Origin of the sequence: Streptomyces sp. NPDC046925 (assembly GCF_040644915.1) — a bacterium.
Classification (GTDB): Bacteria; Actinomycetota; Actinomycetes; order Streptomycetales; family Streptomycetaceae; genus Streptomyces.
The window spans coordinates 168,702-342,407 of record NZ_JBEYWZ010000010.1; the positions used below are offsets into that span (position 1 = coordinate 168,702).

General features: G+C 71.0%; 164 protein-coding genes, 1 tRNA gene, 4 pseudogenes and 1 riboswitch (1 of these 170 cut by a window edge). Of the genes and pseudogenes, 72 read left to right on the forward strand and 97 right to left on the reverse strand.

The window, feature by feature from the left end:
* The 4 genes from ABZ906_RS32790 to ABZ906_RS32805 form a co-directional block, all read right to left on the reverse strand.
* On the reverse strand, window positions 1-241 hold the beginning of the coding sequence (locus ABZ906_RS32790) for a class I SAM-dependent methyltransferase (RefSeq protein ID WP_361389176.1). The gene continues 509 nt to the left of window position 1, outside the view; only the first 241 of its 750 coding nucleotides appear in the window; its start codon is at window positions 239-241; the stop codon falls past the left edge of the window.
* Window positions 242-269: 28 nt separating this feature from the next.
* Window positions 270-1,157: a carbohydrate ABC transporter permease gene (locus ABZ906_RS32795; protein WP_361183856.1), complete on the reverse strand. Its 888-nt coding sequence runs from the start codon at window positions 1,155-1,157 to the stop codon at window positions 270-272.
* Entirely contained in the window at window positions 1,154-2,125 is a 972-nt protein-coding gene (locus tag ABZ906_RS32800; RefSeq protein ID WP_361183859.1) for a sugar ABC transporter permease, read from the reverse strand. The genes ABZ906_RS32795 and ABZ906_RS32800 overlap by 4 nt, the downstream gene beginning before the upstream one ends.
* 141 nt (window positions 2,126-2,266) lie before the next feature.
* Window positions 2,267-3,586 carry an extracellular solute-binding protein gene (locus ABZ906_RS32805; protein WP_361389179.1) on the reverse strand — a complete coding sequence of 440 codons (1,320 nt, stop codon included), beginning with the start codon at window positions 3,584-3,586 and terminating at the stop codon, window positions 2,267-2,269.
* Between the two features lie 270 nt (window positions 3,587-3,856).
* On the opposite strand from ABZ906_RS32805, the gene ABZ906_RS32810 reads away from it, so the two are divergent.
* Window positions 3,857-6,289, forward strand: a complete 2,433-nt coding sequence (locus tag ABZ906_RS32810; RefSeq protein WP_361389182.1) for a glycoside hydrolase family 2 protein — start codon at window positions 3,857-3,859, stop codon at window positions 6,287-6,289.
* Window positions 6,286-7,323 (forward strand): LacI family DNA-binding transcriptional regulator, encoded by a 1,038-nt coding sequence (locus ABZ906_RS32815; protein ID WP_361389185.1) that lies wholly within the window; start codon window positions 6,286-6,288, stop codon window positions 7,321-7,323. The genes ABZ906_RS32810 and ABZ906_RS32815 overlap by 4 nt, the downstream gene beginning before the upstream one ends.
* A 51-nt stretch (window positions 7,324-7,374) precedes the next feature.
* Here ABZ906_RS32815 and ABZ906_RS32820 read toward each other — a convergent pair whose 3' ends face one another.
* The 4 genes and pseudogenes from ABZ906_RS32820 to ABZ906_RS32835 all read right to left on the reverse strand — a co-directional run bounded on the left by ABZ906_RS32820 (window position 7,375) and on the right by ABZ906_RS32835 (window position 10,182).
* Complete coding sequence (locus ABZ906_RS32820) at window positions 7,375-8,394, reverse strand: LacI family DNA-binding transcriptional regulator (protein WP_361389188.1); 1,020 nt, start codon at window positions 8,392-8,394, stop codon at window positions 7,375-7,377.
* 129 nt (window positions 8,395-8,523) lie between these two features.
* Window positions 8,524-8,766: pseudogene (locus tag ABZ906_RS32825) on the reverse strand (ROK family protein); the annotation flags it as partial.
* Window positions 8,767-8,908: 142 nt separating this feature from the next.
* The gene (locus tag ABZ906_RS32830) at window positions 8,909-9,691 is read right to left on the reverse strand and encodes an NAD(P)-binding domain-containing protein (RefSeq protein WP_361389191.1); all 783 of its coding nucleotides are present in this window, start codon (window positions 9,689-9,691) and stop codon (window positions 8,909-8,911) included.
* A complete protein-coding gene (locus tag ABZ906_RS32835) occupies window positions 9,688-10,182 on the reverse strand; it encodes a hypothetical protein (RefSeq protein ID WP_361183873.1) in 495 nt (164 codons plus the stop codon). The genes ABZ906_RS32830 and ABZ906_RS32835 overlap by 4 nt, the downstream gene beginning before the upstream one ends.
* Before the next feature lie 90 nt (window positions 10,183-10,272).
* Here ABZ906_RS32835 and ABZ906_RS32840 point away from each other — a divergent pair, with 90 nt between their 5' ends.
* Entirely contained in the window at window positions 10,273-10,911 is a 639-nt protein-coding gene (locus ABZ906_RS32840) for a TetR/AcrR family transcriptional regulator C-terminal domain-containing protein (RefSeq protein ID WP_361389194.1), read from the forward strand.
* Between the two features lie 125 nt (window positions 10,912-11,036).
* Window positions 11,037-12,080, forward strand: a complete 1,044-nt coding sequence (locus ABZ906_RS32845) for an alcohol dehydrogenase catalytic domain-containing protein (protein ID WP_361389197.1) — start codon at window positions 11,037-11,039, stop codon at window positions 12,078-12,080.
* A 56-nt stretch (window positions 12,081-12,136) separates the two neighbouring features.
* On the opposite strand, the gene ABZ906_RS32850 is transcribed toward ABZ906_RS32845, so the two are convergent.
* Window positions 12,137-13,468, reverse strand: coding sequence for a fibronectin type III domain-containing protein (locus ABZ906_RS32850; protein ID WP_361389200.1), 1,332 nt, complete (start codon window positions 13,466-13,468; stop codon window positions 12,137-12,139).
* 172 nt (window positions 13,469-13,640) lie between these two features.
* Window positions 13,641-14,003: a hypothetical protein gene (locus ABZ906_RS32855; RefSeq protein ID WP_361389203.1), complete on the reverse strand. Its 363-nt coding sequence runs from the start codon at window positions 14,001-14,003 to the stop codon at window positions 13,641-13,643.
* 102 nt (window positions 14,004-14,105) lie between these two features.
* Here ABZ906_RS32855 and sigJ point away from each other — a divergent pair, with 102 nt between their 5' ends.
* The gene (gene sigJ / locus ABZ906_RS32860; protein ID WP_361389206.1) at window positions 14,106-15,014 is read left to right on the forward strand and encodes an RNA polymerase sigma factor SigJ; all 909 of its coding nucleotides are present in this window, start codon (window positions 14,106-14,108) and stop codon (window positions 15,012-15,014) included.
* A 36-nt stretch (window positions 15,015-15,050) separates the two neighbouring features.
* On the opposite strand, the gene ABZ906_RS32865 is transcribed toward sigJ, so the two are convergent.
* The 3 genes from ABZ906_RS32865 to ABZ906_RS32875 all read right to left on the reverse strand — a co-directional run bounded on the left by ABZ906_RS32865 (window position 15,051) and on the right by ABZ906_RS32875 (window position 17,225).
* Window positions 15,051-15,560, reverse strand: coding sequence for a DUF3592 domain-containing protein (locus ABZ906_RS32865; protein WP_361183887.1), 510 nt, complete (start codon window positions 15,558-15,560; stop codon window positions 15,051-15,053).
* Window positions 15,561-15,698: 138 nt separating this feature from the next.
* Window positions 15,699-16,220 (reverse strand): GNAT family N-acetyltransferase, encoded by a 522-nt coding sequence (locus ABZ906_RS32870; RefSeq protein WP_361389209.1) that lies wholly within the window; start codon window positions 16,218-16,220, stop codon window positions 15,699-15,701.
* Window positions 16,221-16,298: 78 nt separating this feature from the next.
* Window positions 16,299-17,225, reverse strand: coding sequence for a Ku protein (locus ABZ906_RS32875; RefSeq protein ID WP_361389212.1), 927 nt, complete (start codon window positions 17,223-17,225; stop codon window positions 16,299-16,301).
* A gap of 338 nt (window positions 17,226-17,563) precedes the next feature.
* Between ABZ906_RS32875 and ABZ906_RS32880 the strand changes: the two genes are divergently transcribed.
* Window positions 17,564-18,880, forward strand: coding sequence for a phosphatase PAP2 family protein (locus ABZ906_RS32880; protein ID WP_361389215.1), 1,317 nt, complete (start codon window positions 17,564-17,566; stop codon window positions 18,878-18,880).
* 3 nt (window positions 18,881-18,883) lie between these two features.
* On the opposite strand, the gene ABZ906_RS32885 is transcribed toward ABZ906_RS32880, so the two are convergent.
* Window positions 18,884-20,032, reverse strand: a complete 1,149-nt coding sequence (locus ABZ906_RS32885) for an aminotransferase (protein ID WP_361389218.1) — start codon at window positions 20,030-20,032, stop codon at window positions 18,884-18,886.
* A gap of 107 nt (window positions 20,033-20,139) precedes the next feature.
* Here ABZ906_RS32885 and ABZ906_RS32890 point away from each other — a divergent pair, with 107 nt between their 5' ends.
* Window positions 20,140-20,715, forward strand: a complete 576-nt coding sequence (locus tag ABZ906_RS32890) for an XRE family transcriptional regulator (RefSeq protein WP_361389221.1) — start codon at window positions 20,140-20,142, stop codon at window positions 20,713-20,715.
* Between the two features lie 162 nt (window positions 20,716-20,877).
* The gene (locus ABZ906_RS32895; RefSeq protein WP_361389224.1) at window positions 20,878-21,579 is read left to right on the forward strand and encodes a restriction endonuclease; all 702 of its coding nucleotides are present in this window, start codon (window positions 20,878-20,880) and stop codon (window positions 21,577-21,579) included.
* Window positions 21,580-21,639: 60 nt separating this feature from the next.
* Here the strand turns inward: ABZ906_RS32895 and ABZ906_RS32900 are convergent, their stop codons facing one another.
* The 4 genes from ABZ906_RS32900 to ABZ906_RS32915 all read right to left on the reverse strand — a co-directional run bounded on the left by ABZ906_RS32900 (window position 21,640) and on the right by ABZ906_RS32915 (window position 25,236).
* Window positions 21,640-22,893, reverse strand: coding sequence for a cation:proton antiporter (locus ABZ906_RS32900; protein ID WP_361183904.1), 1,254 nt, complete (start codon window positions 22,891-22,893; stop codon window positions 21,640-21,642).
* A gap of 77 nt (window positions 22,894-22,970) precedes the next feature.
* Window positions 22,971-23,570 (reverse strand): NAD(P)H-dependent oxidoreductase, encoded by a 600-nt coding sequence (locus ABZ906_RS32905; protein ID WP_361389227.1) that lies wholly within the window; start codon window positions 23,568-23,570, stop codon window positions 22,971-22,973.
* Window positions 23,571-23,701: 131 nt separating this feature from the next.
* Window positions 23,702-24,913: an aromatic acid exporter family protein gene (locus ABZ906_RS32910; RefSeq protein ID WP_361183909.1), complete on the reverse strand. Its 1,212-nt coding sequence runs from the start codon at window positions 24,911-24,913 to the stop codon at window positions 23,702-23,704.
* Window positions 24,914-25,080: 167 nt separating this feature from the next.
* Entirely contained in the window at window positions 25,081-25,236 is a 156-nt protein-coding gene (locus ABZ906_RS32915) for a DUF6131 family protein (RefSeq protein ID WP_361183912.1), read from the reverse strand.
* Window positions 25,237-25,485: 249 nt separating this feature from the next.
* Here ABZ906_RS32915 and ABZ906_RS32920 point away from each other — a divergent pair, with 249 nt between their 5' ends.
* Window positions 25,486-26,139, forward strand: a complete 654-nt coding sequence (locus tag ABZ906_RS32920) for a YceI family protein (protein ID WP_361183915.1) — start codon at window positions 25,486-25,488, stop codon at window positions 26,137-26,139.
* Between the two features lie 101 nt (window positions 26,140-26,240).
* On the opposite strand, the gene cobN is transcribed toward ABZ906_RS32920, so the two are convergent.
* On the reverse strand, window positions 26,241-29,837 hold the full coding sequence (gene cobN / locus ABZ906_RS32925; protein WP_361389519.1) for a cobaltochelatase subunit CobN: 3,597 nt from the start codon (window positions 29,835-29,837) through the stop codon (window positions 26,241-26,243).
* A 68-nt stretch (window positions 29,838-29,905) separates the two neighbouring features.
* Window positions 29,906-30,058: riboswitch (cobalamin riboswitch) on the reverse strand.
* Window positions 30,059-30,106: 48 nt separating this feature from the next.
* Between cobN and ABZ906_RS32930 the strand changes: the two genes are divergently transcribed.
* From ABZ906_RS32930 to ABZ906_RS32940, 3 genes are all read left to right on the forward strand, one after another.
* Window positions 30,107-31,414, forward strand: a complete 1,308-nt coding sequence (locus tag ABZ906_RS32930) for a precorrin-3B synthase (RefSeq protein WP_361389230.1) — start codon at window positions 30,107-30,109, stop codon at window positions 31,412-31,414.
* Window positions 31,415-31,477: 63 nt separating this feature from the next.
* Window positions 31,478-32,104 (forward strand): precorrin-8X methylmutase, encoded by a 627-nt coding sequence (locus ABZ906_RS32935; protein ID WP_361389233.1) that lies wholly within the window; start codon window positions 31,478-31,480, stop codon window positions 32,102-32,104.
* Window positions 32,101-33,648: a precorrin-2 C(20)-methyltransferase gene (locus ABZ906_RS32940; protein WP_361389236.1), complete on the forward strand. Its 1,548-nt coding sequence runs from the start codon at window positions 32,101-32,103 to the stop codon at window positions 33,646-33,648. Before ABZ906_RS32935 ends, ABZ906_RS32940 begins: the two co-directional genes overlap by 4 nt.
* 19 nt (window positions 33,649-33,667) lie before the next feature.
* Here ABZ906_RS32940 and ABZ906_RS32945 read toward each other — a convergent pair whose 3' ends face one another.
* Window positions 33,668-34,423, reverse strand: a complete 756-nt coding sequence (locus ABZ906_RS32945) for a cobalt-precorrin-6A reductase (RefSeq protein ID WP_361183924.1) — start codon at window positions 34,421-34,423, stop codon at window positions 33,668-33,670.
* Between the two features lie 11 nt (window positions 34,424-34,434).
* Here ABZ906_RS32945 and ABZ906_RS32950 point away from each other — a divergent pair, with 11 nt between their 5' ends.
* Window positions 34,435-35,550: a cobalt-precorrin-5B (C(1))-methyltransferase gene (locus ABZ906_RS32950; RefSeq protein WP_361389239.1), complete on the forward strand. Its 1,116-nt coding sequence runs from the start codon at window positions 34,435-34,437 to the stop codon at window positions 35,548-35,550.
* An 82-nt stretch (window positions 35,551-35,632) separates the two neighbouring features.
* A complete protein-coding gene (locus ABZ906_RS32955; RefSeq protein ID WP_361389242.1) occupies window positions 35,633-36,160 on the forward strand; it encodes a hypothetical protein in 528 nt (175 codons plus the stop codon).
* A 35-nt stretch (window positions 36,161-36,195) separates the two neighbouring features.
* Here ABZ906_RS32955 and cobM read toward each other — a convergent pair whose 3' ends face one another.
* Both cobM and cbiE read right to left on the reverse strand, forming a co-directional pair.
* Window positions 36,196-36,945: a precorrin-4 C(11)-methyltransferase gene (gene cobM / locus ABZ906_RS32960; RefSeq protein ID WP_361389245.1), complete on the reverse strand. Its 750-nt coding sequence runs from the start codon at window positions 36,943-36,945 to the stop codon at window positions 36,196-36,198.
* Window positions 36,942-38,258: a precorrin-6y C5,15-methyltransferase (decarboxylating) subunit CbiE gene (gene cbiE / locus ABZ906_RS32965; RefSeq protein ID WP_361389248.1), complete on the reverse strand. Its 1,317-nt coding sequence runs from the start codon at window positions 38,256-38,258 to the stop codon at window positions 36,942-36,944. Before cbiE ends, cobM begins: the two co-directional genes overlap by 4 nt.
* Before the next feature lie 225 nt (window positions 38,259-38,483).
* On the opposite strand from cbiE, the gene ABZ906_RS32970 reads away from it, so the two are divergent.
* On the forward strand, window positions 38,484-39,140 hold the full coding sequence (locus ABZ906_RS32970) for a maleylpyruvate isomerase N-terminal domain-containing protein (protein WP_361389251.1): 657 nt from the start codon (window positions 38,484-38,486) through the stop codon (window positions 39,138-39,140).
* On the opposite strand, the gene ABZ906_RS32975 is transcribed toward ABZ906_RS32970, so the two are convergent.
* Window positions 39,133-40,908: an alpha-L-fucosidase gene (locus ABZ906_RS32975; protein ID WP_361389254.1), complete on the reverse strand. Its 1,776-nt coding sequence runs from the start codon at window positions 40,906-40,908 to the stop codon at window positions 39,133-39,135. The genes ABZ906_RS32970 and ABZ906_RS32975 overlap by 8 nt on opposite strands.
* Window positions 40,909-41,215: 307 nt before the next feature.
* On the opposite strand from ABZ906_RS32975, the gene ABZ906_RS32980 reads away from it, so the two are divergent.
* A complete protein-coding gene (locus ABZ906_RS32980) occupies window positions 41,216-41,926 on the forward strand; it encodes a hypothetical protein (RefSeq protein ID WP_361389257.1) in 711 nt (236 codons plus the stop codon).
* 38 nt (window positions 41,927-41,964) lie between these two features.
* Here ABZ906_RS32980 and ABZ906_RS32985 read toward each other — a convergent pair whose 3' ends face one another.
* The 12 genes from ABZ906_RS32985 to ABZ906_RS33040 all read right to left on the reverse strand — a co-directional run bounded on the left by ABZ906_RS32985 (window position 41,965) and on the right by ABZ906_RS33040 (window position 52,417).
* Window positions 41,965-43,701, reverse strand: a complete 1,737-nt coding sequence (locus ABZ906_RS32985) for an ABC-F family ATP-binding cassette domain-containing protein (protein ID WP_361389260.1) — start codon at window positions 43,699-43,701, stop codon at window positions 41,965-41,967.
* A 63-nt stretch (window positions 43,702-43,764) separates the two neighbouring features.
* Window positions 43,765-44,250: a hypothetical protein gene (locus tag ABZ906_RS32990; protein ID WP_361183944.1), complete on the reverse strand. Its 486-nt coding sequence runs from the start codon at window positions 44,248-44,250 to the stop codon at window positions 43,765-43,767.
* A gap of 57 nt (window positions 44,251-44,307) precedes the next feature.
* A tRNA-OTHER gene (locus ABZ906_RS32995) sits at window positions 44,308-44,427 on the reverse strand.
* 136 nt (window positions 44,428-44,563) lie between these two features.
* Window positions 44,564-45,913 carry a PQQ-binding-like beta-propeller repeat protein gene (locus ABZ906_RS33000; protein WP_361389263.1) on the reverse strand — a complete coding sequence of 450 codons (1,350 nt, stop codon included), beginning with the start codon at window positions 45,911-45,913 and terminating at the stop codon, window positions 44,564-44,566.
* Window positions 45,910-46,458 carry a SigE family RNA polymerase sigma factor gene (locus ABZ906_RS33005; RefSeq protein ID WP_361389266.1) on the reverse strand — a complete coding sequence of 183 codons (549 nt, stop codon included), beginning with the start codon at window positions 46,456-46,458 and terminating at the stop codon, window positions 45,910-45,912. Before ABZ906_RS33005 ends, ABZ906_RS33000 begins: the two co-directional genes overlap by 4 nt.
* Before the next feature lie 116 nt (window positions 46,459-46,574).
* Window positions 46,575-47,024, reverse strand: coding sequence for a response regulator (locus ABZ906_RS33010; protein ID WP_361389269.1), 450 nt, complete (start codon window positions 47,022-47,024; stop codon window positions 46,575-46,577).
* Window positions 47,021-48,562 carry a CHASE3 domain-containing protein gene (locus ABZ906_RS33015; protein WP_361389521.1) on the reverse strand — a complete coding sequence of 514 codons (1,542 nt, stop codon included), beginning with the start codon at window positions 48,560-48,562 and terminating at the stop codon, window positions 47,021-47,023. Before ABZ906_RS33015 ends, ABZ906_RS33010 begins: the two co-directional genes overlap by 4 nt.
* A 70-nt stretch (window positions 48,563-48,632) precedes the next feature.
* Entirely contained in the window at window positions 48,633-49,952 is a 1,320-nt protein-coding gene (locus tag ABZ906_RS33020; RefSeq protein WP_361389272.1) for a fused response regulator/phosphatase, read from the reverse strand.
* 255 nt (window positions 49,953-50,207) lie between these two features.
* Window positions 50,208-50,777, reverse strand: coding sequence for a DinB family protein (locus ABZ906_RS33025; protein ID WP_361183957.1), 570 nt, complete (start codon window positions 50,775-50,777; stop codon window positions 50,208-50,210).
* 77 nt (window positions 50,778-50,854) lie between these two features.
* Window positions 50,855-51,247: a VOC family protein gene (locus tag ABZ906_RS33030; protein WP_361183959.1), complete on the reverse strand. Its 393-nt coding sequence runs from the start codon at window positions 51,245-51,247 to the stop codon at window positions 50,855-50,857.
* A complete protein-coding gene (locus ABZ906_RS33035) occupies window positions 51,244-51,537 on the reverse strand; it encodes a metalloregulator ArsR/SmtB family transcription factor (protein ID WP_361183961.1) in 294 nt (97 codons plus the stop codon). The genes ABZ906_RS33030 and ABZ906_RS33035 overlap by 4 nt, the downstream gene beginning before the upstream one ends.
* Window positions 51,538-51,607: 70 nt before the next feature.
* Window positions 51,608-52,417, reverse strand: coding sequence for an IclR family transcriptional regulator (locus tag ABZ906_RS33040; RefSeq protein ID WP_361389275.1), 810 nt, complete (start codon window positions 52,415-52,417; stop codon window positions 51,608-51,610).
* Window positions 52,418-52,536: 119 nt separating this feature from the next.
* Between ABZ906_RS33040 and ABZ906_RS33045 the strand changes: the two genes are divergently transcribed.
* The 4 genes from ABZ906_RS33045 to ABZ906_RS33060 all read left to right on the forward strand — a co-directional run bounded on the left by ABZ906_RS33045 (window position 52,537) and on the right by ABZ906_RS33060 (window position 56,802).
* Window positions 52,537-53,496 carry a 5-dehydro-4-deoxyglucarate dehydratase gene (locus ABZ906_RS33045; RefSeq protein ID WP_361389278.1) on the forward strand — a complete coding sequence of 320 codons (960 nt, stop codon included), beginning with the start codon at window positions 52,537-52,539 and terminating at the stop codon, window positions 53,494-53,496.
* A 94-nt stretch (window positions 53,497-53,590) separates the two neighbouring features.
* Window positions 53,591-54,928 (forward strand): gluconate:H+ symporter, encoded by a 1,338-nt coding sequence (locus ABZ906_RS33050; protein ID WP_361389280.1) that lies wholly within the window; start codon window positions 53,591-53,593, stop codon window positions 54,926-54,928.
* 58 nt (window positions 54,929-54,986) lie between these two features.
* On the forward strand, window positions 54,987-56,318 hold the full coding sequence (locus ABZ906_RS33055) for an enolase C-terminal domain-like protein (RefSeq protein ID WP_361389282.1): 1,332 nt from the start codon (window positions 54,987-54,989) through the stop codon (window positions 56,316-56,318).
* 16 nt (window positions 56,319-56,334) lie between these two features.
* The gene (locus ABZ906_RS33060; protein WP_361389284.1) at window positions 56,335-56,802 is read left to right on the forward strand and encodes an SAM-dependent methyltransferase; all 468 of its coding nucleotides are present in this window, start codon (window positions 56,335-56,337) and stop codon (window positions 56,800-56,802) included.
* On the opposite strand, the gene ABZ906_RS33065 is transcribed toward ABZ906_RS33060, so the two are convergent.
* Window positions 56,792-57,595, reverse strand: coding sequence for a TetR/AcrR family transcriptional regulator (locus tag ABZ906_RS33065; protein ID WP_361389286.1), 804 nt, complete (start codon window positions 57,593-57,595; stop codon window positions 56,792-56,794). The genes ABZ906_RS33060 and ABZ906_RS33065 overlap by 11 nt on opposite strands.
* Before the next feature lie 23 nt (window positions 57,596-57,618).
* Between ABZ906_RS33065 and ABZ906_RS33070 the strand changes: the two are divergent.
* Window positions 57,619-58,779: pseudogene (locus ABZ906_RS33070) on the forward strand (MFS transporter); the annotation flags it as partial.
* A 297-nt stretch (window positions 58,780-59,076) separates the two neighbouring features.
* Here the strand turns inward: ABZ906_RS33070 and ABZ906_RS33075 are convergent.
* On the reverse strand, window positions 59,077-59,682 hold the full coding sequence (locus tag ABZ906_RS33075) for a TetR/AcrR family transcriptional regulator (protein WP_361389289.1): 606 nt from the start codon (window positions 59,680-59,682) through the stop codon (window positions 59,077-59,079).
* A gap of 73 nt (window positions 59,683-59,755) precedes the next feature.
* Between ABZ906_RS33075 and ABZ906_RS33080 the strand changes: the two genes are divergently transcribed.
* The 4 genes from ABZ906_RS33080 to ABZ906_RS33095 all read left to right on the forward strand — a co-directional run bounded on the left by ABZ906_RS33080 (window position 59,756) and on the right by ABZ906_RS33095 (window position 63,975).
* Complete coding sequence (locus ABZ906_RS33080; protein WP_361389291.1) at window positions 59,756-60,583, forward strand: class I SAM-dependent methyltransferase; 828 nt, start codon at window positions 59,756-59,758, stop codon at window positions 60,581-60,583.
* Between the two features lie 248 nt (window positions 60,584-60,831).
* Complete coding sequence (locus ABZ906_RS33085) at window positions 60,832-61,419, forward strand: HPP family protein (RefSeq protein ID WP_361389294.1); 588 nt, start codon at window positions 60,832-60,834, stop codon at window positions 61,417-61,419.
* A 139-nt stretch (window positions 61,420-61,558) separates the two neighbouring features.
* Window positions 61,559-62,392: an aldo/keto reductase gene (locus ABZ906_RS33090; protein WP_361389297.1), complete on the forward strand. Its 834-nt coding sequence runs from the start codon at window positions 61,559-61,561 to the stop codon at window positions 62,390-62,392.
* 191 nt (window positions 62,393-62,583) lie between these two features.
* On the forward strand, window positions 62,584-63,975 hold the full coding sequence (locus tag ABZ906_RS33095) for an NADP-dependent succinic semialdehyde dehydrogenase (protein WP_361183983.1): 1,392 nt from the start codon (window positions 62,584-62,586) through the stop codon (window positions 63,973-63,975).
* Between the two features lie 94 nt (window positions 63,976-64,069).
* Here the strand turns inward: ABZ906_RS33095 and ABZ906_RS33100 are convergent, their stop codons facing one another.
* The 3 genes from ABZ906_RS33100 to ABZ906_RS33110 all read right to left on the reverse strand — a co-directional run bounded on the left by ABZ906_RS33100 (window position 64,070) and on the right by ABZ906_RS33110 (window position 66,587).
* Window positions 64,070-64,492 (reverse strand): hypothetical protein, encoded by a 423-nt coding sequence (locus ABZ906_RS33100; protein WP_361183986.1) that lies wholly within the window; start codon window positions 64,490-64,492, stop codon window positions 64,070-64,072.
* A 121-nt stretch (window positions 64,493-64,613) separates the two neighbouring features.
* Window positions 64,614-65,579, reverse strand: a complete 966-nt coding sequence (locus ABZ906_RS33105; protein ID WP_361183988.1) for an LLM class F420-dependent oxidoreductase — start codon at window positions 65,577-65,579, stop codon at window positions 64,614-64,616.
* 81 nt (window positions 65,580-65,660) lie between these two features.
* Window positions 65,661-66,587 (reverse strand): glycoside hydrolase family 16 protein, encoded by a 927-nt coding sequence (locus tag ABZ906_RS33110; RefSeq protein ID WP_361389299.1) that lies wholly within the window; start codon window positions 66,585-66,587, stop codon window positions 65,661-65,663.
* 232 nt (window positions 66,588-66,819) lie between these two features.
* Between ABZ906_RS33110 and ABZ906_RS33115 the strand changes: the two genes are divergently transcribed.
* Entirely contained in the window at window positions 66,820-67,635 is an 816-nt protein-coding gene (locus ABZ906_RS33115; protein WP_361389302.1) for an SAM-dependent methyltransferase, read from the forward strand.
* Window positions 67,636-67,646: 11 nt separating this feature from the next.
* Here the strand turns inward: ABZ906_RS33115 and ABZ906_RS33120 are convergent, their stop codons facing one another.
* Window positions 67,647-68,213 carry a hypothetical protein gene (locus ABZ906_RS33120; RefSeq protein ID WP_361389306.1) on the reverse strand — a complete coding sequence of 189 codons (567 nt, stop codon included), beginning with the start codon at window positions 68,211-68,213 and terminating at the stop codon, window positions 67,647-67,649.
* A 122-nt stretch (window positions 68,214-68,335) separates the two neighbouring features.
* On the opposite strand from ABZ906_RS33120, the gene ABZ906_RS33125 reads away from it, so the two are divergent.
* Window positions 68,336-68,965 (forward strand): TetR/AcrR family transcriptional regulator, encoded by a 630-nt coding sequence (locus ABZ906_RS33125; RefSeq protein WP_361389309.1) that lies wholly within the window; start codon window positions 68,336-68,338, stop codon window positions 68,963-68,965.
* A gap of 19 nt (window positions 68,966-68,984) precedes the next feature.
* Here the strand turns inward: ABZ906_RS33125 and ABZ906_RS33130 are convergent, their stop codons facing one another.
* Together ABZ906_RS33130 and ABZ906_RS33135 are read right to left on the reverse strand one after the other, a co-directional pair.
* Window positions 68,985-69,434, reverse strand: coding sequence for a hypothetical protein (locus ABZ906_RS33130; protein WP_361389311.1), 450 nt, complete (start codon window positions 69,432-69,434; stop codon window positions 68,985-68,987).
* Between the two features lie 61 nt (window positions 69,435-69,495).
* The gene (locus ABZ906_RS33135; protein ID WP_361389314.1) at window positions 69,496-70,695 is read right to left on the reverse strand and encodes a histidine kinase; all 1,200 of its coding nucleotides are present in this window, start codon (window positions 70,693-70,695) and stop codon (window positions 69,496-69,498) included.
* Between the two features lie 44 nt (window positions 70,696-70,739).
* Here ABZ906_RS33135 and ABZ906_RS33140 point away from each other — a divergent pair.
* From ABZ906_RS33140 to ABZ906_RS33160, 5 genes and pseudogenes are all read left to right on the forward strand, one after another.
* Window positions 70,740-71,210, forward strand: a pseudogene (locus ABZ906_RS33140) (response regulator transcription factor); the annotation flags it as partial.
* A 15-nt stretch (window positions 71,211-71,225) separates the two neighbouring features.
* Window positions 71,226-72,188: an aminoglycoside phosphotransferase family protein gene (locus tag ABZ906_RS33145; RefSeq protein ID WP_361389317.1), complete on the forward strand. Its 963-nt coding sequence runs from the start codon at window positions 71,226-71,228 to the stop codon at window positions 72,186-72,188.
* Window positions 72,189-72,426: 238 nt separating this feature from the next.
* Window positions 72,427-72,960: a 2Fe-2S iron-sulfur cluster-binding protein gene (locus ABZ906_RS33150; RefSeq protein ID WP_361389320.1), complete on the forward strand. Its 534-nt coding sequence runs from the start codon at window positions 72,427-72,429 to the stop codon at window positions 72,958-72,960.
* Window positions 72,957-73,943 (forward strand): xanthine dehydrogenase family protein subunit M, encoded by a 987-nt coding sequence (locus tag ABZ906_RS33155; RefSeq protein WP_361389323.1) that lies wholly within the window; start codon window positions 72,957-72,959, stop codon window positions 73,941-73,943. Before ABZ906_RS33150 ends, ABZ906_RS33155 begins: the two co-directional genes overlap by 4 nt.
* A 60-nt stretch (window positions 73,944-74,003) precedes the next feature.
* Window positions 74,004-76,100, forward strand: coding sequence for a xanthine dehydrogenase family protein molybdopterin-binding subunit (locus ABZ906_RS33160; RefSeq protein ID WP_361389326.1), 2,097 nt, complete (start codon window positions 74,004-74,006; stop codon window positions 76,098-76,100).
* A gap of 15 nt (window positions 76,101-76,115) precedes the next feature.
* Here the strand turns inward: ABZ906_RS33160 and ABZ906_RS33165 are convergent, their stop codons facing one another.
* Together ABZ906_RS33165 and ABZ906_RS33170 are read right to left on the reverse strand one after the other, a co-directional pair.
* Window positions 76,116-77,144: a PHP domain-containing protein gene (locus tag ABZ906_RS33165; protein ID WP_361389329.1), complete on the reverse strand. Its 1,029-nt coding sequence runs from the start codon at window positions 77,142-77,144 to the stop codon at window positions 76,116-76,118.
* 102 nt (window positions 77,145-77,246) lie between these two features.
* Window positions 77,247-77,426, reverse strand: a complete 180-nt coding sequence (locus ABZ906_RS33170) for a hypothetical protein (protein ID WP_361184020.1) — start codon at window positions 77,424-77,426, stop codon at window positions 77,247-77,249.
* Between the two features lie 252 nt (window positions 77,427-77,678).
* On the opposite strand from ABZ906_RS33170, the gene ABZ906_RS33175 reads away from it, so the two are divergent.
* Together ABZ906_RS33175 and ABZ906_RS33180 are read left to right on the forward strand one after the other, a co-directional pair.
* Window positions 77,679-78,938, forward strand: a complete 1,260-nt coding sequence (locus ABZ906_RS33175) for a PP2C family protein-serine/threonine phosphatase (RefSeq protein ID WP_361389332.1) — start codon at window positions 77,679-77,681, stop codon at window positions 78,936-78,938.
* 115 nt (window positions 78,939-79,053) lie between these two features.
* Window positions 79,054-79,557, forward strand: coding sequence for a DUF5709 domain-containing protein (locus ABZ906_RS33180; protein ID WP_361184026.1), 504 nt, complete (start codon window positions 79,054-79,056; stop codon window positions 79,555-79,557).
* Window positions 79,558-79,566: 9 nt separating this feature from the next.
* Here the strand turns inward: ABZ906_RS33180 and ABZ906_RS33185 are convergent, their stop codons facing one another.
* Window positions 79,567-80,139 carry a GNAT family N-acetyltransferase gene (locus tag ABZ906_RS33185; protein ID WP_361389335.1) on the reverse strand — a complete coding sequence of 191 codons (573 nt, stop codon included), beginning with the start codon at window positions 80,137-80,139 and terminating at the stop codon, window positions 79,567-79,569.
* On the reverse strand, window positions 80,129-80,971 hold the full coding sequence (locus tag ABZ906_RS33190) for a LysR family transcriptional regulator (RefSeq protein ID WP_361389523.1): 843 nt from the start codon (window positions 80,969-80,971) through the stop codon (window positions 80,129-80,131). Before ABZ906_RS33190 ends, ABZ906_RS33185 begins: the two co-directional genes overlap by 11 nt.
* Before the next feature lie 149 nt (window positions 80,972-81,120).
* Here ABZ906_RS33190 and ABZ906_RS33195 point away from each other — a divergent pair, with 149 nt between their 5' ends.
* Window positions 81,121-82,017 carry an NAD(P)H-binding protein gene (locus ABZ906_RS33195; protein ID WP_361389338.1) on the forward strand — a complete coding sequence of 299 codons (897 nt, stop codon included), beginning with the start codon at window positions 81,121-81,123 and terminating at the stop codon, window positions 82,015-82,017.
* A gap of 57 nt (window positions 82,018-82,074) precedes the next feature.
* Entirely contained in the window at window positions 82,075-82,518 is a 444-nt protein-coding gene (locus ABZ906_RS33200; protein WP_361389341.1) for a hypothetical protein, read from the forward strand.
* Here ABZ906_RS33200 and ABZ906_RS33205 read toward each other — a convergent pair whose 3' ends face one another.
* Complete coding sequence (locus ABZ906_RS33205; protein ID WP_361389344.1) at window positions 82,519-83,049, reverse strand: HAD domain-containing protein; 531 nt, start codon at window positions 83,047-83,049, stop codon at window positions 82,519-82,521.
* A gap of 392 nt (window positions 83,050-83,441) precedes the next feature.
* Here ABZ906_RS33205 and ABZ906_RS33210 point away from each other — a divergent pair, with 392 nt between their 5' ends.
* On the forward strand, window positions 83,442-84,092 hold the full coding sequence (locus tag ABZ906_RS33210; RefSeq protein WP_361389347.1) for a carbonic anhydrase: 651 nt from the start codon (window positions 83,442-83,444) through the stop codon (window positions 84,090-84,092).
* A 54-nt stretch (window positions 84,093-84,146) separates the two neighbouring features.
* Window positions 84,147-85,694 carry a SulP family inorganic anion transporter gene (locus tag ABZ906_RS33215; RefSeq protein WP_361184041.1) on the forward strand — a complete coding sequence of 516 codons (1,548 nt, stop codon included), beginning with the start codon at window positions 84,147-84,149 and terminating at the stop codon, window positions 85,692-85,694.
* A 234-nt stretch (window positions 85,695-85,928) separates the two neighbouring features.
* On the opposite strand, the gene ABZ906_RS33220 is transcribed toward ABZ906_RS33215, so the two are convergent.
* The 4 genes from ABZ906_RS33220 to ABZ906_RS33235 all read right to left on the reverse strand — a co-directional run bounded on the left by ABZ906_RS33220 (window position 85,929) and on the right by ABZ906_RS33235 (window position 90,617).
* Window positions 85,929-87,995 (reverse strand): iron ABC transporter permease, encoded by a 2,067-nt coding sequence (locus ABZ906_RS33220; RefSeq protein WP_361184043.1) that lies wholly within the window; start codon window positions 87,993-87,995, stop codon window positions 85,929-85,931.
* Window positions 87,996-88,001: 6 nt separating this feature from the next.
* Complete coding sequence (locus tag ABZ906_RS33225; protein ID WP_361184046.1) at window positions 88,002-88,982, reverse strand: iron-siderophore ABC transporter substrate-binding protein; 981 nt, start codon at window positions 88,980-88,982, stop codon at window positions 88,002-88,004.
* Window positions 88,979-89,851, reverse strand: a complete 873-nt coding sequence (locus ABZ906_RS33230) for an ABC transporter ATP-binding protein (RefSeq protein WP_361184049.1) — start codon at window positions 89,849-89,851, stop codon at window positions 88,979-88,981. Before ABZ906_RS33230 ends, ABZ906_RS33225 begins: the two co-directional genes overlap by 4 nt.
* 160 nt (window positions 89,852-90,011) lie before the next feature.
* Window positions 90,012-90,617: a hypothetical protein gene (locus ABZ906_RS33235; protein WP_361389350.1), complete on the reverse strand. Its 606-nt coding sequence runs from the start codon at window positions 90,615-90,617 to the stop codon at window positions 90,012-90,014.
* A gap of 305 nt (window positions 90,618-90,922) precedes the next feature.
* Between ABZ906_RS33235 and ABZ906_RS33240 the strand changes: the two genes are divergently transcribed.
* The 3 genes from ABZ906_RS33240 (at window position 90,923) to ABZ906_RS33250 (ending at window position 93,924) form a co-directional block, all read left to right on the forward strand.
* Window positions 90,923-91,843 carry a YihY/virulence factor BrkB family protein gene (locus tag ABZ906_RS33240; protein WP_361184053.1) on the forward strand — a complete coding sequence of 307 codons (921 nt, stop codon included), beginning with the start codon at window positions 90,923-90,925 and terminating at the stop codon, window positions 91,841-91,843.
* Between the two features lie 224 nt (window positions 91,844-92,067).
* Window positions 92,068-92,955 carry a PRC and DUF2382 domain-containing protein gene (locus ABZ906_RS33245; RefSeq protein WP_361184056.1) on the forward strand — a complete coding sequence of 296 codons (888 nt, stop codon included), beginning with the start codon at window positions 92,068-92,070 and terminating at the stop codon, window positions 92,953-92,955.
* 219 nt (window positions 92,956-93,174) lie between these two features.
* Window positions 93,175-93,924 carry a dienelactone hydrolase family protein gene (locus tag ABZ906_RS33250; protein ID WP_361389352.1) on the forward strand — a complete coding sequence of 250 codons (750 nt, stop codon included), beginning with the start codon at window positions 93,175-93,177 and terminating at the stop codon, window positions 93,922-93,924.
* A 31-nt stretch (window positions 93,925-93,955) separates the two neighbouring features.
* Here ABZ906_RS33250 and ABZ906_RS33255 read toward each other — a convergent pair whose 3' ends face one another.
* The gene (locus ABZ906_RS33255) at window positions 93,956-94,354 is read right to left on the reverse strand and encodes a VOC family protein (protein WP_361389355.1); all 399 of its coding nucleotides are present in this window, start codon (window positions 94,352-94,354) and stop codon (window positions 93,956-93,958) included.
* A 91-nt stretch (window positions 94,355-94,445) separates the two neighbouring features.
* Between ABZ906_RS33255 and ABZ906_RS33260 the strand changes: the two genes are divergently transcribed.
* Entirely contained in the window at window positions 94,446-95,450 is a 1,005-nt protein-coding gene (locus tag ABZ906_RS33260) for a YafY family protein (protein WP_361389358.1), read from the forward strand.
* A 22-nt stretch (window positions 95,451-95,472) separates the two neighbouring features.
* Here the strand turns inward: ABZ906_RS33260 and ABZ906_RS33265 are convergent, their stop codons facing one another.
* On the reverse strand, window positions 95,473-96,312 hold the full coding sequence (locus ABZ906_RS33265; protein ID WP_361389361.1) for an NAD(P)H-binding protein: 840 nt from the start codon (window positions 96,310-96,312) through the stop codon (window positions 95,473-95,475).
* 92 nt (window positions 96,313-96,404) lie between these two features.
* On the opposite strand from ABZ906_RS33265, the gene ABZ906_RS33270 reads away from it, so the two are divergent.
* Both ABZ906_RS33270 and ABZ906_RS33275 read left to right on the forward strand, forming a co-directional pair.
* Entirely contained in the window at window positions 96,405-96,776 is a 372-nt protein-coding gene (locus ABZ906_RS33270) for a helix-turn-helix domain-containing protein (RefSeq protein WP_361184071.1), read from the forward strand.
* 56 nt (window positions 96,777-96,832) lie between these two features.
* On the forward strand, window positions 96,833-97,324 hold the full coding sequence (locus ABZ906_RS33275) for an amino acid transporter (RefSeq protein ID WP_361389525.1): 492 nt from the start codon (window positions 96,833-96,835) through the stop codon (window positions 97,322-97,324).
* A gap of 9 nt (window positions 97,325-97,333) precedes the next feature.
* On the opposite strand, the gene ABZ906_RS33280 is transcribed toward ABZ906_RS33275, so the two are convergent.
* The 7 genes from ABZ906_RS33280 to ABZ906_RS33310 form a co-directional block, all read right to left on the reverse strand.
* Entirely contained in the window at window positions 97,334-97,714 is a 381-nt protein-coding gene (locus ABZ906_RS33280) for a hypothetical protein (protein WP_361389364.1), read from the reverse strand.
* Between the two features lie 16 nt (window positions 97,715-97,730).
* Window positions 97,731-98,168, reverse strand: coding sequence for a hypothetical protein (locus ABZ906_RS33285; RefSeq protein ID WP_361184077.1), 438 nt, complete (start codon window positions 98,166-98,168; stop codon window positions 97,731-97,733).
* A 178-nt stretch (window positions 98,169-98,346) separates the two neighbouring features.
* Window positions 98,347-99,561 carry a sialidase family protein gene (locus ABZ906_RS33290; protein WP_361389366.1) on the reverse strand — a complete coding sequence of 405 codons (1,215 nt, stop codon included), beginning with the start codon at window positions 99,559-99,561 and terminating at the stop codon, window positions 98,347-98,349.
* Window positions 99,562-99,609: 48 nt separating this feature from the next.
* A complete protein-coding gene (locus tag ABZ906_RS33295) occupies window positions 99,610-101,130 on the reverse strand; it encodes an alpha-N-arabinofuranosidase (protein ID WP_361389369.1) in 1,521 nt (506 codons plus the stop codon).
* A 61-nt stretch (window positions 101,131-101,191) separates the two neighbouring features.
* Entirely contained in the window at window positions 101,192-102,079 is an 888-nt protein-coding gene (locus tag ABZ906_RS33300; RefSeq protein WP_361389372.1) for a carbohydrate ABC transporter permease, read from the reverse strand.
* 2 nt (window positions 102,080-102,081) lie between these two features.
* Entirely contained in the window at window positions 102,082-102,990 is a 909-nt protein-coding gene (locus ABZ906_RS33305; RefSeq protein WP_361184087.1) for a sugar ABC transporter permease, read from the reverse strand.
* A 134-nt stretch (window positions 102,991-103,124) separates the two neighbouring features.
* Complete coding sequence (locus tag ABZ906_RS33310; protein WP_361184090.1) at window positions 103,125-104,492, reverse strand: extracellular solute-binding protein; 1,368 nt, start codon at window positions 104,490-104,492, stop codon at window positions 103,125-103,127.
* Between the two features lie 295 nt (window positions 104,493-104,787).
* On the opposite strand from ABZ906_RS33310, the gene ABZ906_RS33315 reads away from it, so the two are divergent.
* The 3 genes from ABZ906_RS33315 to ABZ906_RS33325 all read left to right on the forward strand — a co-directional run bounded on the left by ABZ906_RS33315 (window position 104,788) and on the right by ABZ906_RS33325 (window position 107,013).
* On the forward strand, window positions 104,788-105,804 hold the full coding sequence (locus ABZ906_RS33315; RefSeq protein ID WP_361389375.1) for a LacI family DNA-binding transcriptional regulator: 1,017 nt from the start codon (window positions 104,788-104,790) through the stop codon (window positions 105,802-105,804).
* A 32-nt stretch (window positions 105,805-105,836) separates the two neighbouring features.
* A complete protein-coding gene (locus ABZ906_RS33320; RefSeq protein WP_361389378.1) occupies window positions 105,837-106,142 on the forward strand; it encodes a hypothetical protein in 306 nt (101 codons plus the stop codon).
* A gap of 91 nt (window positions 106,143-106,233) precedes the next feature.
* A complete protein-coding gene (locus tag ABZ906_RS33325) occupies window positions 106,234-107,013 on the forward strand; it encodes an NAD(P)H-dependent oxidoreductase (RefSeq protein WP_361389381.1) in 780 nt (259 codons plus the stop codon).
* Between the two features lie 9 nt (window positions 107,014-107,022).
* On the opposite strand, the gene ABZ906_RS33330 is transcribed toward ABZ906_RS33325, so the two are convergent.
* The 4 genes from ABZ906_RS33330 to ABZ906_RS33345 all read right to left on the reverse strand — a co-directional run bounded on the left by ABZ906_RS33330 (window position 107,023) and on the right by ABZ906_RS33345 (window position 111,218).
* Window positions 107,023-108,918, reverse strand: coding sequence for a PE-PGRS family protein (locus tag ABZ906_RS33330; RefSeq protein ID WP_361389384.1), 1,896 nt, complete (start codon window positions 108,916-108,918; stop codon window positions 107,023-107,025).
* 76 nt (window positions 108,919-108,994) lie between these two features.
* Window positions 108,995-109,477 carry a hypothetical protein gene (locus ABZ906_RS33335; RefSeq protein ID WP_361389387.1) on the reverse strand — a complete coding sequence of 161 codons (483 nt, stop codon included), beginning with the start codon at window positions 109,475-109,477 and terminating at the stop codon, window positions 108,995-108,997.
* Between the two features lie 22 nt (window positions 109,478-109,499).
* Window positions 109,500-110,219, reverse strand: coding sequence for an ABC transporter permease (locus ABZ906_RS33340; RefSeq protein ID WP_361184106.1), 720 nt, complete (start codon window positions 110,217-110,219; stop codon window positions 109,500-109,502).
* Window positions 110,220-110,333: 114 nt separating this feature from the next.
* Entirely contained in the window at window positions 110,334-111,218 is an 885-nt protein-coding gene (locus ABZ906_RS33345) for an ABC transporter ATP-binding protein (protein WP_361389390.1), read from the reverse strand.
* 276 nt (window positions 111,219-111,494) lie between these two features.
* Here ABZ906_RS33345 and ABZ906_RS33350 point away from each other — a divergent pair, with 276 nt between their 5' ends.
* Together ABZ906_RS33350 and ABZ906_RS33355 are read left to right on the forward strand one after the other, a co-directional pair.
* Window positions 111,495-112,649, forward strand: a complete 1,155-nt coding sequence (locus tag ABZ906_RS33350; protein WP_361389393.1) for a histidine kinase — start codon at window positions 111,495-111,497, stop codon at window positions 112,647-112,649.
* Window positions 112,646-113,248, forward strand: coding sequence for a response regulator transcription factor (locus ABZ906_RS33355; protein WP_361389396.1), 603 nt, complete (start codon window positions 112,646-112,648; stop codon window positions 113,246-113,248). Before ABZ906_RS33350 ends, ABZ906_RS33355 begins: the two co-directional genes overlap by 4 nt.
* Window positions 113,249-113,272: 24 nt before the next feature.
* On the opposite strand, the gene ABZ906_RS33360 is transcribed toward ABZ906_RS33355, so the two are convergent.
* Together ABZ906_RS33360 and ABZ906_RS33365 are read right to left on the reverse strand one after the other, a co-directional pair.
* Entirely contained in the window at window positions 113,273-113,944 is a 672-nt protein-coding gene (locus ABZ906_RS33360) for an ankyrin repeat domain-containing protein (protein WP_361389399.1), read from the reverse strand.
* Between the two features lie 31 nt (window positions 113,945-113,975).
* Window positions 113,976-114,584, reverse strand: coding sequence for a TetR/AcrR family transcriptional regulator (locus ABZ906_RS33365; protein ID WP_361389402.1), 609 nt, complete (start codon window positions 114,582-114,584; stop codon window positions 113,976-113,978).
* Window positions 114,585-114,679: 95 nt separating this feature from the next.
* Between ABZ906_RS33365 and ABZ906_RS33370 the strand changes: the two genes are divergently transcribed.
* Window positions 114,680-115,237 (forward strand): GNAT family protein, encoded by a 558-nt coding sequence (locus ABZ906_RS33370; protein ID WP_361389405.1) that lies wholly within the window; start codon window positions 114,680-114,682, stop codon window positions 115,235-115,237.
* 45 nt (window positions 115,238-115,282) lie between these two features.
* Here the strand turns inward: ABZ906_RS33370 and ABZ906_RS33375 are convergent, their stop codons facing one another.
* The gene (locus ABZ906_RS33375; RefSeq protein WP_361389408.1) at window positions 115,283-115,903 is read right to left on the reverse strand and encodes a LysE family transporter; all 621 of its coding nucleotides are present in this window, start codon (window positions 115,901-115,903) and stop codon (window positions 115,283-115,285) included.
* Between the two features lie 111 nt (window positions 115,904-116,014).
* On the opposite strand from ABZ906_RS33375, the gene ABZ906_RS33380 reads away from it, so the two are divergent.
* Window positions 116,015-116,467: an Lrp/AsnC family transcriptional regulator gene (locus ABZ906_RS33380; protein WP_361184127.1), complete on the forward strand. Its 453-nt coding sequence runs from the start codon at window positions 116,015-116,017 to the stop codon at window positions 116,465-116,467.
* A 223-nt stretch (window positions 116,468-116,690) separates the two neighbouring features.
* Here ABZ906_RS33380 and dgoD read toward each other — a convergent pair whose 3' ends face one another.
* Both dgoD and ABZ906_RS33390 read right to left on the reverse strand, forming a co-directional pair.
* Complete coding sequence (gene dgoD, locus ABZ906_RS33385) at window positions 116,691-117,836, reverse strand: galactonate dehydratase (RefSeq protein WP_361389411.1); 1,146 nt, start codon at window positions 117,834-117,836, stop codon at window positions 116,691-116,693.
* 65 nt (window positions 117,837-117,901) lie between these two features.
* Window positions 117,902-118,678, reverse strand: coding sequence for an SDR family NAD(P)-dependent oxidoreductase (locus tag ABZ906_RS33390; RefSeq protein WP_361389414.1), 777 nt, complete (start codon window positions 118,676-118,678; stop codon window positions 117,902-117,904).
* Between the two features lie 138 nt (window positions 118,679-118,816).
* Between ABZ906_RS33390 and ABZ906_RS33395 the strand changes: the two genes are divergently transcribed.
* Window positions 118,817-119,251, forward strand: coding sequence for an SMI1/KNR4 family protein (locus ABZ906_RS33395; RefSeq protein WP_361389417.1), 435 nt, complete (start codon window positions 118,817-118,819; stop codon window positions 119,249-119,251).
* Window positions 119,252-119,302: 51 nt separating this feature from the next.
* Here ABZ906_RS33395 and ABZ906_RS33400 read toward each other — a convergent pair whose 3' ends face one another.
* The 5 genes from ABZ906_RS33400 to ABZ906_RS33420 form a co-directional block, all read right to left on the reverse strand.
* Entirely contained in the window at window positions 119,303-119,833 is a 531-nt protein-coding gene (locus ABZ906_RS33400; RefSeq protein ID WP_361389420.1) for a GNAT family N-acetyltransferase, read from the reverse strand.
* Window positions 119,834-119,890: 57 nt separating this feature from the next.
* Complete coding sequence (locus ABZ906_RS33405) at window positions 119,891-120,958, reverse strand: hypothetical protein (protein ID WP_361389423.1); 1,068 nt, start codon at window positions 120,956-120,958, stop codon at window positions 119,891-119,893.
* A gap of 82 nt (window positions 120,959-121,040) precedes the next feature.
* Entirely contained in the window at window positions 121,041-122,777 is a 1,737-nt protein-coding gene (locus ABZ906_RS33410; RefSeq protein ID WP_361389426.1) for an RICIN domain-containing protein, read from the reverse strand.
* A 394-nt stretch (window positions 122,778-123,171) separates the two neighbouring features.
* Entirely contained in the window at window positions 123,172-124,272 is a 1,101-nt protein-coding gene (locus tag ABZ906_RS33415; RefSeq protein WP_361389429.1) for a barstar family protein, read from the reverse strand.
* 64 nt (window positions 124,273-124,336) lie between these two features.
* Entirely contained in the window at window positions 124,337-124,936 is a 600-nt protein-coding gene (locus ABZ906_RS33420) for a sigma-70 family RNA polymerase sigma factor (RefSeq protein ID WP_361389432.1), read from the reverse strand.
* Window positions 124,937-125,014: 78 nt separating this feature from the next.
* Between ABZ906_RS33420 and ABZ906_RS33425 the strand changes: the two genes are divergently transcribed.
* The 5 genes from ABZ906_RS33425 to ABZ906_RS33445 all read left to right on the forward strand — a co-directional run bounded on the left by ABZ906_RS33425 (window position 125,015) and on the right by ABZ906_RS33445 (window position 132,349).
* A complete protein-coding gene (locus ABZ906_RS33425) occupies window positions 125,015-125,848 on the forward strand; it encodes an alpha/beta hydrolase (RefSeq protein ID WP_361389435.1) in 834 nt (277 codons plus the stop codon).
* 126 nt (window positions 125,849-125,974) lie between these two features.
* A complete protein-coding gene (locus ABZ906_RS33430) occupies window positions 125,975-127,558 on the forward strand; it encodes an FMN-binding glutamate synthase family protein (RefSeq protein WP_361184155.1) in 1,584 nt (527 codons plus the stop codon).
* An 85-nt stretch (window positions 127,559-127,643) separates the two neighbouring features.
* Window positions 127,644-129,374, forward strand: coding sequence for a thiamine pyrophosphate-dependent enzyme (locus tag ABZ906_RS33435; protein ID WP_361389438.1), 1,731 nt, complete (start codon window positions 127,644-127,646; stop codon window positions 129,372-129,374).
* Between the two features lie 277 nt (window positions 129,375-129,651).
* The gene (locus tag ABZ906_RS33440) at window positions 129,652-131,172 is read left to right on the forward strand and encodes a catalase (protein WP_361389441.1); all 1,521 of its coding nucleotides are present in this window, start codon (window positions 129,652-129,654) and stop codon (window positions 131,170-131,172) included.
* Between the two features lie 202 nt (window positions 131,173-131,374).
* Complete coding sequence (locus tag ABZ906_RS33445) at window positions 131,375-132,349, forward strand: MBL fold metallo-hydrolase (protein ID WP_361389444.1); 975 nt, start codon at window positions 131,375-131,377, stop codon at window positions 132,347-132,349.
* A gap of 25 nt (window positions 132,350-132,374) precedes the next feature.
* Here ABZ906_RS33445 and ABZ906_RS33450 read toward each other — a convergent pair whose 3' ends face one another.
* Together ABZ906_RS33450 and ABZ906_RS33455 are read right to left on the reverse strand one after the other, a co-directional pair.
* Window positions 132,375-132,881, reverse strand: coding sequence for a carboxymuconolactone decarboxylase family protein (locus ABZ906_RS33450; RefSeq protein ID WP_361389447.1), 507 nt, complete (start codon window positions 132,879-132,881; stop codon window positions 132,375-132,377).
* 126 nt (window positions 132,882-133,007) lie between these two features.
* The gene (locus ABZ906_RS33455) at window positions 133,008-135,053 is read right to left on the reverse strand and encodes a SpoIIE family protein phosphatase (RefSeq protein ID WP_361389450.1); all 2,046 of its coding nucleotides are present in this window, start codon (window positions 135,051-135,053) and stop codon (window positions 133,008-133,010) included.
* Window positions 135,054-135,265: 212 nt separating this feature from the next.
* Between ABZ906_RS33455 and ABZ906_RS33460 the strand changes: the two genes are divergently transcribed.
* The 5 genes from ABZ906_RS33460 (at window position 135,266) to ABZ906_RS33480 (ending at window position 138,144) form a co-directional block, all read left to right on the forward strand.
* Window positions 135,266-135,994 carry a hypothetical protein gene (locus tag ABZ906_RS33460; protein WP_361389453.1) on the forward strand — a complete coding sequence of 243 codons (729 nt, stop codon included), beginning with the start codon at window positions 135,266-135,268 and terminating at the stop codon, window positions 135,992-135,994.
* 128 nt (window positions 135,995-136,122) lie between these two features.
* Window positions 136,123-136,557, forward strand: coding sequence for an SRPBCC family protein (locus tag ABZ906_RS33465; protein ID WP_361184175.1), 435 nt, complete (start codon window positions 136,123-136,125; stop codon window positions 136,555-136,557).
* 164 nt (window positions 136,558-136,721) lie between these two features.
* A complete protein-coding gene (locus ABZ906_RS33470; protein WP_361389456.1) occupies window positions 136,722-136,877 on the forward strand; it encodes a hypothetical protein in 156 nt (51 codons plus the stop codon).
* A gap of 270 nt (window positions 136,878-137,147) precedes the next feature.
* Window positions 137,148-137,414, forward strand: a complete 267-nt coding sequence (locus tag ABZ906_RS33475; RefSeq protein ID WP_361185046.1) for a GlsB/YeaQ/YmgE family stress response membrane protein — start codon at window positions 137,148-137,150, stop codon at window positions 137,412-137,414.
* 100 nt (window positions 137,415-137,514) lie between these two features.
* Entirely contained in the window at window positions 137,515-138,144 is a 630-nt protein-coding gene (locus ABZ906_RS33480; protein ID WP_361389459.1) for an alpha-ketoglutarate-dependent dioxygenase AlkB, read from the forward strand.
* Window positions 138,145-138,178: 34 nt separating this feature from the next.
* Here ABZ906_RS33480 and ABZ906_RS33485 read toward each other — a convergent pair whose 3' ends face one another.
* From ABZ906_RS33485 to ABZ906_RS33510, 6 genes are all read right to left on the reverse strand, one after another.
* Window positions 138,179-139,486, reverse strand: coding sequence for a cytochrome P450 (locus tag ABZ906_RS33485; RefSeq protein WP_361389461.1), 1,308 nt, complete (start codon window positions 139,484-139,486; stop codon window positions 138,179-138,181).
* 160 nt (window positions 139,487-139,646) lie between these two features.
* Window positions 139,647-140,531, reverse strand: coding sequence for a geranyl diphosphate 2-C-methyltransferase (locus ABZ906_RS33490; RefSeq protein WP_361389463.1), 885 nt, complete (start codon window positions 140,529-140,531; stop codon window positions 139,647-139,649).
* A gap of 14 nt (window positions 140,532-140,545) precedes the next feature.
* Window positions 140,546-141,820: a family 2 encapsulin nanocompartment cargo protein terpene cyclase gene (locus ABZ906_RS33495; RefSeq protein ID WP_361389465.1), complete on the reverse strand. Its 1,275-nt coding sequence runs from the start codon at window positions 141,818-141,820 to the stop codon at window positions 140,546-140,548.
* Between the two features lie 144 nt (window positions 141,821-141,964).
* The gene (locus ABZ906_RS33500) at window positions 141,965-143,377 is read right to left on the reverse strand and encodes a family 2B encapsulin nanocompartment shell protein (RefSeq protein ID WP_361184190.1); all 1,413 of its coding nucleotides are present in this window, start codon (window positions 143,375-143,377) and stop codon (window positions 141,965-141,967) included.
* Between the two features lie 454 nt (window positions 143,378-143,831).
* Window positions 143,832-144,440, reverse strand: a complete 609-nt coding sequence (locus tag ABZ906_RS33505) for an HAD-IA family hydrolase (protein WP_361389467.1) — start codon at window positions 144,438-144,440, stop codon at window positions 143,832-143,834.
* A 4-nt stretch (window positions 144,441-144,444) separates the two neighbouring features.
* Window positions 144,445-145,209 (reverse strand): DeoR/GlpR family DNA-binding transcription regulator, encoded by a 765-nt coding sequence (locus ABZ906_RS33510; RefSeq protein WP_361389469.1) that lies wholly within the window; start codon window positions 145,207-145,209, stop codon window positions 144,445-144,447.
* 73 nt (window positions 145,210-145,282) lie between these two features.
* Here ABZ906_RS33510 and ABZ906_RS33515 point away from each other — a divergent pair, with 73 nt between their 5' ends.
* Window positions 145,283-146,476: an MFS transporter gene (locus ABZ906_RS33515; RefSeq protein WP_361389471.1), complete on the forward strand. Its 1,194-nt coding sequence runs from the start codon at window positions 145,283-145,285 to the stop codon at window positions 146,474-146,476.
* Window positions 146,473-147,273 (forward strand): alpha/beta fold hydrolase, encoded by an 801-nt coding sequence (locus tag ABZ906_RS33520; RefSeq protein WP_361389473.1) that lies wholly within the window; start codon window positions 146,473-146,475, stop codon window positions 147,271-147,273. The genes ABZ906_RS33515 and ABZ906_RS33520 overlap by 4 nt, the downstream gene beginning before the upstream one ends.
* Window positions 147,274-147,371: 98 nt before the next feature.
* Here the strand turns inward: ABZ906_RS33520 and ABZ906_RS33525 are convergent, their stop codons facing one another.
* The gene (locus ABZ906_RS33525; protein WP_361184204.1) at window positions 147,372-148,382 is read right to left on the reverse strand and encodes a LacI family DNA-binding transcriptional regulator; all 1,011 of its coding nucleotides are present in this window, start codon (window positions 148,380-148,382) and stop codon (window positions 147,372-147,374) included.
* A gap of 390 nt (window positions 148,383-148,772) precedes the next feature.
* Between ABZ906_RS33525 and ABZ906_RS33530 the strand changes: the two genes are divergently transcribed.
* Window positions 148,773-149,123 (forward strand): hypothetical protein, encoded by a 351-nt coding sequence (locus ABZ906_RS33530; protein WP_361389475.1) that lies wholly within the window; start codon window positions 148,773-148,775, stop codon window positions 149,121-149,123.
* Between the two features lie 136 nt (window positions 149,124-149,259).
* Here ABZ906_RS33530 and ABZ906_RS33535 read toward each other — a convergent pair whose 3' ends face one another.
* From ABZ906_RS33535 to ABZ906_RS33550, 4 genes are all read right to left on the reverse strand, one after another.
* Window positions 149,260-149,907, reverse strand: coding sequence for a class I SAM-dependent methyltransferase (locus ABZ906_RS33535; protein ID WP_361389477.1), 648 nt, complete (start codon window positions 149,905-149,907; stop codon window positions 149,260-149,262).
* A gap of 29 nt (window positions 149,908-149,936) precedes the next feature.
* Window positions 149,937-150,722 (reverse strand): SAM-dependent methyltransferase, encoded by a 786-nt coding sequence (locus ABZ906_RS33540; RefSeq protein WP_361389479.1) that lies wholly within the window; start codon window positions 150,720-150,722, stop codon window positions 149,937-149,939.
* 168 nt (window positions 150,723-150,890) lie between these two features.
* Window positions 150,891-151,850, reverse strand: coding sequence for a serine hydrolase (locus ABZ906_RS33545; RefSeq protein ID WP_361389481.1), 960 nt, complete (start codon window positions 151,848-151,850; stop codon window positions 150,891-150,893).
* The gene (locus ABZ906_RS33550; RefSeq protein ID WP_361389483.1) at window positions 151,847-152,749 is read right to left on the reverse strand and encodes a LysR family transcriptional regulator; all 903 of its coding nucleotides are present in this window, start codon (window positions 152,747-152,749) and stop codon (window positions 151,847-151,849) included. The genes ABZ906_RS33545 and ABZ906_RS33550 overlap by 4 nt, the downstream gene beginning before the upstream one ends.
* A 169-nt stretch (window positions 152,750-152,918) precedes the next feature.
* On the opposite strand from ABZ906_RS33550, the gene bla reads away from it, so the two are divergent.
* Window positions 152,919-153,863, forward strand: a complete 945-nt coding sequence (gene bla, locus ABZ906_RS33555; RefSeq protein WP_361389485.1) for a class A beta-lactamase — start codon at window positions 152,919-152,921, stop codon at window positions 153,861-153,863.
* 165 nt (window positions 153,864-154,028) lie between these two features.
* On the forward strand, window positions 154,029-155,660 hold the full coding sequence (locus tag ABZ906_RS33560; RefSeq protein WP_361389487.1) for a penicillin-binding transpeptidase domain-containing protein: 1,632 nt from the start codon (window positions 154,029-154,031) through the stop codon (window positions 155,658-155,660).
* Window positions 155,661-155,864: 204 nt separating this feature from the next.
* Here ABZ906_RS33560 and ABZ906_RS33565 read toward each other — a convergent pair whose 3' ends face one another.
* Both ABZ906_RS33565 and ABZ906_RS33570 read right to left on the reverse strand, forming a co-directional pair.
* Window positions 155,865-156,575, reverse strand: coding sequence for a ribonuclease H (locus ABZ906_RS33565; RefSeq protein WP_361389489.1), 711 nt, complete (start codon window positions 156,573-156,575; stop codon window positions 155,865-155,867).
* A gap of 132 nt (window positions 156,576-156,707) precedes the next feature.
* Complete coding sequence (locus ABZ906_RS33570; protein ID WP_361185050.1) at window positions 156,708-157,295, reverse strand: TetR family transcriptional regulator; 588 nt, start codon at window positions 157,293-157,295, stop codon at window positions 156,708-156,710.
* Window positions 157,296-157,412: 117 nt separating this feature from the next.
* On the opposite strand from ABZ906_RS33570, the gene ABZ906_RS33575 reads away from it, so the two are divergent.
* Window positions 157,413-158,351, forward strand: a complete 939-nt coding sequence (locus tag ABZ906_RS33575; RefSeq protein WP_361389491.1) for an oxidoreductase — start codon at window positions 157,413-157,415, stop codon at window positions 158,349-158,351.
* A 10-nt stretch (window positions 158,352-158,361) separates the two neighbouring features.
* On the opposite strand, the gene ABZ906_RS33580 is transcribed toward ABZ906_RS33575, so the two are convergent.
* The 3 genes from ABZ906_RS33580 to ABZ906_RS33590 form a co-directional block, all read right to left on the reverse strand.
* Window positions 158,362-159,321 carry a GNAT family N-acetyltransferase gene (locus ABZ906_RS33580; protein ID WP_361389493.1) on the reverse strand — a complete coding sequence of 320 codons (960 nt, stop codon included), beginning with the start codon at window positions 159,319-159,321 and terminating at the stop codon, window positions 158,362-158,364.
* 80 nt (window positions 159,322-159,401) lie between these two features.
* Window positions 159,402-160,277: an alpha/beta hydrolase gene (locus ABZ906_RS33585; RefSeq protein ID WP_361389495.1), complete on the reverse strand. Its 876-nt coding sequence runs from the start codon at window positions 160,275-160,277 to the stop codon at window positions 159,402-159,404.
* A 106-nt stretch (window positions 160,278-160,383) separates the two neighbouring features.
* Entirely contained in the window at window positions 160,384-160,893 is a 510-nt protein-coding gene (locus tag ABZ906_RS33590; protein ID WP_361389497.1) for an N-acetyltransferase, read from the reverse strand.
* 410 nt (window positions 160,894-161,303) lie between these two features.
* On the opposite strand from ABZ906_RS33590, the pseudogene ABZ906_RS33595 reads away from it, so the two are divergent.
* From ABZ906_RS33595 to ABZ906_RS33610, 4 genes and pseudogenes are all read left to right on the forward strand, one after another.
* A pseudogene (locus tag ABZ906_RS33595) lies at window positions 161,304-161,954 on the forward strand (enoyl-CoA hydratase-related protein); the annotation flags it as partial.
* Between the two features lie 164 nt (window positions 161,955-162,118).
* The gene (fxsT, locus tag ABZ906_RS33600) at window positions 162,119-164,530 is read left to right on the forward strand and encodes an FxSxx-COOH system tetratricopeptide repeat protein (RefSeq protein WP_361389499.1); all 2,412 of its coding nucleotides are present in this window, start codon (window positions 162,119-162,121) and stop codon (window positions 164,528-164,530) included.
* 190 nt (window positions 164,531-164,720) lie between these two features.
* Entirely contained in the window at window positions 164,721-165,161 is a 441-nt protein-coding gene (locus ABZ906_RS33605) for an STAS domain-containing protein (protein WP_361184241.1), read from the forward strand.
* A gap of 133 nt (window positions 165,162-165,294) precedes the next feature.
* Window positions 165,295-168,399 carry a discoidin domain-containing protein gene (locus ABZ906_RS33610; RefSeq protein ID WP_361389501.1) on the forward strand — a complete coding sequence of 1,035 codons (3,105 nt, stop codon included), beginning with the start codon at window positions 165,295-165,297 and terminating at the stop codon, window positions 168,397-168,399.
* A 73-nt stretch (window positions 168,400-168,472) separates the two neighbouring features.
* Here the strand turns inward: ABZ906_RS33610 and ABZ906_RS33615 are convergent, their stop codons facing one another.
* From ABZ906_RS33615 to ABZ906_RS33630, 4 genes are read right to left on the reverse strand one after another with little or no spacing between them, the layout of a single operon-like run.
* Window positions 168,473-169,525, reverse strand: a complete 1,053-nt coding sequence (locus ABZ906_RS33615) for a hypothetical protein (RefSeq protein ID WP_361389503.1) — start codon at window positions 169,523-169,525, stop codon at window positions 168,473-168,475.
* A 43-nt stretch (window positions 169,526-169,568) separates the two neighbouring features.
* A complete protein-coding gene (locus tag ABZ906_RS33620; RefSeq protein WP_361184250.1) occupies window positions 169,569-170,849 on the reverse strand; it encodes a TRAP transporter large permease subunit in 1,281 nt (426 codons plus the stop codon).
* A gap of 4 nt (window positions 170,850-170,853) precedes the next feature.
* Complete coding sequence (locus tag ABZ906_RS33625; RefSeq protein ID WP_361389505.1) at window positions 170,854-171,429, reverse strand: hypothetical protein; 576 nt, start codon at window positions 171,427-171,429, stop codon at window positions 170,854-170,856.
* The gene (locus ABZ906_RS33630; protein WP_361389507.1) at window positions 171,426-173,555 is read right to left on the reverse strand and encodes a hydantoinase/oxoprolinase family protein; all 2,130 of its coding nucleotides are present in this window, start codon (window positions 173,553-173,555) and stop codon (window positions 171,426-171,428) included. Before ABZ906_RS33630 ends, ABZ906_RS33625 begins: the two co-directional genes overlap by 4 nt.
* Window positions 173,556-173,706 lie beyond the last annotated feature (151 nt).

Here is a 173,706-nt window from a genome sequence, read left to right on the forward strand (position 1 = left end):
CCCGGGCCATGGGCTCCGACTTCTCGATCCCCGCCACCCGTACGCCCCGCGCGCTCAGCGGAAGGGCGACGCGCCCCGTCCCCACCGCGAACTCCACAGCCGCCCCCGAACCCGCCCGACGCGCGAGGAAGTCAACTGCGGGGTCGAGGACTTCGGGCACATACATGTGCGCGGAAGACGCGTCATAGCTCCGCGCCACCTGCTCGTTCCACACATCTTCGTTCCACACGTCGGTATCCATGGGGCCGCAGGCTCCCACAGCGAACCGGCTACTTCGTAGCCCCCCGGGCAAAGCCGTTGTAGATGTAACGCTGGAGGAAGAGGAAGAGGAGCAGCGTCGGCAGGATCACCAGGATGGCGCCCGCGGAGATGTTCTCCCAGTGCGCGCCGAAGGGGCCCTTGAAGCGGAACAGGGCGGTGGAGATCGTTCCCTTGTCCTCGGAGGGCATGTAGAGGAACGGGATGTAGAAGTCGTTGTACGTCGTGATGCCCTTGACGATGACGACGGTCGCGATGGCCGGCTTCAGGAGCGGCAGGATGATCTTTCGGTAGATCGTGAAGGTGTTCGCGCCGTCGAGGCGGGCGGCTTCGTCGAGCGACGTGGGGATGCCCCTGATGAACTGAAGGAAGATGTAGATCGACACGATGTCGGTGCCCATGTAGAGCAGGATGGGCGCCCAGTGGGTGTCGAACAGGCCGAAGCTGTTGACCACTTGGAAGGTCGCCACCTGTGTCGTCACGCCGGGGACCAGCGTGGCGATCAGGAACAGGGCCATGACCGTCTTCTTGAGCCGGAAGTCGAAACGGTCGATCGCGTACGCCGTCATGGACCCGATGAGCACGGTGCCGGTGATCGAGAACAGCAGGATGAACGCCGTGTTCCCGAACGCCATGAGCATCTTGCCGTCGTTGAAGGCGGTCGCGTAGTTGGAGAAGTTCAGCCAGTCCTCCGGCAGGCTCATCGCGCCGCCGTCGGTCACCTCGCGGGACGTCTTGAGCGAGGTGAGGAAGACGACGAGCAGGGGGACGAGCACCACGAGCGAGGCGACGATCAGCGAGAGATAGGTCAGTGCCGTGCCGACCCGGGGCCGCCTGCCGGGGGCAGTGAGCCGCCTGCCGGGAGCGGCGGGCCGGGCGGGCGTGGTGAGCGTGGTCATACGAGGTCCACCCTGTCGTCGGGGACGAGCCGGCGCTGGATCCAGGTGACCAGCAGGATGATCAGGAGCAGCACGACGGCGCAGGCCGAGGCCAGGCCCGTCTTGTTGAACTGGAAGGCGAGCTTGACCGTCTGGATGACGAAGGTCGAGGTGTCGGTCGCGCCGCCGGTCATGATGTACGGGATCTCGAAGACGGCCAGCGAGCCGGAGATCGCCAGGATGACGCTGAGGCTCACGACGGGCTTGATGCTCGGCGCGATGATGTGCCGGAACTGCTGCCAGCGGCCGGCGCCGTCGAGTTGGGCCGCCTCGTACAGTTCGCCGGGGATCGACTGGATCGCCCCCAGGAACAGCACGAAGTTGAGGCCGGTGAAGCGCCATACGGACACTCCGGCGAGCGAGGTGTTGGCCGACTCGGGGTCACCGAGCCAGGCGTGGTCGCCGCCGACGCCGAACCAGGACAGGATCGAGTCGAGGGTGCCGCCGTCCTGGAAGAAGTAGAGGAAGACGAAACCGATGGCGACGCCGTTGATCAGGTAGGGGAAGAACAGGATTCCCTTGAAGAGGTTGCGGAAGCGCAGGTCGAAGCTGAGCACCGTTGCGAAGTACAGCGCGATCACGATCTGCACGGCGGAGGCGGCCAGGTAGTAGAAGCTGACGAAGAAGACACGGAACAGCTCGGGCCGCGTGAACAGTTGGGTGTAGTTCTCGATGCCGGTGAAGTTCCGGTCGGGGCTGACCCCGTCCCAGTCCGTGAAGCTGTAATAGATCATGTTGCCCACGGGCACGTAGGTGAACGTGACGAGCAGCGCGAGCGGAGCGAGCAGGAACAGCCACGGGGTGATCCGCCGCAGCGGATGGTCACGCCAGGAGCGGGTGGGCCCGGGGCGGTTCTTGGTCCGGCGGCCGACTGCCGCCGGCGGGCGTTCGTGCGATGCCGGCGGCGCGCCGGAGGTCGTGTGCGTCATGGCGGGCGGGCCTTTCGTGTTCCGCGACAGGTTGGCAGGCGTGTTCCGCGACGAGTCGGCGGGTGCGGTGCGACGGCTCGTCAGGCGTGGGGCCCGGCCCCGCGGGCGGTGCGGGGCCCCGTGCGTCCCGTGCGTGCCGGATCAGGAACCGGAGGCCGCGGCCGCGTCGGCCCAGCGCTTGTTCAGGTCGTCGAAGTACCCCTGCAGGTCGCCGTCCTGTGCGCCGCGGGCGACGTCGATGAGCTTCTGCCGGTAGTCCTGCTTGCTCAGGCCGATCTCGGCGGCGTCGTCGATGGCATTGACGTCCTCCGTCTTGGCCTCGGAACGCTCGACGAGCTTGACATCGTTGTCCTCGTAGGGCTTGAGGACCGCGGGCAGCGGGTCGGCCTTCAGGGCGGAGATGCCGCCCTCCTTGGCGGCGAACCCTGACTTCTCGGTGAACCAGTCGAGCCAGGCGCGCGCGGCGTCCTTGTGCTTGGAGTGCGCGTTGACCGCCAGTTGGTAGTCCGAGACCATCGTGGCGCAGAACTGGCCGTTCTTCTGGACGGGGAACGGCATGAAGCCGATGTCGTCCGGCTTCTCGCCCGCCTTCTTGGCGGCGTCGCGCATCTGGTTGATGGCCCAGGAGCCGAGCAGCATGCTGCCGATGTCGCCCTTGGCCAGCTGCGTCTTGGAGCTCTCCCAGTTGGTGGTGGTGGGGTCCTTCTCGGCGAGCTTGCCGTGGACGATGTCGTACAGCAGGGTGTCGATGACGTTGAGGTCGCCGCCCTCGGCCCACGGCTTGTCGGACGTGGCCAGGTCGTCCCAGGCCTTGGCCTCGCAGCCCGCCGAGCCGACGGTGTTGGTCCAGGGTCCTGCCAGCGGCCAGCCGTCCTTGAAGTTGGTGTAGTAGGGCGTGGCGCCCGTCTCGGCCTTGACCGTCTTCAGGTCGTCGAGGAACTGTGCCGGTGTGGTGGGCCAGTCGGTGATGCCGGCCTTCTTCCACAGCGCCTTGTTGTAGACGAAGCCGTTGGCGGTGCCGAAGTTGGCTATGCCGTAGGTCTTGCCGCCGACATCGGTCTTGCCGGTGAAGCGGTACTTCTTCTTCATCGTCGCGGTGCTGCCCAGCGGGGCGAAGAACTTCGGGTAGTCGCCCTTGGCGAGGACACCGGGGATGAGGAGGACGTCGCCGTAGTTCTCGGTGTTCATCCGGATCTTGACCTCCCCCTCGTAGTCGGTGATGCCCTCGAAACCGACCTTCACCTTGGGATAGATCTTGTTGAACGCGGTGGCGTACTTCTTCATCGTGCCGTCCTGCACGAGGTCGGTGCGGTTGGTGAGCACCTTGATGCTGCCCGTCACCTTGCCCGCGTCCGAGGGAGCGGTGGCCGTCTCGGTCGACGGGGTCCCTCCCCCGCTGCACCCCGCGACGGTCAGCAGCGCGGTGGCGAGCAGCGCGGCGATCAGCGGCTTCCTCCTCATGTGCCCAACTCCTTTCAAGGGTTACGGCTCGGGCCCCAGCGGCTGACGGCACTATGTCAGCGATACGTGAACCGGTAAAGCTAAGATTTCCGGCGCGATACCCAATCGTTACCGGCCGGTTCGCGGACAGTGCGGCCGAAGCGGCATCTACCTGGACTGTCACGCATCCCCTCGGACGCCTCTGGGGACTGGACCGGTTAATCAACTCGGGGTTAGGTTGACGGGCATCGCATACGAGCACGGCCTGTGTCTGTCCGATTGGAGCCGCAAATGAAGGACGTCATCCAGCTGACGGAAGGCTGGAGTCTCAGCCACGAGGGGGCGCAGCTCGATGCCCGTGTCCCCGGCTGCGTCCACGCCGATCTGCTCGCCGCAGGCCTCATCCCCGACCCCTTCCTGGGGTCGAACGAGAACGACATCGCCTGGGTGGGACGGCGGTCCTGGACGTACACGCACACCCTCGGCAGCCGCGAAGACCTCGCGGACCCCCGGGCGCACGAACGCACCGATCTGGTCTTCGACGGCCTGGACACCGCCGCCCGCATCAGCCTGGGCGGCCGGGAGTTGGGCAGCACGCGCAACATGCACCGCGCCTACCGGTTCGACGTGACGGGCCGCAGCGGCGAGCTGCGGGTCGAGTTCGCGTCCGCCTACGACGAGGCGGCGGCGGTCCGCGCGTCGACCGGCGAGCGCCCCAACGTCTATCCCGGCCCCTTCCAGTACATCCGCAAGATGGCGTGCAGTTTCGGCTGGGACTGGGGTCCGACCGTGGTGACGGCCGGCATGTGGCGCCCGGTGCGACTCGAGCACTGGTCCACCGCGCGCATCGCCCGGGTCAGGCCGCTGGTGACGGTGAGCGACCGGGCGGGGCGCGTGGAACTCCGTGTCGACCTGGAGCGCACCGCGCAGGGCGCCGACCTGCCGCTCGTCGCCCGCGCCACCGTGGCGGGAGCCGAGGCACAGGCCGACGTCCGGGGTGATGCGGTCACCCTCGTGCTCGATGTGCCGGACGTACAGCTGTGGTGGCCGCGCGGATACGGTGAACAGCCGCTCTATGAAGTCGAGTTGACCCTGCACACGGCGGAGGGCGCCGACGTCGGCTCCGCGCTCGACGCCTGGCGGCGCCGGGTGGGCTTCCGCGCGCTGGAGCTGGACCAGAACCCCGATGAGCACGGCACCGGCTTCACCTTCGTCGTCAACGGCGAGCGGATCTTCGTACGCGGCGTGAACTGGATCCCCGACGACGTCCTGCCCTCCAGGATCACCCCCGAGCGCTACCGGACCCGCCTCACCCAGGCCGCCGACGCCAACATCGACCTCGTCCGCGTCTGGGGCGGCGGCATCTACGAGGACGACGCCTTCTACGACGCCTGCGACGAACTGGGCCTGATGGTCTGGCAGGACTTCCTCTTCGCCTGCTCCGCCTACCCCGAGGAACAGCCGCTGCGCGGCGAGGTCGAGGCCGAGGCCCGCGAGAACGTCGTACGGCTCATGCCCCACCCCAGCCTGGTGGTGTGGAACGGCAACAACGAGAACCTGTGGGGCTTCCGCGACTGGGAATGGGAGGACAAACTCGCGGGCGACTCCTGGGGCGAAGGGTATTACCTCGGACTTCTGCCGCGCGTGGTCGCCGAGTTGGACCCCACCCGCCCCTACACCGCGGGCAGCCCGTGGTCGGGATCCTGGGACCACCACCCCAACGACCCCGACCACGGCACCTACCACTCCTGGGAGGTGTGGAACCGGCAGGACTACACCGACTACCGCGACAACGTGCCGCGGTTCGTCTCCGAGTTCGGCTGGCAGGCACCCCCGGCGATGGCGACCCTGCGCCGCGCCCTGCCGGGCGAGGCTCTCGCCCCCGACTCCCCCGGCATGCTCCACCACCAGAAGGCCGAGGACGGCAACGGCAAGCTCAACCGCGGTGTCGAGCGCCACTTCGCCCTGCCGCAGGGCGACTTCGACCGCTGGCACTACCTCACCCAGGTCGTCCAGGCCCGCGCCGTCGCCACCGGCATCGAGCACTGGCGGGCGAACTGGCCGCGCTGCGCCGGAACCATCGTGTGGCAGCTCAACGACTGCTGGCCGGTCAGCTCCTGGTCCGCCGTGGACGGCGACGGCCGGCTCAAGCCGCTCCACCACGAACTGCGCCGCGTGTACGCCGACCGCCTCCTGACCCTCCAGCCGGGCGGCGACGGCGCCGACCTCGTACTCGCCAACCAGGGCGCCGAGGCGTGGCAGACCACCGTCACGCTGCGGTTGATGCGCACCGACGGCACGCTCGCCGCACGCCTCTCGCTCGAACTGACCGCACCGCCGCGCGAGGTGCTGCGCCTCGCCGTCCCGCCGGAGGTGCTGCCCGCGGCGGCCTCCGCCAAGGAGTACCTGGTCGCCGACTCCGACGAACTGCGCGCCCTGCATCTGCCCGTACGGGACAGGGAGTTCGGCTATCCCGAGCCGCGCTACGACGTGGCCGTCGAGACCGTGGGCAGCGACCGCGACACCGTCGACGTCGTGATCAGCGCGCAGACCCTCGTACGCGATCTGCTGCTACAGCCCGACCGCATCGCCCCGCACGCCTCCGCCGACCGCGGTCTGATCACGCTCCTGCCGGGCGAGCGGACCCGCATCCGCGTGCACGGCGCGCAGGGCGCCGGGGCCAACACCGTACGGGCCGCCCTGTTCTGCGTGGAACCCGCGTGAGTGCTCCCGCCCAGCGCGTCACCATCAAGGACGTCGCGGCGGCCGCCGGGGTGTCCAAAGGGGCGGTCTCGATCGCCTTCAACCACAAGCCCGGGCTCTCGGAACCGACACGCGAACGCATCTTCGCCGTCGCCCGGGACCTGGGCTGGGCGCCCAACTCCTCGGCGCGCAGCCTGTCCACGCAGCGAACCGACACCATCGGCCTCGCCCTGTGCCGGCCGGCCCGCCTCCTCGGCCTCGAACCGTTCTACATGGAGTTCGTCTCCGGCATCGAGAGCGTGCTCGCCGAGCACTCCTGCTCGCTGCTGCTGCGCCTGGTCAACAGCCTGGACGAGGAGATCGAACTCCAGGAGACCTGGTGGCGCAAGAGGCAGATCGGCGGGTCCATCCTGGTCGACTTCCACCGGAACGACCCGCGCATCGAACCGCTGAGACGCCTCGGCATCCCGGCGGTGGCCGTGGGACATCCCGACCTGACCGGCGGGATTCCCTCGGTATGGACCGACGACGCGAGCGCGGTGGCCGACGCCGTGCGCTACCTCGCCGCCCTGGGCCACCGGCGCATCGCACGCGTGGGCGGACCCTCCGGTCTGGGGCACAGCGCCATCCGGGAGCAGGCGTTCGTGACCACCCTGCGCGATCTGGAGCTGGATCCGGGTCCGCAGGTGGCGACCGGGTTCGCCGGCGAGGAGGGGGCCCGCGCGACCCGCTCGCTGCTCCTGCTCCCCGACCGCCCCACCGCCATCGTCTACGACAACGACCTCATGGCCGTGGCGGGTCTGGGCGTCGCCGCCGAGATGGGCGTGGCCGTACCGGACGAGTTGTCGCTCCTCGCCTGGGACGACTCCCAGCTGTGCCGGCTCACGCATCCGACGCTGTCGGCGATGAGCCATGACGTGCACGGCTTCGGGGCGGAGGTCACCCGTGAGCTGTTCGACGTCATCGCGGGGCGCACGGTGACGCCGCGCCGGGTCGCGACGCCGTCCCTGACACCGCGGGCATCGACGGCGGCACCGCGCGCGCCGGGGAGCTGAGGCGTCGGGACCTGACAGGGGGCGTCGCACGCTTCGACGTGCGACGCCTCCCTATGCGCGCCGCGGCGCGCTGGTGCTCGCCCGGGGGACCAGACGGGCGGCCGCGACCTGGCTGTCCTGGACGGGTTCCTCGTCGACGGCGGCCAGCAGCATCCGTGCCGCGCTGGCCCCGTAATCGGCGATGTCCCGTGTCAGCGCGGTGAGTTGAGGGCGTACGACCTGGGTGAAGGGCGAGTCGTCCCAGGCGACGAGGGACAGATCGCGCGGCACGTCGAGGTTCAGCTCCTGCGCCACCGACAGACCCGCGACCGCCATGATGTCGTTGTCGTAGACGATCGCCGACGGGCGTTCCGCGGCGATCAGGAGCCCCCGGGTGGCGCGCGCCCCCTCGTCGCCCGAGTAGTCGGTGTGCACCACCACGGGCTCGGGCAGACCGGCGGCGCGGCAGCCCGCCTCGAACGCGGCGTCGCGCACGCTCGTGTGGGCGAGCTTGGGCAGGCCCGCGACGCGCGCGATGTGACGGTGCCCGAGAGCGGCCAGGTAGGCGACGGTCTCGTGGATGCTCGCGCCGTCGTCCGACCACACGGCGGGCACGGCGCCGGCCGCCTCGGGCGGACCCAGCGCCACCACCGGCAGGTCCATGGACGCGAAGGCCGGGATGCGCACGTCGTCGTCGTGCAGGTCGACGAGGAGGGCGCCGTCCACCCGGCCCTCGCCCCACCAACGCCGATACAGCTCGACCTCGTCGTCGTGGCTGGTGACGGTCTGCAGCATGAGCGCGATGGACCGCGGCGCGAGTTCGGACTCGATGCCGCTGATCAGCTCCATGAAGAACGGCTCGACGCTCAGGGTGCGGGCGGGGCGGCAGACGGCCAGGCCCACCGCGCGGGCCTTCGCGCCGTTGAGGGCGCGCGCCGCGTTGCTCGGCCGCCAGCCGACGTCCCGCGCGATGGCCTTGATCTTCGCCCGGGTCTGCTCGGAGACGCCGGGTTGGTCGTTGAGGGCGTAGGACACCGCGACCTTCGAGACTCCCGCGCTGCGGGCGATGTCCGCGATAGTCGGCCGTTTCATGCGCCCTCCTGCTGTACCGGTTCCGCACTTCAGCGGCCGACCTTACCGGCCGACCGCCGAAGTGCGCGCATCCGTACGCTGGAGCGGGGTTCAGGGCTTGCTGGCGTCGACTCAGCAGAACCGGTTAAGTCACGCTGGCCCAGGAGGTCGCCAGGCGGACCGCCCCCGCGCCAGGGCAGGGTCGAGGCGCCCGCGAGGGCCAGGTACGCCGGTGAGCAGGCGGGCAGCAGCGGCGGCGCCGACGAGCCCGGCGTCCTGCGCGAGCTCCGCGGGCCGGACTGCGATGCCGCGCACGAAATCAAGGGTGGCGTAGGCGCGCAGGTGCCGCCGCAGCGGCGTGAACAGCAGGTCGCCCGCCTGCGCCACTCCCCCCGCCGATCACCACCCCCGCGATCCTGGTCCCGCCGATGTCGAGTGCTGCGTACATGAGCCCACCCCTTCCGATACGGGCCCGCAGGCCCGTCGGCATGACAACGTTGCCCGGAAGGATGCTTAACCAGTTCAGTTCATGGCTTCAGTCGCGGGTCGTACGCCGCCGGAGATCGGCGAGGAGCCCGTCGAGGGCCTGGTGGAGTGCTCGGGAGTTGGCCGGGTCGAACCATGTGGTGCGGATGCGTTCGTTGTTTCCTTTCGGGGTCTCGTGGTCGGCGGCGAGTTGGTGCAGGGAGCGGGTTTCGTCGCCCAGGGCGCGGCCGACGCCCTGGAAGAGTCCGCGGATGTAGCGGTCGGCGTCGCCCGCGGGAATGCCCTGGTCGGCGGCCCAGGTCGTGAGTTCGGCGAGGTAGGCGTAGTGCGTGGTCAGCGTGCCCGTCAGGGCGGAGAACACGTCGAACGCGTCCTCGTCGGCGACCGGTTGCGCCCCGCCGAGGTGCTCGAAGAGCGCGTCCGTCACGGGATGGGACGGATAGGTCACCGTGACGGAGCGGCGTTCGCGAATCGCGGGCAGCGGGATGGCCCGTACCAGCGCGGCGTCGGTGGCGAGGAGGCGGCGCAGGTCGTCGTTGGCGACGCCGGACATCACGTTGACCACGACCTTGGCGGCGTCGACCCGCAGGCCGGCCAGGGCCGCGTGCCGGTCCGCCGCGCGGACGGCGACGACGACCACCTCGGAGCGGTCCACCACCTCCTGGTTGTCGGCGCAGACCTGCACGTGCTCGTGGCGGGCGGACAGTTCCGCGGCCGCGCGGGCTCCCCGGGGCGAGAGGAACACCTCGGGCCGCTCACCGTCCCCGTCGTACAGGCCCGTCACGACGGCCCGGCCGATCTCGCCCACTCCGATGACGCCGATGCGCTTCACCGGCTCCTCCACGAGACCTGCGGGCGCCTCCACAGGAGCGTGAGGGCCAGGAGGGCGGCCAGGCAAGGAGCCGTCACGGCCAAGCCCAGTTCCGGCGGCAGGCCGGTGTCGCCGGAGGTGTCCTTGGTGAGGAGCGCGGTCAGGCTGACGCCGGTGCCGAGCACGAACATCACGGTGGCTGCGGGGCGGGCCCACCGCTTGCCCGCCTTGACGGCCCGGGTCGTCCAGAGCCAGGCGATGACGCCGAGCGCTCCGAGGACGGACAGCAGGACCAGGTAGGTGGTGACGGCCGAGTCGACGCGCGCCTGGCTGTACGCGGGGTAGCCCGCCCGGATGTGGTCGGCGAGCCGATGGCTGGTGACACGGTCGACGTACGGGAGGACCGTCGCGACGACCGTGAGCCCCAGGCCCGTGTACATCGCGCCGATCGCCCATCGCTCATGACGGGTCTTCGTCATCGGGGTGCTTTTCCTTCCTCTGTTCTCACTCATGTCTCCTCCTTGCTTCCAAACCTACGCCGTAGATTTGTGTTCCGCACGGTAATTTCTACGTTGTAGATTTGGCAAGGAGATGGAGGAGACATGGCCGCACGCACCCGGGGCACCTCAGCGGGGCTCGACCGTCGGCGCATCGCCGCCGCCGCCGTCGCCCTGGTCGACCGCGACGGCCTGGAGCGCTTCGGGGTACGGCGCCTCGCGCAGGAGCTCGGCGTCGACCCGATGTCGATCTACCACCACATCAAGGGCAAGACGGCTCTCCTGGACGCGCTGTCCGAGGCGGTGCTCGCCGAAGTGGCGCTCGCCGCGGACGACGCCGCGTCCGGCGACTGGGAGGAAGTCGCCCGCCGGACGGCGCACGCCTACCGCGAGATGGCCTACCGGCACCCGCGGGTGTTCCCGCTCCTCGTGACCCGCGCCCAGACCTCACCGGTCGCCATCTCGGCCCTTGAGGAACTGGTCACCGCGATGCGTGCCGCTTCCCTGCCCGACCAGGTGGTCGCGGACGCGCCCATGGTGCTGTTCGGCTTCCTCAACGGCCACTTGCTGGCGCGCACCATCGACGAGCCCAGCGCCACACCCGAGTTCGACGCCGCCGCATACCCCGCCATGGCCGCCCTCTCCCCCCTCATGACCGGCTTCGGATCTCTGCCGGAGTTCGACCGGATGCTCGACACCGTGCTCGCCGGAATCAAGGACCGGGCAGCGCGCTCCGACGCGTGACCGGCCGCCGCCGAGCGGCAACGCCCCACACCGGGCCCCGGATGGCGGCGCGGCCCGGGCCCCGCCCCGCCGACACATCCCCTGTCAGCACCTGGAGCGGGACCCACCTGATCGGAGCACTTCTGATGCGCGCAGCCCTCATGTACGGAGCCGGTGACGTCCGGATCGAGGACGTCCCGGACTCCGTGCTCAAGCAGCCCACGGACGCGCTGGTCCGGATCACCGCCTCCTGCGTCTGCGGCAGCGATCTGTGGCCCTACGCCTCCATGGCGCCCGCCGACGGCCCTGTCCACATGGGGCACGAGCTCATCGGCATCGTCGAGGAAACCGGCTCCGAGGTGTCCACCCTCAAGGCGGGCGACCTGGTCGTCGCGCCCTTCGCCATCTCCGACAACACCTGTGCGTTCTGCCGCGAGGGCCTGCAGACCTCCTGCAGCCACGCCGAGGCCGCCTTCTGGGACGGACTGCCCGAGGAGGGCGGCCAGGCCGAGGCCATCCGTGTACCGCTCGCCGACGGCACCCTCGTCAAGCTCCCCGTCGCCGCGGACTCGGCCCTCGTGCCGTCCCTGCTGACCCTCGCGGACGTGCTCGGCACCGGCCACCACGCCGCCGTGGCGGGCGGCGTGAACGAACGCACCGCCGTCACCGTGATCGGTGACGGCGCGGTCGGCCTGCTGGCCGTCCTCTCGGCGAAGCGTCTGGGCGCCGAGCAGATCATCCTCATGGGCCGCCACACGGCGCGCACCGACCTCGGCCGGGACTTCGGCGCCACCGACGTCGTCTCCGCCCGCGGCGAGGAAGGTATCGCCGCCGTCCGCGACCTGACCGGCGGGCACGGCACGCACGTGGTCCTCGAAGCCGTCGGCAACATGCCCGCCTACCAGCAGGCACTCGGCGCGGTCCGTCCCGGCGGCGTCATCAGCCGCGTGGGCGTTCCGCAGTACGAGGAAGCCCCGGTCGGCTTCGGCAGCCTGTTCCGCCACAACATCCGCCTCGCCGGCGGCCCGGCACCGGTCCGCGCCTACATCGAGCAGCTGCTGCCCGACATCCTGAGCGGTGCCATCGAGCCGGGGAGGGTCTTCGACAAGACGACCGACCTCGACGGCGTCCCGGCCGGCTACCGGGACATGGCCGACCGCAACAGCCTGAAGGTCCTGGTCAAGCCCTGACCTCCCGGCCCGCCCGGGGAAGGAGCCGTGGCCCGCTGCCGCGGCTCCCCCGCGCGTCAGCCGGTCGGCGTGGCCGACACCTCGGGCGAGAGGGCGGACTCGAGGCCGTCCTCGTTGATCGCGGTGACGGCGTAGTAGTACGTCGTGCCGCCCGTCAGACCGCGGTCCACGTAGTCCTCGCTGCTCGTGTCGTGGCTGAACTCGGCGTTCTCCTTGGTGATTCCGGGCTTCGTGGAGCGGTAGACACGGTAGCCGGTCACGGGCGCGTCGCCGCTGCCGTAAGGAGGGGCGTACCAGCTGAGGCTGACGCTGCCCGCGCCCGGTGTGACCTTGTAGAACTGGGTGGCGTACGGCGGCCGCGGCTCTTCGTAGGCCGGCTTGACCGATGCGGAGGCCGCCGAGGAGACGTCGTGCGCGGACGTGGCGACGACGGCGTAGTAGTAGTCCCGCTCGTCCTCGCCCACCGTCCCGATGTACTGGGTACGGGTCGTGGTGGCCACGCGGTTGGCCGGGTCGGTGATGTCCACCGGGGAGGTCTTGGAGCGGTAGACGGTGTAGGAGGAAATCGGTACGTACGAGCTCTGCGACCACTCCAGGGTGAGCCGCTTGCCCACCAGCTGGTGGTTTCCCATGCGAGGGGCCGCGGGCACGGAGGTATCGGTGACGGTCTTGGTGGCGGTCACCCAGTTCGATCCCCGGGACTCGTTCCCGACGGCATCCACACCACGGACCTCGTAGGTGTACATGAGGCCCGGGTCGCCCTTGGTGTCACGGAGGGTCAGTGATGTCGTCGAACCGACCTTGGTTGCCGGTGAGTTGGGGGACGTGTAGCGGTACAGCACGTACTTCACCGAGTCGGAGTTGCCGCTGCGCCACGTCAGCGTCACGCCTCGCTCGTCCTCGCGGGCGACGGTGAGGTCCTGCGGCGACAGGGGCGCGACCGTGTCCCGGGTGCCGCGGACGGGGTCCGTGTAGGGCGAGACGTGACCGGCGTCGTCCAGGGCACGGACCTTGTAGGCGTACTCGACGTCGGGGTCGGCGTCACGGTCGACGTAGGTGCTCTCGGGCACCGTGGCGAGCCGCTTGTAGGGCCCGACCTCGTCCGGCTCGGTGCCCTCGGCCTCCTCCCGGTACACCTCGTAGGCGGTCGCCGCGGAGAGCGAACCCCAGGACAGGGAGACAGACTCGCGCCCGGATGCGGCGTGGAGGCTCTCGGGGGCGTCGTACAGGGGATTGTCGGGCTGGTCCGGGTCGTCGCCGACGCGTTGGGCGGAGCCGGCGGCCGCGGTGGGCGCGGCCGCATGGGCGGTGCCGGATATGCCGAGGGCGAGGACGACAGCGGCCGCGGAGGCGACCGCCGCAGGTCTGAGACGGGGCAGTTGAGACACGGCTGGCGTTCCCTTTCCGGTGGAACCACGTACGGGCGTACGGCAGTTCGGGATGCAGTCGTGGGGGGATCTTGCGGTGCTGTGGGGGCAAGGAACTGTAGCTGTATATGCCCGGGAAATGGGAGGCGGCGCGCCTTCCGCCGGGCCGCGCGGATGCGGAGCGACTCCTTCCTCAGCGCCGCGCCAGCGCCAGCAGACTCAGTCCGAACATCAGGACGCCCAGCGGGAGATGGACCGACGGCACGTGCGCGATGCCGACTACGACCTGCACCGAGGCGAGGACGAGGAAGCCGGTCGCGTACCAGATGGGCCGGGGCGAGCCGCCGCCCGGCTTCCACGCCAGCACTGCCGCAAGCACGTACAGCATCGACGCGCCGTACATCACGCGGGCTCCGACGCTGTGCAGCGCCTCTCCGTAGGACGCGGTCAACAGCAGCCCGGCGGAGACCGCTTGAAGGAAGATGGTCAGGGTCTGCAGGGTGATCGCGATCTGCAGAAACGAAAGGCTGCGCTGTGTCGTCGCCTGGGTGGCCATGCCACGGTCCCCTTTTCCGCCTCGGAGGCAGTAGATCGATAAGGTCTCACCAGGCCGACGACGCGGGCCTGCGGAAGGTAAGGCGAGGGGGCGGCCACAAGCATGGGGACAACGGGGACGACGGGGACGAGCACGGACGGGATAGCGGGCGAGCGGCGCCAATTGATGAACGTCGCCTACCGGTTGCTCGGTTCACTGGCCGAGTCGGAGGACGCCGTACAGGAGGCCTACGCGCGGTGGTACGCGCTGCCGCGCGGCCGGCAGGACGAGATCGTCTCCCCCGGCGCCTGGCTGACGACGGTGACCGGCCGCATCTGCCTGGACGTCCTCGGCTCGGCGCGGGCCCGGCGTGAACGCTATGTCGGCGCCTGGCTGCCCGATCCGCTGCCCGAGCGCGCCGAGCGCGACCACGGCCATGACACCGACCCCGCCGACCAGATGGTCCTGGACGAATCCGTGACCATGGCTTTCCTCGTGGTCCTGGAGTCGATGACGCCCGCCGAGCGCGTGGCATTCGTCCTGCACGACGTCTTCCGCTACCCCTTCGCCGAGATCGCCGAGATCGTCGGCCGTACCCCCGCCGCCTGCAAGCAACTCGCGGCCTCCGCCCGGCGGCGGGTGCGTGCCGCGCGGGCTCCGGTGAGCGTGACCGGGCAGTCCGACGCGGTACGGCAGGTCAAGGAGGCCTGGGAGTCCAAGGACATCGCGGCCCTCGTCGACCTCCTGGACCCGGCCGCCGTGATGACCGCCGATGGCGGCGGCATGGCCGGTGCCGCCCTGCGCCCGATCGAAGGCGGCGCGCGCATCGCCCAGTACATGGTCGCGATCGCCGACAAGGCTCCGGGGCTCGAACTCCTCGAGCGGTCGGTCAACGGCATGCCGGGCCTGGTGGCCGTGCGTGACGGCACCGTGATGACCGTGGCGGCGTTCGACATCGCCGACGGCCGCGTCACGCGGATCTGGGCGGTCCGCAACCCGGAGAAGCTGCGGCCGTGGGGGCGGGACAGCTAGGGGCGGCTGGACCGGCTGGACCGGCTGGACCGGAAGCTACGCCGGGCGCCCCGCCGGGCCTTTGGTGAGCTGGACGGCCCTCGGGCGACGCCTGCGCAGCACGATCCCGATGGTCACTCCAATGCCGCCGATCAGCAGGCCGATCCCACTGAAGATCAGCGGCAGCAGCCACAGGGAGGTGAAGCTGTTGATCCGCGCGTCCTCGGGGGAATCAGCGCGGTACAGCACCTCGACCCGCTCCATCAAGTCGTACGCCGGCGGGTTGGAGCCCATCGAGTCCTCGAACGTCCTCGACTTGCCGTCCGCCGCGGTGAACTGGACGACCGGGTACGCCGTGGGCCCGTCGTTCGCCCGCCGCTTGCCGGAGCTCCCGTCGTTGCGCCACTCCATCGACACCACCGTCCCGCGGGCACGCTCGCCGGAGGCCAGGTACGAGACCGACACCCCCGTCAGGATCAGCCCGATCACCAGGAACAGCGACCCGAACGCGATCGCCCCGAACGTGACCCACTGGCCGGCTCCCCACCCGCGTACCCGAAACCGCACAACGTCCCTCTCACTTGTCCAAAGGAGAGGGACGCTATCCCGGGCGCCCGGCCGCCGTGCTCGCGCCCCCGGCGATCCGGAGTCAGACCGTCCGCAGGAGTCGGCGCAGGAGGGCGATCACGCGCCGACACAAGCGGATCAGAGGCTCTTCTTCATCAGAACGCACATCGTCTCGTGGCGACGGAGCACCCCGTCGGGCCCTTCCTCGTCCCAGCCGTCGGGTTCGCGGCCGTACGCGACATAGCCGAGCCGCTCGTACAGGCCACGCGCCCGCGGATTGCTCTCCTCCACGGCGATGCCGGCCCTGCGCAGGCCGCGCCCGCGGATCCTCTCTTCCGCGGCCCGGATCAACAGCGTTCCCAGGCCGCGGGACTGGAGCGCCGGGAGCACGGCGAGCTGCCACAGGGTTCCGGCCCCCTCGGAGACCGTGTAGTCGATGCCGCCGATCGCCACCGGCAGATCCGCGGGGGTGCATACGGCCAGGTAGTCCACCTCACCGGCCGCCGCGCGCGCCAACTCCCCTTCCACGTGGCGCAGGTGGGTGGCCGATCCTGCCCAGGTGCATGCGGGCAGGTCGCGGGGGACCAGGTCACGCACCCTGACGGGAACGGCGATCGTGGCGTCGGCGGGGTCCTCTGCGGTAGTCACAGCGGTGAGCATGCCGAGCGGCGCCCCGGCGCCGCAATGCGTTTCTTCCGCCGCACCGCGTCGACGCCCCCACACTCCAGGGCCGACCGGCTAGGCGCCGCGCTTCTTCGCCGTCGTCTTCTTCGCCGTGGACTTCTTGGCGGCCGTCTTCTTGCCGGTCGTCTTCTTCGCCGTCCGCTTCTTCGGCATCTCGTGGACGGTCGCGTCCTTGCCGCTGCCGCCGCTCTCACCGCGCGAGGCCTGCGCCTTGGACACAGACTCCTGGAGCGCGGCCATCAGGTCCAGGACCTGGCCGGCCGGCGCCTCCTCCTCTGCCGGCTCCGGCGGCTTCTTGCCGCCTGCCTTCGCCTCGATGACCTGCTCCAGGGCCTGGGTGTAGCGGTCGGTGGACCACTCCTGGCCGGTGATGCCGTCGGTCGTCATGGAGTCGATGAGGAGCACCGCCCTGTCGATCTCCTCGTCGCTCACGTCGACGGCCTTGGGCGCCAGCTCCTGCGGGTCCCGCACTTCGTCGTCCCACTTCATGGCGTGCAGCAGGATCACACCGTCCTGCACGCGGAGCAGACCAAGGCGCTCCCTGCCGTGCCAGGCGAATTTGGCGACGGCTGCCTTGCTGTTGCGCTCCAGGGCTTTGCGCAGGAGCGTGTAGGGCTTGGCGGCGACCTGTCCGTCGGCCTGCAAGTAGTAGCCCTCCCCGATGCGGATCGGGTCCACGCTCTCGTAGGGCACGAATGCCGCGATCTCGATGGCCTTCGCGGTCGGGAGCGGCATCTCGTCGAGCTCGGCGTCGGTGACCGCGACGATCGTGTCCTTGCTGATCTCGTAGCCCTTGCCGATCTCCGCGTTCGTGAGCTGCTTGCCGTCGATCTCGCACACCTTGCGCGTGCGGACCCGGCTCATGTCCTCCAGGTGGTACTGGCGGAACGAGATCGAGTGGTTCTCGGTGGCGGGCAGAACCTTGATCGGGATCGTGACCAGGCCGAAAGAGATCGCGCCGGACCAGACGGGGCGGGGCATGCGGCACCTCCGTGACGACCCCGAGAGCGAACTAAGGACAGTCTCCCGGCAGTGGGCCCTGTCTGCCACCGGCCCATCACCCGTCCCCGACCGGGAACGGCAGGCGCCTCAAGACCGTCTTCGTCCGCGAGGCATTGACATTCAGGGATCCGCCAAACCCACTCACACCGCTCAGCTAACATGATCGAACTCACAACGAGTGCCGTGATAGCCGCCTTTCAGCAGAAAACCATGCCATCTAGCACGAAGAGTGAGCTAAATAATCGACACCTAACAAATCGGCCAAACCATTGATATCTGTAGCATCTCAGGTGTTTTCGCGAAAAAACTTTAGAACAATGTTGATCGCCTGGCGTCAGCCACGGGCGCTGCTGTGGACCGCGGCGAGTGTGGTGGCGCTCGGATTCCTCGTCGCACTGGAGATCGCCGCGCGGCACTACGGCGTGGCGGGGCCGATCGCCAACCAGGCGCGAGAAGTGATCTTCGCGCCGAAGTCGGGACCGCTCCTCTACGCCGGCATGGCGTTGATGATGGTGGTGCTCACCTGGCGGCAGCGGTTCATCGCGATGGGTGTCGCGGTAGGCATCGACATTGTCTTCTTCCTGGTGCGCTGGGCCGTCGACGCCAAGATGATGTTCGGCAACGGCGCGTTGTGGGTCATCCTGGCCTGTGCGGTCATCGCCGTCACGCGCCGCACCGGCCAGGAGCGGATCCTGCTGCTCAAGGGCGTCGGGCTGAGCCTGCTCCTGGTCGCGGGCCGCAAGACCGGTGACACCTGGCTGCTCATCACGTCGAAGACCCGCCCCACGGTCCTGGACCAGTACGTGGCAACGGCCGACCACGCACTGGGCAACCCGTCGTGGCTGGTGGGTCGCATGGTGTCGGCGACCGGCTCGGTCGGCGCCCACGTTCTCGACTACGTCTACATCCAGCTCGCGGTGGCCGCGGTCATCGTCGCGCTCTACCAGCTGCGCAACGTGGCGACCGAGCGGCGCTTCCCCGCCCACCACCTGGTGCGCACCTTCCTGGTCATCGGCCTGCTCGGGCCGGCCATTTACATGATCTTCCCGGTGGTCGGACCGATATTCACCTACGGCGACGGCGCCTTCGGAACCGGCGGCCAGCAATGGGCCCTGGCCGACCTGTGGCCGCACACGACACCGCCGCTCGCCACCCCGCACTCGATACCCTTCGACGAGATCACTCCGCGCAACTGCATGCCGAGTCTGCATACGGCGTGGGCCACCACGATCTTCATTCATTCCCGTAAGGGCCCGAGGCTGCTGCGCTACGCGGGCGTTTTCTGGCTGGTGGCCACGCTCGGCGCGACGCTGGGATTCGGCTACCACTACGGCGTGGACATCATCGCCGGTGTCGTCTTCGCGTTCACGATCGACGCGGCGCTGCGCTCGCTCGCCCGCGGCTGGAACCGGGCGGGAATCCAGCTGGTCGCCTATGGCACCACGGTCTTCGCGCTGCTCCTGGTGTCCTATCGCTATATCCCGATGCACATGGCCAAGCACCCCGCGCTGTTCGGGCCGCTTCTCGTGCTGGCGATGGCCTCGGTGGTCTACGGCTATATGCGGACCACCAAGCTGTGGGAGCCGAAGGCCACGCCCACACCGCAGCCGGAACCGCAGCCCGAAATGGTCTGAGGTTCACGCCCGGCCGGCCGGTTGCTCGAATTGATCGAATTGATCGAGGAACTGGCCGGTCAGGCGCAGGCCGGTGCGCAGGGTCGGGGTGTCGTCGGCGAAGCCGATGCGCACGGTGTGCTCGATGCCGAAGGCGGCTCCGGGGGTGAACATGACGCCGGTCTCCTGGAGGAGGCGGGTGCAGAACTCGTAGGAGCCGATCGGGGCGCGGTAGCGCAGGAGCGCGGTGGTGCCCGAGGCCGGCCGGACGTAGGTGACGTCACGGCGGCCCGCCACCCACGCGTCGAGGATCGCGAGATTGGTCCGCGTGATGCGGTGGGAGCGGGCCAGGATCGCGTCCTTGTTTTCCAGGGCGACGCAGGCCAGCAGGTCGTCGAGGCGTCCGACGCTGATGGTGGTGTAATCGCGGTGGGTGGCGATGTCCCTCAGGAGCCCGGCCGGGCCGACGATCCAGCCCAGGCGCAGTCCGGCCAGGGAGTAGGGCTTGGACATGCTGCCGGTGGAGATGCCGCGTTCGTACAGGTCGGCGATGGACGCGGTGAACCCGTCGCCGTCCTGGTCGACGCCGCGATAGACCTCGTCGCACAGCACCCATGCGCCGGCCCGGTCGGCGATCTTCGCTATGCGGGCCAGGCCCGCCTCGTCGATGAGGGCGCCGGTGGGGTTGTTGGGGTTGTTGACGGCGATCAGTTTGGTGTCCGGGGTGACCAAGCGGTCGAGTTCGTCCAGGTCGGGCAGCCACCCGTGTTCCTCGCGCAGCGGCAGGTGCTCGACGCGGGCGCCGTAGCTGTCGGGGATGGAGTAGTGCTGCTGATAGGTGGGCACCACGGCCACGACGTGGTCGCCCGGCTCCACCAGGGTGGCGTGCACCAGGGCGTTCGCGCCGATCGCCCCGTGGGTGATCAGGACGTTGTCCGGGTGCTGGTCCGCGTAGAGGCCGGCGACCAGGCGGCGCAGACGAGGGCTGCCGGGGATGGGGCCGTAGGTGAGCGGGGTGGCCTCGAGCTCGGCGAGCACCTGTTCGCGCCGCCCTGACAGATCGAGGAGCTCGCCGGTGGTCAGTGAGCGGACGCAGGTCTCGGCGAGGTTGTAGCGGCAGGTCTCCTCGTACTCGTTCATCCACTGCTCGACCGCGAACTCTCGGATCTTCACTGGGGCTGCCCCTTCGTCGTCTCGTTCCGGTGCGCGTCGGCACCGAGTGGGCAATATATTGCTCACCCCTCCAGACGGCAAAAAATTTGAGCACTATAGTTCTCATCATGAGCAGCGAGGTCGCCGCGGACAGCAGGACCGCCCAGGAGTTCGTCACCCGCGTCGGCGGGCGCATCCGCGCCCTGCGCAAGCTGCGCGGATGGGGCGTGCAGCAGCTCGCCGACGCCTCCGGAGTCAGCCGGAGGATGCTCACCGACATCGAGCTCGGCCGGGCCAACCCGAGCCTTGCCACCGTCGACCGCGTCGCCCGCGCCCTCGACACCGACTTCGCCGCCCTGGCCCTGCCCCGGGACGACGCGGCGCGGTCGGAGGTCGAGGGAACCCTCGTATGGCAGGCCCCGGACGGCAGTCACGCCCTCCTGCTCGGCGCCACCCTGGATCCGCGGGCCGAGCTGTGGCGCTGGACCCTGGCGCCCGCGGGACGCTACGCCGCCGAGCCCGACCGCCCCGGCGCACAGGAGATCCACCACGTCCTCGCCGGGCGCCTCACCCTGGCCCTGGAGGCGGAACGCCGGGTGCTGAGTGCTGGGCAGAGTGCCGTCATCCCCAGCGACCAGAGTTACGCCTACCTCAACGAGGCGGCCGAACCGGTCGTCTTCATGCGGGTCGTCACCGGCACCTGAATTCATGCGGGTCGTCACCGGCACCTGAGTTCACGCGGGTCGTCACCGGCACCCGGGCCTGCCCGCGCCCGGCTCCCGTCGGCGCCTTCCGGAGATCTTGAGTGCGTTGATCTTGGGCACACGGAGACAAGTGATCTTCGTCGACCTCCGTGAGGAAGCCCCATGACCGTGCCCTCGCCCCCGGTTCGCCCCAAAGGCCGTGAACGGCGCTTCAATCTGCGTACGACCGCCCTGTTCTTCGCGCTGCTCGCCCTCATTCTGTGCGGCCTGGTGCTCCTGGTCCGCACCGCGGCGAGCATCCTGGAGCGCCGCCCGCTGTGGTCCGCCTACCTCGTCGTGATGGGCGTCGCCGTCGCGGTGCTGTGCCGGTCCCGATGGCGCCGCTTCTCCGCCGCGAGATACGCGCGCCGCGCCGCACGAGCCCTTGAGGAAGCGGCCGAGCGGGCCTCCGACAGCCTTGGCACCGGGACGCAGGACCACTCACAGGACGCCGACGACTTCGAGCACGCGATAGCCGGGCTCTGCGCCCGTGACGCCCCGGAGGTGGAAGTGGTGGGCGGCGCGGGCGACTTGGGCGCCGACGTCGTGGCGGTCACCTCCGACGGGCTGCGCATCGTCATCCAGTGCAAGCTCTTCGACGCCGGCAACAAGGTCGGCTCGCAGGACCTGCAACGCTTCGGAGGGACGTGTTACTCCGTCCACGAGGCCGACGTCGCGGCGATCGTGACGACGAGCGACTTCACCGCTCCCGCCCTGGAGTACGCGAACCGGTGCGGCATCGTGTGCGTGAACGGCGAGGAGTTGGCCGCGTGGTCCGACGGCACCGGGCCGAGCCCCTGGCAGGGTGCGGGCGTCGACGCCTGACCGGGAGCACACGGCGGACCGTCCCACGCCGGGGGCCCACCGGTCTACGGCACTGATCCGTCAGCGGGACGCGGATCTGTCCAGGCGCCTGAGCACGGGCGAGGCCGCCGCCCCGTGCACCATCACCGAGAGGAGGACCGTGAACGTCACCACCGCCCACAGCTCCTCCTCGAACGCACGAAGGTCCGCCTGTCCCAGCGCATACGCCAGGTAGAAGACGGACCCGATTCCCCGGATGCCGAAGAAGGAAGTCACCGCGCGCTCCTTGCGCGTCGTACTCCCCCGCAGCTGGCCCATCCAGCCCGTGAGCGGACGGATCACGAGCAGCAGCAGGACGGCTGTCACCGCGCTGCCCCAGGTGAGGGCGGACAGACCGCCGCAGGCGATGAAACCCCCGATCAGGAAGAGCACACCGGCCGTCAGCAGCCGCTCCACCTGCTCCATGAAGGTGTGCATCACCACCTGGTAGCCGTGGGCGCGTTCGGCGGACCTGATCGCGCAGGCCGTCGTGAACACGGCGAGGAATCCGTAGCCGTGCAGCACTTCCGTGATGCCGTACGAGAGGAAGGTCGCCGCGAGCGCGACGAACCCTTCCCTGTGCTCGGACAGCCGCAGCGCCTTCCAGTTCGCCCGGAAGAACATCCAGCCGAGCAGCCGCCCGATCAGCAGGCCGACGGCCACGCCGACCGTGACGCGCAGCGCCACGTCGCTCCACAGCCAGTGGCCCACCCACTCGCCGGACCAGCCCGTCCCGGCAGCGGCGTACATCGCGAGGGCTGCCAGGACCAGCGGAAAGGCGAGGCCGTCGTTCATGCCCGCCTCACCGGTCAGGGCGAAGCGCACCTCGTCCTCGTCGTGCTCGCCCTCGGTCGGCTCGCCGACCCGCACCTCGGCGGCGAGCACGGGGTCGGTCGGTGCGAGCACGGCGCCCATGAGCAGGGCGACGGCCGGCGGCCAGCCGACGAGACCCCGGGCGACGAGCGCGGTGAGCACGACGGTCAGCGGCATCGTGATGCCCAGCAGGCGCCATGCGGTGGACCAGGACCTGCGGCCGAACGGCCGGTTGATGGCCAGGCCAGCCCCCATCAGGGCCACGATCACGATCACCTCGGTGAGGTGTTCCAGCCACGCCCTGTGCTGGTAGGGGTCCAGGTCGGGCAGCCCGGCCGGCAGCAGATAGACGAGGAAGCCCACGGCCAGGAAGACCATCGGCATCGACATGGGCTGCCGCGCCACCAGTCTGGGCAGGATCGCGGCGAGCAGAGCGCCTATCCCCACGCAGGCATACCCGACGTCTCCGGCTGTCACTTCCATCTGCCGCCCCTGTCCTTGTGGTCATCCCCTGTTCGGCCGCCTGTTTCCCGTGCGGGAAGCAGGCCGGTGAGGGGACGTCAGGGCGCCGGGTAGGGCGTTCGGCCGAGCAGCTCGGCGAGGTGGTGGGCGTTGACAGCGAGGGCGTGCGTGGCGGAGGAGACCGAGTCGGGTGTCTCGTCGAGGTCCTGATAGTCGGTGCCGTGCTTGGCCTCGCCGACCCAGTAGGTGACCGCGTTGGCGGCCAGCGTGAAGCCGATGTCGTTGAGGCCCTGGAAGACGTCCGCGCTCACCTTGTGCGCGCCGTCCTCATTGCCCACCACGGCCACCGCCGCGACCTTGCCGTACATCAGGGGCCGGCCGTCGTCGCCGGTCTCGGACATGTCCGCGTTCAGTCGCTCCAGGACGCGCTGGCAGACGCTGGACGGATGCCCCAGCCAGATCGGTGTGGCGATCAGCAGGATGTCGGCCGCCAGTACCTTCTCGCGCAGGGCCGGCCAGGCGTCACCGTTGCCCAGGTCGGCGGCGACACCGGAATGGACGTCGTGATCGGCCACCCGGACCGTCTCGATCCCGACGCCCAGCTTGTCGAACTCGGCCATGACCTGATCGGACAGGGCCTGGCTGCTGGAGGCGGTGGGCGAGGAATTGAGAGTGCAGACCAAGGACAGCGCGCGCATGAGGAGCTCCGTTCGTAAGCGGCCGGGGAGAGCCGGGAGGGGGTCGGGTCGGGTTGCCGTGTGAGGGGTTCCCACTCGTACGAGGAATAACGACCGACGGCAGGCTGTGCGGTTGTCAAGGCAATAGCTGATCACTTGTCTCGGTCGATGTAGCGCTGGAGCACGTCGCAGGCATGCTGGAATTCCTCCATGAGGCGGGTGGATTCGACGACGAGAACTCCGTAGGGGCGAGCCGGATCGGCAAGCGGAAGGCCGGCCCTGTTCGCTCCGTCGGCCACGTTCCGGCGGCAGTCCTGGGCCTCGTCGGCCAGTTGGCACATCTGCCGGGCCTGCTCGGCGAGGGAGTCCTCGTCCAGGTCGCCGAGCACGCGGGCGATCTTCGCGAGGGACTCGAGGAAGTCGGCGTACACCAGGAGGAAAGCCTGGTCGTTGTACCGGCCGCCCTCCTCTTCGTGCCATTCGTGCAGGCTGCGCGTCAGGGACGCCACCTGGTACAGCGAGCGCTCCAGGGCGGCGAGGACCGCGCCGTACCCCTCGAAGGAGCGGCGGCCGCGATGCCTGCGCAGCAGTCGGCGGGGGTTGAAGTAGAGGCTTTCCTCCGCGGTGCGAAAGCCCTCCTTGGCCTGGGTGATCAGGCCTCCGGTTGCCTCGGCCCGCCGGCGCCACTGCCGCAGGCGCTCCTCGTCCAGCTCGCCGTCCCGCAGCACCGGGAACATGTCGCTCACCAGGTCGCCCAGGGCGGTGGACAGGGAGCGGATGCCGTACTCGGCGCTGCGGTAGCGCATGGGCGGGGCCACCGTGATGTTGACGACGACGCCGATGACGCAGCCGATCAGGACCAGCAGGATGATCTGTCCGAGCTGGGTGACCTTGTCGGCCGCCGAAGTCGCGGCGGCATAGGTGGAGAAGGCGAAGAACGCGGCGGTGGCGACCTGCGGCCCCTGGGCGCCGAGTGCGGGCCAGCGGCCGATGGCCAGGCCGGCGAGGGCGACCAGTACGAACGTCAGCAGGTCGGGGCCGCCCAGGAACCCCAGGACCGCGACCATGGCCACCCCGGCCGCGACCGCCCCCAGGTAGCGCAGCGACTGCAGCAGGGACTGGTACACCGTCACCTGCATGATCAGCACCGCGGAGAACGGGGCGAACGCCGGGGACGGCGCGTCGAGCAGGTAGTAGGAGACGATCCAGGCCAGCGTCGCGGCCAGCGTGCTCTTGAGGACAAGGAGCAGGGTGTGACGTTCGTAGCCCGGGGTCCCGCGGGCCCGCAGCCACCATTGCCGGACACGGTCCAGCCACTCAGGGGTCGCGGCTCGCGTCCGCTGCCCTCCGCCCTCGCCGGCCATGCACCGACTCCGTTCCGTTCAGCAGGTCTAGGGCTCAGCCTGGTACCCGGCGAGGCGGTCCGCATGCGGAGGCGGTAGCGCGAGGGGCACTCAGGTCATGCCGAACAGAACGTTGCGGGCGCAATTCACGGAACGGTGGATACAGCGGGAACGGCACACCGCAGCCCTTACCAATAATGCTTTCGCCCGCCCACCGCGTGACCGACGGAACCCAGAATCCACAGGGCCGCGCCGATGATGACGAGGGCGACGCCGATGGACCACAGGATGGAGATACCGGCCACGAGGCCGATGATGAGCAGGATGATTCCGAGTGCGATCATTTTGCCCTCCGACCCTCAGAATTAATTCAAGTATGCGCCTGTTCGGCGAGGGCGCCAGCGGCACACAGACCCGCGCGTCATGACTAGCCGTGACGACCGGCCACCCAGTCGTACCTCCACATCCGTGCTGATCCTGTGCATCTTTGCAGTCAGTGGCATGGAACTTGGACGAGACCTCCCATCTTGCTGAGCAGTGTCTGCGGACAGCGTGATAACACGGAGTGATCAATTTCAAGGAGACGACGAATCATGGGTATCTTCAGCCGTCGCCAGACCGCGACCCTCGAGCCGACGCCGTCCGTCGGCCCCGGTTCGCCTATCCCCGCGCCCTCTGATGCCGCGCTCGACCCGGCGCTGCGTGCGCTGACCGGGCAGTGGACCATCGACCGCCCGCACAGCCGCATCGGCTTCTCCGTGCGGCACGCGATGGTCACGACGGTGCGAGGTGCCTTCGCGGACTACGACAGCACGCTGTACTTCGACGGAGCCCGGCCCTCCGAATCGCGGGCCGAGATCGTCATCCGGATCGCCAGTGTCGACACCGGCGTGGAACAGCGCGACACCCACCTCATAGGCGCCGACTTCTTCGACGCGCGCCGCCACCCGGAGATGACGTTCCGCAGCACCTCCACGGTCCATGAGGGCGGCGAGACCTTCCGCATGGCCGGGGAACTGACCATCCGCGGCGTCACCCGGCCCGTCGAATTGCAGCTGGACTACCTCGGCTCGGTCGTCGACCCCTTCGGCTTCGAGCGGGCCGGCTTCGACGGCACCACCACCATCGACCGCACCGACTGGGGCCTGGTCTACAACCAGCGCCTGGAGACGGGCGGCGCCATGGTCAGCGAGAAGGTACGGCTGCAGTTCGACATCTCCGCGATCCGGGCCACGCCCCCGGAGTAAGCCCACCGGCGACGGCCCCCACACGTGAACAAGGGAGGGGCCCCGCCCGGAAGCGATTCCAGGTCGGGGCCCCTCCCTTTCACGTGGCGGGAAGCCGGTGCTCAGTCCTCGCCCTCAAGCTCGCCCTCCGTCTCCAGGTACGCCTGGCGCAGGGCCTCGAGGACCGCGGGGTCGGGCTTGGCCCACATGCCGCGGGACTCGGCCTCCAGGAGCCGCTCGGCGATGCCGTGCAGCGCCCAGGGGTTGGCCTCCTTGAGGAATTCACGGTTGGTCGGGTCCAGGACGTACGTCTCGGTGAGCTTGTCGTACATCCAGTCGGCGACCACGCCCGTCGTCGCGTCGTAGCCGAAGAGGTAGTCGACCGTGGCGGCGAGCTCGAAGGCGCCCTTGTAGCCGTGGCGGCGCATCGCCTCGATCCACTTCGGGTTGACCACGCGCGCGCGGAAGACGCGGGACGTCTCCTCGACCAGGGTGCGCGTGCGGACCGTCTCGGGACGGGTGGAGTCACCGATGTACGCCTCTGGGGCGCTGCCCTTGAGCGCGCGGACGGTGGCCACCATGCCGCCGTGGTACTGGAAGTAGTCGTCCGAGTCGGCGATGTCGTGCTCGCGGGTGTCGGTGTTCTTCGCCGCGACCTCGATGCGCTTGTACGCGCTCTCCATCTCCTCGCGCGCCGGACGCCCGTCCAGCTCACGGCCGTAGGCATAGCCGCCCCACACCGTGTAGACCTCGGCGAGATCGGCGTCGGTGCGCCAGTCGCGGGAGTCGATGAGCTGGAGCAGGCCCGCGCCGTACGTGCCCGGACGGGAGCCGAAGATGCGGGTGGTGGCGCGGCGTTCGTCGCCGTGGGCCGCCAGGTCGGCCTGCGCGTGGGCGCGCACGTAGTTCGCCTCGTCGGGCTCCTCCAGCGAGGCGGCGAGGCGCACCGCGTCGTCCAGGAGACCGATGGTGTGCGGGAAGGCGTCGCGGAAGAAGCCGCTGATGCGCAGGGTGACGTCGATGCGCGGGCGGCCCAGCTCCTCCGCGGGGATCGCCTCCAGGCCCGTGACGCGCCGCGAGGCGTCGTCCCAGACCGGGCGGATGCCGAGCAGCGCAAGGGCCTCGGCGATGTCGTCACCGGCGGTGCGCATGGCACTCGTACCCCACAGGGACAGGCCCACCGAGGTCGGCCAGGCGCCGTTGTCGGTGCGGTAGCGCTCCAGGAGCGAGTCGGCCAGGGCCTGGCCGGTCTCCCAGGCGAGTTTCGACGGCACCGCCTTGGGGTCGACGGAGTAGAAGTTGCGGCCGGTCGGCAGGACGTTGACCAGGCCGCGCAGCGGGGAGCCCGAGGGTCCCGCGGGGACGAAGCCACCCTCCAGGGCGTGGACGGCGTGGTCCAGTTCGTCGGTCGTGGAAGCCAGGCGCGGTACGACCTCGCGCACGGCGAAGTCGAGGATGTCGGCGACCGCCTGCGGGTGGCCCGCCGCGACCGTGGCGACGGCCTCCGGCGCCCAGTGGGCGTCCTCCATCGCCTGGACCAGGGCGCGCGCCTGCTCCTCGACCCGGTCGGCGTCGGTGCGGGTGGCCGCCGACTCGTCGAGGCCAAGCGCCTCGCGCAGGCCGGGAAGTGACGCGGTGCCGCCCCAGATCTGGCGGGCGCGCAGGATGGCGAGGACCAGGTTGACGCGGTCGGCGCCGGCCGGGGCGCCGCCCAGGACGTGCAGGCCGTCGCGGATCTGGACGTCCTTGATCTCACAGAGCCAGCCGTCGAGATGCATGATGAACTCGTCGAAGCCCTCGTCCTCGGGGCGGTCTTCGAGCCCCAGGTCGTGGTCGAGCTTGGCGGCCTGGATCAGGGTCCAGATCTGGGCGCGGATCGCGGGCAGCTTCGCCGGGTCCATCGCGGCGATCTGGGCGTGCTCGTCCAGGAGTTGTTCCAGGCGGGCGATGTCGCCGTAGCTGTCGGCGCGGGCCATCGGCGGTACGAGATGGTCCACGAGGGTGGCGTGCACGCGCCGCTTGGCCTGCGTGCCCTCTCCCGGGTCGTTGACCAGGAACGGGTAGATCAGGGGCAGGTCGCCCAGGGCCGCGTCGGGGCCGCAGGCTGCGGACAGGCCCGCGTTCTTGCCGGGCAGCCATTCGAGGTTGCCGTGCTTGCCGAGGTGGATCATCGCGTCGGCGCCGAAGCCGTTGTCGTCGGCGGAGGCGGCGATCCAGCGGTAGGCGGCCAAGTAGTGGTGCGAGGGCGGCAGATCGGGGTCGTGGTAGATCGCGATGGGGTTCTCGCCGAAGCCGCGCGGCGGCTGGATGAGGATGAGCAGGTTGCCGCGGCGCAGGGCGGCAAGGACGATGTCGCCCTCCGGGTTGCGGGAGCGGTCGACGAACATCTCGCCGGGCGCGGGGCCCCAGTGCTCCTCCACGGACTCGCGCAGCTCGGCGGGGAGCGTCGCGAACCAGCGGCGGTAGTCGGCCGCCGGGATACGGACGGGGTTGCGGGCCAGCTGCTCCTCGGTGAGCCACTCCTGGTCGTGGCCGCCCGCCTCGATCAGCGCGTAGATCAGCTCGTCCCCGTCACCGGAGACGAGGCCGGGCACCTCCTCCGTGCCGAAGTCGTAGCCCTCTTCCTGGAGGCGGCGCAGCAGGGCGACGGCGCTGGCGGGGGTGGCCAGGCCCACCGCGTTGCCGATCCGCGAGTGCTTGGTCGGGTACGCGGACAGGACGAGCGCGATGCGCTTGTCGGCGGCCGGGATGTGGCGAAGGCGCGCGTGCCGTACGGCGACACCCGCCACCCGAGCCGCGCGCTCCTCGTCCGCGACATACGCGGGCAGACCGTCCTCGTCGATCTCCTTGAACGAGAACGGCACCGTGATCAGGCGGCCGTCGAACTCGGGGACGGCGATCTGGGTGGCCGCGTCCAGCGGCGATACGCCCTCGTCGTTGTCCTCCCAGGCGGTCCGCGAGCTGGTGAGGCAGAGCGCCTGGAGGATGGGGACGTCGAGACCGCTGAGGGCTCCGGCGTCCCAGGACTCGTCGTCGCCGCCCGCGGAGGCTTCCGCGGGCCGCGTGCCGCCCGCCGCGAGGACCGTGGTCACGATCGCGTCGGCGGAGCGCAGTTCCTCGATGAGTTCGGCCTCGGGGGTACGCAGCGAGGCGACGTACAGCGGCATCGGGCGGGCACCGGCGTCCTCTATCGCGCCGCACAGGGCGTCGATGAAGGCGGTGTTGCCGCTCATGTGGTGGGCGCGGTAGTAGAGCACCGCGACGGTCGGTCCCTCGACCTGGCGGGCGGTGCGCTCCAGCGGGCCCCAGGCGGGCGCGGCGGCGGGCGGTTCGAAGCCGTGGCCGGTGAGCAGCACGGTGTCGGAGAGGAACCGGGCCAGCTGCTCCAGGTTGTCCGGGCCGCCGTGGGCCAGATAGGCGTGGGCCTCCGCCGCAAGGCCGATGGGGACGGTCGAGGCGGCCATCAGCTGGGCGTCGGGGGCCTGTTCGCCGGTGAGGACGACCACGGGGCGCCCGGTGGCGATGACTTGGTCGAGGCCGTCCTGCCAGGCGCGTACGCCGCCCAGGAGACGTACGACGACCAGATCGGCGCCGTCCAGGAGCTGCGGAAGGTCCTCGAGCGCGAGCCGGGAGGGGTTCGCGTAGCGGTAGGCGACCGGGCCGCTTGCGGCGCGGGCGCTGAGCAGGTCGGTGTCGGACGTCGACAGGAGCAGGATCATGCGGCGTCGTGCCTTCCTCGGGGTGTCCACGCCCCGGGTGGTGTCGATGGCGTCTCCCCTGCTCGAGCGGACGAGAGCTCGGGGAAGGGAGTTCCTGACTCACCCGGCACCAGGGCCGGGCTCACAGTGGCGGGACCGCGCCGGAATCTCACCGGGCTTCCTCCCCTTGTCGCCGTCTGTGGCGACGACGGGCCGGCCGGCCCGTCGCTAGAAATACTAAGGGCCGATCAACTACCGGGGGGCAGGCGGACCTGCTGCGATAGGTCGGTATGCTCGCCGCCATGCCCCCATCGGTCCCCTCGCCTGCGGTTCCGGGAGACGAGTCTGCCCGCAGCCGCGGTGACGCCTGCCCCGGGACGCTTCGGCTGCACCGGGCGGACGACGGGGCTTTGGCGCGCGTCCGTATTCCGAGCGGGGTCCTGAACGCGGGGCAGGCCGATGTGCTGCGGGAGCTGGCGGAGCGCCTCGGAGACGACGAGTTGCATCTCACATCGCGCGGCAACGTCCAGCTGCGCGGCCTCGGTGCGGACTGCGGCGGCGAACTGGCTCATGTCCTCGCCGGTGCGGGGCTGTTGCCCTCCGAACGCCACGAGCGTGCCCGCAATGTGGTGGCTTCGCCGCTCTCGGGTCTCGACGGCCGGGGAGAGCGGGACATCCGCGCGTGGCTGTCCGCCCTGGACGAACTGCTGTGCGCCAGCGACCAGGCCGCCGATTTGTCCGGCCGGTTCCTGTTCGCGCTCGACGACGGCCGCGGTGACGTGGGCGCTCTCGGCGGGGACGTGACCCTGACGGCGCGGGGCGACGACGAAGCACTGCTGCGGATCGGCCCGGCGCGGGATGCCGTACTCGTACGTTCCGCGCAGGCGCCGCGGGCCGCCCTCATCGCCGCCGAGGCCTTCCTGGACCAGGCGGCCGGCACGGGCGCCTGGCGGGTGACGGATCTGCCCGGCGGCACCGGCCCTCTCCTCGACGCGGTCGTACGCCGGTTGCGGCAGGCCGAGTTCGGCCACGCCCTCGCCGCCGCCCCGCTCCCCCGGGACGTCGGCGGTCCCGACCTCGGCGTCGTGCCGGGGCCGCACGGGACGGACGCGCTCTCCCTGGGCCTGCCGCTGGGACGCGTCGGCGCGACCCAGTGGCGGACACTGACCGACACCGCACGCGACCACGGCAACGGCGAGTTGCGCCTGACGCCCTGGCGCGGGATCGTCCTGCCGGGAGTCGAGCGCTCGAAGGCCGCGGAACTCCTGGAGAACCTGCGGACCGCCGGGCTCGTCACCGCGTCCGCATCGCCCTGGACCGGCGTGGGAGCCTGCATCGGCAGGCCCGGCTGCGCCAAGTCCCTGGACGACGTACGCGCCACCGCGACGGCCGCCCTCGGCCCGGTGGGGGCGCTGCCCGTGTACTGGTCGGGATGCGCACGCCGGTGCGGCCATCCCCACGGAGAGTGGATCGACGTCGTCGCCACCCCCGAGGGGTACGAGATCTCTCACGTACACGGCGAGAAACGGGACACCCCGGCGACCGTCCCCGGCAGCCCGGGGGCTCTCGCCGCCGCCGTGGCCGCGGCCCGCCGCTGACACGACATGAACGACCTCGCGACACCTGACTGTTCCATGCCCTATCAAGAGAGCGAACGCACTGTGCATCAGTACGAGAAGGACGGACCGGCGATCTACCGCCAGTCCTTCGCCACGATCCGCGCGGAGGCGGATCTGGCGGGCCTGCCCGCCGACGTCAGCCAGGTCGCGGTCCGCATGATCCACGCCTGCGGCATGGTCGACCTCGTACGCGACCTCGCTTTCACCCCGGACGTGGTGGCCAGGGCCCGCGAGGCCCTGCGCGCGGGCGCCCCCATCCTGTGCGACGTGGCCATGGTCGCCAGCGGCGTCACCCGCAAGCGGCTGCCCGCGGACAACGACGTCGTGTGCACCCTGTCCGACCCGGCGGTGCCCGACCTGGCGGCCAAGCTCGGCACCACCCGCAGCGCCGCCGCCCTGGAGCTGTGGCGCGATCGGATGGAGGGCTCGGTCATAGCCGTCGGCAACGCGCCCACCGCCCTGTTCCGGCTGCTCGAAATGATCGAGGAGGGCGCCCCGCGCCCCGCCGCCGTGATCGGTGTGCCCGTCGGCTTCGTCGGCGCCATGGAGTCCAAGGACGCCCTGGCCGCGCACCCCTCCGGCCTTGAACACATGATCGTGCGCGGCCGCCGGGGCGGCAGCGCCATCGCGGCCGCCGCACTCAACGCGATCGCCAGCGAGGAAGAATGAGCGTGAGCGAGCACGTGAGCGAGCACAACACAGGCCGTCTGTACGGTGTGGGCCTCGGCCCCGGCGATCCGTCCCTGATGACCCTGCGGGCGGTGGAAGTCATCACCGGGGCCGACGTCATCGCCTATCACAGCGCCCGGCACGGACGGTCCATCGCCCGGTCCATCGCCGCCAAGCACCTGCGCGCCGACCACATCGAGGAAGCGCTGGTCTACCCCGTCACGACGGAGACCACCGACCACCCCGGCGGCTACCGGGGCGCGATGGAGGACTTCTACACCGAGGCCGCGGCGCGCCTCGCGGTGCACCTGGACGCCGGACGCACGGTCGCCGTCCTCGCGGAGGGCGACCCGCTCTTCTACGGCTCGTACATGCACATGCACAAGCGGCTCGCCGATCGCTATCCCACCGAGGTGATCCCCGGTGTGACCTCCGTCAGCGCGGCGGCCGCCCGGCTCGGCACCCCGCTCGCCGAGGGCGAGGAAGTCCTCACCATCCTGCCCGGCACCCTGCCGGAGGACGAGCTGACCGCCCGCCTTGCCGCCACCGACGCGGCGGTGGTGATGAAGCTGGGCCGTACGTTCCCCGCGGTGCGCCGCGCCTTCGAGACCTCCGGACGCCTGCCCGAGGCCCACTACGTCGAGCGCGCCACGATGGCCGGCGAGCGCATCGACGATCTTGCCGCGGTCGACGCCGGCTCCGTGCCGTACTTCGCGGTCGCGGTCCTGCCCAGCCGGATCGACGCACCCCGGCCCGGGCGCGCCCCGGACTCCGGCGAGGTGGCCGTGGTCGGTACCGGTCCCGCCGGGCCGCTGTGGCTCACGCCCGAGACCCGCGGAGTCCTCGCCGCCGCCGACGACGTGGTCGGCTACACCACCTACCTGGAGCGCGTTCCGGTCCGTCCGGGGCAGGTGCGCCACGGCTCCGACAACAAGGTCGAGTCCGAGCGCGCCGAGTTCGCCCTGGATCTGGCCCGGCGCGGGCGACGCGTGGCCGTGGTCTCCGGCGGCGATCCGGGTGTCTTCGCCATGGCGACGGCCGTCCTCGAAGTGGCCTCCCAGAAGCAGTACGCGGACCTGCCCGTGCGGGTGCTTCCGGGGGTGACGGCGGCCAACGCGGCCGCCGCCCGCGCGGGCGCTCCGCTGGGCCACGACTACGCCACGATCTCGCTCTCCGACCGGCTCAAGCCCTGGGAGGTCATCGCGGAGCGGCTGCGGGCGGCGGCCTCGGCCGATCTGGTGCTCGCGCTGTACAACCCCGGCTCCCGCAGCCGGACCTGGCAGGTCGGCAAGGCGCGTGATCTGCTGCTCGAACACCGCTCGCCGGACACGCCCGTGGTGCTGGGCCGCGATGTCGGCGGCCCGGCCGAGAGCGTGCGCACCGTGCGGCTCGCCGATCTCGATCCGGCCGAGGTGGACATGCGCACGATCCTGCTCGTCGGCTCCTCGCAGACCCGCTGGGAGCAGCGGGGCGACGGCCAGCAGATCGTGTGGACGCCGCGCCGCTACCCGGAGGACGCGGCGGGCGGCTCCCCGCAGGAGTAGGGCTCGGTTGCTGCTAGGCCTAGGCCTGGCCGCCGCCGAGTGCGCGCAGCCAGGTCAGGGCCTCCTGCGGGGTGGCGGCCACGCTCACGCCCTCCGGCACCGGCGGCCTGCGCACCACGACCACCGGGATGCCTGCCTCGCGGGCCGCGGCCAGCTTGGGGGCGGTGGCGGCGCCGCCGCTGTCCTTCGTGACGACGACATCGATGCGATGGCGGCGGATCAGCTCGCGCTCCCCCTCCAGGGTGAACGGGCCGCGGTCGAGCAGTACCTCCATCCGCGCGGGGTGCGGCGCGTCCGGGGCGTCCACCGAACGCATCAGGAACCACAGCCGGTCCAGGCCGGCGAAGGCGGCAAGTCCCATGCGCCCCGTGGTGAGGAAGACACGCTGCCCCAGCGCGGGCAGCGCGTCGGCCGCCTCGGCCAGCGAGCCGACCGGATGCCAGGTGTCGCCCTCGCCCGGCACCCAGCCGGGCCGGCGCAGCGCCAGCAGGGGAACATGGGCGGCAGCGGCGGCAGCGGCCGCGTTGAAACTGATCGTCTCGGCGAAAGGATGGGTGGCATCGATGAGCGCGCTCACCTGGTGTGTCCGCAGCCACGCGGCAAGCCCGTCGGCTCCGCCGAAGCCGCCCACGCGCACCTCGCCCGGCGGCAGCTTCGGGCTTGCCACCCGTCCGGCGAGCGAGCTGGTCACTCTCGCTCCGGCGGGCAGCTCCGCCACCAGGCTCTCGGCCAGGCGGCGGGCCTCGGTCGTCCCGCCCAGTACCAAAACGTGCATCGGGTCCATCCATGAGTGAGGCGAAAGGCGGGCGCAGCGCCCAACTCAAGCACACCGGTCTGCGACCCGGCTGGACGACCGGTGCCTGCGCGACCGCCGCGGCCACGGCCGCCTACACGGCCCTGCTCAGCGGCGACTTCCCCGACCCGGTGACCATCACCCTGCCCAAGGGCCAGACACCGGCCTTCGCCCTGGCCGTCGAGGAGCTGGCCGAGGGGCGGGCGACCGCGGGCGTGGTCAAGGACGCGGGCGACGACCCCGACGTGACGCACGGCGCGCTGGTACGGGTCACCGCCCGGCGGCTGCCGCCGGGCTCGGGTGTGGTCTTCAAGGCGGGGCCAGGCGTGGGCACGGTCACCCTGCCCGGGCTGCCCCTCGACGTCGGCGAACCCGCGGTCAATCCCGTGCCCCGCCAGATGATCCGCGACCACGTCGCCCGGGTCGCCGCGGAGCACGGAGGCTCGGGTGACGTCGAGATCACCGTCTCCGTGGACCACGGCGAGGAGATCGCCCGCTCCACCTGGAACCCCCGCCTCGGCATCCTGGGCGGCCTGTCGATCCTGGGCACGACCGGCATCGTGGTGCCCTACTCCTGCTCGGCGTGGATCGACTCGATCCGCCGCGGCGTGGACGTGGCACGTGCCGCGGGGCACACGCACGTGGCGGGCTGTACGGGATCGACCTCCGAGAAGACGGTGGTGGCCGAGTACGGCCTGCCGGAGATCGCCCTCCTGGACATGGGGGACTTCGCGGGCGCGGTGCTCAAGTACGTGCGCCGCCACCCCGTGGACCGCCTCACGGTGTGCGGCGGGTTCGCCAAACTCTCCAAGCTCGCCGCAGGACACCTCGACCTGCACTCGGCCCGCTCCCAGGTCGACAAGCCCTTCCTGGCCGCGCTCGCCCGCCGGGGCGGCGCGGACGAAGCCCTGGCGGCCGAGGTGGAAGTCGCCAACACGGGCCTGGCAGCACTCCAGTTGTGCCAGGCACGGGGCGTACCGCTCGGCGACCTGGTGGCCGTGGCGGCCCGCGACGAGGCGCTGTCGGTCCTGCGGGGCGCGCCGGTGGCCGTGGACGTCATCTGCATCGACCGGGCGGGCACGGTGGTGGGACGCAGCAGCGTGCGCTGAGGATCGCGCCGGAGCGTGCGTCGGGAATGCGTCCCGGAATTAATTCAGCCCCGGCCACCCGCCGCTCTGCCACCATGCCCGCATGGGGAACACACAGGCGTGGCCGGTTCTGCGGACGACGGACTTGTCCGAGGCGTTGGACCTTGCCGAGAAATTGCTGTCGGTCACGGCCTCGTACGAGCCCGACGGTTGTTACGTGGACGCGTGGGCCCGGGACGAGGACGTGCTGCGGCAGTTGACCGACAGGAATCCCGCGGCCAGGGTCGCGTGGTACGGCGAGGGGCAAACCGGGTTTCCGGCGAATGTGCAGCTGGGTGTCTCCAGTGTCGCCGAGGCGCGTGCGGCCCTGGTGAGTTGGGCCGACGTCACGAGGTGCTACCTCCTGTGGTGCCACATGTTGTGGCCGGAGGTACCGGAGCTGGGGATCGGCGAGGAGTACAAATACGCCGAGTTGGAGGTGGCGTGCAACAGCCACGACATCCACTGCGAGGAGTGGGCGGCGGAGCACACGGTGTTCGTTCACGCGCGGCAGGGCGACGACGAGCGTGCCGCGCGGCTGGCGGCGCAGGTCGGGGCCCGCGTCGTCGGGCCCTCCGAGTTCGGGTGGTAGCACCCTCGCCGTCGCCGCATCGGCCGTACCCGATCTCAGCAGGCGTGCCGGTCGCGCTCCGGTGAGTACAGGTGGCTGTCGCGGAACTGCTCCGCGCCCAGGGTGCGGCCGACCATGATGACGGCGGTGCGGATCACGCCCGCCGCCTTCACCTGCGCCGCGATCTCGTCGAGGGTGCCGCGCAGGATGAGCTCGTCCGGACGGGAGGCCAGGGCGACGACGGCGGTGGGGCAGTCGGCTCCGTAGTGCGGCAGAAGTTCCTCGACCACGCGGTCCACGTACTTGGCGGCCAGGTGCAGCACGATCAGGGCTCCGCTGCGGCCCAGCGTGGCCAGGTCCTCGCCCTCGGGCATCGCGGTGGCGCGATGGGCGATCCGGGTCAGGATGACGGTCTGGCCCACGGTCGGGACGGTCAGCTCCCGCTTGAGCGCCGCCGCGGCAGCCGCGAACGCGGGCACCCCCGGCACCACCTCGTAGGGCACGCCCGCCTCGTCCAGGCGCCGCATCTGCTCGTTGACGGCGCTGAAGACGGACGGGTCGCCCGAGTGCAGGCGGGCCACGTCGTGACCCTGCTGGTGGGCGGTGACGAGTTCGGCGGTGATCTCGTCGATGTCCAGCTGCGCGGTGTCGACCAGACGGGCGTCCTCGGGGCACTCGGCGAGCAGTTCGAGGGGCACCAGACTGCCCGCGTACAGGCACACTCCGCAGGCGGCGAGGGTGCGCGCGCCGCGCACCGTGATCAGGTCGGCCGCACCGGGCCCCGCGCCGATGAAGTACACGGTCATTGGTTGTCTCCTGAGGGTTCTGCGGGGGCTTCTGCTGAGGGTTCCGCGGTGGGAGGCGTCGAGGGTTTGCGTACGGACCACTGGGTGACCGGCATCGCCTGGCGCCAGCCGGTGAAGCCGCCGACGGGCACCGCGTGCGCGACGGCGAGGCGGACCAGATCCCCGCCGTGCCTGCGGTATCGCTCGGTGAGCAGCGCCTCGGACTCCAGCGTGACCGTGTTGGCGACGAGGCGGCCACCGGCGGGCAGCGCCTCCCAGCAGGCGTCGAGCAGGCCGGGCACGGTGAGCCCGCCGCCGATGAACACGGCATCCGGCGTGGGCAGTTCGCCGAGGCTCTCGGGGGCCCGGCCGGAGATCACGCGCAGGGCGGGCACCCCGAGGTGTGCGGCGTTGCGCTCGATGCGCTGGGCCCGCACCGGGTCGCGCTCCACGGTGATCGCCCGGCAGGAGGGGTGGGTGCGCATCCACTCGATGGCCACGGACCCGGAGCCGCCGCCGATGTCCCACAGGAGCTCGCCGGGGGCCGGTGCGAGCACCCCGAGGGTGGCGGCGCGCACGTGGCGCTTGGTGAGCTGCCCGTCGTGCTCGTACGCCGTGTCGGGCAGCCCGGGGACGGCGCCGAGACGCAGGGCTTCGGGGTCGCGTCGGCATTCGATCGCGATGACGTTCAGCGGGTCGCCGGGCGGGTGCGCCCAGGTGTCCGCGGTTCCTTCGACACATGCCTCGTTCTCGCCGCCGAGCTGTTCGAGAACGCGGACCGGGCTGGGCCCGAAGCCCTGCTCCCGCAACAGCTCGGCGACCACGGCGGGCGTGGTCGCGTCCGCGCTGAGCACCAGAACCCGGCGACCGTCGTGCAGGGCCGCGGCGAGGCGGGCCGCGGGCCGCCCGACCAGGGTGACGACCTCGGTGTCCTCCAGCGGCCAGCCGACACGGGCGCAGGCATACGAAACGGACGACGGGTGGGGCAGGATGCGCAGCCCGTCGGGGCCAAGGATCTCGGTGAGCGCCCGGCCGATGCCGTAGAACATCGGGTCCCCGCTGGCCAGAACGGCGATCCTGCTCCCCGCGTGCGCGGCGAGCAGACCCGGCACGGCAGGCCGCAACGGCGAGGGCCACGGCACGCGCCGTCCCGCGCACTCCTCCGGCAGCAGATCCAGCTGACGCTGCCCGCCGATGAGCACCTGTGCCTCGGCAAGAGCCGTGCGCGCCGCGCCGGGCAGTCCGCCCCACCCGTCGGCTCCGATCCCCACCACGCTCACCGCAGGAGAGAACGCTGCAGGCGGGAGGGGGTGTACGGCGGATGCGGGGGTCACGGACGGTACCTCGGTGTTCGGGGGCTGACGCACCCGAACTCTACTGTCCGACCACTTCCGGACACCGGCCAGGTGGCCCCTCCGGCCGATCGGCGGAGCAGGTCGTGCCGGACGGCTGCAGTCCAGGGGGCCGCACGCCGTACCCCCCCTGTCGTGCGCCAAGAGCGCCTGCCGACCGCTCCCATACGCTTGTCCGGCTTTGCGGCGCCGCACTACCTTTGCGGCGTGGATCTCTTCTCAAGCTCCTGGGCAGCCCTGCGCGCGGCCGTCGCCGAACTGCCGGACGAGGACTTCGCGCGGCCATCCGGCTGTGCCGGCTGGCTCGTGCGGGACCTGGCCTGCCATCTGATCGTCGACGCGCAGGACGTCCTGATCACCCTCGTGACCCCCGCCGACACGGAACCGACCCTCGACGCGCTCACCTACTGGGACGTCACCGCGACGCCGCCGACCGGCGAGGACCCCCTGGACGCGCTGACCGTCCGCCTCGCGGCCGCCTACGGCGAGCCCTGGCTTCTCAAGTTCCACCTCGACGACGTGGGCGCGGCCGCCGGTCGCGCCGCCGAACTCGCCGATCCCGAGAGCCGGGTGAGCACCCGCGACGAGGTCCTCACCGCCGGCGACTACCTGATGACGTACGTCATGGAATGGACCCTGCACCACCTGGATCTGATCGCCCACCTCCCCCACGTCGCCGGGCCTCCCGCGCCGCCGCTCGCCCGCTGCCGCGAGATGCTGGAGGACATCGCCGGATTCGGGTTCCCCAAGTCGTTCTCCGACACGGACGCCCTGCTGATCGGCACCGGTCGACGGGCGCCGACCGATGCGGAGCAGGCCGAACTGGGCGAGCTGGCCGCGAAGCTCCCGCTCGTCCTCAACTGATCCCCGGCCGCTCCCTGCCCACGGGCTTTCCGGCGGGGGCGACCCGCAACGAGTCCAGGCGCAGGCCCAGTTCCTCCCCCGCGTGCCCGGGCGCCGCCAAAGTGATGGTCACGGGGGTCACCTTCCCTCCTCGTACGGAGAAGGGGCCGACGGCACCCCGGGTCAGGTCCGCGCCCTTCACGAGCCGGGAGTGCTTGCCGACCTGCACCCGGTAGAGCGCTTCCGGCCGCGCCTCCCCGCGGACCGCGACCGACAGCCTCCCGGCCCGCTCGGTGCTGAGGTGGGCGGTGTGGCGCACGGTGGTCCGCTTCGTGCTGGAGTAGCTGCCGTCGTCGGCGTAGCTGTAGCCGTGCTCGATGTCGGCGCCCTCCAGGACGGCCTCGTGGTCCGGGCCGAGGGCGACCGTGTGCTGCGGGATGATCCGCAGCTTGCCGGCGAGTTCGGCCTTCACGACCGGCAGGACCTTGTCGCGTGGCCGCTCGGGCAGCGTCACGACGAGGTCGTCGCCGTCCCGGCGCCAGTCGAGCCGGTCCTTCGAGCCGTCCTCGCGGACGTCGCGCACGGAGGTGGCCAGGCCCGGCAGCCGGAGTTCGCCGGATTTGGGCCACTGGGTCACGTGCAGGAACAGGTCGCGGTCGTTGACGGTGACCTCGCCCCAGGGCTGTCCGCCGAAGCGGGTGGCCGAGGCGCCGAGTACGGCGCCGGGGTGGCGGTCCAGCCAGTCGCCCATGCCGCGCAGGACGTCGGCCTCGAACTCCACGACCGAACCGTCGCCGCGCGGGCCGATGTTGAGCAGGTAGTTGCCGCCGCGGGCGCGCACGCCCGTCAGGCCGCCGACCAGGTCCTTGATCTTGCCGGGCAGGTCTTCGCGCTTCTGCCAGCTGCGGTATCCCCAGGTCTCGTGGTAGATCGACGCGGGGGTCTGCCAGGCGCCGTCGAGCGCCACCGCCGGGATCTCGTTGTCGCCGAGGGTGCGGAAGTCGCCCTTGTTGTTCCACACCCGGCTGTTGATCGCCGCCCGCGGCTGGAGTTCGCGGACGATCCCGGCGAATTTCCGGCTCTGCGCGGCCGTGGGCGACGACATGTCGAACCACACCTCGGCGATGTCGCCGTAGTTCGTCATCAGTTCGCGCAGCTGGCCCTCGATGACCGGCTCCATGGACGCGGGGATCGGATTGTTGTTGTTGCCGTCGAAGTCATGGCCCTGGTGCCAGTCGACCAGCGAGAAGTAGAAGCCGAACTTCAGTCCCTGGCCGCGGCATTCGTCCGCGAGCGCCTTCAGCGGGTCCTTCTTGTACGGGGTCGCGTCGACGACGTCATAGCCGGTGGTGTCGGTGTCGAACATGGAGAAGCCGTCGTGGTGCTTGCTGGTGATGACCACGTACCGCATCCCCGCCCGCTTGGCGAGGGAGCAGATCTCCTTGGGGTCGAAGCGGTCGGGCCTGAACCGCTGGGCGACGTCGAGGTACTCCTCCTCGGAGATGTCCGCCCACATCTGGATCTGTTCGCTGTAGCCCTTGGTGACCGGTTTCCCCTTCCACACCCCGCCCAGTTCGGAGAACAGGCCCCAGTGGATGAACATCCCGAACTGGAGCCGCTGCCAGGCCGCGAGGTCCTTGTCGTCGCTGGTCTCGATCTCGCCGGGAATGCCCTGCGTGCGGGGACCGTCGTCCCGGTCCGCCTGCGTGGCGACCGCTGCGGGAGGGCTTGCCACTGCTGCTCCGAGGGCGAGCAGGAGGGCCAGCATGACGCCGAGCACCTTGCGCATCACGAATCTCCTCTACACCTGTCCCCGGCCGTCGAGTCATCCGATGTTAGGAGCCCATTCGGATGCGCTACGGGCCACAAGGGAAGCTTGGGGGCGCGTACATCGGATGTTAAGGGCGCGAAGGCGTGACGTCACCACCCCCGGCAGACCGGATTGCGGCAGATACCGTTTTCTATGCCGGGGCACTCAACTCACGCCTATCCATTGAGTGTTCACCTACCCCCATGCTAGAAACCGTTTACTCTCCACCCGGCGCACGGATGGTCTACGTCACGCGACCCCATCCCCCCACTCGCAAGGAGCCCCCATGCGCAAGCGAACCGGTACGCTCACGGCCGCCGCTTCTTCACTGGTCCTGCTCACCGCCGCCCCCGCCGACGCCTCCGTCATCTGGAACGGGGACGCCTCCGGAGGCACCGGAGTCTTCTCCTCCACTCTCTGCGACAGCCCCGGCGGCGTCACCGCGCAGGACAACGGCGACGGCCGCGGGCAGGTCTTCAAGTTCAACAAGCCGCTCGGCCTGGAGCGTTGCGAGGCCCACGGCATCAGCGTCGGCGGCTCGCGCTACACCTTCAAGAACAACTCGACGTACTGGATCGGCTGGGACACCTCCACCAACACCCCGGACGCGGGCACGATCTTCCAGTGGAAGTCGTACGGCACCAACGACCAGCACCAGCAGAACTACCCGGTGCTGATGAAGGTCGAGGGCGGCGAGCTCAAGCTGTTCCACATCGAGGTCGGCGAGAAGTGGACCCTGAAGTGGTCGACGCCCGTCACGACCAGTACGTACAAGCGCATCGTGCTCGGCATCCACACCTCCTCCGACGCCTCCACCGGATGGGTGTCGGCCTTCTACAACGGCACCAAGGTCGCCGAGTTCTCCGGCCGCACCTGGGACGACCTGGGCAACGACACCCGGTTCGGCTCCTACGGCTCCGAGGTCAAGGACAAGCGGGTCATCAACTGGATCGACGGGCTCAAGGTCGGCACGACGTACGGAGACGTGGACAACTAGACCCGGACAGCTAGACCCGGACAGCTGGACGTGGACGGTTAGACCGGCCGGGCCAGCCGTCCGTCGGCCAGCTCCAGCAGGCTGTCGCGATGGTGTTCGCGCAGGGCCCGGTCGTGGGTGACCATCACGACCGGGCCGGTGAACCGCTCGACCGCGGCCTGCAGTTGCTCGACCAGGGCCAGGCTGAGGTGATTGCTCGGCTCGTCGAGCAGCAGCAGGTTCGGGCGCCGCGAGAACAGCAGCGCCAGTTCGAGCCGCCGCAGCTGCCCCACCGAGAGACGGTTCACCGGAATGTCGAAGTCGGCGCTCCCGAACAGGCCGAAGCGGGCCAGCTCCCGCGCCGCGTCGTCGACGTAGGCGGCGCGGTGTGCGGCGAAGGTCTCCAGGACGCCGCGCCGCTCCCCGGAGAAATGGCTCTCCTGCGGCAAGTAGCCGATGCGCAACCCTGGTTCACCCGTCACCGCTCCCGCATCAGGTGTCCGCAGGCCGGCCAGGGCGGACAGGAGCGTGGACTTGCCCGCACCGTTCGGCCCGGTGATCACATGCAGCGTGCCGGGGGCGAGTTCAAGGTCCACGCCCCGCAGCACGTCGCCCACGACCAGGCCATCGGCCCGGAGCAGCACACCGTCGCCGGACAGCCCGGCGCCCTCGTTCTCCGGATCGCTCGCCGGGTCGCTCGCCGGTTCGCTCTCCGGCGCCGTGAAGGTCAGGGGCTCGGGCGGGCGCCGCACCTCCTCGTCGAGCAGCCGCCCCAGCTGCTGCCTGGCCGCGCGGGTCGCGCGCGCGGCGGCGGCCTGGGCGGAGCCTCCGGCGAGGTTGTACGAGAGTTTGTCGCTGTCCCGCATGCCGCTGAAGGTGCGGCCGGATCTGGCCGCCTTGTCCAGGCGCCGCCGGGTCTCCGCCAGCTCCTGGCGCCAGTCGCGGTACTCCTGCCACCAGCGTGCCTGTGCCGCGGCGCGCTCGTCGAGGTAGTCGCGGTAGCCGCCGCCGTAGCGCACGGTGGTGCCGCGGGAGCCGTCCAGGTCGACGATGGCGGTGACGGCGGTGTCGAGCAGCACCCGGTCGTGCGAGGCGATCAGGCACGGCCCCTGGTACCGGGCCAGCCATGGCACGAGCCAGTCCACCGCACGGTCGTCCAGGTGGTTCGTCGGCTCGTCGAGGAGCAGTCCGGCGGGTTCGGCGAGGACCAGTTCGGCGAGCGCCAGGCGGGAGCGCTCGCCGCCCGAGAGGGTCGCGGTGGGCCGCAGCCGGTCAAGGCCGCCGAGGCCGAAGACGTCGAGCACCTCGCCGACGCGGGCGTCGAGTTCCCAGCCGCCGCGCCGGGCGAACTCGTCCTGGAGCCGCCCGTACTCGCCGAGCACGTCGCTCAGATCTTCCTTGCCGGACGACATCAACTCCTCGGCGGCGCGCATGCGTTCGGCCATCTCGCCGAACTCTTCGGTCGCCCGCTCCAGTACGGTCTCGATGGTCGCCCCGGCCGGAAAACCGGGCTCCTGCGGCAGAAAGCCCACCTGGCCCGCGACCGCCCGTACGACCTGACCGCGCTGCAGCGGCAGTTCACCGGCGAGTGCGCGCAACAACGTCGACTTGCCCCGTCCGTTCTCGCCGATCAGACCGACCCGCTCGCCCCGTGACACCTTCAGCGAGACATCACGCAGCACGAGGCGGTCCCCGAGCACGCAGTGCACGTTCTCGGCGAGGAGGTGCGCGGAGCGGTGGTCGCCGGAGAGGACGTCCTGTGCGTCGCCGGGACCGCCCGCATTCATGTCGGACATAGGGAAGAGCTCCTGTCGTACGCCGATGGCCGTCGGCCGAAAGCCTCTGGAGAGCCGTTGCGGTCAGTCGGCCAGTGGTGTTCCGCAGCGGGCGCAGTAGCGGGCGTCCCGTTCGGCGGCGAGGCTGCCGCACGCGGGGCAGACGCGGTCGAGCAGGCAGACCGGCTCCCCGGCGTCGGACCCGCCGGACGATTCGGCGCCGGGAGCCGGGCGACGGCGGTGGGCACTGGTGTAGACGAGCCCCTCCTCTCCCGCGTCCACGCAGCGGCTCATGCCCGCGGGAAGCCAGGCGAGGGCGCCGGGTGCGAGCTGCCAGGTCGCGTCCGGGGTGCGCAGCTCACCGGTGCCGGTCAGCACGGTGAGCAGCACACCGAACGCCTCCTCCGTGTGCTCTCCGATGCTCGCGCCCGGAGCGAGGCGGACGACATCGGCGTCCAGTTCCCTCGTCCGGTCGCCGAGCGACCACAGGACGCTGATCTGGCCTCGCCCGGCGGCTGCGGTCTGTTCCGGTCCGACGAAGACCGGAGCGGCGGGGGCAGGGGCGTTCATGCGAACTCCAGTCGGTGCGGACGGGCGGCGGCGCACGGCTCTCGTGCCGGTCGGCTGCGGCGCCGGCGGGATTCGAACCCGCGGACAGGGAAGGGCAAGGCCCGCCCGGCTCCCGTCAGTCGGCGTACGAGGGGCTTCCCGTACGCCGATCGCAATGGGCCGCTCTGCCACGGCACCGCAACCTGCGGGACCGCGCGATCCCGCTCCGGCGAGGATAAGGACAGCACCCGGCGGGTGCGAGTTCATTATCGCCGCGGACCATCGCCGCGGGCCGCAGGACGGGGCGGCCCACGGCGGACGGTGCCGGGCCGGGTCAGCCGCCGGTGCGCGGCAGAAGGGAGACCATTTTGCTTCCCTTCAGGGCGACCAGCACGTCCTGGTAGAGCAGGAGTTGGGGTGTGTCCGCCCGGCCGGGGCCCGGCTCGTCGATGTCGACGCGGGTGTGCCAGACCTTCTCGCCCGTGCGCAGATCGAGGGCGGAAAGATCTCCGGTCGGGTTGAGGAAGTACACGACCCCCTGCCTCTGGGACACCACGGGAGCGGCGATGAACATGAACGCGTCCTCGTGCGGCATCTTGATGCCCGCGGGGGCGGTCCACAGGGTCTTTCCCGTGGTCACGGAGTAGGCCGAGGCCTTGCCTTCCCTCGTCACGGAGATCAGACGGTCGCCGATGACATCCGTGGTCGCCCCCTCCCCCGGCATCCGGTAGGAGTGCCAGGTCTGCGCTCCCGAGCCGTTGACGGTGGTCAGCCGCAGCTTCCTGTCCGACGGCTTCCTCTCCCCCGCCAGGACCATCCGGTCCCCCGTGCTCCCCATCAGCAGATGCCTGCCGGGCAGGGTCGTGACCTTCTCTGCGGCTCCGGAGGCGGGGCTGAGCCGGAAGACGTCGGTGTCGTGCGGCTTGTCCGTGTCCCGCGTGCACAGGAGATGGGGCACACCGCTCAGCACCGCGCGTTCGCACGCGATGCCCTTCTTCCAGGTGTAGTGCCATTTCTCCTCGCCGGTGCGCGGGTCGAGGGCCGACATGGTGCGCAGCGATGGGGTGTTCGCGAAGACCGCGCCGTTGATGAGCATGGCGGCCTGGTCGGTGCGGTCGTCCTGCGGCATCTTCTTCTTCCACAGCACGTCGCCGGATTCGGCGTCCACCGCCATCAGATCCGTACCGCCCATGTAGTCGCCGTTCGGCTGCTTCTTCACGGTGTGGTTGCGGTAGCCGTAGACCACGCCGTCCCGTACGGCGAAGGGGTGGTCGATCCCGTCACCCTCGCCGTTGACCTTGACCGCCCACAGCCGTTCACCGGTGTTGGCGTCGAACTTCGCGGCGTCGTACTTGTACCCGGCGCAGTACAGCGCCGAGCCGTCCACCAGGCAGCCCCGCTCACTGGCGCCCGGCGCGTCCTTCTGCCACGCCTTCCAGCCCTCGGGCGACGCCGCGGGGCGCACGGGCCGGTCCTGCCCGGACCCGTCGCCGCCCCCGAATCCGAGGACCGCCCCCACGGTGATCGCCGCTACCGCCACGGCAGCCCCCGCTGCCTGCGACACACGGCGCCTGCCGCGCCGCCGCATCACCTGCTCGGCCAGATCGCCCGGCGCCCGCACCCGGTCCAGGGCGACCGCGTGCAGTGTCTCGCGGACCTTCTCCTCCACGTGCTCGGTCGTCATCCCTGCATCTCCTTCGGCGAGTAGCTGAGCGGCTGCGCCTGTCCCTGTGGCCTCTCGGGCCCGAGTTCGGGGACGAGGTCCCGGAGCTTGGCGAGCGAGCGGTGCGCGGTGCTGCGCACCGTGCCGACCGGGCATCTCAGCAGCGCCGCGACCTCCGCCTCGGGCAGGTCCTCGAAATAGCGCAGCACGACCACGGCCCGCTGCCGCTTCGTGAGGCGGCCGAGCGCCGCCCACAGCGCGATCCGCAGCTCGGAGTCCGCGTCGGCTCCCTCATGGGCGGACTCGGGCAGCACGGGCACCGTCGTCTCGGCGCGGTGCCGGCGCAGCCGCCAGCGGTTGACCTGCTGGCGGTACATGATCTGGCGGACGTACGCCTCGGGCTGCTCGATGCGCGCCCAGCGTCCGTAGGCCTTCATCAGCGCGATCTGCAGCAGATCCTCCGCCGCATGCCGGTCTCCACCGGTCAGCAGCACCGCGAGCCGCAGCAGCGCGGTGGAGCGCATCGCCACGAACTCGCGGAACTCGTCGTGATTTGAGGCCTCCATCGACCCTCCCCTTCTTGGCAACCATCACGACGCGATGGGCCGCCCGCCGCTATCCGCCGGCGGGCGAAATTGTGTGTTCACACCAAGAGGGGTCGCGGAATGCGGAGTTAGCGGGCTCAGCCCTGGCGGCGCGGCAGGCGTACCACCTGGACGAAGAAGTCGTCGATCTGGCGTACCGCGGCGATGAACTGGTCGAGGTCGACGGGCTTGGTGACGTAGGCGTTGGCATGCAGTTTGTAGCTGCGCAGGATGTCCTCCTCCGCTGCCGACGTGGTCAGCACCACCACCGGGATGTCCTGGAGGTCCGGGTCCGACTTGATCTTCTCCAGTACCTGGCGCCCGTCGTACTTGGGGAGGTTGAGGTCGAGCAGGATGAGGTCGGGCCGCGGCACTCCGGCGTGCGCACCGCGCCGGTAGAGGAAGTCGAGGGCTTCCTCGCCGTCGCGGACCACGTGCAGGTTGTTGCGGATCTTGTTGTCCTCGAACGCCTCGCGCGTCATCAGCTCGTCGCCCGGGTCGTCCTCCACGAGGAGCACGTCGACGGGCGCGGGAGAAGGGGTGGTCATGTCAGGGCCTCTTCCTCGGTACGGGATTCGGTGTCCTCCGCGGGGTCGGCGTGGGAGGGCAGGGTGAAGCAGATGCGGGTTCCGTCGGTGTGGCCGCTGTCGATCCAGATGTGGCCGCTGTGATGCTCGACGATCTTCTTGCAGAGGGCGAGGCCGATGCCGGTGCCGCCGTAGGCGTCGCGGCCGTGCAGCCGCTGGAAGATGACGAAGACCTTCTCGGCGAACTCCTCGGGGATGCCGATGCCGTTGTCGGTGACGCAGAGGTTCCAGGTACCGGAATCCGCGTCCTCCTCGCAGGTGATCCGGATCCGCGGGGTGCGTTCGGGGTGGTGGAACTTGACGGCGTTGCCGACGAGGTTCTGCCAGAGCATGGTCAGGAGCGTCGGGTCGCCGACGATCTCGGGCAGGTGCTCGGGGCGTTCGATGACCGCGTCGGTGTCCCGGACGGACGTGTCCAGGTTGGCGAGGGCCTTGGTGAGGGCCTGGTCGAGATCGACGGGGACCTGTGCGTCGTTGAGCCGTCCGACGCGGGAGAAGGTGAGCAGGTCGTTGATGAGGATCTGCATGCGCTTGGCGCCGTCCACCGCGAAGTCGATGTACTGCTTGCCGCGGTCGTCGAGCGTGTCCCCGTACCGCTTCTCCAGGAGCTGGCAGAAGGAGGCGACCTTGCGCAGGGGCTCCTGCAGATCGTGCGATGCCACGTAGGCGAACTGCTCCAGCTCCGCGTTGGAGCGCCGCAGCTCCACGGCCTGGGCGTCCAGTTCGACGGCCTGCTGGGTCAGGACGTCCCGCTGGCGGCGTGAGGCCCCCAGCTCCTCGACGATCTTCTGACGCATGTCTTCCACGTCTTTCGCCACCGCTTGGAGGTCCGCGGGACCGCCGATCGTGATGACGTGGTCGAAGTCGCCGCGCGCCACCTGCCGCGAGGAGACGCGCAGCGCGTCCAGCGGGCGGACCACCAGACTGCGCACCAGGAACGCCAGGGCGATACCGGCCAGCAGAAACACGCCCACCATGGTGCCGAGGACCACCGTGCGCACCGTACGGGAGCTGTCCAGCTCGTCCTTGCCGCCTTCGACGGCCCGGGTCAGGTCGGCGTTCTGCGCGGCCCACACCGTGCGGATCTGGTCGAAGACCTCCTTGCCCCGCTCGGCGCTCTTCTCGGCGACGGCGCGCGGCTCTCCGGGCTTGACCTCGGACACCAGGGGTTCGGCGTACGCGCGCCGCCAGTCGGCCGCCTCGCGCTGGACGGCCTTGAGGTCCGCCATCAGCTCGGGCCGGTCCCCGATGAGGTCGCGCAGCCGAGCGGCGGCGCGGGCCTCGTCCTTCTTGCCCTTGGTGTAGGGGTCGAGGAACTGGCGGTCGGCGGTGATGGCGTAGCCCCGGACGCCGGTCTCCTGGTTCACCAGGGCGGCCTGGAGGCGGTATGTCTGCGTCTGGGCGGGCTGGAGGCGGTCGGTCAGCTGGTCGGTCACCTCCGCGGTCTGGCCGAGGAGGCGGGCACCGACCACGGCACCCGCGACCACCAGGAGCACCATCAGGGCAAGGACCAGCTGGATCCAGCCCTGCACCGTCAGCCGGCGGCCGATCGTCGCACTGCTCGGCGTCTCAACCACGGCGTTGTTCTCCGATACTGCTCTGGTGGCGGCTCTCGACCGCGGTGCTCGCCGGTTCGCCCGCTGCCACTGCTCCGTCACCGTCGCTGTCTGCGTCGTCTGCGTCGTCTGCGTTTGCGCGCCAGTGCAGGTGCACCACGGCCACGTCGTCGGCCAGGCCGCCCTGCGCCTCGGCGAGGTTCTCCGCCCGCTGGATCAGCGTGTCGACGAAGGCCGCCGGGGTCAGTGCGCCCATCTCGCGCGCGAGGCCCAGCAATCCCTCCTCGCCCAGACGCTCGCGGCCCCTGCCGGTGTGCCCTTCAAAGAGGCCGTCGGTGAAGAGCACCAGCGCCGAGCCCGCCGGCAGGGGCACCTCCTCGACGGGCCAGAGCCGCACGCCGGGCGCGACGCCGAGGGCCGGGCCGCCCGCGACCTCCACCCATTCGACGCCGCCGCTCGCGGTGCGCAGCAGCATCCCGGGGTGGCCGGCGCGCGTCAGCCGCGCATGCCGCGCCCCCGCCGGGATGGAGAGGCTCGTCAGGGTGGCGAAGACGTACGGCTTCACCCGCTCCGCCAGCATGATCTCTTCGAGCCTGCCCACCTGCTCGGGGCCGGTGACACCGCTGAGCACCAGGGTGCGCCAGGCGATGCGCAGTGCCACGCCGAGGGCCGCCTCGTCCGGGCCGTGCCCGGAGACGTCGCCTATGAGCGCGTGTACGGCGCCGTCCGCGCTCTGCACGATGTCGTAGAAGTCGCCGCCGAGGAGGGCCTGCGCGCGGCCGGGCCGGTAGCGGGCCACGACGTCCAAGCCCGCGCCGCCGAGCAGCGGCCGGGGCAGCAGCCCCCGCTCCAGACGGGCGTTCTCCTGTGCCTGCATCTGGCTGGCCTGCAGGGCGACGGCCGCCTGCTCGGCCTGCTTGCGCTGGATCGCGTAGCGCACCGCCCGGCCGAACAGCTCCGGTTCGACGCGGCCCTTGACGAGGTAGTCCTGGGCGCCCGCGGCCACGGCGGCGGAGCCGGTCTCTTCCTCGGCCAGGCCCGTCAGGACGACGACGGCGACCTGGTCGGCGAGGGACCGGATCATGGACACGGCTTCCAGGCCGTGGGCGTCGGGCAGATGCAGGTCGAGCAGCACGCAGTCCGGCACCGCGGAAGCCAGTGCCTCGCGCGCCTCGGCCATGGAACGCACCCACTGCAGCCGCATCTTCAGGGCGCTGTCGGCGACGAGTTCCTCCACCAGGAGCGCGTCGCCGGGATCGTCCTCGACGAGCAGCACGGAGGGCTGCGCCAGTTGCCGGGCCGCCGCGGTGTCGCCGTCGGCGTCCACACGCATGCCGGAAGTCCATGGCTGTGACGCCACCGCTCTGCTCCCGCCTTCCCCACCCGGTAAGTCCGCCCTGCCGTTCGGCCGTTGCCGAAGGACGGCCCCTACGGCGAGTCAGCCCGCGGCAGCCGTACGGCGGTCCCCGGATCTTCGCACAACGCGCACATCGCTGGTAGCGAACCTATCGCGGGGTGAGAGCCTCGGTGGCGTTCGCCGTAATTCTACGTACGCCTTCGGCGGCGGAGGCGAGGACCCCCTTTCTCGCTACTGGCCGACTCTGCCGTCGATGCACTCGCGCAACAGGTCGGCCTGTCCGCAGTGCCGGGCGTACTCCTCGATCCGGTGCACCAGCAGTTCCCGTACGGCGAAGCCGTCCTTCCCCAGGCGCTCCCCCAGGTCCGGGTGCTCGGCGAGGGCGGCGTCCGTCGCGGCCTGCTCGCGCGCCAGGTCGGCGTACGCGGCGTCGACCACGGCCTGCTCGCCGACGGCTCCGTCGAAGTCGGCGTCGCGCTTGCCGTACAGCTTGGGCAGCGGATCACCGTCGCCGAGCCAGTTGCGCCAGTCCCGCTCCACCTCGGCGAGGTGCCGGACCAGGCCGAGCAGCGACATCGTCGACGGCGGGACCGAGCGGCGGGCCAGCTGCCCGGCGTCCAGGCCCTCGCACTTCATGCGCAGGGTCAGGCGGTAGCCGGCCAGGAAGTCCTGGAGCGTCGCCAGTTCGCCGTCCGGACTGACGCCGTCGCTGTTGCGGGGGTCGTCGTCCGGATCGACCCACATGTCGGGATAGGTGGTGGCCTGGCTCCATCGATCAGGTTGGTCGCTCATGGGCGCCATGGTCGCGGCTGCGCACCCGCCGCGCCACCGACTTTCCGGCGCCGCGCCGCGCCCGGGTGCCTTGCCGGTGCGCCCGCTTACTTGGTGTGCTCGATCTGGATGAGGTTGCCGCAGGTGTCGTCGAGGACCGCGGTGGTGACCGGACCCATCTCCAGGGGCTCCTGGGTGAAGAACACCCCGAGCTCACGCAGCCGCTTGAACTCGGCCTCCACGTCGCTCACGGCGAAGGCGGTGGCCGGGATGCCGTCCGCGACGAGCGCCGTCTTGTACGGCTGCACGGCGGGGTGGCCGGAGGGCTCCAGGAGCAGTTCGGGGCCGTCGGGGTCTTCCGGGGAGACCACGGTCAGCCACCGGTCCCCGCCGTCGCCCATCGAGATGTCGTGCTTCTTCACGAAGCCGAGGACGTCGGTGTAGAACCGGGCGGCTTTCTCCTGGTCATCGACGAAGACGCTGGTCAGGTGGATCTTCATGGGGTGTTCTCCGGTGCGTCGGGCCTGAGCCATCGGGTCGCGATGAGCTCAAGGGGTTCGGTGTTCAGGTCGTGGAACTTGTAGCGGCCCTCGCGCCGCGAATGGACCAGGCCGGCGGATTCCAGTACGGCCAGGTGCTGGCTGATCGCCTGGCGGGACAGCCCCAGGCCGTGCTTGTTCATCAGCCGGGCGCATATCTCGAACAGCGTCTGGCCGTCCCGCTCCACCAGCTCGTCGAGGATGTGCCGACGGGTGGGGTCGGCCAGCGCCTTGAACACATCGTCCGCCATGCCCCCACCATAGGCAAGTCGCGGCTTACCTATCAAGTGATGCCTTCGCCGCCGGCCGGCGCCTTGGCCGTCAGCGCCAGTCGGGGGCGCCCGCGACGGGCGACAGGAGGCTTTCGATCTTTGTCTGGATCTCCCGCATCACGGACACGACGCGGCTCTGGTGTGCGTCGGTGAGCCGGGCCACGGGCACCGAGCAGCTGATGGCGTCGACGGCCGGTACGGCGTAGCGCAGGGCGAAGCCGAAGCCCGCGATGCCGGTCACCGTCTCCTCGCGGTCGATGGCGTATCCGCGCTCGCGCACCCGCCCGAGGTCGGCGAGCAGGGCAGCGCGGTCGGTGTGGGTGCTCTCCGTGAGGGCCGTCAACGGCCCTTCGGGCAGCGGGAGTTCGGCGTCCGGGCGCTCGGCGAGGAGCGCCTTGCCCAGGGCCCCGGCGTGCGCGGGGACGCGGCGGCCGACCCGGCTGATGGTGCGCAGGTATTCATGGGACTCGCGGGTCGCGAGGTACACGACGTGCGGGCCGTCGAGCCGGGCCAGGTGGGCCGTCTCGCCCAGGGCGCCCGAGGCCTCGTCGAGGTACGGGCGGATGGCGCGCACCCGCTCGTCGCCGTCGAGATAGCTCGTGCCGGTGAGCAGCGTGCGGATGCCGATGCCGTAGAGGGATCCGGTGGTGTCCGTGCGCACCCAGCCGCAGTCGACCAGCGTCTGGAGGAGCTGGTACATGCTGCTGCGCGGCACGCCGAGCTCTTCGGCGAGTTCGTCCAGACGGGCGGGCCGGTCGGCGCGCTCGGCGAGCAGTTCGAGCAGCGCCACGGTGCGCAGCGCCGACTTCACCCCGCGGACACCCGGGCCGGCCCCGCGGTCCGTTCTGCTCTCCGCCATGCGCCCATCGTAGATCCGCGCCGCCTGGCCATTGACCCCGTTCGTTCATGACTCTAGCCTCCATTCTCATACGTGGACGCCATCTGCATATAGAGATGAGATTCGTGAACACGCTCAGCATGAACAGCCTCAGTACGCAGTCCCTGGACGTCGTCCGGCGGCTCCGGGAGGGCATGGCGCGCGGCGTGCTGTCCTTCCCGCTCACGAGCATGAGCGGCGACGGCAGCCTGGACCCGGAGTCCTACCGCGCCTATCTGACCGCCCAGTTGGACACCCGGCCCGGCGCGGTCTTCCCCGCGTGCGGAACCGGCGAGTTCTTCTCGCTCGACGAAGAGGAGTACCGCGCGGTCATCAGGACCACGGTCGAGGTCGCCGACGGCCGTCTGCCGGTGGTGGCGGGCACCGGATACGGCTGGGCCCAGTCGCTGCGGTTCGCCCGGATCGCGGAGGAGGAGGGCGCCGACGCCCTGCTCGTAATGCCCCACTACCTGGTGGAGGCGTCACAGGACGGCCTGGTGGAACAGCTGCGCCGCATCGCCGCGGGCACCGCGCTCCCCCTGATCGCCTACCAGCGCGGCCAGGTCACCTTCGACGCCGCGGCCCTGCGCAGGATCGCCGGGATTCCCACCGTCATCGGCCTCAAGGACGGGCACAGCGACCTCGACCGGCTCCAGCGCCTCACCCTCGCCGCCCCCGACGGCTTCCTCTTCTTCAACGGCGCCGCCACCGCGGAGATCCAGGCCCGCGCCTACGCCACCGTGGGCGTCCCGGCCTACTCCTCCGCCGTGCACGCCTTCGCCCCCGAGATCGCCGACGCCTTCTTCGCCGCGCTCGGGGAGCAGGACGACGCGGCTGTGGACCGGCTCCTGCGCGAGTTCTACGTCCCGCTGGTCGAGTTGCGCGACCGGGCTCCGGGGTACGCCGTCTCGCTGGTCAAGGCCGCCGCCCGGCTGCGCGGTCTCCCGGTCGGCCCGGTGCGCGCGCCGCTGACCGATCCCGGCCCGGACGACGTCGCCGACCTGGCGAGGGTCCTTGACGCGGGTCTCGAGCTGGTCTCCGCCGCGCGCCACAGGGCCTGACCCGTCACACCTTCCCGCCTACAGCCCCCCGCAGCCCCACCCCCCGCACCGCCGTCTGCACGCGACTTGATCCACAGTTCAAAGGGGAACTGAAATGCCGCTCGTCGTAGTCGGGGTCAGCGTCTTGATCCTGCTGTTCCTCATGACCCGGTTGAAACTGAACGGCTTCGCCGCCCTCCTGTTCGTCGCGGTCGGCGTCGCGCTCGTGCAGGGGATCCCGGTGGCCACCATCCCGGACGTCCTCTCGGAGGGCATCGGCGGCCAGATCGGCGACACGATGCTGGTCATCGGGCTCGGCGCCATGGTCGGCCGTGTCATGGGGGACTCCGGCGCCGCACAGCGCATCGCCAACAAGATGCTCGACGCGTTCGGACCGCGCTGGGTCCAAGTGGCCATGGTGGTCACGTCGATGCTCATCGGCGTCACCATGTTCTACGAGGTCGCCTTCATCATCATCGTGCCCATCGCCTTCACGCTGGTCCGCGTCACCGGCGCGAAGCTGCTGTGGATCGGCCTGCCGATGTCCATCACGCTCTCCACGATGCACAGCTTCCTGCCGCCGCACCCCGGCCCCACCGCCGTGGCCGCGACGTTCGACGCCTCCGTCGGACTGACCCTGCTCTACGGCCTGTTCATCGCGATACCCGCCGGCGCGCTGATCGCCCTCGTGTGGCCGCGGCTTCCGTTCATCAGGGCGATGAACCCCTCCATACCCAAGGGCCTGGTCAGCGAGCGGGAGTTCACCGACGAGGAGATGCCGGGCCTGGGCTGGGCGCTGGCCGTGGCGCTCTTCCCCGTCGTACTGATCGCCGGTGCCTCGGTGACCGAGATGGCCGTCTCCGGCGAGAGCCCCTTCCTCCACTTCATCACCTTCATCGGCTCGGCCCCGATCGCACTGCTCCTGACCCTCCTCCTGGCCATCTGGGCGTTCGGCCCGCGCATCGGCCGGAGCCTCGCCGAGGTCAGCGCTTCCTGTACGTCGGCGGCGCAGGCCATGGCCATGATCCTGCTGGTGATCGGTGCGGGCGGCGCCTTCAAGAACGTCCTGGTCGAGGGAGGCATCTCCGACCACATCAAGGACACCACCCACGGCTGGGCCATCTCGCCGCTCATCCTGGCCTGGCTCATCGCGGTGATCCTGCGCATCGCCCTCGGCTCCGCCACCGTCGCGGTCGTCACCGCATCCGGCGTGGTGCTGCCGCTCCTGGCGGGCAGCGGCGTCCACCCCGAGATGCTCGTCCTCGCCGTCTCCTGCGGATCGATCGCGTTCTCGCACGTCAACGACCCCGGATTCTGGCTGTTCAAGGAGTACTTCAACCTCTCCGTCATCGAGGCCATCAAGGTGCGCACCACCTATACGACGGTGCTCGCGATCATCGGCCTCGGCGGCGTCCTCGCGGTGGAGTGGGCCCTGGACATCCTCAGCCTGTGACCCGCCCGACCGCCGCCGCACCCTCCCCCGTCTCCCGCACCCCGAGGAATTCCCGATCATGAGCAGTCAGCCGACCGTCACCGCCTTCACCGTCTACCCGGTCGCAGGCCGGGACTGCATGGAGCTGAATCTCTCCGGCGCCCACGGCCCCTACTTCACCCGCAACATCGTGGTCCTGAAGGACTCCGAAGGACGCACCGGCCTGGGCGAAGTACCGGGCGGCGAGAAGATCACCCGGACCCTGCGCGACGCCGAGCCGCTGGTCGTGGGGGCCCGCATCGGCGACTACAAGCGCGTCCTGCGCGAGATGGGCGAGCGTTTCGCCGACCGTGACGCCGGCGGACGCGGCGCCCAGACCTTCGACCTACGCACCGCGGTGCACGCCGTCACCGCCGTCGAGTCCGCGCTGCTCGACCTCCTCGGCCAGCACCTGGAGGTGCCCGTCGCGGCGCTGCTCGGCGACGGACAGCAGCGCGACTCCGTGCGCGTCCTCGGCTACCTCTTCTACGTCGGCGACCCCGACCGCACCGATCTCGACTACGTCCGCGAGCCGGAATCCCCCGTCGACTGGCATCGCGTCCGGCACGAGGAGGCCCTGACCCCCGAAGCGATCGTCCGGCAGGCCGAAGCCGCCTACGACCGCTACGGATTCCGGGACTTCAAGCTCAAGGGCGGCGTCCTTCAGGGCGCGCAGGAGGTCGCCGCCGTACGGGCGCTGAAGGACCGCTTCCCGCAGGCCCGCATCACCCTCGACCCCAACGGCGCCTGGTCCCTGCGCGAGGCGATCGAGTTGTGCGCGCCCCTGACCGACGTCCTCGCCTATGCCGAGGACCCCTGCGGCGCCGAGGACGGCTACTCGGGCCGTGAGGTCCTCGCCGAGTTCCGCCGGGCCACGGGACTGCCGACCGCCACCAACATGGTCGCCACCGACTGGCGGCAGATGACCCATGCCCTGGCCCTGCAGTCGGTCTCCATCCCTCTCGCCGACCCGCACTTCTGGACCATGCAGGGCTCCGTACGCGTGGCGCAGCTGTGCAACGCGATGGGTCTGACCTGGGGCTGCCACTCCAACAACCACTTCGACATCTCCCTGGCCATGGTCACCCACTGCGGGGCCGCGGCCCCCGGCGACTACAACGCCCTGGACACCCACTGGATCTGGCAGGAGGGCCTGGAGCGCCTCACCACCGCCCCGCCGCGCATCGTCGACGGGGAGATCGCCGTGCCCGACGCACCCGGCCTGGGCATCGAGCTCGACATGGACCGTCTCCTGGCGGCACACGAGCTCTACCGGCAGAAGGCGCTCGGCGCGCGCGACGACGCCACCGGCATGCGCTACCTCATCCCCGACTGGCAATTCGACAACAAGCGCCCCTGCCTGGTCCGTTGAGGGATAGAACCGTGCCATGCAGAGCTTCGAGATCACACCGATAGGCACCGTCCGCAACCACCGGACGGACGTACAGGACACGGACAACTGGGGTGCCGTCCGCAGCACCATCACCGTCGACGAGCGCTTCGGCGAGGCGTGCCTGCAAGGCCTGGAGGGCTTCTCGCACGTGGAGGTCCTCTTCGTCTTCGACCAGTTCCCGGACGACGGCGACTACCGCGAACCCCGCCCCTACCGCGGCCGCGCCGACCTCCCGCCGGTCGGCATCTTCGCCGGCCGCGGCCCCCGCAGACCCAACCGCATCGGGGTCACGTCCTGCGCCATCGCATCAGTCGACGGCCGCGAACTGACGGTGGTGGGCCTCGACGCGGTCTCCGGCACCCCGGTCATCGACCTGAAGCCGACGATGGAGGAGTTCCGCGCGGTGGACGTCAAGCAGCCGCAATGGGTCAGCGATCTGATGTCGGACTACTTCAAGCCGTAGCCGGCCCGGAAGCTCTGCCGGGGCCCTCGACGAGGGCTTCGACCCCGTCCAGGAACCGTTCGAGTCCGAACTCGAAGAGCGTGCCCAGTTCGAGGTCGAAGTCCTCGTCCCCGAAGAGCGTGGACAGGACGGGATAGGCCCCCGCGGTCTGGATGGCGTCCATCCGCGGCTCGTTGGACGCCATCCACTCCTCGGGGGTCATGCCGGTGTCCTCCCGCGCCCGGGACTCCAGCTCGATGGCCAGCGCGACACCCTGGGCGTAGCCGAGGACCGCCAGGTGCACATGGATCATCTGGTACGGCGTGAGCCCAAGCCCGCTGAGGACGGCGAGGACCCGCTCCGTGTACCGCATCGCGTGCGGTGAGGCCATCGGCCGGGTCAGACCGGCCATGGCCCGCCCCAGCCAGGGGTGACGCTCGTAAAGACGCCACAACCAGCTTACCTCATGGGCCAGTTGGTCGCGCCAGCCGCGCGGCCGGGGCCCCGGCGGTTCCTCGCTGAACACCGCTTCCGACATCAGCCGTACGAGTTCGCCCTTGCTCGGGACATGCCGGTACAGGGCCATGGTGGACGTACCGAACTCGCCCGCGAGGCGGCGCATGGACAGGGCCGCGAGACCCTCCTCGTCGGCGAACGCGATCGCGGTGCGGATGATGCGCTCGCGGGTCAGGCCCTGGCCGGGTGCCACCCGCCGCTCCCGTCCGGCGTCCGCGACCACCGTGCCGACCCCGGGCACGGCGCGCACAAGGCCCTCCTGGTTCAGCGCGGCCAGCGCCTTCGTCGCGGCGGCCATCGCGACGCCCCACCTGCGTCCTGATGCTGCCCCTGCTGCTGGTCTCGATGGACGTCTCGATCCTCTACTTCGCCATCCCCTACGTCAGCCAGGATCTTGAGCCGAGCGCCACCCAGCAGCTGTGGATCCTCGACATGTACGGCTTCGTCCTGGCCGGCCTGCTCATCACCATGGGCGCCCTCGGGGACCGCATCGGCCGGCGCACGCTGGTGCTCGCGGGCGCCGCGGTCTTCGGTGCGGCCTCGGTCGCCGCCGCGTACGCGCACTCGGCCGAACTGCTCATCGCCGTACGGGCGTTGCTGGGTCTCGGTGGCGCCGCCCTGATGCCCTCGACGCTCGCCCTGATCCGCAACCTGTTCCTCGACGAGAAGCAGCGCGGCAAGGCCGTGACCGTGTGGACGACCGTCATGACCGCGGGCATCTCCCTCGGTCCGGTCGTCAGCGGTCTGCTCCTGGAACACTTCTGGTGGGGTTCGGTCTTCCTGATCAATCTGCCCGCGATGGTCCTCCTGCTCGTCCTGGTCCCGTTCCTGGTGCCGAACTTCAAGGCCCCGCGGCAGGGCCGCTTCGACCTGGCGAGCGCGGCGCTCTCGCTCACCGCCCTGCTCCCGCTCATCTACGGCATCAAGGAACTGGCCCAGCACGGCTACGAACCGCTGCCCGCACTCGGCGTCACGTCCGGCCTTGTGCTCGGTTACGCCTTCGTGCGCCGCCAGAAGCGTGCGGCGCACCCGATGATCGACCTCGGCCTGCTGGGTCAACGCACCTTCGGCGGGCCCCTGTTCGCCAACATGCTGGCCATGTTCGCCACCGTGGGCATGGCCGTCTTCCTCACCCAGTATCTGCAGTCCGTCCTCGGCAAGAGCCCGTTCGAGGCCGCCCTGTGGAGCCTGGTGCCGGGCGCGAGCCTGATCGTCATGGCGCCGGCCTCGGCGGCGCTCGCCCAGCGCGTCGACCGGGCGTATGTCATGGGCGGCGGGTTCCTCCTTTCCTCCGTCGGCTTCCTGTGGCTGACGCAGGTGCACACCGACTCGGCCCTGTGGACCACGCTGACCGCCGGCGCGGTCTATGCGGGCGGTCTGATCGCCGCCATGACGCTCGCCAACGAACTCGCCATCGGCGCCGCGCCGCCGGAGCGCGCGGGCTCGGCCGCGGCCGTCCTCGAGTCGGGCCAGGAGCTGGGCGGCGCCCTGGGCATGGCGATCCTCGGCTCCGTCGGCGCGGCCGTCTACAGCCGCGACATGGCCGACGCCCTTCCGGCCGGGGTTCCGCACGCCGACGCGGTGCGCGAAACCCTGGGCGGCGCGACGACAGTGGCCGCGCAGCTTCCCTCCCGTACGGCGGATACCGTACTGACGGCCGCGCGGGACGCCTTCACCCACGGGATGGGCTTCGCCGCACTGGGCGCGGCGATCGTCATGGCCGCCGCGGGCCTCTTCTGCGTCCTCTGGCTGCAGGGAGCGGGCAGGACCGTTCAGGAGTCACCGGGCGGGCCGTCGCTGCACGGCGTCGGCGATGACCGCGGTGACGAGGTTGCTGACGGTTTCCGTGGTCGGCGGGCCGGAATCGCGGTCCGCGAACAGAAGGTGTCCGCCGCCGACCAGAGAGAGGGTGAGTGAGTCGATGTCGGCGTCGGCGGCGATACGGCCCCGTTCGCGCTCGTCGGCCAGATAGGCGGAGATCGCGGTCGTGCCCCCGGCGAGGATCTCGATGCCGCCGCCGGGCCTGGCCTGCCGCAGCCGGGCGCGGAGCTCGTCCCGGAAGGTGATGAGCGGGATGATCGCCACCGCGACCGGCCCGAACAGGGCGATCAGCGCGCCGGTGAGGTTGTCGGCCACGGTGCCGCTGCCCGCGGCTTCGCGCAGCGCACCGGCGTGCGTATCGAGCTGCGCGGCCCGGTCGAGCACGAGCTCGGCGAGGAACGCGTCGAAGTCGGAGAAGTGCCGGTGCAGGACGCCCTTGGCGCAGCCGGCCTCGTCGGTGACGGCCCGGCTGGTCAGCCCGATCGGGCCCTCCCGCAGCAGCACGCGTTCGGCGGCGTCGAACAGCTGCTGCCGCGCGTCGCGAAGGTGCACCCCGGTCGGCATTCCACTGGTCCTCTCGTACGTCGGCCCGTCGGCACCCGTTGTCGAGTGGGCATGCGCCCACTAAGGTGGGCGCATGCCCACCTTACCGCTAGAGCAACCGGAACAGCCCTCCGCGCGGTCGCACGAGGCCCGGCGGATGGCGGAGTCCTTCGGCATGGACGCGCAACGCTACGACCAGGCCCGACCCGGCTACCCCGGCGCGTTGGTCACGCGGATCGCCGCCGGAAGCCCCGGACCCGACGTGCTCGACGTCGGCTGCGGCACCGGCATCGCCGCACGCCAGTTCCGGGCTGCGGGCTGCGCCGTGCTCGGCGTCGAGCCCGATGCGCGGATGGCCGACTTTGCGCGGGGCCGCGGGCTGCCGGTCGAAGTGGCGGCCTTCGAGGCCTGGCAGCCGAGAGGGCGGACGTTCGACGCGGTCATCGCCGCCCAGTCATGGCACTGGGTGGAACCGTCCGCAGGCGCCGCGAAGGCGGCACAGGTCCTGCGACCCGGGGGGCGCCTTGCGATCTTCGGGCACGCGTACGAGCCGCCGCCCGAGGTGGCCGAACCGTTCGCCGCCGCTTTCCGGCGGGCGGCGCCCGACTCCCCGCTCAGCGGGCAGCCGGCCCGGCGTCCGCTCTCCCTCTACGAGGCTGCGTACGCGAAGTTCGCCGACCAGATCCGGGAGACCGGGCAGTTCGAGGAACCCGAGCAGTGGTGCTTCGACTGGGAGCAGTCCTACACGAGCGCCCAGTGGCTGGACCTGCTGCCCACCACCGGCGGTCTCACCCGACTCCGCCCCGATCAACTGGCCGAGGTCCTTGATGCCGTCGGGAGCGCCATCGACGCGCTGGGAGGCCGCTTCACGATGCAGTACACGACCCTGGCCACGACTGCGGTACGCACCGGCACCCCCTGAGCCGACCGACCCCGACTTCAACAATCTGTTTACTATATCGGGCCTGGTCAGTGCGGCGATCGTCGGGACTGCCCGCAAAACGTCCGATACGGCTTCGTAGGATCTGGGGTGAGTACGCGGACGCCCCGACCCAGGGCCGCCGATGCTGCCGCGCCCCCTGCCAACCGCAGGGGCGGACGCGGCGACTCCTGCCCTTTGTCATCCCGCCGTCCGGGCTCCCGGCCGGCTGAAGTCCGGAACGTCCTTCCTTGAGCACCGACGAAATCATCGAGGCGTCGCCCGCGCCTGCCCACCCGCGTCCCCTCACACCCGATCCGCCCGCCCGCACGCGTCCACGCATCCTGCCCCGCCTCGCGGGCCGGGCCCCCGCCCCGCCGCCCGCGGGCACCGCCCTGCACAACATCAGTGCCGTCACCGCCGTACTGCTGGCCCTGGTCGCCGTCGGCTCCGTCGTCCACGAGCCGGTCCTCATACCCCCGCTGGCGGCGTCCGCCGCGATCGTGCACAGCGTCCCCCGGCTGCCGCTCGCCCAGCCGCGCAGCGTGATCGCGGGGCATCTGCTCTGCGCCGGCGTCGGCTACGCGGTCCTCGCCGCCCTGGGCAGCGCCCCCTGGGCCGCGGCGCTGGCCGCGGGCATCGGCCTGGCCGTGATGACCGCGGCGCGCACCCCGCACTCGCCCGCCTGCGCCACCGCCGTGGTCATCGTCCTGCGCCAGCCCCGGCCCCTCACCTTCGTGCCCCTGCTCGCCGGGGCCGTCCTCGTGGTCGTCCTCGCGGGGTGGGCCGCCTCACGCGCACGTCCCAGCGCACCGCGCTATCCCGCGTACTGGTGGTGATCAGTTGTGATGTCCTTGGCGTGACGGCCGGGGCATGGAACCGGATGAACCCGGGCACCTGCGCTGTCGTGCGGAACGCAGGACACAGGACCTGCGGATACGGAAGTAGCGCATACGGAAGTACGAGAAGGGATACGCGATGGCAGCGGCTCGGACAGTGACGTTCCCCTCCGGAGTGAGCGTGCCCGCCCTGGGCCAGGGCACCTGGCGCATGGGCGACGATCCCTCGCGCCGTGCCGAGGAGATCGCCGCTCTCCGCAAGGGCGTCGACCTGGGCATGACGCTGATCGACACAGCCGAGATGTACGGCAGCGGCGCCTCGGAAGAGCTGGTCGGCGAGGCGATCCGCGGGCACCGTGACGACGTGTTCCTGGTGAGCAAGGTGCTGCCGTCCAACGCCGACGCCCGCGGCACCGTCGAGGCCTGCCACGCGAGCCTGCGCCGCCTGGGCACCGACCGCATCGACCTGTACCTGCTGCACTGGCGGGGCGGTGTGCCGCTCGCCGAGACCGTCGAGGCCCTGGAGGGTCTGGTGAGCAGCGGCAGCATCGGCGCCTGGGGCGTCAGCAATCTCGACGTCGACGACCTGGCCGAACTCCCCCGGGGCGCCCTCCCGCAGACGGACCAGGTGCTCTACAACCTCACCCGCCGCGGCCCCGAGTACGACCTGTTCCCCTGGTGCCGCGAACGTTCGGTGCCGCTGATGGCTTATTCCCCGCTGGAGCAGGGGCGGCTCCTCGGCCATCAGGCCCTTGAGGCGGTGGCGGCGGCGCACGGCAGCAGTCCGCTCCAGGTGGCGCTCGCCTGGGTGCTGCGCCACGACGACGTCATCGCCATTCCCAAGGCATCCACCGCGGCGCACGTGGAGGAGAACCACGCCGCCCTCGGCATCCGCCTCAACGACGAGGACCTCAAAGCGCTGGACGCCGCGTTCCCCGCGCCGGTGCGCAAGGAGCCGCTCGAGATCCTCTGAGGCCGGGGATCCGCTGAGGCCGGAGATCCTTTGGAGCCGGGAATCCGCTGAAGAGCACCGGCCGCGGAAGTGTGCGCTCCGCATGTCCGGGCACTCGGCACGTCACTGCGCATGCTTCCCCCCGCATGTCGCCCTAGGGTGAATCCGGGGGCCCCAACCAAACCGCGCCAGGCGTTCCGAGGAGGAACGGCATGCCCATCGCTACGGTCGATCCCGCCACCGGCGAAACGCTCAAGACCTTCGAGCCGCTGGACGACGCGGAGGTGGAGCGCCGCCTGGCGCTCGCCCACACCGCGTTCGGCCGGCACCGCACCAGCACCTTCAGCGAGCGGGCCAGGCTCCTGAACCGGGCCGCCGACCTCCTGGAGGAGGACAACGCGGCCATCGCCAAGACCATGACCGCGGAGATGGGCAAGCCCGTCAAGGCGGCCAGGGCCGAAGCCGCCAAGTGCGTCAAGGCCATGCGCTGGTACGCCGAGCGGGCCGAGGACCTGCTCGCGGACGAGCACCCCGCGCAGGCCGACGTGGAGGATTCCGGCGCCACCCGGGCGATCGTCCGCTACCGCCCGCTCGGCGTCGTGCTTGCCGTGATGCCGTGGAACTTCCCGCTCTGGCAGGTCGTACGGTTCGCGGCTCCCGCCCTCATGGCGGGCAACGTCGGTCTGCTCAAGCACGCGTCGAACGTGCCCCAGACCGCCCTCTATCTGGAAGACCTCTTCAAGCGCGCCGGTTTCGCGGAAGGCTGCTTCCAGACGCTGCTCGTCGGCTCGGGGGCCGTCGAGGGCATCCTGCGCGACGAGCGGGTGGCCGCGGCGACCCTCACCGGCAGCGAACCGGCGGGACGCTCGGTGGCGTCCACCGCCGGCGACGAAATCAAGAAGACCGTCCTGGAACTGGGCGGCAGCGACCCCTATCTCGTGCTGCCGAGCGCCGACATCGAGCGTGCCGCCGCGACCGCGGTGACCGCCCGGGTGCAGAACAACGGGCAGTCCTGCATCGCCGCCAAGCGCTTCATCGTGCACGCCGACGTCTACGACGCCTTCCGCGAGCGATTCGTCGCGGGCATGCGGGAGTTGACGGTCGGCGACCCGGCGAGCGAGGACACCGACATCGGTCCGCTCTCCACCGAGCAGGGCCGCACCGACCTGGAGGAGCTCGTCGACGACGCGCTCGCCCACGGTGCCACCGCGCTGTGCGGCGGGCAGCGCCCCAAGGAGCAGGAGCGGGGCTGGTACTACTCCCCCACCGTCCTCGCCGACGTCACCCCGCAGATGCGCATCCACAAGGAGGAGGCGTTCGGCCCGGTGGCCACGCTCTATCGCGTCGCGGACCTGGACGAGGCCGTGGCCCTGGCCAACGACACGCCGTTCGGGCTCAGCTCGAACGTCTGGACGCGCGACGACGCGGACGTCGAGCGCTGCGTACAGGATCTTCAGGCGGGCGGTGTCTTCTTCAACGGCATGACCGCCTCGCACCCCGGCCTGCCCTTCGGCGGCGTCAAGCGCTCGGGCTACGGGCGTGAGCTGGCGGGGCACGGCATCCGCGAGTTCTGCAACGCCACGACGGTCTGGTACGGCCCGTAGGTCCGGGTCCGGGTCCGGGTCCGGAACACGGACCCGGACCTACGGGCGGCGGGGCGAGCGGCCGTTCGGTTCAGTGACGCGTTCAGTGGCCCGCTCAGTGGCCGGGGAGCGGCGGCTCCCCGTGCTCGGCGCCCGTCAGACGCAGCTGCGTCTGCACTTCCTGGTCGCCGGATTCGGTGCCGGTGGTCGAGACGACGAAGGCCGATTCGAGGGTGCCGCGCAGCCGGTCCACCGCCACCGGGCTGCCTTGCAGGTCGGCGGTGACCGAACCCGCGAGGAGCACGCCCCGGACGGGGCCCGGGCTCGCGGAGGCGAGGAAGCCGCCGGTCCAGACGGCGGCCCGGGGCTGGTCCGTCCGGTGCGGGGGCTCGTCGCCGCGGTCGGAGGGGAAGTGGGTCCGCAGCACTCCGAATACGGCGTCCGCGTCGGCCGCGGAGCATTCGCCGAGTACCACTTGCACCAGGTCCGGGGAGTCGGACTGCGCGGTGGGGGCAGCCGGGTCGGGTGTGTCGTTCACGCTGTGCTCCAGAGGGTTGCGGGTGCCTGATGTGTGATCACGGGTACCCGATGTGAGGGCAGGTATCTGACGGGGGCGGGCCGGCACCTGCCGGGGTGTCCGGCGGCGGTGCGCGACGGGCTCAGAGCTCGCGCAGGGCGGGCAGCAGCTTCTTCTCGGCCCAGTCGATGAAGGGGCGTTGGTGCTCGCCGCCGACCTGGACGAGGGCGATCTCCGTGAAGCCCGCCTCGGCGTAGGGGCGCACGGCCTCGACGAAGGCGTCCACGTCGTCGCCGCACGGGATCGACTCCGCGACGTCCTCCTCCGTGACGAACTGCGTGGCGCCCGCGAAGCCGGAGGGCCCCGGCAGTTCGGAGTTGACGGGCCAGCCGCCGGCGAACCAGCGGAACTGGTCGTGCGCGCGGGCGATGGCCGCCTCCTTGTCGGTGTCGTAGCAGACGGGCAGCTGGCCGACGCGCGGCTTGCCGTTCCCGCCGTGCCGGTCGAAGGACTCGATCAGTTTGGCCTTGGGCTCGGTGGCGATGACCAGGTCGGCGACGCGCCCGGCGAGCGCGCAGGACCGGCCGCCGGAAACCGCCACTCCAATGGGCGGCGGCTCGTCGGGCAGATCCCACAGGCGGGCGTTGGCCACGTCGAAGTGGGTGCCCTGGTGGTTGACGTTGCCGCCGCCGAACAGCGCGCGGATGATCTCGACGGCTTCCTCGAGCATCTCCAGGCGGACCTGCGGAGAGGGCCAGCCCGCGCCGACCACGTGCTCGTTGAGGCTCTCGCCCGAGCCGAGGCCGAGCCTGAAGCGCCCCTCGGAGAGCAGTTGCATCGTCGCGGCCTTCTGCGCCACCACGGCGGGGTGATAGCGCACCGTCGGGCAGGTCACGTACGTCATGAGCGGGATGCGCGAGGTCGCCTGTGCGGCGGCGCCGAGCACGCTCCACGCGTAGGGCGCGTGCCCCTGTGATTCGAGCCAGGGGAAGTAGTGGTCAGAGGTGACGGAGAAGTCGAACCCGGCGCGCTCCGCCGCGACCAGATCGTCGACGAGAGCACGGGGGCCCGCCTGCTCGGTCATCATCGTATAGCCGATTTGAACCATATTGGTACGGTTTGCCGAACTGCTCCCGCTGAAACATCGGCCACAGCGGGCGCGCAAGGCTGCCGCCCTCGCGCCCCTCGGTCACTCGGGTCCCCTCCCGCTCTGCTTCCAGTCATACGCGTATGCGGCGACCCAGGTGATCTCCAGCTGTGCGCTGCTGCCGGGCGCCGCCCCCGGCCCCTCGAGCGCGCTCTCGTTCTGCAGGACCCAGGACAGGGGCTGGTCGGGAACGCCCCGGGTGTCCTCTCCCGTCTCCTGGCCGTCCACGAAGAAGCGCACGCGTCCGGGGGTCCATTCGGTCGACACCGTGTGCCATTCGGTCCACTCGTCGGCGCCCTCGAACGTGCCCTGTTCGCCGCCGCCGCACGGATGGTGGAAGGCGGTGAGGGAGCCGGCCCAGTTGCCCTCGGGGTGGTCCATCTCGCAGCCGCCGCCGTAGTGCAGCCAGGCCGACTTGTATCCGGGGGCCGGCTTGGTCACCTTGATGCGGGCGCTGTACTTGCCGTACTTCATCTGCATGACGGCACGCGGTACGACCGCCGCGGAGTGGACCGGGCCTCCGTCGTCGGGCCGCCACATCCGGATGCGCATACGGCCGTCGCCGTTCTGCGCAGGGCCGACGCTCACGGTGTCCTCCGGGTGGTAGACGCCTACGACGGCACGGTCCCGGTCGTTGGCCGTGTCACGCCAACCGGTCGGGTAGGCCCACCAGTTGTCGCGGTAGTCGCCTTCCAGTCCGCCGCAGTACGCGGCCGACGTGTCGGCGCGGTGGTCGCAGTCGCTGAAACCGCCGAGCGGCACCCGGTCGCCGTTGAAGTCCTCGGCGACGACCTGCCAGAACGGCCCGCAGTCACCGCGCGGCAGTTCGGTGCCCACGTCGCCGCAGGCGTCGGCCGACTGCGGCGCTCCCCCGGCCCGGGGAATGGAGAGAAGCGCGGCGATCAGTGTGGTGCCGAGCGCCGCGAGCACGACCGGTCTGCGCCGTCTCGCCGCCGCATGTGTTCCCATCGCGATGCCCTTCCTCCCGGTACTCCCGGCCGCACACGCCCCACAGAAGCCGCCGGGCGCCCCGCGCGAAGGGGGTCATCCTCGCGGAGCCCGCATCGCCCCGCCATACCGCCGACGCGGCTTCCGGCCGCGAAACTCGCCGAACACTTGAACTGGTGTACTTATTCGCACGGTTGGGGGCTTAGGTTGTGCGTGAAACAGTTCACGCCTCGGTGAAAGACGGACGCCAACCATGACCGACCCCGCGACGACGCCCGGATCCGCGGCGCAGCAGAACATCGACACATCGGTGCCGCACTCGGCCCGGATCTGGAACTACTGGCTGGGCGGGAAGGACAACTACCCCGTCGACGAGGGGGCCGGCGACGCCTACAGCGCCGTCTTCCCCGGCATCGTCACCATCGCCCGCAGCAGCCGCGCCTTCCTGCGCCGCAACATCACCCATCTGGTCACCGAGGCGGGCATCGACCAGTTCCTGGACATCGGCACCGGCCTGCCGACCGTGGACAACACCCACGAGGTCGCCCAGCGGCTCGATCCCCGGACCAGGATCGTGTACGTCGACCACGACCCGATGGTCCTCGCGCACGCCCGCGCCCTGCTCACGTCCACCCCGGAGGGAGCGACCGCGTACGTCGACGCCGACCTGTCCGACCCCGACCGCATCCTGGCGGCCGCGGCCGAGACGCTCGACCTCACCCGGCCCACCGCCCTGATCCTCAGCAACATCCTGGGCCACGTCGCCGATTACGACCAGGCGCGCGCCATCGTCACCCGCCTGATGGAGGGTCTGCCCTCCGGCAGCTACCTCTCGATCAACGACGGCTCGCGGGGCACCGACACCGACTACGAACAGGCCCAGGACGCCTACAACGAAACCGGCGCCGTCCCGTACTTCCTGCGGCCCGTCGACCAGATCGCCGCGTTCTTCGAGGGCCTGGAGCTTTTGGACCCCGGAGTCGTCTCGGTGCCCTTCTGGCGCCCGGCCCCCGACTCCCCCGCCCCGGAAGCCATCGGCGAACACGGTGGTCTCGCCCGCAAGCCGTGAGATGCGTACGGTCAGCGTCCGGCGGTCCGGTTCAGGCGCAGGGCGGAGACGAGGAAGAAGACTCCGCCGAGGAAGGCGTAGCCGGCCAGGGTGCTCAGTGAGGCGTCGTCCTTGCCTGCCTGCGCGATGAAGGAGGCGCCGGCGAGGGTGGAGATGGCGCCGCTGACGATCATCGGCCACTGGCCTCCCATGCCGCGCCGCAGGACGCCGACGATCAGCTGGACGAGGCCCGCGGTGATGGCCCAGGCGCCCCAGACGCGCAGGACGGCGGGGATGCCGGAGGCCGCCGCGGCGGCCAGGCCCGCGGTGGTGAGGGCGCTGAGCGCGATGTTCGCGTAGAGGCCGCGCACCGGTCCGCCGATCGCGTTGGCGGCCCTGGCGTCGACGACCGCGCACGCCATGTCGAACAGGGGATAGATCACCAGCAGTGTCGCGCTGAGGGCGCCCAGGGTGTCGGCGGACGCGAACAGCAGGCCTGCCCAGGCGGCGGCGAACGCGAAGCGCACCAGGTACAGACGGCGCAGTGCCGTGGAGGCACTTGCGGTGGTGTGCGCGGAGGTGGCGAGGGTGGTGTCCATGGGGACCCTTCCTTAGATGAGGGAGAACGTTCGGTCTTGCGCTCTCGCCCTCATCTAAGGGCGCCGTCTGCGCAGCTGTCAAGACCGAACGTTCTCCCTCATCGACTGGTACGGTGGGCGCCATGAGCGCGCGCACAGAAGGCGGGAGCACGTCCGAGGCTCGATCTCGCCTGCTCGACACGGCGACCCGGATCTTCTACTCCGAGGGCATCCACTCCGTCGGCGTGGACCGGATCATCGCCGAGGCCCAGGTCACCCGTGCCACCCTGTACCGGCACTTCAAGGGCAAGGAGGAGCTGATCCTTGCCTACCTCCAGCAGGCCGACCACGGCATCCGAGCCCAGGTCGCAGCCGCGCTCGCGGAGGACGGGCCCGCGGCCGACAAGGTCCGGGCCGTCGGCCGGTCCATCGCCGGAAGCATCCAGTACTCGGGCTTCCGCGGGTGCGCCTTCCTGAACGCGGTGGCCGAGTATCCCGACCCTGCGCACCCGGTCCACCAGGCCGTGCTGGCGCACCGCCAGTGGTTCCTGGAGACCGTCACGCACTTGCTGGCACAGGCCGGCTGCGAGCCCGCCGACGCGGCGGGACGGCACTTCGTCATGCTCCGGGACGGGGCCATGGCAGCCGGCTGCCTCTTCGACCCGGCGCTGATCTCCGAGACGTTCCTGCACGGCATCGAAGGCGTCCTGTCCGCGCACACGGCCGCGCTGCCCGACCAGCCTGCGTCACCGGCACCAGCACCGCAGGCGTAAGTCTGGCGCCCGGCCCCAGCTACTCGGACCGGCGGCGCACCCCTGACAGGAGGCGCCGCATCCCCACCGCATGGCCGCCCGTTCCGATGACGAGACGCCGGTAGAGGCCGCCGGCCGGGCCGGGAAAGACGGCCCGGCTCTCCGCACGCAGCCGGGAGCGCCCCGGGCCGAGATGCTCGATGCGGAAGATCAGGGCATAGGACGAGAAACGATGGTGCCCCTCGAGAACCAACTCCCGTCCCGGTACCGCGGCAACCACCCCGAACCCGGGCAACGTCGATCCTTCGGCAAGGGGCCGCGGCCCGGACGCCGTACGATCGACGGCTCCCACCAGCCTCGCGTAACGGGCCATACCCGCCTGCGAGAAAGACCGCTCCAGCGTCTCGCTCAGAGCGCGCCAGACGTCGTCGGCTCCCGCCGCGATGACCGTGGCGTGCTCGTCGATGTACGGCAGCGAAGCGATCTGCATCAAAGCCTCCGTGAGGTCTGGTCCCGGTGGGGCGTGCTTCGTTCTCGGGGTGAGTGCTCGATCAGGCCCTCAACGTGTCCTTGGTGACGAGGCGCGATCCCGAGTAGCAGAGGCGGTACACGTCCGCCTGGTCGAGCGGGTTGCTGTTGGAGCGGTAGAAGGCGCAGGCGGCCCCGGGCGGGTGCGGGACCGCGAGTGCCTGGTCGGAGGGGTAGGGGTAGGGCCGCTGCGGCAGGGTGTGCGCGAACTCGCTCCGCTGCTGGCCGATGCGCAGACGCTCGTAGTCGGACGGCGTGAGCACGCAGGTGGACAGTTGGTAGGCCAGCATGGCAGCGGCGGGCACGAAGACAAGTGCCGCCCCGGCGGGTGCGGCGAAGGCTGCCGCGAAACGCAGACGGGCCCGGCGCCGCACGCGGGACAACTGGCGTGCCGACTCCGGTTCGGCGGAGGGCGTTCGGGGCTCGCCGGGCGCCGCCTGCGCGGCTTCGGCCGAAGCGGGGACGGTCCGGGGCATGCCGTGGGGAAGGGTGGCGCTCACCTCGAAGCCGCCTTCGTGAGGTGCGGCCCGCAGCGTTCCGCCGAGGACCGCCACCCGCTCGCGCAGTCCTGTCAGGCCGTGGTGTCCTGACACCAGACCAGGCAAAGGGCCGCCGGGCGGGGGCGAGTTGACGACCCGGATGCGGGTGCGGTCGCCGCCGTGGGTGATGTCGACCCGTACCGCGCTGCCCGGAGCGTGCTTGGTGGCGTTGGTGAGTGCTTCCTGCACGATGCGGTAGGCGCCCCGTTCGACCAGCGGAGGCAACGCCGATGCCTTCCCCTCCTGCGACCACACGACCCGCACGCCGGAGGCGAGCGTACGGCCCAGCAGGTCCTCGATGCTTTCGGTCGAGGACCTGCCCTCTCCGGCTCCGGATGCCGGTGCGTCGCGCAGAATCGTGATCGTTTCCCGCAGCTGGTCAACGGCGTCGACGATCGACGCACGCAACTCCGCGACGTCGTCACGGTCCTGCGCGGTGAGTGTGGGCGACAGCTCAAGGGCACCGGCGCGCAGCGCGCTCAGGCTCAGGACATGGCCCAGCGAATCGTGCATGTCGGCGGCGATGTGCGTGCGTTCCCTGAGCCGTATCTGCTCCGCAGCGATGTGCTGCTGCTCCTCCAGGCTGCGGGCCAGTTGCCAGCCGCCGCGCACCAGTTGGCGGCGCGCTCGCCAGTAGTGGCCGACGAGCCAGGGGACAAGGAGCGCCGAAGGCAGCACCGTCACCGCGTAGAACCACCAGACGGCGCCGACTCCCAGGACGGCGCGTCGGCGAGGACCACTACATCGCGCGTGCTCTCCAGGACGGGGCCAGCGGGTTCCTGCTCAAGGCGGACGATCCCGGGGAGCTGCTGCACGGAGTCCACGTGGTGAGATCCGGGGGCGCCTATCTGTCGCCCAGAGTGGCCGCCCGGGTGATCGCGGGGCTGCGGGCCGACCGCCCGGCGGACAGAGCGGGGCAAGTGGGAGCACATCAGCCGCCCGCCCGCCTGACGCAGCGGGAGCGCGAGGTCCTGGCCGGAGTCGGCGCAGGCCTGTCCAACGCGGAGATAGCCGCGGAGCTGCACCTGGTCGAAGGAACCGTGAAGCCGTACGTCAGCACGCTGCTCGGCAAGCTCGGCGTGCGCAACCGGGTCGAAGCCGCCATCGCCGCCCACGAGGCGGGACTTGCCTCGCGGAGGCCACGCGGCTCGGCACGGCCATCGCCGCCCGAAAAGCCTTCGCGCGTGCCGCCCCGCTGATGATGAGGTGGCGCGGTGAGCAACCACGACGAGGCGACGACCGTACGACCGTTGACCCTGGCCTGGGTGAGCCGGCACCTGGAGGCGGGCGAACAGGTCGTCAGGAGCGAGGCCCTGCACGGCGGCATCACCGCCGAGGTGCGCAGGCTGACCATCGGCTCGCGGGACGGAGGCACCCGTGACCTGGTGCTGCGGAGCTTCGTCGACCCGTTCTACGTCAGACACGCCGAGGACGCCCTGCACCGGGAGGCCGCCGCGCTGATCCTGCTCACGGAGAGCGGTGTGTGGGCTCCCGGCCTGGTCGCGGTTGATCCGACCGCCGCGCACTGCGAGTACCCGTCGCTCCTGATGACCCGTCTGACGGGCCGGACGGTCCTGGACGACGAGGGACTGGAGACCCGCGTCCCGCTCCTGGCCCGCCAACTCGTCGCGATCCATGCGGTGCGCCCCGCCGCGTACCCCCCGGAGTACGTGGCACTGACGACCGCCGACACCGTCGTGACCCCGAAGGGCGCCGACACGGCGGCGTGGTCCGCGGCGATCGACGTGATCCGCAAGCCCGCGCCGTCCTATGAGGGGCGATTCCTGCACCGGGACTTCCAGCCCGGCAACGTGCTGTTCGACGTGCCGCCCGAGCGGCCGGACAGTGCCCGGATCACTGGCGTCGTCGACTGGGCGGTGGTCTCCCGTGGCCCCGCGGATCTCGATGTCGCGCACTGCTCCACCAATCTCGCGCTGCTACACGGCCCGGCGTGGGGTCTGCGGTTCACCGAGGCGTACGAGGAGGCCGGCGGCGTGCTCGCCGCGTCCGCGAGCGAGCGGCTGTACTGGCAGGTGCGGGACGCACTGGCGTCCTCGGAAGAAGTGCAGGTGGTGTCGCAGCCGTGGCGGGAGGCGGGGAGGCTCGAGCTGACGACACGCGCCGTGGAGCAGCGGCTGGACGCCTACGTCACCGCCCTGATGAACACACTGAGCTGAGCCGGGGCCGGTTCAGCGGCAGATTTCCATGATCGCGCCCTCTCAGCCGGGGAACTCGCGCGCGGCGAGGTCGACCACGGCGGCGGCGAGCGCACGGGGAAATTGTCGGTCATCGGGGCCCGCGCAGGCGGGCCGCTGCGCCGGCTGCCCGTGTCCGGCGTGCCGGAATGTGTGTCCTGACTCAGGCTGGTTACGCGGTCACACCGCAGACCACGCTTCGACGAGGGAGCAGAGCGCCATGGGAACCGATGTGTTCCGCTCGGAAGTGCCCCTGACGGTGAACGGCGATCCCTGCCGCCTCACCGTCGACCACCGTTCCACGCTGCTGGACGTCCTGCGCGAACAGATGGGACTCACCGGCGCCAAGAAGGGCTGCGATCACGGCCAGTGCGGTGCCTGCACCGTCCTGGTCGACGGGCGCCGCGCGAACAGCTGCCTGCTGCTCGCCGTCGCCCATGAGGGGTGCGCCATCACCACCGTCGAAGGGCTGCACGCCGAGGACGGCGTGGAGCCGCATCCCGTGCAGCGGTCCTTCCTGGAGCGCGACGCCTTCCAGTGCGGCTACTGCACCCCCGGCCAGATCTGCTCGACGGTCGGCGCCCTGGCGGAAGCCGCCGCGGGCAACGCCTCGCACGTGACGGACCCGGCCGCGGCCACCGGCGCACCCGTGGAGCTGACCAGGGAAGAGATCCGTGAGCGGCTCAGCGGCAACCTCTGCCGCTGCGGCGCCTATCCGCACATCGTCGAGGCCGTCGAGGACGTGACCCGGTGAAGCCCTTCCGCTACGTACGCGCCTACAGCGTCGAAGAGGCGACCGCGGCCCACGCCGGGCGCACGAGCTCCCGCTATCTGGGCGGCGGCACCAACCTCGTCGACCTGATGAAGCTGGGCGTGGAACGCCCCGAACGGCTCATCGACGTCAGCAGGCTGCCGCTGGACAAGGTCGAGGAGCTGCCCGACGGGTCCGTGCGCGCGGGCGCGACGGTGCGCAACAGCGACCTGGCCGCCCACCCGCTGGTGCGCGACCGCTACCCCGTCCTGGCCCAGGCCCTGCTCGCCGGGGCGTCGGGCCAGCTGCGCAACGTGGCCACGACCGGTGGCAATCTCCTCCAGCGCACCCGCTGCCCCTACTTCCAGGACCTGGGCAAGCCCTGCAACAAGCGCGAGCCGGGCACCGGATGCGGCGCACGCGACGGCGTCCACCGCGACCACGCGATCTTCGGCCACTCGCGGCTGTGCATCGCCACGCATCCCTCCGACATGGCCGTCGCACTCGCCGCACTCGATGCCCGGGTGGAGCTGCAGGGCGTACGGGGCGGGCGCACCCTGCCCGTCACCGAGTTCCACCGCCTGCCCGGCGACCGTCCGGACGTGGACACCGAGATCGAACCCGGCGAACTCATCACCGGCGTGCTGCTCCCGCCCTCGACCGCGGGGCTGCCCTCCGCCTACCGCAAGGCCCGCGACCGCGCCTCGTACGCCTTCGCCCTCGCCTCGGTGGCCGTGGTCCTGAACGTCGAGGACTCCGTCGTACGCCAGGTGCGCATCGCGTTCGGCGGCCTGGCCCACCGGCCCTGGCGTGCCCGGCACGCCGAGCGGGCGCTGCTGGACGGCGCGCCGAGCGACGAGGCGTTCCGGCAGGCCATGGACGCCGAGTTCGCCGCGGCCGAACCGCTGCGGGACAACTCGTTCAAGGTGCGCCTCGCCCGCAATCTCGGACGCGACGTCCTGCGGCGCCTCGCCGGCCCGGCCTGAGCCTGACCACAGTCCCCGCCCCTCCCCCGCTACCCGTCCCCCGCTTCCAGGGAGAACCCCATGCCGGACACCGCAAGCGCCGTCGGAGCGCCCGCCGAGCGCAGGGAGGGCCCCCAGAAAGTGGCCGGGGCCGCCCGCTACGCCGCCGAGCACACCCCCGAGGGATGCGCCTACGCCTGGCCGGTGCCCGCCACCATCGCGCGCGGCACGGTCACCGCCATCGACCCGACCGCGGCCCTGGAGGTGCCCGGCGTCGTCGAAGTCCTCACCCACGAGAACGCGCCGCGCCTGGAGAAGCCGGACGACGCCACGCTCGCCGTGCTCCAGGACGCCCGAATCCCGCACCGGGGCTGGTACGTCGCGCTCGTCGTCGCCGAGACCCTGGAAGCGGCACGCGAAGGCGCCGCGGCCGTCCAGATCAGCTACGCGAAGGAACCGCACGACGTCACCCTGAAGGCCGATCACCCCGACGCCTATGTGCCCGAGGACGAGGACGGCACATCGGGCGAGCACACGCGCGGCGAAGCGGAGGACGCCTTCGCCTCCGCGCCCGCCCGCGTCGACGCCTCCTACCGGGTGCCGCCGCTGCACAACCACCCCATGGAGCCGCACGCGGCCACCGCCCACTGGCAGGACGGCCGGCTCACCGCGTACGACAGCAGCCAGGGCGCCACCACCGTCCGCAACGTCCTGGCAGGCCTGTTCGCGCTGCCCAAGGAGCAGGTCACCGTCGTCTCCGAGCACGTCGGCGGCGGCTTCGGCTCCAAGGGCACCCCCCGGCCGCACGTGGTGCTCGCCGCCATGGCCGCCCGCATGACCGAGCGGCCCGTCAAACTCGTCCTGCCGCGGCGCCAGCTGGCGGCGGTGGTGGGCCACCGCTCGCCGACGCTGCACCGGGTGCGTCTGGGCGCCAAGGAGGACGGCACGCTGACCTCCGTGATCCACGAGGTGACCGCGCACACCTCGCGCGTCAAGGAGTTCGTCGAGACGGCCGCCGCGGCCACCCGCGTCATGTATCCCTCGGAGCACGCCCGCACCACCCACCGCGTGGTCCCCCTCGATGTGCCGAGCCCCTCCTGGATGCGTGCCCCCGGCGAGGCGCCCGGCATGTACGCCCTGGAGTCGGCGATGGACGAACTCGCCGTGACCCTGTGCATCGACCCCGTCGAACTGCGGCTGCGCAACGACACCGGCACGGAACCCGACAGCTCCAAGCCGTTCAGCAGCCGCCACCTCGCCGAGTGCCTGCGCGAGGGGGCCCGCCTCTTCGGCTGGTCCGAGCGCGACCCGCGCCCCCGCTCGCGCTCCGAGGGACCCGTACTGGTGGGCAGCGGCGTCGCGTCGGCGACATACCCGGTGGTCGTCGCGCCGTCCAGGGCCGGCGCCCACGCCTACCCCGACGGCAGCTTCGTGGTCCGCGTCAACGCCACCGACATCGGCCAGGGTGCCCGCACCGTGCTCGCCCAGGTCGGCGCCGACGCGCTCGGCGTCCCCCTGGAGTCGGTCCGCACCGAGGTCGGCAGCAGCGACCTGCCCGACGCGTCGCTGGCGGGCGGCTCCTCCGGAACGGCGTCCTGGGGCTGGGCCGTCCACGAGGCCTGTACGCGACTGGCCGCGCGCCTGGCCGGACAGCGGGGACAGGAGCTGCCCCCGGAGGGCGTCGGCGCCACGGCCGACACGAAGGGCCTGGCCGACGCGGACAGCGACTACGCCCGCCACGCCTTCGGCGCCCACTTCGCCGAGGTCGGCGTCGACACCGTCTCCGGCGAGGTACGGGTGCGCCGGCTGCTCGGCGTCTACGCGGCCGGGCGCATCCTCAACGCCCGCACGGCGCGCTCGCAGTTCATCGGCGCGATGACGATGGGCCTGGGGATGGCGCTGACCGAGGGCAGCACGATGGACGCGGCCTTCGGCGACTTCGCGGAGGCCGACCTCGCCGCCTACCACGTACCGGCGCACGCGGACGTACCGGCCATCGAGGCGCACTGGATCAACGAGGACGACGCGCATCTCAACCCCATGGGCAGCAAGGGCATCGGAGAGATCGGCATCGTCGGGACGGCCGCGGCCATCGGCAACGCGGTGCACCACGCGACCGGCAGGCGGCTGCGGGAACTGCCCCTCACACCGGACCGGGTCCTGACCAGCGGCATCTGAACACTCCGGACCCGGTCAGGCCCCGGCAGCGGCGCGGTTCTCCCTCGTCCAGGCCAGCAGCTTCTCGGCCGTCCAGGTCGTCACCACGCGCTCGGCCGGCACCCCGCACTCCTCGGCCCGCGCACACCCGATCACCTGCCAGTCCAGCTGCCCGGGCGCGTGCGCGTCGGTGTCCACGGAGAAGAGCACCCCGGCGTCCACGGCCTTGCGCAAGAGCCTGCGCGGCGGGTCGAGCCGCTCCGGCCTGCTGTTGATCTCCACGGCCGTGCCCGCTGCCGCGCACGCGGCGAAGACCGCGTCCGCGTCGAACTGCGATTCCGGTCTGCCGCGCCCGGTGACGAGCCGGCCCGTGCAGTGCCCGAGCACGTCGGCCCGCGGATCGCTGACGGCGGCGACCATGCGGCGCGTCATGGCGGCTGCGTCCATGCGCAGCTTGGAGTGCACGGAGACGACCACCACGTCGAGCTGGTCGAGCAGCTCGGGCTCCTGGTCGAACGACCCGTCGTCGAGGATGTCGCACTCGATTCCGGTGAGCAGCCGGAAGGGCGCCCAGCGCTCGTTGAGCCCCGCCACCACCGCCAGCTGCTCGCGCAGCCGCTCGGGCGACAGGCCGTTCGCGATGGTCAGCCGCGGCGAGTGGTCGGTGAGCACGGCCCACTCATGGCCGATGTCACGGGCCGCTCGGCCCATCTCCTCGATCGGGCTGCCGCCGTCGGACCAGTCGGAGTGCAGGTGGCAATCGCCCCGCAGCAGCGCCCGCAGTTCGGCGCCGCCCTCGGCGAGCGGTGCGCCGGCCTCGTCCTCCAGCCGCTTCAGATAGCCCGGCACGTCGCCGGCCAGCGCCTCACGGATCACTCCGGCGGTCTTGGGGCCGATGCCCTTGAGCGACTCCAGGGACCCTTCCGCGACGCGCCGCGCGACCTCGCCGTCGTCCAGTTCGCCGACCACCGCGGCCGCGGTGCGAAAGGCCCGCACCCGATAGGTCGGGGCGCGACCGCGCTCCAGCAGAAAAGCGATCCGCTCCAGCGCCTCTACGGGGTCCATCGGCACCTCCGGCCGTCGGCCTGCGACGGCGTACGTGTGCTTCCAGCGTGGCCCATCGAGGGCCGCGGGGCACGCGAGGAGCCAGGAGGTCCGCTGCGGGGCCTAGGCGGACTCGGCGGCCGGTGCGTCCGGAACGGCCGCGATCGGCCCCCTGAAGTCAAGCACCGCCTCGGCTCTCTGCTGGGTCTCCTCGGCGGCCTGGCGTGCTGTCGCGAGGACGTCGCCGTGCTCCTGGACGAGGGTGTCGTAGATCGGCGCCTGAGCGGCGTCATTGGCTGGCATGACCAGCGGCTCCTTGTTCGGCTGACTGTATGGGTCGGTTCGGCCGCAAGCGGCCGGTCCGCGACCTTACGCTGCGCTTGCGGGTCTCTGCGGACCGGGGTCGATCGCTGAGACGGCCGACCGGGTGTACCGCACAGCCCGCGCGTGGACCCGGATTGCGGCGGTTGTACGCGAAATGCGCGGCCCGCGCGCCTGAGGCCGGGCGGGATCCGGGCCCCGATGTGAGACTGCTGATGAGGCGGTGATCACAGAATGTCGAGCCAGCCCGGCGAGACCGGACCCGACGATCCCGGCCAGGGGAGCCCCGGCCGTGGCAGGCCGGGCCCCCGGCAGCCAGGCCCCGGCGAGCGATTGTTCGAACAACTGCTCGCGTCGGCGCACGCGGCGGCGCCGATGGAGCTCCCCGTACTGGCACAGCGGTTCGCCGACGCCGTCGGGCTCGACCGGATCGACGTGTATCTCGTGGACCTCCAGCAGCGGCTGCTCGTGCCGCTGGCCGACGGGCCGCTCCCCCTCGACGTGGACACCACCATCGCCGGTTCGGCCTACCGGGCGCACGCGCTGCGCGTCGAGGAGCTGGTCCAGGGCAGGATCGTCGCCTGGCTGCCGCTGATCGACGGCGCCGAGCGCCTCGGCGTGATCGGCGCCACGGGCCCGGCCATCGATGTCGCGCTGCTGCGGCGCTGTCGCATGCTGGCCTCCGTCCTGGCCATGACGATCACCTCGAAGCGGGCGGCGAGCGACAGTTTCGCGCGCCGGACGCGGTGCGAGACCATGCTGCTGCCCGCCGAGATGCTGCGGGCCTTCCTGCCGCCCCGGACGATCGGCAACTCCCATGTGATCTCCACCGCCGTGCTCGAACCGGCGTACGAGATCGGCGGTGATGCCTTCGACCACTCCCTGACCCCTTCGACGCTGCACGTGGCGATCCTGGACGCCATGGGCCACAACCTCGCCTCGGGTCTGACGACCGCCGTGGCGATGGCCGGCTGCCGCAACGCCCGCCGGGCCGAGGCCGAACTGCCCCAGCTCGTCGACACCATCCAGCACGCGCTGGCCGAGTGGCTTCCCGAGCAGTTCTGCACGGGCATCCTCGCCCAGCTCGACCTGGCCGACGGTGTGCTGCGGTGGTGCAACTGCGGCCATCCGCCGCCCCTGCTGATCCGGGACCACCGCGTCCTCGACCGTGCCCTCGAGCGACCGCCCCAGCCGCCCATGGGCACGCCTGCCGAGCTGGCCGAAGTGAGGTGGCAGGTCCACGAGGAGGCGCTGGAGCCGGGCGACCGGGTGCTGATGTACACCGACGGCGTCACCGAGCTGCGGACCAGGGGCGGCGCGGAGTTCGGCCTGGAGCGCTTCACGGACAGCATCATCCGCGCCACCGCCGCGGGGGAACCGGCGCCGGAGGCATTGCGCCAGCTCATTCACTCCATCCTCGACCGGCAGGACAACCAACTGCGCGACGACGCGACGCTGTTGCTCCTGGAGTGGCGCCCGCCGAACGGCCGGTGACCCGCGCGACCGCCGCCGCGTCCGCCGTTCCGGCATGCCGGAACGTGTGTTCTGGATCAGGGTGGATACACGCCAGGAAACCAGCGACAGTCGCGCATGAAGGAGGAGGAACACCATGGGAGACGACGAGGTCATGGGCGACGAGGTCTACCAGCCCGACACGGAGGACGTCCGCGAGGACGAGGGCATCCTCGACGCGGAGGACACGCTCAGCGACCGTGGGGCGGATCCCTACGACGAGGGCTGGTCGCCTCCCGAGCGACCCCTCGGAGTGGCCCACACCGGCACCACGGCGCAGGAGCAGCACGACGGCGAGAGCCTGAACGAACGCCTCTCCGAGGAGCGGCCGGACCCCGCGCTCGAATTTCCCGGGGCCGCCGACGAGGAGGACGGCATCGGCGACACGACCGACACCGACGGCGAGCCGATCGACGAGGCCGAGGTGGGCGACGCCCGCGCCGGGCGCCTGTTCGCTCCGGACGACGGGGCCAGCGGGGACGCGGAGGAGGACGCCGAACAGGACATGATCGGCGAGGACATGGGCATCGACGGCGGTGCGGCCTCCGCCGAGGAGGCCGCGGTGCACCTCATCGACGAGGACTCCGACGACGCCCGCTGACGGTCCCGGTCAGCGCAGGTCGAGCCGCATCAGGATCCGCGGATGGCCGGCGAGGACGGACGTCGTGTCGGCGGCGTGGGTGAAGCCTGCCCGTTCGAAGTTCTTGCGGATTCCGGCGTAGGCCATCGTCAGGTCGACCCGGGCGTCGCCGTTGTCGAGCGGGTACGCCTCGATGGCCGGTGCCCCGTGGGCGCGGGCGAAGTCGACGGCGCCGGCGATCAGGGCGTGCGAGATGCCCTGCTTGCGGTGGCCGGGGCGTACGCGGATGCACCACAGGGACCAGACCGCCAGATCATCCACGTGCGGGATCTTCCGGTTGCGCGCGAAGGACGTCTGCGCGCGCGGCGCCACGGCCGCCCAGCCCACCGGCTCGTCGCCGTCGTAGGCGAGCACTCCCGGCGGAGGGTCGGCGCGGCACAACCCGGCGACGTACTCCCCGCGGTCCGGGCCGCGGAGCTCGTTGTTGAGCTTGGCGGGGATCCGGTGGCTCAGGCACCAGCAGACGTTGGCGCCGGGCGACTTGGGGCCGACCACGGCACGGACATCCTCGAAGACCGAAGCCGGGCGCACGTCAAGGGGCATGGTCGCGTACTTCCTCGGCCACCGACGCGGCGGCGCGTACCAGGGCCGCGGTGGCCGTCGAACGGGACTGCTGCGGCCAGGCGACGGCAAGGACCGCAGGAGGTGCGTCCGGGACCGGCCGGTAGACGACACCAGGGCGCGGATAGCGGGCGGCGACGGAGGCGGGCAGCAGCGGGACCACGCCTCCGAGGGCGACGTGCATGAGCAGTTGGGCCAGATCGCGGCTCTCGCCGCAGCTGTCGTCGAGGTAGCGGTCCAGGTCGCCGGGGCGCAGGCCCAGGTCGGCGAGGGAGAGTTGGTCGCGGGCGGCGAGCGGGTGGGTGGTGGCGAGGGCCGCGACGCGGGGTTCGGTGGTCAGCGTCTCGGTGTCCAGGCCGGTGCGGTCGAACGGCTCGTGGACCAGGGCCGCGTCCGCCTCGCCCAGGAGCAGCAGGCGCGGCTGTTCGCGCCAGCCGCACAGCCGGACGGTGACCGGCAGGGCCGCCGGCTCTCCCGCGAAGCGCGCCAGGATCGGCTCCAGGAGCCCCGCGTCCCCGTCGGCCTTCACGGCGAGGACCAGCTTGGGGTCGGCGGCGGCGGCGCGCTGGGCGCGTCGCCCGGCGGCCCGCAGAGCGTCCAGGGCGATCCTCGCCTCCGCGAGGAGCACCGTCCCGGCCGGGGTCAGCGCCACGCTGTGGGTGGTGCGCTCGAAGAGGGAGACATCGAGTTCCGCCTCGAGGCGGCGGATCGCGCGGGACAGCGGCGGCGGGGAGATGCCGAGGCGCTCGGCGGCGCGGGCGAAGTTGAGCTCCTCGGCGACGGCGAGGAAGTAGCGCAACGGGCGGGACTCCAGGCTTTCCACCGCGCTCCTGCCTCGCTCGTCGGTCACTGCTCCGGTATTGCCCTGAGGGTAACAAGCGGGAGCGGATCGATCCTTCAGTTGAGGCGCGCGACGCAGCAGGCTCGACGGAGTCCGACCGATGCACTCCCCAGGAGCTCTTCATGATCGTCGTCACCACTCCCACCGGCCAGATCGGCCGACGGGTCCTCGAACTCCTCCTCGACGCGACGGATTCCGGCGCCGGGTCCGGTATCCGGGTGATCGTCCGCGATCCGGCCCGCCTGCCCGAGCGGGTGCGCGCGCGGGTCGAGGTCGTCCGGGGGTCGCACGCCGATCCCGCCGTCCTGAAGGAGGCGTGCGAGGGCGTCGACCGCATGTTCTGGCTGGTGCCGCCGTCCCCTCGGGCCGACAGCGTCGAGGGCCACTTTCGCGATTTCACCGAGCCGTTGCGCGCGGTGGTCGGCGACCAGGGCGTCCGACGGGTCGTGGGGGTCTCCTCGCTGGGCCGCTCGGTGGCGGTCGACGCCGGGCAGATCTCGGCGTCGCTGGCCATGGACGAGGCGATCGCGGGCATGGGGGTGCACTACCGGGCGCTGTGTCCGCCGTTCCTGATGGAGAATCTGCTGGGCCAGGCCGAGTCGATACGGGAGGCAGGCGCGTTCTTCCTCGCGCTGGACCGGGACCGTGTGCTGCGTACCTGCGCGACCGGCGACATCGCCGCCACGGCGGTCCGGTTGCTCCTGGACGACTCCTGGACCGGACAGGAGGACGTTCCTCTGGTCGGACCCGACGACCTCTCCCCCGAGGGCATGGCCCGGGTCATCTCCGAGGTTCTCGACCGTCCGGTCCGCGTGCGGCAGACCAGTTGCGCGGAGTACAAGGCGACGATGCTGCGCTACGGGGCGAGCGAGGCGTGGGCGCAGGGGCTCGCGGACATGACGGAGGCCCTGAACTCCCGGGGGTTCTACGGCGTCGACGCGCCACGGACCCCGCAGTACGCGCCCACCGGTTTCCGCCAGTGGTGCCAGGAGGTGCTCAGGCCCGCGGTGCTGGCCTAGGGGCGCGGCACCGAAAAGGCCATGCTCCGTGCCGAACCGTACCGATAGGTTTGCCCCATGGCCGAACCCACCGGTGGCGCTGACGCCGACTCGACGTTCGTACGGGGCATGGCGGTCTTCTCCGCCGTCATCACCGCCACTCTCTACCTCCTTGGCCTGGTGGCCATCGGGCTGGCCGTCAGCGAGGTCGGGGAGGGCGCGGATTCCACGCCCATGCACCAGTGCCGCTACACGTCCCATCGTCCGGCCGGTGCACAGGTGTTGGAGCACGAAGTGCGATTCCTGCCGTTGCACGTGATGTGCCGTACCACCGACGGGCGGGCCTACACCGCTCCGGTCGTTCCGTCCTGGCTCAACCCCGCGCTGGCGGCGTCCTTCGCGAGCACGGTCGCGTTCACGGCCGGAGCGTTCGTCCAGGCGAACCGGCGGGCGGCGGCACGGCACGAGCGCGGAGACGCGCCGCACGCCCGCCCGGCCGCCGAACGGGCGTCCGATACGTGATCAGCCGCGCCCCTGCCGCATCCGCAGCCAGGCCCCGAGGTCTGCGTAGTCCTCGTCCGTGATGCCCCGCCGGGGATCGATCCGGCACAGCAGGGCCGGCCCTGAGTGATGCGCCTCCACCCAGGCGCCGTCGGTGTCGGTGATCTCGTCGTCCACCCAGGCGAAGGGGCGTCCGGCCGCCCGGCTGACGAGCGGACGGGTCTTCCAGTGGAGTCCGTGCCTCTCGTCCTCGTCGGCCGATTCCGGCCAGTGCACCAGGGGCAGCTCCGGAAGGCCCAGCCAGGGCGCGATGCATTCGTTCGCGTCGGTCATCCAGGTCGTGGCCCACACCAGCTCACAGGGGAGCGCCATGAGGCGGGGCCCGTGGGCCGGATTGATGCGGGTGATCAAGGGATTGGCGTCGCGGACCTGCGGGGTGTGGCCGGATTCGTAGGTCGGATAGCCGCCCGGGAGCTGCTCCCTGGTCGCCCCGAAGGGAATGAGGGGTCCGTCGACGTCGAGGAAGAGAAGGGGCAGCTCAGAACCGATCACGCGTGCACGGTAGCGGCGTCCGGGCGCGCACGGCGGCGGATCGAGCCCGGCGCCCCCTCCCCCGCAGCCGTTCCATGCGTCGCGATTGCAAGTTGGCGTGAACATAACGGCCTCATGGGCTCCACATGATCTCCACATGAACCCTTGCCCAACGGTTGAGCCCTGGACCAACCCCCTGCTCAGGGGCGTTTATTACTCAATCTTTGGCAAATTTTTGCTCTGTCATCAAAGGTTAATGCGATGGCAAAGTGAGAGTCACAGCCGCCGTAAAGGCTGTCTCTGGGGCGACACGGTGCCCGCCGTCCACTCGGCGGCCCGCTCGCCCCACTGTCACCATCGACCCGACCACACCGCGTCCCGGCTCCGACCGGAGACGCAGGAGGCAGGCCAGCATGAAGTCCCTCATCGACAACGCCCGTTCCTTCGCCGCGACACACGTCGCGGACCCCGGGAACGCCGCGGCCTTCCAGGCCCTGGAGGCCGGACAGGCGCCACAGGCCCTCTTCGTCACGTGCTCCGACTCACGTGTCGTACCGGCCCTGATCACCGGCGCACGCCCCGGCGAACTCTTCGAACTCCGTACGGCGGGCAACGTCGTACCGCCCTACCCCACCCGTGACGACACCGACGCCGTCAGCCGCGAGGGCCGTCCCGTGAGCGAGGCGGCCACCATCGAGTACGCGGTGTGCGTGCTCGGCGTCCGCGACATCGTCGTCTGCGGACACTCGCACTGCGGCGCCGTGGGCGCCCTGGTGCGCGGCGAAGACCTGTCGGCCGTCCCGGCCGTGCGCGACTGGCTCGACCACTCCGTCGCCCCGGACGCGGCTCTGCGCTCCCTCGTCCCGTCCTCCCCGGACGTGGCGGAGGCCGTGCAGACACATGTGCTCGCGCAGGTGGAACGGCTGCGCGCGTACCCCTGCGTGCAAGAGCGGATCGCCGACGGCTCGCTCACCCTGCACGCCTGGTACTACGAGGTGCACACCGGCAACGTCACCGCCCAGCAAGCGTCCTTCGACGACCGGCCGGCGTTCGGTCCGTTGTGAGAACCGCCGCGCCCCACCGACCGGCCCGCTCTCACGACAGGACCCCCCACCCTCATGTCCGACATCCTCTCTTCATTCCGCTCCCCCTTCCGCCCGCTGCGTGAACCCGGCGTCAAGCGCAAGGACTTCCTCGCCTCACTCGTCGTCTTCCTGGTCGCCCTGCCGCTGTGCGTCGGCGTGGCGGTCGCTTCCGGCGTCCCCGCCGAACTGGGCCTGGTCACCGGCATCGTCGGCGGCCTGGTCGTCGGCATGCTGCCGGGCAGCGCCCTCCAGGTGAGCGGGCCCGCCGCCGGCCTCACCGTGCTCGTCTTCGAGGCCGTGCAGGAGTTCGGGCTCGGCATGCTCGGCGCCATCGTGCTGCTCACCGGCGCCCTGCAGATCATCCTCGGCCTGCTGCGCTGCGGCCGGTGGTTCCGCGCCATCTCCGTGTCCGTCGTCCAGGGCATGCTCGCGGGCATCGGACTCGTGCTGATCCTCGGCCAGCTGTACACCATGGCCGGGGCCGAGCAGCCGCGCTCCGGAATCGACAAGATCACCGGGCTCCCCGGGCTCCTGGTCGACGTCCTCGGCGACACCACCGCCCTGACCGCCGCGGCCGTGGGCCTCGGCACCATCGCCGTGCTCGTGCTGTGGCCGAAGCTGCCCGCGAGCGTCCGCGTGGTGCCCGCCCCGCTGGCCGCCGTCGCCCTGGCCACCGCCGTCACCGCCGGACTGCGCCTCGACGTGGCCAACGTGACGGTGCGCGGCCTCTTCGACGCCATCCAGCCGCCGGGCTTCGGCGACCTGGCCGACCTGGGCAGCGTGGCCGTGCTCGGCACCGTCCTGGCGTTCACCCTGATCGCCTCCGCCGAATCGCTGTTCAGCGCCGCCGCCGTGGACCGCATGCACGACGGGCCGCGCACGCAGTACGACAAGGAACTCGTCGCCCAGGGCGTCGGCAACACGGTGTGCGGTGTACTGGGCGCCCTGCCCATGACGGCGGTCATCGTGCGCAGTTCGGCCAACGTCGAAGCCGGCGCCCGCACCCCGCTCTCGCGCATCCTGCACGGCGCGTGGCTGCTTCTCTTCGCCGTGCTGCTTCCGGCCGCGCTCGGCATCATCCCGCTGGCGGCGCTCGCCGGTGTCCTGATCCACGCGGGCTTCAAGCTGATCCCCGTCAAGGCGATCGTCCCGCTGGCCCGCTCCCACCGGGGCGAGGCCCTGGTCCTTGCCACCACCGCCATAGCCATCGTGGTGACCAACATGTTCGAGGGCGTGGTGCTCGGCCTGGTGCTCGCGGTGGTCAAGTCCGCCTGGGACACCTCGCACGTGAACCTGGACGTACGGGAGCTCACCGGCGGCCGGATGGTGGTCACCCTCACCGGCAACGCCACGTTCCTGCGCCTCCCGCGCATCCTGGAGACGCTGGAGGCCCTGCCCAAGGACCGGCCCATCGAGCTGGATCTGACCGAGGTGCGCCACCTGGACCACGCCTGCCGTACGACGCTGGAGAACTGGGCGCTGCGCCACAACGACAGCGGTACGGAAGCGGTGCGGATGAAGACGTTCCCGGAGGACGACTCCGACGCCGAGCGCCCCATAGAGGCACCGATACGGCGCTGACACCGCCCGCCCCATGAACCGCCGTGCCGCCCGCCACCCGCCCCGGCGGCGAGCGGCACGGTGTTCCCGGCACTCTCGATGTTCCCGGCGATCCCGGTGTACTCGGCGTTCTGGCGGGCCGCTGAAATTCTTCGGCCGCACCAGGCGTGAACCCCGCTTCGCCGGGCACTCGCTTAATTGGCCCCGCCGCGTCCCCCCGTCGCGGCGGGGCCGTCTGCGTGATCGTCCGGCCCGCTACCGGCGGCTGCGCACCAGCAGGTACACGAAGTAGGGCGTTCCGACGACGGCCGTCATGAGTCCCGCGCCCATCTGCGCCGGGGCGATCACGGTGCGGCCCAGCAGGTCGGCGAGGCAGACGAGGGTGGCGCCGAGGAGTATCGCGACCGGGACGACGCGCGCGTGCCGACGCCCCACCAGGGCGCGCGCCGCGTGCGGTGCCACCAGACCCACGAAGCCGATCGTGCCGGCCGCGGCCACCGCGGTGGCGCTCAGCATCACGCTGACGACGAGGAAGCCGAGGCGGCCACGGGACAGGTTCAGGCCCAGGAGCCGGGGGGTGTCCTCGTCGAGCGAGACCAGGTCGAGTTCCTTGCGGCGGGCGAGGGCCACGACCGTTCCGACGACGAGCACGGCGGCCACCGGCAGGATGTCGGAGCCGCTGCGTCCGTAGGTGGAACCCGAGAGCCAGATCAGCGCCTTGGTCGCGCTGAACCGGTCGGTGAGCACGATGAGCAGGCTGATGAGCGCCGTCGTTCCCGAGGCCACGCCGATGCCGACGAGGACGAGCCTGCTGCTCTGGAAGCCGCCCTTGGCCGCGAGCCCGAAGACGACCACGGAGCTGACCGCGGCGCCGGCGAACGCCGCGCCCACGATGCTCCACGGCCCTGCGCCCGGTGCCGAGGTGACCAGGATGATGGCGCCGAGCGCCGCTCCGCCGGAGACGCCGAGGACGCCGGGTTCCGCGAGCGGGTTGCGGGTCACGGACTGCACGAGCGTGCCGGACAGCGCGAGCGCGGCACCCGCGGCGAGGGCGGCGCCCACCCGGGGCACGCGGGTGTCGAGGACGAAGGTGATGGCCTGGCCCGACTGGCCCCGCACCCAGTTGACGACGTCGCCGAGCAGGAACGTGCTGTCGCCGACGAGCACCGCGGCGATCGTGACGCCGACCAGCGTGCCCACGAGCAGCACCAGGGTGATGACGTAAGCCGTCCGGCTGGGTATGCGCAGCCGGTCCGGTGCGGCGGCATTGCCGCTGTCGCGGGTGCGCATCGCCATGACGACCAGGAACACGGCGCCGACGACGCTCGTGATGACGCCGGTGGGCACGGTGACCGCGGTCTGCGCCGACGTCACGGCGCGCAGCAGCACGTCGGAGCCGAGCACCAGGGCCGCGCCCACGAGACCGGCGACGGGGATGCGGGCCCGATGGCGTACCAGGGCGCGGAAGCGGCCGGCCAGGGGCCGCACCAGGGCCGGCGCGCACAGTCCCACGAAGGCGATCGGGCCCGCCAGGGTCACCGTCGCGGCAGCGAGCAGCGACGCGAGGACGACGGCGGTGACGCGCGTACCGCGGACCGGGATGCCGAGCCCGTGCGCGGCGTCGTCGCCGAGGGCCAGGGCGTCGACGCGGCGCGCGATCAGCAGGAGCCCCACGAGTGCGGCCACGATGACGGGCGCCATCTGGGACACCCCGTCGAATCCGTTCTGGCTGATGCTCCCCTGGCCCCACTGATAGAGGCCCTCGGTGCGTTCGGGGAACAGCAGGAGCAACGCGTCGGTGATGGCGTTGAGTCCCAGGGCGAGCGCGCTGCCCGCGAGGACGAGGCGCACCGTTCCCGCGCTGCGTCCCGCGAGGGCGAGGACGACGGCGGCCGCGGCGAGGCCGCCGACGAACGCCACTCCCGAGGAGGCGAGCAGCGGAGCCGTCGCGCCGCTGGCGACCAGGGCGGTCAGGGCGAGGTAGGAGCCGGCGTTGACGGCGAGGGTGTCCGGTGCGGCGAGCACGTTGCGGCTGACCGCCTGCAGGGCGGCGCCTGCCGCGCCGAGCGCGACGCCGACGAGTATCCCGGCGAGCATGCGCGGCATGCGTGAGGCGATGACGACGGAGGAGTCGCCCGGCTCGGCCTGGCCGGTGAGGGCTTTCCACACCTGTCCTGCGCCGACCGACGCGGTGCCCTGCGTGATGTCGATGACGGCGAGAACGGCGACGAGAAGTACGAGACCGGCCGTCACCGCGACCGCGCCCGTGGGGGATGCGACCGCGCGCTCGGGCGTGGTGGAGGGCGTTGCGGTGACGGCCACGGTCTCCTACTTCTTCAGGGTGTCGATGAGGGCGTCGATGTACGCCTCCATCGCCTCGGGGCCGCCGAACATCCAGATGCCGTCGGGCAGGCGGTGGACCTCGTCGTCCTTGACGAACGGCAGCGACTTCCAGACGGCGTTGTCGGCGAGTTCGTCGGTGAACACGTCGGAGCTGCCGTCGTCCTTGTTGCCGATGTAGACGAACTTCACGTCGTCGCCGAGCTTCGTGAGGCCCTCGACGTCGGTGGTGGCGAGCCCGTAGTCCTTGTCGCCCTTGATCTTCCAGTCGTTCTTCAGGCCGAGGTCCTCGTTGACGGCGCCGAGCAGGGAGTTGCTCGTGTAGCCGCGTACGGAGACCTGGTTGGAGGCGGCGTAGCCGTCGGCGAAGGCGATCTTCGAGCCGTCGAGCTTGGCCTCCTTCAGCGCCTTCTTGCCCTCGGCGACCTTGGCCTCGTACGACTCCTTGGCCTTCTTGGCCTCGTCGGTCGTGCCGGTGGCCTTGGCGATGACGTCGAGCGTGTCCCACATCTGACCGACCTGGTCGGCGCCGTCGGCGGCCTTGACCTGGAGGACGGGGCCGACCTTCTTCATCTGCTTCACCGCGGAGGCCGACATGTCGGTCGTGGTGACGATGAGGTCGGGGGTGAGACCGGCGAGGGTGTCCATGCTCGGCTCACCGCGGGTGCCGATGTCCTTGGGGTCATTCCCCAGCGGTACAGCGGAGTCCCACGCCTTGTAGCCCTTGACGTCGGCGACGCCGACCGGGTCGACGCCGAGCGTGACCAGGGACTCGACGACGTTCCACTCGGTGCCGACGACCTTCTTGGCCGGGCCGTCGAGCTTCACCTGCGCGCCGTTCGCGTCCGTGAGGGTGATCGGTTCGGACTTCTTCTCCGCGCTGTTCTCGGCGGGCTCGGAGGTGCCGCAACCGGACAGAACGAGGGCTGCGGCCGTGGCGGCGGCCGCGGCGATGAGGGTGCGTCTCATGAGGAGGTGTGGAGCCTTTCGCTTCTGCTGTGGTGGCGGCCTATCGCGCGGGTGCGCAGCCGGCCGGTGAGGGGGTCTGTGTCGACCTCGATGCGGATGCCGTACGTCTGGGACAGGCGCTCGGGTTGCAGTACGTCTTCGGGGGCGCCGTCCGCGACGATGCGCCCGGAGTCGAGGAGGGCGATCCGGTCGGCGACGGCGGCCGCCTGGTCGAGGTCGTGCAGGACGACGCCGACGGCGATGCCGCCGTCGTCCGCGAGGTCACGCATGAGGTCGAGGAGTTCGATCTGGTAGCGCAGGTCGAGGTAGGTGGTCGGCTCGTCGAGGAGGAGCACGCCCGTCTCCTGGGCCAGGCAGCTGGCGAGCCACACGCGCTGCAACTGCCCGCCGGAGAGCTGGTCGACGGCGCGGTCGGCGAATCCGTCGACGCCCGTCATGCCGAGCACCCGGTCCACGACGGCGGCGCCGCCGGTGTCGGCCTGCCCCCAGCGGCCCCGGTAGGGGTAGCGGCCGAACTCCACGACATCACGGACGGTCAGGCCGCCGGGGGTGGGGCGGCCTTGGGTCAGCAGGGCGACGCGCCGGGCGAACTGGCGGGCGGTGAGGTCGAAGCCGTCGGCGGCGTCGTCCGTACCGGAGTCGAGGGTCAGCGTGCCGTGCCGGGCGTCCTGCAATCGGGCGACGGTGCGCAGCAGCGTCGACTTGCCGCTGCCGTTCGGGCCGACGAGGGCGGTCACTTCGCCGGGCCTGAGCTGGAGGGCCGCGTCGTGCACGACGTCGACGCCGTCGTACGACACGGTCATGTGCTCGGCGGACAGTTCGTGACCGCGCGGACGTGTGGCGCTACCTGCGCGTTCACCTGATCTCACGGCGTGAAGGTTAGCCTAACCTTATTCTGGCTGGAAGTAGGGGGCCGGAATCAGGGCGAAGCGCACGAGCGACGCCGCAGGGACCACGACCGGATGAGCCCCCAACGCGGCGGTGCCGCCCACCGAATGGATCGATGGACGGCACCGGGGAAAGGCTGTGTCAGTACAGCTTGGCGACCGCCTTGAGGGTCGTGGCCTTGAAGTCGGCCACCTGGGCGTTGGCGAAGTTGCCCATTTGTCCCCACTTGACGAGCGTCACCGTGGAGCCGTCCCGGCCGACCGAGAACATGTTGATGTCGGTGGCTCCCCACGAGGCTTCGGTGTGGACGCCGTAGACGTGCGCACCCTCCTCGACGTTCAGTTTCCCGTAGTACTTCTGCTTCGCGGTGATCTCGGGATCCTGCTTCATCAGCTTCTCCGCGCAGCCGTCGAGGTTCTTGCGCAGCAGCGCGGCGAAGTCCTTGGCGCGCTGCTCGCTGCGCTCGACGACCGTCACCTGGAGGGCGCCGGTATCGAGGTCCGTGCGGTAGGCGCGGTGCACGGAGGTCGACGGCAGGGCTTCGCCCACACACATCGGCAGCGGGTCGGGCTGGCCCGCGGTCACCGGACCCGCGGTCCACGCCGAGGTCGCGTGCGGCGGCAGTTCGGAAGGAGACAGGAACCGGGGCGAGCCGGCGGCGGCCGCCGGGCTCGTACCGGCCACCACACCCGCCACGGCCACCGCGGCACCCAGAGCACACAGTCCTCGGCTCATACGAACGCTCATGATCGTCAACTCCCCGTTTCGGAAAGGCCAGCTTGCCTGTTGCTGACTCCTATGCCACTTACGACCCGCGACACCCCGCACCCGTTGCCCCCGTCCGCGTCACAGCCCTGTCCCCTATGTCATAGAACGGAAACCTCCGCTAAGCGTTGACGTGCGCGGACCCGCTTCAACCCCCGGATGGCGGGAAGGGGAAGATTGCTTTCCGCCCGCATCCGCGTGACGGAACCGCGCGGCGCGTGTCCAAGGGGTCGAGCCGGGAAGGTGGCGCAGTGCGCCGCCTGCAAGAAACAACGAGGAGTAGCCCCATGGACAGTTCCGCGACGCCCGCGCGTGCGGCATCCGCCCGCGTCTCGGACGGACCGGGCGCGCTGCCCGCTCCCGCCGGGCGGACCGGGACCCCCTCCCCGTGGGCCCAGCGGGGTGCCGCGCTGCGCCGCACGCCGGTGGCCATGTGGAACGACGACGTGTCGGACTGGGCCGCGGCCCTGACGTACTACGCGATCCTCGCCCTGCTGCCCGCCCTCCTGGTCACGGTCAGCCTGATCAGCCTGGTGAGTCCCGGTACGACACAGACGCTCATCGCCGAGGTCACCGACTGGGCACCCGCGCAGTCGGGCAGCGCGTTGAACGAGGCGCTGACCGAGATGGCGGGCGCGCGTTCGGCCGCGGTGACGGTCGTGGTCGCCGGTGCGGTCAGCGCGCTGTGGTCCGCGTCCAGCTACGCGGCCGTCTTCCGGCGGGCGCTGCACGCGATGCACGGCATACCGGACACGCGGCCCGCGTGGCGCAAGGCGCACCGTGTGCTGATGACCGCGCTCTCGCTGCTCGCGCTGCTGACCGCCAGTGCGCTAGTGCTCGTCCTGAGCGGCGGGCTCGTCGAGACCGTGGGACGTCGCGCCGGAGTCGGCGACGCCGGTCAGGCGGTATGGAGCGTCCTGAAATGGCCCGCTCTGGTCTGCCTGGTGGTCCTGCTGGTGCTCGTGCTCTTCCGCAACGCGCCGCCATCGGAGCGCGGTTGGCGCCGCAGCCTGCCGGGCGGCTTGCTGGCCGCGCTGCTGTGGCTGGTGTCCTCGGGCCTCTTCACCTTGTACGCGTCGGGCTTCGGCACCTACGGCAAGCTCTACGGTTCCCTGGCGGGAGTGGTCGTCTTCCTGGTGTGGCTCTGGGTGTCGAATCTGGCGCTCCTTGCGGGTGCCCAGTTCACGGTGGAGATGAACCGCGACTGAGCCGGGCCGTCACTCGGATGGCCTAAGACGGGGTGCGGCGGGCCAGATCGGGTCGGGGGGCCGCAAACAGCCCGTCGGACGGGTTCTGGCCCACTATCCGCACACGCTCAGTGACTCTCCTGGTTGCGGCATGCACCGGTCGGGCGCGCGATGGAGGGGACGCGTGCGACGTCCGTGGCGAGATTCGATTCTGCCCGTCGCGCGCTGCGAGGGAGTGATCACCCATGACTCAGGGCGAGGCCTTCACCAGCGCCGACGGGCTCGCGGGCCTGACGGCCTATGACCGTACCGGCGAGAAGATCGGCAGCGTCGAGCAGGTGTACCTCGACGACCGAACTGGCCGTCCCGAGTGGGTGACCGTCAAGACCGGTCTCTTCGGCATGAAGCAGAGCTTCGTGCCGCTCGCCGGTGCACGCCGCCAGCAGGACGAGCTGCACGTGGCGGCCACGAAGGAGGCCGTCAAGGAGGCCCCGCGCGTGGACGCCGACCAGCACCTCGACCAGAGCGAGGAGCAGGACCTCTACGCGCACTACGGCCTCACCCGGTCCACGCAGTCCCGTCCCACCCCGGCGGCGGGCGGCCGCGGCAGCGCGGGCATGGCCGGAGCCGGTGCCGGAGCCGGCATGGGCATGGGTGCCGGCGAGCGCGAGATGGCGGCGAGCCGCTCCGGTGCGCGCGACGACCACACGAACGAGATGATCCGCTCCGAGGAGCAGCTGCACGTCGGTACCGAGGAGCAGGAGGTCGGCCACGCCCGCCTGCGCAAGGTGGTCGTCAGCGAGGAAGTGAAGACCTCGGTCCCCCTCTCCCACGAGGAAGTTCGCGTCGTACGCGAGCCCATCCGCGAGGGCGAGCGTACGCGGGCGAACATCGGCGAGGAGCAGACCGAGGTGACCCTGCACGCCGAGCGGGCGGTGGTCAGCAAGGAGTCCGTGCCGGTCGAGCGTGTGCGCCTGGAGACCGAGAAGGTCACCGAGACCCAGGAGGTCTCCGACACCGTGCGCAAGGAGCAGATCGAGTTCGACGACGCCAAGGGCGAGCGCGGCATGAAGGGCGAGCGCGGCGCCAAGGGCGAGAACTGGCGCGACCGCAAGCAGGGCCCGAGCCACTGACGCCCCTCGTGGCGCCCCGGTAGAGGGCAGCTGACGGTGGAGGGAGGGAGCACCCGGCAGGAGTGCTCCCTCCCTCCACTTTCATGTTCACGTCCAGCGACCCCGATGAAGCGCGGCGGCTACGCTGGCGCGGCGTCCCGGACGAAGACAAAGACGAACACGCAAAAGACGAACACGCGGGCTGTGCACCGGAATCAGCCCAAGGAAGGAAAGAAGACTTTGCCCAGCAAGACAGTGCAGATTCCCACCCCGGACGGCCAGGCCGACGCTTTCGCCGCTTTCCCCGACCACGGCGTGCGGCACCCCGGCGTGCTGCTCTACCCGGACGCCTTCGGTGTGCGGCCCGAGTTGGAGGAGAAGGCCCGCGAACTGGCCGAGCGCGGGTACTACGTGCTCGTCCCCAACCTGTACTACCGAAACGGCCCGGCGCCGGTGATCGACCTTCCCGAGCACATCGGAGAAGACGCCCGCCCCGCGGTCTTCGGCAAGCTGATGCCCCTGATCGAGGCACACACCACCGAACGCGTCCTGCGTGACGCCGACGCCTACCTCACCTTCCTCACGGCCCAGCCCGAGGTCGGCCCCGGGCCCGTCGCCACCATCGGCTACTGCCTGGGCGCCGCCCTGGCGATGCGCACCGCGACCGCCCACCCCGACCGGGTGGCCGCCGTCGCCGGATTCCACCCCGGCTTCCTGGTCACCGACGCCCCCGACAGCCCGCACCGTCTCGTCGGGAAGCTCGCCGCCGAAGTCCACCTCGGCCTCGCCGAGGGCGACCTCACGTCCGAGGCGATCAGCGACCTCAACCAGTCCCTGCACGCCGCGGGCGTCACGCACTCCATCGAGATCTACCCCGGCACCATCCACGGCTTCACCATGTCCGACACCGACGCCTTCGACGCCTCCGCGCTCCAGCACCACTGGGACCGCCTGCTCCCCCTCCTGGACCGCACCCTGTCCAGGAGCTGAGGCATGGGCGCTGGGGCCGGCCCGGCCGGTCTCAGCGGCCGAACTTCTCGATGGCGGCCGGTGTGACGGGGGTGAAGAAGTTGACCAGGTTGCCATCGGGGTCGCGGAAGAGGAGCGAGCGGTTGCCCCAGGGCAGCGTGGTGGGTTCGTTCACGAAGTCCTCCACGAAGGCGGTCAGGTTCTTGTGCACGCCGTCCACGTCGTCGACGAGGAATTCGAGGATGACGCTGTGGTTGTCGGCCGGGCGGGCGGATCCGGGCGAGAACAGCGGGACCGTACGGGTGCTGCCGATCGCGAGGGTCGCGGAGGCGACCCTGAGCTCGGCGAAGTCCTCGGTGGACCAGTCGGCGGCTACGCCGGTGGCACGCTCGTAGAAGTCGACGAGGCGCGCGACGTCGCTCGTGATGATGCGGACAGAGACGAAGTTCATGGGTCTTCTCCTGGTCGTTCCGTGGCTCTGACCAGAGGCTATGACCAATACCGGACGGAACCCGCCCGGTATATCGGGGAGACTTCTGAGCATGCCCCGCCCCATCGCCCGCGTGCTGGCCCTGCTGGAGCTCCTTCAGTCGGGCGGCACCAGAACCGCGTCCGAACTCGCCGACCGGCTCGACGTCGACGAACGCACCGTGCGGCACTACGTCGGCCACCTCGTCGACCTCGACGTGCCCGTCGAAGCAGTGCGCGGCCGCTACGGCGGCTACCGCCTCTCCCCCGGCTACCGCATGCCTCCGCTGATGCTCGGCGACGACGAGGCGCTTGCCGTGCTCCTCGGCCTGGTCGCAGGCCGCAGAACCGGCCTGACGACCGCCGCCGGTACGGCGAGCGAGACGGCGGCTGCCAAGATCCGCCGCGTGCTGCCCGAGCGGCTGCGGACCCGGCTCGACGCCGTGCTCGACACCCTCGCCTTCACCGCTCCGCCCGGCGAAGCGGTCACCCCGGAGTCCGGGGTCCTGCTGCCGGTCGCCGACGCGGTGAACCACCACCGCCCGATCTCGATCCGGTACACCGACAGGAACGGCCGCGGCAGCGAACGCACCCTGCACCCCCACGGGCTCGTCGCTCACGCGGGCAAGTGGTACGTGACGGGGGCGGACCTCACAAGCGGCCAGGACCGCACGTTGCGCCTGGACCGCATCACCGACGTACGGACCCTGCCGGGCTCGTTCGAGCCGCCCGCCGGCCTCGACCCGGCCGAGCGCGTGCTGACGGGGCTCGCCACGGCCCCGTACCGGCATGAGGTGATCCTGCGCGTCCAGGGCACCGCCGAGCACATCCGCACCCGGCTTCCGCCGAGCGTCGCGATCGTGGAGGAACTGCCGGCCCCCGAGACCCCGGACGGAGCGGAGCCGCGGGCCGAGCCCCGGGTCCGCGTCGAGATGCGCGTGGACCGGCTCGACTGGCTGCCCGCCGTCCTGGCCTCGCTGGACCGGCCCTTCGTCATCGAGCGCCCGGACGAACTCCGCGGCCTCGTCGAAGCCTTCGCCGCTCGGCTCGGGCACTGCGCCCGAGCCGAGCACTCATAGCGACTCGACCCCTTGACGTGTCTCAGCGGAAAGCGGCGATGTTGCGGGTGACCCAGGCGTCGAAGGAGCGCGGGGCGCGGCCGAGGACTCGCTCCACGTCCGGGCTGATCCGCAGTTCGGCCGGGTTCGGGGCGGAGATGATGTCCAGGGTGTCGTCGGCGAGTTCGGCCGGCACGAACCGGACCATCGCGGCCTTGGCCTCGTCGCGGGTGAGCTCGTCGAACCGTACGGGCGAGCCGAGCACGGCCGCGATCGCCTCCGCCTGCTGGCGCGGTGTGATCACCTCCGGCCCGGTCAGCTCGTACACCCCGCCGGTGTGGCGCTCGTCCAGCAGACAGGCCGCCGCCACCTCGCCGATGTCCGCCGGGTCGATGACCGGCACCCCCACGTCGCCGAAGGGTGCGGCGACCGCCCCCTGCGTGCGGACGGACTCCGCCCAGGCGAAGGCGTTGGAGGCGAAGCCGCCCGGGCGCAGGACGGCCCACTCCAGACCGGAGTCGCGCAACGCGTCCTCCAACGCGCGCATCGCGATCCGTGTGGGGCCGAGCGGTCTGGTCGCCACGCCCTGCGAGGACAGCAGGACGACCCTGCTGACCCCGCTCGCCGCGGCCAGGTCGATGATGTCGGCCGGCCTGGCCCCCGGGTCGTGCAGGTCGCCGGACAGCAACAGGAAGAGCGCTTTCGCCCCGTCCAACGCGGGCGTGAGGCTCGCCGGTTCGGACAGGTCGGCCGCCACATGCCGTACGCCGTCCGGCACCGCCGCCGCGTGCCGCGACACCGCCGTCACCTGCTCGCCCGCCTCGGCCAGGGCCTGCGTCAAAGGCCGGCCCACGTTCCCGGTAGCCCCGGTCACCACGATCATGTTCAGCTCCTAGTCCGTTGTGCGGTACGGGAATTGACGCTAGGAGCCGGGCTTACTTTTCGTAAGAACATACCTGGAGGTAAGCTCCCGACATGAAGGAAGGCGCGCAGCTGACACAGGCCGGGGCAGGTCTTCGGTATGAGGTGTTTCACACCGACTGCCCCGCGCGGGACATGGTCGACCACGTCACCAGCAGGTGGGGAATCTGGGTCCTCATCTCCTTGCGAAGCAACGACCTTCGGTTCTACGAGCTGCGCGAGAGCATCCACGGCATCAGCGAGAAGATGCTCGCGCAGACCCTGCGGGCACTCGTCAAGGACGGTCTGGTCTGGCGGGAGGTGGAGCCGACGACGCCACCTCAAGTCACGTACGGGCTGACCGAGTTCGGCCGGGACCTCGGTGAGCCGCTGACGGACCTGTTCGACCGGATCACCCGGCGACTGCCCCCGCGCGGCCAGGAGTAGCGCGGCCACCCGTCACCGGCCCGTCGGCGCCTCAGTTCCTTAACATGGGCCGGATGATGACAGCCGATGACGTGGTGTTCGTACTGGACCTGCTGCGGCGGGCGAAAGCGGATGTCTGGGTCGGCGGCGGGTGGGGAATCGACGCCCTGATCGGCGAGCGGACCCGCGACCACCGCGATCTGGACCTGATGCACCGCGAGGACCAGGAGAGCGCCGTACTGGCCGCACTGTCCGCGCAGGGCTTCACGGAGAGCCTTGACCGGCGGCCCGTCCGCTTCGTCATGACGGCTCAGGACGGGCGCGAGATCGATCTGCACCCCCTGGTCTTCTCCGGCGACGGATCGGCGGTGCAGGCCTCCCCCGATCCGCAGCGCCCTTTCGTCTATCCCGCCGCGTGCTTCGTGACCGGCACCGTCCGGGGGACGTCCGTCCCGTGCCTGTCCGCCGAGCAGCAGGTCTACTTCCACCAGGGATACGAACCCTCGGAGCGCGACCGGCACGACATGGCGCAACTGCGTCGCGTCTTCGGGATCGCCACACACTTCTGACGGGCCGGTTCAGTGACTGCGACCGGCGTCCGCGCAGGCGCGGCAGACCGGCTCACCGCCGATCGTCGCCGCGCCGTCGGAGGCGGCTTCGCAGATGCCGGGCGCCTCGGGGTGGTTGGCCCGGCAGTGGCAGGTGCAGGTGTCGGTGACCCCTTCGAGGCCGGGGTCGCGCTGGGGGGCCAGGCCCATGCGGATGTCGTGGCAGTCGCGGCACAGCGGGACCTGCCGGGGGCCGGCATCGGACGCGTCGAAGGCCGCGGTGAGGCCTGGTTCGGCGTAACCGCGGCACGGTCCGGGGAACTCGGGATGGGTCTCGCACAGGCAGCCACAGGAACCCGGAGCGCCGTCGCCGGGGAGCGCGACGGTTCGTGCGGGTGCGGGCTTCGTCATACGCCCATTGTGTGGATCAGTCCGACGCGGCGCCAGAGGCCCCGGAGGCCAGCGAGGCGCCGGTCGCGCCGATCCGGCACCCCACCGCAGCGGCGGTGATGACCTTCTCGTACTGGTCGTCGTCGAGCAGGACGGTGAGGCCGCACGCGATGCCCCAGGCGACCTGGGCGGCGCCCTCGCCGAGCGCGAGTCCCTGCTTGTGGAGCTCTCGCCCGAGGTAGTGACTGTGGAGCTCCCCCTGGCCCTGGCCGTCTTCGCGGCGCCGGACGGCTTCGATCGCGCAGTCCGTGAACGTCTCGTAGTGGGCGTCACCGATCAGCCGGCGCAGTTGCTCGAGCTGGGCGTGGGCGGCACGGAGGTGCAGCGGCCACGTCCGGGATGTACCGAACTGCGCTTCCATGGCCTGCGTCAGGTCGATCCGCCGGAACATCACGTCGAGAGGGTCGTAGGTCATGATCTCTCGGTAGCGGGTGTTGACGCCCGGTCAACGAAGGCTCGCGGCGGGCTCCCCCGTGTAGCTGAACACCGATCCCGAAACATCACCCGTTCGCCGGGGGTACCCCCGCGCGTGGCGAGCGGGTGCCCCGCGCGTGGCGATGAGGTCATCGCGCACACGCGGGGCACCCGCTCGCTCAGCTCCCGCTCACTCGGGCGCCGGGCACCGAACCGGTGGCGAAGTACGGCTTGCAGACCGATCCCGACCAGTCCGTGGCGATCTCCAGGAGCCGGTTGCCGTCGGTCGACGGCAGCAGGGCCGAGCTGTAGTTGGGGCAGTAGTCGACGGTCGTCGACTCGACGGCGACCGGTGCGGGGATCTCCCGCCACTTGCCCGCGCCGCCCGCGCTGTTGACCCAGACGGTGCGTCCGCTTCCGGCCGCCTTGCTGCCGTCACGGTTGTACATGACCTGCCCGACGAGGAAGAGCCGGCCCTTCGGGTTGCCCGCCTCGGGCGCCCACGCCAGGTTCGGCGCGTGCTTGAAGTACTTGCCGTCGGCGGTCTCCGGGCGGATGCCCAGGGAGGTGACGGCGCCCCAGTTCCAGCCGTCGGACGAGGTGCGGTAGTGCACGACGCACTGGAACTGGCCCGCCGCCGCGCAGATCTCGAACGACATGAAGTAGGTCCCGTCGCCCATCTTGCGCACCACCGCCATGCCGGGCCGGTCCGAGGCGAGGGTGCTGGCGACGGTGTCGTGGTGGCCGGTCCAGTTCACTCCGTTCGCGGTTCGGGCGGCGACCAACTTCTGGCTGTGCACCCCGTCGGTCTCGTCGGAGTAGTGCGCGACGAGCTGGCCCGAGGCGTCGACGGAGAACTCCGGCTCCCACAGCCCCTTGGTGTTCGGCGCCGTGGCGATGGTGGACAGATAGCTCCAGCTGCGGCCCACGTCATTGCTCTTGAAGACCCGCAGCGCCATGCGCCGGTCGGCCTCGTCCTGCCCGACCGAAGCGGCCCACAGCAGTGTGCCCGCGGGCAGGTTGCCGATGCGCTGCGGGAGTTCGTACAGCGTCGAGCAGCACAGCCCCTGCCCGCCCGCCGCCTCGGGGTCGCGCACCGTGCCGACCTGGCGGAACGACGCTCCCCCGTCCGTGCTCTCGTGGATGGCGCCGAGTCCGTTGTTCCCGTCGAAGGTGACCACGGAGGCCAGGATCCGGCCGTTCGCGTCGCCGCTGTGGGCGAGTCGGACGGCACGCGGGTAGAGCCCGGTGCCGTCGCGCAGCAGGGTGCCGGTCGCGGCGTCCGCCGACGAGCCCGACTGCGAGACGAACAGTGCCGCCAGGAAGGCGAGCAGCACCGGGAACAGGACGGTGGGACGGAGGAGACGTGGTCGTGCGGGGTCGTGCGCTGACATGGGCCTCTCCTGACTCTGCGGGTGGGTGGGGAACTTCGCGCTTGGCTCCTAGGCGCCCTGAGGCGCGAGGCGGATGACGTTCCAGGAGACCGGCGGCAGCTCTGCCGCGAGGGCGCCTTCGGCGGTGATGTGCGTGCCGGACGCCTGGCGCGGCACGACACGGTCGGGCTGCGCCTCGGTGTTGACCGCGTCGTGGTCGTCGTCGGCGAGGACCAGGTGCTCCACGACGCGGTATCCGGCGACGTCCCCGCGCAGCGCGGCCTCGATGTGGAGCGGCTGCTCCTGGTCGCGGTTGACGGCCAGGACGGTGAGTCCGCCGGTCTCCTCGTCGTGCGTGACGACGGTGTCGAGGGCGGACACGTCGCCGTACTGCGGCGTTTCGATGCGGGGGCCGGTGACGTCGGTGCGCAGGACGCGGCCGGCCGCGAAGCGGGCCGCCTGGGCGAAGGGGTGGAAGATGGTCTGGCGCCAGCTGGCGCCGCCGGGCTCGGTGCGGATCGGCGCGATGACGTTGACCAGCTGGGCGAGGCAGGCGATGGCCACCCGGTCGGCGTTGCGCAGCAGGGTGATGAGCAGCGAGCCGACCACGGCGGCGTCGGTGACGCTGTAGGTGTCCTCGATGAGGCGGGGCGTCTCGGCGGTCTCCAGGTTGCGCTCGCCGACGAAGCGGGCGGCGTACCAGACGTTCCACTCGTCGAAGGAGAGCTTGATGTGCTTCTTGGAGCCGCGCACCGCACGGACGTGGTCGGCGGTCGACACGACGTCGCGGATGTACTGGTCCATGTGCGCGCCCGAGGCGAGGAAGCTGGCGCGGTCGCCGTCGAACTCCTCGTAGTAGGCGTGCAGGGAGAGGTAGTCCACCTCGTCGTAGGTCTGCTCCAGGACCTCGCGCTCCCAGGTGCCGAAAGTGGGCATCCGCGAGTTGGAGCTGCCGCACGCGACGAGTTCGATGGAGGGGTCGACCTGGCGCATCGCCTTTCCGGCCTCGGCGGCGAGCCGTCCGTACTCGGTGGCCGACTTGTGGCCCGTCTGCCAGGGCCCGTCCATCTCGTTGCCCAGGCACCACAGCTTCACGCCGTGCGGGTCGCTCACGCCGTGCTTGATGCGCAGGTCCGACCAGGCGGTGCCGCCCGGGTGGTTGCAGTACTCGACCAGGGCGCGGGCGGCGTCGATGCCGCGCGTGCCGAGGTTGACGGCCATCATCGGGTCGAGGCCCAGCTGCTTGGCCCAGCCGAGGAATTCGTTGGTGCCGACGTGGTTGGTCTCGATGGAGCGCCAGGCCAGGTCGAGGCGGCGGGGGCGCTCGGAGACCGGGCCGACGCCGTCCTCCCAGTGGTAGCCGGAGACGAAGTTGCCGCCGGGGTAGCGCACCAGGCCGGTGCCCAGTTCGCGTACGAGGTCGGCGACGTCGCCGCGGAATCCGGCGGCGTCGGCGGTGGGGTGCTCCGGGTCGTGGATGCCGGTGTAGACGCAGCGTCCCATGTGCTCGACGAAGGTTCCGTACAGGCGCGGGTCGACGTCGCCGACGCTGAACTCGGGGTCGATGACGAACCGTGCGGTGTGCGGCATGTTCTGGTGCCTCTCTCTGTGGTGCGGTTTGCGGGTCGGGCAAGGAGGGTCAGGGGGCGGGTTACTTCAGGCCGGTGCCGGCGATGCCCTCGACGATGCGGCGCTGGAACAGCGCGAAGACGGCGAGCAGCGGGATCGCGCCGAGCACGGCGGACGCCATGAGCTGGGCGTAGGGCACGCCGAACACGTCCTGGACGGAGGTGAGTCCGACGGGCAGCGTCATCATCTCGGGGTCGGTGACCACGAGCAGGGGCCACAGGAAGTTGTTCCAGACGCCGACGAACACGAAGATCGTGACGGCGGAGACGGCAGGGCGGGAGATGGGCATCACGATCTGCCAGTAGATGCGCAGCCAGCCCGCGCCGTCCGCGCGCGCCGCGTCGATCAGTTCGCGCGGGATGCCGTCGAAGAACTGCTTGAAGACGAACACGGCGACGACGTTGGGGACTTGGGGCAGGACCACGCCCCAGTAGGTGTTCAGCAGGCCCGCCGACTGGAGGGCGAGGAACTGCGGGATCATCAGGACCTGGCCGGGGATCATGATCCCGGCGAGCAGCATCACGAACGCGGCGCGGCGCAGCCGGAAGCGGGTCTGCGAGAGGGCGAACGCGGCGAGCGAGGCCATGATCACCGTGAGGACGGTGGTGAGGATCGAGGTGATGAAGCTGTTGGCGTACCAGTAGGGCAGCTTGCCCGCGTCGAAGATCTCCCCGTACGCGGACAGGGTCGGGTGCGCGGTGAACCATCCCGTCGGGTTGGTGACGACCTCCTGGGCGGGCCGTACCGAAGTGGCGAGCGCCCAGGCCAGCGGCACCAGCCACAGCACGGCGAGGGCGATCAGCGTGCCGAGGGCCACCCGGTTGAAGAGGCGTTCGGAGTCGCGGCGGCGGGCCGGCGGTTCGGTGGTGCCGCGGGGTTCGGTCTCGGGGCGCGTGGCGATCGCGGTCATGGTCAGTTCTCCTTCTCGGCACGGCGTACGAGGGCGAACCAGACGAGGGAGACGAACAGGATCACCACGAACAGGAGCAGCGACACGGTCGAGGCGTAGCCCACGCGGCCCTCGACGAACCCGGTGTCGTAGATGAGCTGGAGCGAGGGACGGGTGCTGCCGTCGGGACCGCCGTTGGTCATCATGTAGATCTGGTCGAAGACCTTCAGCGAGGCGATGACCTGCAACACCGTCACGAGCGTCGTCGTACGGCCCAGCATCGGCACGACCACGTGGCGGATGCGCTGCCAGGGCCCGGCCCCGTCGATGGCGGCGGCCTCGTGCACCTCGCGGGGCACGTCCTGCAGACCGGCCAGGTAGAGCACGAAGTTGAAGCCGACCGTCCACCACACCGTGGCCGCCGCGATGGAGAGCATCGCCCAGTCCGGGTCGCCGAGCCACGAGGGCGGGGTGTCGACGCCGAACCACTTCACCGCCTCCTGGGCCAGGCCCAGCTGGTCGGCGTAGATGAACATGAAGAGCAGCGAGACGACCGCGGACGGCAGCACGAACGGCGCGAAGAACGCGAAGCGGAAGAACCAGCGGCCGCGCACGAACCGGTCGGCGAGCAGGGCGAGGACCAGGCTGAGCACGACCAGGGGCACGGTCGTCAGGACCGTGAACCACAGCGTGTTGCCCAGGGTGCGCCAGAACTCCTCGTCGCCGAGCACCGCCTTGTAGTTGGACAGGCCCGCGAATTCACCGAGGCCGCTCTTGAGCAGGCTCGTCTCGAAGAACCCGGCGATCACGGTGTAGATCAGCGGCCCCACCAGGAACACCAGGTAGAAGAGGGCGAAGGGCAGCAGCATCCCCGGTCCTGCCCAGCGGTCGCCTCTGCTGGACGTCGGGGAGGGAGCGGTCGTCGTGGCCACGGTTCGGCCTTTCGGTCAAGGCGTACGGGATCCAGGGGCGGGTACAGCGGGAGGGAGGTTGGGCGGAAGTCGTCAGCGGGCCGTGCTCGTACGGGAGCGGCGGGCCCTGCTCGTACGGGCACGGCGGGCCCCGCTCATACGGGTGCGGGTCGCGAGGCCAGGGTCTGCAGCTCGCGGCGCAGCCGGGCGGCGCCCGCGGTGGGGCTGGTGTCTCCGGTGAACACGGTGGTCACCACGTCGCCCACCACGGTCTGCATGGTGCCTCCCGCGCCGCCGTACCAGGCGGCCGGGTCGTAGACCGCGCCGTCGGCGGCCGTGGCGTAGTGCGACTGCGGCTGAAGTTCCTTGTACGCGCGCGAACGCTGTGTCGGCAGCCAGGCCGGGACATGGCCGCCCTCCGCCCACAACTTGCTGGAGTGCAGCATCGACGCGGCGAATCCCAGGGAGAGGTCGAGGCGCTGGGCCTCGGCATTCGGGGCCTTCGGCAGCACCAGGGCGTGCGAGTCGGCGGCGCAGGCGTAGGGCGCGTCCTTGAAGATGCGCGGCAAGGGCCGCATGTCGAACTTCACCTTCGCCGACTGGACCGCGAGTGCCTGCCAGACGCCGTCCATCAGGAATCCGGCCTTGCCGGTGGTCAGCAGGGTGATGGCGCCCTTGCCGTCGGTGTTGGCGGGGATCACCTTCTCCTGGCTGAGTCGGCGGATGTAGGCGAGCGCCTCGGCCGCGGCGGCCTCGTCGATGACCACCTTCTTGCCCTGGTCGGCGACGAGGTCCCCGCCGCCGATCTGCCGGTAGAGCGACCAGAAGATACGGAACTGCATCGAGGCGTCCTTCACCGAGGCGATCGAACCGCCCCAGGCGCCGGTGACTTCCTTGGCCGCGCGCAGCGCGTCGATGAACGCGTCGGGTCCGTCGACGTCCGTCAACTGGCCCTTGCCGTCGAGCAGTCCGGCCTTCTCGGCGATGTCCGTGCGGAAGTAGAGGACGAAGGGGTGCGTGTCCAGCGGTACGGCGTGCGGCTTGCCGTTGAACTGGGACTTGCGCCAGGGCCGCGCGTCGAACTTGTCCTCGGTCAGGCCGTGCCGGGCCAGGTCCTCGGGGTGCAGTTCGCTGAGCAGGCCGGCTTCGGCGAGCGTGGGCAGCTTCGACAGGTGGATCACCGCGGCCTGCGGCGGCCGGTCGCCCAGCGTGGCCAGGGTGAGCTTCGTGTAATACGGGTTGCCCCACAGGAACGTGGCCGACTTCAGGTCAACCGAGCGGTGCGAGGCGCGGTAGGCGTCCTGCATCGCCAGCATCCGCTCGCCGTCGCCGCCGGTGAAGGGGTTCCAGAAGTTCAGCCGCTTCGGCGAGGGCGCGCCGCCGGTGAAGCCCTGCGCCAGGGTGCTGCCGCAGCCCGTGGCGGTGAGCGCGGCGGCGCCTGTCGCACCGAGTGCGAGCCCGCCGCGCAGCACACGGCGGCGGGACGGGGCGGGCGGCGACGGGGTCGGTATGCGGTCCCGCATGGGCATGCGTCCTTCCACGGCTGACAAGCTTCCTCGGCTGACAAGGCGAACAGAACGAACAAAGCGAATAAAGCAAACAGGGCTGCACGGAGTACAACGTTGGAATACGCAGCGGAGACAACCTCGGCTCGTGGCCGCTCGCTGTGTTTACAACGTTGTACTCAGCTGGCAATACGGCGTCAACACCTAGGCATGCATTACCTGTTCACGTACCTTCCGCAAGCGGCCCCCGACCCTGCCGGTTACAACGTTGGACCATGCCGTACGCTGCTGCTGTCTGAGGAGGGAGAAACACGTGGCAGGCACCCGCCTGAAGGACGTCGCGGAGCGCGCCGGAGTATCGATCAAGACGGTGTCGAACGTCGTCCGCGGCGAGGCCAGAGTCGCCGACCGGACACGTGAGCGCGTCCTGCGCGCCATCGCCGACCTCGGCTACCAGCCCAACGCGTCGGCACGCCACCTGCGCACCGGACGCAGCGGCATCATCGCGCTGGCCGTCCCCGAACTCGTCGCGCCGTACTTCGCCGAACTGGCCGCGCAGGTGATCGCCGCCGCCAAGAAGCGCGGCTGCACCGTGCTCATCGAGGACACCGGGGGCAGCGCGGAGGAGGAACTGCGGATCGCCTGCGGTCTGAGCGACCCGCTCATCGACGGCGTCCTGCTCAGCCCCCTTCGGCTCGACGAGCAGGCCCTCGCCGCCCGCGAGGGCCGCGTACCGCTCGTGCTCCTGGGCGAGCAGTCGTACGAGATCCCCGCCGACCACGTCCTGATCGACAACTCGGCGGCGGCCCGCGAGGCCACCGACCACCTGCTCTCCCTCGGCCGCCGCCGCGTCGCCGTCATCGGACAGCCGTCGGGCCCCGCGCACGCCACGACCGTCCAGCGCATGCACGGCTATCTGACCGCGCTGCACGCGGCGGGCGTCCCGCACGACCCCCAACTGGCCCCGGACACACGGGCCTTCACCCGCGCCGAGGGCGCCGCCGCGATGCGCGCGCTCCTGGCCCTCGACGACCCGCCGGACGCCGTCTTCTGCTTCAACGACCTGCTGGCCTCCGGCGCGCTGCGGGTGGCGCACGAGCGGGGCCTGCGGGTCCCCGGCGACCTGGCCGTGGTCGGCTTCGACGACGTGGAGGAGTCCCGCTACAGCGTACCGAGCCTGACCACCGTCGCCCCCGACAAGCGGGGCATCGCGGAACTGGCCGTGGACGCGCTGCTGCGCAGGATCGACGCCGGCGCGATGGCACCGCACAGCAGACTGACCGCGGGCTACGACCTCGTGGTCCGGGAGAGCACGCGCACGACCGACTGACCCGGCCCTTCGACCTCACGGAAGCGGCGACGATGCCCCTCGTCCTGGCCCACACGATCCGCACCTGCCATGCCATGCCCTCGCAGTGGGACGCCTGGACCACCGAGGGCCAGTACCTCTACCTCCGCTACCGCCACGGCGTCGGCAGCGTCGAGACCTACCCGGACCCCGACCCCGCCACGTGGGACGAGGGCGCACTGATCACGGAATGGGACGACGCCACGGGACGCGGGAAGATCACCCTCGCCGATTTCCTCGCGGCCGCGGGCCTGCGGCTGGCTCCGGACGCCGTCGTGGTCGGCGAACCCGCGGGGAGGGCTGCCGCCGACGGAGGCTGACACCTCACGCCGGTCGCAGTGGCCAGATCCTTGCACCCTATGGCCATCTGGCCACTCGTCCGCTCTTGGGCCGCGGCGGAGGATCGACGGCATGAAGATTCTCTGGATATTCGCCCACCCCGAATCGCGGTCCCTCAACGGCTCCCTGCGTGACGAAGGGATACGGGAACTGCGCGACCTCGGGCACGAGGTCCGCGAGTCCGATCTCTACGCCATGGACTGGAAACCCGTGGTGGACTCCGGCGACTTCCACCGCGAGAACGCCGACCGGCTCCTGGTCGGTGCCGAGCAGGAACACGCTTACAGCGCGGGCAAGTTGACGGACGACATCAGCGCCGAACAGGAGAAGATCGCCTGGGCCGACACGCTGGTGTTCCAGTTCCCGCTGTGGTGGTTCGGGCCGCCCGCCATCCTCAAGGGATGGTTCGACCGGGTGCTCGTGCAGGGCTTCGCCTTCGGGCTCCAGGACCACGCGGGACGCACCCTGCGCTACGGCGACGGCGGCCTGGCCGGCAAGCGCGCCATGGTCATCACCAGCGTCGGCGCGCGGGAGTCGGGCTTCGGTCCGCGCGGCATCCACGGGCAGCTGGACGAGGTGCTGTTCCCGTTGCTGCACGGCACCTTCTGGTACACGGGGATGGACGCGCTCCCGCCGTACGTCGTCTACGGCGCCGACCGCCTCGACGACGCCGGCTACCACGCTCGCGCGGCCGAACTCCGCGAGCGCCTTCGCACACTCCCCCTCACCGAGCCGCTCCGCTACCGCCACGAACACCGCGGCGACTACGACGACGCGCTCGTCCTGCACCCGGAGATCGAGCCCGAACTCACGGGCGTAGCAGCACACCGGTCACGGCCGACGGGGCACTGACGGCGCCCCTCAGCTCTGGACCAGCCGAAGCATCCGCCGCATGACACCGACGGGCAACTCCGGATGCCGGGCCGCGTCCTGCGCGGTGTCGGCCTCCCCCAGCAGCCGGACCAGCACCCGCGCGGGCAGCCCCGGATGCCCGGCGGCGGCACCGCGTATATACGCGTGCGGATCGTCGAGCAGCCGTATCGCCGACGCGCTCGTCAGCCGCGGGTCGGTGACGGCCCGGTGGCGCACTTCCTCGCTGGGGTCCCGGCTGAACCGCTCCACCAGGCCGGGGTCCGATTCCGGGTCGTCCAGGGCCAGTCGGCGCATGCGGGGGTTGGCGTGGTCGGCGTAGCGCAGGAGATCGCTGCGGGGGAAGTTCGGGTGGCCGCGGGGGCGGTCGGGGACGGTCAGGCTGCCGGTCCACCACTGCCACACCCTCAGGAGCATGTCGGCGGGGGCGTCGTCGCAGGATTCGGCGAGGAAGAGCTGTACGACACGGTCCTCGTCCCCGGCGAGGCGTTCCACGACGTCCGGTGGGAGGTGCCGGGCGCGCGCGACGCTTCGGCGCACGAGGGGGTGGGCGGATGCGGCCAGGCGCCGCATGGCGGCGGGGTCGTGGTGCAGCGCCACGACCCAGCCGAGCGCGTGGGCGTGCACGCCCTGGTCGAAGGCAACGGGGATGGCCGCCCGCTGCTCTTCGGTGAGGTCGGGGCGCAGGGCCACCCGCGCACGGACTTCCTCGTCGGAGTCCTGCGCGAGGAGGAGGACCACGTCCGGGTCGAGGCGGGTATTGCTCGCGAGAGACCGCCGCCGGCCCGGTTCGCCGTGGCGGGCCAGGTGTTCGGCGAGGTCGCGCTCCAGCCGGCAGGTCTCCACCGCGCGGTCCGTGAGCTGCTCGGCGTCGAAGACCGACCGGGGCAGCGGGTGGTCACGGTGGTGGCGCAGCAGCGCCGTGGTGCGGACCTTGCCGTCAGGGTCGTCGAGCAGGGCCTGCCGCTCGGGGCTGTCCAGGTGGGGCCACGCGGCGTCGCAGACCGTGGCGCGTACCGCGGGTTCGGGATCGGCGGCCAGGGCGGCCAGTATCGGTGCGGGCAGTCCGGGAAGGCGCGCCGCCTCTTCGCGGATCTGGGCGGATGTCTCGGCGGCGAGCTGGTGGTAGGCGGGTTCGCTCAGCTCGGCACGTCGGTCCGCCGCGATCAGGGTGAGGACCCACCGGCGCCGGGTGTCCGGCTCGCCCATGATCAGACGGCTCCAGTGATCGGCCGTGAGATACGGGTGGACGTCGGCCAGCAGTGACCGCACCTTCCAGTCGGGATGCACCATAGCCGCCTCTATGACGGCGTCCGGCACCCGTTGCCACAGCAGATGGTGGGAGAGGCCCAGCAGACCGGCCCGTACGTCGTCGGGGGCGGCCCGGTTGAGCGCCAGGCCATGCGCCCACGCGTCACGCACCCCCTCCGAAGGCCCCGCCCCCTGGAACAGCGAGGCCCAGGCGGCCTCCCGCTCCTGCGGGGTCTCCACTGCCTGCGCCTCGGCAACCGCTTCTTGCCGCTCCCGTACCCCGTCCGTCGAGAGCGTGACGAACTCCCTCGACAGCCCGGCCGGACTCCAGGACGCGCCGAGGCTCACCCGCGTCCAACGCCGGGGCGTGCAGCCCGTCCAGTCACCGGCCACGTCGATGAGAAACACCCCGTCCCCGCCGAGGACCCCGAGCTCCGCCGCGAGCCGGCACCACGCCGCGTCGACCTCGGTGCCGATCCCTTCTCCGCGTACGACGGCGGCGGGCGGGACGTCACCCGCCCCGGTCCACCGCCACGCGGCCCGAGGCGGCAGTACGTTCTCGCCCCGGTCGTCCCCCACGACGTCCAACCCGGCGCGCCGCAACAGCTCCGCGAGTTCGTCTCTCCCACCCGTCACGGGGACACATCCTGCCGCAACCGTCTCCGCCTGCTCCCCCTGCCGTCCGGCCGCGCCTCCTGATCCTTACGACTCGTCAAGGGCCGGCGTCCAGTGCCGTGAGCAGCGCGCGGGCGCAGGACTTCAGGTGGGACGGGTCCGCCGGGGCCACGTCCTGGAACTCCAGGTACGCCGTGCCGAAGCGGTTGCGGTACAGGGGTTCTCCGTTCGCGGAGCGGCCCACGAGGTCCTGCGCGGGGTCGAAGGCGGCTCCGACGGTGAAGTACAGCTCGTCGCCGTCGTAGCCGACGGTCATCAGCGCTTCCGCGTACCCGTCGTCGAAGAGCGTGAAGTCCGGTTCGCCTGAACCCCGTTCGAGCGTGGCCAGGATTCCCTCGGCCAGGGTGCGCACATCGGCGGGACGCGCGGCGCCCAGCAGGTGCGGGCTCAGTTCGATGACCCAGGTGCCCTGCCCGGGGTGGCGTCGCACGGTGAAGCGGACCGGTTCGCCCCCGAGGCCCCTGAGCCCGGTGAACTCCGCGACGACGACGCTCTCGTCCCGCACCCCTTCAAGATCCACCCCGCCACCCTAGACGAGGGGGTCAGCGGCGGGGCTCCCAGCGGAAGAGGCGGGAGGCCAGTGCGACGGAGACGACGACCCAGCTCAGTGTCGGCAGCAGCAGAGGCAGGGACTCGGCGACGGGGACGCCGCCGTTCCAGGCGTTGAGGACCAGTTCGGTGGCCGAGCCGCCGGGGAGCAGCCGCTTGAGCAGGGTCAGGTCCTCGGTGCCGGTGATGGCCACCCAGTTGGTGACGGCGATGGCGCCGAGGCTCACCGGCAGCGTGGTCACCTGGGCGTGCTCGGGGGAGTTCGTCAGGCCTGCGGTGGCGAGACCCAGGGCGAGCATCATGATCACCGTCGAGATGATCGCCGCCGCCAGGAGGAAGACATTGTCCGGCCGGCCCGCGACCGCCGCGAGCACGGCGAGGATCGCGGCCACCTGGACCAGGCCGAGGACGGTGACGGGCAGCACCAGGCCGGAGATGATCCCGGCGTCGCTTGCGGGGGTGGAGCGCAGCCGCTTGAGGAAGAGGGTCTGCCGGCGCGAGGCCAGCGTGGTCACCGTGGTGGCGTAGAGCCCGAAGGCGGTCACGGTGAACATCACCACCGCCGCGATGTACCCGAGGCTGCGCAGGTCGGCGAAGGCTTCGTGCTTGAAGACGAAGAAGGCGCAGACCGCCACGGGGATGATGAAGCTGTTCAGCAGAACCAGCCGGTTCCGGAAGATCTGGATGAGCTCGGTGAGAGCGATGGAGAGCATCGTGAGGGTCCTCTGAGTGGGGTGGGGAGGTCCGGTCCGCAGGAAGGCCCGGCCCGCAGGAAGAAACCGGTCCGCGGGAAGGGCCGGTTTCCGGGGAGGTCCGGGCGTCGTGCGCTACGTGGTGCCGATCGCGCGGAAGACGTCGTCCAGCCGGGTCGGTCCGGCCTGGAGTTCCCCCAGCTCCACCGCGTTGGCGTGCGCCCAGCCGAGCAGGACGTGGAGATCCTTCTGCAGCCCGAAGGTCTTGACGAGGAACGCCCCGTCCGCCTCGCGCGTGGCCTCGAGCGGCAGCGCCGGAGCGCCGGCCGGCAGGAAGAAGCGGATGGCGGCGGGGAGGGTCCGTGTCAGCTCGGCGACGGTGCCCTGCTGGTGGAAGGCGCCCCTGTGCATGAGCCCGATGCGATCGGCCCGCTGCTGGGCCTCTTCGAGGTAGTGCGTGGTGAGCACGATGGTGGAGCCATCCTCGCGCAGCTTGTCCACGGCGTCCCACAGCGCGTCGCGGGACTGGATGTCCAGGCCGGTGGTGGGCTCGTCCAGGAAGATCAGCTCGGGGCTGCCGTACACGGCGGTGGCGAAGTCCAGACGACGCTTCTCGCCCCCGGAGAGCTGGGAGACCTTGGTGCCGGCCTTGTGCGTGAGGTCGACGATGCTCAGCACGCGGTCGACGCGGTCGGCGCGCCGGGAGAGCTTTCCGATGAGACGGACCGATTCCCTGACCGTCAGGTCCGGGGAGAATCCGCTCTCCTGCAGCATGATGCCCATCCGGTGCCGTACGGCGTGCCGGTCACGGGGGCTGCGCCCGAAGACCCGCACGGTGCCCGAGGTGGCCGCACGGTGCCCTTCGATGATCTCCAGGGTCGAGGTCTTGCCGGCGCCGTTCGTGCCGAGCAGCGCGTAGAGCTCGCCCTTCTTCACCTGGAAGGTCAGGTCTTTCACGGCGTGGAAGTCGCCGTAGCTGATGTTCAGGCGTTCGACGTCGATGACTGGTGTCGGGGTCATACATCGATTTCAGCCGCCGGGACGCGCACCCGGCAGGGGCGTGGTGTCACCACCGCGCCGTGACATTTCTCGGGGTGCGGGCATGACACGGTGTCACTGGTGGCGCCCGGGAGCGGGGCGAATACTGCGGGGAGACTCTGCCGCGCGATCCCGGAGAACACCCATGGACACCAAGGCCCCGCCGAGGGCGCTGACGGCACACGGCGCCATGGGCCTCTACGCTGACGGCATGTGCAGCCTGCTCGCTCCGCAGCCGGAAACCGCCCGGTGAGGCCGGTGCTGCGAGCGGTGCACGAGAGGGCCGAGCACGCCCGTACGACACAGGGGCGGCTGCGCGCCGTCAACCTCACCACGTTCGTCCCGCCGCTCGCCCTCGTGGGGGCGCTCCTGGTGGCGATCGATGCCGAGACCTGGGGGGAAGCCCTCCTCCTGACCCTGGGGGTGCTGACAGGTCTGCTGGTCGTGGAGCGGTGGACAGCGGGTGACACCGCCCGCTTCGTGCTCCCCTGCCTGATCGTCACCGCCGCCGTGTGGATACTCGGAGTGCTGGTGACCGACAGCCGCACGGCGTCCTACGGCATCACGATCGTGGGCCCGTACTTCATCTCTCAGCTGCCGCGCCACCGTGGTGCCGCGGCCCTGGGCCTGTGTGCGTTCATCGCGGCGGTGGGCGCGGCGCGGCTCCTCGAAGCACCGGGCGACGTGCCCGGCGTGCTGGGCCAGTTCGTCCTCCTGCCCACCGGCGTCACCGCCGTGGCGATCCTCCTGATGTTCGCCAACCAGCGTTTCTACAGGGTCATCGAGCAGTCACGGGAACGCGAGGCGGAGCTGGCCGTCTACCGCGAACGCATCCGCTTCGCCAGCGATCTGCACGACATCCAGGGCCACACGCTGCATGTGGTGAAGCTGAAGATCACGCTGGCCGAGAAGCTGCTGCACAGCGACATCGGGCGCGTGGAGGAGGAGCTGCGCGAAGTGCGCGCGCTGGTCGGCGACACCATCACCCAGACCAAGGAGCTCGCCTACGCGCAGCGGCGGCTCAATCTCTCCGCCGAGCTGGAGAACGCGAAGAACCTCTTCGAAGCCGCCGGTATCCGCGTGCGCGTCAACCGCGAGGCGGACCCCGACGAGAAGGTCAACGCGCTGTTCGGGCAGGTGCTGCGCGAGACGACGACCAACATCCTGCGCCACGCGCAGGCCACCCGGGTACGGATCACCCTCTCCGGGTCAGGCATCAGCATCGTCAACGACGGCGCGGGGACGGCGCCCCTTCCCCGGCTCGGCGGCCTTGCCACCCTCAGGGAACGGGTGGGCGACAGCGGAGGCGAACTGACGGTGGAGCAGAGGGACGGGCGCTTCGTCACGGCCGCGGAGTTCCCCTCGCTCCGCTCGACGACGCCGCCCTTCGCGGCGCGGGAGGACCGACGATGACCAGCGTGGTACTCGCCGACGACGAGGCCCTGCTCCGCAAGGCGCTGGCGGCGCTGCTGCCGCTCGAAGGCGACATCACCGTGCTCGCCGAAGCGCACGACGCCACATCGGCCGTCGAGGCCACACTGCGACACCGGCCCGACGTCCTGGTCATCGATTTGGAGATGCCGGGCGTGGACGGGCTTGGCGCCGTCGCGGAGATCCGCCGCACGCAGCCGGACCAGGTGATCCTCATGCTGACCCGCCATGCCCGGCCGGGAGTGCTGCGCAAGGCCCTCAAGCTCGGGGTCCAGGGCTTCGTCAGCAAGTCGGCGGAGCCCGCGCACATCACGTCGGTGATCAACACCCTGCATCAGGGCAAGCGCTGGATCGACCCGGATGTCTCCGCGCTCGCCGTGGTCGACGACTGCCCGCTCACCGACCGGGAGATCGACGTGCTGCGCGTGACCGGTGACGGCTACTCCGTCGCCGAGATCGCCACCCGCCTGCGTCTGGCGCAGGGCACCGTACGCAACTACCTCTCGAACGCCATGCAGAAAACCCAGACACGCACCCGGCACGATGCGGCGCGCTACGCGCGTGAGCACGACTGGCTGTAGCGGCGGGCGCCCGGTCGGCGCCGGTCAGTCCGGCGGCGGCGGTGTCCGGTAGCGTTCGATCTTGGACCAGCCGTCGGGGGTGACGCGGTAGTGGTCCCCGTCGTCGCCGTCCATCCGCGAGCGGGCGTTGACCCGCACGACGTCCTCTTCGAGCCAGTAGGCGAAGCCGCCCATCATGCCGACCACCCGGAAGTAGATCTCCATGGCCGGTCGCTCCGTCAGCGGGGACACCGGCGGCAGCACGTGCTCGACCTCGTCGAAGTAGTTTCCGGTGCTTTCCTGCAGCAGCGCGTGGAAGTGGCGCTCCAGCACGTCCGCCGGGCCGGGGAGCTTCCGTACCGCGACCGGCTCCAGCAGTTCGAGAAGATGGGTGTGCCCCTGTTCGCGCGCGATGTCGACGGGGCGCCGCCCGTCGCGGGCGCGCTGCGTGCGCCAGGCGCCGAACGCGATCAGCCGGGAGGCGACGGCGAAGTCCGCGCCGTGCCAGGCCGCTTGGTGCAGCGGGGCGAAGCCGCTGCGGAACCCTATCCGCGGGAGGTTGACCCGCTCCGGATACGTGTCCAGCTCCTGGAACAGTCCGTCCCAGTTGCCGTCCCTGGCCAGGTCCGACGCCCGGTCCCGCTCCTTGCGGTACCAGTCGTTGTACCGCTCCTGGTCGGTGAGGCCGTCCCACTCCATCCGCTCCGCGTAGATCATCCGAACACGCTAACCGAGGCCTCTCTGCAGGTCACTGGTGCCCCATGCGCGCCAAGTAGTCGTCGACCAGCGCGATCTGGCGCTCGGCGGGAAACTCCCGTGGTGCGAACAGCGCCTGGACGACCAGGCCGAGGACAAAGCTCTGGGCCGCCGCGGCGACGTCCTCGGTCCGTGTGCCGGGCGGCAGTTCGCCCAGGCGCTCGGCCTCGGCGATGTGCCCGGCCATCCGCTCGCGCGCCCGGCGGTAGCGCTCGGCGTGCTCCCGGGCCAGCTCCGGGTCGGCGAGGGCCACGTCCCAGGAGGCCACCCAGATGCGGTTGCTCGCCGCGCTCCCGTCGTCCAGCGGGAGGATGTCGAGCAGCGTGGCCCGCAGCATCACCAGGCCGGACGCCGCACCGGCGCGCTCGGCCGCCGGGCGCGGGCGGTCGGCCGAGCGCCGGTCGAGCACTTCCAGGGCGTGTCTCAGCAGGGCGCGCTTGCTGGGGAAGTAGTGCGTGAGCAGCCCGGTGGTGGCGCCCATCTCCGCGGCGACCGCGCGCAGGGTCAGGCCGCCGAAGCCGTGGGCGGCGAGGACCCGCCACACGGCCTGCGAGACCTCGGTCCGGCGGGCGTCATGGTCGGTACGGGCTGGCGGCGTCATGGCCGCTAGAGTACATACCCAACGTTCGTTACGTACCTGGAAGCGCTGGCCCCGACACCGCGCGCGCCCAGCCGGACCACCGCCGAGGACGAGTCATGTACGCCATAGCGCTGACCGAGAATGCCGAGCTCCGCACCCTGGAGCCCTGGCAGGACGCCGAGTTCCTGGCCCACATCGACCGGGCCCGCGCCAACACCGACCCGTGGATCCCCTGGGCGTCCCGCTCCACGGACCTGGAGTCCGCCCGCGCCACCCTGCAGAACTTCGCGGACAAGCAGGCCGCCGACGCCGGACGCATCTACGGCATCTGGCGGGACGGCACGCTGATCGGCGGCGTGATGTTCGTGCACTTCGACACCGGGACCGGCAACTGCGAGATCGGCGTCTGGGCCGAGCCCGCGGGTGAGGGGCACGGGCTGATCAGCGCCGCGGTCCGGCATCTGATCGCGTACGCCTTCGAGGAGCGCGGCATGCACCGCGTCGAGTGGTGGAACAGCGCCGGCAACACCCGCAGCCGGGCCGTCGCCCGGCGGATGGGGATGCACCTGGACGCCACCCTGCGCGAGCAGTCCCTGTACCAGGGGGTCCGCCACGACATGGAGGTCTGGTCGCTGCTCACGCACGAGTGGCGGGGCAAGCCGGGCGCCGCGTGAAGGGCCCGGCAACGGTCTCTGCAGAGGGCCTGTAGAAGGCTCTTTTCAGGCCGCGAGGCGTTCGGCGAGCAGCAGCACACCGATCACGATCATGGCGGCGCCCGAGATACGGGTGACGGCGCGCGCGGCCGCGGGGCGCGCCCGCAGGACGGTGCGGGCAAGGACGCCCACGCACAGGTAGATCGCGGCACAGCTGAGGGTGTGCACCAGGCCGAGCGTGCCGATCTGCGCGGCAAGGGGCCAGCTGCCGTGCGGGGCGGTGAACTGCGGCAGCAGCGCCAGGAAGAGCAGCAGCGCCTTGGGGTTGAGGCCGCTGATCCCCACCCCCTTGAGGACCCTGGCCCCCGCCGCCCCGCTCGCGGCGTCCTGCTCTCCGGTCCCCGCGACGGCGGGCCGGGCCAGCGTCGTGGCGCCGAGCCACACCAGGTAGAGGGCGCCCAGGACGGTCAGGGCGGTGAGGACGGACGGTGTCCGCGCCACGACGGCGGCCACTCCGGCGGCGACCACGGCGGTCAGGGCGAGGTAGCCGAGCAGCAGGCCGCTGACGGCGGGCACCACGGAGCGGTCGCGGAGCCCGGCGTTGATCGCGTAGGCCCAGTCCGCTCCCGGTACGAGGATGAGCAGGACTGAGACCGCCCAGAAGGCGGTGATGGAACTGACGGCCACGACGTACTTCTCCCTCTCAAACAGGTTCTGGGAAGGAGATTAGTTGCGATATGCCCGAAGGTGTTTCCAAGTATTGCCCTCCGGGCGGCCTTGAGTGGCAGGATCTACCCCATGGACGATGTGGACCGGAAGATTCTTGCCGAGCTTCAGGACGACGGCCGTCTGACGGTCACGGAACTGGCGGCGCGGGTGCGGCTCAGCCTCTCCCCCTGCCACCGCCGCCTGCGCGAACTCGAACGCAGCGGCGCGATCCGCGGCTACCGCGCGATCCTGGACGCGGGTGCCGTGGGCCTGAGCTTCGAGGCGCTCGTCTTCGTCACCATGCGTCAGGAGGACCGCGACACCGTCGCCTCCTTCGAGCACGCCCTCACCGAGATCCCCGAGATCCTGCAGGCCGAGCGCCTCTTCGGGGATCCCGACTATCTCGTACGCATCGTCAGCAAGGACCTGCCCGCCTTCCAGCGGCTCTACGACGACAAGCTCGCCACGCTGCCGGGCGTGCAGCGGCTGAGCTCCACGCTCGTCATGAAGCACGTGGTGAACGAGCGCGCCCTCCCTCTGTGAGCGTCAGCGGAACGCGGCTGCCCGCGCCGGGCGCCGCTGACGGCCCTCTCATACGAGGGCCGGCGCGCCCGGCGTGCAGCCCGCGAACGCCAGGACGTCGCGCGCGGATGCGGGCCGACCCTGGCGCGAGCCCGGCGGCGAGGCTACGCAGCGCGCGGTTGCCGCCGGGGTGGTCGACGGACAGGGCGTCGGTCAGCGGCTGGGTGCGCCGCTTACCGGCCCCTCACCACTCGGCGAAGGAGCCGTCCTCGTGCCGCCACACCGGGTTGTGCCAGTCCGCCTGGCTGTCGTCGGCCGCACGCACCGCCTTCTCGTCGATGTCGATGCCGAGCCCCGGGCCGGTGGGACGCAGCAGATGACCCTCGTGGAAGCGGAACACCTCGGTGTCCGCGAGGTAGGACAGGACGTCGGCGCCGGTGTTGTAGTGGATGCCGATCGACTGTTCCTGGATGAGGAAGTTGGGGACGCTGACGGCGATCTGCAGGCTGGCGGCCAACGAGACCGGGCCCAGGGGGCAGTGCGGGGCGATGAGCGTGTCGAAGGTCTCGGCGAGCGAGGCGATGCGGCGGACCTCGGAGATGCCGCCCGCGTGGGACAGGTCGGGCTGCAGGACCGCGATCCCGGCCTGCAGGGCGGGCAGCACGTCCTGCCGCGAGAAAAGGCGCTCGCCGGTGGCGATCGGCACCGGCGAGGAGGCGACCAGGCCCGGCAGCAGGTGACCGTACTCGGGCAGGAGCGGTTCCTCGACGAACATGGGGGCGAGCGGGGCCAGGTGGGGCAGCAGTTGGCGGGCGTTCGCGGCGTGGAAACGGCCGTGGAAGTCCAGCGCGAAGTCCCGCCCCGGGCCGAGGACTTCGCGTGCGGCGGTGGCGCGGGTGACGATCTCGTCGATGTCGGCGACGGTGGCGAGACGGTTCATGCGGCCGCTCGCGTTCATTTTGACCGCGGTGAAGCCCGCCTCGACCTGGGCGGTCACCTGCTCGGTGATGTGGGCGGGGCTGTCTCCTCCCACCCAGCTGTAGGCGCGTACCCGCTCGCGGACCGGGCCGCCCAGGAGCACGTGTGCCGGCACGCCCAGGCGCTTGCCCGCGATGTCCCACAGCGCCTGGTCGAGTCCGGCCACCGCGCTGGAGAGGACCGGGCCACCCCGGTAGAAGGACCCCTTGGTCATCACCTGCCAGTGGTCCTCGATGCCCGAGGGGTCCTTGCCGACGAGGAGTTCGGACAGCTCGTGCACGGCCGTACGGACAGTGGCCGCGCGCCCCTCGACCACCGGCTCGCCCCAGCCGACCACTCCCTCGTCGGTCTCCACGCGGCACAGCAGCCAGCGGGGCGGCACGGAGAACGTCTCGACACGGGTGATCTTCATGGGGTGAACCTCCTTGAGCGGCAGGGCAGATGGGGTCTTCGGGCGGGGCGAAGGGTTCGACCGACTCAGGCGGAGGTCTTGTACACGCTCCAGCCGCCGTCCACCACAAGGCTGGCCCCGGTGACGAAGGACGCCTCGTCGCTCAGCAGGAACGCCGCGCTCGCCGCGACCTCCTCCGGGCGGCCGAGCCGGCCGGCGGGGGTCTGCTCGATGCTGCGCGCCCGGTCGTCGGCGCCGATCGTGTCCCAGGCGCGGGTCAGGATGGGGCCGGGCAGGAGCGCGTTGACGCGTACGCCGGGCGCGTACTCCACGGCGAGCTGGCGGGCGAGACCGGTCAGGCCCGCTTTGGCCGCCGCGTAGGCGGGGCGTCCGGGCAGGCCCATGACGGCGTGCACGGAGGAGACGAGGAGCACCGCGCCCCGCGTGGCGCGCAGGTCGTCCAGACAGGCCCGTACGCCGAGGAACGCGCCGGTCAGCATGACCGACAGCTGCCGGTTCCAGTCCTCCGCCTCGATGGCGTCGGCCGCTCCGCCGCGCACGGTGTAGGCGTTGCTGAGCAGCCCGCTCACCGGTCCGAAGTGGTCGCGGGCGACCTCCACCGTCCGCGCCCACGCTTCCTCCTCGGCCACGTCACACACCTCGAACACCGCACGCCCGCCGTCCTCGCGGATGGCCTGCGCGGTGCGCTCGCCCTCGTCGACATCCACGTCGGCGATCACCACCCCGGCGCCCTCCGACGCGAGCCGCCGGGCCGTCGCCGCGCCGATCCCGTGGGCTCCCCCGCTCACCACCACACATCGCCCGACGAACCGCTGACCGGAACCCGACGACTCAGCACTCACAGAAAACTCCCGCCTCCCTGCCGGCACCCACGGCAACAGCCACCCCCCACCCGCCATTAACCACCACCCACCACCCCACCGCCAACACCTCCGACACCCCCGGATCGTGTCGGGCGGGGTTCTGTCTAGGCTGCCCGCATGTGGAGAGAAGCCGCGGGCCTGGCATATGAGGAGGCCGAGTTCAGTGAGCCGGTCGACGCGGAGGACGTGGCTGCCGCCGAGCAACGTCTGGGGTGCGCCCTGCCGTCCGCCCTCGTGAGCCTGTTGCGCGAGACCGACGGCATCGCGGGGCACTACGGCACGGATACGGTCTGGCCTCTGGAGCGGATCGTCGAGGACAATCTCCGCTTCTGGTCGGACAGTTCCTTCGCCGACCTGTACATGCCCTTCAACGCCTTGCTCTTCTTCGGCGACAATGGGGGCGGCGATCAGTTCGCTTTCGTCCTGAGGCCCGCGCGCAGCGACATCTTCGTATGGGAGCACGAGGACGACAGCCGCCGCTGGGTCGCACGGGACCTGCGGGACTATCTCGGCCGGTCCCTCGCGGACGACTCGGACGACTGGTACCAGTGAGGGGGGCTGCCCTCAGGTCGTGCTCTCGGTTCGCTTGCCCAGCACGCTCCCTCAGCTCGCGGTGAGGTCGATGGTGAAGGTCACTCGGTCGAGTCCGGGGCCGTCGTAGTCCGGCTTTACCGCCGATGCCGTGAAACCGAGCCGGGTGTGGAAGGACCGGGATGCCGTGTTCTGCGGGCTGGTGATGCAGTGCACGTACCGGCGGTCGTGTGACCGGGCGAGAGCGAAGAAGGCGCGGTAGAGGGAGCGGCCGATGCCCTGCCCGTGCAGATGCGGGTCGACGCCGACGAAGTGCACGTAGGCGGCGTCGGGTTCGGTCTGCGACAGGAAGCCGACCAGGAAGGCCGAGAGCTGTCCCGCGTCCTCTCCCTCCCCCTCCCCCTCTCCCCCGTCGCGTTCGACCACGAAGCTGGTGGTGGTGAAGTGCTGGAAGTAGAGGCGGGGCAGGAGCAGCGCACGCTCCACCGCCCCCGCCGGCCCTTTCAGACCGCCCCACCACGCGTCCACCACCGCAAGCACCCGCGGGTGGTCGTCCTCAGCGAGATGGCGTGCCGTCAGTCCACGCGGAAGGTCGTCGATCATCGGCGCAGTCTGCCACCGGCACCGGACATGCCGCTACGCCCATTCCCGCCGCCGGCCTCACTGGAAGCTCCAGCGGTGCGGGTGGGCGGGGTCGGCGGGGCAGGCGAAGATGTTGAGTTCGCCCGCCCGGCCCACGATGACCTTGGTCGGCAGTGCCGCCGGGTGCGGCGGCAAGTCCGCTTGCTCCAGGGGCTTCCAGCTCCCGCTGCCGCCGTCCCACTCCGAGCTGTCGATGGTCAGCAGCAGGTCCATGGAGGCGGCGCAGGTCAGGCAGTTCATGGGGGAAGGGTCGGTCGTGTGCCAGGAGGCGAAGCCGCCGACGCGCCAGCCGGGCGGGATGGACAGGTCGTACTGGTAGCGGATCACGTCGTCCGTTGTCCCGTCCTCCTGCTCCTCCTGTTCTCCCAGCTCCTCGGCTGCCTCGGCTTCCTCGGCTGCCTCGTCGAGGGCGTCTTCCCTGGCGTAGATCCGCTCGCACAGGTCCTCGGGAAGGAGCCCCGCGAAGGGGTACGTGACCACCTGCTCCGGATGCAGCACGCAGGGCTCGGGCACGTAACCGGCGGAGCCGACGACCGGCGGTTGCGGCGGCGAGGCCAGCACCTCGCCGACCTCCGCCGACCTGCGCCAGCGCAGGTGGACGAGGAGTTCGCACCGGTACCGGCCGTGTGCGTCGAAGGGGCAGCAGAACACCTGGAGCAGGTCCGCGCCGTCCGGGCCGGCCGGCAGGTCGGGGATGTCCCGCCGGTAGAGCTGCGCGAGGCCGATCATCGGGAGCGGATCGGCGTCGGAGACTCCGGAGATCCGATGCCGGCGGCCCAGCTCGTCCAGGAGCCGCCGCTCCTCCTCCGTGGGGCCCGAGGACGGTGCCCGGTCCCACGCCTCGGCCAGAACCCTCCGTCTCCGGTGGATGTCCGCCGGGCGCAGACCACCCCCGCGCTTGTGGACCTCGGTGCACACCGGCCACGGCTCGTCCGCCGGCCACAGCATCGGCCCGCCCACGGAACTGGCCGTCACCGCCGGGTCTCCCGGCATCGGGTGCAGCCGGGTGGTGGTGCCCCGGTGTGCGGCAAGCTCAGGGAAGAGCGACTCGACGTCCAGCGGTCGCGGGGGTGTGGTCCTCGTCATGGGTCGACCCTAAGCACCCGGGACTCTCACCGACTGAGCGCCCCTGCAGCCCTCGTAGCCCCCGTAGCCCCTGCAGTGCCGCTCACGGGCAACCCTGACCGGCCATCAGGCAACTGGTCCGGAACCCCGTCTCGTATTCCGTCTCGTATTTCTGGAGGCTCTTCGCGGAGGAGGCGCCCTTTCTCTTTCCGTCTATCGACCGGGTGTCGGGTGCCGCCGCCGAGGAGTCGAGCGTCCATCGCTCCTTCTCGGACCCGTCGCGGACCTTGACCAGGACGTCCGCGCCCTTGCGCAAGGAGGAGGGCGCGACCGCCAGTCCTTCGTGCCAGCGCGGCAGCAACTCCCCCTGTACGGTCAGGTCGTAACGCACCTCATCGGCGTGCTCGGCCGAGGGTGCCACACAGGCACCCAGGGTGAGCGCCCCGTCGTTCGCGCCCGAGTCGAGGCAGAGGTCGGGGCGGTTGACGCTGCTCAGCAGTCCGTTCTCCTCGTACGACCACTGCTGGCTCGCCTTGGCCGAGCACGTGGCCAGCTTCGTGCCCGCATCCGGCTTCAGCTTGCCGCCCCGGATGTCGAGACACAGGTCCGCCGCCGTATTGCGGAGCCTGCCCCGGTCGGAACTGCCGGGGTAGTCCGTGGAGGTGGGAGCGGAAGAGCCCGCGGACGGCTCGTCGGAGTCCGCGCCCGGCCCGGCGTGATGACCGCCGGCCATCCCGGTCGGCGGCACGGACCCGTCGCTGTCGCCGTCGCCCGGCGCGAAAGTGATGACGAGCGCGGTCGCGAGCACGGCGGCGGACCCGAGGACCGCCCCGGTGCGCAGCGCCCGTGAGTGCGCCCAAGCGGCGGCGAGCGAACCGCCGCCGCCCGGCAGGGGGATGTGCGACGAGGGGCGATGGCGTCCCCCGCCGCCCGAATGCCGGCCGCCGTGTCCGGCGGCTCCTGCACCGTGCTTCGCGGCGACTCCCCCGCGCTTCGCGGAACCACCGCGCGCCGGACGCGACTCCAGATAGCGGCGGACGCCCCAGCCGAGTACCGCTTCGGCGAGAAGAGTGCCGAGGCGGCTTTCGCAGTGGCTGAGCTGGTCGGCCACGTCACGGCAGTGGCGGCATTCCGACAGATGCTGTTGGAGATCGCGCAACAAGCCGCCGCCACGACGCATCGCGACATCGAGAAGCCGGTTGTAAAGCGAGCATTCTTTGGTCGGCGCGAGTTCCCGGTGAGCGCGTACGATCCCGGCCCGGAATTGCTCACGCGCCTGGTCGAGAGCATCGGCGGCGAGGTCGGCACTCAAGCCCGACAAACCGGCTGGTATGGATATGTGCTCCGCCTCGACCTCGCTGTGCCACAGCAGGCACTGGGCGACCGCGGGAAGCGCCCAGAAGGAGCGCGCGGCCAGTTGCCGCTTTTCGGGCGTCATGGAGGTCGCCGCCCGCATGCCGCGACCGCCGGTCGGTTTGCGGAGTTCCGGCATGAAGGCGGATATGCGGTCGTCGACGGTCCATCCCCTGACCGTCTCCCGGACGGTCACCAGGAGGTAAGGACGAAGGGCGCCGCCCGGCTCGCCGCGCGCCAGCTGCCCCAGCACCTGGTGGAACGCCGCGGTGGCCACCATCGAGGCCGAACTCGTCCGCGAGGCGAGGCAGATGGCCGCGTAGTCGTACGTCGATTGCCAGTGCCGTGCGAGCAGGAGCGCGGTGGGCTGACCCGGCTCCCCCTCGGGTGCGTCCCGCAGCCGGGCGGCGAGGCTCAGGTCGGATTCCGCGGGATCTGCACCGGGACGAGGAGGGTGGGTCGGGCGTGGGGGGTGCGGGGATTGCACGTATCCTTTTCCTTCCAAGCCGAAAGGCGGCACACGGGAAATCACGCCCACCGAAAAGCGGGCGGCTGATTGGTGCATACCTAGGACCCGCCGGGGCGCAAAAAGCATCAGCAAACCGCGAACTGTCCGCATACGACCGGCGGAAGACCTTGTGGGTCGACCGGACGAGGTCCCGGACAAGAAAAGCGGGCTTGATCATTGCCTCGGCGCGAGAAAGCTCACCCTGGCACAGCCGACTGACAGGAAACAAGAAGTTCGAGTGACTTCCAATCGGCATCAGGGAGGAACCCCGGCGTTACCGGCAGTACTCGCACCTGTTTTCGAAGCCTGGCGCGCGCCATCCCGCAACGACCGCCGGGCCGCCTCCTGTTGGGCACCTTCGCCGACCTGCCCGTCACGCCAGGGTGACCCGCATGCCGCCCTCGGCCAGAGCGTCGAGGACCACGGCGAACAGGTCGTAGGTGCCGCCCTCCGGCGTCAGTGCATGGGACAGGTGCTCGCGTGCGGTCGCGGCGTCCCGCCACAGCAGAGGCGCGGGGGCGGTGTAGCCGAACGTGCCGCGCAGGCAGTCGTCGAGGGCCGCCAGGCAGCCTCCGAAGTAGCCGCCGGGCCCGTTGACCGCCTCGCCGAGTGCGAGATAGAGGCTCGGTTCGTCGGTGATGTGGCGGCCGTCGAGTTCGTAGGCGTGCCCGGCGGGCCGGTCGCGGTGCCGGCGGCGGCAGTGGTGCTCCCGGACGAGATCGAGCCAGGCCCCGCGGCGCCGGGTGTCGAGGGCGGTCCAGGCGCCCGGGGCAGCCGGCGGCCCGGTGAACCACCGCTCCCAGAGGGGACGGGCGTGGTCGGGCACGGGCGGGTGGAGGAGCCTCGCGTCGAGCTCCAGGTCGATCAGATTCTTCCCGCGGGACGAGGGGTGCCAGGCCCTGATTTCGGTCCAGAACGTGCGGTCGGTGAGCAACTCGCCCTGGTCGTCGTGTATTTCGAGAGCCACTTCCTCCAGGTCCAGCGCCCGCCGGGTGCCCTTCGCCAGGGCCGCCCCCAACAAATCGCCGGGGAGCAGCCCGCGCAGGACGAGCGGGGGCGTCTCCTCGTCGGGCGGCAGGACGCGGGCGAATTCCCGGCAGGAGCCCAGCCACCGGCGGCCGTCGTGCACCCGTACGGAACCCCCGTATCCCTCGGGCGGGCCTTCGTAGTCGTCCAGGCCGGTGAGTACGAGGCTGCCCGTTCCCGGCAGCCGCCCGCGGCTCTCCGCGTCCTCGATGAGCCAGGCGTCGAGCGGCTCCTCGTCCGGCACGAGCCACACCCGGCTGCCGGCCCAGCCCTGCACTTCGCCGTCTTCCGGTACCCAGCCGAGGAGTTCGTACGTCCCTCGCCGGGGTTGCCCGAACAGTCCGTCGGCCTCGGCGCACACGCCCAGGATCTGGTCGTATTCCGTCTCCGTCAGCGTGTACCGCCCGTACCCGCGCAAGTCACTGTCCTCGTGCACGCGGGAAATCATGCCCGGAGCGGGCCCTGGCCGCGATGCCGTTTTCCGGCGGCACCCGCCCACCGGGCCGTCGGGCTCAGGCGTCGTCTCGGAGCCGATCGCGCTGGATCTCGCGGGCGAGGGCGCGCCGCACGGACGCCGAACCGGTGGCGGTGGTCTTGGCGGGGATGTCCAGACGGCGGCTGATCTCGTCGTAGGCGGCCCGGCAGCCCGGCAGTTGTGCCTGATGCCGCCTCAAATCCTCTTCGAGCAGGCGCCGCAGCTCGTCGACGTGTCGCGGCGTGAAGCGCTTCTTCCCCCGGCCGAGGGCGTCGACGCAGCGGGTGCAGGCGGCGCCCTCGTCCAGGGTTTCGGAGACCGTCTCGGCGAGGCCCCACAGGCGCCCTTCGAGCCATGGGACGTCCCGCTGGTCGAGGTGGAGTTGCATCGGCGGCGGCAGCTCGCCGGCCTTGCCCTTCGTCATCTGCTTGGACACGGCCGGCTGGCTCATGTCCGCGAGTTCGGCGATCTTGTCCTGCGTCCAGCCGAACCCGGCGAACAACTTGATCATCTCGGCGCGCAGTTTCCGCATCTCCTCGCCCGCGCGGATGACCTCGTTCATCCCGGCAAGCATCCGCCCGGCCTGCTCCTCGGTCAGCGCCCCGGAGTCCTGACGCGTGTCCTCTGTACCTGCCATGACTCGGTTATACAGGGCGGCACCCCCGTCGCCATAACCGGGTTGTATAACCTGGTTATTACTGTCAGGATCCGGAGCATGCCCACCTACTCCGCATCCGACGGCACCCAGCTCGCCTACCGCCTCGAAGGCGACGGCGACGGCGCCCCGCTCGTCTGCATCCCCGGCGGCCCCGCGGGCTCCGGCTACCTCGGCGACCTCGGCGGCCTGTCCGCGCACCGGCGGCTGATCCTCCTGGACACCCGCGGCACCGGACGTTCCGCCCTTCCCGCAGACCCCGTCGACTACCGCTGCGACCGCCTTGTCGAGGACGTCGAAGCCCTGCGCCGACACCTCGCACTGCCCCGAATGGACCTGCTGGGCCACTCCGGCGGCGCGAACATCGCCGTCCAGTACGCGGCCCGCCACCCGCACCGCCTCGGCAAGCTGGCCCTCATCAGCCCCGGAACCCGAGCCGTCGGCATCGCCGTCACCGGGGAGATGCGGCGCGAGCTGGTGCGGCTGCGGAAGGACGAGCCGTGGTTCCCGCCCGCCTTCGCCGCCCTGGAGGCGATAACCGAGGGCACCGGCACGGACTGGGAGGCCATCGACCCCTTCTTCTACGGCCGGTGGGACAGCGCCGCCCAGCGTCACTGTGCCGCCGGCCGGCCGAGCAACCAGGAAGCCGTCGCAGGCTTCGCGGCTGAGGGCGCCTTCGATCCCGAGGCCACGCGCGCGGGCCTCGCACGCTGTGCGTTTCCCGTGCTGCTGCACACCGGGGAGTTCGACGTGAACAGTCCCCCTCAGCCGGTGGCCGAGTTCGCCGCGCTCTTTGCCGACGCGACCTGTGTGGTGCAGGAGGCGGCGGGTCACTATCCCTGGCTGGACGACGCCGGACGGTTCACGGCGTGCACCGCGGCGTTTCTGGAGTAGGCCCACGGGAAGCGCGGGCCGCCCCCTTTGGCACCACCCGGCGCCACCCGGCACCATCGGGCACGCGTCGGACGTGCGTCGGACGTGCGCATGTGTGACCGGTCGAATTCGGGTCAGATGGGGATCATGACGCGTTTCGCAGCGGTCGGCCTGCTGATGGCCTGCGCGGTGGGCAGTGTGCTTCTGGCCCTTCTGGTATCCCCCTGGTGGTGGTTCGCCGGGGCTCCTTTGCTTGCCCTGGCGGCGACCGGTACGTACGACCTCCTCCAGCGGCGGCACACCGTGCTGCGGAACTATCCCGTACTGGGCCACCTGCGGTTCTTGATGGAGACGCTGCGCCCGGAGTTGCAGCAGTACTTCGTGGAGCGCAACTACGACGGCAGGCCCTACGACCGCGACACCCGCAGCATCGTCTACGAACGGGCCAAGGGTGTCGCCGCCGAGGAGCCCTTCGGCAGCGAGCGTGACATGGACGAGCGCGGCTACGAGTTCCTCGTGCCGTCCATGGCACCGGCGAAGGTGCCCGAGGAGCCGCCCCGCGTCCGCATCGGCGGCCCCGACTGCACCAAGCCGTACGACATGGCCCTCCTCAACGTCTCGGCGATGAGCTTCGGTGCGCTCTCCTCCAACGCCATCGTGGCGCTGAACACGGGCGCGGCACGCGGCGGGTTCGCCCACGACACCGGCGAGGGCGGTCTGTCCGAGTACCACCTGCGGCCCGGCGGCGACCTCATCTGGGAGATCGGCACCGGCTACTTCGGCTGCCGCACCCGTGACGGGGATTTCGACGCGCGGCAGTTCGCCGAGAAGGCCGCCCATCCCGCCGTGCGCTGCGTGTCGCTCAAGCTGTCGCAGGGCGCGAAACCGGGCATCGGAGGCGTCCTGCCCGGCAGCAAGGTCAACGCCGAGATCGCCTCCGTGCGGGGCGTGCCCGAAGGCGAGACGGTCGTCTCGCCGCCGTATCACCGCGTGTTCTCCACGCCCCGTGAACTCGTGCGCTTCCTCGCCCGGATGCGGGAACTCGCGGACGGCAAACCGGTGGGCTTCAAGCTGTGCCCCGGCTCCCGCACCCAGTTCCTCGCCGTGTGCAAGGCCATGGCGGCGGAGGAGATCACCCCGGACTTCATCGTGGTGGACGGCGCGGAGGGCGGCACGGGCGCGGCACCCCTGGAGTTCGCCGACCACCTGGGCATGCCGCTCACCGAAGGCCTGATCATGGTGCACAGCGCGCTGACCGGCGCGGGGCTGCGCGACCGCATCCGCCTGGGCGCGAGCGGCAAGGTGGCGACGGGTTCCGACATCGTCAAGCGCCTGGTCATGGGCGCCGACTACACCAACGCGGCGCGCGCCATGATGTTCGCCGTCGGCTGCATCCAGGCCCAGCGCTGTCACACCAACCACTGCCCGACCGGCGTCACCACCCAGGACCCGCACCGCGCCCGCGCCCTGGACGTCAAGGACAAGGCCGCGCGCGTCGAGCGCTTCCAGCAGAACACCGTCCAGAGCGCGCTGCAGATCCTGGCCGCGATGGGCGTGCGCAGCGCCGCGGACCTCAACCCGCGTCTGCTGCGCCGCCGCGAGGACCACGGCCGGTTCCGCTCCTACGCCGAGCTGTACGAGTGGCTCTCCCCCGGCGAACTGCTCGCCGCGCCGCCCGAGGGCTGGGCCGCCGACTGGCATGCGGCCGATCCGGACACCTTCGCCGTGTGACGGCCGCGCCCCTCCCCCCGTACGCGCCCCTCCCCGTACACACCGATCACCCCTACACAGCGATCCTCCGAAAGGAACCCCCCTGATGTCCCGCACCGTTGCCCGCGTCGTGATCGACGGCCTGGAAGAACTCGGAGTGCGCCATGTGTTCGGCGTCGTGGGGGATGCGCTCAACCCCCTCACCGACGCCATCCGCGACACCGGTTCCGTCGAATGGGTGGGCTGCCGCCACGAGGAGGCCGCGGCCTTCGCCGCCGGCGCCCAGTCCCAGCTGACCGACACCCTCGGGGTCTGCATGGGCACCGTGGGGCCGGGCTCTGTGCACCTGCTCAACGGGTTGTACGACGCCGCCAAGAGCGGCACCCCGGTGCTCGCCATCGCCGGTCAGGTGCCGCTGGCCGAGGTGGGCACCGACTACTTCCAGGAGGTCGACAACGATCTGCTCTTCCGTGACGTGGCCGTCTTCCGCGCCACCGTCACCTCCCCGGAGCAGATGCCCGGCCTCCTGGAGATCGCCGTGCGCAACGCGATCGGGCGCCGCGGTGTCGCCGTCCTGACGATCCCCGGCGACATCGGCGGCAAGGAACTCCCCGACGACCGGCCGGCCCGTCTCTCCGTCGTCGGCTCCGCCAACCGGCCCGACGACCCGGCCCTCGACGAGGCGGCCGCTGCCCTCTCCGACGGCGGCAAGATCACCATGCTCGTCGGCCGCGGGGCGCGCGGATCCCGCGAGGATGTCCTCGCCCTCGCGGAGCACCTCGCCGCTCCCATGGTGCTCACGCTCAAGGCGAAGGAGGGCTTCGAGGGCGACAACCCCTACCAGGTCGGCCAGACAGGCCTCATCGGCAACCCGGCCGCCTCGCACGCGATGGACCACGCCGACACCCTGCTGCTGCTCGGCACCGACTTCCCTTACCGGGAGTGGTATCCGCAGGGCAAGAAGGTCGTCCAGGTCGACCGGGTCGCCGAGCACATCGGCCGGCGCGTTCCGGTCGACGTGCCCCTGGCCGCGGACGTCGGGCCCACGGTGCGCGGGCTCCTCGAACGCCTGGAGCGGCGGACGGAGCGGGGGCACCTCGACGAGGCGCGGGAGAAGTTCGTCAAGTGGCAGGAGGGGCAGCAGCGCCTCGCCGCGCCGGGGCACGACCGCGGCCTGATCGGCAAGGTGCGCTCCGCCTTCGACAACCGGGATCACCTCGTACGCCCCGAAGCGCTGGCCGCGGCGGTGGATGCCCTGGCGGCCGACGACGCCGTCTTCACCTCGGACACCGGCATGGCCACCGTATGGCTCTCGCGCTTCGTGGAGATGCGCGGCTCGCGCCGCCTGCTCGGCTCGTACAACCTCGGCTCGATGGCCAACGCGATGCCGCAGGCCATCGGCGCGCAGCTCCTGGACAAGGAGCGGCAGGTCGTCGCCTTCTGCGGCGACGGCGGACTCGGCATGCTCCTGGGCGACCTCATGACCATCCGCAGCCTGCGGCTGCCGGTCAAGCTCGTCGTCTTCGACAACCAGCGGCTCGGGATGGTCAAGCTGGAGCAGGAGCAAGCGGGCCTGCCGGAGTTCGGCACCGAGCTCGACAACCCGGATTTCGCCGCGGTCGCCGAGGCCCTCGGCATCACCGGCATCCGGGTGACCCGTGCGGAGGATCTCGCCGAGGGTGTCGGCAAGGCCTTCGCCACGCCGGGCCCCGTCCTCCTGGACGTCCTGACCAACCCCGAGGAGATCGCCGTGCCGGGCAAGCCGACCGTCCAGCAGGGCCGGGGCTTCGCCATCGCCAAGATCCGCGAGAACCTCACCAGCCCCGGCAGCCGCTGAGAGGCCGGAAACAAGAAACGGAAGCGCTCCCCACGTATTGGCCGCGCCAAGTCGGGCACTCGGACCCTGTCCGGTCGAAGATCCACACACAACGGCCGACGGCGGACGCAGGACCACGTGGGCGGAAGGACGCGAAGAAATGGCCATACCGGTAGAAAAGCCGCAAGATGGACTGGACCCCGGCATGCCTCCGAAACCGCCGGCCCCCGGGCGGGCCTCCGCTGCACGGCCCTTTGCGGCGCAGAGCACATCACCCACCGAAAGGCACTCGTAACCCATGAGCGACGTGACAGGCAAGGCGACCACCACGGACGCCGGTGCTCCGGTCGAGAGCGATGAGCACTCGCTCACCGTCGGCGCCGGTGGGCCGATCCTTCTGCAGGACTCCTATCTGATCGAACAGATGGCGCAGTTCAACCGGGAGCGGATTCCCGAGCGGCAGCCGCACGCCAAGGGCAGCGGCGCCTTCGGCCACTTCGAGGTCACTCAGGACGTCAGCGCCTACACCAAAGCCGCCCTCTTCCAGCCGGGCACGCGCACCGACCTGGTGGCACGCTTCTCCACCGTCGCCGGTGAGCGCGGCAGCCCCGACACCTGGCGCGACCCGCGCGGATTCGCGGTGAAGTTCTACACCACCGAGGGCAACTACGACATGGTCGGGAACAACACCCCGGTCTTCTTCGTGAAGGACCCGATGAAGTTCCAGCACTTCATCCGGTCCCAGAAACGCCGGGCGGACAACAATCTGCGCGACCACGACATGCAGTGGGACTTCTGGACCCTCTCGCCCGAGTCCGCGCACCAGGTCACCTGGCTGATGGGCGACCGCGGCATCCCGCGCTCCTGGCGCCACATGAACGGCTACACCTCGCACACCTACATGTGGATCAACGCGCAGGGCGAGCGGTTCTGGGTGAAGTACCACTTCAAGACCGACCAGGGCGTCGAGCACTTCACCCAGCACGAGGGTGACCAGATGGCCGCGGCCGACACGGACTACCACACCCGTGATCTCTTCGAGCACATCCGTGACGGGGAGTACCCCAGCTGGACGCTGCACGTGCAGGTCATGCCGTACGACGACGCGGCCACCTACCGCTTCAACCCGTTCGACCTGACCAAGGTGTGGCCGCATGCCGACTACCCCCTGATCGAGGTCGGCAAGATGGTCCTGGACCGCAACCCCACCGACAACCACGCCGAGATCGAGCAGGCGGCGTTCCAGCCGAACAACCTGGTCCCGGGCATCGGCCCCAGCCCCGACCGCATGCTGCTCGCGCGGCTGTTCTCCTACGCCGACGCGCACCGCCACCGCATCGGCGGCAACTACCAGCAGCTGCCCGTCAACGCTCCCGTCGCGCCGCTGCGCACGTACTCCAAAGACGGAGCCATGGCGTACAACAAGACGCAGGATCCGGTCTACGCACCGAACTCCAAGGGCGGCCCGGCGGCCGACACCAGCCGCTACGCCCCGCCCAGCTGGCACGCGGACGGCGACATCACCCGCGCCGCCTACGTCGATCACGCCGAGGACGACGACTGGGGGCAGGCGGGCACCATGGTGCGCGAGGTCCTCGACGACGCCGCGCGCGACCGGCTCGTGGACAACGTCGTCGGGCATCTGCTCAACGACGTGAGCGAGCCCATCCTCGTAAGGGCCTTCGAGTACTGGTCGAACATCGACAAGTCCATCGGTGAGCGCATCAAGGAAGGCGTGCGCGCCAAGGCGAGCGAGAAGGACCCCAAGGCCGGCGAGCAGGCCAACCCGGCCCGCAGCAGTATGCAGCACAAGGCCTGAACCACCCGCGCCTGTCGGCCGCTGCCTTCGAAGGCAGCGGCCGACAGGTGTGTCGTGCCGCAGCCGCCCCGCCCCTTCGAAGGCACCGACCGTGGTGTCTACGCTGTTCCCACCGTCCTACGACCGTGCGGGCCGCCGAAGGAGAGCACGTGGCAGATCAGGCACAGCACCAGACACTGATCCGCGTGCACCGGACCGCAGATTGAGCCCGAGCGCGCTGCCGTCCTGGGTGACCTGGCGGCAGAGACCTTTTCCCGACGCCAACCTCCTTCTGCTGCACGGGCGCAGGCCCGCCCTGGTCGACAGCGGGTTCGTCGGCCACGCCACCCAGACCGCCGAGTGGGCACGTGCGCACGCCGGTTCCGTCGATCTGGTCGTGAACACCCACTGGCACTCCGACCACGTGGGCGGCAACGCCCTTCTGCAGGCGGGCGGTTCGGGCATCGCGGCCGGGGCGCCGGAAGCCGAGGCCGTCCTGCGCAGGGATCCCGGCTGCTGCTCGGCCGAGTACCTCGACCAGCCGGTCCCCCCGTACACGGTCGATGTGCCGCTCGACGACGGGCAGTTGCTGCGGCTCGGGGACGCGGACTGGGAGGCGGTCCGCACCCCCGGGCACACCCCCGGCCACCTGGCGCTGTGGCAGCCGGAGGAGCGCCTGCTCGTGGTCGGGGACGCCCTGTCGGACTACGACGTGGGCTGGGTCAACCTCGCCCTCGACGGGCCCGAAACGGCCGCCACCGCGCTGATGTCCCTGAAGCGGATGGCCGACCTCGCCCCGCGCGTGATCCTGCCCTCGCACGGTCCCCTCCCCGCGGACCCCGGTGCGGCCTTCGCCACTGCCTTCCGCCGCGCCCAGCGCCTGGTCGACGATCCGGCCGGTGCCGTCTGGTACGGCGCGCGGCGGATCTTCGCGTTCGCCCTGATGATCCGCGGCGGCATGCCGGCGGGCGAGGTCGAGCCCTATCTGCTTGCGCGGGCATGGCTGGCCGACGCCGCACGCCTCCTGGCGCGCACGCCGGAGGATCTGGCCGCCGAGCTGGTCGACACGATGCTCCGCAAGCGCGCCGTCGTCCTGCGCGAGGGACGCCTGCACGCCGCCGCCGAACACACCCCCGTGGCGGCCGAATCACTACGGGTGCCCTACCCCCGCGCGTGGCCGGCCGGACAGCCGCGCTGACGCGGCATCCTGACCCGGGGCGGTCCTAGTTCCACGGGTCGCTGAACGAACGGCCCGGCACCGGCTTGGCGATGAGCGCCACCGCCGTGAAGAAGCCGACCTGGCCGATCGCGAACATCAGGGTGCTCAGCGCCGTGGGGTCGTAGTGCTCCGCCGCCCTCGCGTACAGCGCGTCGGAGACCCTCTCGCCGTGCGGGGACGGCTGCAGGACGGCTTCCGTCAGGGCCAGCGCGGCACGCTCGGCTTCCGTGAAGTACGGGGAGTCCTGCCAGGAGGCCACGGAGGTGATGCGCTCCTCCGACTCCCCGGCCTTGCGCAGGAACCCCGTGTGCAGAACGGTCAGGTAGGTGCTGGCGACGATCTGGCCCGCCCGCAGCTGGAGCAGACTGATCGTGGAGCGGGGCACCGAACCGTTCCCGGTGACCTTGAACAGGGCCGCCGGCACCGCCGCCAGTTCGGGGACGAGTGCGGCCGGGTCCTCGGTCATCCGCGGACCCATCGGGACCCTTGCCGTGATCGGACGTGTTTCCATCGCTGTCTCCTCAGAGCTTTCGTGCGGCTGTCACTGCTCTGACGGATCGCGACAGGAAGAGGTAACAACAGAGGGAACAGCGGGCGGTCGGGCGCGCGTTCACGGCTGGCGACCCCGACGCCCCGATCACTCCTCCGGCACGGCGAATTCGCACCAGACGGCCTTGCCCTCGCCGCGCGGTTCGATTCCCCAGCGCGTGGCGACCGCCTCCACCAGGAGCAGTCCGCGTCCGGATGTGGCGGTTTCCACCGGTGACCTCTTGCGGGGGCGGGTGCTGGAGCGGTCCTTGACCCAGAGCCGTACGCGGCGAGGCGGTCCGGTGAGCACCTCGAGGGTGAGGATGGCGCCCCCGTCGGTGTGGACCAGAGCGTTGACGAGGAGTTCGCCCGCCGCCACCTCGACGTCGTCGGCGACCGCCCCCAGGCCCCAGGACGCGAGGTGTTCGCGCAGCGCCGCCCGTGCGTCGGCGAGCCCTTCGGGGTCGGCCTGGTGGACGTAGCGATGGATGCGCGGCTCCTGGAGCGTGCCGGGGTCGGGGTGCCGGCGCAGGACCAGGAGCGCCACGTCGTCGCTGCTGCCCCACCGCTGCCACAGGGCGCGGGAGAGATGGTCCGCCAGATCCTCGGCTCCCTCGGGGCCCGCGGACAGCACCTCGGCGAGGTTCTGCATCCCGGTGTCGAGATCGAGACCGGCGTCCTCCACGAGGCCGTCCGTGCACATCACCAGGGTCTCGCCCGGCACGAGGTCGAGCCGCACCTCGGGGTAGTCCTCCATGCCGAACTCGGTGGCAAGCCCCAGCGGAAGACCGCCGCGCACCCGTGGCACACCGACCCGGCCGTCCACGTGTCGCACGAGGGGCGGCAGATGTCCTGCCCGCACGGCGCGCACGATGCCGGTGGCGGGGTCGAACTGGGCGTAGGTGCAGGTGGCGAACCGCTCGGTGTCCAGCTCGGCCAGGAAGCGGGAGGTGCGCGAGAGGACCGTCGCGGGCGGATGCCCCTCGCCCGCGAAGGCCCGCAGGGCGATGCGCAGCTGTCCCATGATGGCCGCGGCATGGGTGTCGTGTCCCTGTACGTCGCCCACGACCACGCCGATGCGCCCGCGGGGCAGGGTGATGACGTCGTAGAAGTCCCCGCCGACCTCGCGACCGCCCCAGGCGGCGTGATAGCGCACGGCGACCTCGGCGTCCGTGACGTCGGGGATGCCGCGCGGCAACATCGTGGCCTGCAGGCTCTTGGCGAGGTCGCGTTCCTCGTCGAACAGCATGGCGCGCTGCAGCGACTGGGCGACGATGCCGGAAAGACCGATGCAGAGGTTGCGGTCGGCGTCGGTGAATTCCTTGCGGCCGCGGTAGAAGAGCGCCAGTCCGCCGATGGCGCGGTCCTGGGCGACCAGCGGCAGGAACGCCGCCGAGTCGAGTTCCATGTGCTCGATGTAGGGGCCGAGGCGGGTGAAATGGCTGCCGAGGTCGGGCAGCGAGTCCACGAAGCGCGGCTGCCGGGTCAGGACGGCATCGGCCAGCGGCAGCTTCTCGTCGACCTTGTGCAGCTTGAGTTCGTCGAGGGCCTGCATCGTCTGGCCCACCAGGGCGATCAGCTTGAGGTCCTCCCCGTCGACCAGGCCGAGGACCAGGCCGTCGGCGGCGAACCGGTCAAGTCCGCTCGCGCCGGACAGGACGGCCACCACGTCGTCGACCGTGACGGCCCGCGAAAGGGCCTCGGTGGTGCCCTGCACCATCAGGGCGATGCCCTGTCTGCGCTCCTCGCGCGGATCGGTGGCCGCCAGCTCCGTCCCGTCGTTCGCGGCCGTCCGGATGACTCCGACGACGCGCACGGCTTGCCCCGCGTCGTCGCGCAGGACGCGCCCGCGCGCGTGGCTGAGGTGCATCGACCTGTCGCGGTGGCGGACACGGAAGTAGACGCCGTAGAGGTCGGTGCCCGTGGTGCACGCTTCCGTGACGGCGTAGGTGATCCGCACCATCTCGTCGGAGGGCACGCTTCGGTCCAGTGAGGCCACCTGGCCGTGGAACTCGTCGGGACGCAGGTCGAGCACCGCGAGGGCACCGGCGTCGAGTGTGAGCTCACCACTGTCCAGGTGCCAGTCGAAGCTGCCCGCACCGGTCAGGAGCAGGCGCTGTTCCAGGTCGATGTGTGACTTCTTGGCTGACGTCATGGCTGTCTCCGTATGCCGCTCGGTCACCATAAGCGCCAGGCGTCCCGGGCGCGCGGCCTCGGACGGGCACAAATAAGTGGGTACCGGCGTTCCGGTGATCTCCGTGAGCCGGGGGGTACGCGGGTGATCCCCGGCCACGAAGACCGGGGAACACGGTGAGGGCGCAGGTGCGCCCCGGGAGAGGAGCAGACGTGGCGAGGGGCAGCAGAACCATGGCGGCCGCGGTAGCCGGAGTGGCGCTCGTGGCCCTGGCGGGGTGCGGCGGCGAGGAGTCGGACGGCAAGAGCAAGCCGTTCGACGGCAAGAGCGCCGACCAGATCGCCGCGGACGCGGTCGAGGCGACCAAGGCGGCCGACTCGATGCACATGAAGGGAACCATGCAGCAGTCGGGTTCCCCGATGACCATCGACCTGTCGGTCGACAAGAGCAACAACTGCGACGGCACCATCGAGTCGAAGGGTGCGTCCGCCGACGTGCGCAACACGAAGGGGACGTTCTATCTGCGGGGCGACGAGAAGTACTGGACGACCGCGCTCAAGGGCCAGCCCGGCGGCGACAAGATTGTTCCGAAGCTCGCGGACAAGTGGGTGAAGGCGCCCGCCGACGACCCGACGACGAAGAACATGTGCGACAAGCAGGCGCTCATGGCCGAGCTGGACAAGGACAAGTCCGAGCGCAAGGGCATGAAGAAGGGTTCGACGTCGACCGTCGACGGCGCCGAGGCGATCCAGCTGACGAAGAAGACGTCCGGCGGCGAGACCCTCACGTTGTACGTCGCCACCGAGGGCAAGCCGTACATCCTGCGGACGAAGTCGTCCGGCGGCAAGGACGCCAACACCACCACCTTCAGCGACTACGGCAAGTCGGTCAGCCCGCAGGAGCCGGCGCCCGGCGAGACCGTCGACCTCAAGAAGATCGCCGCATCCGGCGCGAAGGCCTGACGCCCGCGCGGTGCTGTGACTGGTGATGTGACGCCTTCGCATGGTCCGCCCGCGAAGGGGTACCGGGGCCGAAGGCTCCACCGGCCCGGAGAATCCGCGGCCACTTTCCCGTCCAGAAAGAGGTGCGTATGTCCGCGTCCCTGCTCGAGTCCGTCGACATCAAGGCGCCGGTCTCCGTCGCCTGGGAGTTGTGGAGCGATGTGACACGGTGGCCCTCCTTCCTGAGCCACGTACGGCTGGTCGAGCCGTTGGACGGGCGCCGTTTCGCATGGCAGCTGGAACTGCCCGGCGCGGAGAAGAACTTCGTCGCCGAGCTCACCGAAGTGGTGACCGAGAACCGGATCGCCTGGCACACCGTCGAGGGGGTGGAACACGCCGGCGTGGTCACCTTTCACCGCCTCAGCGACACCGCCAGCCGGGTGACGCTCCAGATCGAGTACGACCCCAAGGGGTTCGTGGAGCGCCTCGGCGCCCTGACCAATCTCGACTCCACGCTGGCCAACTACGACCTGGGCGAGTTCCAGAAGCTCGCCGAGAAGACGGCACAGCAGACCCCTTCCTGAAGGGGTCCCCGAAGGGGCCGCTGACTGACGACGACGGCGCCGCGCCCGCTTCCGCAGGGAGTGGGCGCGGCGCCGTTTCCTCTTCGGCTTCGGCTTCTGCTTCTGCGCTTCGGCTTCTCCGTGCGTCAGGCCGCGTCTCGGTGCTGCCCGGAGACGGAGGCCCGATGGTGTCCCGTGCGCCCTTCGCCGTGGATCAGGCGGAGGTGATGTGCGCGCCGGCCGGTTCTGGGCCGCGTTTCACCGTTCAGCAGATCCTCGATGCGGTCCATGGCGATGATCAGGAACCCCATGGCCGGCAGGAGCAAAAGAGCGACCACTAGCATCGGCTGCGTCCTCCTCGCGGCTTCTCTCTTGTCGCCTGCCCCGCACTGACGTGCCCACGACCCAGAAGGCATGGAGAGCCTGCAACGCTCTCTTCACATTTATTGCGCCCCATCGACGGCCGTCACCCGGTCGGCCGACAGGAAAAGGACCTTCGCCCCGCCGCTGCGGACCTTGGTCCCGCGTGGGACGGCCGCCCGCGGACATGTGTGCCAGTGTCGGACGCAAGACCCCGCGCCGACATGCGCACAAGGGAAAGGAACATGCTCGTGGGCATCATCGCCTGGATCCTGATCGGTCTGATCGCGGGGGCCATCGCCAAGGCCCTCACCCCCGGCAAGGACCCCGGAGGCTGCCTGGTGACGATGCTGATCGGCATCGTGGGCGGGCTGCTCGGCGGCTGGCTGGGCAAGGTGATCTTCGGCGTCCATTCGATCAACGGGTTCTTCCACCTGTCGACGTGGATCGCGGCCATCGTCGGCTCCGTGATCGTCCTGTTCGTCTACCGCCTGGTCTCCGGCAGCCGATCGCGCTGACCGCACCGATCGCGCCGATCGCGCCGATCGCGCCGATCGCGCCGAGCCGCCACGGATTCGAAATAGCTCACGCGTTCGAATCATTCGGTACAGTGGCCGCATGGCAACGCACCAGCTCCAGGGATCACTCTTCGATCAGAGCGATGACGTGCGCCTGGGCCCCCTGGACGGGATCAGCAGAACAGTCCTCGGCGACGGGGCCTGGATCGACCTCCTGCCGGGCTGGCTCAGCGGCGCCGACATCCTGTTCGAACGGCTGGCGCGGGACGTCCCGTGGAAGGCCGAGCGCCGTCAGATGTACGAGCGGGTCGTGGACGTGCCGCGCCTGCTGGCCTTCTACCGCTCCGGCCAGCCGCTCCCCCACGCCGTCCTCGACGAGGCACGCCACGCCCTCTCCGCGCACTACGCCACCGAACTCGGCGAGGCCTTCACGACGGCCGGCCTGTGCCACTACCGCGACGGGCGCGACAGCGTGGCCTGGCACGGCGACCGCATCGGCCGGGGTGCCCGCGAGGACACGATGGTCGCCATCCTCTCCGTGGGGGCACCCCGGGACCTGCTGCTGCGCCCGCGCCACGGCGGCCAGACGATCCGCCGCCCGCTCGGTCACGGCGACCTGATCGTGATGGGCGGCTCCTGCCAGCGCACCTGGGAACACGCGATCCCCAAGTCCACCCGCGCCACCGGAGCCCGCATCAGCATCCAGTTCCGACCACACGGAGTGCAGTAGCCGCCCCGCCCGCCCCTCAGCAGGCCCGGGTGAGTCAGACGAGCACCGCGGGCGTCGGGCCGTCGGGGCGCACGGTGATGCTGTACGTGGCGTTCGCCGGGATGGAGCGGAAGCGGGGGGTGTGGGCGGGCAGCAGGTGTTCCAGGAGGGCGGTCGATTCCCGGAGGGCGAATTGCAGGCCCAGGCAGGCCCGGGGGCCGATGCCGAACGGGAAGTAGCTGCCGGGGTGGGCGGGGCGCCGTCCGGGGGTGGTGAAGCGCGCCGGCTCGAAACGCTGCGGGTTCTCCCAGAGGTCGGGGTCCCGGTGCGTGAGATAGGGGCAGACCAGGACGTCGGTGCCCGCCTCGATCTCGTACCCGGCCAGGACGTCGTCCCGGGCCGCGCTGCGCGGCAGGATCCAGGCGGACGGGTAGAAACGCAGGGTTTCGTGGACCAGCGCTTGGAGGGCCTGGCGCCGCTCGGGCGAGCCCTCGGCGCCCGCGGCGAGCGCCTGCTCCCGCGCTCGCGCATTGCGGTCGAGCAGGAGATAGAGCCAGGTCAGGGTCGAGGCGGTGGTCTCGTGTCCGGCGACGAGCAGGGTGACGAGTTCGTCGCGGATCAGCCGGTCGGTGTACTCGGGGCGTGTTCGGGCCGCCTCGGTCAGAACGTGCAGCAGCCCCGGCCCGTCCGGCCCCGCCCCGGCGTCACGCGCGGCCGCGATGGCACGGCCGGCGACCGCGTCGATACGGGCCAGCTCGGCGGCCACCGCACCGCGGGCGGCGACGCCGTCGGCGGGCAGGCTGGGCAGCGCGGTCACCACGGCGGGCACGGCGTCCAGTTCGTGTTCGGTCGCCGGGTCGAGGGGATGTCCGGTCAGGGAGCGCCAGATGGTGTCCAGGGCGAAGCGGCGCATCTCCTCGCCGACGTCGAAGACTTGACCGGTGCGGGCGTACGCGGCCCAGCGCGCCGCGGTGACACGGGCGGCCCCGGTGATCCGCTGCTCGTATCGCCGCATGCCCGGGCCGGTGAACTGCCCCTGCAGCAGGCGCCGTTGGCGCTGCCATGCCTCGCCCGTGGCGGCCAGGACGCCGTCGCCGATGAGCAGTCGGGCGCGGTGCGAGCGTTTGACGTACCGGTCGGGATGGAGTGCGAGCACGTGCTGCACGGCATCCGGGGCAGTGATCAGGACGGTCGGGCGCGGACCGAGCCGTAAGGCGGCGACGCCGCCGAGCCGTTCGCGCGCCCGCGCGAAGAGGTCGACCAGTTCCCCTCCCTCGGCCTGCCACTGTTCGACGAGGTCGGGGTCGAGCTCGGGGACCCGGCGCCCGGAAGACGGCGAACCGGGGCGGGCGTGGGTGGCCATGGGGCGGCTCCTGTTCGACGGGTCGCGTCGGCGCGGACGGGCACGGTCTGGGCGCCCCGCACTGTAGGGGAGCAGGAGCGGTCGGCGTCACCCCGGATGACGGCGCCGTAAGCGCCGGGCCCCCGCGTGCGGGCCCGGCGCTCTCGCTCGGGACGTCCGGTCAGACGCGGTCGGCCGCGATCAGGACGTACTGGAAGGAGCCGTCCTTGTACGACTCGATGAACGCCTCTTCGATGCCGGTGACCAGCGACGACGTGGCCCGCAGCTCCCAGTAGGGCAGGGTGGCGGGCGTCAGGTCGATGACCGCCTGCGGCACGAGACGGTTGTCGGCCATGGCGCGCAGGTACTCCCGGCGGGAGTGGATGTTGCACTCGAAGTGCGCGTTGATCTGGGAGACCCACTTCGAGGGCTGGCCGTAACGCGGGTTCCAGCAGCCCGTGATGGTCACATAGCGGCCGCCGATCTCGAGGATCCGGGAGTGCTCGGCGAACAGGTCGTGCAGATCGACGTACATGCTCGACTCGTTGTTCCACGAGCCCGCGGCCTCGCCGGTCTCGAAGGGCATGTCGAGCATGTTGCACACCCGGGCGCGAACACGGTCCTGGATGCGCAGTTCACCGGCGCGCTGGTTGGCGAAGTCGGCCTGCTTGGCCGAGAGCGTGACGCCCTCGACCTTGGAGCCGAATCGTTGGTGCGCCATGACCATCGAACCGCCGCGGCCGCAGCCGGCGTCCACGAGCATGTCGTCGTGCCCGCGGGCGCCGAGGTGTTCCATGAGGACGTCGGCCTGCGCCGACTCGAGGCGGTGGAGCTCGGTGATCAGCTTCTTCTCGCGCTCGCTGTCGTCGGGGTCGCCCAAAGCGGCATGGTCGACCTCGCCGACGCCGTAGTGGTGGTGGTAGAGCCCGTCCACATCGCCCAGGCGCAGATTCACGGGCCTGGCCTCGTTGTTCCAGTAGCGCGCGATGTCACCCTGGTAGGGCGTCGCCGGGGCGGGAACGAACGCGGCGGCGGTGTCGGCGGTGGTGAACTCGGTGCTGGTCACAGGTGATTCCGTCCTTACCAGAAATCGGGCAGGCTGTATCGGTAGGTGTTGGTCTGGTGCCAGTAGTGGTTGCCGTCGACCCATGCGGCCACGCCCTGCAGGAAGCGCAGCACGCTGGGGGCGGGGGCGGCCGCGGCCAGGGCGGCTGACGCGGCTTCGAAGTCGCGCATGAGGTCGTTGTGGACCTCGACCGCCTTGAGATAGGCATCGCGCTCGGAGGCGTCCTCGCGCTCGGCGATCACCACGGGCAGGTTCAAGTGCCGTCCGGGGCTGGCAAGTTCCTTGGTGTACGAGTAGAGGTCGTTGACGATGGTGCTGGCGTTCCCGGCGAGCGCCAGGACCCGCTGCATGCCGGGCTGGGCATGCAGGTCGGCGGGCAGTTCGTAGCCGCCGACGGTGTCGGTGATGGTGGGGCAGGGGCGGAAGTTGTTGAACTGCCGCATCGCGAGGTACTCCCACACCTCGGGGGTGTGGTCCGTCTGGGCCCAGGCGCCCTCGGCGAGATACCCCAGGTGCAGCCGTGCCATGTCGTGCCGGTAGCGGTCCGCCTGGGAGGCGCTCGCCTGTCGCACGAAGTACTCCATCGCGGAGCGGTAGGCGCGCCGCGGGGCGTCCGCGTGCAGCGACTCGGCCCACTGGGGCTGGTATTCCTGCGTGGTGTGCAGGTGGTCCAGGGCGGTGTGCGCGAGCAGGAGGCGCCCCCCGAGGCCGATGGGCGAGCCTCCGTGGTCCTCGCAGTAGCAGTCGTCGACCGCGTTCTCGGCGACCATGAGCCGGGTGGCGACCATCAGGTGCTCGATGGTCGGGGCGTCCGGGTGGCAGGCGACCATGTAGCGCCCGACGGAGAAGCCGTCGAACTGGCCCTCCCACTCCTCGGGATACAGCTCGACCTCCTCCACCGCCCAGTCCTTGACCCTGCGGCTGACCTCCTCCACCCGCACCGGGTCGGGCTCGGCCACCGGGTGGTAGTAGAGGCCCGGGATGTGCAGGGCGTCCGCCGGGGCCTTCGGGGCCTCGGGGGTCTCGGGTGCTTCGGGGGTCTCGGGAGCCGCCGGCTGCGCGCGCCGGGCCAGGCTCAGGCCCGCCGTGCCCAGGCCGCTGGGGCCGCACAGGATCCGCTCCAGGGCGGGGCTCGGCTGCCTCGCCGCGGCGGCTGCCTCCTCCCCCTGCCGGGGGGCCGGGGGCGGGCCGGGCAGAACGCCGTGCGTGTACGCGGGGACGGGCGCCCCGAAGCGAGCCGCTGCGGCGGGCGGGCTCGGACGCAGAGGGGAAGACCCGGAGTCGGGCATCCGTGGCTCCTTGATGGGATGGGTGGCCTTCCCGGATCCGGGCACAGGTGCCCGGCCCGGGAAGGTCCGGGCTGTCGTGACCGTCCGGCGGATCCCGGGGTGCGTGGATCCTCGGGTCCGCGGGTCCTTGGGTCCGTGGACCCGCTAGGAGCGCCGGTGGGCGATCTGCACGTTCTCCAGCACGCCGAGCGCACTGGGCACCAGGATCGCGGCGGAGTAGTAGGTGCTGACCAGGTAGGAGATGATCGCCTGTTCGCTGATGCCCATGAAGCGCACCGACAGGCCCGGTTCGTACTCCTCCGGCAGACCGGTCTGGTGCAGACCGATGACGCCCTGGTTGTCCTCGCCGGTACGCATGGCGAGGATGGAGCTGGTCTGCTCCTTGGTGATGGGGATCTTGTTGCAGGGCAGGATCGGGACGCCGCGCCAGGCCGGTACCTGCTGGCCGCCGAGGTCGACGTGATCGGGGTAGAGCCCGCGGGCGTTGAGCTCGCGCCCGATCGCCGCGATCGTCTTGGGGTGGGCGAGCAGCAGCTTCGTGCCGCGGCGCCGGCAGAGCAGTTCGTCGAGGTCGTCCGGGGTGGGCGGGCCCGTGTGGGGCTGGATGCGCTGCTTGAAGTCGGCGTTGTGGAGCAGGCCGAACTCACGGTTGTTGATCAGCTCGTGCTCCTGGCGCTCGCGCAGCGCCTCGATGGTGAGCCTGAGTTGCTCCTCGGTCTGGTTCATCGGGCCGTTGTAGAGGTCGGCGACCCTGGTGTGGACCCGCAGAACCGTCTGGGCGACGGAGAGTTCGTACTCGCGCGGCTTGAGTTCGTAGTCGACGAAGGCACCGGGCAGGGCGAATTCGCCGGTGTGTCCGGCCGACATCGCGATCTCGGCCTCGCCGTGCTTGTTCTGGCGCTGCTCGGGAAGCCTCCTGAACTCCTCGAGGTGGGCCTGGAGGCTCGGCGCCGAGGCCTGCACGGCGGCGAAGTCGTCGCGGGAGAGGGTCAGCAGGGTGCCGGCGGTCTCGGCGGTCGCGGTGGAGTCCCATCTGGCGTCGGCGTCCAGAAGGGCCTGCTCGCCGAACCGGTCGCCGTCGGCGAGGACGTCCTGGCCGACGTCGTCGCCGTACTTGCCGACGGATTTCTGGTTGATGCGGCCGTGGGCGATCAGGTGGAGCTGCCCGGCGGGGGCGCCGCGCTCGACAAGGACTTCGCCGGCGCTGAAGTCGCGCTGGACGCAGCGGTCCGCGATCGCGGTCAGCACCTCCACGTCGTCGAAGCCGCGCAGCAGGGCCAGTTCGCCGAGTTCCCGTGGGATCACCCGGACGTCGCCACCGTCCTGGATGAACTCGATACGTCCGTCTCCGACGGTGTAGCTCAGCCGGCGGTTGACCCTGTAGGCGCCGCCCTTGGTCTCCACCCAGGGGAGCATCCGCAGCAGCCAGCGGGAGGTGATCTCCTGCATCTGCGGGGCGGATTTGGTCGTGGTGGCAAGGTTCCGGGCAGCCGCAGTGCCCAGACTGGTCTGCCGGGGCGGCTCCAGCTGTGCTTCCGGGCTGGTCTCAACGGTCATCGGGCGAGCTCTCCTTCGCAAGGGGTGGTAAAGGGCATGCGTGTGCGCCGAACCGCGCAAAGGGAAGTTGAGGGGTGTGTGATCTCAGAAGGTTCGTCCAGATCCGAGAACCATTTAACGGCCGTTGTGCATGGCTCGCCCGACAAGACCGGTAGGGGCACTCGAAACAGTGATCTTGTTCCGTGCGGTGTTTATCCGGGCCACCCACGGCGTTCCGGCCACCCGCCAGAGAGAGCTCAGCCGCCGCTGATCACGGTCGAAACAGAACCGCAGGGCTACGGTCACGAACCATTGCCGAAGCGACCCACCTGCACACCACTGGCCACGCGTACGACACCACGGCCGCCGCCTACGAGGCGCTTCTCCGCCACGAGTTGAGTGCCAAACCCGTGGACCGCGCCATGCTCACCGCGTTCTGCGAACTCACGCACACACCAACTCCGGAGCTGGCGCCTCAAAGAACGGCCTTCAGCCGCTGCGGGTCGGTGAAGAGGTGGCCCCGGATGCCTGTTTTCTGTGCGGCGCGGATGTTCTCCTCGCGGTCGTCCACGAAGAAGACATGCTGCGGGTCGGTGTTCAAAGCGTGCAGGCACCACTGGTAGGCGCCGGGGTCCGGCTTGGCGTGGCCCGTGCGGCAGGAGAAGGCGCGCAGGGGGAAGTGCTTGAGCCAGTGGTGGTGCGCCTCGTAGTAACTGGCCAATTCCTCGGGAATGTTGGACAGCAGCGCGATGCGGCGGCCGGATGCCGCGAGCTCCTCGACCAGGGCGACCATCGTCTCGTCCACGGCGCTCCAGCTGGCGACATCGGCCTCGACGAGCTCCGCGATCCGGCGCTCGCCGAAGTCCACGGCCAGAGTGTCCGCCACCTGGAGCCAGTACGCGGGGCCGGTCAACTCGCCCTGGTCGTAGGGCTGCCGTCGCGCCCAGTAGGCGTCCCAGAACGCCGGGGCGGGAACCTCCGCCGTACGGACGAGGCGGTCCTTGCCCTCGGCGGACTGGTGGCGGGCGATGACGCCGAACAGGTCGAAGAGCACCACGTCGGTCGATGCGGGCGAGTCGGGCACGGGGTCACACCTTTCGTACGGTGACACCGGCGGCGGCCAGCGCGTCGGTCTCGTCCTGCGCGGCGGACCCGTCGGTGACGACGGCGTGCAGGGCGGCGGCGGGAGCGACGAAGGCCAGCGCCGTGCGGGAGAGCTTGGGGGCGTCCGCGACGGCGATCACGCGACGGGCCGAGGCGATCGCCGCGCGCTTGACCGCCGCGTCGTCCAGGTCGTAGGCGGTCAGGCCGTGCACGGCATTCAGTCCGCAGCAGCCGATGACCGCGGTGTCGAAGCGCAGGGCGGCAAGCGACGCCTCGGTCAGCGGTCCGGTCAGGGCCAGCTCCCCCGGCCGGGGCCGGCCGCCGGGGACCAGGAGCGTCAACTGCGGCGCGCCGCTCAGCGCGTTCACCGCGTGGAGGGACAGCGGCAGCACGGTCAGCCGGCGCTGCTCCAGAGCGCGGGCCACTTCCAGGCAGGTGGTGCCGCTGTCGATGACGACGGACTCGCCGTCCGCGATCAGCCCCGCGACCTCGGCGGCGATGCGCCGCTTGGCCTCCAGGCCCTCCTGCGCCCGCAGCGCGAAGGGCGGTTCCTCACCCCGCAGCAGCAGGCTCCTGGCCCCGCCCCGAAAGCGCTCCAGGACCCCTTGGTCCGCCAGGGCCTCCAGATCGCGGCGAATGGTCATCTCCGAGGCGCCGGTCAGCTCCGCCAGCTCCGCGACACCGATCCGCCCGGCCTCGCGCACGGCATCGGTGATCTGCCTCAACCGGTCTGTACTACTGCTCACCATGCCGCAATCAAACAATAAACCTGTGCGATATGCAATCTTCCGAACAGACAACATGTTCGTTATGTTCGTTCGCATGGAAAGATCGCTGCGCTCGGGCCGACTGGCCACCTTCGCCTACTTCACCCTCAACGGCTTCCTCATGGGCATGTGGATCGTGCACATCCCGGCCGTCGAACACCGCGCCGGCATCAGCCACGCAGTCCTGGGCTGGCTCCTGCTGCTCCTCGGCGCGGGCGCCTTCGCCGGCATGCAACTGGTGGGCCCGCTCACCGACCGCTTCGGCGCCCGCACCGTCGTCCCCCTCAGCGCGGCCCTGTGCAGCGCGGCGGTGATCCTGCCGGGACTCGCCACCAGCACCTGGACGCTGGGCGCGGCGCTGCTGGTGCTCGGCCTCGGCAACGGCTGCCTGGACGTCAGCATGAACGCCCACGCCGTCCAGGTGGAACACGGCTACGGACGGCCCGTCATGTCCGCCTTCCACGCCGCCTTCTCCATCGGCGGCGTCCTCGCCGCCCTCCTGGGCGCCCGCACCCTCAGCCAGGAGATAAGCCCGGCGGCGACCCTGGGCGCCGTGGCCCTCCTCGGCCTCGCCGTCGCCGCACTCTGCGCCCCCGCACTGCTGCGCCGCGAAGCCCGCCCCGCCGAACCGGCCGTCACCACCCCGGCCGCGCACCGGCGCACCACACCCCGGCGCATCTGGATCCTCGCCGCCCTCGCCCTGATGCTCATGCTCTGCGAAGGCGTCGCCAACGACTGGAGCGTGCTGCACCTGCGCGACACCCTGGACGCACCGGCCGCCACCGCCGCCCTCGCCTACGGCGCCTTCGCCACGGCCATGACCGCGGGCCGCCTGCTCGCCGACCGGGTGGCCGCCCGCTTCGGCCCGGTGGCCGTGCTCCGCCACGGCGCGTCGGTGGCCGCTGCGGGCATGACGGTGGCCGCCCTGTCCCCGTGGATCCCGCTCGCCCTGATCGGCTGGACCGTGTTCGGCATCGGGCTCTCCGGCTGCATCCCGCAGCTCTTCAGCGCCGCGGGCCACGCCGACCAGGACGCCGCCGGAGCCAACGTCTCGCGGGTGGCGGGCCTCGGCTACCTCGGCATGCTCGCCGGACCCGCCGTCATCGGACCGCTCACCCACGTCGTCCCGCTCAACCTCACCTTCTTCCTGCCCGTGGCATTCTGCGTCCTGGCCGCCTGCACCGCGGGAATCCTGCGCACCCGGCCCACCGCCACCCCTGCCGACACCCTGGAAACCGAGACCGCATGACCGACACGAGCCCGCCAACCGATCTCGAACCCGCCCGCACCCCACGGCACTTCACCTTCTACGGCGACGGCGAAACCCTCAGCTGCACGCAACTGGAGGCCCCGGCGCCCCCGCCCGCCACGCCGGAGAACCCGCCCCTGGCCGTCGTGCTCCTGCACGGCGCCGGCACCAGCGACAAGGCCCGCTTCACCGCCCTGATGGCCGACTTCGCCGCGCGCGGACACCAGGCCCTGGCCTTCGACTTCTCCGGCCACGGCGAAAGCACCGGCAACCTCGGCGAACTGAGTCTGCGGCGCCGGTTCACCCAGGCGTGCGCCGTGATCGACCGCCACGTGCCGACCGGACGACGCCTGGTACTCATCGGGTTCAGCATGAGCGGCCAGACCGTCGCCGACCTGGCCGCGCACTACGGACCACGGGTGGCCTCCATCGGGCTGTGCGCGCCCGCGGTCTACGGGGCCAGGGCCTGGCCCGTGCCCTTCGCCGCCGGGTTCACCGAGATCATCCGAACGCCGGACAGCTGGCGCCGCTCCCCCGCCCTCGACGTCTTCCGCGGCCTGTCCTCCCGGGCGGTGCTCGTCACCCCGGCCGTCGACGCGGTGATCCCGCCCGCCGTGACCGAGGCCGTCGCCGGGGCCCTGGGTGCCTCGCGCTCACGATTCACCCGCCTCGTCCTGCCCGACGCCGATCACCGCCTCGGCCTGTGGTTCGCGGCGAACGCCGTACCGCGCCGCCGCTTCGTCGACACCGTCCTCGACGACACACGGCACACGGACTGCGGGGCGGCACCCGCTTAAGCGTAGCTCGGCAGAATCACGTCATATCTCGCGCGATGATTGAAATAAATCGACAGTAAGCGGGCAAGGACCGCCCAGCACACGGCGAACCCCCGGGCCTACCCCTGCGGCGGCTGCCCCGTCGAACCGCGCACCACCAACTCCGGCTCGAAGAGCAGTTCCTCCGTGGGCACCGCACTCCCCCCGATCTTCAGCGTGAGGATCTCGACCGCGGCGCGCCCCATGGCCTCGATCGGCTGACGCACCGTGGTCAGCGGGGGTTCGGTGCAGGTCATGAACGCCGAGTCGTCATAGCCCACCACCGAGACGTCGTGCGGAACGCCGAGACCCCGGCGGCGCGCGGCGCGCACCGCGCCCAGAGCCAGGGGGTCGCTCGCGCAGACGATGCCGGTGACCCCGGCGTCCAGGAGCCGCGCCGCCGCGGCCTGACCGCCCTCGATCGAGAACATGCCCCGCGAGACGTGCTCGTCGGGCAGCACACCGCCGGCCTGCTCGACGAGCACGCGGGCCGCGGCGAGCTTGCGCTGCGAGGGCATGTGGTCGGCGGGCCCGAGCACCAGGCCGATACGGCGGTGACCGAGCGAGGAGAGATGACCCCAGGCCTGCTCGACCGCGACCGCGTCGTCACAGGACACCGCGGGGAATCCGAGCCGCTCGATGGCCGCGTTGACCAGGACCACCGGGATCTTGCGCGCCGCGAGCCGCTTGTAGTGCTCGTGCGGGGCGTCCGCCTGCGCGTACAGCCCGCCGGCGAACACGACGCCGGACACCTGCTGTTGCAGCAGCAACTCGACGTAGTCCTGCTCGGAGACGCCGCCCTTGGTCTGGGTGCACAGCACCGGGGTCAGCCCCTGCTGGGCGAGCGCACTGCCGATCACTTCCGCGAAGGCGGGGAAGATCGGGTTCTGCAGCTCGGGCAGCACGAGCCCCACGAGCCGGGCCCGCTCGCCCCGGAGTTGGGTGGGCCGTTCGTACCCCAGGACATCCAGGGCCGACAGCACGGACTGCCGGGTCGCATCGGAGACCCCGGGCTTGTTATTGAGCACCCGGCTGACCGTGGCCTCGCTGACCCCGACCTTCCGTGCCACTTGAGCAAGTCGTCGCGTCATGAGCGCAAGAATAGCGCAATGTTTGCGTTTGTTTGCGTGCTTACTAAATCCCTTCGGGATCTGCCGACTTGGACGGCATGACGGCAGGCTGCCGCCTACGTCGACGAGAAGGTGCGGCACTTCGTCACCCTGGCCCGTGAGGTCCATCGGGCAGCCGAAGTCGTCGTCCTCGAGGGGCCGGACGCGGTCACGGCGGCCACCGGCCGTGTGGCCAGTTCCGTCGCGTGGCCGGTGCTGTCATCGGCGGCGCGCGCTGAAGGCAGGCGGGGTCCGAACGGGTGAGGGCGGATCGTTTCGGCGGCAAAATCCGGGCAGATCAGGTAACTCTGCTGGTCAGGACGGGAATGCCGGATGCGTTCACGTGCCCTTCCCAGCAGAGGAAAGCGATTCATGCGTCTTCGTCACACACTGGCCGCCGCGGCCGGTGCCGCCGTACTGATCCTGACCGTCCCCGGCTCCGCGTACGCGGCCGAGGGCGACTTCAAGTACACCTACGTCAACATCGACTCGGGCGAGGAAGGGCACGTCACCCTGCACGACCCGGCCGGCGGGGAGTGCATCACGCTTCCCGAGGCGGCCGTGGAGTACAGCCAGCCGCCCGCCCACTCCCCCAGGAACCGCACCGGCTCCTACGCGATCGCCTTCACGAACGCCGACTGCACCGGCGACCGGTTCACGATGCGCCCCAGGACCGGCGGCGCGAGCGAGCGGCTGAAGCTTCGGTCGGTGCTGTTCTCCTGATCCGCGGCGACACCGCCTGGTCTGCGGCAACACCGCCTTGTCCAAGGCGATACCGTCAACCGCCGCCCGTCCGACCCGAGGCCATCACCCCGGGTCGGACGGGCGTCCCGCCAACTGCAAGCACCGGAAGGCCTGTTCAGGCCTTGCGGGCCAGCAGGTGGATCGCCTTGAACTGCCGCCGGTCCTCGGGCTGCGGCTCGCGAACCATCCGGGCCACCTCGGCGAGCCCGGCCTCGCGCAGCAGCGCGGCCAGCCGGTCGGGCCACCACCGGTAGGCCGGCGCGACCGCATGATCGAAGACCTGCGTCGGGTGAGCAGCGTCCTCACTCGCCGAGAAGCCGATCAGCAGGTGGCCGCCGGGTGCGAGCACACGATGGAACTCCGCCAGGATGAGCGGGACTTCCTCCGGCGGTGTGTGGATGATCGACCAGCGCGAGAGCACACCGCCCAGCGCGCCGTCCGCGATGTCCAGCGCGGTCATCGAACCCACGTCGAACCGCAGGTCCGGAGAGGCCTCCCGGGCCAACTCGATCATCGAGGGAGAGGCGTCGACACCGAACGCCGAAAGTCCCAACTGGTCAAGGTGAGCGGTCACATGACCGGGACCGCAGCCCAGATCCGCGACCTGCCCTCCCCCGCCCGCACGGACGACCTCGGCGAAAGCGCCCAGGAAGGCGCGGTCCAGAGGGGCGTCGCGCAGCGAGTCGCGGAACAGCTGCTCATAGGTGACGGCCGCGCCGTCGTAGGCCTCGCGGGTGGCAGTGAGGGCATCATGTTCGACCATGCCCGCGAGCGTAGCCTCCGGCAGGAGACCTAGGGCACGCGGGCGACCGCGACGTAGAAGCCGCTCAACTCGGACTCGGGAGCGGGGGTTTCCTTGTACCAGTGTGTCGCCGTCACCAGGCCGGGCTCGACCAGTTCCAGTCCCTCGAAGAAGCGCTCGACCTCGTCGCGGCGGCGCATCCGCAGCGGCACCTGACCCTTCTTGTAGGTGTCGGTGACGGAGTCCGCGAGCTCGGGGTGTTCGTCGGTGGTGCCGTGGGAGAGCACGAGGTAGCTGCCCGACGGAAGCTGGTCCACCAGGGTGCGGGTGAGGCCGTAGGGGTCCTCTTCGTCGGTGATGAAGTGCATCAGGGCGATGAGGGAGAGTGCGATGGGCCGGTCGAAGTCCAGGAGTTCGCGGGCGTGGTCGAGGATCGCCGCGGGCCGGCGCACATCGGCCTGCACATAGTCCGTGGCGCCTTCCGGGGTGCTGACCAGCAGGGCCTCGGCGTGCCGCAGCACGATGGGGTCGTTGTCGGCGTACACGACCCGGCAGCTGGGGGCGATCGCCTGGACGATCTGGTGGAGGTTGGGCGCGGTGGGGATGCCGGTGCCGATGTCGAGGAACTGCCTGACACCGTTGTCAGCCAGCCAGGCGGCGGCACGGTGCATGAACGCCCGGTTCCGGGCCGCGTTCGCGCGCGCCTCGGGCGGCAGCTTCTCGCCCATCTCCTGATCGACGAGGTAATTGTCCTTGCCGCCCAGAAGCCAGTCGTAGACACGCGCCGGGTGGGGCTTGCTGGTGTCGATGAGGGAGCTGGCATCTTCTGCAGTCATCGGTGACTCCACTACGTCTCTGACCGTGTTCCGTGCGCGGCGGGCGGGGTGTATCGGCGGGGGTGTGCGCACCGCCCCGGCCTGCGAGGATCTTCCGCCCCCACAGGGCGATGGGTCAACTGTTGTGGCTGGTGGGAGAGTTCGCCGCGGCCGTGGCAGGAGTCGTGGCTACAGCTGGCGCAGGTGGTCGCGCAGGCTGCGGGCGGCCTGCGCCATCAGCGCATCGGCGCCGGGCTGCACGCTGGCGGGCACGAGGGACTCGGTCAGTACGGCGATCGCGAAGGTCTGCCCGTCGGAGTGCTCGACGACCCCGATCTCATGGCGGAGGTTGAGCAGCGTGCCGGTCTTGGACGACCAGGTGCTGGCGTCGGAGCTGAAGTCCGGGGTCAGCCGGTGGCGCAGTACGTTGTGGGCCATGAGGCCCCGCAGCCGCTCGGCCACGTCCGGGTGGATCTTCGACGGCGTCCACAGCGCTTGCAGCAGGTCGACATAGGTGCGGGCGCTGCCGGTGTTGGCGCGAGTGGTGTCGAGCTGGGGCACCCGGTGTCCGCGGCCGCTGGTACCGGCGTCGATGGCCAGGGCGTGGGCGAGATGGACCTCATCGGCGTCGAAGCGTTCCGCGGGCGTGTCGGACAGTTTGCCCGTGTTGTTCCGGACGGTGATGCCGCGGATGCCGAGCTCCTGGAGGATCGCGGAGACGTGGGCGGGCGGGGTGAGTTCGAACAGCGCGTCGGCGGCCATGCCGTCGCTCAGGCAGACGCTCAGATAGAGCAGGTCGTCGACGGCGATGCGGGCGGGGTGGCGGAAGCGGCTCAGACCGGTGGGTCCCGGCGTGGTGATGCGTCCGGGCTGCACCTCCAGCATCGTCGCTCCGTCGAGCTCGCCCCGCCGGATGCGCTCGACGGTCGCGAGCGCGAGCGGGACCTTGACCAGGGAGGCGGAGGGCAGGTGGGTGTCCGCCTCGATCCCCAGCTCGTCGCCCGTGTGCAGGTCCCGTACGAGGAAACAGCCGCGCAGGCCGCCGTCGCTCAACTGCCCGCGGATGTCGCGCAGCAGGGCCTCGGTGCTCGTGCCGCCGTACACGCCTCCGTACATGCCGCCGTGTGTGCCGCCCGTGGCGCCGTTCATGCCGCCGTTCCTCCCGTGGTCACGGCCGGGGCGTCCACGCCCAGGCAGCGGGCGATGGCGTCGCCCAGGCGCGCTTCGACGAGCTGCGGATTGCCGTCCGCCGCGGCGGCCAGGGCGAAACCCCGGCCGAGGGCTGTCTCGCCGATGGGCCGCCAGGTCAGGGCGAGTTCCTCGGCCTGCGCGCGCGAGCACAGCAGCAGGTCGCCCGAGCAGAGAACCTCGGCCGCGGCGCTCGTCAGGTCGGCGGCGGCGACGAGCTGCGCGGGGCGCAGACCCACCGCGTCGCGCAGCCGCGTGAGCGGATCGCGGATGTGCGGCACATCGTCCTCCGGCTGGATCCACACGCGACGGGCCGGACCGGTGGAGGCGCGGCCCATCCGCAACGTCTCGAGGTAGACGCGCTGCACCCCGGGATCCCCGGCGGCGGCGAGGCCGAGCGGCACGGACCACACCGCCTCGTCCGCGGGCACCGCGAGCAACGCGGCGCGCACCTGCTGCGCGCGCAGGAGCTCCTTGCGCTGCGTCGGCGCCGCCACCCGCAGGTCAAGCGTGATGCCGTGCCCGCGGGCATCGGCGACGAGACGGGCGCGGCCCACCGTGGAGCAGATGCCGGGCACCGCCAGCCGCCACGGCTTGCGCTTGACGGCTTCGGCCTCGTCGAGGAGCACATCGGCCGCCTGTACGAGCTGCCGGGCGGCGGGCAGCATGTCCCGCCCGAAGGGCGTGAGTACGGCACGCCTCGACGTGCGCTCGAACAGCGGCTCACCGAAGCGCTCTTCCAGCGCGGCGACGCGACGGCTGGCCACCGACTGGGACATCCGGGCCGCGGCCGCTCCGTCGGTGAAACTGCCGTACTGGCTGACGCTGACGAACGCGCGACACGCTCCCACGAGATCCACGCCGTCAACCCTATGCCAGATCGGCATGGAATCGCGCATGAGCGTATTGGACCGCATACGCACCCCGGGGCGAGGGTGACTCTGGCACTCACACCCACGTACCGGGACGGAGCCGTGCCGCGCCGTCCCCTATGCGCCCTGCCTTCGGGGCGCCCTGGAGGTTTGGCCCGTGAAGCACACCCGTGCCCGCCGTACCGTTTTCGGCGCGCTCGCCACGTTCTGCCTCGTCCCGCTCATGGCCTGCGCGGAGGGTGACTCCTCGGGGTCGTCGTCCCCGTCCACGGCGACCACGAAGCCCGCGGGGGCCGCGAAGTCCGCGGATACGGCGAAGCAGTCCGCCCGCGGTTTCAAGAAGCTGGAGCGCCAGTTCGACGCGCGCCTCGGCGTCTACGCCGTCGACACCGGCACCGGGCGCGAGGTGACGTACAACGCCGGTGAGCGCTTCGCCTACAACTCCACCTTCAAGGCACTGGCCGCCGGCGCCGTCCTCGACAAGTACTCCCTGGGCGGCCTCGATCGCAAGGTCACGTACTCCAAGGACGATCTGGTCCCCAACTCCCCGGTGACCGAGAAGCACGTCAAGACCGGCATGACGCTGGGGGAACTGTGTGACGCCGCCGTGCGCTACAGCGACAACACCGCGGCCAACCTGCTCTTCGACAAGCTGGGCGGCCCCAAGGGTCTGGACGCCGCGCTCGAGGACCTGGGCGACGACGTCACGCAGATGGACCGTCGCGAGCCCGACCTGAGCACGTGGGTGCCGGGCGAGAAGCGGGACACGAGCACGCCGCGGGCGCTGGCGAAGGACCTGCGTGCGTTCGTCCTCGGGGACGTCCTGGGCAAGGGCGAGCGCGCACAGCTGACCAAGTGGCTGCGGACCAACACCACCGGGGATCACACGATCAGGGCGGGGGTGCCCGGGAACTGGGTGGTCGGCGACAAGACGGGGACCGGCAGCTACTACGGGGCCCGCAACGACATCGCCGTGGTGTGGCCCCCCGACGGCGCCCCCATCGTCATGGCGATCTTGTCCAACCGCGCGAAGAAGGACGCCGAGCCGGACGACAAGCTGATCGCCGAGGCGGCTTCGGTGACCGTCGACTCGCTGTCGTAGCGCGTCGTACCCGCCGTGGGGCGCGCCCGTTCCTCGCTCCGTGCACCGGAGCCGCGGAGAGCCCGGCGCGCCCTGCTCCCGGCCCCCACGCGCATGAACCCCTCGCGCTCGAACCCCCCGCTGCCCGCGCCGAGAAGCACGTACCACCCGTACAAGGAGCCCTTGATGACGGATGCCGCACCGTTTGCCGAACCCCGCCGCAGACCCGCCCGGAAGGGCCCTCGTGTCGCGATCGCGGCGGGCCTGACCCTCGTGATCGCCGCAGGCGTCGGGTACGCCGCCGAACTCGGCCCCTTCGACCCCGGGCCCCCGACAGCCGACCCGGAAGCGAGGAAGCAGGCGCGCGCGTTCCTGGCCGACTGGGAGGCGGGGCGCATGTCACGGGCGGCGGCGCTGACGTCGCGTCCAGAGGAGGCGGAGCGTGTCCTGAAGAGCTTCACCTCCGGGCTCGACATCAGCGAACCATCCCTGAGCGCGGGGGCCGTCACGGCCGCTGACGACGGCACCGCGACCATGGCCTTCACCGCCAAAATGCCCGTCACGGAGCTGGGCACCTGGACCTACGACTCGGCCCTGCCGCTGCGCAGACAGGACGACGGCGCCTGGAAGGTGGACTGGGCGCTGTCCCTCGTGCACCCGAAGCTGAGCAGCACGCACAAGTTCCGGCTGGAGCGTGAGGACTCCGAAGGGCCCGAGATCAACGACCGTGACGGGAACGCTCTGTCGGGCTCGACGCATCCCTCCCTCGGCCCGCTCATCCCGCAGATCGCCAAGGACAGCGGTGCCGGTCCGCGTGGTGCCGTCCAGCTCGTCGACCGGGCCACCGGTGAGGTCACGGGGACAGAGGCCTCCTTCGGCAAGAAGTCCGAACGGCCCGCCGACAAGCCGGTGACCACCACCCTCGACGCCACCTGGCAGTCGGCCGCGGAGAAGGCCCTCGCCGCCGAGGCCGACGGCAAGGACGCCGCGCTCGTCGCCCTGCGGATCGACGACGGGGAGATATTGGCGGTGGCCAACTCCCCCGCATCGGGCTTCAACCGCGCCGTCTCCGGCACCTACGCTCCCGGCTCCACCTGGAAGATCGTCACCACCAGCGCGCTGCTGCTCAAGGACGCTGTCGCGCCCGGTGATGTCGTGGACTGCCCCAAGTACCTCACCGTCGGGAAGCGGTTCCAGAATGTCGAGGCCTCCGAACACCGCGACGCCACCTTCCGCAAGGACTTCACCGCCTCGTGCAACACGGCGTTCATCGGCCTGCGCGACAAGGTCGGCGACCAGGAACTGGGGGACGTCGCCGGCAAGTACTTCGGGGTCGGCCAGAAGTGGAACGTCGGCATCTCCTCGTACGACGGGTCGGTTCCCGTCCCCCGTGACCAGACCGAGAAGGCCGCATCGATGATCGGGCAGGGCCGGGTGCAGGCCAACCCGCTGATCATGGCGTCCGTCACCGCGACGGCGGTGTCCGGCACCTTCCACCAGCCCACGCTCACCGGCACGGCCAAGGACACGACCACGACCACTGCGCTGCCGCGCGAAGTCGTCGCGCAGCTGCGTGAGTTGATGCGCGCCACGGTCACCGAGGGCACGGCGAGCGCCCTGGCCGATCTGCCGGGCGCGGTGGGGGCGAAGACCGGCACCGCCGAGGTCTCCGAGGACGTCCCCAACAACGGCTGGTTCGTGGCACACCGCGGCAATGTCGCCGTGGCCTGTGTCGTCGAGAAGGGCGTCACCGGGGGCTCGTCCGCCGGGCCCGTGGTCCGCAGCCTTCTGGGGGCAGTGCCGGACGGCGCCTCCTGACAGGCCCTGGCGGCACTCCCTCCGGACGCCCCTGCTCCGGTTACGCCGCCGCCTTCGGTCTGCCCCTTGTGCCGAGTGTCCTTGCGGCCCTGCTGGCCGTCCGCGCGCGCGGCACGTGAGAGTCGTTTGCCGGAGCCCGGGGCGCGGGCGTCACGTGAGAACCGCCCGCCGGAGCCGTGAGCGCGGGCCTGCCCTGGCCCGGCCTCAGGAGTCCCGGCACTCCACGTGGCCCCAGCCGTGCGCGTTCTTCGCGATCTTCTCTCCGGCCGCGTAGGGCTTCTGGCAGTGGCAGCGGCCGGGGAACTTGGCCTTGATCACTCCGCCCGAACCGCCCTTGCCCGACCGTGCGGCGGAGCTCTTGCCCGTCCCTGCCGCGGAGGTCTTGCGCGACCGCCCGGCGGGCGCGGCCGTCATGCGCTCGGGCCGCGGCTCCGGAATCGCGAGCGTTCCGTGGGCGGTTCCGGCGGGCTTCTGCGTCGTGGCGGCGTCACTGGCCGCGACGTCGGCGATCGCGTTGAGGTGGTCACCGTCCACCTGGTGGGCTGCCACGTGCCGGAAGGTCACCGGGCGGCCCTGCAGAAGTGCGTCGATGCGGACGACGAGGTCCTTGTTGGCCACCGGCTTCTTCGCCGCGGTCAGCCAGCCGTTGCGCTTCCACGAAGCGATCCACTTGGTGACCGCGTTCATCGCGTACTGGCTGTCCATGCGGACCTCCAGCGGCAGGGCCGGGTCAGTGGACTCCAACAGCTCGGCCAGCGCGGTCAGTTCGGCCACGTTGTTGGTCGTGTCGCCGAGCGGACCGGCCTCCCAGCGCTGCGGGCGCCCGTCGGAGTCGGCGACCACCCAGGCCCAGGCCGCCGGGCCGGGATTCTTCTTCGCGGCTCCGTCACAGGCGGCGATGATCAAGTCAGACATCCCTCGATGATGCCAGCCCGGGACGGGCTCGCAGGCCACCGCCCCTCCGCCACACGAAGGCCGCCGCCTCCCAGCCCAGCGAACCACCGCAAGTCACCGCACGCCGCCGGCGGCCCGCGCGGCGCTTCGGCCCTACGGCGCTACGGCATCCAGCGCCGGGGCGATCACGGCGAAGGCCTGGTCGGTCAGCCGGGCAGGGTCCTCGGCGCCGCCGCTGTCGCTCCACCGCTGCAGCACGGCGTCGAAGGCGGACAGCGCCATCCCCGCGGCCAACCGCGGATACATGTCCGCGCCCGCGTCGCGCCCAAGCCGCCGCGCCACCTCCCCCGTCAGGTCGTCGCTCCACTGCGCCTGGTGCTCCAGGAAGCGGGCCCGCAGGGCAGGAGTACGCAGAATCAGCCGGACCACGGGCAGCACCCGCTCGGAGTGATCGCCACAGGCGGCGACGGGCACCCACACGGCGTGCCGCAGCGCCACGGACGGCGGCTCCTCGTCGGGGCGGGCGGCCAGCTCCGCGTGGATGCCGACGCCCATGTCGGCCAGGAACTGGACGACCACGTCCTCCTTGGACGCGAAATACCGGAAGAACGTCCGCCGGGAGACCCCGGCGGTGGTCACGATCTCGTCGATGGTGACCGCGTCGAACCCCTTGCGGGCAAGGAGCTGCAGCGCCGCTTCGGTCAACTCGCTCGATACGAGCTGCCGTTTGCGCTCGGCCATGGTCACTTCAGGGCGGGAACTCACCGGGCCATCGTACACGGTCACGTACACGCCATGCCTTCCATGACACTCAGGATCCTCTTGACACTGAGTGCCACGGGCGACAACATGTGCCGCATGACGCAGCAACAGAGCTGGACAGCCGAGCAGATACCGGACCAGACCGGGCGCGTGTTCGTCGTCACCGGAGCCAACAGCGGGCTCGGTCTCGCGACCACACGAGCGCTCGCCGCACGGGGCGGGCACGTGATCCTGGCGGTACGCGACATGGACAAGGGCCGCCGGGCGGTCAGCGAGATCACCGCCGGGCAACCCGAGGCGAGCCTGGAGGTGCGCCACATCGACCTGGCCGACCTCGCATCGGTCCGCGCCTTCGCCGACCAACTGCGCGCCGACCATCCGCGCCTCGACGTGCTCATCAACAACGCGGGCGTGATGGCGCCGCCCCGCACGCTCAGCGCACAGGGCCACGAGTTGCAGTTCGCCTGCAACCACCTCGGGCACTTCGCGCTCACCGGACTGCTGCTCGACCTGCTCGGCGCGGGGAGCAAGCCGCGTGTGGTGACGGTGAGTTCGGTCAACCACAAGCAGGCGCAGATCCGCTTCGACGATCTCTCCGGCGAGCGCCGCTACAAGCCCATGGGTTTCTACAACCAGTCAAAGCTCGCCAACGCCGTCTTCGGGTGGGAGCTCCACCGCCGTCTGACGCGGTCCGGCAGCCCCGTGCGCAGCGTGCTCGCCCACCCCGGCTACACCGCCACCAACCTCCAGTGGGACACACCGACCGGCCTGTGGCAGCTGGTGTTCGGCCGCATCGGCAGTCCGCTCCTCGCGCAGCGCCCGGCCGACGGTGCCCTGTCCCAGTTGTACGCGGCCACCGAACCGGCCGTGGAGAGCGGCCAGTTCATCGGCCCGGGCGGCATGGGCGAGCTGCGCGGCGCGCCGACGCGGGTCAAGTTGGCTCCCGTGGCGACGGACCCCGAGACGGTCCGCCGTCTGTGGGAAGTGTCGGAGCAGCTGACCGACGTACGCTTCGCGTTCCCGGCGGCCGTCTGAGTCCGCGCCCTCAGCGCGCGACGGGGCGGATCAACTCCCAGGTCTGGACGGCGTAGTCACGGGTCATGCCGTGGCGTTCGTACAGAGCGAGCGCGCCGGAGCTGTTGTCGGTGTCCACGCCCAGACCGATCCGGTCACGGCCGAGGGCCGCGTAATGCCCGAAGGCATGGCGCAGGAGATAGCTGCCCAGGCCCTGGCCGCGGGCCTGGCGCAGCACGCCGATGTGACCGATCCAGGCCATCGACGCGCGGTTGTTGCGGGTGCGCAGCACCGCGGCGTCCCCGACGCCGTCGACCTGCGCGATCCACACCAGGGACCAGTCGGCGTGTTCGGCGTCGACGTCGTCCGACCACTGCTCGTACGTGCGCGGATGGAAGTCGAATTCATCGGCGAAGGCGTCCTGGAGCAGTGCGTGGGTGCGACGGCGGTCCGACTCGTCCGCGCAGGTGCGCAGGGTCACGCTGGGTGGCGGTTGCGGCAACGGGTCCGCGGCGGCGGACAGCGGCCGGACCATCGCGTTGTAGCGCCGGACCGGGGTCCAGCCCCGTGCGCGCATCACGCGCGGGTCCAGTGTCGGCTCGATGCCGAGCTCCAAGTGCAGCACCGCGCGGTCCGCTCCGTTGGCGGAGGCGCGTTCCGCGGAACGCGCCTCCATCAGGTCGAGCAGGTGCTCGGAGGCCAGGGGGCGGTCGGGCAGCGTGTAGTACTCCGCGTCGATCCGCTCGCCGCCGGACTCGTCCCACAGCAGGCCGTACGCGACCAGCCGGCCGTCGTCGAACAGCAGCCAGGAGTTGTGCTCCAGGTCCGCTTCGGGGTGCTTCAAGTCGGCCTGTATTTCATAGAGATCGGTGTCGGCACGGCCGATCTCCAGCCTGTCGATCTCATTGAGCAGCGCGCACACGGCCGCCGCGTCGTCGAACGTCGCGGGGCGCACGGTCAGGCCGGACGGAAGGGCGTCGGACAGGCTCATGAGCCCACTCTCCGACGCCGGAAGCCCGCCCTGCAACGGACTTTCCCGATGGCGGGCGCGCACGGCCCCGGGCCGACCCCTTACCGGTCGGTGGTGACCTTCTCCAGGAGCGACGCGAGGATCGGCTCGGCATGTGTCCACAGCAGGGCGCCGCCGATTCCCGGTACGACACGGCGTCGGGCGCCGGGGATACGGGCGGCGAGCCGTGCTCCGTTGTCGGGCGAGTGGCTGGTGTCCCGTTCGCCGTACCAGATGACGACGGGGACGGTGATGGATTCGAGGGCGAACGGCCAGCGGCTCATGGCCAGGACCGTGTCGCGGGCGTACCCGGCGCCACCTTGGCCGAAGCCCTCGTCCAAGGCTCTGCGGTACGCGGCCGCGAAATCGGGATCCCGGTACACCGCGAGGTCGCACTCCGGGCTCCCGGCCATGACCATGCCCCACATCGCGTCCGCGGTGAAGCCGGCGAACAACTCCTCGGCGCCGACCGGATCGCACGCGGTCCGCTCGACCAGACCGCGCAGATCGGCCGCCAGGGTGGCGGCGAACTCCGGCGCGGCGACCTCATCCGCGCCGGAGACAACGGCCAGCGCCGATGCCACACCTGCCTCGGCGCAGGCGAGAGCGAACGGCGCACCCTGCGAGTTCCCGACCACGAGCGGCCGCCCCAGCCCCCGCAGCCCGCAGAGTTGCCGCATGTCACCGGCGACGGCGGAGAACGTCCGGCCGGGCGCGGGTGTGGAGGCACCGAGCGCCGGGCGGTCCACGGAGACGAGGCGCACCCCGAGCGCTTCGACGGCCCCCGCGCCGAAGCCGAGCCACCGGCTCGTCGCGGCACCCGGACACAACAGCACGGGCACCCCGTCCGACGGCCCCCACTCCGCCCAGCCGAGCAACCGTCCGTCGGACAGGCGGCTCTGGCCAAGGCGGGCAGGGGTGTCGGCGTACACAGTCATGATTCACATCATGACCACCGGCAGACGCTCTCGCATGCGACTTTCGCCGCGGCCCGGCCCCGCTCGGGGCGAACGCCGCCCGGTGCGAACGCCGCCCGGTGCGGGGCTAGATGCCGAACGGCGCGGCGTAGCGCACCGTGCCGGCGGGCAGCGGGTGATCGGTGTCGAGGGCGAGGGCCATCATGGCCTCGTCCGGGACGTCGACGCTGATGCCGATGCCGTACGCCGAGGCCCGGGTGAAGCCGAAGCGCGGGTAGTACGCGGGATGCCCGAGGACGGTGACGTAGCGCTCGCCCTTGTTCCTGGCGGCGTCGAGCGCGGCGCGGATGGCCGCGGTACCGGCGCCGGTCTTCTGGTACTCGGGGAGTACGGCGACGGGAGCCAGGCACAGGGCCGGGGTGTCGCCGATGTGGCAGCGGGTCAGCAGTGCGTGCCCGACGAGCCTGCCGTCCGGGTCGGTGGTGACGATCGAGAGGCCGTCGATCCACGCGGTGTCGGCACGCAGCGCGTCGACGAGGTCGGCCTCCGCAGGTGTGTCGAAGGCGGCGACGACGATGGCGCGGACGTCGGGGGTGTCAGCGCTGGTTTCGGCGCGGGTGATCCAGGTGTTGCTCATGGTGGACGGTGATCCGTTTCATGGTGGGTTCGTGTGGGTGACGCCCCGCGAGCTCACGCTCCCGGCGAGGGCGCATACGCCTGGGTCAGGCCACGGCCCGGGACGTGAGGAGGGTCCGGGCGGTGCGCATGGCAGTGGCCTTGAGCGCGGTCATCAGCCCCACCTCCCCGTCTTCCTCGATCCGGATCACACATGAACAGCACGGATCGTAGCATCCGGCCGATTTCCGGCGTGGCCGACGCGTGCCGACCGGACGGCGCGCGGCCGCGGTCCGACCCCTTGCACGCCACGGGTCGCACCCCATAAGTTACCGACGAGTAGTCCCAGTTCGGGCTCCGCGCGACAGCGACGCGCCGGGAACGTGCCGGGAGCGTCCCGCCGCAGCCGCCCAACAACTGACGGAGGCCACCATGCCCACACTCGACCGCCAGGACGACGTCTTCATCCTCGACCTCGGGGACGGCGAGAACCGCTTCCACCCCGACTGGCTCACCGCCGTCGACGCGGCGCTCGACGAGGTGGAGAAGGCCGAGGGGCCCCGCGCCCTGGTGACCGCCGCGACGGGGAAGTTCTTCTCCAACGGCCTCGATCTGGACTGGCTCTTCGCCCACGCCGACCAGCACCAGGACTATGTCATCACCGTCCACGGACTCCTGGCACGCATGCTGTCCCTGCCGGTGATCACCGTGGCCGCGCTGCAAGGACACACCTTCGCCGCCGGGGCGATGCTCTCCCTGGCCCATGACTTCCGCGTGATGCGCGCCGACCGCGGCTTCTGGTGCCTGCCGGAGGCCGACATCAACATCCCCTTCACTCCCGGCATGTCCGCGCTGATCCAGGCCCGGCTGACCCCGCAGACCGCGCACGAGGCCATGACGAGCGCCCGCCGCTACGGCGGCCACGACGCGCTGGCCGCCGCCGTGGTCAACCACGCGGTCGACGAGGACGCCGTACGCCGCACGGCAGTGGAGATCGCCCACTCCCTGGCGAACAAGGCCGGACCCACCCTGGGCACCATCAAGACCCGCATGTATGCCCCCACCCTGGCAACCCTGCGGGACAGGGACGCCCCCCCTCGGCTAATACGCCGCGCCCGATCATCGATCCTGGCACCCGACGACGATTGTCCGCGAACTGTATTGGCGGCCGGGCCAGTTGGGCACTCTCAGGGCACCGAGCGACGCGCCGGAGGTCTGCCGTGGGTCATGGGGTTCGCTGGACGGTCGTGGTGCTGTCCACGCTGGGCGCCTTCGGCGTGCCGTGGACCGTGCTCACGCTCACCGGCGCGGGACCGGAAGCCGCCCTCGCCCTCGCGTCGACGACCAGCGCGGCGGTGCTCAGCGCGGGCGGCTGGTTCGCTTCCCGCGACCTGGCAACGGCCCGTCCGGGGGCGCCGTCGCAGACACCTCCGGCGGGCGCACCCCTGATCATCGGGCCGCTGCCGCACGAGCCCCTCGCCTTCCAGCAGCGCCCCGAGCTGTTCGAGGCCGTCGAGACGAGCATGAAGCAGCATCGGGTCGCGGTCGTCTGCGCGCTCACCGGCGGCCGGGGCGTGGGGAAGACGCAGTTGGCCGGGGCGTACGCGCGTTCCTGCGTGGACGCGGGGTGGCGTGTCGTCGTCTGGATCGTGGCCGAGACACCGGGGCAGGTGGTCGCGGGGCTCGATGAACTCGCGGAAGCCGCGGGCGTCAAGGGCGGAATCCAGGACGCACAGCTCGCGGCCGCGGCGGCACGCCGGTGGCTGGAGCAGCTGCGCCAGCCCGCCCTGCTCGTCCTCGACAATGTCGTCGACCCGGACGAAGTGGCGCGCTGGCTGCCGCGGACAGGCCCCACCCGAACCCTCATCACCAGCACCGTGCGCTCCGTGACCCACCTCGGCGCCGCCGTGGACATCGGAGTGTTCACCCCGGACGAAGCCGTGGCGTTCCTGCGCCAGACCGCGGGGGCGCGGGACACGGAGGAGCACGGCGCCCTCGCCGCCGGGGAGCTGGCCGAGGACCTGGGCCAGCTCCCCCTGGCCCTGGCCCAGGCCGCGTGGGTGATTCGGACGCAGGGCCTGACCTTCGCCGAGTACCGGGATCGTTTCCGGCACAGCAGGCTCGCCCGGGTCGTCCGGCGCTCGCCGGGAGAGCCCTACCCGATGGGCGCGGCGGCCGCCCTCGCCCTGGCCATCGGGCACGTGCCGACAGGAGACGACACCGCGGCCGCGCGCCGCGTCGTGGAACTCATGTCGCTCCTCTCCCCGTCCGGCGTGCACCGCGATGACCTCCGTGCCGTCTGCGCGCACCAGGACGTGTCCGAGACCGACAGCGCGGTGGGCCTGCTGTGCGAAGCCTCGGTACTGACGCTGAGCCTGGACGGGACCACCGTCCTGATGCACCGGCTGACCCAGCGGATCGTCCGGGACCAACTGCTCGACGAGGAGCGCCTGGACGCCCGCCTCACGGAAGCGGCGGGCGCCCTGCGCCAGTTGGCCCGGGCCGGCGCCACATCCGCACCGGACGCCGTCGACCGCGGGCTCACCGATCACATCCTGGCGCTGTGGGCAGCGGCCGAGCCACTCGGCGACGCGGCCCGGCGTGATCTCCTTGACTTGCCGCGGAGCGCCATCACGCTGCTCGTGGACCGCGGCGAAGCGATACGCGCCTGCACGGTCGGCCAGGACGTGCTGGCCGAGCACGAGCGGCTCGTATCCGCCCAGGACGACAACTTCTTCGGGGCACTGGCCGCACTGACCTACGCGTACCAGGCACTGGACCGGTACGACCTGGCAGTGGCGCTGCGCGAACGGTCCGTGACAGCCGCACTGGCACGGTACGGCCCGCGCCACCCGCAGACGCTGCGGTGGGTCAACGCGCTCGGCTACGCCCTGGAAGGGGCCGGGCGGCTGGACGAGGCGGAAGCGCTGCACCGCCGGAACCTCGCCGACAGCCTCGAGGTCAACGGCCCGGACGGCCAGACGACGATGCTGGCGCAGATCAACCTCGCCAGCGCGCTGAGGTCCAAAGGCGACGACGCTCCAGCGCTGGCACTCTTCGAGAAGAACGTCAGGGACAACGAACGCGGCATGGGGCCCGACCACGTCTCCACCCGCAACGCACGCGGTGAACTGGCCCGGATGTACGAGCGCGTGGGGCGTTACGAGGAGTCTCTCGCCCTGCATGACGTGGTCCTCGCGGACGTCCTTCGCACCGAGCGGCACGGAGGCGATCTGCATCTCTGGTGGGGCCGCTACCGGGCGCTCGCGCTCCAGGGCGTCGGCCGTGTCGACGAGGCCATCGAGGAGCTGAGCCATCTGCTGACGCTGGGACAGGAGGAGTTCGGCCCCGATCACCCGGAGACCCTGAACGTCCGGCTCTTCCTGGCCCGCGCCCACACCGCGGCCGGCAACCATTCCCGGGCCCTCAAGCTCTTCACCCGGGTCGTCGCCGAACGCCTGCGTGTCCTGGGCCCCGACAACCGCCGCTCCCTCAACGCCCGCCGCAACCTCGGCCTCGCCCTGATGGCCGCGGGCAAACGCTCCCGTGCCGCCGACACGCTTCGAGACGTTCTCGCCGACTACGAGCGCGTCCTCGGCCCCGGCCACCCCTACACCGAAGGAGCCCGCACCGACCTCAACCGCACCCGGGGCACCTAGTGACAGCAGGAGTCACCCCCGGCCCGTCGGATCAAAGGGCCTGCGTACCGGGATCGCGCCGCATCGCGCGCTTCCCCTTCTCCACGGCCCCGGAGAGGCGTACGGAGGGAAGGACGGGGGACCCGGCAGCCAGGCACATCGTGCCTCGGCATCCGCACGGGCTTCCGTTCGACGACCACAAGGAGGCGCGATGTCGACACAGACCCATCGCCTCGTCATCCACCAGCTCGCTCGGTGCGAGGAGTGCGCCGTACTGCGGGTGAGCGGTGAACTCGACCGGTCCGTCGAGAAGTTCTTCCTGCGCACGCTCGGCGAGTCCGTCATGGCGGGTCATCGACATCTCGTTCTCGATGTGACGGCGCTGGTGTTCTGCGACTCCCGTGGTCTCAACTGCCTGCTCGGAGTGCGGTGGTTGCTGCGGCGCCGCGAGGGCCATCTGCTCCTCGCGGGAGCCGGACGCCATCTCGTGTCGCTTCTGACATTGACCGGCAGCGTGGAGATGTTCCCCCGCTATCTCACCGTGGGCCAGGCCCTGCTGTCCCTGCCGCCGTCCCACCGCCCCGCGTGGCCGCCCCCGTCCCCCTCCTGCCCGGACGGGGCGCCGAGCGACGCCCCGGCGGGTGGCGTCTGATCATCCCGGCCGTCGCGCGGCGCGACCCGTGACGCGGCAGGGCCCTTGATACGGCAAGGCCCTTGACGTGCCGCTGGGGCACCCGAAGAATGACCGCACTCTGACAACGTTGTCCAAGGAAGGTCGCGCCACGATGCCGCAGCAAGTCCGGGGACTCACACGCCGCCAAGCCCTCCAGTTGCTCGGGGTCTCCGGCGCCGTCGCGGCCTTCCCGCTCTCCCTCGGCTCGGGGCAGGCCTCGGCCGCCGCGCAGCCGGACGCGATCGCGAGCACCTACTACCGTGTCCTGCTGGCTCACACCCGCTGGGCCGAGACCCAATGGGACTCCGCCCGAGGCCACTACACGGCCAAGGACTTCGGTTTCGCCGTCGTGCTCGGCAACGCCGTCCTGCTGACCCGCGGCCCCTACGACGCCGGGCTCGCCGGAGTCGACAAGGACACCCTGCGCACCCGCACGCTCGCCACCCTGAAGCACTTCGCGGCCTCCAACCGGCTGACGGGCGGCGACGAGTGGGGCCGGAAGCTGTTCTTCGACACCACCTTCCAGTCCTACTTCGTCCTGGCGGCACGCCTGCTCTGGGACGACCTCGACGAGGCGACGCGGCACGACGTGGACACCATCGTCCGCGGACAGGCGCAGTACACCGCGGAGTTGGGCACGGGCGACGATCCCGACTCCGGCGACTGGTCTCCGCACGGACTCAGCGGCGGCTTCAAGGGCGACACCAAGCTCGAGGAGATGGGCATCTACGCCCAGTCGCTCGCTCCCGCCCTGGCCTGGGCGAGCGACGACCAGCGCCATGACACGTGGCGCGCGGCCTTCGGCCGCTGGAGCCGCAACGAGGCGGGCCTCCCGGCGGCCGACCTCGCCAACCCGGCCGAGGTGGACGGCGTCGCCGTCAGCGCGAACACCGCCCAGAACCTGTACGACACCTTCATCGTCGAGAACCACGGCTCGTTCGGCCCGCACTACCAGGAGGAACTCTGGCGCACCTCGGGACGCAACTCCGCCCACTTCCTCGCCGCGGGACAGCCCCTGCCCGAGGTGCTCACCGCCCAGCCCAACGCCGGCCCGCTGTGGCGCACGCTGCTCGGCGTGATGAGCGATGCGGGCGAACCCCTGATGCCGATGGTCGCCGACCGCGAGCACCTCTACGGCCGTGATGTCATCCCCCTCGCCTTCCTGGCGCAGGTCACCGGCGACCGCGCCGCCGCCGCCTGCGAACGCGCCCTCGCCGAACGCCTGGAGGCGTACCAGAAGTACCCGCCGGAGTACCGCATCGCGAAGTTCTCCGGTGAACCCAAGTACGAGCCGGAGGCGCGCGCGGAGGTGGCCATCAGCTATCTCCTGCACGAGTGGCGTGCCCGCTCCGGGAAGCCGCCCGTGCGCCCCCTCTCCCCCACCGAGCTCTTCGCGCAAGCGAGCGGCGTCAGGGATCACGGCACGGGCCCCGGCCTGGTCTCCCACCAGTCCCCCGGCGCCTGGGCGGGCACCGTCAGCAAGCCGGGCTTCGCGAAGTTCGCCTGGCAACCGGCGCACGACGACTGGCTGTTCGCGCTCAGCGGCACCACGCCCATGTTCCTGCCGAGCACCCGGACCGAGGTCACCGGGCGGAAGGTGGCCACGTACACGCGGCTGCGGGACGGCTTCGACGGGAGCGCGAGCGTGCTGGCGCTGGAGGACGGTCATGCGGGGTTCACCACCCTGCCGTCGGGCGCCGTGGTCTACGCGACGTCGGGCACGGCGGCCGGGGAAGGCCACCTGGAGGTGCACAACCTGTCCATGCCCGGCGTCCCCGGCCTGGACGGCAGCCGCACCTATCGCACCGCCGAGGGCAGCGCCACCGTCAAGGCGGGGTCCGGCGACCGGCCCTCCGGCGGGCCGCGCACCGATGAACTCACCTTCCCCTCGGACCAGTTCCGGCATCTGCGGATGCTGGGCGTACGGCCCGACCCGTCGTACGGCTATTCGCTGTACGCCTTCGAGATACGCGACGGCGCCACGGGCGAGGACCTGGCACGCACCGGCGGCGCGAAGGCATCCGCCTCCTCCTTCGACCCGGGCAAGGAGCCCTCGCTCGCGATCGACGGTGGCGGCACGAGCCGCTGGGCGGTGTCGCGCGCGGACCGTACGCGGGCGGACAGCTGGATCGCCGTCGACCTGGGCTCCGCGCGGTCCGTCGACCGGGTGACGCTGCGCTGGGAGTCCGCGGCGGGCCGCGCCTACCGGCTCCAGGGGTCGGCCGACGGAGAGCAGTGGACGGATCTGGTGGCCTGGCCGCAGCCCGACCTCACCAGCCGCGGCCGGTGGCTGGACGTCGACGGCCGTGCCGGTCTCGTCGTGCGGGGCGGCGACCACCCGCTCTCGGTGTACGGCGACACGGTCGTCCTCTCCGACGGTCCGGCCGAGAGCGTGCTGATCGAGGGGCTGCCGGGTGCGACACCTCAGGAGCTGCGCGCCGCTGCCGCGGAGAAGACACCCTCGGCGAGCTCCGCGGACGTCAAGGCGGCACTCACCGAGCACTACCTGAGCCTCTTCAACCTCTCCCCCGACGCCGTGACCACGACGGTGACGTTCCCCCGCGCACGCTCCGGAGAGGCCCGTCTCTACGAGGGCGTCCAGACCCTCACCGAGACCGGATCGGCCTACCGCGCCGAACTGCCCGCCGCGTCCGCCCTGTTGGCTCCGCCGCGCATCACCCTGACCGCCAAGCGCCTGCCCGCCGGGCTGCGCGCCGAGGTCGTCGACGGCGCCACCGTACGGCTGAGCGGGCCGTCCTGCCGTGTCACCGTCTCGGCGCAGGGCAGGAGCGTGGGCGCCACGGTTCGCGCGGGCCGTACGACCACGGTCACGGTGCCCAGGGCCACGGCGTATCCCCTCGCGGATCTGGCACTGGGCCGCGTCACCTTCCCGACCTCCCCGCTGCCGCCGGGCATGACGGACCCGCGGGCCGCCGTGGACGGCGACGAGGCAACCGCGTGGTCCGCGGGCCGGGACGACCGCATGGTCGTCGACCTCGGCGCCGAAGTGCACATCGGCGAGATCCGCACCCGGTGGCGCGGCGGCCACGCCCCCGCCTCCAGCGTGGAGTTCAGCCTCGACGGCCGTACGTACGACGGCTCGGCGCGGCTTTCGGCGCGCGGCAGCCTGCGCCCCGACCGTACGGCGCGCTATGTGGCGCTCCGCGTCACCGCCGCGTCCGGGGGCGCCCTGACCGCGTTGACCGTCACCGCATGACAGCGGCGCCAGGGGACATGGCCGAAGCCGCCATGTCCCCGGGCGCCGTCAGGCAACTCCCCCGGATGTTCCGTTACTTGGCGCGCGCCAGAGCGATCGCGCCCTGAAGCCGCTCGCCCGCCTCGTACATCATGTAGGGAACGCCGTTCTCCGTGCCGAAACTCGGCGAGGCGCTGCGCCCGTTGTCCGGGGCGCCGTTCATCGAGTCGTGGAAGACACCGAGGTGATCGCGGCGGGAGAAGTCCTTACCGACCTCGGTGATCAGTATGTTGCCGCCGCTGCCCTTGTCGGTGTTGTAGACGACATAGGCGCTGTTGCCGCGCGTGAGCAGGTGGGGCCCGCCCACGTTCTGCGCGCCCACGTCGGCATGCCGGATCAGTGGCTTCTGGTCGAAGGTCCAGTTGCGCCCGTCGGCCGACCAGCCCCAGGCGATGTCCCGGTGGTCGGTGGTGTTGTTGAGCATGAAGAGCATGACGTAACGGGCGCCGCGCGAGGGCAGGTCGTGACGGAACACGCGGGCGTAGGACGTCTCGGTCGTGCCGCTGGGCAGCATCGAGGTGGAAAGCACCACCTTGTCGTACGTGAAGTGGATGCCGTCCTTGGAGCGGGCGAGGCGCGTGGTGGTGTTCTCGCCGTGGAAGTACAGCCACATCTCCTTGGCGTCCTCGTTCCACAGCACGTGGGGCGAGGAGACATGGCTGACCTTGTAGTGCGGCTGCCAGTTGTTGGTGACGAGGGGGTTGGACTCGTACTCGGTGAAGGGTCCGTCGATCGAGTCGCCGTAGGCCAGGCAGATGCCGCCGGGTGCGTCGTGCGGGGCGTAGTAGAGGTAGTAGCGGCCCAGGGCGTTGGAGACGCGGCCGACGGTGCCGCGCAGGCACGGGAAGATGATTTCGCCGGTGGGGTTGTAGGCGAGGTCCGAGGGCTTGAGGACCGTGCGCACATAGGTGTAGTCGGGGAATCCGCCGGGCGCCGCCGCGGCCGTGCCCGCCGTTGTGGCGCCGAACGCCAGGGCGGTGCCGGTGGCGGCGGCTCCGCGCAGGAAGACGCGGCGCGGGAAGGGGGAGCGGTGGTCGGGGGCGTCGTGGGTGCCGGGGTTCTGTGCGTCGTACTGCGGCTCGTTCATTTCTGTTCTCCGTCCCGGGAGTCGAATGTCGGCGAGTCGAATGTCAGAGATAGGTGGCGGCGGTGACACAGAATCCGCCGAGGGCGACCGCCCACACGTAGGGCAGGGTGCGCACCATGACCTGCTGCGGGCCGACGCCCGCGTACTGGGCGCTCCACACGGTCTGGGTGCTGGTGGGGTCGGCGACGCCGAAGACCTGGTTGTAGGAGGCAGCGAGGCCGAGCACGGCGACGGCGGGGTAGATGCCGGCGGCGATGAGGACGCCCGCGATGCCCGCGCCGAGGCCGTAGACGTTCAGCGGTCCGCGGTAGAGGCACAGCGGCACAAGCAGCGTGAAGACCAGGACGAACAGCACCGGGTTCTGCGGGCTGACGGCCTTGACCAGCGGTTCGAGGGCTTCGATGGCGCCCGGCAGCTTCACCGCGGCGAGCAGGATGCCGATGGCGATGAACAGCGCGATCGGCGGTGCGGCGACCTCGAAGCCGCCGTAGAGGGTGCGCAGCAGCCGCTTGTTCATCTCGCGCGGCCGGGTCGTGGTGATCAGGGCGTAGAGCACGCCGGCGAGCAGCGAGGGGATGATGGCGAGTTCGAAGCCGAGGGCCAGGATCAGCGGCACGACGGGGGTGAGCAGCGCGTACCACGGTGCGTCGCCGAGCCGCTCGCGGCGCGAACGCCGCTTGTCGGGGGCCGTCTTGAGCGCCCAGGTGTGCTCGACCCCGCGGCGGCGGGACTCGACGAGCACGAAGGCCACGGCGGCGACCAGGGCCAGCGGGAACAGCTTGATCATGAAGCCGCGCACGGTCGGGACCGGCAGGTCGAGGGCGGTCGAGAAGAACTGCCAGATGGGCAGTTCGAACGGCACCCCGACGGCGATGCCCATCAGGATGGTGCCCGCCGCGGTGACCTTGGGGATGCCCACGGCGACCATCGCCGGGATACCGATGATGCCGGCCAGCATGGCGGCGGGGGCCGAGCCGGTGACCGTACCGATCAGCGCGGAGACGGCGAGCACGCCGAGCGCGACGACGGTGGGCCGGTCACCGCCGAACTCCACGATCTTGCGGACGATGGTCCCGGCGATGCCGGTCTCGTCCAGGAGCTTGCCCAGCCACGATCCGAGAAGGACCGCGATCATCGTCGAGGCGAGCATCGGTGCGCCCTCCTGGAGGACGGTGTCGAAGACGCTCTCCTTGCCGGTCAGCGGCGCACCGGCGACAAGGGCGATGACGACACCGAGGAGGACCAGGGCGAAGGCGGTGGGGAGTTTGCGGGTGAGCATCGCTGCGACACCCACCGCCATGACGATCAGGATGACAACGCCCATGGCGCTACTTCTCTCTGTGGGTCACGGCGTCGGCGAGCGCGGCCGTGAGAAGAAGGGGGCTGCGGCCGAGACCGCAGACGGTCCGGGCATGGGCGTGGGCGGCGATCTCCTCGGCGCCGGCCACATGCCCGTGGAGCCGGAAGCGTCCCGCGCGCAGGACGACATGGCCCAGGGCCCGTTTCAGCGCGTCCTTCGCCGGGCCGTGGTGCAGGTGTTCGTGCACGGATTCGTGGGCGAGGGCCGCCGCGCGCACCGAGCCGGGCGGATACCAGTGCCGCCAGCCGCGCTCGTCGATCAGGGCTTCGGCCGCCGCGAGGGTGTCGGTGTAGAGCTCCACCGTCGGCGTGGGCCGTGACGTGTAGCGGGCGAGCAGGCCGCGCTCCAGGCCGTCGGCACGCTCGACGATCCTCGCGCGGCACGGCACGGGGTCAAGGGCCGCGCCGAACTCCTCGGCCGTGCGCGCCCAGTGCCTCAGCAACCGGGGATCGCGGACCTCGTGGGTGGGGGTCGCGGCGAGGAACCGGACCGCGTGGTCCAGGTCGTCGAGGGCTTCCGGCGGGGGCGCCGTGGGGGTGCTCATATGCGGACCTCAAGGACGGCGACGACCGTCTCGTCGGCGGCGCGGGAGTCGAGTTCGCTGCGGGCGAGCGCGAGCAGCGGCCCGGGATCGAGCACGCCCGACAGGTCGGCGATCCGCGAGCCGAGCAGCAGCCGCACGGCGGGGGCGCGGACACCGCCGTCGCCGTACGAGGTGGTCTCGCGCACCAGCTTCGCCAGTACGTCGGGGGCGTCGGCGACCCGGGTGGTCTCCACGCGGGCGTCGGGGACGTGCAGGCGGATGACTCCGTCGGCGTCGACGATCCGTACCGGGTGCCGGGTGGCGCGCAGGGTGCGGCGCACCTCGGTGCCGTAGACGGTGTGGGCGGAGGTCCTGGCGAGGACGGTGACGCGCGATGCGTCGGTCTTGAGGCTGGCCGCGGCCGTGCGCAGCCGCTCCGCCTCGTCGGCCCGGTGTGCCCGGTCCCGGGTGCGCAGTTCGGTGGCGCCGGTGGCCACGGCGCGCACGGTGCTGGTCTGCGGGTCGACGGTGACCTCGACCTCGACTCCGTCGGCGGCGGCGCCCTGCGCGATGACGGCCGCCTCCGCCTCGGCCCGCACGGCGAGGATCTGTTCCTGCCCGGCTCCGGGGATGGTGCGCTCGATCTGCTCGCGTACGAGCGCGAGGGCGACGCCGATCGGGCTGATCACCTCGCTGTGCCGGGCGATGCGCCCCTCCAGGCCGCTGACCTCGGCCAGGTGCGGGGTGACGGACGCGGCGCCGCCGCCTCCGCCGACGAGGAGCGCGGTGTCCTTGTCGAGCCGGTAGTCGCGGATCATCGTGTCGACGACCTTCTTGACCTGGCCCGTTCCCGCGTCGAGCAGCCGTGCGGCGGCGGTGGCGACGTCCACGCCGAGGGCTGCGGCGAGCGGGGCGAGCGCCGCCCCGGCGACTTCCTGGTCGCTGCGGGCGAAGTCGCCCTCGGGCACGCGGCCCAGCGCGTTCGCCGCGCAGGTCATGGTGAGCGCGAAGCGGCCGCCCGCCGCGTCGATGACGGCGTAGTCCTCGGGGTCGTCAGCCATCGGGCGGACGGTGGTGAGCCGTGCGTCGCGCAGGTCGTCGAGGGTCGCGAAGCACGCGTAGGGCAGCCCGGCGATGTGGGCGCTGCGCGGCCCGACGCCGGTCACCTTGCCGCCGCCGATGCGCACCATGGAACCGCCGCCGACTCCGACGGTGCGGACGTCCAGGGCGTTGAGGTAGGACTTCTTGCCCAGGATCGTGGCGTGCTGGACGGCCACCTTGCCGCGCCGCACCACACTGATGTCGGTGGAGGTGCCGCCGGTCTCCAGGAACACGCCCTCGCTGATCCGTTCCTGCATCAGCGCGCCCGCCACGCCCGCCGCGGGGCCCGAGAGGACCGTGAGCAGCGGCCTGCGCCGCATCTCGTCGAGGGACATCACACCGCCGTCGCAGCGCATCACCATGAGCGGCGATTCGACCCCGGCCTTGGTGATGGAGCTGTCGACGAGATCGGCGGTGGCCAGCATGCGCGGCAGGATCGCCGCGTTGACCACGGCCGTACGGGTGCGCTTGTGCAGCCCGTACAGCGAGGTGATCTCGTGCGCGGCGGTCAGCGGAAGCCCTGCCGAACGTGCCGCCGCCACGACGGCCTGCTCGCCCTCGGGCCGGTCCACGCTGAACGGCTCGGTGGCCACGAGGACTTGGGCGCCGTCCTGCGCGAGGGTGTCGGCGGCACGCCGGACGGAGTCCGCGTCATCGGGGTCGGCGACATGGGCGTAGGCGAGCGGAAGGCTCTTGCCCGGGGTGAGTTCGAGCTTGCCGAGCGCGGCGAGCCGGCGGGTGAGGGCCGCGGCGGCGCCGCCGCCGATGCCGATCAGGCCGACGGTGGCGACATCGCCCTCCAGCAGGGCGTTGGTAGCCTGTGTCGTGCCGTGCGCCAGAAAAGCGACGTCTCCCGGTGCGCGGCCGGTCTCTTCCAGCAGACGGTCGAGGGCTTCCACGATGCCGTGGGCCACGCCGTCCTCGTGATGGTGGCTGGTGGGGACCTTCACCTGTCCCAGGAGTTCCAGGGTCGTGGCGTCGACTGCCACGGCGTCGGTGAAGGTTCCGCCCACGTCGATGCCGACGCGGATGCGGTGGGTGGTCATTGGTTGGGCACCTCCTTGTGCGGGTTGGCGGTGCGCGGGCGGGGGGGGGGGGGGGGGCGTAGAGTTGAGCTACAGACAACAGACCACCGACCCACGGCTATATTTATCACACCACAATACCGACCTCACGGCGTACGTATAACTATAGGTC

Coding starts and splice junctions, on each gene's coding strand:
- ABZ906_RS32795 (WP_361183856.1), bottom strand. CDS start 1,157: ATGACCACGCTCACCACGCCCGCCCGGCCCGCCGCTCCCGGCAGGCGG.
- ABZ906_RS32800 (WP_361183859.1), bottom strand. CDS start 2,125: ATGACGCACACGACCTCCGGCGCGCCGCCGGCATCGCACGAACGCCCG.
- ABZ906_RS32805 (WP_361389179.1), bottom strand. CDS start 3,586: ATGAGGAGGAAGCCGCTGATCGCCGCGCTGCTCGCCACCGCGCTGCTG.
- ABZ906_RS32810 (WP_361389182.1), top strand. CDS start 3,857: ATGAAGGACGTCATCCAGCTGACGGAAGGCTGGAGTCTCAGCCACGAG.
- ABZ906_RS32820 (WP_361389188.1), bottom strand. CDS start 8,394: ATGAAACGGCCGACTATCGCGGACATCGCCCGCAGCGCGGGAGTCTCG.
- ABZ906_RS32835 (WP_361183873.1), bottom strand. CDS start 10,182: ATGAGTGAGAACAGAGGAAGGAAAAGCACCCCGATGACGAAGACCCGT.
- ABZ906_RS32840 (WP_361389194.1), top strand. CDS start 10,273: ATGGCCGCACGCACCCGGGGCACCTCAGCGGGGCTCGACCGTCGGCGC.
- ABZ906_RS32845 (WP_361389197.1), top strand. CDS start 11,037: ATGCGCGCAGCCCTCATGTACGGAGCCGGTGACGTCCGGATCGAGGAC.
- ABZ906_RS32855 (WP_361389203.1), bottom strand. CDS start 14,003: ATGGCCACCCAGGCGACGACACAGCGCAGCCTTTCGTTTCTGCAGATC.
- sigJ (WP_361389206.1), top strand. CDS start 14,106: ATGGGGACAACGGGGACGACGGGGACGAGCACGGACGGGATAGCGGGC.
- ABZ906_RS32870 (WP_361389209.1), bottom strand. CDS start 16,220: ATGCTCACCGCTGTGACTACCGCAGAGGACCCCGCCGACGCCACGATC.
- ABZ906_RS32875 (WP_361389212.1), bottom strand. CDS start 17,225: ATGCCCCGCCCCGTCTGGTCCGGCGCGATCTCTTTCGGCCTGGTCACG.
- ABZ906_RS32880 (WP_361389215.1), top strand. CDS start 17,564: ATGTTGATCGCCTGGCGTCAGCCACGGGCGCTGCTGTGGACCGCGGCG.
- ABZ906_RS32890 (WP_361389221.1), top strand. CDS start 20,140: ATGAGCAGCGAGGTCGCCGCGGACAGCAGGACCGCCCAGGAGTTCGTC.
- ABZ906_RS32895 (WP_361389224.1), top strand. CDS start 20,878: ATGACCGTGCCCTCGCCCCCGGTTCGCCCCAAAGGCCGTGAACGGCGC.
- ABZ906_RS32900 (WP_361183904.1), bottom strand. CDS start 22,893: ATGGAAGTGACAGCCGGAGACGTCGGGTATGCCTGCGTGGGGATAGGC.
- ABZ906_RS32905 (WP_361389227.1), bottom strand. CDS start 23,570: ATGCGCGCGCTGTCCTTGGTCTGCACTCTCAATTCCTCGCCCACCGCC.
- ABZ906_RS32910 (WP_361183909.1), bottom strand. CDS start 24,913: ATGGCCGGCGAGGGCGGAGGGCAGCGGACGCGAGCCGCGACCCCTGAG.
- ABZ906_RS32915 (WP_361183912.1), bottom strand. CDS start 25,236: ATGATCGCACTCGGAATCATCCTGCTCATCATCGGCCTCGTGGCCGGT.
- ABZ906_RS32920 (WP_361183915.1), top strand. CDS start 25,486: ATGGGTATCTTCAGCCGTCGCCAGACCGCGACCCTCGAGCCGACGCCG.
- cobN (WP_361389519.1), bottom strand. CDS start 29,837: ATGATCCTGCTCCTGTCGACGTCCGACACCGACCTGCTCAGCGCCCGC.
- ABZ906_RS32930 (WP_361389230.1), top strand. CDS start 30,107: ATGCTCGCCGCCATGCCCCCATCGGTCCCCTCGCCTGCGGTTCCGGGA.
- ABZ906_RS32940 (WP_361389236.1), top strand. CDS start 32,101: ATGAGCGTGAGCGAGCACGTGAGCGAGCACAACACAGGCCGTCTGTAC.
- ABZ906_RS32945 (WP_361183924.1), bottom strand. CDS start 34,423: ATGCACGTTTTGGTACTGGGCGGGACGACCGAGGCCCGCCGCCTGGCC.
- ABZ906_RS32950 (WP_361389239.1), top strand. CDS start 34,435: ATGAGTGAGGCGAAAGGCGGGCGCAGCGCCCAACTCAAGCACACCGGT.
- ABZ906_RS32955 (WP_361389242.1), top strand. CDS start 35,633: ATGGGGAACACACAGGCGTGGCCGGTTCTGCGGACGACGGACTTGTCC.
- cobM (WP_361389245.1), bottom strand. CDS start 36,945: ATGACCGTGTACTTCATCGGCGCGGGGCCCGGTGCGGCCGACCTGATC.
- ABZ906_RS32975 (WP_361389254.1), bottom strand. CDS start 40,908: ATGCGCAAGGTGCTCGGCGTCATGCTGGCCCTCCTGCTCGCCCTCGGA.
- ABZ906_RS32980 (WP_361389257.1), top strand. CDS start 41,216: ATGCGCAAGCGAACCGGTACGCTCACGGCCGCCGCTTCTTCACTGGTC.
- ABZ906_RS32985 (WP_361389260.1), bottom strand. CDS start 43,701: ATGTCCGACATGAATGCGGGCGGTCCCGGCGACGCACAGGACGTCCTC.
- ABZ906_RS32990 (WP_361183944.1), bottom strand. CDS start 44,250: ATGAACGCCCCTGCCCCCGCCGCTCCGGTCTTCGTCGGACCGGAACAG.
- ABZ906_RS33000 (WP_361389263.1), bottom strand. CDS start 45,913: ATGACGACCGAGCACGTGGAGGAGAAGGTCCGCGAGACACTGCACGCG.
- ABZ906_RS33005 (WP_361389266.1), bottom strand. CDS start 46,458: ATGGAGGCCTCAAATCACGACGAGTTCCGCGAGTTCGTGGCGATGCGC.
- ABZ906_RS33010 (WP_361389269.1), bottom strand. CDS start 47,024: ATGACCACCCCTTCTCCCGCGCCCGTCGACGTGCTCCTCGTGGAGGAC.
- ABZ906_RS33015 (WP_361389521.1), bottom strand. CDS start 48,562: ATGGTGCTCCTGGTGGTCGCGGGTGCCGTGGTCGGTGCCCGCCTCCTC.
- ABZ906_RS33020 (WP_361389272.1), bottom strand. CDS start 49,952: ATGCGTGTGGACGCCGACGGCGACACCGCGGCGGCCCGGCAACTGGCG.
- ABZ906_RS33025 (WP_361183957.1), bottom strand. CDS start 50,777: ATGGCGCCCATGAGCGACCAACCTGATCGATGGAGCCAGGCCACCACC.
- ABZ906_RS33030 (WP_361183959.1), bottom strand. CDS start 51,247: ATGAAGATCCACCTGACCAGCGTCTTCGTCGATGACCAGGAGAAAGCC.
- ABZ906_RS33035 (WP_361183961.1), bottom strand. CDS start 51,537: ATGGCGGACGATGTGTTCAAGGCGCTGGCCGACCCCACCCGTCGGCAC.
- ABZ906_RS33040 (WP_361389275.1), bottom strand. CDS start 52,417: ATGGCGGAGAGCAGAACGGACCGCGGGGCCGGCCCGGGTGTCCGCGGG.
- ABZ906_RS33045 (WP_361389278.1), top strand. CDS start 52,537: ATGAACAGCCTCAGTACGCAGTCCCTGGACGTCGTCCGGCGGCTCCGG.
- ABZ906_RS33050 (WP_361389280.1), top strand. CDS start 53,591: ATGCCGCTCGTCGTAGTCGGGGTCAGCGTCTTGATCCTGCTGTTCCTC.
- ABZ906_RS33055 (WP_361389282.1), top strand. CDS start 54,987: ATGAGCAGTCAGCCGACCGTCACCGCCTTCACCGTCTACCCGGTCGCA.
- ABZ906_RS33060 (WP_361389284.1), top strand. CDS start 56,335: ATGCAGAGCTTCGAGATCACACCGATAGGCACCGTCCGCAACCACCGG.
- ABZ906_RS33065 (WP_361389286.1), bottom strand. CDS start 57,595: ATGGCCGCCGCGACGAAGGCGCTGGCCGCGCTGAACCAGGAGGGCCTT.
- ABZ906_RS33075 (WP_361389289.1), bottom strand. CDS start 59,682: ATGCCGACCGGGGTGCACCTTCGCGACGCGCGGCAGCAGCTGTTCGAC.
- ABZ906_RS33080 (WP_361389291.1), top strand. CDS start 59,756: ATGCCCACCTTACCGCTAGAGCAACCGGAACAGCCCTCCGCGCGGTCG.
- ABZ906_RS33090 (WP_361389297.1), top strand. CDS start 61,559: ATGGCAGCGGCTCGGACAGTGACGTTCCCCTCCGGAGTGAGCGTGCCC.
- ABZ906_RS33095 (WP_361183983.1), top strand. CDS start 62,584: ATGCCCATCGCTACGGTCGATCCCGCCACCGGCGAAACGCTCAAGACC.
- ABZ906_RS33105 (WP_361183988.1), bottom strand. CDS start 65,579: ATGGTTCAAATCGGCTATACGATGATGACCGAGCAGGCGGGCCCCCGT.
- ABZ906_RS33110 (WP_361389299.1), bottom strand. CDS start 66,587: ATGGGAACACATGCGGCGGCGAGACGGCGCAGACCGGTCGTGCTCGCG.
- ABZ906_RS33115 (WP_361389302.1), top strand. CDS start 66,820: ATGACCGACCCCGCGACGACGCCCGGATCCGCGGCGCAGCAGAACATC.
- ABZ906_RS33120 (WP_361389306.1), bottom strand. CDS start 68,213: ATGGACACCACCCTCGCCACCTCCGCGCACACCACCGCAAGTGCCTCC.
- ABZ906_RS33125 (WP_361389309.1), top strand. CDS start 68,336: ATGAGCGCGCGCACAGAAGGCGGGAGCACGTCCGAGGCTCGATCTCGC.
- ABZ906_RS33130 (WP_361389311.1), bottom strand. CDS start 69,434: ATGCAGATCGCTTCGCTGCCGTACATCGACGAGCACGCCACGGTCATC.
- ABZ906_RS33150 (WP_361389320.1), top strand. CDS start 72,427: ATGGGAACCGATGTGTTCCGCTCGGAAGTGCCCCTGACGGTGAACGGC.
- ABZ906_RS33160 (WP_361389326.1), top strand. CDS start 74,004: ATGCCGGACACCGCAAGCGCCGTCGGAGCGCCCGCCGAGCGCAGGGAG.
- ABZ906_RS33165 (WP_361389329.1), bottom strand. CDS start 77,144: ATGGACCCCGTAGAGGCGCTGGAGCGGATCGCTTTTCTGCTGGAGCGC.
- ABZ906_RS33170 (WP_361184020.1), bottom strand. CDS start 77,426: ATGCCAGCCAATGACGCCGCTCAGGCGCCGATCTACGACACCCTCGTC.
- ABZ906_RS33175 (WP_361389332.1), top strand. CDS start 77,679: ATGTCGAGCCAGCCCGGCGAGACCGGACCCGACGATCCCGGCCAGGGG.
- ABZ906_RS33180 (WP_361184026.1), top strand. CDS start 79,054: ATGGGAGACGACGAGGTCATGGGCGACGAGGTCTACCAGCCCGACACG.
- ABZ906_RS33185 (WP_361389335.1), bottom strand. CDS start 80,139: ATGCCCCTTGACGTGCGCCCGGCTTCGGTCTTCGAGGATGTCCGTGCC.
- ABZ906_RS33195 (WP_361389338.1), top strand. CDS start 81,121: ATGATCGTCGTCACCACTCCCACCGGCCAGATCGGCCGACGGGTCCTC.
- ABZ906_RS33200 (WP_361389341.1), top strand. CDS start 82,075: ATGGCCGAACCCACCGGTGGCGCTGACGCCGACTCGACGTTCGTACGG.
- ABZ906_RS33210 (WP_361389347.1), top strand. CDS start 83,442: ATGAAGTCCCTCATCGACAACGCCCGTTCCTTCGCCGCGACACACGTC.
- ABZ906_RS33215 (WP_361184041.1), top strand. CDS start 84,147: ATGTCCGACATCCTCTCTTCATTCCGCTCCCCCTTCCGCCCGCTGCGT.
- ABZ906_RS33225 (WP_361184046.1), bottom strand. CDS start 88,982: ATGAGACGCACCCTCATCGCCGCGGCCGCCGCCACGGCCGCAGCCCTC.
- ABZ906_RS33235 (WP_361389350.1), bottom strand. CDS start 90,617: ATGAGCGTTCGTATGAGCCGAGGACTGTGTGCTCTGGGTGCCGCGGTG.
- ABZ906_RS33240 (WP_361184053.1), top strand. CDS start 90,923: ATGGACAGTTCCGCGACGCCCGCGCGTGCGGCATCCGCCCGCGTCTCG.
- ABZ906_RS33245 (WP_361184056.1), top strand. CDS start 92,068: ATGACTCAGGGCGAGGCCTTCACCAGCGCCGACGGGCTCGCGGGCCTG.
- ABZ906_RS33255 (WP_361389355.1), bottom strand. CDS start 94,354: ATGAACTTCGTCTCTGTCCGCATCATCACGAGCGACGTCGCGCGCCTC.
- ABZ906_RS33260 (WP_361389358.1), top strand. CDS start 94,446: ATGCCCCGCCCCATCGCCCGCGTGCTGGCCCTGCTGGAGCTCCTTCAG.
- ABZ906_RS33265 (WP_361389361.1), bottom strand. CDS start 96,312: ATGATCGTGGTGACCGGGGCTACCGGGAACGTGGGCCGGCCTTTGACG.
- ABZ906_RS33270 (WP_361184071.1), top strand. CDS start 96,405: ATGAAGGAAGGCGCGCAGCTGACACAGGCCGGGGCAGGTCTTCGGTAT.
- ABZ906_RS33275 (WP_361389525.1), top strand. CDS start 96,833: ATGACAGCCGATGACGTGGTGTTCGTACTGGACCTGCTGCGGCGGGCG.
- ABZ906_RS33280 (WP_361389364.1), bottom strand. CDS start 97,714: ATGACGAAGCCCGCACCCGCACGAACCGTCGCGCTCCCCGGCGACGGC.
- ABZ906_RS33285 (WP_361184077.1), bottom strand. CDS start 98,168: ATGACCTACGACCCTCTCGACGTGATGTTCCGGCGGATCGACCTGACG.
- ABZ906_RS33290 (WP_361389366.1), bottom strand. CDS start 99,561: ATGTCAGCGCACGACCCCGCACGACCACGTCTCCTCCGTCCCACCGTC.
- ABZ906_RS33295 (WP_361389369.1), bottom strand. CDS start 101,130: ATGCCGCACACCGCACGGTTCGTCATCGACCCCGAGTTCAGCGTCGGC.
- ABZ906_RS33300 (WP_361389372.1), bottom strand. CDS start 102,079: ATGACCGCGATCGCCACGCGCCCCGAGACCGAACCCCGCGGCACCACC.
- ABZ906_RS33310 (WP_361184090.1), bottom strand. CDS start 104,492: ATGCGGGACCGCATACCGACCCCGTCGCCGCCCGCCCCGTCCCGCCGC.
- ABZ906_RS33320 (WP_361389378.1), top strand. CDS start 105,837: ATGCCCCTCGTCCTGGCCCACACGATCCGCACCTGCCATGCCATGCCC.
- ABZ906_RS33325 (WP_361389381.1), top strand. CDS start 106,234: ATGAAGATTCTCTGGATATTCGCCCACCCCGAATCGCGGTCCCTCAAC.
- ABZ906_RS33340 (WP_361184106.1), bottom strand. CDS start 110,219: ATGCTCTCCATCGCTCTCACCGAGCTCATCCAGATCTTCCGGAACCGG.
- ABZ906_RS33345 (WP_361389390.1), bottom strand. CDS start 111,218: ATGACCCCGACACCAGTCATCGACGTCGAACGCCTGAACATCAGCTAC.
- ABZ906_RS33355 (WP_361389396.1), top strand. CDS start 112,646: ATGACCAGCGTGGTACTCGCCGACGACGAGGCCCTGCTCCGCAAGGCG.
- ABZ906_RS33360 (WP_361389399.1), bottom strand. CDS start 113,944: ATGATCTACGCGGAGCGGATGGAGTGGGACGGCCTCACCGACCAGGAG.
- ABZ906_RS33365 (WP_361389402.1), bottom strand. CDS start 114,584: ATGACGCCGCCAGCCCGTACCGACCATGACGCCCGCCGGACCGAGGTC.
- ABZ906_RS33370 (WP_361389405.1), top strand. CDS start 114,680: ATGTACGCCATAGCGCTGACCGAGAATGCCGAGCTCCGCACCCTGGAG.
- ABZ906_RS33380 (WP_361184127.1), top strand. CDS start 116,015: ATGGACGATGTGGACCGGAAGATTCTTGCCGAGCTTCAGGACGACGGC.
- dgoD (WP_361389411.1), bottom strand. CDS start 117,836: ATGAAGATCACCCGTGTCGAGACGTTCTCCGTGCCGCCCCGCTGGCTG.
- ABZ906_RS33395 (WP_361389417.1), top strand. CDS start 118,817: ATGTGGAGAGAAGCCGCGGGCCTGGCATATGAGGAGGCCGAGTTCAGT.
- ABZ906_RS33400 (WP_361389420.1), bottom strand. CDS start 119,833: ATGATCGACGACCTTCCGCGTGGACTGACGGCACGCCATCTCGCTGAG.
- ABZ906_RS33405 (WP_361389423.1), bottom strand. CDS start 120,958: ATGACGAGGACCACACCCCCGCGACCGCTGGACGTCGAGTCGCTCTTC.
- ABZ906_RS33415 (WP_361389429.1), bottom strand. CDS start 124,272: ATGATTTCCCGCGTGCACGAGGACAGTGACTTGCGCGGGTACGGGCGG.
- ABZ906_RS33420 (WP_361389432.1), bottom strand. CDS start 124,936: ATGGCAGGTACAGAGGACACGCGTCAGGACTCCGGGGCGCTGACCGAG.
- ABZ906_RS33425 (WP_361389435.1), top strand. CDS start 125,015: ATGCCCACCTACTCCGCATCCGACGGCACCCAGCTCGCCTACCGCCTC.
- ABZ906_RS33430 (WP_361184155.1), top strand. CDS start 125,975: ATGACGCGTTTCGCAGCGGTCGGCCTGCTGATGGCCTGCGCGGTGGGC.
- ABZ906_RS33435 (WP_361389438.1), top strand. CDS start 127,644: ATGTCCCGCACCGTTGCCCGCGTCGTGATCGACGGCCTGGAAGAACTC.
- ABZ906_RS33440 (WP_361389441.1), top strand. CDS start 129,652: ATGAGCGACGTGACAGGCAAGGCGACCACCACGGACGCCGGTGCTCCG.
- ABZ906_RS33450 (WP_361389447.1), bottom strand. CDS start 132,881: ATGGAAACACGTCCGATCACGGCAAGGGTCCCGATGGGTCCGCGGATG.
- ABZ906_RS33455 (WP_361389450.1), bottom strand. CDS start 135,053: ATGACGTCAGCCAAGAAGTCACACATCGACCTGGAACAGCGCCTGCTC.
- ABZ906_RS33460 (WP_361389453.1), top strand. CDS start 135,266: ATGGCGGCCGCGGTAGCCGGAGTGGCGCTCGTGGCCCTGGCGGGGTGC.
- ABZ906_RS33465 (WP_361184175.1), top strand. CDS start 136,123: ATGTCCGCGTCCCTGCTCGAGTCCGTCGACATCAAGGCGCCGGTCTCC.
- ABZ906_RS33470 (WP_361389456.1), top strand. CDS start 136,722: ATGGTGTCCCGTGCGCCCTTCGCCGTGGATCAGGCGGAGGTGATGTGC.
- ABZ906_RS33480 (WP_361389459.1), top strand. CDS start 137,515: ATGGCAACGCACCAGCTCCAGGGATCACTCTTCGATCAGAGCGATGAC.
- ABZ906_RS33485 (WP_361389461.1), bottom strand. CDS start 139,486: ATGGCCACCCACGCCCGCCCCGGTTCGCCGTCTTCCGGGCGCCGGGTC.
- ABZ906_RS33495 (WP_361389465.1), bottom strand. CDS start 141,820: ATGCCCGACTCCGGGTCTTCCCCTCTGCGTCCGAGCCCGCCCGCCGCA.
- ABZ906_RS33500 (WP_361184190.1), bottom strand. CDS start 143,377: ATGACCGTTGAGACCAGCCCGGAAGCACAGCTGGAGCCGCCCCGGCAG.
- ABZ906_RS33510 (WP_361389469.1), bottom strand. CDS start 145,209: ATGGTGAGCAGTAGTACAGACCGGTTGAGGCAGATCACCGATGCCGTG.
- ABZ906_RS33515 (WP_361389471.1), top strand. CDS start 145,283: ATGGAAAGATCGCTGCGCTCGGGCCGACTGGCCACCTTCGCCTACTTC.
- ABZ906_RS33520 (WP_361389473.1), top strand. CDS start 146,473: ATGACCGACACGAGCCCGCCAACCGATCTCGAACCCGCCCGCACCCCA.
- ABZ906_RS33525 (WP_361184204.1), bottom strand. CDS start 148,382: ATGACGCGACGACTTGCTCAAGTGGCACGGAAGGTCGGGGTCAGCGAG.
- ABZ906_RS33530 (WP_361389475.1), top strand. CDS start 148,773: ATGCGTCTTCGTCACACACTGGCCGCCGCGGCCGGTGCCGCCGTACTG.
- ABZ906_RS33535 (WP_361389477.1), bottom strand. CDS start 149,907: ATGGTCGAACATGATGCCCTCACTGCCACCCGCGAGGCCTACGACGGC.
- ABZ906_RS33540 (WP_361389479.1), bottom strand. CDS start 150,722: ATGACTGCAGAAGATGCCAGCTCCCTCATCGACACCAGCAAGCCCCAC.
- ABZ906_RS33545 (WP_361389481.1), bottom strand. CDS start 151,850: ATGAACGGCGCCACGGGCGGCACACACGGCGGCATGTACGGAGGCGTG.
- ABZ906_RS33560 (WP_361389487.1), top strand. CDS start 154,029: ATGACGGATGCCGCACCGTTTGCCGAACCCCGCCGCAGACCCGCCCGG.
- ABZ906_RS33565 (WP_361389489.1), bottom strand. CDS start 156,575: ATGTCTGACTTGATCATCGCCGCCTGTGACGGAGCCGCGAAGAAGAAT.
- ABZ906_RS33570 (WP_361185050.1), bottom strand. CDS start 157,295: ATGGCCGAGCGCAAACGGCAGCTCGTATCGAGCGAGTTGACCGAAGCG.
- ABZ906_RS33575 (WP_361389491.1), top strand. CDS start 157,413: ATGACGCAGCAACAGAGCTGGACAGCCGAGCAGATACCGGACCAGACC.
- ABZ906_RS33580 (WP_361389493.1), bottom strand. CDS start 159,321: ATGAGCCTGTCCGACGCCCTTCCGTCCGGCCTGACCGTGCGCCCCGCG.
- ABZ906_RS33585 (WP_361389495.1), bottom strand. CDS start 160,277: ATGACTGTGTACGCCGACACCCCTGCCCGCCTTGGCCAGAGCCGCCTG.
- ABZ906_RS33590 (WP_361389497.1), bottom strand. CDS start 160,893: ATGAGCAACACCTGGATCACCCGCGCCGAAACCAGCGCTGACACCCCC.
- ABZ906_RS33605 (WP_361184241.1), top strand. CDS start 164,721: ATGTCGACACAGACCCATCGCCTCGTCATCCACCAGCTCGCTCGGTGC.
- ABZ906_RS33610 (WP_361389501.1), top strand. CDS start 165,295: ATGCCGCAGCAAGTCCGGGGACTCACACGCCGCCAAGCCCTCCAGTTG.
- ABZ906_RS33615 (WP_361389503.1), bottom strand. CDS start 169,525: ATGAACGAGCCGCAGTACGACGCACAGAACCCCGGCACCCACGACGCC.
- ABZ906_RS33620 (WP_361184250.1), bottom strand. CDS start 170,849: ATGGGCGTTGTCATCCTGATCGTCATGGCGGTGGGTGTCGCAGCGATG.
- ABZ906_RS33625 (WP_361389505.1), bottom strand. CDS start 171,429: ATGAGCACCCCCACGGCGCCCCCGCCGGAAGCCCTCGACGACCTGGAC.
- ABZ906_RS33630 (WP_361389507.1), bottom strand. CDS start 173,555: ATGACCACCCACCGCATCCGCGTCGGCATCGACGTGGGCGGAACCTTC.